Origin of the sequence: Opitutus sp. ER46 (assembly GCF_003054705.1) — a bacterium.
In the GTDB taxonomy this organism is placed as follows: domain Bacteria; phylum Verrucomicrobiota; class Verrucomicrobiia; order Opitutales; family Opitutaceae; genus ER46.
On record NZ_QAYX01000022.1, the window covers coordinates 459662 to 659070 of the forward strand.

163 protein-coding genes, 4 tRNA genes and 1 pseudogene (1 of these 168 cut by a window edge) are annotated in these 199409 nt (G+C 66.8%); 81 read left to right on the forward strand and 87 right to left on the reverse strand.

The window, feature by feature from the left end:
- Positions 1-102, reverse strand: the 5' portion of a protein-coding gene (locus DB354_RS12165; RefSeq protein ID WP_107835889.1) for an AraC family transcriptional regulator. 717 nt of this gene lie to the left of the window's left edge; the window shows 102 of its 819 coding nt (coding positions 1-102); its start codon is at positions 100-102; its stop codon lies off the left edge, out of view.
- 89 nt (positions 103-191) lie between these two features.
- Here DB354_RS12165 and DB354_RS12170 point away from each other — a divergent pair, with 89 nt between their 5' ends.
- The 4 genes from DB354_RS12170 (at position 192) to DB354_RS12185 (ending at position 4564) form a co-directional block, all read left to right on the forward strand.
- A complete protein-coding gene (locus DB354_RS12170) occupies positions 192-989 on the forward strand; it encodes a 3-ketoacyl-ACP reductase (RefSeq protein WP_107835890.1) in 798 nt (265 codons plus the stop codon).
- Positions 990-1097: 108 nt separating this feature from the next.
- Complete coding sequence (locus tag DB354_RS12175; protein WP_199226845.1) at positions 1098-2474, forward strand: glycosyl hydrolase; 1377 nt, start codon at positions 1098-1100, stop codon at positions 2472-2474.
- A 72-nt stretch (positions 2475-2546) separates the two neighbouring features.
- A complete protein-coding gene (locus tag DB354_RS12180) occupies positions 2547-3371 on the forward strand; it encodes a sugar phosphate isomerase/epimerase family protein (RefSeq protein ID WP_107835891.1) in 825 nt (274 codons plus the stop codon).
- A 44-nt stretch (positions 3372-3415) separates the two neighbouring features.
- Positions 3416-4564, forward strand: a complete 1149-nt coding sequence (locus tag DB354_RS12185; RefSeq protein WP_107835892.1) for a Gfo/Idh/MocA family oxidoreductase — start codon at positions 3416-3418, stop codon at positions 4562-4564.
- Between the two features lie 118 nt (positions 4565-4682).
- On the opposite strand, the gene DB354_RS12190 is transcribed toward DB354_RS12185, so the two are convergent.
- From DB354_RS12190 to DB354_RS12200, 3 genes are read right to left on the reverse strand one after another with little or no spacing between them, the layout of a single operon-like run.
- Complete coding sequence (locus DB354_RS12190; RefSeq protein ID WP_107835893.1) at positions 4683-5918, reverse strand: MFS transporter; 1236 nt, start codon at positions 5916-5918, stop codon at positions 4683-4685.
- A 10-nt stretch (positions 5919-5928) separates the two neighbouring features.
- Positions 5929-6957 carry a galactose oxidase gene (locus DB354_RS12195; protein WP_107835894.1) on the reverse strand — a complete coding sequence of 343 codons (1029 nt, stop codon included), beginning with the start codon at positions 6955-6957 and terminating at the stop codon, positions 5929-5931.
- A 14-nt stretch (positions 6958-6971) separates the two neighbouring features.
- Entirely contained in the window at positions 6972-7880 is a 909-nt protein-coding gene (locus DB354_RS12200; protein WP_107835895.1) for a dihydrodipicolinate synthase family protein, read from the reverse strand.
- Between the two features lie 381 nt (positions 7881-8261).
- On the opposite strand from DB354_RS12200, the gene DB354_RS12205 reads away from it, so the two are divergent.
- From DB354_RS12205 to DB354_RS12215, 3 genes are all read left to right on the forward strand, one after another.
- Complete coding sequence (locus DB354_RS12205) at positions 8262-9308, forward strand: LacI family DNA-binding transcriptional regulator (RefSeq protein ID WP_158277502.1); 1047 nt, start codon at positions 8262-8264, stop codon at positions 9306-9308.
- 251 nt (positions 9309-9559) lie between these two features.
- Complete coding sequence (locus DB354_RS12210; RefSeq protein WP_107835897.1) at positions 9560-12724, forward strand: sugar-binding domain-containing protein; 3165 nt, start codon at positions 9560-9562, stop codon at positions 12722-12724.
- A 70-nt stretch (positions 12725-12794) separates the two neighbouring features.
- On the forward strand, positions 12795-13982 hold the full coding sequence (locus tag DB354_RS12215; RefSeq protein WP_107835898.1) for an alginate lyase family protein: 1188 nt from the start codon (positions 12795-12797) through the stop codon (positions 13980-13982).
- A gap of 111 nt (positions 13983-14093) precedes the next feature.
- Here the strand turns inward: DB354_RS12215 and DB354_RS12220 are convergent, their stop codons facing one another.
- The 3 genes from DB354_RS12220 to DB354_RS12230 form a co-directional block, all read right to left on the reverse strand.
- Positions 14094-15446: an IS1380 family transposase gene (locus tag DB354_RS12220; RefSeq protein WP_107835899.1), complete on the reverse strand. Its 1353-nt coding sequence runs from the start codon at positions 15444-15446 to the stop codon at positions 14094-14096.
- 312 nt (positions 15447-15758) lie between these two features.
- Positions 15759-16229, reverse strand: coding sequence for an RES family NAD+ phosphorylase (locus DB354_RS12225; RefSeq protein ID WP_107835900.1), 471 nt, complete (start codon positions 16227-16229; stop codon positions 15759-15761).
- Entirely contained in the window at positions 16222-16626 is a 405-nt protein-coding gene (locus DB354_RS12230; protein WP_158277503.1) for an antitoxin Xre/MbcA/ParS toxin-binding domain-containing protein, read from the reverse strand. The genes DB354_RS12225 and DB354_RS12230 overlap by 8 nt, the downstream gene beginning before the upstream one ends.
- Before the next feature lie 425 nt (positions 16627-17051).
- Between DB354_RS12230 and DB354_RS12235 the strand changes: the two genes are divergently transcribed.
- Positions 17052-18281, forward strand: a complete 1230-nt coding sequence (locus tag DB354_RS12235) for a substrate-binding domain-containing protein (RefSeq protein WP_158277504.1) — start codon at positions 17052-17054, stop codon at positions 18279-18281.
- Here the strand turns inward: DB354_RS12235 and DB354_RS12240 are convergent.
- The 4 genes from DB354_RS12240 to DB354_RS23005 form a co-directional block, all read right to left on the reverse strand.
- Positions 18238-20094: a hypothetical protein gene (locus DB354_RS12240; RefSeq protein WP_146180216.1), complete on the reverse strand. Its 1857-nt coding sequence runs from the start codon at positions 20092-20094 to the stop codon at positions 18238-18240. The genes DB354_RS12235 and DB354_RS12240 overlap by 44 nt on opposite strands.
- A gap of 33 nt (positions 20095-20127) precedes the next feature.
- Complete coding sequence (locus DB354_RS12245) at positions 20128-21024, reverse strand: MBL fold metallo-hydrolase (RefSeq protein WP_107835904.1); 897 nt, start codon at positions 21022-21024, stop codon at positions 20128-20130.
- A 144-nt stretch (positions 21025-21168) separates the two neighbouring features.
- Positions 21169-21258: transfer RNA gene (locus DB354_RS12250), tRNA-Ser, on the reverse strand.
- 88 nt (positions 21259-21346) lie between these two features.
- Positions 21347-22078: a DUF3592 domain-containing protein gene (locus DB354_RS23005; protein ID WP_343205577.1), complete on the reverse strand. Its 732-nt coding sequence runs from the start codon at positions 22076-22078 to the stop codon at positions 21347-21349.
- Here DB354_RS23005 and DB354_RS12260 point away from each other — a divergent pair.
- The 3 genes from DB354_RS12260 (at position 21963) to DB354_RS12270 (ending at position 23879) form a co-directional block, all read left to right on the forward strand.
- Complete coding sequence (locus DB354_RS12260; RefSeq protein ID WP_107835905.1) at positions 21963-22502, forward strand: SET domain-containing protein-lysine N-methyltransferase; 540 nt, start codon at positions 21963-21965, stop codon at positions 22500-22502. The two genes, DB354_RS23005 and DB354_RS12260, sit on opposite strands and share 116 nt — an antisense overlap.
- Positions 22503-22601: 99 nt before the next feature.
- Complete coding sequence (locus DB354_RS12265; protein WP_107836064.1) at positions 22602-22997, forward strand: helix-turn-helix domain-containing protein; 396 nt, start codon at positions 22602-22604, stop codon at positions 22995-22997.
- A gap of 228 nt (positions 22998-23225) precedes the next feature.
- Positions 23226-23879: an NAD(P)H-dependent oxidoreductase gene (locus tag DB354_RS12270; protein ID WP_107835906.1), complete on the forward strand. Its 654-nt coding sequence runs from the start codon at positions 23226-23228 to the stop codon at positions 23877-23879.
- A gap of 554 nt (positions 23880-24433) precedes the next feature.
- Here DB354_RS12270 and DB354_RS12280 read toward each other — a convergent pair.
- From DB354_RS12280 to DB354_RS12295, 4 genes are all read right to left on the reverse strand, one after another.
- On the reverse strand, positions 24434-26047 hold the full coding sequence (locus DB354_RS12280) for a glycoside hydrolase 43 family protein (protein WP_107835908.1): 1614 nt from the start codon (positions 26045-26047) through the stop codon (positions 24434-24436).
- Positions 26047-27018, reverse strand: a complete 972-nt coding sequence (locus DB354_RS12285; RefSeq protein ID WP_107835909.1) for an alpha/beta hydrolase — start codon at positions 27016-27018, stop codon at positions 26047-26049. Before DB354_RS12285 ends, DB354_RS12280 begins: the two co-directional genes overlap by 1 nt.
- A gap of 60 nt (positions 27019-27078) precedes the next feature.
- Positions 27079-28461, reverse strand: a complete 1383-nt coding sequence (locus DB354_RS12290; protein WP_107835910.1) for an MFS transporter — start codon at positions 28459-28461, stop codon at positions 27079-27081.
- Positions 28462-28583: 122 nt separating this feature from the next.
- A complete protein-coding gene (locus tag DB354_RS12295; protein ID WP_107835911.1) occupies positions 28584-29633 on the reverse strand; it encodes a LacI family DNA-binding transcriptional regulator in 1050 nt (349 codons plus the stop codon).
- A 350-nt stretch (positions 29634-29983) separates the two neighbouring features.
- Between DB354_RS12295 and DB354_RS12300 the strand changes: the two genes are divergently transcribed.
- The 3 genes from DB354_RS12300 (at position 29984) to DB354_RS12310 (ending at position 34083) form a co-directional block, all read left to right on the forward strand.
- Entirely contained in the window at positions 29984-30874 is an 891-nt protein-coding gene (locus DB354_RS12300) for a transposase (RefSeq protein WP_233256626.1), read from the forward strand.
- Between the two features lie 377 nt (positions 30875-31251).
- Positions 31252-32355 carry a redox-regulated ATPase YchF gene (gene ychF / locus DB354_RS12305; protein WP_107835913.1) on the forward strand — a complete coding sequence of 368 codons (1104 nt, stop codon included), beginning with the start codon at positions 31252-31254 and terminating at the stop codon, positions 32353-32355.
- A gap of 129 nt (positions 32356-32484) precedes the next feature.
- Entirely contained in the window at positions 32485-34083 is a 1599-nt protein-coding gene (locus DB354_RS12310) for a SpoIIE family protein phosphatase (RefSeq protein ID WP_107835914.1), read from the forward strand.
- A 73-nt stretch (positions 34084-34156) separates the two neighbouring features.
- Here the strand turns inward: DB354_RS12310 and pcp are convergent, their stop codons facing one another.
- Genes pcp through pxpB form a run of 6 tightly spaced genes read right to left on the reverse strand, consistent with a single transcriptional unit; the run spans position 34157 to position 38839 of the window.
- On the reverse strand, positions 34157-34756 hold the full coding sequence (gene pcp, locus DB354_RS12315) for a pyroglutamyl-peptidase I (RefSeq protein ID WP_107835915.1): 600 nt from the start codon (positions 34754-34756) through the stop codon (positions 34157-34159).
- Positions 34756-35727, reverse strand: coding sequence for a DUF979 domain-containing protein (locus DB354_RS12320; protein WP_199226847.1), 972 nt, complete (start codon positions 35725-35727; stop codon positions 34756-34758). Before DB354_RS12320 ends, pcp begins: the two co-directional genes overlap by 1 nt.
- A complete protein-coding gene (locus DB354_RS12325) occupies positions 35724-36506 on the reverse strand; it encodes a DUF969 family protein (RefSeq protein ID WP_107835916.1) in 783 nt (260 codons plus the stop codon). Before DB354_RS12325 ends, DB354_RS12320 begins: the two co-directional genes overlap by 4 nt.
- Positions 36503-37243, reverse strand: coding sequence for a 5-oxoprolinase subunit PxpA (locus DB354_RS12330; protein ID WP_233256627.1), 741 nt, complete (start codon positions 37241-37243; stop codon positions 36503-36505). Before DB354_RS12330 ends, DB354_RS12325 begins: the two co-directional genes overlap by 4 nt.
- Before the next feature lies 1 nt (position 37244).
- Entirely contained in the window at positions 37245-38141 is an 897-nt protein-coding gene (locus tag DB354_RS12335) for a biotin-dependent carboxyltransferase family protein (RefSeq protein WP_233256628.1), read from the reverse strand.
- Between the two features lie 17 nt (positions 38142-38158).
- Positions 38159-38839, reverse strand: coding sequence for a 5-oxoprolinase subunit PxpB (gene pxpB, locus DB354_RS12340; protein WP_107835919.1), 681 nt, complete (start codon positions 38837-38839; stop codon positions 38159-38161).
- Positions 38840-39012: 173 nt separating this feature from the next.
- On the opposite strand from pxpB, the gene DB354_RS12345 reads away from it, so the two are divergent.
- The 6 genes from DB354_RS12345 (at position 39013) to DB354_RS12370 (ending at position 49360) form a co-directional block, all read left to right on the forward strand.
- Positions 39013-39672 carry a hypothetical protein gene (locus tag DB354_RS12345; RefSeq protein WP_107835920.1) on the forward strand — a complete coding sequence of 220 codons (660 nt, stop codon included), beginning with the start codon at positions 39013-39015 and terminating at the stop codon, positions 39670-39672.
- The gene (gene ccsA, locus DB354_RS12350; protein WP_233256629.1) at positions 39669-42851 is read left to right on the forward strand and encodes a cytochrome c biogenesis protein CcsA; all 3183 of its coding nucleotides are present in this window, start codon (positions 39669-39671) and stop codon (positions 42849-42851) included. The genes DB354_RS12345 and ccsA overlap by 4 nt, the downstream gene beginning before the upstream one ends.
- Positions 42852-43825: 974 nt before the next feature.
- Positions 43826-44509 carry an NAD-dependent deacylase gene (locus DB354_RS12355; RefSeq protein ID WP_107836067.1) on the forward strand — a complete coding sequence of 228 codons (684 nt, stop codon included), beginning with the start codon at positions 43826-43828 and terminating at the stop codon, positions 44507-44509.
- 231 nt (positions 44510-44740) lie between these two features.
- Entirely contained in the window at positions 44741-47026 is a 2286-nt protein-coding gene (locus DB354_RS12360) for an alpha-galactosidase (protein WP_107835921.1), read from the forward strand.
- A gap of 128 nt (positions 47027-47154) precedes the next feature.
- Positions 47155-48024 (forward strand): AraC family transcriptional regulator, encoded by an 870-nt coding sequence (locus DB354_RS12365; RefSeq protein ID WP_107835922.1) that lies wholly within the window; start codon positions 47155-47157, stop codon positions 48022-48024.
- 166 nt (positions 48025-48190) lie between these two features.
- Entirely contained in the window at positions 48191-49360 is a 1170-nt protein-coding gene (locus tag DB354_RS12370) for an MFS transporter (protein WP_107835923.1), read from the forward strand.
- 275 nt (positions 49361-49635) lie between these two features.
- Here DB354_RS12370 and DB354_RS12375 read toward each other — a convergent pair whose 3' ends face one another.
- The 3 genes from DB354_RS12375 to DB354_RS12385 form a co-directional block, all read right to left on the reverse strand.
- Entirely contained in the window at positions 49636-50778 is a 1143-nt protein-coding gene (locus tag DB354_RS12375; protein ID WP_107835924.1) for a tetratricopeptide repeat protein, read from the reverse strand.
- A gap of 253 nt (positions 50779-51031) precedes the next feature.
- Positions 51032-51721 carry a 3'-5' exonuclease gene (locus tag DB354_RS12380; protein ID WP_158277506.1) on the reverse strand — a complete coding sequence of 230 codons (690 nt, stop codon included), beginning with the start codon at positions 51719-51721 and terminating at the stop codon, positions 51032-51034.
- Positions 51718-53676, reverse strand: a complete 1959-nt coding sequence (locus DB354_RS12385) for a DUF294 nucleotidyltransferase-like domain-containing protein (RefSeq protein WP_107835926.1) — start codon at positions 53674-53676, stop codon at positions 51718-51720. The genes DB354_RS12380 and DB354_RS12385 overlap by 4 nt, the downstream gene beginning before the upstream one ends.
- A 167-nt stretch (positions 53677-53843) precedes the next feature.
- On the opposite strand from DB354_RS12385, the gene DB354_RS12390 reads away from it, so the two are divergent.
- Positions 53844-55025 (forward strand): PLP-dependent aminotransferase family protein, encoded by a 1182-nt coding sequence (locus tag DB354_RS12390; RefSeq protein ID WP_233256630.1) that lies wholly within the window; start codon positions 53844-53846, stop codon positions 55023-55025.
- 59 nt (positions 55026-55084) lie between these two features.
- Here the strand turns inward: DB354_RS12390 and DB354_RS12395 are convergent, their stop codons facing one another.
- Complete coding sequence (locus DB354_RS12395; protein WP_107835927.1) at positions 55085-56533, reverse strand: PDZ domain-containing protein; 1449 nt, start codon at positions 56531-56533, stop codon at positions 55085-55087.
- Positions 56530-57960, reverse strand: a complete 1431-nt coding sequence (locus DB354_RS12400) for a trypsin-like peptidase domain-containing protein (RefSeq protein WP_233256631.1) — start codon at positions 57958-57960, stop codon at positions 56530-56532. Before DB354_RS12400 ends, DB354_RS12395 begins: the two co-directional genes overlap by 4 nt.
- Before the next feature lie 18 nt (positions 57961-57978).
- On the opposite strand from DB354_RS12400, the gene leuS reads away from it, so the two are divergent.
- The 8 genes from leuS to DB354_RS12440 all read left to right on the forward strand — a co-directional run bounded on the left by leuS (position 57979) and on the right by DB354_RS12440 (position 68261).
- Positions 57979-60543, forward strand: coding sequence for a leucine--tRNA ligase (gene leuS, locus DB354_RS12405; RefSeq protein ID WP_107835929.1), 2565 nt, complete (start codon positions 57979-57981; stop codon positions 60541-60543).
- A 92-nt stretch (positions 60544-60635) separates the two neighbouring features.
- Positions 60636-61619 (forward strand): hypothetical protein, encoded by a 984-nt coding sequence (locus tag DB354_RS12410; protein ID WP_107835930.1) that lies wholly within the window; start codon positions 60636-60638, stop codon positions 61617-61619.
- A gap of 27 nt (positions 61620-61646) precedes the next feature.
- A complete protein-coding gene (locus tag DB354_RS12415; protein WP_146180217.1) occupies positions 61647-62834 on the forward strand; it encodes an outer membrane beta-barrel protein in 1188 nt (395 codons plus the stop codon).
- A gap of 44 nt (positions 62835-62878) precedes the next feature.
- A complete protein-coding gene (locus DB354_RS12420) occupies positions 62879-63499 on the forward strand; it encodes a polysaccharide biosynthesis/export family protein (protein WP_158277507.1) in 621 nt (206 codons plus the stop codon).
- 12 nt (positions 63500-63511) lie between these two features.
- On the forward strand, positions 63512-65674 hold the full coding sequence (locus DB354_RS12425) for a polysaccharide biosynthesis tyrosine autokinase (protein ID WP_107835933.1): 2163 nt from the start codon (positions 63512-63514) through the stop codon (positions 65672-65674).
- Positions 65675-65773: 99 nt separating this feature from the next.
- Positions 65774-66616, forward strand: coding sequence for a UDP-2,3-diacylglucosamine diphosphatase LpxI (gene lpxI, locus DB354_RS12430; RefSeq protein ID WP_107835934.1), 843 nt, complete (start codon positions 65774-65776; stop codon positions 66614-66616).
- Between the two features lie 66 nt (positions 66617-66682).
- Positions 66683-67153 carry a bifunctional nuclease family protein gene (locus tag DB354_RS12435; RefSeq protein WP_107835935.1) on the forward strand — a complete coding sequence of 157 codons (471 nt, stop codon included), beginning with the start codon at positions 66683-66685 and terminating at the stop codon, positions 67151-67153.
- A gap of 7 nt (positions 67154-67160) precedes the next feature.
- Positions 67161-68261: a tRNA-dihydrouridine synthase family protein gene (locus DB354_RS12440; RefSeq protein WP_107835936.1), complete on the forward strand. Its 1101-nt coding sequence runs from the start codon at positions 67161-67163 to the stop codon at positions 68259-68261.
- A 13-nt stretch (positions 68262-68274) separates the two neighbouring features.
- Here the strand turns inward: DB354_RS12440 and DB354_RS12445 are convergent, their stop codons facing one another.
- The 9 genes from DB354_RS12445 to DB354_RS12485 form a co-directional block, all read right to left on the reverse strand.
- Positions 68275-68820: an iron-sulfur cluster assembly protein gene (locus tag DB354_RS12445; RefSeq protein ID WP_107835937.1), complete on the reverse strand. Its 546-nt coding sequence runs from the start codon at positions 68818-68820 to the stop codon at positions 68275-68277.
- Positions 68820-70640 carry a signal peptide peptidase SppA gene (sppA, locus tag DB354_RS12450; RefSeq protein ID WP_107835938.1) on the reverse strand — a complete coding sequence of 607 codons (1821 nt, stop codon included), beginning with the start codon at positions 70638-70640 and terminating at the stop codon, positions 68820-68822. The genes DB354_RS12445 and sppA overlap by 1 nt, the downstream gene beginning before the upstream one ends.
- Before the next feature lie 111 nt (positions 70641-70751).
- The gene (locus DB354_RS12455; RefSeq protein WP_233256632.1) at positions 70752-72056 is read right to left on the reverse strand and encodes a sodium:proton antiporter; all 1305 of its coding nucleotides are present in this window, start codon (positions 72054-72056) and stop codon (positions 70752-70754) included.
- Between the two features lie 92 nt (positions 72057-72148).
- Positions 72149-73675, reverse strand: a complete 1527-nt coding sequence (locus tag DB354_RS12460; protein ID WP_107836069.1) for a putative Na+/H+ antiporter — start codon at positions 73673-73675, stop codon at positions 72149-72151.
- Between the two features lie 87 nt (positions 73676-73762).
- Positions 73763-74977, reverse strand: a complete 1215-nt coding sequence (locus DB354_RS12465) for a DUF1015 family protein (protein ID WP_107835940.1) — start codon at positions 74975-74977, stop codon at positions 73763-73765.
- Positions 74978-75101: 124 nt separating this feature from the next.
- Entirely contained in the window at positions 75102-75353 is a 252-nt protein-coding gene (locus DB354_RS12470) for a type B 50S ribosomal protein L31 (RefSeq protein ID WP_107835941.1), read from the reverse strand.
- A gap of 12 nt (positions 75354-75365) precedes the next feature.
- On the reverse strand, positions 75366-75491 hold the full coding sequence (gene ykgO, locus DB354_RS12475) for a type B 50S ribosomal protein L36 (protein WP_107835942.1): 126 nt from the start codon (positions 75489-75491) through the stop codon (positions 75366-75368).
- Between the two features lie 94 nt (positions 75492-75585).
- Positions 75586-76134 (reverse strand): YqgE/AlgH family protein, encoded by a 549-nt coding sequence (locus tag DB354_RS12480; protein ID WP_107835943.1) that lies wholly within the window; start codon positions 76132-76134, stop codon positions 75586-75588.
- Positions 76135-76159: 25 nt separating this feature from the next.
- Complete coding sequence (locus DB354_RS12485) at positions 76160-76675, reverse strand: cytidine/deoxycytidylate deaminase family protein (RefSeq protein WP_107835944.1); 516 nt, start codon at positions 76673-76675, stop codon at positions 76160-76162.
- A 98-nt stretch (positions 76676-76773) separates the two neighbouring features.
- Between DB354_RS12485 and DB354_RS12490 the strand changes: the two genes are divergently transcribed.
- The 6 genes from DB354_RS12490 to DB354_RS12515 all read left to right on the forward strand — a co-directional run bounded on the left by DB354_RS12490 (position 76774) and on the right by DB354_RS12515 (position 81410).
- Positions 76774-77418, forward strand: coding sequence for a class I SAM-dependent methyltransferase (locus tag DB354_RS12490; protein ID WP_146180218.1), 645 nt, complete (start codon positions 76774-76776; stop codon positions 77416-77418).
- A complete protein-coding gene (locus DB354_RS12495; RefSeq protein WP_107835946.1) occupies positions 77415-78473 on the forward strand; it encodes a hypothetical protein in 1059 nt (352 codons plus the stop codon). Before DB354_RS12490 ends, DB354_RS12495 begins: the two co-directional genes overlap by 4 nt.
- Before the next feature lie 50 nt (positions 78474-78523).
- Positions 78524-79564, forward strand: a complete 1041-nt coding sequence (locus tag DB354_RS12500) for a 3-oxoacyl-[acyl-carrier-protein] synthase III C-terminal domain-containing protein (RefSeq protein ID WP_107835947.1) — start codon at positions 78524-78526, stop codon at positions 79562-79564.
- 63 nt (positions 79565-79627) lie between these two features.
- Positions 79628-80380 (forward strand): Nif3-like dinuclear metal center hexameric protein, encoded by a 753-nt coding sequence (locus tag DB354_RS12505; RefSeq protein ID WP_107835948.1) that lies wholly within the window; start codon positions 79628-79630, stop codon positions 80378-80380.
- A gap of 105 nt (positions 80381-80485) precedes the next feature.
- Complete coding sequence (gene aroQ / locus DB354_RS12510) at positions 80486-80914, forward strand: type II 3-dehydroquinate dehydratase (protein WP_107835949.1); 429 nt, start codon at positions 80486-80488, stop codon at positions 80912-80914.
- Positions 80915-80918: 4 nt separating this feature from the next.
- The gene (locus DB354_RS12515; RefSeq protein ID WP_107835950.1) at positions 80919-81410 is read left to right on the forward strand and encodes a transcription termination/antitermination NusG family protein; all 492 of its coding nucleotides are present in this window, start codon (positions 80919-80921) and stop codon (positions 81408-81410) included.
- Positions 81411-81427: 17 nt separating this feature from the next.
- On the opposite strand, the gene DB354_RS12520 is transcribed toward DB354_RS12515, so the two are convergent.
- Positions 81428-81934, reverse strand: a complete 507-nt coding sequence (locus DB354_RS12520; RefSeq protein ID WP_107835951.1) for a phosphatidylglycerophosphatase A — start codon at positions 81932-81934, stop codon at positions 81428-81430.
- Entirely contained in the window at positions 81934-82533 is a 600-nt protein-coding gene (gene pgsA, locus DB354_RS12525) for a CDP-diacylglycerol--glycerol-3-phosphate 3-phosphatidyltransferase (protein ID WP_107835952.1), read from the reverse strand. Before pgsA ends, DB354_RS12520 begins: the two co-directional genes overlap by 1 nt.
- Positions 82534-82704: 171 nt before the next feature.
- On the opposite strand from pgsA, the gene coaD reads away from it, so the two are divergent.
- From coaD to DB354_RS12545, 4 genes are all read left to right on the forward strand, one after another.
- Positions 82705-83193 carry a pantetheine-phosphate adenylyltransferase gene (gene coaD, locus DB354_RS12530; protein ID WP_107835953.1) on the forward strand — a complete coding sequence of 163 codons (489 nt, stop codon included), beginning with the start codon at positions 82705-82707 and terminating at the stop codon, positions 83191-83193.
- Between the two features lie 192 nt (positions 83194-83385).
- Positions 83386-84849: an efflux RND transporter periplasmic adaptor subunit gene (locus DB354_RS12535; protein ID WP_107835954.1), complete on the forward strand. Its 1464-nt coding sequence runs from the start codon at positions 83386-83388 to the stop codon at positions 84847-84849.
- Between the two features lie 33 nt (positions 84850-84882).
- Entirely contained in the window at positions 84883-85659 is a 777-nt protein-coding gene (locus DB354_RS12540) for an ABC transporter ATP-binding protein (RefSeq protein ID WP_107836070.1), read from the forward strand.
- 12 nt (positions 85660-85671) lie between these two features.
- Positions 85672-86880, forward strand: a complete 1209-nt coding sequence (locus DB354_RS12545; RefSeq protein WP_107835955.1) for an ABC transporter permease — start codon at positions 85672-85674, stop codon at positions 86878-86880.
- A 497-nt stretch (positions 86881-87377) separates the two neighbouring features.
- On the opposite strand, the gene pheA is transcribed toward DB354_RS12545, so the two are convergent.
- Complete coding sequence (pheA, locus tag DB354_RS12550; RefSeq protein WP_233256633.1) at positions 87378-88457, reverse strand: prephenate dehydratase; 1080 nt, start codon at positions 88455-88457, stop codon at positions 87378-87380.
- Between the two features lie 3 nt (positions 88458-88460).
- A complete protein-coding gene (gene scpB / locus DB354_RS12555; protein ID WP_107835957.1) occupies positions 88461-89507 on the reverse strand; it encodes an SMC-Scp complex subunit ScpB in 1047 nt (348 codons plus the stop codon).
- A 141-nt stretch (positions 89508-89648) separates the two neighbouring features.
- Between scpB and ilvD the strand changes: the two genes are divergently transcribed.
- Together ilvD and DB354_RS12565 are read left to right on the forward strand one after the other, a co-directional pair.
- Entirely contained in the window at positions 89649-91349 is a 1701-nt protein-coding gene (gene ilvD / locus DB354_RS12560; RefSeq protein WP_107835958.1) for a dihydroxy-acid dehydratase, read from the forward strand.
- Positions 91350-91596: 247 nt separating this feature from the next.
- Positions 91597-93180: a glucose-6-phosphate isomerase gene (locus DB354_RS12565; protein WP_107835959.1), complete on the forward strand. Its 1584-nt coding sequence runs from the start codon at positions 91597-91599 to the stop codon at positions 93178-93180.
- Positions 93181-93270: 90 nt separating this feature from the next.
- Here DB354_RS12565 and DB354_RS12570 read toward each other — a convergent pair whose 3' ends face one another.
- The gene (locus DB354_RS12570; protein WP_107835960.1) at positions 93271-94437 is read right to left on the reverse strand and encodes a class I SAM-dependent rRNA methyltransferase; all 1167 of its coding nucleotides are present in this window, start codon (positions 94435-94437) and stop codon (positions 93271-93273) included.
- A 461-nt stretch (positions 94438-94898) separates the two neighbouring features.
- A complete protein-coding gene (locus tag DB354_RS12575) occupies positions 94899-95267 on the reverse strand; it encodes a hypothetical protein (RefSeq protein WP_107835961.1) in 369 nt (122 codons plus the stop codon).
- 121 nt (positions 95268-95388) lie between these two features.
- Here DB354_RS12575 and DB354_RS12580 point away from each other — a divergent pair, with 121 nt between their 5' ends.
- Positions 95389-96174, forward strand: coding sequence for a glycosyltransferase family 2 protein (locus DB354_RS12580; RefSeq protein WP_107835962.1), 786 nt, complete (start codon positions 95389-95391; stop codon positions 96172-96174).
- A 45-nt stretch (positions 96175-96219) separates the two neighbouring features.
- On the opposite strand, the gene DB354_RS12585 is transcribed toward DB354_RS12580, so the two are convergent.
- The gene (locus tag DB354_RS12585) at positions 96220-98787 is read right to left on the reverse strand and encodes a DEAD/DEAH box helicase (RefSeq protein WP_107835963.1); all 2568 of its coding nucleotides are present in this window, start codon (positions 98785-98787) and stop codon (positions 96220-96222) included.
- A gap of 305 nt (positions 98788-99092) precedes the next feature.
- A complete protein-coding gene (locus DB354_RS12590) occupies positions 99093-99422 on the reverse strand; it encodes a cytochrome c (protein WP_107835964.1) in 330 nt (109 codons plus the stop codon).
- A 266-nt stretch (positions 99423-99688) separates the two neighbouring features.
- On the opposite strand from DB354_RS12590, the gene lptD reads away from it, so the two are divergent.
- The 5 genes from lptD (at position 99689) to trxA (ending at position 104748) form a co-directional block, all read left to right on the forward strand.
- Positions 99689-101887, forward strand: a complete 2199-nt coding sequence (gene lptD / locus DB354_RS12595; protein WP_158277508.1) for an LPS assembly protein LptD — start codon at positions 99689-99691, stop codon at positions 101885-101887.
- Between the two features lie 7 nt (positions 101888-101894).
- Complete coding sequence (locus DB354_RS12600; RefSeq protein ID WP_107835966.1) at positions 101895-103100, forward strand: RsmB/NOP family class I SAM-dependent RNA methyltransferase; 1206 nt, start codon at positions 101895-101897, stop codon at positions 103098-103100.
- Between the two features lie 142 nt (positions 103101-103242).
- Positions 103243-104019 (forward strand): segregation/condensation protein A, encoded by a 777-nt coding sequence (locus DB354_RS12605; RefSeq protein ID WP_107835967.1) that lies wholly within the window; start codon positions 103243-103245, stop codon positions 104017-104019.
- The gene (locus DB354_RS12610; RefSeq protein WP_107835968.1) at positions 104016-104270 is read left to right on the forward strand and encodes a hypothetical protein; all 255 of its coding nucleotides are present in this window, start codon (positions 104016-104018) and stop codon (positions 104268-104270) included. Before DB354_RS12605 ends, DB354_RS12610 begins: the two co-directional genes overlap by 4 nt.
- 148 nt (positions 104271-104418) lie before the next feature.
- On the forward strand, positions 104419-104748 hold the full coding sequence (gene trxA, locus DB354_RS12615) for a thioredoxin (RefSeq protein WP_107835969.1): 330 nt from the start codon (positions 104419-104421) through the stop codon (positions 104746-104748).
- Here trxA and DB354_RS12620 read toward each other — a convergent pair.
- Genes DB354_RS12620 through DB354_RS12630 form a run of 3 tightly spaced genes read right to left on the reverse strand, consistent with a single transcriptional unit; the run spans position 104716 to position 106640 of the window.
- Positions 104716-105618, reverse strand: a complete 903-nt coding sequence (locus DB354_RS12620; RefSeq protein ID WP_107836071.1) for a 1,4-dihydroxy-2-naphthoate polyprenyltransferase — start codon at positions 105616-105618, stop codon at positions 104716-104718. The genes trxA and DB354_RS12620 overlap by 33 nt on opposite strands.
- 8 nt (positions 105619-105626) lie before the next feature.
- Positions 105627-106313 (reverse strand): hypothetical protein, encoded by a 687-nt coding sequence (locus DB354_RS12625; RefSeq protein WP_146180219.1) that lies wholly within the window; start codon positions 106311-106313, stop codon positions 105627-105629.
- A gap of 51 nt (positions 106314-106364) precedes the next feature.
- Entirely contained in the window at positions 106365-106640 is a 276-nt protein-coding gene (locus DB354_RS12630) for an acylphosphatase (protein ID WP_107835971.1), read from the reverse strand.
- A 238-nt stretch (positions 106641-106878) separates the two neighbouring features.
- Here DB354_RS12630 and DB354_RS12635 point away from each other — a divergent pair, with 238 nt between their 5' ends.
- The 3 genes from DB354_RS12635 to DB354_RS12645 all read left to right on the forward strand — a co-directional run bounded on the left by DB354_RS12635 (position 106879) and on the right by DB354_RS12645 (position 110042).
- A complete protein-coding gene (locus DB354_RS12635; RefSeq protein ID WP_107835972.1) occupies positions 106879-107559 on the forward strand; it encodes a hypothetical protein in 681 nt (226 codons plus the stop codon).
- A gap of 104 nt (positions 107560-107663) precedes the next feature.
- A tRNA-Ser gene (locus tag DB354_RS12640) sits at positions 107664-107757 on the forward strand.
- Between the two features lie 203 nt (positions 107758-107960).
- Positions 107961-110042, forward strand: a complete 2082-nt coding sequence (locus DB354_RS12645; protein WP_107835973.1) for a response regulator — start codon at positions 107961-107963, stop codon at positions 110040-110042.
- Positions 110043-110069: 27 nt separating this feature from the next.
- On the opposite strand, the gene DB354_RS12650 is transcribed toward DB354_RS12645, so the two are convergent.
- The 3 genes from DB354_RS12650 to DB354_RS12660 are packed head-to-tail and all read right to left on the reverse strand — an operon-like array spanning position 110070 to position 113025.
- Positions 110070-110543, reverse strand: coding sequence for a cupin domain-containing protein (locus DB354_RS12650; RefSeq protein WP_107835974.1), 474 nt, complete (start codon positions 110541-110543; stop codon positions 110070-110072).
- A 57-nt stretch (positions 110544-110600) separates the two neighbouring features.
- On the reverse strand, positions 110601-111152 hold the full coding sequence (locus DB354_RS12655) for a GNAT family N-acetyltransferase (RefSeq protein WP_343205578.1): 552 nt from the start codon (positions 111150-111152) through the stop codon (positions 110601-110603).
- A gap of 58 nt (positions 111153-111210) precedes the next feature.
- Positions 111211-113025: a helix-hairpin-helix domain-containing protein gene (locus tag DB354_RS12660; RefSeq protein ID WP_107836072.1), complete on the reverse strand. Its 1815-nt coding sequence runs from the start codon at positions 113023-113025 to the stop codon at positions 111211-111213.
- Positions 113026-113281: 256 nt separating this feature from the next.
- On the opposite strand from DB354_RS12660, the gene DB354_RS12665 reads away from it, so the two are divergent.
- Positions 113282-113689, forward strand: coding sequence for a thioesterase family protein (locus tag DB354_RS12665; protein ID WP_107835976.1), 408 nt, complete (start codon positions 113282-113284; stop codon positions 113687-113689).
- A 94-nt stretch (positions 113690-113783) separates the two neighbouring features.
- On the opposite strand, the gene DB354_RS12670 is transcribed toward DB354_RS12665, so the two are convergent.
- On the reverse strand, positions 113784-118298 hold the full coding sequence (locus tag DB354_RS12670) for a pectinesterase family protein (protein ID WP_158277509.1): 4515 nt from the start codon (positions 118296-118298) through the stop codon (positions 113784-113786).
- Positions 118299-118499: 201 nt separating this feature from the next.
- On the opposite strand from DB354_RS12670, the gene DB354_RS12675 reads away from it, so the two are divergent.
- The 3 genes from DB354_RS12675 (at position 118500) to DB354_RS12685 (ending at position 120577) form a co-directional block, all read left to right on the forward strand.
- Positions 118500-119552, forward strand: coding sequence for a LacI family DNA-binding transcriptional regulator (locus DB354_RS12675; protein ID WP_146180220.1), 1053 nt, complete (start codon positions 118500-118502; stop codon positions 119550-119552).
- Between the two features lie 14 nt (positions 119553-119566).
- The gene (locus tag DB354_RS12680) at positions 119567-119950 is read left to right on the forward strand and encodes a VOC family protein (protein WP_107835979.1); all 384 of its coding nucleotides are present in this window, start codon (positions 119567-119569) and stop codon (positions 119948-119950) included.
- Positions 119951-120046: 96 nt separating this feature from the next.
- Positions 120047-120577: a DUF1003 domain-containing protein gene (locus DB354_RS12685; protein WP_107835980.1), complete on the forward strand. Its 531-nt coding sequence runs from the start codon at positions 120047-120049 to the stop codon at positions 120575-120577.
- A 19-nt stretch (positions 120578-120596) separates the two neighbouring features.
- Here DB354_RS12685 and DB354_RS12690 read toward each other — a convergent pair whose 3' ends face one another.
- The 4 genes from DB354_RS12690 to DB354_RS12705 form a co-directional block, all read right to left on the reverse strand.
- Complete coding sequence (locus DB354_RS12690; RefSeq protein ID WP_107835981.1) at positions 120597-120974, reverse strand: hypothetical protein; 378 nt, start codon at positions 120972-120974, stop codon at positions 120597-120599.
- Between the two features lie 281 nt (positions 120975-121255).
- Entirely contained in the window at positions 121256-121468 is a 213-nt protein-coding gene (locus DB354_RS21995; RefSeq protein WP_146180221.1) for a hypothetical protein, read from the reverse strand.
- 353 nt (positions 121469-121821) lie between these two features.
- Positions 121822-123252, reverse strand: coding sequence for a sigma-54 dependent transcriptional regulator (locus DB354_RS12700; RefSeq protein WP_107835983.1), 1431 nt, complete (start codon positions 123250-123252; stop codon positions 121822-121824).
- The gene (locus DB354_RS12705) at positions 123245-123997 is read right to left on the reverse strand and encodes an ATP-binding protein (RefSeq protein WP_107835984.1); all 753 of its coding nucleotides are present in this window, start codon (positions 123995-123997) and stop codon (positions 123245-123247) included. The genes DB354_RS12700 and DB354_RS12705 overlap by 8 nt, the downstream gene beginning before the upstream one ends.
- A gap of 381 nt (positions 123998-124378) precedes the next feature.
- Here DB354_RS12705 and DB354_RS12710 point away from each other — a divergent pair, with 381 nt between their 5' ends.
- Positions 124379-124798 carry a hypothetical protein gene (locus DB354_RS12710; protein ID WP_107835985.1) on the forward strand — a complete coding sequence of 140 codons (420 nt, stop codon included), beginning with the start codon at positions 124379-124381 and terminating at the stop codon, positions 124796-124798.
- A gap of 142 nt (positions 124799-124940) precedes the next feature.
- Here the strand turns inward: DB354_RS12710 and DB354_RS12715 are convergent, their stop codons facing one another.
- Positions 124941-126251, reverse strand: coding sequence for an acetylxylan esterase (locus DB354_RS12715; protein WP_146180222.1), 1311 nt, complete (start codon positions 126249-126251; stop codon positions 124941-124943).
- A 176-nt stretch (positions 126252-126427) separates the two neighbouring features.
- On the opposite strand from DB354_RS12715, the gene DB354_RS12720 reads away from it, so the two are divergent.
- The 3 genes from DB354_RS12720 (at position 126428) to DB354_RS12730 (ending at position 130973) form a co-directional block, all read left to right on the forward strand.
- Positions 126428-127195, forward strand: a complete 768-nt coding sequence (locus tag DB354_RS12720) for a cytidylate kinase-like family protein (RefSeq protein WP_158277510.1) — start codon at positions 126428-126430, stop codon at positions 127193-127195.
- Positions 127196-127515: 320 nt separating this feature from the next.
- A complete protein-coding gene (locus DB354_RS12725; RefSeq protein ID WP_107835988.1) occupies positions 127516-129024 on the forward strand; it encodes a tetratricopeptide repeat protein in 1509 nt (502 codons plus the stop codon).
- Positions 129021-130973, forward strand: coding sequence for a tetratricopeptide repeat protein (locus DB354_RS12730; protein WP_107835989.1), 1953 nt, complete (start codon positions 129021-129023; stop codon positions 130971-130973). Before DB354_RS12725 ends, DB354_RS12730 begins: the two co-directional genes overlap by 4 nt.
- 222 nt (positions 130974-131195) lie before the next feature.
- Here DB354_RS12730 and DB354_RS12735 read toward each other — a convergent pair whose 3' ends face one another.
- From DB354_RS12735 to amt, 4 genes are all read right to left on the reverse strand, one after another.
- Positions 131196-131534: a P-II family nitrogen regulator gene (locus tag DB354_RS12735; protein WP_107835990.1), complete on the reverse strand. Its 339-nt coding sequence runs from the start codon at positions 131532-131534 to the stop codon at positions 131196-131198.
- A gap of 22 nt (positions 131535-131556) precedes the next feature.
- Positions 131557-133059, reverse strand: coding sequence for an ammonium transporter (locus DB354_RS12740; protein ID WP_107835991.1), 1503 nt, complete (start codon positions 133057-133059; stop codon positions 131557-131559).
- 178 nt (positions 133060-133237) lie between these two features.
- A complete protein-coding gene (locus DB354_RS12745) occupies positions 133238-133576 on the reverse strand; it encodes a P-II family nitrogen regulator (protein WP_107835992.1) in 339 nt (112 codons plus the stop codon).
- A 112-nt stretch (positions 133577-133688) separates the two neighbouring features.
- Positions 133689-135182, reverse strand: coding sequence for an ammonium transporter (gene amt / locus DB354_RS12750; RefSeq protein WP_107835993.1), 1494 nt, complete (start codon positions 135180-135182; stop codon positions 133689-133691).
- 353 nt (positions 135183-135535) lie between these two features.
- On the opposite strand from amt, the gene dapF reads away from it, so the two are divergent.
- The 3 genes from dapF (at position 135536) to DB354_RS12765 (ending at position 139893) form a co-directional block, all read left to right on the forward strand.
- A complete protein-coding gene (dapF, locus tag DB354_RS12755; protein WP_107835994.1) occupies positions 135536-136396 on the forward strand; it encodes a diaminopimelate epimerase in 861 nt (286 codons plus the stop codon).
- 381 nt (positions 136397-136777) lie between these two features.
- On the forward strand, positions 136778-137575 hold the full coding sequence (locus DB354_RS12760; RefSeq protein WP_107835995.1) for an SDR family NAD(P)-dependent oxidoreductase: 798 nt from the start codon (positions 136778-136780) through the stop codon (positions 137573-137575).
- A 515-nt stretch (positions 137576-138090) separates the two neighbouring features.
- On the forward strand, positions 138091-139893 hold the full coding sequence (locus DB354_RS12765; RefSeq protein WP_107835996.1) for a SpoIIE family protein phosphatase: 1803 nt from the start codon (positions 138091-138093) through the stop codon (positions 139891-139893).
- Positions 139894-140188: 295 nt separating this feature from the next.
- Here the strand turns inward: DB354_RS12765 and DB354_RS12770 are convergent, their stop codons facing one another.
- The 4 genes from DB354_RS12770 to DB354_RS12785 form a co-directional block, all read right to left on the reverse strand.
- Positions 140189-140659, reverse strand: coding sequence for an Rrf2 family transcriptional regulator (locus DB354_RS12770; RefSeq protein WP_107835997.1), 471 nt, complete (start codon positions 140657-140659; stop codon positions 140189-140191).
- A 122-nt stretch (positions 140660-140781) separates the two neighbouring features.
- A tRNA-Arg gene (locus DB354_RS12775) sits at positions 140782-140858 on the reverse strand.
- 63 nt (positions 140859-140921) lie between these two features.
- Entirely contained in the window at positions 140922-141245 is a 324-nt protein-coding gene (locus DB354_RS12780; protein WP_146180223.1) for a hypothetical protein, read from the reverse strand.
- A gap of 130 nt (positions 141246-141375) precedes the next feature.
- Positions 141376-141687: a PQQ-binding-like beta-propeller repeat protein gene (locus tag DB354_RS12785; protein ID WP_107835999.1), complete on the reverse strand. Its 312-nt coding sequence runs from the start codon at positions 141685-141687 to the stop codon at positions 141376-141378.
- Positions 141688-141979: 292 nt separating this feature from the next.
- On the opposite strand from DB354_RS12785, the gene DB354_RS12790 reads away from it, so the two are divergent.
- A tRNA-Asp gene (locus DB354_RS12790) sits at positions 141980-142056 on the forward strand.
- A gap of 190 nt (positions 142057-142246) precedes the next feature.
- On the opposite strand, the gene DB354_RS22000 is transcribed toward DB354_RS12790, so the two are convergent.
- Together DB354_RS22000 and DB354_RS12795 are read right to left on the reverse strand one after the other, a co-directional pair.
- Entirely contained in the window at positions 142247-142603 is a 357-nt protein-coding gene (locus DB354_RS22000) for a hypothetical protein (RefSeq protein WP_146180224.1), read from the reverse strand.
- A 5-nt stretch (positions 142604-142608) separates the two neighbouring features.
- The gene (locus DB354_RS12795) at positions 142609-143355 is read right to left on the reverse strand and encodes a hypothetical protein (RefSeq protein WP_107836000.1); all 747 of its coding nucleotides are present in this window, start codon (positions 143353-143355) and stop codon (positions 142609-142611) included.
- A 215-nt stretch (positions 143356-143570) separates the two neighbouring features.
- On the opposite strand from DB354_RS12795, the gene DB354_RS12800 reads away from it, so the two are divergent.
- The gene (locus DB354_RS12800; RefSeq protein ID WP_146180225.1) at positions 143571-144176 is read left to right on the forward strand and encodes a hypothetical protein; all 606 of its coding nucleotides are present in this window, start codon (positions 143571-143573) and stop codon (positions 144174-144176) included.
- Positions 144173-145762 carry a rhomboid family intramembrane serine protease gene (locus tag DB354_RS12805; RefSeq protein ID WP_107836002.1) on the forward strand — a complete coding sequence of 530 codons (1590 nt, stop codon included), beginning with the start codon at positions 144173-144175 and terminating at the stop codon, positions 145760-145762. Before DB354_RS12800 ends, DB354_RS12805 begins: the two co-directional genes overlap by 4 nt.
- A 4-nt stretch (positions 145763-145766) precedes the next feature.
- Here DB354_RS12805 and DB354_RS12810 read toward each other — a convergent pair whose 3' ends face one another.
- From DB354_RS12810 to DB354_RS12825, 4 genes are read right to left on the reverse strand one after another with little or no spacing between them, the layout of a single operon-like run.
- Entirely contained in the window at positions 145767-146237 is a 471-nt protein-coding gene (locus DB354_RS12810; RefSeq protein ID WP_199226849.1) for a hypothetical protein, read from the reverse strand.
- 40 nt (positions 146238-146277) lie between these two features.
- A complete protein-coding gene (locus DB354_RS12815) occupies positions 146278-146982 on the reverse strand; it encodes a hypothetical protein (RefSeq protein ID WP_107836004.1) in 705 nt (234 codons plus the stop codon).
- Positions 146979-147326 carry a hypothetical protein gene (locus DB354_RS12820; RefSeq protein WP_107836005.1) on the reverse strand — a complete coding sequence of 116 codons (348 nt, stop codon included), beginning with the start codon at positions 147324-147326 and terminating at the stop codon, positions 146979-146981. Before DB354_RS12820 ends, DB354_RS12815 begins: the two co-directional genes overlap by 4 nt.
- Before the next feature lie 9 nt (positions 147327-147335).
- The gene (locus tag DB354_RS12825; protein ID WP_107836006.1) at positions 147336-148724 is read right to left on the reverse strand and encodes a hypothetical protein; all 1389 of its coding nucleotides are present in this window, start codon (positions 148722-148724) and stop codon (positions 147336-147338) included.
- Between the two features lie 560 nt (positions 148725-149284).
- Between DB354_RS12825 and DB354_RS12835 the strand changes: the two genes are divergently transcribed.
- From DB354_RS12835 to DB354_RS22010, 6 genes are all read left to right on the forward strand, one after another.
- Positions 149285-150712 carry a hypothetical protein gene (locus tag DB354_RS12835; protein WP_107836008.1) on the forward strand — a complete coding sequence of 476 codons (1428 nt, stop codon included), beginning with the start codon at positions 149285-149287 and terminating at the stop codon, positions 150710-150712.
- A 45-nt stretch (positions 150713-150757) separates the two neighbouring features.
- A complete protein-coding gene (locus DB354_RS22005) occupies positions 150758-151087 on the forward strand; it encodes a hypothetical protein (protein ID WP_146180227.1) in 330 nt (109 codons plus the stop codon).
- 11 nt (positions 151088-151098) lie between these two features.
- Positions 151099-152283, forward strand: coding sequence for a hypothetical protein (locus DB354_RS12840; RefSeq protein WP_146180228.1), 1185 nt, complete (start codon positions 151099-151101; stop codon positions 152281-152283).
- Positions 152284-152293: 10 nt separating this feature from the next.
- Positions 152294-152803, forward strand: coding sequence for a hypothetical protein (locus tag DB354_RS12845; RefSeq protein ID WP_146180229.1), 510 nt, complete (start codon positions 152294-152296; stop codon positions 152801-152803).
- A gap of 81 nt (positions 152804-152884) precedes the next feature.
- Positions 152885-153691 (forward strand): hypothetical protein, encoded by an 807-nt coding sequence (locus DB354_RS12850; protein ID WP_107836011.1) that lies wholly within the window; start codon positions 152885-152887, stop codon positions 153689-153691.
- Between the two features lie 37 nt (positions 153692-153728).
- Positions 153729-154775 (forward strand): hypothetical protein, encoded by a 1047-nt coding sequence (locus tag DB354_RS22010; RefSeq protein WP_146180230.1) that lies wholly within the window; start codon positions 153729-153731, stop codon positions 154773-154775.
- 375 nt (positions 154776-155150) lie between these two features.
- Here DB354_RS22010 and DB354_RS12855 read toward each other — a convergent pair whose 3' ends face one another.
- Entirely contained in the window at positions 155151-155858 is a 708-nt protein-coding gene (locus DB354_RS12855) for a hypothetical protein (RefSeq protein ID WP_107836012.1), read from the reverse strand.
- Between the two features lie 174 nt (positions 155859-156032).
- Here DB354_RS12855 and DB354_RS12860 point away from each other — a divergent pair, with 174 nt between their 5' ends.
- The 3 genes from DB354_RS12860 (at position 156033) to DB354_RS22825 (ending at position 158637) form a co-directional block, all read left to right on the forward strand.
- Positions 156033-156647, forward strand: a complete 615-nt coding sequence (locus tag DB354_RS12860; RefSeq protein ID WP_107836013.1) for a hypothetical protein — start codon at positions 156033-156035, stop codon at positions 156645-156647.
- Between the two features lie 218 nt (positions 156648-156865).
- Positions 156866-158392: an ankyrin repeat domain-containing protein gene (locus DB354_RS12865; RefSeq protein WP_107836014.1), complete on the forward strand. Its 1527-nt coding sequence runs from the start codon at positions 156866-156868 to the stop codon at positions 158390-158392.
- Positions 158393-158502: 110 nt separating this feature from the next.
- Positions 158503-158637, forward strand: coding sequence for a hypothetical protein (locus DB354_RS22825; RefSeq protein WP_255420778.1), 135 nt, complete (start codon positions 158503-158505; stop codon positions 158635-158637).
- A gap of 55 nt (positions 158638-158692) precedes the next feature.
- On the opposite strand, the gene DB354_RS12870 is transcribed toward DB354_RS22825, so the two are convergent.
- Complete coding sequence (locus DB354_RS12870) at positions 158693-160393, reverse strand: hypothetical protein (RefSeq protein ID WP_146180231.1); 1701 nt, start codon at positions 160391-160393, stop codon at positions 158693-158695.
- Positions 160394-160413: 20 nt separating this feature from the next.
- Positions 160414-162045 (reverse strand): CehA/McbA family metallohydrolase, encoded by a 1632-nt coding sequence (locus DB354_RS12875; protein ID WP_107836016.1) that lies wholly within the window; start codon positions 162043-162045, stop codon positions 160414-160416.
- 146 nt (positions 162046-162191) lie between these two features.
- On the opposite strand from DB354_RS12875, the gene DB354_RS22340 reads away from it, so the two are divergent.
- Together DB354_RS22340 and DB354_RS12885 are read left to right on the forward strand one after the other, a co-directional pair.
- Positions 162192-163304 (forward strand): hypothetical protein, encoded by a 1113-nt coding sequence (locus DB354_RS22340; RefSeq protein WP_107836017.1) that lies wholly within the window; start codon positions 162192-162194, stop codon positions 163302-163304.
- Complete coding sequence (locus tag DB354_RS12885) at positions 163301-164812, forward strand: alkaline phosphatase D family protein (protein ID WP_158277511.1); 1512 nt, start codon at positions 163301-163303, stop codon at positions 164810-164812. Before DB354_RS22340 ends, DB354_RS12885 begins: the two co-directional genes overlap by 4 nt.
- A gap of 37 nt (positions 164813-164849) precedes the next feature.
- Here DB354_RS12885 and DB354_RS12890 read toward each other — a convergent pair whose 3' ends face one another.
- The 13 genes from DB354_RS12890 to DB354_RS12950 form a co-directional block, all read right to left on the reverse strand.
- A complete protein-coding gene (locus tag DB354_RS12890; protein ID WP_233256635.1) occupies positions 164850-165893 on the reverse strand; it encodes a nucleoside hydrolase in 1044 nt (347 codons plus the stop codon).
- Positions 165894-166045: 152 nt separating this feature from the next.
- Positions 166046-168466 (reverse strand): right-handed parallel beta-helix repeat-containing protein, encoded by a 2421-nt coding sequence (locus DB354_RS12895; protein ID WP_107836019.1) that lies wholly within the window; start codon positions 168464-168466, stop codon positions 166046-166048.
- Between the two features lie 10 nt (positions 168467-168476).
- Complete coding sequence (locus DB354_RS12900; RefSeq protein WP_107836020.1) at positions 168477-169604, reverse strand: glycoside hydrolase family 88 protein; 1128 nt, start codon at positions 169602-169604, stop codon at positions 168477-168479.
- 13 nt (positions 169605-169617) lie between these two features.
- Positions 169618-173388: a trehalase family glycosidase gene (locus tag DB354_RS12905; protein ID WP_158277513.1), complete on the reverse strand. Its 3771-nt coding sequence runs from the start codon at positions 173386-173388 to the stop codon at positions 169618-169620.
- A gap of 55 nt (positions 173389-173443) precedes the next feature.
- Positions 173444-174907 carry a sulfatase gene (locus DB354_RS12910; protein WP_107836022.1) on the reverse strand — a complete coding sequence of 488 codons (1464 nt, stop codon included), beginning with the start codon at positions 174905-174907 and terminating at the stop codon, positions 173444-173446.
- Positions 174908-174919: 12 nt separating this feature from the next.
- The gene (locus tag DB354_RS12915; protein ID WP_107836023.1) at positions 174920-177445 is read right to left on the reverse strand and encodes a TIM-barrel domain-containing protein; all 2526 of its coding nucleotides are present in this window, start codon (positions 177443-177445) and stop codon (positions 174920-174922) included.
- A complete protein-coding gene (locus tag DB354_RS12920) occupies positions 177442-179037 on the reverse strand; it encodes a pectate lyase (RefSeq protein WP_107836024.1) in 1596 nt (531 codons plus the stop codon). Before DB354_RS12920 ends, DB354_RS12915 begins: the two co-directional genes overlap by 4 nt.
- Positions 179038-179069: 32 nt before the next feature.
- Entirely contained in the window at positions 179070-180989 is a 1920-nt protein-coding gene (locus tag DB354_RS12925) for a DUF4838 domain-containing protein (RefSeq protein WP_158277514.1), read from the reverse strand.
- 111 nt (positions 180990-181100) lie between these two features.
- Positions 181101-183122: a DUF4838 domain-containing protein gene (locus tag DB354_RS12930; protein ID WP_107836026.1), complete on the reverse strand. Its 2022-nt coding sequence runs from the start codon at positions 183120-183122 to the stop codon at positions 181101-181103.
- A 112-nt stretch (positions 183123-183234) separates the two neighbouring features.
- Positions 183235-186672: a TonB-dependent receptor plug domain-containing protein gene (locus DB354_RS12935; RefSeq protein WP_158277515.1), complete on the reverse strand. Its 3438-nt coding sequence runs from the start codon at positions 186670-186672 to the stop codon at positions 183235-183237.
- Between the two features lie 128 nt (positions 186673-186800).
- Entirely contained in the window at positions 186801-187595 is a 795-nt protein-coding gene (locus DB354_RS12940; RefSeq protein ID WP_107836028.1) for a DeoR/GlpR family DNA-binding transcription regulator, read from the reverse strand.
- 118 nt (positions 187596-187713) lie between these two features.
- On the reverse strand, positions 187714-189105 hold the full coding sequence (locus DB354_RS12945; RefSeq protein WP_107836029.1) for an FGGY-family carbohydrate kinase: 1392 nt from the start codon (positions 189103-189105) through the stop codon (positions 187714-187716).
- Positions 189106-189114: 9 nt separating this feature from the next.
- Positions 189115-190452 carry a hypothetical protein gene (locus DB354_RS12950; protein ID WP_146180234.1) on the reverse strand — a complete coding sequence of 446 codons (1338 nt, stop codon included), beginning with the start codon at positions 190450-190452 and terminating at the stop codon, positions 189115-189117.
- A 201-nt stretch (positions 190453-190653) separates the two neighbouring features.
- Between DB354_RS12950 and DB354_RS12955 the strand changes: the two genes are divergently transcribed.
- The 6 genes from DB354_RS12955 (at position 190654) to DB354_RS12980 (ending at position 198116) form a co-directional block, all read left to right on the forward strand.
- Positions 190654-192042 (forward strand): aspartate aminotransferase family protein, encoded by a 1389-nt coding sequence (locus DB354_RS12955; protein WP_158277516.1) that lies wholly within the window; start codon positions 190654-190656, stop codon positions 192040-192042.
- 73 nt (positions 192043-192115) lie between these two features.
- Entirely contained in the window at positions 192116-192985 is an 870-nt protein-coding gene (locus DB354_RS12960) for an aldolase (RefSeq protein ID WP_107836032.1), read from the forward strand.
- Positions 192982-193926, forward strand: a complete 945-nt coding sequence (locus DB354_RS12965; protein WP_107836033.1) for a hypothetical protein — start codon at positions 192982-192984, stop codon at positions 193924-193926. The genes DB354_RS12960 and DB354_RS12965 overlap by 4 nt, the downstream gene beginning before the upstream one ends.
- A gap of 59 nt (positions 193927-193985) precedes the next feature.
- Positions 193986-194960, forward strand: coding sequence for an amidohydrolase family protein (locus DB354_RS12970; RefSeq protein ID WP_107836034.1), 975 nt, complete (start codon positions 193986-193988; stop codon positions 194958-194960).
- A 57-nt stretch (positions 194961-195017) separates the two neighbouring features.
- Positions 195018-197048: a hypothetical protein gene (locus DB354_RS12975; protein ID WP_107836035.1), complete on the forward strand. Its 2031-nt coding sequence runs from the start codon at positions 195018-195020 to the stop codon at positions 197046-197048.
- Positions 197049-197084: 36 nt separating this feature from the next.
- Positions 197085-198116 carry a Gfo/Idh/MocA family oxidoreductase gene (locus DB354_RS12980; RefSeq protein ID WP_107836036.1) on the forward strand — a complete coding sequence of 344 codons (1032 nt, stop codon included), beginning with the start codon at positions 197085-197087 and terminating at the stop codon, positions 198114-198116.
- 62 nt (positions 198117-198178) lie between these two features.
- Here DB354_RS12980 and DB354_RS12985 read toward each other — a convergent pair whose 3' ends face one another.
- On the reverse strand, positions 198179-198508 hold the full coding sequence (locus tag DB354_RS12985) for a hypothetical protein (protein WP_107836037.1): 330 nt from the start codon (positions 198506-198508) through the stop codon (positions 198179-198181).
- A pseudogene (locus DB354_RS12990) lies at positions 198496-199409 on the reverse strand (hypothetical protein); the annotation flags it as partial. The pseudogene DB354_RS12990 and the gene DB354_RS12985, both read right to left, overlap by 13 nt.

Consider the following 199409-nt stretch of genomic DNA (forward strand, 5'->3'; position numbering starts at 1 on the left):
CGCGTGCTCCGGCAGGTGCCGGTGCAGCGCGAACGCCGTCACCGCCAGCCCGGGGATCCGGATCGCAGGTTCATGAATGAGCAGGGAGCGGAAGCGGCGCATCGGGTTGCACTTCCTTGATGCCGAATTTGTCCAAATTTGCACCGAGAAAATCCTCACGCCTTCCGCCCGGTTCGAGGTACACTGTGCCCATGTCCGACACCCCCGCCCCTGTCGTTCTCGTCACCGGCGCCAGCCGCGGGCTCGGCCGCGGTATCGCCTGCCAGCTCGCCGCCGAGGGCTGCTCCGTCGCGATCAATTACGCCGGCAACCTCGCCGCCGCCGAGGAGACCGTCGCCCTCTGTCGCGCCGCCGCCCCCAACCCCGCCCAGCGCTTCATCCCGATCCAGGCCGACATCGGCTCCGGCGCCGACCGCGCCCGCCTGGTCGCCGAAACCTGCCGCCACTTCGGTCGCATCGACGCGCTCGTCAACAATGCCGGCATCGCCCCCAAGGTCCGCGCCGACATCACCGAGGCCCGCGAGGAGGACTTCGAGAGCCTCCTCCACACCAACCTCGTCGGCCCTCATTTTCTGACCCAGGTCGTGGCGAACTACTGGCTCAAGGAAAAGCCCGCCCCCCGGCTTCCCGGCGGCTTCAAAGTCGTCTTCGTCACCTCCGTCTCCGCCGACACCGCCTCCATCAATCGCGGTGACTACTGCATCTCCAAGGCCGGCCTCGCCATGTCCGCCCACCTCTGGGCCGTCCGCCTCGCCGCCGACAACATCCAGGTCGTCGAACTCCGTCCTGGAATTATGGCGACTGACATGACCGCCGGCGTGCGGGGCAAATACGACGAACTCCTCGCCACCGGCCTCGTGCCGCAGCGCCGCTGGGGCACCGCCGAGGATGTCGGCCGCGCCGTTCGCGCCGTCATTGCCGGCCACTTCAACTTCTCCACCGGCTCCGTCATCTCGATCGATGGCGGCCTCCACCTCCGGCGTCTTTAGCCCGCCCCACCGGCGCGACGTCTCAGCCGCTCCCGCCGGCCGCTCCGACCAACCCGATCTTCCCCGACCGCCGCTTCATCTTTTCCGCGTCCGCGTCCCGCCTCCGCCATGATCCGCATCGACACCTCCCTCACCCCTGAATCCCTGCGCGCTGACGTCCAGCGCGTGTTCGACGCTTCCGCCCGCAAGATCGTCTCCCTCCAGCGCGCCTGGGATCCCGCCCAGGGCACGCCCGTCGTCACCGTCGACGGCAGGTACACCTCGCGCGGCTGGACCGAGTGGACGCAGGGTTTCCAATTCGGCGCCGCGATTCTCCAGTTCGCCGCCACCGGCGACCGCAAGATGCTCGCGCTCGGCCGCGAGGGCACCCAGCGCTACATGGCGTCCCACGTCAGCCACATCGGCGTCCACGACCACGGCTTCAACAACGTCTCCACCTACGGCACCCTCCACCAGCTCGCCCGCGCCGGCCGCTTCGATTGCAGCGAAGGCGAACTCAGCTTCTACGAGCTCGCGCTCAAGCTCTCGGGCGCCATCCAGGCGTCCCGCTGGACCGATCTGCCCGAGGGCCAGGGCTACATCTACTCCTTCAACGGCCCGCACTCGCTGTTCGCCGACACCATCCGCTCCCTCCGCGCCCTCGCCCTCTCACACCGCTTCGGCCACTGTCTCATGGGCGAACGTGACCGCCGGATTTCCCTCCTGCAGCGACTCATCCAACACGCCGACACCACCGCCCGCTACAACGTGTACTTCGGCACTGGCCGCGACGCCTATGACCTCCGCGGCCGCGTCGCCCACGAGTCCATCTTCAACCTGAACGACGGCTCCTACCGCTGCCCCAGCACCCAGCAGGGCTACTCGCCTTTCTCCACCTGGACCCGCGGCCTCGCCTGGATCATCTGCGGCTACGCCGAGCAGCTTGCCTTCCTCAACGCCCTGCCCGGCGCCGAGCTCAAACCTTTCGGCGGCAAGGCGTCCGTCATCGACCGCTTCCTCTGGGCCGCGACCGCCGCCGCCGACTTCTACCTCGAGCAGACGCCCACCGATGGCATCCCGTATTGGGACACCGGGGCGCCGAACCTCCACCGCCTTGGCGACTACCTCGCCCGCCCCGCCGAACCGTTCAACGATTTCGAGCCGGTCGACAGCTCCGCCGCCGCCATTGCCGCGCAAGGACTCCTCCGCCTCGGCCGCTTCCTGCAGGGCCAGGGCCGCCGCCGTGCCGGCGATCGCTACTTCACCGCCGGGCTCACCGTCGCCCGCACGCTCTGCCAGGAACCCTACCTCTCCACCTCGCCAAAACACCAGGGGCTGCTCCTTCACACCGTCTATCACCGCCCCAACGGCTGGGATCGCATTCCCGCCGGTCGCAAGGTCCCGTGCGGCGAGGCGTGCATGTGGGGCGATTACCACCTGCGCGAACTCGCGTACTACCTGCAGCAGCTCGCCGACGGGAAGGACTACACCTTCTTCGGCGCCTGAGCTCCGCCCCTCTGCTCGGCCGCCGTCTCTCTCCCGCGCGGTCACTCCTCCCTTCACCTCTCCCCGGCGTCCATGAACTCCCCGTCGCTCGACCGCCTCTGCATTCACTCGATCACCACGAAGCCGTGGTCGCTCTACGAGGCCGTGCCCCGCTACGCCGCCGTCGGCGTCAAGGGCATCACCGTTTGGCGGCAGGCACTCGAGGGCCGCGACCCGCGCGGCGCCGGCGCGTTCATCCGCGACCACGGGCTCTCGATCGTCTCGCTTTGCCGCGGCGGCTTCTTCCCCGCGCTCACGCCGGCCGACCGGCTCAAGGCCATCGATGAGAACCGCCGCTGCATCGACGAGGCCGCCGCCCTCGGCGCCCCGCTCATCGTGCTCGTCTGCGGCGCGGTCCCCGGCCAATCCCTCGACGAATCACGCCGGCAGATCACCGAGGGCATCGCCGCCGTCCTTCCCCATGCCGCCGCCGCCGGCGTGAAGCTCGCCATCGAGCCGCTGCATCCCATGTACGCTGCCGATCGCTCCGCCGTGAACACCATGGCCCAGGCCCGCGCCATGTGCACCGCCCTCAACTCCCCGTGGGTTGGCATCGCCGTCGATGTCTACCACGTCTGGTGGGATCCCGACCTCGAGGCCGAGATCAAGCTCGCCGGCCGCAACGGCACGCTCGCCGCCTTCCACGTCTGCGACTGGGTGTTCCCGTTCGCCGACATGCTCAACGACCGCGGCCTCATGGGTGAGGGCTGCATCGACATCCGCACGATCCGCGGCTGGGTCGAGGCCGCCGGGTTCACCGGCTTCAACGAGGTCGAGATCTTCTCCAACCGCCTCTGGCAAACGGACCAGACCGACTTCCTCCTCCGCATCAAGCAGGCCTACCTCAACTGCACCTGAACCCCTCCCCGGCTCCTCTCGTCCCGCAACTTCTTCTCCCTTCCATGAAACAACACCATGTCGGCATCATCATGAACGGCGTGACCGGCCGGATGGGCACGAATCAGCACCTGATCCGTTCCATCCTCGCCATCCGCAAAGAGGGCGGCGTGAAACTCGCCAACGGCGACGTCATCGTCCCCGACCCCATCCTCGTCGGTCGCAACGCCGACAAGCTCCAGCAGCTCGCCCGCACCCACGATGTCTCCCGGTTCACCACCGATCTCAGCGCCGCGCTGAAGGACCCGTCCAACCAGATCTATTTCGACTCGCAGACCACCGACCGCCGCGCCACCGCCGTCCGCCAGGCCATCGCCGCCCGCAAGGCCATCTATTGCGAGAAGCCGACCGCCGTGGACGTCGACACCGCCCTCGCCCTCTTCCGCGAGTGCCAGGCCGCCGGCCTCAAGAACGGCGTCGTCCAGGACAAGCTCTGGCTCCCCGGCCTGCGCAAGCTGAAGCTCCTGATCGACTCCGGCTTCTTCGGCAAAATCCTCTCCGTCCGCGGCGAGTTCGGCTACTGGGTCTTCGAGGGCGACCTCCAGCCCGCCCAGCGCCCGTCGTGGAACTACCGCAAGGAGGATGGCGGCGGCATCGTCATCGATATGCTCTGCCACTGGCGCTACGTGATCGACAATCTGTTCGGCAACGTCACCGCCGTCTCCTGCCTCGCCGCCACGCACGTGCCCGAGCGCATCGACGAACGCGGCCAGCGCTACGCCTGCACCGCCGACGACTCCGCCTACGCCACCTTCGAGACCGATCAGGGAATCCTCCTGCATTTCAACAGCTCCTGGTGCGTCCGCGTCCGCCGCGACGATCTCCTCACGCTCCAAGTCGATGGCACCAAGGGTTCCGCCGTCGCCGGCCTGCGCGAGTGCTGGACGCAGCGCGCCGAGACCACCCCGCGCCCGATCTGGAATCCCGACGTCCCGCAGCCGATCGACTTCTACGCCGGCTGGCAGAAGGTCCCCGACCCGATGCCCTACGACAACGCGTTCAAGGTCCAGTGGGAGATGTTCCTCAAGCACGTCGTCGCCGACGAGCCGTTCCGCTGGAGCCTCCTCGAAGGCGCCAAGGGCGTGCAGCTCGCCGAGCTCGGCCTCGAGTCGTCCGCCAAGCGCCAGTGGGTGAAGCTCCCTCCGCTCGGCTAATGTAGAATGCAGAATGAAGAATGTAGAATGTCCGGAACCGCAGCTCCCCCACTAAGGATCGAGACATTCCAAATTCTGCATTCGCCATTCTGCATTAGCGAAGCGTCAGCATTAGCCGTTACGCGCGCTTAGCGCGCGTAACGGCGAAAAGCATCACCCCGACCAGCAACAGTCCGGCGGCGGAGACCTGGAAGATCAGGCCGAGATCGACCTTCGCGTCCTTCAACCAACCGCCCACGTAGATCATCAGGCCGCCCATCGAGACGCTCACGAAGTTGAGCAGCCCGTAGCCCGTCGCGCTGTACCGTTCGTCGACGATCGTCCGCGTGATCGGCATCAGGTTCGCATCGAAGAATCCGCGGCCGAGGCCGTACACCACGAGCCCCGCCACGGCCAACAGCAGCGTCCCGCCGTTGATGCCCAGAAAGAGCGCCGGGCCCACCACGCAGAAACCGATCGCCGGCACGAGCGCGCGTGCCCTCGGCTGCGATCGGCTCCATCGGTCCGCCCAGATGCCCCCCAGCAGCACGCCGAGGAATGACGCCACCTGGATGTAGCCCGTCGCCGTCATGCCCGCCGCCCCAAGCCCGAGCTGGAAGTGTTCCCGCAGATACGTCGGCAGCCAGCCGTAGATGCCCCAGTTCGCCACGCCCACGAGCGCGTTTACCCCGAGCAGGATCAGGAACGCAGGGTGCCGCACCAACTCGCCCAACGCGCGTCCGAGACCGGGCGTGCCCGCGTCGACCACGACTTCGCCGCCACGCTTCGCCGCGGCCGGCGGCACGTCGCGCACGATCCAAAGACACACCAGCGCGTAGCCGATGCCGAAGAGGCCAAAACCGTAAAACCCGATCCGCCAGCCCCAGTGCTCTGCGATCACGCCGCCCACTCCACCCAGCGCCGCCCCGGCGTACACGCCGCTCATGTGCAGCCCCGTCGCCAAAGACCGGGTACGGCCAGGATGCAGGTCCGAGATCAGCGCCAGCGCCGCCGGGATGTAACACGCCTCGCTCAGCCCCATCACCGCGCGCGAAATCAGCATGCCTTGCAGCGAATGCATGTGCCCGGTCGCCCACGTGACCGCCGACCAGATGAACACGCTCGCCACGATCACCCACCGCCGGCTGAACCGGTCCGCCAGGTAGCCGCCGAACGGGCTGAACACGCCGTATGTCCAGAGAAACACCGAGGTCAGCAGCCCGAACTGCGCATCCGTCATCGCGATGTCCGCTTTGATCGGATCACGCATCGTCGTGATCATCAGCCGATCGAGGTAGTTCAGCAGCGCCACCACCCACAACACCGCCACCGTGAGCCACGCTTTCGTCAGCGGGCCCGATCGTTCTTCGGTCATTTTGATTCTCCTATTGGGTTGCCCACACCGCCGGCGAACGCACTCCCGGCTTCGCCTCCCCGCCCGGGATCACCACACGTCCGCGCCACATCGTGGCGGTCGTCGTCACCAGCGAAAAGGGTACGTCCGCCTCACGCGTCCACGCGTTGCGCGCGGGATCGTACGCCAGCACGTCGCGGGGAAAGCCTTTGTGGTCCGTCGGCTTCACTCCGACCTGCGCCCCGTCGTCCCCGCCGATCACCCACAGCCGTCCGTCCACGAGCGGCGCCGGACTCGGCGCGGCCACCGCCGCGCGCGGCAGGTCCGCCAGCCGCTGCCAGCCGTCCTGCTCGCGATACCGCCACGCGTCCCGCAGCCACTCGCGACGCGTCTTGCCCGCGCCGTCCGGTACGAGCTGCGCGCCGCCGAAGACATAAAACGCATCCTCGCCCGCCCCGGCCACCGCCAGCATCCGCTCCGCGCCGGGAAAGGCCGGCAACGCGCGCCAGCCGTGCGCGACGTCGTCCAAGTTGAGGACATATGCGCCGCGCTCCGCCACCGTCGCATCCGGCCGGGCCAACCCGCCCATCACGTACACGCGCCGCCCCATGCGTGCGCCCGCGGCCATCGCCAGCGGACGCGGCAGCTTGGGCCAGGATGTGAAGCGCGCTTCGCCGTTCACAAGCTGCAGGAGCCACACGTCATCAAAGTTCCGCCGCGCGTCCCCGCCGCCAACCAGCAGCACGCCGTCATCGACGTTCACCGCCACGCCGTAGCCGCCCGCTGTGGGCAACCGGCCGGCTTTACGCCATGCCGCCTGAGGCGCCTCCAGCACGAAGACACTGTCGTACCAAGTCTTCGTCCCGTTCTCCCACGGCGGCCGGTCCGGAAAGTTCGCCCCTCCCGCCACGAGCAGGCAGTCACCGCTCACGCCCGCGTAGCTGCCGGCAAAGCCGATCGCATCCGGCACCGGCGGCAGCGCCACCCACTGGGGAGAGGTCGCCCCCGTCTCCGCCGCGGCCCCGAGCCCGGCAGTCACCGTCGCGGCAATCAGGGTCATGGCGGCGCGTAACGTCACTTGCTCGCGTAGTCGAAGAAGCCCACGGCCCGCAGCCCGGCCTCGAGCCGCTTCTCCTGTTCCGGAGTGAGCGACCGCAACGGCAACCGCACCGGCCCGCAGTCGAGCCCGATCATCTTCATGATCGCTTTTCCCGCCGGGAGCCCGCCCGCGCCGTTCATCACGTCGATGAACGCCTGCGCTTTCGCCTGCTCGCGCTTCGCGGTCGCCAGGTCGCCCGCGCGGAACGCCTCGATCACGCGCCGGTACAGCGGCGCCGCGTAATTGTAGGTGCTGCCCACCGCGCCGGTCGCCCCGAGTTCGAGCCCCGACAACAGGATTTCATCGCGGCCGAACAACACTTCAAACCGCTCCTGCTGAAAGGCCTTCGCCGCTCGAAAATCCGCCAAGTCCTCGTAGGTGAACTTCACCCCCGCCAGCGTCGGAATCCGGTCCGCCGCCCGCGCCAGGAACTCCGCCGCCGGCACGGTCACGTGCGTCATCGACGGCATGTAATAGTAGAAGAACGGCAGCTTCGGCGCCGCCGCCGCGACTTCACCACACCACGCGACGAGTTCATTCGCCCCGGGTTTGAAGAAGCACGGCGCCACGGTCGCGATCGCGTCCGCTCCTTTGGCCTGCGCATGCGCGGCCAGCGCGCGAGCATCGCCCAAGGCAAGATGCCCCACGTGCACGATCACCTTCAGCCCCGGCTGGCGCGCCTTCAGCCACGCCTCCGCGATGCTCATGCGCTCCGTACTCGTCATCGACGCTCCCTCTCCGGTCGTGCCGCAGATGAACGCGCCGGAGACACCATTGCGGGCCAGCAGCGCAGCCTGTTGGGGAATCATGTCGAGGTTCACCTCGCCATTGGCGCGAAACGCCGTGAACGGGGCCGCCGTCAGCCCGGGAAGTCGAAAATTCATAGGGTACGCGTCCCATCCTCCCCCGTCCCTCCCCCCTCTCAAGCCCCCGCAAGTGGCACCAAGAGAATACCTCTCGCCGCCAACCTCTTTCTCATTCTCTTCCTCTTACTCTTTCTCCCGAGGGATTGAGCAGTTTTCGCGGAGCGGAAACTGGAGAGAAAGAGAAAGAGTATGAGTAAGAGAAAGATCCTCCCGCCACTCCCCGCGCCTCGCGCTCGGCTTTCCCACTTTCACTCTCACTCCGGGCGCGTCGCGCCCGGCCATTCGGCCACCCACACCCCGTCTGAATCCACTTGCCGCATCCCGGCTCCCCCGCCCTTGTTTAACGGCTTAACCCCGCCCCACCAAACGCCACCCTCCGCCCCTGTCGCCGCCCCGCTCATGACCCCGCACGTCACGATGAAGACCATCGCCGCTCAGGCGGGCGTCACCCAGGCCACCGTCTCGATGAGCCTGGCCAAAAACCCGCGCATCCCGGCCACCACCCGCGAGCGCATCCAGGCCATCGCGCAGCGACTCGGCTACCAGCCCAATCCCTACCTTTCCACCCTCATGCGCGTGCGGCGGCACGGCAAAGTCCTCAGCGAACGCCCCGTCCTCGCCCTCGTCTCCGGCCAGCCCACTGCCGACGGCTGGCGCAACCACCCGGCCCCCACCATCCGCCAGATGCGCGAGGGCGCCCTCGAACGCGCCGCCGCCCGCGGTTTTCGCGCCCAGGATTTCTGGCTCCGCCGCGACGGCATGTCCGACGAGCGTTTCTCCGAGATGCTCCACGCCCGCGGCATCGAGGGCGTCCTCCTCAGCCCCCCCGCCGAGGGCGCACGTCCGCCGCAGCTGAAATGGGAGTACTTCTCCGCCGTCAGCCTCAGCGTCCCGCTGCCCAACCTCACCCTCGCGACCGTCTGCAACGACCACTACTTTTCCAGCCTCCAGGTCGCCCGCGAGTGCCACGCCCGCGGCTACCGCCGCCCCGGCTTGATCCTGCTCGAGTTTCACCAGCAGCGGTTCCAGGGACGCTGGGAGGCCGGCGTCCTCATGGCCGGACAAATGCTCCCCGACCTTCACGTCGCCCCACCGCTCTATCTCACCGATCGCAACGATCCCGCGCCGCTCACGCGCTGGCTCAAGGCCGAGCGCCCCGACGTCATCATCACCCCTTCAGTCGAGACCGTCCCCGTCCTGCTCCCCACGCTTGCCCGTCTGCGCCGCCGCGTCCCGGAAAGCATCGGGCTCGCCGTCCTCGCCGTCCCCTCCCTCGGCTCCCCCATCTCCGGCATCTTTCAGAACGGAGCCCGAATCGGCGCCACCGCGATCGACACCCTCGTCAGCCTCATCGAGCGCCACGAACACGGACTCCCCTCGCAAGCCTCGACCGTCATGGTCGAGGGCCAGTGGAACGAGGGCACCTCGCTGCGCCCCCACCCCTGATCAGCGCGCAGCGCCTCTTTCTCTTACTCATACTCTTCCTCTTTCTCTCAACGAATTGAGCAGTTTTCGCTCCGCGAAAACTGAAGAGAAAGACCTCGAAGCAGCGGGATCAGCCCTCCTCGCTTAACCATGTAAACGCTCCCCCGCTGGCTCGGCGTTTCTGCGCGCTCGATTCTCGGCGTGACGCCTCCCTCGCAACCCCTCCAGTCCCCTCCCGTCCCGCGCTCACTCCGTCATTCGTCGTCGCACCCATGCGCCCCCCCTCGCTCGCCCGCTTTGTCGCCGCCCTCTTCTCTGCTTCCCTCGTCGCCCTCACCTCGACCGGCACGCCCACCCCCGCCTCCGCCCCCGTCCCCGCCGCCACCCGGCTCACGCTCAATTTCAATCCTGACTGGCGCTTCCTCCAGGCCGACGCTCCCGGCGCCGAGGCGCCCGCCTTCGACGACCGCGCCTGGGTGCTCGTATCCGCGCCCCACACATTCAACGACGTCGACACGTTCGACAACTGGTCCACTCCCGGCCACCGCGGCGAACAGCTCCAATGGAGCGGCCTCTCCTGGTACCGGAAATCCTTCACTGCGCCCGCCGCATGGATGGGTCGTCGCGTCGTCATCGAGTTCGAGGCCGTCCGCCAGATCGCCGAGGTGTTCTGCAACGGCCACCGGCTCGGCGCCGCCCGCAGCGGCTTCACCCCGTTCGGCTTCGACCTCACCCCGCACCTGCGCTTCGACGCCCCAAACGTCGTCGCTGTGCGCGTCGACAACCGCTTTTTCAGCGATCCCCTCGATCCCGCCACCGCCGCTGAGATCGCCCGGCGCAACGGCACCGCCGCAAAACCGCGGCTCTCCTCCACCGCTAATCCCAATCTGCGCGACCTCAGCCAGCACGTGAACGCCCAAATTCCCGAAAACGTCGAGGACCTCCGGGCCGACCAGATTCCCTGGAACAACCCGCACTGGCACCCCGCGCACGGTGGGCTCTATCGCAATGTCCGGCTCATCGTCACCGATCCGCTCCACATCGATCTGCCGCTCTTCTCCTTCCTCCAGACCACCGGCCCCTACGCCTACGCGTCCGATATCTCCCCCGCCCGGGCCAACGTCACCGTCGAGGTGCCCGTCACCAACGGCCGCTCCGCTCCCGCCGACGCCGAGGTCGAAATCCAGGTCCACGACGCCGCCGGCCGGCTCGTCCTCACCGCCCGCGATTCGCGCCCGCTCCCCGCCGGCGGCTCTGCGGTTCTCCAACTCTCCGGCGTCATTGCCGAACCTCGGCTCTGGGAACCCGCCGATCCGCACGTCTACCGCGTCCATTGCGCGCTCGCCGTCGCCGGTCAGCCGGTCGACACCGCCGAGGTCCCGCTCGGCATCCGCACCGTCCGCTGGGATGCCGCCCAGGGGGTCTTCATCAACGGCCGCCACCTCAAGCTTCACGGCTGGGGTCAAAAGCCCACCGATGAGTGGCCGGGCCTCGGCGCTGCGTTGCCCAATTGGCTCCACGCCGAAACCCTCGCTCTCATGCAGCGCGCCGGCGGCAACTTCGTCCGCTGGGGCCACGCGGCCGCCGGCCCCGCCCAGATCGCCGCCGCCGACGCCCTCGGCCTCGTCACCCTCCAACCCGGCGTCGACGGCGAGTCCGACACGGTCCGCGCCGCGTGGACCCTCCGCGCCCAGGCGTTCCGCGATGTCCTGATCTACTTCCGCAACCACCCTTCGATCCTCATCTGGGAGGGCGGCAACCAGAAGGTGAGCCGCGAGCACGGTGCCGAGTTGCGCGCGCTGATGGACAAATACGACCCGCACGGCGGCCGCGCCTACGCCCATCGCCGCGCCGACCGCATCACGGCCGAGTTCATGGACGTCGGCATCGGCACCGAAGGCGGCCGCGAGATCGCCGATCTGCCCGTCGTGGAGGGCGAGTACGACCGCGAGGAATCGCCGCGCCGCGTCTGGGACAACGCCTCGCCCCCGAACTTCGGCTATCCCGAGGCCAAGGGCATGACCTACCAGCTCACCAGCGAGCAGTTCGCCGTTAACCAGATCACCCACTTCAAGAAGATCAGCCCGCCGGAGCATTGCGGCGGCGCGAACTGGATCTTCTCCGACTCCACCAGCGGCGGCCGCGTGCCCGCCGAGGTTGCCCGCGCGAGCGGTGAGGTCGACGGCGTCCGCCTGCCCAAGGAGGCCTACTTCGTATCCGCAGTCCTGTTTCGCGACGACCCGCAGGTCCACCTCATCGGACATTGGACCTATCCCGCCGGCACCCGGAAGAACATCTACGTGGCTGCCAACGCCGAGGAGGTCGAACTCCTCCTCAACGGGAAGTCCCTCGGCCGCGCCCAGCCCACCGACACGTTCCTCTTCACGTTCCCCAACGTGACCTTCGCTCCGGGCGAACTGAAAGCCGTCGCACGCCGCGGCGGGCAGATCGTGGCGACCCACGCGCTGCGCACCGCCGGCGCGCCGGTTGCCCTCCGGCTCACCGCGATCACCGCCCCCGGCGGCTGGCGCGCCGACGGCCAGGACATCGCGCTCGTCGATGTCGAGGCCGTCGACGCCGACGGTAACCGCTGCCCCACGTTCCAGCAGCGCGTCGACTTCACCACCACGGGTCCCGCCGTCTGGCGCGGTGGCTACAACAGCGGCAAGCAGGGATCGATCAACCACCCGTTCCTCGACCTCGAGTCCGGTATCAACCGCGTCGCCCTGCGCGCCACGCGCACTGCGGGCCCCGTGGTCCTCCAGGCGACCAGCGCCGGCTTGCGACCCGCCGAGATCGTCCTCGAGCCGCGCGCCTTCAGCGCGCCCGACGGCCTCACGGTCGAGCCACCTGCCACGCCCGCGTTCCCGCTGCCCGCCACCGCGCCTGCCCACCCTGAATTCGCCCCCGCTCCCGCGCTGCAGAAGCCCACCGCAAATGCCGCGCGGGCCAGTGCCGGCTCCGACACCCTCATCCGCCGTTTCGCCTACACCGGTCCCCACGCCGAAATCGTCCACGTCGAGCGCGGCGCGCGCGACGGCAAGATCGCGTATGTGGATCGCGACGCCACGTTCCGCGCGCTGCCCCAAGAACTAGTCGGCGCCGACTGGATCCAGGTCGCCCAGGCCGACACCGCTTACAGCGCGGTCGACTTGATCGAACTCGCCCTGCCCGCCGGCGTGGTCGTCACCATCGCGCACGACGCCGCGCTTCCTCGCCCAACCTGGCTCACCCAGCAGTTCCAGCCCACCGGCCACACGCTCGAACTCAACGGCCGACCCATGACGTTGTTCGCGCGGACAGTCGCCCAGGACGCCTCCCTCACGCTCGGCGCCAACACCGACGCCGCACCCGTCCCAGCCGCGAATATGTACCTGGTCTTCGTCCGTCGCGGGTCCGATCGCACCGCCGGGAGCCCCGGACACGACCTCCGGTAACGAGGGCTGGAGCTTGCCGCGCAGCTTTCGTTGCCCGCGTAAATATCCACCCGCACCGTCTCGCCCTGCCATGCTCGCCCTCCTGCTGTTCGCGCTCCTCCCCGGGTTTGACCTCGCCAGCCACGAGCGTCCCCGCCTCGTCGCCGCCGCCGATGCCGCGCTCCAGGCGGAGCCCCGCACGATCGTCGCCGCCCGCAACCCGCGCAGCGCCGGCGGGCCCCAGGACTTCTCCTCCGAGGGCGATTACTGGTGGCCCGACCCAAACAATCCCAACGGCCCGTACGTGCAGCGTGACGGCTTGACGAACCCCGACAACTTCGTCGCCCACCGTCAGCTTCTGCTCGCCTTCGCCCGCCACGTGGGTCACCTCACCGCCGCGTATCGCGCCACCGGCGACGAGCGCTACGCCGTCGGCGCCGTCCGCCACCTGCGTGCCTGGTTCGTCACGCCCACCACGCGCATGCATCCGCACCTGCGTTACGCCCAGGCAATCAAGGGCCTCAACACCGGCCGCAGCATCGGCGTCATCGACACGGTCCACCTCGCCGAGGTCGCCCTCGCCGTCGAGGCGCTCCGCGGCAGCAAGTCTCTGCCCGCTGCCGACGATGCCGCGATCACCGGCTGGTTCCGCGACTACCTGCACTGGCTCACGACCGACCGCTTCGGCCTCGAGGAGAGTGCCACGCGCAACAACCACGCCACCTGCGCCTGGCTTCAGCGCGCCTGCTTCGCCCGCCTCGTCGGCGACGCCACCGAACTCGCCGCCTGCCGCCGCGAGTTCAAGGAAGTCCTCCTCCCCCACCAGATGGCGGCTGACGGCAGCTTCCCCGAGGAGGTCCGCCGCACCAAGCCTTACGGCTACTCGATCTTCAACCTCGATGTCATGTGCGCCCTCGCCGTCGTGTGCTCGACGTCGGACGAGAACCTCATGACCTGGTCGCTGCCCGACGGCCGCAGCCTGGTTCGCGGCGTCACGTGGCTCGCGCCGTTCCTGGCCGACAAGCAACTCTGGCTCCGCACCGTCCGGCGCCCCGCCGGCCCCAAGGATCCGCCCGGTACGCCCGCGAAATTCGTGGCTCCCGACGTGATGTACTGGGACGCCTGGCCGATCCGCCAGCCGGCCCTGCTCTTCGGCGCCGTCGCCGCCGGCCGCCGCGACTGGCTCGCCCTCTGGCAGTCGCTCCCCGCCGATCCAACGATCGACGAGGTCATCCGCAACTACCCCATCCGCGAGCCCCTCCTCTGGCTCCCCCGCTAGCCCCAAGGCGCCCCATTCCCGCGCCGCGACTGTCCCCACCACTGTCACGTAATACCTGGATTCCTAAGTTGGACGGGCCGGGCGAGTTTGAATTGTGCGGGTGGGGGGAGGTCAGGGTGGAGCGGTGGCGAAGGCGGGATTCAACTTCGGCGAAGTTGAAAACTGTCGGGCGGAGATGCGTTCGAGCAAGGGTTTGCGCGCGGCGAGACCGCCCCAGGCCGTGGAGAGAAAGAGCACGAGTTTGTGACCGCAGCGGCCCGCGATCGCCCCGCAGGTGAAGAGGGATTGGCGGAGGGTGGCGGGCCGGCGTTGCACTTGGACGTGGGCCGGGGCGACGGTCTGGAGGAGGCTGAGCAGATTGAAGACAAAGGCGACGCTGCGGAAGGCCGCCTCGGTGGGAAAGAAGCGGTGCAGGCAGAAGTCATCGGCGCCGAGGTCTGCCTTGAGCTCGGAGAACCGAGGTTCGATGGCGGCGCGTTGGTCGTAGTGATGCCAGATCCAGGTGGCGGGTTCGCGGCGATTGGTGACGAAGACGCGGAAGTCGTAGCCGGGCACGTCGAGCAGGCGCGTGTAGTGAGGATCCGGGAGCCGGAAACGCACGACGACAAAGCGGCGGGGCTGGGACCACGTCGGCAGCTTGAAGGTGAACTCGCTGAGGGCGGTTTTGGCATCCAGGTCGGTCCACTGATCGAGGCCGTAGAGCTGCCGCTGGATCGTCTCCTTGCGGCGCACGACCACCACGTACGGCAGGGCGCGCTGCTCGAGGAACTCGAGGAGCTTTTGGTCGAAGAAGCCGCCGTCAGCGCGTACGCCGGCCAGCGTCCAGTGGGCCGGCACCGTGGCCAGGGCCTCGGAGAGGAACTCGATGGCGCCGCGGCAATCCGAGGCGTTGCCCGCGCGCAGCCACGCATGGAGGACCTGCACGGGCGGGCTGACGAACGCGAGCAGCGGCCGGTGCATGCGGCCCTTGGGCCGCGTGGGGTTGTGGCCGTGGGCGGCGCCCTCCTGCCGCCCGAACCGCTGGAAGGTCGTGGAATCCAGATCGAGCATGCAGGTGCGGGCCGGCTGCTGCGCGAAGAACCACCGCCAAAGTTGCGGGAAGAAACGGGCCACCTCCGCGGGCCCAAAGCGCTGGAAAAAGTTGCGGACCGTGTCGTCGCCCGGGAAACGCGGGACGCCGCACAGCCGCTGCAACGCCTGGTCGGCGCGCAGCAGCTGCAGGTGAGAAAACCGCCGGGCGCCAGTGACCACCGCCAGCCAGAAGGCCAGCATGATGTGCTCGGGCGCCGAGGCGTTGTTGGACCGATACTGGAACGGCAGAAACTGCCGCACCGCCTCGAGCACCCGCATCCGTTGCATCAACTCGAGCAGCACGACCAGCCCGCCGAACGGCGTCACCGCCCGCGTCGTCTCGCGCAAAACAACTTGGCCTCCATCAGCAATCCGCCGAGTCTCGTACTGCATCGTTCTGTTCCTCCGTTTGCGTTTTGTTCATCACCCAAACCCATAGCGGCCGGAACGGAATGATGCACCTTCTACTTCGGGATCCAGGTAATACGTGACACTTTTCCGCCGCGCGCTCGCGCTCCCAGTGTCACGTATTGCGTGACACCGCGCCACCCGTTCCGCCGTCGTTTTCCCTCTGTCCGCGCGCTCCGCCGCCGTGCCCAGTGTCACGTATTACGTGACACTTTTCCGACGGACGCCCGCCGCGAAGTGTCACGTAATACGTGACAGTGTATTGGTGATTCCATGACGCGATATCGCCCTTCCGACCTACGCGAGCGTGGCAAGGCGCGGCGGGAAGACGAAGGGCGCGGCGGCAGAAATCTTGATCTTTCGAAACTCCGGATGCGCGGGATTCAGCACATAGTTTTCCTCGAGCGGAATCAGTGCGCTCGGCACCGCGAGCACCGCCGTGCGGCCAGCCGCCAGCCACTCGGCGCCAAAACGCTGCGAGGCAGCGCCCACCGGCTCTGCCCTCCAGTCCGCCGGCAGATCCTTCGGTGACGGCCGCGCGATCGCCACGCCGTTCCAGTCGATTTCAAACTGCACGAATGTCATCGCAGGCGGGACAGGCTTCGGCAGGTGGACGAACTTCTCCAGCGCGGCCGTCGCCAGATTGCGGCTCGCATAGACGACCGCGGCTCCCGCGGGGTTCCAGCGCCCGCCCTCGAGCGCCGCCCCGCGCCCCGAGAACGAGTTCGTCGCCCACTTCGCGCGATCGATCCGCCAGGCGTCAGGCATACACGCCGTGGTCGATCCGCGTCAGCAGCTTCTCCACCTCGCGATAGCCCTGCGTGGTCTGCGCCAAGTCCATCGGCTTCGCTCCGCCCAGACCGACCTGCGGCGTGCGCAGCCACTCGCCCGCCGTCCCGCGATCTTCAAACACCTCCGCGGCACGGTTCAGCAGCGCGGCGTAGCGCGCGAGCATGTCCGACTCAAAATGCCCCAGCCGCGCCCGATCGGCCTTCTTGCGGTGGAATGTCGCCCGGCTCACACCGCACAGCGCCGCCATGGCCTCGACCTTCAGGCCGAGCGAGGACGCCACCTGGTCCAGCAGGCTCACGGGCAGCCCCTTCTCGATCATGGCATGCAACTCGAGCGGGTTGCCCAGCGCGGCGGTGAACGCGTCGTGTCTCATTTGCGACATTCATCGTCGCAACTGAGACCGCTGTCAAGCCCCCCCTCCGGAGCTTTCTCTTACTCTTCCTCTTTCTCTTACTCTCAACGGATTGAGGGATTGAGGGATTGAGGGATTGAGGGATTGAGGGATTGAGGGACCGCCAGTTGCTTCCCCACTCTCACGCTCACTCTCACTCCGAAGGTCGTTCTCGTCACGGAGTGCACGGAGGCCGGAAGAGGTCACCGAGGAAAACCAGCACGATGCCGGTTCTCCCTCCGTGCCCCTCCTCCGACCTCTGTGCCCTCCGTGTCCCGCCTAGAGGGATTGAGGCCCCTGCTCCGCTGGCTGCGCGCTCGGCCCGCAAGCACCTCGTCGCCCAATCGTTACAGTCGCGACGTTGCCTGCGCGCATTCCGACCGCCATCCCCCAAGTCCATGGACTGCATGACCGAATCCGCCGCGGCGGTGCGCAAGCACGGCCGCAGCCTGCGTGTCGCCGTGTGTGTCGACACGCGGGATGGACCGGGACGCGAACGCTTGCGCGGGTTGTACGACTACGCCACGCCCCGCGCGTGGCGGCTCTTTCACCTGCGCACGGACGAGCCTTCGCTCCTTGAACAGGTCGTTTCAGGCCAGGTGGACGGTGCGGTGCTCTACGATCGGGACCCCACCGTCCACCGCTATCTTCAACGCGCCGGCATTCCCTGCGTCGAAACCGGCAGCCGCAACCTGGAGTTCGACGACGGGGCCGTGCACGTCGATGACGGCGAACTCACCGCGCACGCCGTGCGGCACCTGACGGCGGCCGGCTTCGAACACCTCGCGTACTGCGGTTACGGGCCGAACGCCGTGTCCGAGCGCCGCGCCCGCGAATTCACCGCGCGGGCGGAAGCGGACGGCCGCTCCGCCCAGGTGTTCGCCGACGGCCAGCCCTCCGGCGGCCACGCCCTCGAACCGCTCATCGCCTGGCTCCGCCAACTTCCCCGCCCCACCGGCGTGCTCGCCTTCGACGACAAGATGGCCGAGCGGGTGCTCGCGGCGTGCCGGTGGGCCGACCTCCGCGTCCCCGATGACCTGGGCGTGCTCGGCATCGGCAACGACGAACTCATCTGCGAACTCGCCACGCCCTGGCTCTCGAGCGTCGCCCTGCCGACGCGCGAAATCGGGCGTCGCGCGGCCGAGATCCTCGAAGGCATCCTCGACGGCCACCGGCCCGCGCCCATCCGGCTGCCACTGCCGCCGCTGGAGGTGATCTCGCGCGCATCCACCGAGCGCCACGTTGCCCGCCATCCCGCCGTCGCTCGAGCAGTCGCCTATATTCGGGCCGAGCACCACCGGCCCATCGGACTCAAGGAAATCGCCTCCGCCTTGGGCGTCGCCCGACGCACTCTCGAGCGGCGCTTCGCCGCCGAGATGAACATGACGCCCCACGACTTCCTCGTTCAAACCCGGCTTCAACGAGCGAAGCGCCTCCTGCGTGGCCCCGCGCCAGTCGTCGCCGACGTGGCGCGCGAGTGCGGCTACCAATGCAGTTCAGCCTTCATCCGCATGTTCGAACGCCAGGTCGGCTACTCGCCCGAAGCATTTCGGCGCCGGATGGCGGCCGCCTGCCCCCCCGGCGGCACCTCGGTCAGAGCGGTTCCAAGCGCAGGAGGACGTAGGTGCCGTCGTTGACGAGCACCTTCGCACCGCGCGCGCGGCGCTGGAGATCGGCCAGGAACACGAGTGCACGCGACGCCGTGAGCCGGTCAATGGGCACGCCCGACTCCGCGGCGCGCTGGAGCTCAGGCCCCGGTCGCACCGCGAATCCACGGTGCTCCAGCAACACGTAATGCGCGCCTTCGGGCCAACGCGTCCAACGCTGGCTTAGTCCCGCCGGGTCGGTCTGAAAGATCGGGTTCCGGCGGTAATCCAAGAGGAAGGGTGTGGAGACCCACGCCACCAGCGGTTCGCCCGCGGGCAGCATCTCCTGCAACCAGTCGAGCCGCGCCCGGGTAGTCGGACGAAAGACCGCGCGGTTGTACGCGAGGTAATCGCTCCGCTCCGCCGGCGTGGCCTGCGCCAAGAACACCAGGGGCAGGCGCTCGCGCCACCACTGCGATGGACGTTGCACGGTCGACGGCAAAAAGCCCCAAACGACGACGCCCGCCACGCCGACGGCGGCCACCGCGTGCCACCGTCCCGTGCCCGCAGATGTCTCCGACTCGAGCAGCCGCAGTCCGCACGGCAATGCCGCCAGCAGCAGCGGAACCGCGTAGCGCGTAGCGCCAAACGGGCCGAACACCGCGGGCGCGCCCGCCTCCATCATCAACAGATAGACGACGCTCGCCGTCACCCCAGCCGAGATCACTCCGGCGAGGGCGGGACGATTCGGATCTCGGCCGCGCCACATCGCAAACCCGCCCGCAACGGCCACCACGCCGGCCACGAGCGCCACCAGCGTGTAGGCCCGTTGCGTCGTGCCGTAGTCCGATACCTGGCCCGAGAATAGGCCGACCTCCAGCGTCGGCCCCGGCGGGATCACCGGTGCGCCGCCGGAATGCAGATACAGCGGCGCGTGCAGCACGACCCATGGCATCAATCCGACCACCGCCCCCGCAAGCGACCAGGCCACGCTCGCCCACCGCGGCGCTCCCCACTCCGTGCGCAGGAGCGCGAGGCAGCCGACGTGCACGACCGCGAAGACGCCGAAGGTCGGCTTGAGGGCCACCAGCGCCGCGTAAACCAATCCGAGCAGTTGCCACGCCAGCGGCCGCGCCTTGGCCTCCTCCAGCGCCACACCGAGCAGGATCGCGGTCGCCATCAACGCCACGCCGCTGAAGAGCGCGGACACGTTCACGATCAGCGGATCGACCGCGAGGAAGATGACCATCGCCGCCACCGCGCCCACACCCCAGCCGCGAACCGGCCGGCCCCAGCCCACCAGCCCGAGACAGAGCAGCAGGCCGAACCAGGTATCCAACGCCCCGAGGTACGTGAGCGGAAAATGCGCCGCGACGAATCCATGTAGGAACGCCTGCGCGCCGAGCGTCTCCGCCCCGAGCGAGCTCAGCGGATTCACCCCGAGCGTGCCCGTCGCGAGCATCCGCACGGGCAGCGCGAAGTACTTCTCCAGGTCGTCGTGCACGTTGTACGCGGCGGGCGGAACGAGGCTGTGCGCGACCAATCCGGCGACCGCGAGCCAGATCACGCCGACGACGATCGCGCCGGGGGTAAACCGCCACGACCGCCATCGGCGTCCCGCGACGCACTCCGCGAACGCCGCCGCGACGCCCACCACCAATACCACGTCGAGCGCCCAGGGCCGGGCGATCCGCGCCAGGTTGAACACGCCGCCGACTCCGATCACCGCCGCCAAGCCCACCCCGGCCGTAAGCGGCCCGGTCAACTCCGGCGCGCGTATCAGGCGTCTGACAACGCGCCCCCATCCCCACAGCGCGATCGCGGCGATACCGAGGCAGGCAAAGGGAATGAGCAGCGGTTGCACCGGACGAGGCAGCGATCCCGGGCGGTTTGGCGATCAGCGCTCCGCGATCCAGACGAAACTCTCGCCCTGCGGGCGAACGTGGCCGAGTCCGGGGAACGGGAAGTGCACCGCATAGATGCGCACGCCGTTCTCCGCCGCCTTTTGCAGCAGCGCGCGGCGCTGGGTTTTGCCCGCGGCGGCGTCCACGTCGAACGCGATCGTCCAGTCGGGCCGCTGCACCGAGATGATCGAATGATGCGCCGCATCGCCGATGTAGAACAGCCGCTCGCCCTGCGAGACGATCTCCGCCCCGACATGCCCGGGCGTGTGCCCGCCGAGGTCCACGGTCGTGATCTCCGGCGCGATCTTCTCGCCCGGGCGGAACGTCGCCACCTTTGGCGTGATCGCCGCGACGAGGGCGGCGTTGGCCGGACGTTGCCGGATCCACGCCCACTCGGCCGCCGCGAGGCGGATGGTCGCGTTGGCAAACGCCAGCTTGCCGTCGGCGTCGAGCAACCCGCCGAGGTGGTCGTCATGCCCGTGCGAAATGAAGATATCGGTCACGTCCTCGGGATTGATTCCCGCCGCCCGCAACGACGCCGGCAGCTGGCCGGCCACCGCCCAGTCCGCCTTGCCGGCGCCGGTGTCGAACAACACGACGCGCTTTCCGGCCCGCACGAGCAGCGGCTGCAGGCTGAACTCGACCTTGTCGGTGGGCAGCCCCGCGGTCTGCAACAGCGCCGCGACCTTGGCAGGCGGTTCGCCGACCCCGACGACCGTGCCGTCGTTTGGCATCGTGATGCTGCCATCGCGCAGCGCGAACGCATCGAGCGCGCCGATCTTGAAACGATGAACGTCACCCTTCGGCGCGCCCTCCGACGCACTCACCGGCAGCACAGCCCAGAACAGGGCTGCGAGACCCACAGGAACAACCCAGCGCAGCAGTTTCATAGCCGCGATCGTGCGCGTAAGCGCATCCTGCGCAAGTGCCCGTCCCGCACAGCTTCGCACCAGTCCGCGCGCTACACCCAGCCCGAATATTCCGGACCTCCCCAGTTCCCCCGCGTACGCTTTCCATTTTTGCGCCAGCAAAAATGGCGGAGAGGGAGGGATTCGAACCCCCGGTGAGCTTGCACCCACAGCGGTTTTCAAGACCGCCGCAATAGACCACTCTGCCACCTCTCCGTGGCGCCGACTTGTGTGGCCAGAGAGATACGAGGCGCCCCACCCCGCGCAAGCCGATTAACCGCCGATCGTCTCCGACGACGCCACTTCAGCTCCGCAGCGATGCAAACAGGAGCATCACACACAGGATTGTTGGGCAAACGGCGAGCAGCGCGCCGACGATCCACAGCGCCAAGCGCTCGACGGTGAAGCCCGGCACGACGCACGATTCATGCGGATTCTCGGGACAATAGTAGATCGGAACACGACCACCCTCGCCATATGGGAACTTCGCCTGCATCCCCTCCAGGCTCCTGGCCGACCGGGTCTTGTGGTCGCCCCAGTACGTTTCAGATCCGAGGCGATATCGATACCGCACATACCAACGCCACCGGTTCGACGGGCCGTCGTTTAGGTACCTCGCTCGTAGAACCGTCATCGACGTGATCTCGGCGTCCGTCTGCGGCCAACGACGCGACCTGAACGCGACCGAGACTGCGGGCGCCCCCCTCTTGAAAGCCAGCCACGCGAACGCCCAGAAAGGGAGCGGCATCAGCGCCACAGTCCACAACGCGCCAGAAGTCATTTGAGAGCGCCTAGTTGGCCGCGTAACTGACCTTGCGACAAGCCCGAACCCGGCGGGCCGCGCCGTCGCGGCGACCGGCGAGATCGCCAATGACGGATGTTGCCGGCGGGGCGTGCGACGGTATTCGGTGAAGGCCTCCATGGAACGAGCAAGCCACCGCGCCAACACCCACGCCTGGATCGAGGTCGTCACCTCGGCCATCCATGGGCGCGGTGTGCGCGCCGCACGGGAGATTCCCGCCGGCACGCGGATCATCGAATACACGGGTGAGCGCATCACCAAGGCGGAGGCGCGGCGCCGCGAGGAAGCCCGCCTGCGACGCGCCGAACGCGGCGGCGACGGCAGCGTGTACATCTTCAACCTCAACCAGCGCTACGACCTCGACGGCCGCACCCGGCGCAATCCCGCACGGCTCATCAACCATTCCTGCGCGCCGAACTGCGAGTCCCAGACCGTGCGCGGCCACATCTGGATCGTCGCCCGCCGCGACATCCCCGCCGGCGAGGAACTCACCTTCGATTACGGCTTCCCGCTCGCCGAATGGTCCCTCCACCCCTGCCGCTGCGGCACCCCGCGCTGCCCGGGCTACATCGTCAGTGGCTGGCAACGCTGGCGCCTGCGCCGGCTGCTCCGCGCGAGCCGCCGCGGCACCGCCAAAAAATCGCCCGCGAAACGTTAGCGTCCCAACGGCGGCGCGCCCGTTTCACCCCGCGCCGCGGTCCCGCGCTCAAGTGGCCGCGTGATTTGTCAGCCGGAGCGCGACCGCTACCGTGCGCGCGTGAAATCCCTGGCCGACTACGAGCAGAAGATCGACCGCCTGCACGACGATTGCCCCGTGCGCGCCGCGATTGACGTGATCCGCGGACGCTGGAAACCGTCGCTCCTCTTCGAGCTCAAGACCGGCCCGCGGCGTTTCTCGGAGCTGCAGGCCGCCCTCACCGGCATCACCGCCCAGGCGCTCACCGTGCAACTGCGGCAACTCGAGGCCGACGGCATTATCCGCCGCACGCTCTATCCCGAGACGCCGCCCCGCGTGGAGTATGAGGTGACCCAATACGGCGCGAGCCTCTCGGCCGTGATGGATCAACTCGAGGCCTGGGGAGTGGCCTATCTTGCCCGCCGCGCCCAGCCGGCGAGGGTCAAACGCCCCGCCTCGGTCCGGGTTCGCCTCTGATCTCCGGCCGCGCGGCCCCCGCGTTCCGCCAACGGCAAAACGCCACCATCGTCCGAGGCCGCTCTCCCCGTCCCCACGGCGTTGCTTCGGCACCGCTGCGCAGCTACGTCGCGCCGTCGTGCCCTCCCCGCGCCGCGCAGGGCAACGCCGCCCACTCACTTTCTCGTGAGCGACTCACAATTTTGAGACGAAGCACGCACGGCGGAGCGCGCGTAAGCTGCGCCCGCCATGAACAACCTCCTCGTCATACACTCCAGCGGACGCGTCACCCGCTCCATCACCCGCCGGCTCACCACGCGCCTCGTCGCGGCCTGGAAAACGCACCACCCCGATGGCCAGGTCGTGGAGCGCGACCTCACGCAGTCCCCGCCGCCCGTTGTCAACGAGCCCTGGATCGCCGCCGCCTTCGCCGATCCGAAGCGGCGCACGCCGGCCATGCTCGACGCCTTGGCGTCGAGCGACGCGCTCATCGCCGAGATCGAGCGGGCCGACGCCATCGTGATCGGCGCGCCGGTGTACAACTTTGGCCTGCCGGCCCAGCTCAAGGCCTACATCGACCAGATTGTCCGCGTCGGCCGTACCTTCGGCTTCAACGCCGAAGCCGCCCAGCCGTACACGCCGCTGCTGCAATCGAAACCCGTGGTCGTGCTGACCTCGGCCGGTGACGGCTCGCTCCTGCCCGGCGGCGCGCTCGCCCACCTCAACTTCCTCGAACCGCATCTCACGACCGTCTTCGGGTTCATCGGTCTCACTGACGTGACATTCGTGCGCGTCGGCCACGAGGAGTATCAGGACGAGCGGCTCGCCCACTCCCTCGCCGCCGCCGAAACCGCGGTCGAAGAACTCGCCGCGCGCGGCGCACCCGCAGCCGTCGCCGCCTGAGCATCACCGCCCCGCGCAAACCTCGGGTCCGTTCGTGATTCTTCCCACATCCTTACGCCCCAATCTTCGAACCAGCGTTCACCGCGAACGCTCGCGAACCGGGCCGCGAAAACCCGAGGTCGGCGGTGTCGCTCACGCGTTCGTCTCCCGCGCCCGACGTCGCCCGGTTTTCGCGCCTGTTCGCGCCTTTCGCGGTTCACCTGTTCTGTCCGCGATTCACCACGCGCTGCGGAGATGGGAATCCGAGAGAGGGATGCCAATGGACACGAATGGCGCAGGTGCTCCTATCTGCCACTTGGTCAGCGGTCTTCATTCGTGTCGCTTCGCGTCCATTCGTGGTCACTTCCACATCTTTACTCCGCGATTCCCAAACCAGCGTTGACCGCGAACACTCGCGAATCGGGCCGCGAAAATCCGATGTGGTCGACCTCGCTCACGCGTTCGTCTCTCGCGATCGACGTTCCCCGATCTTCGCGCTTGTTCGCGCCTTTCGCGGTTCACGTGTTCCGTTCGCGGTTCACCCGGACCGCGCCTTTCGTCCGCCGCCGCGCCGGCTACTTTCCCGGCGCGACGTCGAACCACGCGAAGTCGGCGTAGCCGCGTTTCGTGGTCCCGGCGGGAGCCTGGGCAAACAGGCCCACCTTGGCGCCGACCCACTTGCTGACCGTCGCGTGGAAAGCCGCACCGATCGGCTGGTAGGTGTCGCCGTCGAAACTGTAGCTGAACGCACAGGTCGCATCGTCCCCCACGCTTACGCGGAGCCAGACTTTCGCTGCCTTCGCGGGCACGCGCGCGAGCTCCCGCTCGGGATTGCCCTCCTGCGCGGCGTTGCACGTGACGTGGACCAACGCGAGTCCTTCGGCAGTGCGGCGCAGCCCAAGCCACGCGTAACTGTAGCCAAACACCACCAAGCCCGCTGTCTCGCCCTCCGCGGCCGGCGCGAAGCTCAGCTGCGTCGTCGTCACGAACCGCGGCGCAGGGAACTTCTGCAGCAGCAGGTTCGGCGCGAGCCAGAGCGAGTTCGCGTCCGCCGGCGCCGGCACCGCGTGCAGGCGCAGGCCCGCATCCTTCGGCCGCAGCTCTAGCCACGATGTCTCCGGATTGGCCTGCCACTGCCACTGGAGGCCGAGCTTCGCCGCGCGAAAATCATCCGAGGTCGCCGGCACCGCGATCGGCGCCGGGGCCACGCCGGGTTTCACGTGCCGCAGCACCGGCTCGCCAACACCCGCCACGCCAGGCGTGCCCATGCTCGGCCAGCCGTCCGCGTCCCATTGCATCGGCTGCAGGTGCATGATCCGGCCGTACGCCGCGAGGTCCTGGAAATGCAGGAACCAGTGCTGGCCGGTCGGGGTGTCGATCCACGCGCCCTGGTGCGGGCCGTTGATGGGCGTGCGCCCCTGCTCGAGCACGATGCGCGAGTCGTAGGGACCGTAGATATTCTTTGACCGAAACACGGCTTGGTAGCCGGTCGCCACGCCGCCGGCCGGCGCGAACACGAAGTAGTACTCGCCGCGGCGATACAGCTTTGGGCCCTCGAGGGTCTGCCAGCCGGTCAGCTTGTCGGCATCGATGATCACCTTGCCCTCATCCACCGTGCGCAGGCCGTCGGCGGAAAGTTTGTGCAGCGTGACGCGGTTGCAGATGCCCGCGCGGCTCTTCGCCCAGCCGTGCACCAGGTAGCCCTGGCCGTCGGCGTCCCAGAGCGGACACGGGTCGATGAGCCCCTTGCCGCCCAACACGAGGGTGGGCGCGGACCATTGCCCGCGCGGGTCGTCCGCCGTCACCACATAGAGGCCAAAGTCCGGGTCGGGATAGTAGATCCAGAACTTGCCCGCATGATGCCGGATCGACGGCGCCCAGACGCCTCCGCCGTGGCGCGGCGTCTTGAAGTGCTCCACCGGCGTGAGTTGCGGCAGGGCGTGATTGACGAGCGTCCAGTTCACCAGATCCCGCGAGTGCAGAATCGGCAGCCCGGGCGCGTGACCGAAGCTCGAAGCGGTCAGCCAGAAGTCGTCGCCCACCCGGATCGCATCCGGATCCGAATAGTCGGCGCACAACACCGGGTTGCGGTACGTGCCGTCGCCCGCATCGGACACCCAGGCGGGCGGCGGCAGGACATGGGCGGCGGCCGCCGCGTTGGTCGCATCAAAATCAGCAGGTGAAGCCATCATCGGAGAGCCGGTCCCAGTTTCGCGTCACTGAGTTTGGGGACGAGCGTCTGCTGGAGCCATTCCAGCATCGGCGCGCGGTAGGAGGTATCGATCTCGTCGCCCTTCACCAACGAGTGCGGCACGCCCGTGCGGGTGATGAGCTCGGCGCGCACGCCGGCGGTCCGCAGGCGCGCGATGAACGCGATGGACATGCTCAAAGGCACGGTCTTGTCGGCGTCGCCGTGGACGATCAGCACGGGCGGCATCTTGGCGTGCACGTGCTGGAGCGGAGAGACGTCGCGCAGGACCGCGCGGGACTCGGGCGTGAGGTCCTGCATGAGGCCGAAGAGCTTCTGCAGCGAAGTACTGAGGCCGCCGCGGCGCTCGGTGTCGGAGACGAGATCTGTGACCGGGGCGAAGCCGACGACGGCCTGCACCTGCACGCGCGGATCGGTGCGGGTGGCCGCGTACATCGCGAGGTGTCCGCCGGCCGAGTGGCCGAAGAGCGCGATGCGCGCGGGGTCGCCCTGGTACTCCGAGGCATGGGCCTTGACCCAGCGAATGGCGGTCTCGACGTCCTCCTCGCACGCCGGCCACGGATGCTTAGGCGCGAGCCGGTAGTTGATCGAGAAGAGCGTGTACTTGGCCTGCAGCAGCAGGGCGAACCACGGCGTGATGTCCGCGCCGTCGCCCGGCTTGTTGCTGCCGCTCTTGTCACCGCCGCTCCAGCCGCCGCCGTGGATCAGGATGGCGACGGGAAACGGACCGTTGCCGTCCGGCTGGTGCACATCGAGGAGCAGCCGCTCGTCGTCGACGCGACCGTACTCGACGTCGCGTTTCACCTGCGCGGCCGACGCGCCAAGCGCGGTCAGCAGCAGCGCTGCGACGAACGTCCGCTGGCACGCGCGGGCGAAACCGTGACCGGATGCAGACTCCGCCCGCGCAGAGGTGCCCGCGGGACGACCAACCTGGAACGTGACAATGTTCATACGGAGCGGAACGAGATGAGGACGAGCGAGAGAGGAAGGCGGAGCCGTGTAAGCCCGCGGTTACTTGGCCGCCTCGATCTTCGGCACCAGCAAGTGCAGGAAGAGCAGTGCGACGAGGTACATGACCGAGGCGACCGCGAAGATGCCGGAGTAGCTGCCGGTCGCCTTGAGGACAGCCGGGATGACTTCGGCCCACACGGCGCCGGTGAAATAGCCGACGAAGCCACCGAGCCCGACGAGGGAGCTGATGGCCTGGCGGGGCATGGTGTCGGACGCAAAGCTGAACTGGTTGGCCGACCAGCCCTGGTGGGCCGAGCCGGCGATGCCGACAATGAGCACCGTCAGCCATACCGCGGGCACATGCGGGGCGATGAAGATCGGGGTGACGGCCAGCGCGCAGATGAGCATCGAGATCTTGCGGGCACCATTGACCGTCCAGCCTCGCCCGAGCAGGAAGCCCGGCAGCCAGCCCGCGGCGATGCCGCCGAAGGACGCGATCACGTAGAAGATGGCGGTCCAGTTGCCGATCTGGGTAAGCTCGAGGTGATACTGCTTATGCAGAAAGTCAGGGAGGAAGAACATGTAGATGTTCCACACCGGGCCGGCGAAAATGCTGGCAGCCAGGTACGCCCACGTGGCGCGGAAGCCGAGGAGCGAGCGCCAAGGGACAGTCGGCGCGGCGGCGACAACCTTGGGCTGGCCGGCGCGGATGTAGGCGAGTTCCGCTGCGGAGAGCCGTTTCTGCTGCTCCGGGTTTTCGTAGAGCCACCACCACGCGGCGAGCCAGACGAAGCCGAGCGCGCCGGTGACGTAGAAAGTCATCGGCCAGCCCCACGCGGCGTAGAGCCGCGGCACGGCGAACGGGCAAAGCACGGCGCCGACGTTGGTGCCGGCGTTGAAGATGCCGGTGGCGAGGGCACGTTCCTTGACTGGGAACCACTCTGCGACCGCCTTGATCGCGCCGGGGAAGTTGCCGCCCTCGGCGAGGCCGAGCAGCGCGCGCGCCGAGATGAAGCCCAGCGCGGTGAATGGCAGCACAAAGGTGAGCGTGCGCGAGGCGGACGAGAACCACGGCAGCGAGAACGTGGCCATGGCCGTCGGCGAGATTAGCGAGCACAGGCCGTGCGCGGCGGCAGCGACGCTCCAAAGCGCGACCGCCCAAGGCAGCGCGCGCTTCACGCCGAAGCGATCCATCAGCCGCCCGCCGAAGAGGTAGCCGATCGCGTAGGCGATCTGGAAAGCGGCGGCAATGTGACCGTAGTCGGCATCGCTCCATCCCAGCTCCTTGCTGAGCGGCACCTTGAGGATCGCGATGATGTTTCGGTCGATATAATTGATCGCGACCGAGAAGAAGAGGAGGCCGCAGACGGTCCAGCGGAAGTTGCCGCCGGCGGACGCGGCACCGGTCGCTGGAGCACCGGCGGGGTCAGTAGGTGATGCCATGGAATTGGGGGTTTTCGAAATGAGACGCGACGCCGCGTTCGCCGGACAATGGCGGTTGTGCGCGCATTGTCGACGGGCAAGCCGGCGGTCCGTCCGAGCGCCTCAGCGGGAGCGGGCGGCGGTCACGCCGTGAGGTCCACGCGCCCGGTGCGGTGCGGCAGCGTGACTCCCTCGCGCCAGGCGCCGCTGAGCAGCACCTCATGCGGATCAGTCGGGACGCCGGTTTCGTTGCGGTGCATCATGCCGATCAGGAGTTCGACGCCGAGGGCGCCGATCTTCTCGGCATCGTAGTACACGCCCGCACATCCGGCGTCGGGGCGATCCTCGAGTTCGATCAGTCCCACGTCGTCCGGGACGCGATGCCCCAGCGCGTCGAGCCACTTTCGGACCGGCGCGGCATGACTGACGAGGAGAGCATCGGGGCGGTGTTGACGGAACCAGTCGGCAAAGCCGCTGGCGTCAGCCGGCATGCCGGGGCAGACGGGGATGCGGCGCGCCGGCGGCAGCTTCTGCTGCTGGCCGAGGTAGGCGCTGACCCAGCGGTCCCCCACCCGCGGGCTATCGTTGGCATCGGTGTAGACGTAGCCGACGCGCTGGTAGCCGCGCTCGGCGCACTGGTCCATCGCCGTCCAGGCCGTCTCGAAGTGGTTCTCGGTCACATGATGCAGCAGGGGCGAACGGAGGGTCAGTCCCAATGCAACCGCTGAAAAGCGGTCCCAATCGAGCTGCAGCTCGCGTTGCCCCGGCGGCAGGCGGCCGATGATCAGGCCGTTGATGGCGCGCGCGCTCAGGATGTCGCAAAACCGCGACGGCGTCATCCCGGGCTCGGCCAGCCAGAAGTGCTCGAGCTTGTAGCCGAAGTCCTTCGCGCGCTGCACCGCGCCGGGGAAAAAGTCAGGGCGATCATGGTTCTCCGGCCGCCAGCCCCAGCGGGTCGGGTAGTTCGTCACGAACGCCAGGGAGACGTGTTTCACCGGTCGACCGGTCCGGCGCGCCCGCATCAACGCGGCGACCAGCGGGTTCAGCCGATAGCCGATCTTGCGGGCGATCGCCTGGATGCGTCGCCGGGTGGCCTGAGGGATGCGCGGATGGTCCCGCAACGCCAGGGCGACGGTGGAACGGTGCACCCCCGCCTTGTCGGCCACGTCTTGGAGCGTCGCGTGCTGAGCCATCGCCCGCTGGCTTGCCCACCTCTGCGCGCATTGTCGAGCAGAACGTCGGCCGCCCGTCCGAGCAGCGCCCGGCTTTGCCCCAACCGGCCCCTGAACCTCTGGCGCGCCCTGCCACGTGTAATCCGCGACGCGCCCGCTGAACCGACCGCAAACTGACGCTGCCCGCAAGGCACCCTCAACCGACGTGCGGCACGTCAAGCTGACAAAGTGACGCCCCGACCCCGTCGGGATGGGGTCAGGGCGTCTCTTTGTCAGCTTGGCCCCGTTGGTAAAAATCAATTGACGCTATCGCTCTGGTAAAATTCCTTTGGCTCATGGCACGCCGACTACGGATCCAATTTCAAGGGGCGATGTACCACCTCGTGAATCGCGGCAACTATCGATCGGACGTGTTTGTTTCACCGGGAGCCGCAAGTGCGTTTGAAGAAGTGCTAAAGGAGGCCTGCCAGGTTTACCAATGGCGTCTGCATGCCTACGCCCTGATGCGAAATCACTTTCATTTGGCAGTCACGACGCCGCATGCCGACCTTAGTCAGGGGATGCAGTGGCTCGAAACCACATTCGCATGTCGGTTCAATCGCTTCCGCGTCGAGCAGGGGCACCTGTTCCAGGGACGCTTTCATGCCGGGTTGATCGAGGACGCCGTCGCGCTTGGCAACGTGGTGGACTACATTCATCTGAACCCTGTTAAGGCGCGAATCGTGCCTCCCGAACAGGTGGCGCGGTTCAGGTGGAGCAGCGCACGACAGCTGATGGCAGTGTCCCGGTGGGAGTGCATGAGTTTTGACGTGTGGCTCGCCGCGAAGGGTCTAGCCGAAGATCGCGCATCGTATGCCGCGTATGTGGAACACTTGATTGAACGCGGGAGGGCTATCGTTGAGCAGCGTGAATCCGAAGTCGCAGGTGACCACGAGGAATGGGCCATTGGCACAGAAGGCTGGAAACAGAGTCTCGCCAGGGAACATGCGCAACACGCACTGGCCCAAGGGCTCATCGGACAGGAACTCAAAGCGATGAGGGCGGCGCGTTGGCAGGCAGCGTTCGCTTCCGCCCTTCGGAATGCGGGGCGCCGACCGGAAGATCTGGATGGCTCGTCCCCGCGGGCGGAATGGAAGGTCGCGGTCGCGCAGGAGCTTCGACGCAGCGGAGTTCCGTATGGGCGGATCGCGACGATGCTCGGAATGAGCTCGGCCGGGGCGATCCGTACCCGTTTGTGGAAAGCCCGCAGCGAGCGGGTCTGAACGCCCGAGTCCTAGGCCGCACCGGCGCGACGCGCGGCAGCCAGGGAAGTGCCGTGCGGCGACCGCCGGCGGTTTTGGCTCCTGAATCATTCCGCGGCACGGGCTCGAAAGCTGACAAAGTGACCGTTGCTGACCCCGTCGGGATGGGGTCCGCGACGCGCGCGCTGAACTGACCGCAAACTGACGCTGCCCGCAAGGCACCCTCAACCGACGTGCGGCACGTCAAGCTGACAAAGTGACGCCCCGACCCCGTCGAAATGGGGTCGGGGCGTCACTTTGTCAGCTTCCTGTCGCCTGCGAGGGCAGGACGCGGCGCTCCGGCGGGCGCAATCTTTCCCGTTGACCGGCCTCGCTGCGCACGAGACGTTTCGCGGCTTATGCTGAAAGCTGGCATCGTTGGACTGCCCAACGTGGGCAAATCGACTCTCTTCAACGCGCTCACCCGCTCCCGCAAGGCGGAGGCCGCGAACTATCCGTTCTGCACCATCGAGCCCAACGTCGGCGTCGTCACCGTGCCCGACGACCGCCTCGCCGTCCTGCAAAAGATTGCCAAGACCAGCGTCGTCATCCCCGCCGCCATCGAGTTCGTCGACATCGCCGGCCTCGTCGCCGGCGCCAGCAAGGGCGAGGGCCTCGGCAACCAGTTCCTCGCCAACATCCGCGAGGTCGACGCCATCGTGCAGGTCGTCCGCTGCTTCGAGGACACCGACATTGTCCACACCATGGGCGGCATCGACCCGGTCCGCGATATCGAGGTCATCACCACCGAGCTCGTGCTCGCCGACCTCGACGCCGTGACCAAACGCATGGACAAGACCCAGAAGAAGGCCAAGTCCGGCGACAAGGAGGCCCAGGCCGAGATGGCGCTGCTCCAGAAGCTCGAGCCCCACCTCAACTCCGGCAAGACCGCCAACGTCCTCGCCGCGTCCGACGACGAGAAGGAAATGATGAAGCTCTTCCAGCTTCTCACCGCCAAGCCGGTGCTCTTCGCCTGCAATGTCGCCGAGAGCGACCTCGCCACCGCCGAGCAGAACAAGTTCGTCCAGGCCGTCGCCGGCTACGTCCGCACCCACCACGACGCCGCCTACGTGCCGATCAGTGCCAAGATCGAGTCCGAGCTCATCGACCTCTCACCCGAGGAGGGCAAATCCTTCCTCAAGGACCTCGGCGTCGACGACTCCGGCGTGTCCGCCCTGATCCGCGGCACCTACACGCTGCTCGGCCTGCAGACCTACTTCACGGCCGGCGAAAAGGAGGTGCGCGCCTGGACGATCAAGAAGGGCTGGAAAGCCCCGCAGGCCGCCGGCGTCATCCACACCGATTTCGAGAAGGGCTTCATCAAGGCCGAGGTCGTCAGCTACGACGACCTCTCCCGCCTCGGCAGCACCGCCGCCGCCCGCGAAACCGGCAAGTACCGGCTCGAGGGCAAGGAGTACGTGTTTCAGGACGGCGACGTCGCCCTCTTCCGGTTCAACGTCTAGCCAGCAGCCTGCCGGACTTCGTCCGCAGGCTGCTCAGCAAAATGGCTACGCCATTTTGCGGGAAGCCTGCGCCGGCCCACCGCGGCGGAGTGCTAGACTCCGCGCGCCCGGACCGTATTCTCTCTCCTCATGAGCGACGCCCCTGCGCCCTCCCCGACTCCCACGCCCGAAGCCATGGCGCTCGATTCCGCGATCCTGCGCGTGCTCATGGATACGATCCCCGACCGGATCTACTTCAAGGACCTGCAGAGCCGGTTTGTCCGCAACAACCTCGCCCACGCCCGCGAGCTCGGCGTCGCCACGCCCGAAGACTGCATCGGCAAGACCGACTTCGACTACTTCTCCCGCGAGCACGCCGAGCGCGCCTACGCCGACGAGCAGGCGATCATCCGCACCGGCCAGCCCATCATCAACAAGACCGAGCTCATCACCACGCGCGACGGGTCCCAGGCGTGGGGCTCGACCACCAAGCTGCCGTGGTATGACCAGAACGGCCGGCTCATCGGCACGTTCGGGCTCACCCGCGACGTCACTCCCGCGAAGCGCGCCGAGGAGCGGCTGATCGAGGAGCGAACCCTTCTCCGCACCATCATCGATAACCTGCCGAGCCGGCTCTACGTGAAGGACCAGGAGTCGAAGTACGTGCTCAACAATCGCGCGCACCTGAACTTCCTCGGGGTCAAGGACCAGACCGAGGCCGTGGGCCGCACCACCACCGACTTCTTTCCCGGCAAGCGCGGCGAGCAGGCCCTGGCCGACGACAAGCTCGTCCTCGCCGGCGAGCGCATCATCAACCAGGAGAAGCCCGACTTCGCCATCGGCGGCAACCACTGGTCCCTCGTGACCAAGGTCCCGCTCCACGACCTCCGCGGCAAACTCATCGGTCTCGTCGGCATCAGCCACGACATCACCCGCCGCAAGATCGCCGAACAGGAGCTCGAGCGCCGCACCGAGGAAATGGAGGCCGATCTCCGCATGGCCCGCCAGGTGCAGGAGGCCTTCCTCACGCGGCCGTATCCCGTTTTCCCTGGCGCCACCGGCCAGCGCAGCGCGCTCGAGTTCGCCCATCGCTACATTCCCGCCACCACGCTCGGCGGCGACTTCTTCGATTTCGTCCGCATCAGCGATACCCTCTGCGGGGTCGTCGTGTGCGACGTGATGGGCCACGGCGTGCGCGCCGGCCTCCTCACCAGCCTGGTGCGCGGCGTGGTCGAGGAAATGGGCTTCCGCGCCGCCGATCCGGCGGCCGTCCTCGGCGAGATCAACCGCAGCCTCATGCCGGTGGTCGAACAGACCGGCCAGCCCGTCTTCGCCACAGTCTTTCTCGGGATCATCGATCTCACCGCCGGCACGCTCCTCTATGCCAATGCCGGCCATCCCGCGCCGATGATCGTGCGCGGCGACACGGGGGTGCTCATGCGGCTCGCGCCCAACGATCCGGAGCCGGCCGCCGGGCTCATCGCCGACATCGCCTTCACCAATCACCAGTGTGCCTTCGGCACCGGCGATCTCCTGCTGGGGTTCACCGATGGCGTCATCGAGGCCGCAAACGCCGCCGGCGAGATGTTCGGCGACCAGCGGCTCTGGGAGTTTCTCCGCCGCACTGGCCGCACCACGCCGGAACCACTGTGCGTCAGCCTGCTCGACGAGTTGCAGCGCTTCAGCGAACGCACCGCCTTCGAGGACGACGTCTGCGTTGTCGCCGTCCAGGCCGCGCGCCCGAACTGACCCGTGGCGGCCCCGCGGCGCGCGTCGAAGCCACGCTCGCCGCCGCCCAGCCCGCCTTCGCACCCGCGCGGCGCTACCGTTGCGCGACGGCGATCGCCGCCTCCACCGCGCGGCCCAACTCCGCAAACGTCACCTTCGCGCCGGCGTGACCGGGCCAGTCCGCCGGCCACGGCAGGTGCATGAAGCCGGCGCGCACCGCCCGCTGCCGCCGCAGCGCGTGCATGAGCGCGTAAAACACATGGTTGCAGACGAACGTGCCGGCGGTCTGAGACACGCTGGCCGGCAGCCGCCGCCGGCGCAGCGCCGTGACGATCGGCTTCACCGGCAGCGTTGACCAGTACGCCGTCGGGCCGCCGCGCACGATGGGGCGGTCGACGGGTTGCGCCCCGGCGTTATCGGGGATGCGCGCGTCATCGATGTTGATCGCCACGCGCTCGGGCGTGATCTCGGTCCGATTCACGGCAAGCCCGAGACACAGCACCACGGCCGGACGGTGCCGGCGCACCAGCGCCAAGAGTTCGCGGCTGGACGCGCCGAACACGCAGGGCAGCACAGCGGTCACGACGCGCCCACCGCCGATCACGCGGCCGGCGAGGGCCTGCGCGAGCTCGGCGGACGGGTTGCGGGCATCGCCGCCAAAGGATTCAAAGCCGGTGACAAGGACGGTCTGCATCAGAATCGGTAAACAAGGAGGTACATGAGCCCGATGTTGGCCGCGAGCAACGCGAGCGCGATGGGGAGCTGCGCCTTGATGACGGCGTTCTTGTCGGGCAGCTCCAGGAGCATCGCGGGCACGATGTTGAAGTTGGCGGCCATGGGCGTCATCAGCGTACCGCAGTAGCCGGACAGCATCCCGATCGCGGCCATGATGGCGGGATTGCCGTGATGCTGCTGCACGATCAGCGGCAGGCCGATGCCCGCGGTGATCACGGCAAAGGCGGCGAACGCGTTGCCCATGCACATCGTGAAAAGCGCCATCGCCACGCAGTAGGCGATCACCGCCACGAGCGGAAACTGCGTCGGCACCAGGCTTGTGGTCACGTCCGCCACCACGGCGCCGACGCCGGCGCGCTGGAAGACGCCGCCGAGCGCCGCGAGCAATTGCGGCAGGATCAACGCCCAGCCCACGGTTTCGAGCAGCCGCGAGCCCTCGCGCAGGGGCGTGGCCATGCCGGCACGGAGCAGCCGCTGGCCGACGACCAGCGCAACGATCGCGCCGAGTCCGAGTGACACAAGGGCGGCCTGCCTGGGATCGGCGAGCCGCACCACGCCGAACTGGATTCGCCCGAGCAGGGCCGAGCCGACGAGCGCCACCGCCGGCACCAGCAGCGCGGGCCAGAACAGCCGGTTGCCGAGCCGCACCGCCTCGGCCATGCGCTCGGCCCGCGATTCTTCCGGCCGCCGCGGCAGGCCGACCTGCCGGGCCGCCGCGAGCACGACCATCGCCACCACGAGGTAGCCGCTGGCGAGGGCCGGCAGCGCCTTGCCGAAGAGGAACACGATCGCCAGCAGGAGCCAGAAGGTGGCGGAGCCCCAGCGGCGCGGATGCGTGCGATCGCGGCCGATCCGCACGGCGACACCCGCGAGCATCACGCCGCAAATCACGTAAAACACTTCGAAGCTGAGGAGGTTCGTCGGCGTCACGTGCGGCCCTCCTCCGGCTTCCCCTTCGCCGTTTCTCCAGCCGCCGGCACTGCGCCGCCCGCGGGCGGCGTCCGCGCGAGGGCGGCGGCGATCCGGCGGTCCAGCACGCGAGCGCGCCACCACATCAGCAGGAAGGCGACGATCGCGGTCGGGATGCCCCAAAGCGCCAGCGCCCAGACGCTAACCTGCATCCCAACGCTCTGAAAGAAGCCGCTCATCAAGAGCACCGCGCCCACCGCGATGAACACATCCTCGCCGAAGAAGTTGCCGACGTTCTCCGCCGCCGCCGCATGCGCGCGGATGTCGTGCACGACCTTGACCGGAAGCTCGCGCGCGGGTCCCGCCCCGCCTCCGGCCCTGCCCGACGCGTCGGCCAGCAGCCGCGCGGCCGCGGCCTCCGCCATCGGCGCCACGATTGGGCGCACCGCGCTCGCGTGGTCGCCGATGCGCACGCCGAGGCTGATCGAGATCTGCCGCATCACCGAGTACAGCAGGAGCACGCGGCCCGCAGTCGCCGCCCGCGCGCGACGGATCAGCGTCTCGGCGCGCTCCCGCAGGCCGTGGCGCTCGAGCATGCCCACCAGCGGCAACATCAGGATCACCGGCAGCGTCATGTAGCGGTTCTCGACGAAATAGGTGCCGAACTGCGCTACGATCTCGTGCCAGGACATCCCGGAGACGAGACCCGTGACCACACCGGCGACGAGGACGACGAGCAGCGTGTTCGCCCGCAATGCGAAGCCCACCGCCACCACCAGGATGCCGATCAACTTGATCATCCGGTGCAGGGCCGGATCACCACGCCCGCCGCCTCCAATTCCCGGTTCAGCCGGCGCGCGAAGGCCACCGCGTGCGGACCGTCGCCGTGCAGGCAAATCGTGTCGGCCCGCAGCGGGACGTCGGTGCCGTCGGTCGCGCGCACGACGCCTTCGCGCAGGAGCCGCAGCACTTGGGCCACGGCCGCCGCCTCGTCGTGGATCAGCGCGTCGGGCCGCGCGCGGGGGGTGAGCGTGCCGTCGCGCTGGTAAGTGCGGTCGGCAAAGACTTCGTGCGCCACGCGCAGCCCGCGGGCACGGGCGAGTTGCGCGAGTTCGCTGCCGGCAAGCGCGTACACGATCAGGTTTGGCCAGAGCCGCGCGAGATCGGCGACGACGCCCTCGGCGAGGTAGGCGTCGCGGCACACCTGGTTGTAGAGCGCGCCGTGCAGCTTCACGTGCCGTAACTTCGTCCCCGCAATTTCATGGAGCTGCTCCACCTGGATCAGCACCAGCCGCCCCGCCTCGGCGGGCGTGATGTCGCGCTCGCGCCGGCCAAAATCGTGCAGGTCAAAGTACCCCGGATGCGCTCCGATGCCCACGCGATGATGCAACGCGAGTTCGGTCGTCTCGATCATCGTGGCCAGGTCGCCGGCATGCGCGCCGCAGGCAATGTTGGCCGACGATATCAGCGGCATGAGCGCCTCGTCCTGGCCCGCGCCCTCCCCGAGATCACAGTTGAGGTCGATGAAGCGTTGCACGTCAGCCGAGTTTGAGGGCGAGGCCGTGCCGCAACATGGCGAGCGCCTGCTCCCGCGCAAGGGCGAGTTCCCGCGCATCCTCCAGCGCCACCGCGCGGAACGTCAGCGTGTCCCCCGGCCGTCGCTGCGCGACGAGCGGGAGGTCGACCGTGATCACGTGCGCCACCTGCGGATATCCGCCGAGCGTCTGCGCGTCCGCCATCAGCACGATCGGCTGGCCGTCCGGCGGCACCTGCACCGTTCCCGGCGCCACGGGACGCGACCGGATCTCCGCGTCTGTCCGCCGGCTGAGCGCCGGCCCCTTCAGGCGAAAGCCCATGCGATCCGAGTGCGCGAGAACCTGATACGGCTCGTCGTAAAACGCGGGCCCGTAGTCGTCGCCCTCCGCGCCGCGCACGACGCGCACGACGGGCGCCTCGTGGTAATCCGGCACCAGCCGCGGATCGACCCGCCAGTGGCCGGCGACGCGGCGCTTCACCTCCGGCGCCTGGAGCACGTCCCCGGTCGCCAGCACCCGCCCCTCGAGCCCGCCGAAGCCACCGCGCACATACGTGCTCGCGCTGCCGAGCACGCGCGGCACGGTGAAGCCGCCCGCGATGGCCAGGTAGCCGCGGCATCCGGACGCCGCGGAATGAAAGCTCACGCGCTGGCCCGCCGCCACCAGCACCGGCCGGCCCAGCGGCAGCCCGCCGAAATCGCCCCCGGTCACCGCGACGAGCGCCTCGTGCGAGAACTCCAGTTCCGGCCCCAGCAGGGTGAACTCGAGCGCCGGCGTGTCCTCGTCGTTGCCCACGAGGAGATTCGCCACGCGCAGCGCATAGCGGTCCATCGCGCCGCCCAGCGGCACACCCTCGGCCCGGTACCCCGGCCGGCCGAGGTCCTGGACAGTCGTGTGCATGCCCGCCCGGCGCAGGATCACTTCCATGCGACAAACTCCTCCGGGGTGATGGCCCGAAATCGCACGCGGTCGCCCGCATGCAGCAGCGCCGGATGCGCGCGCGTCGGGTCAAACAGCCGCTGAGGCGTCCGCCCGATCAGATTCCACCCGCCCGGCGTCGCCAACGGGTACACGCCGGTCTGGTCCCCACCGATGCCCACCGCCCCCGCCGGCACCTTGGGCCGCGGCGTCCGGCGGCGCGGCAGGTGCAGCTTCACTGGCAGTCCGCCAAGATAGGCAAAGCCCGGCACGAACCCGATCGCGTTCACCCGGTACGATGCCTCGGTGTGCCACGCGATCACCTGCTCGGGCCGCACCCCCGCACCGTGCGCCACCTCGGAGAGGTCGGGGCCGTATTCGCCGCCGTAACACACCGCGATCTCGACGGTGCGGCCCCCGCCCGACGCCCGCAGGATCGTTTCCGCCGCGCGCTCGGCCCGCGCGTTCACCTGCTGCACGAAGCCGTCGTACGCGCCGATCTTGGCGACGTCGAAAAACACCGTGACCGTCGCAAACGCCGGCACCACGTCGACCACGCCCGGCAGGGGCGGCACCTGCAGCGCGTTGGTCACCGCCCGCACCCGCGCCAGCGTCGCATCGTCCACCGTGGTCCCCAGGGAGAGCACCAGGGCGGAGTCGCCGAGCGGGGACAACGTCATGCCGGATACATTCACGGGAAGCCCTTCCGCGGCAAAAAGAAAAACGCCGGCGCGCCGCCCTGGGCCCGCCGCCCCCTTCCCAGTTGCAGACCTTCCCAAACTGGATTCCGTCCTCCACTCCCCCCGGGGCTTGAACTCCGCGGGTGAATCCACGACAAGCACCGTCCCACCACATGATTGCTCGTTCCCTGCTCGCCGCGGCCCTGGCACTGCCGCTCCTGCTCATCGGCTGCCGCAAGGCCACGGTTGAAAACTACCGCATCCCCAAGGAGAAGGACGCCGAGATGCCCCTCGCCTCGAGTGGCATGTCCACCGATGCCGCACCGAGCGCCACGCCGGGGATGAACGCGCCCGGCATGGGGTCCGGCATGGCGGGCACCCCGGTCGCGACGGCCGACGGCGCCGGTCTTACCTGGACCGCCCCGGCCGACTGGAAGCCCAAGGCTGGGTCAGCCATGCGCAAGGCCTCCTTCTCCGTCCCAGGGCCCGACGGCACCGAAGGCGACCTCGCCATCACCGCGTTCCCCGGCGATGTCGGCGGCGAGCTGGCCAACATGAATCGCTGGCGCGGCCAATTGCAGTTGCCTCCGATCAGCGAGGCTGAACTCGCGCCGCTGCTCGAGCGCGTGGAGTACAACGGGCTCAAGTTCGTGCTCTTCGACATTCGCGGCCAGGGCGAGAAACCCAACCGCATCCTCGGCGCCTCCATCCCGCTGGGCGATGCGACGTGGTTCGTGAAGCTGACGGCCACCGACGCCGCGGTCACGGCCGCCAAGCCCGCCTTCCTCGCCTTTCTCCAAACGATCAAGCGCCCCGCCGCCCCCACCCCATGAGCCATCTCCTGCGCGATTTCCGGGACTTCTTTGTTTCGCTCCGCCTGACCGTCGTCCTGCTCATCCTGGGCATGCTGCTGGTTTTCGCGGCGACGATCGACCAGGTGAACCTCGGCATCTGGGCGGTGCAGGAGAAGTATTTCCGCTCGCTCTTCGTCCTCTGGAAAGTCGGCGACGTGCCTGTGCCCGTTTTCCCCGGCGGCTACGTCATCGGCGGGATGCTGCTCATCAACCTGATCGCCGCCCACATCTACCGCTTCACCTTCTCCTGGCGGAAGACGGGACTGCTGCTCGCGCACTTCGGCCTGATCCTGCTCCTCGTCGGCGAGCTCCTCACCGGTCTCTGGCAACAGGAGTACCACATGCGGATCAACGAGGGGGAAACCAAGAGCTACGCCGAAAGCTTCCAACGCGTCGAACTGGCCATCACCGACGTGACTGCGCCCGACGTGGACGACGTGGTCACCGTGCCCGAGCGCCTGCTCCAGCGCCACGCGACGGTGCAGCACCCGAAGCTCCCGTTCCGCGTCATCACGCGCGCCTACTACCCGAACTCCGCGCTGACGATGCGCGGCCCGGCGCCGGCGGCGCCCAACGCGCCGACGACCCTCGCCACCGCCGGGCTCGGGCTCCGCGTCGACGCGATCCCGCAGCCGATCACGTACAAGCAGGACGAGCGCAACACGCCCTCCGGCTTCGTCGAGCTCGTCGGCCCGCAGGGCTCGGTCGGCACGTGGCTCGTCTCGACCCAGGCGCCCGCGCCCCAGCGCTTCGAATTCGGCGGCCGGCAGTGGAAGCTCACGCTGCGCTTCGCCCGCTCGTACCAGCCCTTCTCGCTCACGCTGCTGAAGTTCAGCCACGACGTGTACCCGGGCACTGAGATTCCCAAGAACTTCTCCAGCCGCGTGCGCCTGCAGACGCCGGACAAGCACGACGACCGCGAGGTGCTCATCTACATGAACAACCCGCTGCGGTACGGCGGGCTGACGTTCTACCAGTCCGGCTACGAGGGAGACAAAACGACGATCCTGCAGGTCGTGCGCAACCCCAGCTGGCTGATGCCGTACATCGCCTGCACGCTGATCGCCGTCGGCCTGCTCGCTCAATTTGGGCTGCACCTTTTCGGGTTCATCGCCCGGCGCCGGCAGCGCGGCGTCAAGGGTGCCGCCGCCGGGAGCGAAGCCGCCACCGGCTCGGCGACGCCCGCGGTGCCGCCGCTCACGCTGGCCGAGAAGCTCTTCTCGCTCGCGGCGCTGGTCCTGGCCATCGGCGTGTTCGTTGTCGCACTGATCCCGCGCGCCCATCCCGCCGCGTTTCACCTCGATGATTTCGGCCGGCTGCCGGTCCTGGCCAACGGCCGGATCAAGCCGCTCGACACCGTGGCGCGCAGTTCGCTGCTCCAGTTGCAGAACCGCCAGGAAGTCCGCTCCGCGCACGTGCGCGAGCCGCTTGTCAGCAATCCGACGGAATGGCTGCTCGACGTGGCGTTCCGGCCGGAGAAGGCCGACACCTACCCGACGTTCGTCATCGACAACCCCGAGCTGCTCACGCTCATCGGCAAGAACGACGACAACCTGCGCATCGAATACCAGGATACCGCGCGCAAGGTCCTCGCGGCCGTCGGCTTCATCCCCGCGCGCTACCGGCGTTTCTCGTTCAACGAGATCCGCCCGTATCTCGCCGCCATCGAGGAGCAGACGCGCTTGGCCGACCAGGTGGAATCGGCGCTGCGCAACCCCTTCCAGCGCGGCGTGCTCCAGCTCTACAACAGCCTGCTGCAGTACCAGCACCTCCGGCACATGTTCGTCATGCCCGGGGCCGAGAACTTCCTCGGCGACCTGCTGCGGCTCCAGGAGAAGATCGCGCCCGGCGTCGCCGCCGTCCGCGCCAAGCAGGCCGGCCAGCCGCACGACGAGGAGCTCGTGAAGCAGATGGTCGAGTACGGCCGCACGTTCGACATCCTGGCCTCCGCCTCGACGCTCCTCGTGATTCCGCCGAAGGACGGCGAGACCGACCCGACGAAGTGGCAAACGACCGGCAACGGACTGCTCGACACCTTCGCCACCGGCCGGGTGAATCCGAGCGCACTCGCCTACGCGGGCCTCGGCCGCGCGTGGCGAGAGAACGACGCCGCGAGCTTCAACGAGCTCCTGCGCGTCTTCCGCGGTGACCTCGACAAGCGCTTCGCGACCGAGCTGCACAAGTCGGACGTCGAGGCGGACTTCAACCACGTGGAGCCGTTCTACAAGGCGATGATGGTTTACCTGTGCGCCTTCTTCCTCGCCCTCGCCTCCTGGTTGTTCTGGCCGCAGGGCTTCGGCCGCGCCGCCTTCTGGCTCGTCGCCGTCGCCTGGCTCGCGACCACCATCGGCATTGCCACCCGCATGTGGCTGGAGGGACGACCGCCGGTCACGAACCTGTACTCGTCGGCGCTCTTCGTCGGCTGGGGCGCGGTGGCGCTATGCCTGATGCTCGAGTACACGTTCCGCAACGCGATCGGCAGCGCGGCGGGTGCCGTCATCGGCTTCGCCACGCTGATCATCGCGCACATGCTCTCGTTCAGCGGCGACACGCTTGAGATGATGCGCGCGGTGCTCGATTCGAACTTCTGGCTGGCGACACACGTCGTCGTGGTGACGCTCGGTTATTCCGCCACGTTCCTCGCGGGCTTCCTCGCGATCATCTACATCCTGCGCGGCGTGCTCACGAAGTCGCTCGATCGCGCGACCGCCGACGCGCTCGCGCGCATGGTCTATGGCATCGTCTGCTTCGCTACGCTCTTCAGCTTCGCGGGCACGGTCCTCGGCGGCATTTGGGCCGATCAATCCTGGGGTCGCTTCTGGGGCTGGGATCCAAAGGAGAACGGCGCGCTGATCATCGTGATCTGGAACGCGATCATCCTCCACGCGCGCTGGGGCGGACTCATCCGCCAACGCGGCCTCATGAACCTCGCGATCTTCGGCAACGTGGTCACGGGCTGGAGCTGGTTCGGCACGAACATGCTGGGCGTGGGCCTCCACAGCTACGGTTTCACGGACGCCGCCTTCTGGATCCTGATCACCTTCGTCGCGAGCCAGCTCGCGCTGATCGCGCTCGCCGCGATCCCGCTCGAGAAGTGGCGCAGCTTCCGCAAGGCGCCGGGGGCGCGCGAGGCGGCACTCGCATCCGCCGAGGCCTGATCGCAACCATTTGCCCTCGCCGTGTCCATTCGTGGTTACTGCCTGCCCGGGCTGCCCATCTTGATGCGAACCTCGACCGCGAAAGGCGCTAAGGTGCGCGAAAACTCGGTGCGGTTTCTCGCGAGAGTGCAGTGCGGGTGCGGCTTCGACCACCGCGGATTTTCGCGGCTTGGTTCGCGAGCGTTCGCGGTTCACCGGCCATTGAGCTCCGCGATTTCTGACACAAATCCACACGTCCCTTGCTTTGGTTTTCGCCGCCGGCGGTCACAAAGTATCCGGACATTATGCGCGAGTATCTGGACATTATTCCGGAGTATCTGGACATTATCCCGGAAGTCACGATCAGCAGGTGTTTTATAATTGTTACCCTCGTTGCCTCGTGATCGTGGGTTTTCGCGGTCGCGACGACGGATTGGGGCAATTGCCCTTGCGATCAAGGGGTGCGAAAAGGGCGCAACGGGGCTCATCGGGGGCGCTCGATGTGCAGCGACAGGGCGTCGACTGCGCGCCCAATCATGTCAAGCGACGCGCCCAAACTTGACGAAATGGCGCGCCCAATGTGCGCAAACCGCGCGCCCCACTGCGCGGAAAGCAATGCCCCACCCGGCGCGGATGACGCGCCCCACATGTTGAGAAACGGGCGCCCCAATGCGCCGAAAGCGGGCGCCCGCCATCCGCAGACTGCGCGCCCCGTTTGGCGGAAGCAGGGCGCGATGGGGGCGAAAGAGGGGCGCCGAAAGGGCACGAAGACACACGAAGATCCTCCGGCAGCCACAGACCACAAAACCCAAGGCGGCTCCTCATTCGTGTCCATGAGTGTCCATTCGTGGTTATCCCATTTTCGTGCTGTCCGTTGAACCGCGAAAGGCGCGAAGGTGCGCGAAAACCTGGGGCGGTCACACGCGTGATTCCCACATGCCTGAGCAGACGCGAACCTTGCTTCGCTGATGCCCAACGCGTAGCCGATGGGTGCGATGAAGACCCGACTTGTTGTCCTCACGGGTGCCGGCATGAGCGTGGAAAGCGGGATTCCAACGTTTCGTGGCAGCGATGGGCTGTGGGAGGATCACCGCATCGAGGATGTCGCGACTCCCGCGGGTTGGGATCGATCGCCCGAAACCGTGCTGCGTTTCTACAACGAACGCCGTCGTCGCCTCCTCGCGAGCGAACCGAATGAAGGCCACCGCGTCCTCGCCGCGCTCGAGCAGCGTTTCGACGTGCGCATCATCACGCAGAATGTGGACAACCTTCACGAGCGCGCCGGCAGTTCCTTCGTGCTGCATTTGCACGGCGAATTGATGAAGGCCCGCAGCACCTGCGACCCCGATCTCGTGTACGATCTCCCGGGCCCCGAGCTGAACCTCGGTGATCTTTGCGAGAAGGGCTCCCAGCTTCGTCCGCACATCGTGTGGTTCGGCGAAGCGGTGCCGCTGATCGAGGACGCGATGGAAGAAGTGAAGGCGGCCGAGATCTTGGTCGTCGTCGGCACGTCGCTGCAGGTCGCGCCGGCCTCGTGGCTCGTCGATCTCGCGCCGCGCGAGGCGCGCTGCTACCTCATCGACCCCGCCCCGCCTGAAGTCGGTGACCGTTTCACCGTCATCGCCGCCGGCGCGAGCGAAGGTCTCGCCCGTTTGCGCATCGCCCTCTCGCTCTGTTAATCAGATGTCGGATGTCAGACGTCAGAGGTCAGTACCAAACACGTTTTCTGGCTTCAGACTCCGGCTTCTGGCTCTGCGGACTTCCGACATCTGGCCTCTGATTTCTGGTCGCTGACACCTGACATCCGGCTTCCGACCCGCCGGGTCCTGGTACGCTGACTTCTGACATCTGACGTCTGACGTCTGACATCTGACTTCTATCCGCCTAGAAATTCTCGCTCGGCTTCCCTGATGCAGCGGCTTTCGCTCGGGGCGCTCATCATGCGCTACCTCACCCCGTTACTCCTGGCGGCTGCCGCCCTCGCGAGCTCGTTGTCCGCCGCGCCCGTGGAACGCGAGTTTCTGCTTCAAACGCGCCACACGACCATGGCCTTCCAGCAGAGCGGCAAGACCTGGCTGCTCGTGCACTACGGTGCGCGCGTCGACCAATCCGCCGATGCCAAGGCCCTCGCCTGGCACTCCTTCACCGGCGGCAACACCTTCGGCTACCGGAAACCCGCCACGTACTCGGTGTTCGGCAGCGACAACGACCGCGCCAACACGATGAACAAGTATGGCGGTCTCGCCGTGATTCACGCTGACGGGGTCACTTCCACCGAGCTCCAGGCGGTCGCCGCCCGCACCGTCGACGAACCCGCCGGCATCACGCACCTCGTCCTCGAACTCAAGGACCCGGCCTACCCGTTCTTCGTCACCCAGCACTTCCGTGCCGTCGAGGCCAGCGACGTGATCGAGACCTGGGTCGAGATCCGGCACGACGAGCCCGCTCCGGTGAAGCTCGTGCGGATGGACTCCGCCGCCTTCGTCTTCCCCGCGCTCGCCCGCGAGTTCTCGGTGCTCTCGCTGACCGGCCAATGGGCTTCCGAAGGCCAGGTCGCCGAGGCGGCGCTCGCGCAGGGGCAGACGATCGTCCTCAACTCCCGCTCCGGCGTCCGGTCCGCCTTCGGCAACAACGCCTCGTTCATGGTCTCGGTCGGCCCGCGTGCCTCGGAGACCAGCGGCGAGGTCATCGCCGGCGCCCTCGCCTGGAGCGGCGCCTGGGAAATTTCGTTCTACCGCGACCAGCTCAATGCCCTCTCGATCAACGCCGGACCCGACACCGGCAACGGCGCCTACACGCTCGATGCCGGCCACCCGCTCGTCACGCCCAAGCTCGCCCTCACCTACTCAGCGGCGGGGAAAGGCCAGGTCTCGCGGAATTTTCACCGCTGGGCGCGCGACGTGCAGCTGCGCGATGGCCGCACCCTCCGCCCCGTCCTCCTGAACAGCTGGGAAGGCGCCTACTTCAAATTCAACGAGCAGACGCTCACCGACATGATGGACGGCGTGCGCCAGCTCGGCGGCGAGATGTTCGTCGTCGACGACGGCTGGTTCGCGCGCGGCAAATACGCCCGCGATGACGACAAGCGCGGCCTCGGCGACTGGGTGCTCAACGAGGCCAAGCTGCCCAAGGGCCTCGCCTACCTCGCCAACGAGGCCAAGGCCCGCGGCCTCCAGTTCGGCATCTGGGTCGAGCCCGAGATGGCCAACACCACGAGCGAGCTCGTCGAGCAGCACCCTGACTGGGTGCTCCGCGAGAAAACCCGCGCGCTCCGCCAGGGCCGCGGCGGCACGCAGGTCGTGCTCGACCTCACCAACCCCGCCGTGCGCGACAACCTGTTTCAGCAGATGGACGCGATGATCACCAGCATCCCGGGCCTCGCGTACATCAAGTGGGACGCCAATGCCGACTTCATGAACGTCGGCTCAACGTACCTTGCCGCCGACCGCCAGCCCAACGTGTGGTTCGACTACACCGTGGGGCTCTACGACCTGCTCGGCCGGCTCCACGCCAAGTATCCGAAAATCAATCTCCAGGCCTGCTCCTCCGGCGGCGGGCGCATGGACTACGGCTTCCTCCGCTACGCGGACGAATTCTGGACCTCGGACGACACCGACGCCCGCCAGCGCATCTTTCTGCAGTGGGGCGCGGGCCATTTCTACCCGGCCTGCGCGATGGCGGCGCACGTCACCGCGGTGCCGAACCACCAGACGCACCGCACCACGCCGCTCAAGTACCGCTTCGATGTCGCGATGTCGGGCCGGCTCGGCTTCGAGCTCCACCCGAAGAACATGACGCCCGAGGAGATCGCGTTCGCCCAGAAGGCGGTCGTCGACTACAAGCGCATCCGCCCAGTGGTCCAGCTCGGCGACCTCTACCGTCTGGTTTCGCCCTGGGAGAACAGCTACGCGTCGCTCATGTACGTGAGCGAGGACCAGAAGCGCGCGGTCGTCTTCGTGTACGGACTCAACCGGCTGATCCAGTCCGACTACCCCGCCCCGCTTCCGCTGCAGGGCCTCGCGGCCGACAAGCACTACCGCGTCACCGAGATCAACCGGGAGAACAACGACGCGAAGTCCGAACACTCGCGCGTCAACGGCAAGCAGGTGAGCGGCGCCGCGCTGCTCGCGATGGGCCTGCCGGTGAAGCTCGGCGCCGAGTACGACTCCGCCGTGTTCGAACTGGTCGCGGAGTAACGGGCCGCGCCCGCGCGAACGTCCGCCGTCGGCGTTCGCGCGATCGACGCCGCCCGGCGGTTCGCGCCCGGCAACTCCGCAAGCGCTGCAAAGCAGGCCGCCGGCGCGCCTGCTAATCTCACCGCGCCATGTCAAACGTCCGTCCGACCACGCAGCACGACTATCATGAGCGGCTGAATCGAGTGTTGCTCTACATCGAGCAGCACCGGGCCGAGAAGCTCACGCTCGAGCGGCTTGCGACGGTCGCGTGCCTGTCGCCGTTCCATTTCCACCGCATCTTTCGCGCCATGGTCGGGGAGTCGACGGGCCGCTATGTGCAGCGCATCCGGCTGGAGACCGCCGCGGTGAACCTACAGACGACGAGCCGCACCGTCCTCGAGATCGCACTGGACGCCGGTTACGAGAGTACCGCGGCCTTCAGCCGCGCGTTTCAGGAACGTTTTGGCATGGCGCCATCGGCGTGTCGTCACGCGCACCGGCTCGAGCTGAGCGTGCGCAAGGCACGCCAGCGCCGTTCTATGCCAACCAACATCAAACCTGAGATTCGTCAGCGCCCCGACACCCGGGTCGCTTTTGTCCGCCACACCGGCCGCTATGCCGACGTGGGCCAAGCCTGGGAGAAAGTCTGCGGGTTCATCGGTTCCCGCGGGCTGTTCCGCTCCGACACCTGCATCATTGGGATTGGGCTCGACGACCCAAAGATCACGCCGGAGGAGAACATCCGCTACGACGCCTGCGTGACGGTCGGCCCCGACTTCAAGCCGCACGGCGAGGTCGGCGCACAGACCATTCCCGGCGGCCGCTACGCGGTCTTCCTGCACGCCGGCCCGTACGAGAAGCTGATCGAGACCTACGATCGCATCTTCTGCGACTGGCTGCCCGGCAGCGGCGAGGAGCTCAAGGACCAGCCCGCGTTCGAGCTGTACCTCAACTCCCCTGACCGCGTGCCACCGGATGCGCTCCGGACCGAGATCTGGGTGCCGCTGAAAGGGAAATGACGAATTATGAATGCAGAATGCAGAATAAGGACGGGCGACAGGATGCCCTGAACGCTGCTGGAGTCCGACATTCTACATTCTAAATTCGTCATTCCGCATTAGCGCAGCGTCAGACCGCCTTCAGCCTTCTCTTCCGCCTCCTCTTCGGTGCATCGTCGGGGACACCATGCGGCCAGCGCGCGCTTCGCTTCTCCTCCTGCCTGTCGTCTACCTGGGCTTTATCAGCCTCGGGCTGCCTGACGGCACGTTTGGGGTGGCGTGGCCGACATTGCACGAGTCGCTGCGGCTCCCCATCGGCCTGGCCGGGCCGTTGATGCTGGTCGGGACGTTCTTCTCCGCGATATCGAGCTTCTCGAGCGGCCGGATCATTGCGCGGTTCAAGACCGGCCCGGTCGTGCTCGTCAGCTGCATCCTCACCGGCAGTGCGCTCCTCATCATTTCGCGGGCCCAGCACCTCGGATGGCTGGTGCTCGCGACGCTCCCGCTGGGTTTCGGCGCCGGGGCGGTGGATGCCGGCCTGAACGGGTATGTGGCCCGGCACTACAGCGGCCGGCACATGAACTGGCTGCACGCGTGCTGGGGCATCGGCGCGACCACCGGGCCGCTCCTGATGTCGGCCGCGATCGCGACCGGCGGCGGATGGCGCGGCGGGTACGCCACGATCGGCTCGATCCAGCTCTGCCTTGCCGTCGTGTTCGTGCTCACACTGCCGCTCTGGGGCGCGGTGCCGTCGCATGCGCCGCAGCAATCCGGCGGTGGCGCCGGCGGCCCCGAACCTACCCGGGGCGCAGACAGCCTGGAGGGCTGGGCCTCGGCCGGGATCTTCGCGATCTATGTCGCGGCCGAGATGAACACCGGGCTGTGGGCGAGTTCGGTCATGGTGAACAGCCGCGGCGTCGCCCCCGCGACCGCCGGCTTCTGCGTCTCCGCCTACTACGGTTCGATCACGGCGGGCCGGGTCCTCTCCGGCTTCGTCATCGAGCGCGTGGGCAACCGCCGGCTCGTGGCCGGCGGGGCGTTGCTGGCCATCGTGGGCGCCGTCGGTTTCTCCATGCCACTGCCAGCGGTGCTCACGGGCCTCTCGCTCGTGCTGCTCGGCCTCGGTTTCGCTCCCATTTATCCCGGCCTGATGCACGAAGTTCCGCGGCGCTTCGCGCCGGAGGCGGTGCAGACGGTGATCGGCCGGCAGTCCGGCGGCGCCTACGTCGGCGGAGCCGCCGTGCCCGCGCTGGCCGGCTGGATCGCCCAGTACTCGCTCGAGAGCCTCACCTGGGGCGTCCTCGGCGGCGCCGTTCTCCTGCTCGCCGCCATCCGCTGGCTCGACCACCGGACCTGATCGAAAAGACCGGACTGATCCGACCGATCTGGCACCCGGCTTCCTCCTTCGCCAAGGCACCGGAGGACACGCCGGCTTCCGTCCTTGTCCTCCGGCCTCCGTCTTCAGGCTTCAGGCTTCCGGCCTCCGGCCTCAGGCTTCTGGCTTCCGACATCTGACGTCTGGCCTCCGGCTTCCGGCCTCAGGCTTCAGGCTTCCGGCTTCCGGCTTCAGGCTTCCGGCTTCAGGCTTCCGGCTTCTGGCCTCCGTCCTCAGCCCTTCAGCCCTTTAGTCTTTCAGTCTTTTACAATGAACGGCGACTCGCGGGCCAGGCGGGCGCGGAGTTTCTCCAAGCGCACCTTCATGCGGGCGGCGTCTTCGGCGCGGCCAAGTTGATCGAGCACCACGCACAGCTGCTCGTAGAAGGCAGGTTCGTCGTTCTTGAGGCTGAGGGCGCGCCGCAAGCGCTTCTCCGCCGTGGCCCAGTCACGACGCCGTGCCGCCTCCCCTGCCAGGTACTCCTGAAAATACGGATTGTCCTCACGGACGACCGCCGCGCGCCGCTCCAGCTTCGCCGCCTTCTTCAGGTCCTCGGGCGTGCCGAGTTCGCGCAGGACGGCGATGTAGCCATCGAGCGCCACGAGCCCTCGGGGTTGCAGCCGCAGCGAGCGTTCGAAGCACGCCTTGGCCTCCGCGGGGCGGCCCTCGTTGGCCAGGAGGATGGCGCGATTCGACCACGGACCCGCGCTGGTGGGGTCGATCTCGGTCGCCCGCACGAGGAAGCGCATGGCCTCGTCGGCGCGTCCATGCAGGATGCGGAAAAAGCCGACGTTGCTGTAGAATTCCGACTGCGCACGCTCGTCGCTGATCTCGACCAAGTCCCGCGTGTCGATGCTGCGGAGCACGTCGCGGCGGAGGTCGACGACATAGAGCGTGTCGAAGATCGGGACGCGCACGTTGATGTGCGTGACCGCCACGACGTATTTCCCATACCGGTCCCAGCGCGCAGGCATGTCGACCGTCTGGAACGCGGCGGGCAGGCCGAAGTCGCGTGCCACCGCCATGAACAGGAAGGAGAAGCCCACGCAGTTGCCGCGGCGGCGGCGGAAGGTCTCGCGGGCGTCGTACGTTGCCTCGGCATCGTAGGCGAAGTTCAGCCCACTCGGCAGCAGGATGGCGTCGATGATATCGCGCAGCGTGCCGACCGACGAGGAGTGCTTCGCCACTCGGGCGGAAAAAAACTGCCGCATCTCATCGTCGACGCGCAGCAGGTCGCGCGGGTCCTCCGGAGGCGTCCACAGCTCGATGGCAGGCGCGGCCGTCGGGGCGGCCGCCTCTTCGCCCCGAACGGCGGGTGCGACCGCAGCCGCCATGATCAACGCTGCGCCGGCGGCGGCACAGCGGGCGGTCCATCGAAGTTGGCGGAGGGAAGGAGTCATCGGCGCAGATCTCCAGGCAGAGTCTCTCCAGACGTCATGAATATAAACAACACCGCCCGGACCGCCAGCCCGCCACTGTCACGTATTACGTGACACTCTGGCCCCGACGGTCCGGAGGAAAAGTGTCACGTATTACGTGACACTGGCGCAGGGCGCCCGAGGGAGGAGCGCGGGAAAGTGTCACGCAATACGTGACACTGGCCGGCGGACACAGGGGCGGGAAGTGTCACGTATTGCGTGACACGCTTCCGGGTCAGGCGCGGTCGATGGGGAGGTCGCTGGTGGTCAGCGGACGGCCGAGTTGGCGGGCGAGGCGCGCGCTGAGGACCATGAGCAGTTCCGCCGTCGTGAACGTGTCGCCCGCGGCGGTGTGGCGCTCGAGGGGGCTGATGCCGCAGAGGGTGCAGACCTCGTCGAGGGTGGGTGCGCGCTGGCCGGGATAGCCGCTCTTGCGAAAGGCCTCGATTGCGCGCATCGCGAGCGCGGCGGTGTCGAGCATCGGGTTCTGCAGCCGGATCTTGAAATGGTACTCCAACGCGGCGTCGAGCATCCGCACATCAAACGCCAGGTGGTGTCCCACCAGCACCGCACCCGTGATGACCGGCAGGAACTCCTCCAGCACGCGCGCCTGGGCCTCGCCGAGGCGCGTGTCCGACGGCAGGATACCGTGCACCTGCACCGCCTCGGTGAGGTGCGCGCCGCGCTGATACACCAGCCAGGAGCGCAGCCCGTTGAGCGGGAGCACGCCCGCCTGGAGCGGCGCGGCGGCGAGGGAGAGGATCGAGTCCTTGAGCGGGTCGAAGCCGGTGGTCTCGGCGTCGATCACCACGAAGCGCACCTGGTCGAGCGGTGTCTTGCGCGGGAGCCGTTTGGGAGTGCCGTCGCAATACGCCCGGGCGACCGGGGGCAGCGGCGAGCGGGAGATCCAGGGGAACGAGATCACGGGCGTGCGTTGAGGTCGAATTCGTGGCGGATGGTGTCCTGCACCATGCGCACGACGTCGAAGATGCTGGCCAGCTGCGCCCGCTCGATCTTCGAGAGCTGGACGGTGTTGATGAACCGCCCCGAGTCGCCGCGTTGCAGCCCGTTGAGGGTGCGGAGGCGCAGCAGGAAATCGTAGGCGTCGCGCGCGGAGCTCGCGAGTTCGGCAAACTGCGGCAGGTTGCGGCGTACCTCCTCCCACCGACCGCCAGTGGAATAGCGGCGGCTGAGGCGGTGCTTGAGGCAGAGCACGCGGGCGGCGTCGCGCAGCGGGGCCATGCCGCGGGATTTCAGGTCGAGCCCCTCCTCGCCCACCCCCAACTTCTCCATCACGAAGCGGCCGATGAAATTCAGCGGCAGGGCGGTGTTGACGACGAGTTCGGCAAACTGTCGCTGCAGCCGGCGGCTGCTCGTGGCGGTGTCGAAGGCGGTCTTGCGCAGCGCGTCGCAGAGCGCCTTGTCGCCGGCGACGAACCGCAGGTCAAAGAGCACGGTGGCGCGCAGCAGCCGCTCCCCGTCGAGATCGTCGTCGAACGAGGTCAGCTCGGTCTGCCACTCGGTCGTGGTGCGGCACCAGCGCGGGTTGAGCGCCATCACCCCGCCCTGACAGCGCGCAAAACCGGCGGCGGCCATGCGGTCGATCACGCGGGCGCCGAGCTGCAGGAACACGCCGCGCGCCTCCTCGTCGGCCGTCGGCGAGCCGAGCGAGTCGAAGACGAGGGCGTTGTCCATGTCGGTGCGGAGAATCTGCTCGCGGCGGCCGTCGCTGCCGACGGACATCCACGCCCAGGCGGTGGGCGGGAGGGCGGTGCCCGCGTCGGCAAGTTCGGCCGCGCTCAGCTCCACGAGCCGCTGCACGAGCTCGTCATAAAGTTCGGCGCACATCTGGCCCAGGTACACGGCGGACACGCCGGCCTCGAGGTAGCTGCGGGCGATGGATTCGATCTCGTCGCAGAGTTCCCGAAAGCGGGCGTTGGAGCGGGCCAGCCGGATCTCGCGCAAGAGCCCGGCCGGGTGATGGCCGCTCTGGGCCAGCAGGTCCTTCTGCGTACAGACATCGAGCGCGGGTGTCTGCGGCGTGCCATCCTCGGTCACGCAGACCTGCCCGATGCGTTCGCGCAGCATGAGGAGAATCGCGGCCGTGGCGCTCGAGCGGGGCGAGACGGTGACGACGGGCTTCGCCATCGCCTGGGCCACGGGGGCGGACTTGTCGAGGCCCTCGACGATCACCTGCTTCACGAGGTTGTTCGCGGTGACGATGCCCAGCGGACGCCGCTCGGGATCGACGACGAGGATGGATGGCACGCGCTTGGCGGCCATGAGGGCGGCGGCCTCGCTGATCGGCGCCTCGGGGGCGCAGGTGAGGAGCCGGTCGATCGGACGCGGCTGCACGAGCTGGGCGCCATCGAGGTGGGCCTGGAGGATGTTCTTGGCGCGGCCGGTGATGGCGGAGTCACTCGGCTCGGCCAGGGACACCGAGCGGCCGACACGAGCCACCCAGTAGGAGTGGCGGCGGACGTAGTTGCGCGCCTCATCGTAGCGCGTGAGCAGGGCGCGGATGCGGGCGGCCGGGAGGCCGTAGAACAGTGAGTCCTCGGCCGCCTGCGCGGAGACGCTGTGCTGCGACTCATTGTGCATCACGGCAGTGAAGCCCAGGACGTCGCCCACGTCGCGGATGTCGACGCGCTCGCGGCGGCCCTCGACCTCCCAGATGTACTCCACGCGGCCGCGGGCGAGGAACAGCACCTCGGCTTTCGGCGCGTCGCCCTGCTTCCAGGCGTACTCACCCGCGGCGATGGCCCGCACATACGCGTCGCCGGCGAGGGCTTGCACCTCCTCGGCGGGGAGCATGGAGAACGGCGGGAAGCGACGCAGGGCGGTCGCGATGCGATCGGGAATGACGTTGTTGGGCTGCATGATCGCGCTGCGGGCCAGCGCAGCGCGGAAGGGAAACGCCGGCGGTCGCGCCCGGCAAGAGGCGAAATGACCACGTCCCCGCCCGGGCCGGCACAGCGCCCCGTCATCTTGACGGTGCAGCGCACAACGGGCTGGCGCCGCGGCGCGGCGCGGCGTTTGCTGGCGGCATGGATTCCTCCCCCGCCTTCGCCAACCGCATGCGTCAGATGCGGCCGTCGACCATTCGCGAGATCCTGAAGGTCACGGTGCAGCCGAACATCATCTCCTTTGCCGGCGGGCTCCCGGCGCCCGAGCTGTTTCCAGTGGCGGAAGTGCAGGCGGCGGCGAACCAGGTGCTGCGGACGGCCGGCGCGAGCGCGCTCCAGTACAGCCAGAGCGAGGGCCTGCGGCCGCTGCGCGAGTGGATCGCCGCAGAAATGCAGGACCGCGGCGTGAAGACCGCGGCGGACGACGTGCTGATCGCCACCGGCTCGCAGCAGATCCTCGACCTGGTGGGCAAGCTGTTCCTCAACCGCGACGACGTGGTTCTGACAGAGAACCCGACCTACCTCGCGGCCATCCAGTCGTTCCAAACGATGGAGGCGCGGTTTGTGCCGGTGCCGACCGACAGCGAGGGCCTGATTCCGGAGGCGCTCCCCGATCTCATCCGGCAGCACAAGCCCAAGCTCCTTTACACCATCCCGAATTTCCAGAACCCGACGGGCGTGACGCTGCCCGAGCGTCGTCGCGTGGCCCTGGCGGAAATCGCGGCGCGGCACGGTCTGACCGTGATGGAGGACGACCCGTACGGGAAACTCCGTTACCGCGGCACGAACATCCCGCCGGTGAAACACTGGGACGAGGCGGGCCGCGTGCTGTACGCGAGCACGTTCTCAAAGACGATCGCGCCGGGGCTGCGCACCGGCTGGGTGGTGGCGCCACCGGAGGTCTTCTCGCGCCTCCTGATCCTGAAGCAGGCGTCGGACCTGCACACCTCGAGCTTCGACCAGCACGTCGAGTACACCTATCTCACGACGAACGACCAGGCCGGGCACCTCGGGAAGATCCGCCAGGCGTATGGCGAGCGCTTCGAGTACATGGACCGGATGCTGCGGGAGATGATGCCGGCGGGCTACACCTGGACGAAGCCCGAGGGCGGCATGTTCCTGTGGATCACCGGGCCGGCGGGGCTCGACAGCCTTGAACTGCTGCAGCGGGCGATCGCGCACGACGTGGCCTTTGTGCCTGGGCGCGACTTCTTCCCGGGCGAAGGCGGCCGGAATCACATGCGGCTGAATTTCTCCAACTCGACGCCGGATCGCATCCGCGAGGGGGTGCGGCGTCTGAGCGAGCTCTGCCGGGCGGGTTGACCGGACACGGCCGACGCGGCGCCGCCGCTGACGACGGCGCCCGCGCGAACCGCCGTCGGTCACTTCAGCTTCACGCGCAGGACGGCGGTCTCATTGCCGCGGCTCACGAGCAGAACGAACTCGGGTCGCGTCAGATCACGCTCGATTTCCCCGAGCTTCTGGACGGCGGCTGCGAAGTCCTTGACCTCGGCGCCGTCGATTTCGCGGATCCAGTCGTCCTCGCGCAGACCCGCGGTCGCGGCGGCGCTGCTGGACTTGACGTAGTGCACGATGACGCCGGTCTGCTCGGAGGCCTTGACGCGCCGGACCACGGCGTCGCCGTAAACGAATTCGCGGGCGGTGACGCCGAGCCGGTCGAAGTACTTCCGCTCGGCCTCGCGCAGGAGCTTGGGTTCCTCGCCGAGCACGACGCTGACGGTGACGCGTTCCGCGCCACGCAGGACGGCCAAGACCATGGTGTCCCCCGGCCGGCGCCGCTCGATCTCGCGCTCGAGATACGCGGGGATCACGGCGTTGGGCTTGAGCTGGGGCACCGCGGCGCCATCGATGGCCAGGATGATGTCGCGGGCCCGGAGACCGGCCTTCTCGGCGGGGCTCCCCTCGAGGACCTCGCTGACGACGACCCCGGATTGTCCGCCGAGGTTGAGGAACTTGGCGACATCGCGGTCCATCGCCTCGAGCCCGAACGTCCCCAGCCAGGCGAGCGGACGGCCTGTGATGGATTTCGGGATACGCTGGAGGTACGGCAGGACCTCGCTGGCGAGATAGAAGGCACTGCTCTCCTCGATGTTGATGAGGGTGACCGGCTGCGCGCGGCCGCCGCGGCCGAACTGCAGGTAACTCTGGCCGAAGGAACTCGCGGCGAGGCCGACGAACGTGCCCTCGCGGTCGAACACCGGCAACCCCGGGGCGGCGACCTCCTGCTGGGCGATGCCGGTGCGCTGGGGCAGCGCGGCGACCATCGCGAGATGACTCTGCATCACGTAGGCGAGGAAGTCCTCGTCCTTATTGCGCAGCCCGATGCCCCAGAGGAAATCGGCGAGGCCCGGCGCCGGCGCAGCGGGTTTGGCAAAGGCGGTGACGGGGGTGAGCCGCGAGCGCAGGCCCGCGCCCACGCGGACGAAATGCCAGCCGGTGAACGCATCCTGCCCGAGGTACTCGGCGGGCGTGCTCGTGCCCTCACCGGCCGGGTACACCCGAAAATCCTTCAGCTGCCAGATGGCCGCGCGGGAATCGATTGCGCCCGACTGCAGGATGATCGTGCCCTCGGTGTCGATCACCGTGCCCATGGTGATCGTGGGCCGGCGCTCGACCTCCGTCTCGGTCACATACTCCACCGCGACGACGCACTTCGCACGCTCGGCGAAAAGAGCCGGGATGTCCGCGGCGCGGGCCAGCGGCGCGAGCCCCAGGACAACGGCCACCCAGAGGAGGCCCGGCCGCAGGCCGGGGAAGCGGCGCGGCGAGGCGGACGAGGAGCGGAGCGACAAGCGAAGCGGACGGGTCATGGTTTGACGACAAAGAGCGAGACGCGGCGGTCGCGTTGGACCTCGAAAAGCGTGGGCGCGGGCGCCGCCTCGTAGCTGGCGTGCACGGCCTTCAGCTGCGCGAGCGACGTGATCGGCTGGTGATTGACCTTGGTGATGATGTCACCGCGGGAAATGGTCGCGACGTCAGCCGGGAAGCCGGACTGCACGCCGATCACCACGACGCCGGTGTCGTCCTCGAGCTGGTTGGCGCGGGCGTAGGCGCGCGAGACCTTGCGCACGCTCAGGCCCCAGCGCTCGAACGCCCACTCCTCGCCGACGCGGCTCTCGAGTTTTTCGGTGACGACCGCAACCTCGCGGGTGTCCGCGCCGCGCTTGATGACGAGCGTCACGGTCGAGCCGACGGGCTGCCGGGCGATCAGGTACTGGATGCCGGGGAGCTGTTCGGGGAAGCGGCCATCGACCTTGTTGCCGTTGACGGTGAGCACGATGTCGCCGGCGCGGATGCCGGCACGGGCGGCGGGCGAGCCCGGGTCGACGCTGTTGACGAGCATGCCGGTGTTGGTGTCGAGCGCGTAGAAGTTCTCGAGGTCCTGCAGGGCGCCCGGGATGAGCCCGATGTAGCTGCGGGTGATCGTGCCGTCGCGGGCGAGCAGGTGAAGGACCTCCTCGGCGGTGCTGGCCGGGATGGCGAAGCCGAGGTTGTTGGCGCCCAGATATCCGCGGGAAGTGATGCCGACGACACGGCCGTCCTCGGTGACGAGCGGGCCGCCGGAGTTGCCGGGGTTGATGGCGGCATCGGTCTGCAGCCAGGTGTTGAAGGCGCCGGTCTCGTACCCGTTCACGCCGGCGGAGTCCTCGAAGTAGCGCGCGTGGTTGGAGATGATGCCGCGCGTGACGGTGCGGGTGAGACCGTGCGGGGTGCCGACGGCGAACACCTCCTGGCCCGGGTAGAGCCGGTCGCTGCGGCCGAAGCGCGCGTGGGCGAAGGTGAGGTTGCGCTTCCTCACGTCGGCGAGGTCGAGGCGCAGCACCGCCAGGTCGGTCCAGTGGTCCCAGCCCACGAGAGTGGCGTTGACGCGTTCGAGGTTGGCGAGGGTCACGCTCAGGTCGACCGCGCGGGGGCTCGCGACGTGGGCGTTGGTGAGAATGAGGCCGTCCTCGGTGAGGATGACGCCGGAGCCGATGCTGGCGCTGTAGCGGCGGACGCCGGCCTCGAACGCGACCTCGCGCACATCGATACGCACGACGGCCCCGAGCAGGCGGTTGAAGCCCCGCGACATGCTGGCAGCCTGCGCAACGGCGGGAGCGAAAAGCGTGACGGCGAGCAGCAGGAACCCCAGGGCCGCCCGAGGGGCGGAACGCCGCGGCTGATCGCCGTTGAGCGGCAAGAACGGGAGGACGGTGCGGACTCGCGCGATGATTGACCGGGCGGGGAAAGGTTTCACAGTGGCGGGTTCACACGAATGGCTACCAAGTGCACTGACTACAACTTCCATGAGATCGAGCCGCACTGGCAAGGCTTCTGGGAGCAGACGCAAACGTTCCGCGCGACCAACGACACGTCGAAGCCGAAGTACTACGTGCTCGATATGTTCCCGTATCCCTCCGGCGCGGGGCTGCACATTGGCCATCCGGAAGGCTACACCGGCACGGACATCATGGCGCGGTACAAGCGCGCGAAGGGCTTCAACGTCCTCCACCCGATCGGCTGGGACGCGTTTGGCCTGCCGGCCGAGCAGCACGCGGTGAAGACCGGGACGCATCCGGCTTCGAACACGCAGAACAACATAAAGAATTTCCGCCGGCAGATCAAAGCGCTCGGCTTCTCGTACGACTGGGACCGCGAAGTCGACACGACCGACCCGAAGTACTTCCGCTGGACGCAGTGGATATTCCTGCAGCTCTTCAAGCGCGGGCTGGCCTACGTGGACGAGCGTCCCGTGTGGTGGTGCCCGGAGCTGCGCACGGTGCTGGCGAACGAGGAAGTCGTCGACGGCAAGAGCGAGGTCGGACACTTCCCGGTTGAGCGCCGCAACCTGCGGCAGTGGGTGCTGCGCATCACCGCGTATGCCGACCGCCTGCTGAGCGACCTCAAGGACGTCGACTGGCCGGATTCGACGAAGCGCATGCAGGAGGCATGGATCGGCCGCAGCGATGGCGCGGAGATCCTGTTTGACCTGGAGAACAAGGCACTCGGCCAACTGAAAATCTTCACCACGCGGCCCGACACGCTTTTCGGCTGCACGTACATGGTGCTCGCGCCCGAGCACCCACTGGTCGACGCGCTGACGACACCGGAGCAGAAACCGGCGGTGGAGGCGTACCGCAAGAAGGCCGCGGGCAAGAGCGACCTCGAGCGTACCGACCTCGCGAAGGACAAGTCCGGCGTATTCAGCGGCGCGTACGCGATCAATCCGGTCAACGGCCAGCGCGTGCCCATCTGGATCGCGGACTACGTGCTGATGGGCTACGGCACCGGCGCGATCATGGCCGTGCCGGCGCACGACGAGCGCGACTTCGAATTCGCCCAGCAGTACTCGCTGCCGATTATCCAGGTGATCGACAGCGCCGGCGCGCCCCTGCCCTTCGTCGGCGACGGCAAGGTCATCAATTCACCCGGTTATGACGGCCTGCCCTGGCCGGAGGCGAAGGCGCGGATCACCGCCGCCCTCGGCGAGCGGGGCGTCGGCAAGGCCACAGTCAACTACAAGCTGCGCGACTGGCTGTTCTCGCGGCAGCGGTACTGGGGCGAGCCGTTCCCAATCGTGTGGGTGAGCGAGGCGGACTACGCGACCGCCCGCGCGGCGCGGCCGGCGGACTTCCCGTCGACGCCGGTGACGTACACCGAAGGCGGCGTGAAGCACTTTGCGCTGCCGTTGCCGTCCGTCGCGCTGCCGCTCGAGCTGCCGAACGTGAAATCCTACCTGCCGAGCGGCACCGGCGAGAGCCCGCTGGCGAACGAGACCCCGTGGCTCGAGATCTGGCTGAACGTCCAGACCGGCGCGGCCGTGCCTGCCTCCGAGCCGAAGCCGGCCGGCGGCGAGTGGGTGCGCGGTCGCCGCGAGACCAACACCATGCCACAGTGGGCCGGATCGTGCTGGTATTACCTGCGCTTCCTCGATCCGAAGAATGATGCGGCCCTCGCCTCACCCGAGGCGCTGAAGTACTGGGGCACGCCGGACCTGTACGTCGGCGGTGCCGAGCACGCCGTGCTGCACCTGCTGTATGCGCGGTTCTGGCACAAGGTCCTGTTCGATCTTGGCGTCGTGCCGACGCACGAGCCGTTCAAGAAGCTGTTCCACCAGGGCATCATCCTTGGGGAGGACGGCGAGAAGATGTCCAAGAGCCGCGGCAACGTGGTGAATCCGGACACGATCATCCAGTCGCACGGCACGGACACGCTGCGCCTGTACCTGATGTTCCTCGGGCCGCTGGAGGCGATGAAGCCATGGAATCCCCGCGGCATCGAAGGGGTGCATCGCTTCCTCCAAAAGGTGTGGCGCGAGCTCATCGGTGCGGACGGCGCGGTGAACGCCAAGATCGCGGCGGGCGCCCAGGAGCCGGCCGAACTCACGAAGGCACTGCACGAGACCATCAAGAAGGTCGGCGACGACATCGAGGCACTGCGGTTCAACACGGCGATCTCGCAGATGATGATCTTCGTGAACGCGCTGCAGAAGGCCCCGGCCGTGTCGCTGGACACCGCCTCGGCGTTCGTCCGGGTGCTCGCGCCGTTTGCGCCCCACATCGCGGAAGAACTGTGGGCCCGCCTGGGGCAGACCCCGTCCGTCCAGCACGCCCCGTGGCCCGTTTTCGATCCGGCCCGGCTCGCCTCCCAGGAGGTCAAGCTCGTGTTCCAGGTGAACGGCAAATTCAGGGGCGACCAGCTTGTGCCGGTGGGCCTCACCCAGGAGCAGGCCGTAGAAATTGCTAAGGCTAACCAGCGAATAATCCCTCACTTGCAAGACAAGAGCATCAAGCGCGTCATCTACGTCCAGAACAAGATTCTGAACATCGTCGTCGCCTGATCCGGGGAACTACGGGCTTGCGTTATCTAGGGGTTATACCCCAGTTTCGGCCAATCCAGCCGCTGGGGCCGCCGCCCCTGGGTAACGCCGCCATGAATCCGCCTTTCCGCCATCTCGCCTGCCGCCTCTTGATCGGGGTGACGTTGGCTTTGGCCTGCCTTGCCGCGACCGGACAGGCGCAGGTGAAGAAGAAGAACCCGGCGAGCAAGGTGTTCGTGTCGGACGTCTCGGGCGAGGCTGAGATCGACACTGGCGACTCGGTCGAGGACCTGAGCAAGCGTTCCGTGTACACCGCGCAGGGCTCGGTCATCGACACGAAGCGGCCCAAGAACAACGAGGACCGCAGCAAGTATTACTCGACCATGGTGTACTCGAACGGCACGGGCGCGTTCTTCGACGCCGACACGCGCGTCGAGATTCGCCGGTTCATCCAGGAGCCGTTTGTCCCGACCCGCACCGACAACGAAGTCGAGCCCTCCATTTCGCAGACGCACGCCCACGTCGCGCGCGGCGTCGTCGGCCTTTGCGCCAGCAAGCTCGTGGCGGGCAGCACGATGACCTACACCACCCCGCACGCCGCGGTGAACATCCACGGGCGGAAGCTGGTGATCGACGTGCGGCCGGACCAGACGCGCATTGCGGTCCTTGAAGGCGAGAGCACGGTTCGCGCGGGTTCAATGGACATGGGCGGCCACACGATTCGCGCCGGCCAGGAGGCCATCATTCGGCCCGGAGCGCCCGGACAGCCCAACCAGATTGAGATCATCAAGATCCCGCCGGCGGAAGCGGGCGGCTTCGACGACAAGGTGTCCATGGCCTGCATGGCCAAGCGCACGGTGTACTTCGAAGTGCGCGGCCGGCAGCAGAACCAGGGCTCGAGCGACGGGACGATCGACGCGTTCAACAGTGAGATCAACACGCCGCGCGTGCCCGGCGGACCGTTTGTCGGCGCCGACGGCGAGATCATCGCGATTCCGATCGTGCCTCCGAATCTCCCCGTGCAGCACACGGTCAGCCCCTCCAGCCTTATCACGCCGACCGGCCAGGTTGTGACCCCCGGAAATCCCAAAGGCTGAGCCGAGGCTCAGCGCGACACGGACGTGATGATTTCCCGGTCACAATTGCGCGGCACCCTTGCCCTGCTCCTGGCTGTCACCATCGCCTGCCCCCCGGCCCAGGCACTCGTGAGCCTCAACGACGGGCACGATCATATCTACGTCAACACGTCGGTCGGCTTCGGGTGGGACTCGAACGTATATGCCAACAGCGAGGCCAAGGGTGACTACGCGATGAACACCAGCGTCTCCGCCGAGTACAGTCGGCGGGCGGGGTGGATCGGCGTGAATGTGGGAACGACCTTGGTCTCGAGCCGCTTCCAGGACCTCAAGGACGAGAACTTCGACAATCCGAACATCAACGTCGAACTGACCAAGCAGACGGGCCGCACCACCGGTTCGCTGACGATGAGCGCGGTGCGTTCGAGCCGGGCCGACGCGGCGGTCAACCTGCGCAGCACCTCGTGGAACTACTCCACCGGCCTGAACTTCCGCTACCCGGTCATCACGATCTACACCCTCACGGGGCAAGTGGGGTATTCGCTCGTGAAGTACAGCGGCAACTCGCTCTTCCCCGACCTGGCAACGTACACGGCGAGCGCGGACCTGATCCGCCTCTTCTCCACCGAGCGCGACATCATGCTGGGCTATCGCTACCGGCACTCCGAGACCTCCGTGGACACCTCGAATGATGACCACGCCGCGACCATCGGGCTGAGCGGCAAGCTGATCCGGGGGCTCAACGGCAGCCTGCGCGTCGGCTACCAGTTCCGCCAGCCGCGCGGGCAGTATTCCGCCGGGCACTCGCCCTCGACCTACAGCGCGTGGACGGCCAGCGGCTCGACCACGTATGCGCTAAACAAGCGGATGAACTTCACCGGCACGCTGGGGAAGGACTTCTCGACGACGGCGACCGACACCTCGGTGGACACGACCACGGCGGCATTGGACTTCCAGTACGCCTATAGCTCGCACTGGTCGCTCTCGGCCACGATCAGCGGTGGCGATACGCGGTTCCTCGGCGAGACCGGCCGCCTGGTGCTGAACACCAATCCCCTGGTGCTGGGGCCCAACCGCCACGACAACTTTGTCGCCGCGTCGGTCTCGATCAACTACTCGCTCAACGAACACCTGAAGGTCGCCGCCAGCTACGCCTGGTTCAAGAACTGGTCGACGACCCCGTATGCGGACTTCATCCGCAGTTCGTACAACCTCAACCTTTCGTCCCGCTGGTAAGCCTCCGCATGTTCCTCCGTTCCCGAGTTTTCTCCTGCCTTCTGATGGCCCTGGTCGCGCTCAACGCCGCCGCCATGGGCCAGGCCGCCTCCGCGCCTGAAACGGCGCCGGCGCCCCGCCTCGACGACAAGAAGGTCATCCCCTATCGCATCACCCGCGGTGATCGCCTCGCCGTTTCCATCTTCGGCGAGCCGGACCTGACCGCCGGCAACAAGCGCGTGGAAGGCAACGGCACCATCAATCTCACGCTCGTCGGCTATGTGCGCGTCTACGGCCTGACGCTCGCCGAGGCGGCGGACGCCATCGAGGCGGCCTATCGCGACGGGCGCATCCTCCGCAACCCGGAGGTCACCGTGATGGTCGAGGAGTACTCGCCGCGCGTGGTCACCGTGTCCGGCAAGGTCAAGTTCCCGGGGCGCGTGGATCTGCCGCCCGAGCAGCAGTGGACGATCAAGGACGTGATCACCAAGGTCGGCGGTTTCGACGACACCGCCCGCGGCACCGCGGTGCGGCTCATTCGCAAGCAGCCCGACGGCTCGAGCAAGGTGTACACGCTGGACGTGCAGAGCACGCTGCTGGGCAAGGACCGCGCCTCGACCTCCACCGACGCCTCGTTCCCGGTTGAGCCGGACGACACCATCTACGTGCCCGAGAAGATCATTTAAACCGCCTTTTTGATGGCCGACGCCAACGCCAAGCCTCCTCCCCCGCCCCCCGTCGATCACGACGACGAGACCGTGTCCGAACGCCGGACGCTGCGGGACTACTACATCATGCTGCGCGAACGCCTGTGGATCGCGCTGCCGCTCGCGCTGCTGGTGGCCGTAGGCTACGCGTACAAGAACCTGCAGGAGACGCCGCGCTACGCCGCGACCGCCCGCATGCAGTTTGAGAAGCCGGATCGCATCGTGATGGCCGAAGGGGTGGTCGACACGGCGGTCCGCAGCGAGGTCGACATGAACACCCACACCGAGGTGCTGAAGAGCAGCTCGCTGCGGGAGGAAGTGGTGGCGTCGTTCTCCGCCGACGAGATCAAGGTGCTGCAACGCGCGGCCCTCAAGCGGCTGCCGCCCGGCTCGCCCCCGACCAACGTCGGCATCCCCATGGGCGAGCTCAGTGTGTTTCCGATCCGCAACACCTACCTGATCGCCGTGACGGTGACGCACGACGATCCCGACGCCGCGGCCCTGGTCGCGAACCGCTTTGTCGAGGTGTTCATGAAGCGCCTGTACGACACCGCGGGCGGCCGGACGGCCGATGCGGTGAAGTTCCTGCGCGAGCAGGCGTCGCGCCTGGAGCGCGAGGCGCAGGAGAAGGAGCAGGCGCTGCAGCAGTACATGACAAAACACCAGCTCACCTCGCTGGACACCTCGCAAAGCATGAGCGACGAGGCGCTGAAGAAGGCGCACACGATGCGGGATGACGCCCGGCTCCGGCTGATGGCGGTCGACGAGAAGATCACGCAGGTGGAGGCTTACCAGAAGGAGAAGCGGAACCTCTTTGAGGTTGTCGAAATCGCGAACTACGGGGCGGTGCCCTCGCTGCGGGCCCAGCTCAGCACGCTGCAGCAGGAGCAGAACATCCTTTCCGAGCGCTACTACGAGCGTCACCCCCGGATGATCGACGTCGCGAACCGGATCGATGTCACCGAGAAGGAGCTCGCGAAGGCGGTGCAGCTCGCGATCGACGACCTGCGCGCGCGGCAGGCCGAGGCCCGGCAGGCCTACGAATCATTCTCGGCGGAGTTTGCCCAGCGGGAGAAGGACGCGATGCGGCTCGGCGAACTGCGCGTCGAGTTCAACAGCCTCGTGCAGCAGTCCCAGGTCGCGCGCGAGAACTACCAGAACATCTTCAAACGGCTGACCGACACCACGACGGTCAAGAACCTGGACAAGATTCCGCTGCACCCGCTCGACCACGCGGTGGCGAACCGTTGGCCGGTGTCGCCCAACCGCCAGAAGATCACGCGGACCGCCATCGGCCTCGGCCTGATGGTCTTCCTCGGCGTGGCCCTCGGATTGAGTTTCATCGACGACCGCATCAAGAGCGCCTGGGACGTCGAGTCGTTCGTGGGGGCCAACCTCCTCGGCATCGTCCCGGATCTCGGAAACCTGAAGGATGAGGAGAAGTACACGCTGATGCTGACTGAGAAACAGGTCCAGGGGGCCGAGTCGTTCCTCAGCGTCTACAGCTCGATCAAGATTCACTCGAAGCTCGATTTTCCGAAGTCGGTGCTCGTCACGAGCACGATCCCCGGCGAGGGCAAGACGCTCATCTCGTGCAACGTCGCGGGGTGCTTTGCCCGCCACGGGAAGAAGACGCTGCTCATCGACTGCGACCTGCGGCGGCCGATGCTCCACCGCCATTTCAAGCAGGAGAACAAGAACGGGCTCATCACGTGGTTCGAGTCCGGCGCCATGCTGGACAGCAACCTGACAACCCACCCCTCCCTCGGGATCGTGCCGGTGGCCGAGAACCTCTGGCTCCTCTGCTCCGGCGGCCGCTCGAAGAGCCCCACCGAGCTGCTCGAGAACCCGGTCTTCGGGCAACTGCTCGAGCGCCTCAAGAAGGAGTTTGATCTCGTGATCGTCGACTCGCCGCCGCTCGGCGCGGTCACCGATTCCGTGCTCATCGCGGAGCGCGTGGACGAGATCGTCTACGTCTGCCGGTTCAACCGCGCGTATCGAAAGCACATCCGGCTCTACATGCGCACGCTGCGGCAAGGGAAGAACGAGGTGCTCGGCATCGTGCTGAACGGCCTGTCGCCGCGCCGGATCGAGTACTACTCCAACTACCGGTACTACCGGAGCTACAAGAAATACTACGGCGCGCAGACGTAGGCTCGGACGGGCGCCGGCGGCGCGGATTCGCCGCGGCGTCCCGGTTGTTTTTCTGCCTTTCCGCCCCCGGGAGGTTTCGCCATTCCTTCCGGGCCTCCCGTGCTCTCCTCCTTCCTCCCCGCCAGCTTCGACCCGAAACGCCCGCTTGTTCTCATCGCGGGCCAGGGCATCTATCCGGTCCTGATCGCGCAGGCGGTGCGCGCCGCCGGGGTGCCGCTGCGGCTCGTCGGCTTCGACGAGGAGACGCGCCCGGACCTGGTCAACTCGTTCCCCGCCGACGAACGCCGGATCCTCAAGGTCGGGCAACTCGGCGCGATGCTGAAGGCGTTGGAAACCTTCGGGGCCGGTTACGCCCTCATGGCGGGCCAGATCACACCCCGCCGGCTTTTCAAGGGACTGCACCCCGACCTCAAGGCCACGCGCATCCTGCTGTCGCTGCGGCGCCGCAATGCGGAGACCATTTTCGGCGCCATTGCCGCCGAGATCGAGAAGCTCAACGTCACCCTGCTCGACGCCCGTTCGTTCCTCGACGGCCACATGGCACAGGCGGGTTGCATGACCGGGCGGCGCTTTCCGATCGAGGACGACTACGTGGCGCACGGCGTTCACATCGCGCGGGAATGTGCCCGGCTGGACATCGGCCAGGGCTGCGTGGTCCGCAAGGGCACGGTGCTGGCCGTCGAGGCGTTTGAAGGCACCGACGAGATGCTGCGCCGTGCCGGCGGGTTCAAAACCGACGGCGCGCTGTTCGTGAAGACGGTCAAGGCCCGCCAGGACTGGCGTTTCGACGTGCCGTGCTTCGGCCTCCGCACCCTCGAGACGATGCACGAAGCGGGACTCGCCGCCGCCGCCCTGGAGTCTGGCAAGGTCATCATGCTCGACCGCGCCGCGGTCATCGAACAGGCGCGGACCTGGGGCATCAGCCTGCTGGGTTTCGAATAGGATGCCGCCGTCTTCCGCCTGCTCCCCGCTTGCGCGATCAGGTCGATGCCTCCACTGTGCTGGCGCATGAATAACGACGTCGTTGCCGTCAGCATCAAAGGGGTGATGCCCACCGCCAACGGCTGCGCCGTGTTCCTCGGCAACGACGAGAAAACCTTCGTCATCTACGTCGACCACTCGGTGGGAAACGCGATCCAGATGACCCTCAGCGGCGTGAAGCGGGAGCGTCCCCTCACCCACGACCTGATCGGCAGCATCCTGCTCGGGCTCGGCGCGCAACTGGACCACATCGTCGTCAACGACGCCCGCGAAGGCACCTTTTTTGCCCGCATCCTCCTGCGCATGGAGAACGAGTTGGGAAAGAAGATCGTCGAGATCGATGCCCGGCCCAGCGACTCTATCGTCCTGGCGCTGCAGCAGAAGCGCATGATCTTCGTCGCCCGGCCCGTCTTCGAGGCCGTGGAGGACATGACCGAAATCCTCGAGCGCGTGCTCAAGCAGCAGGCCGAGGAGGGCGAGTCCGAGGAAGAGCCCTGACCGCGGCATGACGTCTGTTTCCAACGCCGCGCGCCTCCCCGAAGGTCAGGCGCCGGGGCAACCGCTGACTGCGCTCGCTCCGATGCAGGACGTCACCGACCTGGCGTTCATGCGAGTCATCGCGCACTACGGTGCGCCCGACTACTTTTTCACGGAGTTCTTCCGGGTCCATGCGCAGTCACGACCGGAAAAGCACATCCTGCGGTCGATCGACGAGAACGAGACCGGCCGCCCCGTGTTTGCCCAGCTGATCGGCGAGGATCTCCACCATCTCGAGCGTACCACGGTGGAGCTCTTGCGGCACCCCGTGGCGGGCATCGACCTGAACCTCGGCTGCCCGGCCCCCAAGGTTTACAAGAAGAACGTCGGCGGCGGGCTGCTGCGCGAGCCGGAGAAGATCGGGTCCATCCTGAAGATGCTGCGGGCGGCGGTGCCTGGCCTGCTCACGGTCAAGATGCGGATCGGCTTCGATAACACCGCGGCGTACGACCAGATCCTCGACCTGATCAACGAGCACCGCGTCGACCTGCTCACCGTGCACGGCCGCACCGTGAAGGAGATGTACCGGAGCGAGGTGCACTACGACTTCATCGCCCACGCCGTGCAACGGGTGCATTGCCCCGTGCTGGCCAACGGCAACGTGACGTCCGCGCCCCGGGCCGTGAGCGTGATCAGCCAGACCCGTGCCGCCGGGGTGATGGTGGGGCGCCACGCCATCCGCAACCCCTGGGTCTTCAGGCAGTGCCGGGAACAGTTCGCCGGCCGCCCGCCCTCGGTCGTGACGCTGGCCCACGTCCGCGACTACGTGGAGCACCTGTTCCAGGCGACGCAGGTCGAGGGCCTGCTCGAGCGGTACCACGTGAACAAGATGAAGAAGTACCTGAACTTTGTCGGCCAGAGTGTGGATCCGACCGGGGCGTTTCTTCACGCCATGCGCCGCGCGGAAACGGCCGCCCAGCTCTTCGCTGTCTGCGACGAACACCTGCTCGCCGAACCTACCCGCGAATTCGCCGCCGAACCCTACCCCGGCGTCATCGCCCGGCCGAATTGCGAAACCCCGGCCGACGTCGGCCAAGGCCGCGACGGTTGCGGCGCCGAGGCGATGTAGGCTCGGTGACGCCTTACTCCAGCCCGAGGACCTTGCGTCCCTCGGCCGAGATCATCTGGGGCGTCCATTGCGGATCCCAGACAATGTGCACGCGGGCGGATGAGACTCCCGGCAGGGCGGCGATCTTCTGGCGGGCATCTTCCGCGATAACGGGCCCCATGCCACACCCCGGGGCGGTCAGCGTCATCTTCACCTCCACCTCATGGCGACCGTCGGAGGCGGGCGCGGTCGCCAGGTCATAGATGAGGCCGAGATCGACGATGTTGACGGGGATCTCCGGGTCGAAGCAGGTCTTCAACGCGTCCCACACGGCCTGTTCGCTGAAGCCGTCGGCGCTCGACGCCACGGCGTCGGAACGCGCGGCTGGCACGTAGCCCGCCAGTGCCGACGCCTCCGCCTCCGCGATGCGGAAGAGCCCGTCGTCCGTGCGAACGGTGACATGGCCGCCGAGCGTCTGGACCACATGCACCCCGAGTCCGGAGGGCAGCGTCACAACCTGGCCCGACGGAATGGCGGTGGCAGCGCACTCGCGCGCGAGGGTGAAGGCGGCGGGGGACATCAGTTGACGGTGAGGTTCAGGGGCATGCGGGCATAGACGCCCTGGGGATCGTTAAGGGACTGCAGCACCTTCAACTCGGACTCGAGCCGGTGCACCACCTTGCCCGCGAGCGTGGAGGCGTCGGCCCGATTCGGATGGCGGCCCGCCAGCATCTCCTGCAACGCCTCCATCAGCGGTTTCTCGCGCGGAAATTCGACGAGCCGGTACGAGTCCTGAATCTTGGCCTTCTTGGCCGCGTAGGCGATGGCGGCATCGAGACCGCCGATCTCGTCGACCAGCCCGAGCTCCTTCGCCGCGGTGCCCGACCAGACGCGCCCCTGGGCGATCTCCTCCACGCGGGCCCGCGGCAGCTTGCGCGATTCGGCGACCTTGCCGACGAACTGCGCATAGATCCAGTCCACCATCCGCTGCACGATCGCGAGTTCCTCGGGCGTCTTCGGCCGCGCGATCGTCATCGCATCGGCGTATTTGCCGGTCTTCACCCGGTCGAAGGTGACGCCAAAATCGCCGGCGAGCTTCTGGACATCGAACTGGATGCCGAACACGCCGATTGACCCGGTGATGGTGGTCGGCTCCGCGAAGATGCGGTCGCCGTACGTGGAAATCCAATACCCGCCCGACGCGGCGTAGCTGCCCATGGACACGACGATCGGCTTCACCTGCTTGATCAGCCGCACCTCGCGCTGGATCACTTCGGAAGCGGAGGCGCTGCCACCGGGGCTGTTCACGCGCAGGACAACGGCCTTGACGCTCGGGTCACGGCGCAGCCGTCGCAGCTCGCGCGAAAACTCCGTGGCGCCGATCTCGCCGTTCCGGCCCTCGCCATCGACGATCTCGCCCTCGGCGTAGACAATCGCGATGCGGTCACCGCTGCCGCTGGTGCCGTCGGCGCCGACGGTATCGACGATGTCCTTGGCCGATTTGGCATAGTCGCTGAGCGCAACCTGCTTGAACGCCCGCTTGGAGTCTGCGCCGCGGCCGGTCTTCTCCTTCAGGTCGTCGAAGATCTCGTCCCGGTACGCGACGCGATCAACGAGCCGGTTCGCCTTCGCGGTCTCGGCGCGGATGATGCCCTCGCGATCCACCGTGGCCTGCAACTGCGCCACCTTCACGCCACGACTCGGCGCGATATCGGCGAGGACCCCACCCCAGATGTCGTTCAGCAAAGATTGGATCTCTTCCCGGTTCTCCGGGCTCATGTCGCGGCGGATGAACGGCTCGACCGCGGACTTGTACTTGCCGACGCGCGTGACCTGGACGTTGACGCCGTACTTTTCGAAGGCGCCGGCGTAAAACATCGGCTCCGTCGCGAGACCCGGCATGAGGATCACGCCGTAGGGATCGATGACGAGTTCGCTGGCGGCCGAGGCCAGATAGTAGCTGCGGGTGGTCGCGTAGGTCAGGTAGGCCACGACCGGTTTCCCCGCCGCCTTCACCTCGAGCAGGGCGTTGCGGACTTCGCGCAGCTGCGCGTACCCGGCGCCAAACGCCGCGGAGGACAAGTCGCCGCTGATGTAGACGCCCGCGATGCGGTCGTCCTTGGCGGCCGCCCGGAGCGCATGGGTGACGTTGCGCAGCTGCAGGGTCTCATCACCGCCACCGAGGACGCCGAGATCGATCGGCGGCGGGGCATCCGTGATGTTGGTCGACAGATCCACCACCAGGTAGGAACCACGCTCAAACTCGGCGGTGGAGTAGTCCTTCTTGCCGCCCATGGAGGCGACCGTCGCGACCAAGCCGACGAAGAGCAGGAAGCAGCCGCCAAAGAAGACGATAAGGGCGACGAGCGATCCCAGGAGCGACGTAAAGAAGTTCTTCATGCGCGATTTGCGCGCAACCGTAGCGCGAAATTCACGATCCTCCAGTCGAATATGGAAAAGGCGCCGGCGAGATGCCGGCGCCTTGGCCTGAAACGGGGATGGACGAAGCTCCTAGAGGAACAGGAACCCGCTGAGCGCGAGAATGGGGAGCAGAATGGGGAGACTATAGCGCAGTATATAGCCGATGAACGTCGGGCAGTGGACGCCGGCGTCCTGGGCGATCGACTTCACCATGAAGTTCGGCCCGTTGCCGATGTACGTCATTGCCCCGAAGAACACGGCACCGAGGCTCACCGCGATCACGTAAAGCGGGCGCGCCCCCAAGAGGGCCGTAACCGCAGCGCTCTCCGTGGCGGGCAGGTTCTGGAAGGCGTCCGGCACCTCCGCCTTCGCGGTGGTCTCGGCCAGCTGGAGGAAATTCACGTACGTCGGGGCGTTATCAAGCACCGACGACAGCGAGCCCGCGGCAAAGTAGTACTGGGTGGGACGATGGAACCCAAACTCCTGGCCGTGCTGCTCGAGATACCCCAGCGCCGGCATCATCGTGGCAAAGATGCCCACGAAGAGGAAGGCAACCTCCTTGATGGGCCCGAAGGTGAACGCGTTTTCCGCGTGCACCGCCTTGGGCGTGAGGAAGTAGCTGGCGGCTGCGGCGCCGAGCATGACGATCTCGCGCAGGAAGAAGCGCTCCGGCAGGAACACGGCGAGAATCACGACGAGCAGGAAGATCAGGTTAACCAGACCTTCGAACTGCCAGGTGTCCTTCTCCGCCACTTCCGCCTGCAGCGGCTTGGGCATGCGCTTGTAGCTGCGAAGATCGAACACGTAGAACGCCGCCAGGATCAGGACGACCGTGAACGCCCACTGGACCAGCACCTGTTCGACGAGCCAGAAGAAGGGCACGCCGCGCAGATAGCCGAGGAACAGCGGCGGATCGCCGATCGGGGTCAGCGCGCCCCCGACATTCGAGACGATGAAGATGAAGAACACGACGTGGTACGGGCTGATGCGGACCTTGTTCATCCGAATCCAGGGGCGAATCAGCACCATGGACGCGCCGGTCGTGCCGATCACGTTCGCCACCAGGGCGCCCACCGCGAGGAACATCACATTCTGCATTGGGGTGGCTTCGCCGCGGAACTTGATGTGCACGCCGCCGGCGATGACGAACAGCGATCCGATCAGGCAGATAAACGAAAAATACTCATGCGCAGTACCGAGGGCCACATGACCACCCCCTGGAATCCGCCACAGGTAATAGCCGACCACGATCGCGCCCAGGCCGATGGCGATGAGCGGATAGTAGTGATCCCATATGTGCTTGAGCTTCGGGGGAGAAAGCGGGGCCAGCGCGATCAGGAGAAGCAGCAGGCCAAATGGGAGAATAAGCCAGAGGGGGATTTCTGTTCCGGCCACAGTGGCAAGACTAAGCGCGGCGTTCATAAGCTGTTTATGCAAGCGTCAGACTCCGCTCAGAGCAAGGACCGCGCCGAACGCAAAAACGCCTATTAGAGCCGGAACGAGAGCGCCATAAGCAGCGTGGGGAGCAGGGCGCCGGCCACCAGTCCGAGAGGCGAAACTCCACCCGGGAAGTAGCGTTGCAGGATGCTCTGGCCAGCGGGGTTGGGCGCGTTGGCGATCACGGTCAGGCCACCGCCCGTCACCGCCCCCGCCACGACTGCCTGCTTCATGGGTTCGGTGAAATCCGGCACCAAGGTGGCAAGATACGTGATCGCCGCATTGTCGTTGAACGCCGTCAGGACCGTCGCCCCGGCAAACAGCGGCAACTCGCCCAACCGCGTCAGCAGCGGCTCGATCCACCACCCTTGCACCCCTCCGTGAACGACCAGGCCCGCGAGGAAAAAACCGACGAGCAACGGGGGACGCAGGTCGAGCCGCCCCTGGTGGTGCGCCGTCGCCTGGGCGAAGGCCAGGAAGAACAAAAAGCCCCCGATGAACAGCGGCGGATAGTGCGCCACCAGCACGGTGAACGCCATGAACGCCAGTTGCACGCCTGTGATCCACGCCGGGACCGACTCGTGCGGTCGCGCCCCGGAATCGAGTCCCGCCCGCACCTCGTCCAGCCGCGCGAACTCCCGCCGAAACACCAGGTAGTAGAGGCCCGTCGCCGCCACGATGCCAATCACCGCGCGCCAGCCGAAGTGCTGCAGCATGTACAGCGTGTCCCATCGCCACGGCGCGGCCACCATCAGCACCGGCGGCGCCGCAAAGTGCGTCAGCGTGCCCCCCACGGAGACATTGACGAACAGGAGTCCCAGCGTCGCGTAACAGAAACGTGGTGACGGCTTCAGCGCATAGAACTGCCGCGCCAGCAGCAGCGCCGCGATCGTCATTGCCGCCGGCTCCGTGATGAATGACCCCAGCAGGGGCGCCACGACGAGGATCGCCAGCCACCAGGCCGCCGTGGACTCCCGCCCGAGCCGGGCCACGGCGCGCAGGGACTGCTCCGCGAATCGGAGCACCGGACGGGTGGACGCGATCGCCATGATCACGACCACGAACATCGGCTCGGTGAAATTGACCGTGTGCCCAATGTAATCACGCACCGTGAGCCAACCTTTGAAATACGCGATCGCGCCGGCGAGGGCCAGGGCCCAGATACCGAAGACGGCCTCCACTTCACCCAGGAAGTGCAGCACCTGACCTTTGAAACTCACCTCCTCGGGCTCACCGTCGCCGTCCGCATCCATCGGCGGCGCCGCCGTCACCATCCGCCGCTTCAATTCCGCGGCGTGACGCTCTTCCACGGCATGCGCCAGATGCCGGATGCGCGCCGCCAGGAACGTGTGCACGATCGCCAGCAGGAAGATGACGCTCGCGGCCACGTTGAACGGCTCGAGCCGCGCACGCTCGAGCAAGGTGGCCCCCAAACCCGGTGCATCCACCGTGGCATACTCGCCCAGCGCGCGCGGAAACGGCGCGCCCGCCGGTTCCGCGGCCGGTACCGCCACGGCGAAAACACCGAGGCACAGCAGGGCCAAGCCGAGTCGTCCAAAGGTGTGGGGAGACAACATGCCGGCCAGCAAACGCATACGCGTCTGTTCGGCAAGTCCCCCCGCCTGACAAAATCGGCCGGATCAAGCACCCCGACCGGAACCGGCCTAGAACGTATGAACGAAGAGACCCGACCGCAGCTTCGGCTCAAACCACGTGCTCTTCGGCGGCATGATCTGTCCGGCGTCGGCGATGTCCATCAACTGGTCGAGCGTCACGGGGAACATCGAGAAGGCCACACCTCCGTCGGCATCAACGCGCTTCACCAACTCACCGGTGCCGCGAATGCCGCCGACAAAGTCGACGCGCTTGCTCGTCCGCGGATCGGCGATGCCGAGCAGCGGGGCCAGCAGCTTGTCCTGCAGCACGCTCACGTCGAGTCGCTCGACCGGACCGGCGGCAGGATCCACCGGCATGCGCAACCCATACCATTTCCCGGCGAAATACATGCTCACCTGCCCCGTGGCCTGCGGACTCGCGGAGGCATTCTCGTCCAGGCCGAACGTCGCCCGCACGCGGGCCAGGAAGTCCGTCGGCGAGAGCCCGTTGAGGTCAGCCACGATGCGGTTGTACGGGAGAATCTTCAGTTCCTTCGCGGGGAACAGCACACAGAGGAACCAGTTGTAATCCTCGTTGCCCGTGTGGCGCAGATTACGTTCCCGCCGCAGGCGCGCCACGCGCGCGGCACTCGCCGCCCGGTGGTGGCCGTCGGCGATGTAGGTCACCGGTACCGCTCCGAACGCCTGCACCCAGTCCGCTCCACCCGGCACCCGCCACACCGTGTGGCGAATCCCGTCGGGCGCGATGAAGTCGTGCAACGGCTTTTCGCGCGTCTTCGCCTCCACCAGCGCCGTCACGGCCGCGTTGTCCCGATAGGTCAGGAACACCGGCCCGGTGTCGGCGCTGATCGTGTCGATCAGCCGCGTGCGATCGTCCTCCTTGTCCTTGCGGGTCTTCTCGTGGCGCTTGATCAGGCCGGTGTCGTAGTCCTCGACGTGACACCCGGCCACGATGCCGCGCTGCACATGCGCGCCCATCTGCTGCTGATAGATGTAGAGGCAGGGTTCGCTCTCCCGGACCAGCACGCCCGCCTGCTGCAGCGCCTGGAAGTTCTCCCGCGCCTTGCGGTAAACGGCCTCGCTGTACGGGTCGGTGCCGGGGGGAAGATCGATCTCCGCCCGATCCACATGCAGCAGGCTGTGCGGCCGGCCGGCGGCCAGGGCGGCGGCCTCTTCGGCGTTCACCACATCATAGGGCACACACGCGACATTGGATGCCTGGGCTGGAGTCGGAACGAGACCACGAAACGGATGGATACGCATGGACGAGAAGAGCCGGAACTGTGGTGGGCGAGGCGGACCGATGACACGGAAAAAGTGCGTCACGGAGACAAAAAAAGACCCTCCGTTGCGGGAGGGTCTTTTGAAAGGGGGGAGCGAGGGACGCTTACTTCTTCGCGCCGCGCTTGAACTTCGAGGTGAACTTCTCGACGCGGCCCGCGGTGTCGACCAGGCGCTTTTCGCCGGTGTACGCAGGATGCGAGTCCATCGTGACGTCCCGGAGGACGACAAAGTACTCCTCACCATCGATCTGCTCCTTGCGGGCCGACTTCATCGTCGACTTCGTCAGGAAACGGCGACCGGTAGCGACGTCGAGGAAGCAGACGTTGTTCAGGTTCGGGTGGCCTTCGGCTTTCATGGCAGTAAGTTGTTAACCTTGGCGGGCCTTGTACCGCGGCTCGACCTTGTTGATGACGTAAATCTTGCCCTTGCGGCGAACCACCTGGCAGGCCGGGTGACGCTTCTTGGCCGATTTGATGGAGGAGACAACTTTCATAAAAGTGGTGAAAGCATAGGGGGCTCCGACCCCTGTCAACTGAAATGTCCGGCGCGAACGGAATCTATCGTCGCCCGCCGCCCGCCGGGGCGCCTCAGTTAAGCTCCGGATGGTCAGGCTCGTTGGCGAGCAGCTGCCACTCCACTCCCTCGCGGCTGAGCACTGTCCGCCAAAGGGCCTCTTCGGAGAAATTGAGGAGGTCCTCGGGCACGTTCGCGACGATCCAGGTCCGCAGTTGCATCTCGTTTTCCAGCTGCCCGGCCGACCATCCCGAATAGCCGAGAAAGCCACGGATATGCGCGGAGCCGTTCTCGACCAACTGCTGGGCCATCGCCGGGTCGACCCCGAAATGCAGCCGAAAGCCCTCCGGATGGCTCTCCCACGCGACCAGCACCAGTTGATCGGTCTGCACCGGACCGCCTTGGTAAAGCGGCACGTCCGCCAGCGGGCCGAGGGCAAAATCACCGCTCAGTTCGCCCAACCGCTTCCGCAGCGGACGATTCAACACGACGCCCATTGCACCGTCGGCGTTGTGAACCGACATCAGCACGACACTGCGCCGAAAATTCGGATCACGCATCGCCGGGTGGGCGAGCAGGAGTGAGCCGGCCAGCGTCTCCTTGGTGGTGCCTCGCTCGCGCATGCGATTCACGGACCTTCCGGGTGGTTCAAAGTTTCAGGACCTTCACGCCGGCGTCCGCCAGGAGCGGTGCCACCAGCGGATCGTTGGCGTAATCGAGACGGTACCTCACCTCGGCAATGCCGGAGGCGGCCAGAATCTTCGCGCAGTTGATGCACGGGTAGTGGGTGACGTAGGCGACGCAGCCTTCGACCGAACTGCCGCGGCGGGCGGCGTCCGCGATCGCGTTCTGCTCGGCATGCACCGTGGCCTGCTCGTGTCCGTCGCGCACCCGGGAGACATGCGGCGTCCCCGGGAGAAAGCCGTTGTAGCCGGCCGCGACGAGGCGGTTCTTGCGCTCGCCGCCCGTGACGATCACGCACCCGACGTGCAGCCGCTCGCAATTGGAGCGGGACGACATCAGCACGGCCGTGGCCATGAAGTACTCGTCCCACGAGGGACGATGCGGAAAGTTCTCGGCCGCCTCGGCAATGAGGTCCACCGGCATGACAGGAACGGCGGGCACCGTCGGTGAATCGGGAACGGGAGCGGAAGCGGGATTCATGGAATCGGGCTGGGACTCTGGACAGCTTGGTGGAGCCCGGCAACCTTCTCCTGCCGTTTCTCCGGCAGGTGCCGGCGGAGCGGCTCTCCCCCACCCACATGGATCGCTCGCTCGAGCCCGAGTTGTTGGATTCCCTGCCACCCGATCATCCGGACGCCCTCCACAACCGTCGCGACATCCGGCTCACGAACCGGGCCATGGGCAACCACGCCTGGTTCGCACGGGTCCTGCCCACCGTGGTTCGTCCCGGGGAGCGCATCCTCGAGATCGGCGCCGGCACGGGGGAACTGATCCGGCGGCTGGCCGAGAACGGCCTCGCGGCCGATGGCCTGGACCTGTGGCCTCCACCTCCCGGCTGGCCGGCCGACCGCGTGTGGCACCAAGCCGACCTGCGCACGTTTTCGCGCTGGGCGGAGTACCCGGTGGTGGTGGCGAACCTCATCCTGCACCAGTTTGCCGACGCCGAGCTGCGTGCGCTGGGCAGCGCCCTGCGCCACGCCCGCGTGATCGCCGCGCGCGAACCCGCCCGCAGCCGCGTCTCGCAGGTTGCCTATCGCTGCTTCGCTCCGATCATCGGCGCCAACCACGTCAGCCTGCACGACGCCCATGTCAGCATCGCGGCGGGTTTCGTCGGCGATGAACTGCCCCGCGTCCTTGGGCTCGACGCCGCGGCCTGGGACATCCAGAGCGGCCCCGCCTTCCTCGGGGCGTATGTGCTCCTGGCCGTTCGCCGAACGCCATGATCGGCCGGCGCCCCATCGAGATCGTCGGCGGCGGGCTCGCCGGCCTCTCGCTCGGGCTCGCGCTCCAACGGCAGGGTACGCCGACCACGATTCACGATGCCGGCACATACCCGCGGCACCGCGTCTGCGGAGAGTTCATTGCCGGGCTCGACGACGCCACGATCGAGTCGCTGGGTCTGGCCCCCCTGCTTGCCGACGCGCTGCGGCATCATGAGGTTGCCTGGTACTTCGGCTCGGGCTCGGCCCATCGCCACCACCTTCCGGCGCCGGCGTACGGCGTCAGCCGCCACGTCCTCGACGCACGGCTCGCGGACGCGTTTGTGGCGCAGGGTGGCACGCTGCGTACGAGTTCACGCGTGGCGGAGCACGACGTGCCCGAGGCGCGCGTATGGGCCAACGGGCGGAGGCCGGGCGGCTCCCACTGGCTGGGGCTCAAGGTGCATGCCCGCGGGTTGCGACTGGAAACCGGGCTGGAGGTTCACCTCGGCGACCATGCCTACGTCGGTCTCGCCCGGCTGCCCGGAGACGAGGTCAACGTCTGCGGCCTGTTCCGCCGCCTACCGCCGCTGGAGCCGCGTCCGGGCACACCGCTCACGACGCCCGCCCCGCTCCGGCGCACCGTCCTGTTCGAATACCTCCAACGGACCGGGCTGGGGGCCCTCACCCGCCACCTCGCCGATGCGACGCTCGAGCCGGCCAGCTTTTGCGCCGTTGCAGCCCTGGATTTCCAACGCCTCGCGTGCGCCGATGACACCATCCGCCTCGGGGACGCGCTGACGATGATTCCCCCGTTCACCGGCCATGGCATGGCCATGGCATTCCAGAGTGCGGCGCTGGCGCTGCGGCCCCTCCTCGCTTACTCGCGCGGGCAAAGCACCTGGCCCGAGGCCGTCCGTGCAACCAACTCGGTCCTGAGGGGTCGGTTCCGTCTGCGGCATGCGTCGGCGAACACCCTGCATCGGTTCGTCCTCGAGCCCCGTCGGCAGCGTTGGTTCGCGGTGCTCAGCCGCGCGCGGCTGCTGCCCTTCCGCCGGCTCTACGCCCTGCTCCACTAGCCGTGCGCGGCCGGTGCGTGGCTCCGCACCCACTCCATTCCCACCCAACCATGTTCCTGCACGCCCTCGCCACCGCGGTCCCTGACACCGCCTACACCCAGGAGGAGTGCTGGCAACTGGCCCAGCAATCCCGGCTGCGCGAGCGGCTCAGCCGACGTTCGCTGCTGATCCTGCAATCGATCCTGCGTCGGGAGCCCAGCGTGGAACGCCGCCATTTTGCCATGCCCGAAATTGCCGGCGTGTTCGAGCGCAGCGCGGACGAACTCAACGCCGTGTTTCGAACCGCCGCGCCGCGCCTGGCCGGTGACGCGCTGCAGCGCGCCTTGGCGGCGGCCGACCTCAAGCCCGACCAGATCGATGCCCTGCTCGTCTGCACCTGCACCGGCTATCTCTGCCCAGGCGTGTCCAGCTATGTCGCCGAACAACTCGGGCTCCGCCCCAATGCCTTCCTCCAGGACCTGGTCGGCCTCGGCTGCGGCGCGGCCATCCCGACGCTCCGCGCCGCCAACGCGCTGACGGCCGCGAACCCCGACGCCGTGGTGGCCTGTATCGCGGTCGAGGTGTGTTCCGCCGCGTTCTACCTGGACGACGATCCCGGCGTGATCATCAGCGCCTGCCTTTTCGGCGACGGCGCCGCCGCCTCGCTCTGGTGCGGCCGCCCGCCGTTGCACCGCCCACGGCTGCGCGCGTTCGACTTCAACACCGTCCATCGCCCCGAGCACCGCGACCAACTGCGTTTCGAGCAGCGCGACGGCAAGCTGCGCAACCTCCTCGCTCCCGCCGTGCCATCGCTCGCCGCCGCCGCCGTCGGCGAACTCTGGCGCCATCGCGGCGACCGCCCGGTCGCGCGCGTGGTTTCCCACGGCGGCGGCCGCGATGTCCTCGAGGCGCTGGCGCCCGTGCTCGCGCCGCACGATCTCGCCGTCAGCGCCCACGTGCTCCGCACGCATGGCAACATGAGCAGCCCCTCGGTCCTCTTTGCCCTCGCGGAAACGCTCGAGTCGGGTCCGCCCAACGGCGCGGGAGATTTCTGGCTGGTCAGTTTCGGTGCCGGCTTTGCCGCGCACAGCTGTCGGCTCGGGGCCGCGTGACGGCGCGCGGCGATGGCGGCGCGCGGGTTGACCCCGCCACCCATCACTGGCCGAATCGGCGCCATGGCGAAGCTCTCCGATCTCGTGACATACTGTGACCAGCGCACCCGCCGCACCTTGTTCAAGGACGCGCCGGGCGCGTTTAACGGCCTGCAGGTGGCGAACAGCGGCCGCGTCACCCGCATCGGCGCCGCGGTGGATGCCGGCGTCGCGCCGTTCCGCGAAGCCGTCGCCCGCGGCATCGACTTCCTCCTCGTGCATCACGGGCTCTACTGGGACATGCCGCGCCCGCTCACCGGCCCGGTGTACGAGCGCTTCGCCGTGCTGATGAAGGGCGACTGCGCGCTCTACTCGAATCACCTGCCGCTCGACGGGCACCCGGAGATCGGCAACAACGCGCTGCTCGCCCGCCAGATGGGGCTCCAGCCGAAGCGTCCGTTCCTGGTCCGCGACGGTCAGCCGATCGGCTGGATCGCCCCGCATCGCGGCCCGCGCAGCCAACTGCGGGCGAAGCTGGAAAAGGAATACGCGCGCGTCGTCGCGATCGAATACGGCTCCGCCTCGCCCAAGGCGGTCGCGTTCTGCAGCGGCTCGGGCAACAGCGCCATTCCTGAACTGGCGGCGGCCGGCGTCGACACCCTCGTGACCGGCGAACTCCGCGAGGAATGGTTCAACCGCGCACAGGAGGAGAAGCTCAACCTGTATCTGTGCGGGCATTATGCCACCGAGGTTCACGCCGTGCGGGCGCTCGCGGCCGAACTCGCGGCGAAGTTCCGGCTCCCCTGGGAGTTCATCGCCACCGACAATCCCCTCTAGGCCCGCCGCTCGCACCCGCCCGCCCGGGATGCGTTTGCCGCTCCGCCGCGCCAAAAAGAGTCTTCCCCTTTGGGGCGATTTCGTCTGTTTCGTGACCACTGTTCCATGAAGAAGATCGCCATCCTCAACGGCCCGAATCTGGACCGGCTCGGCAAACGCGAACCGGAGATCTACGGCCACACCACGCTCGCCGACCTGGAACAGGCCCTGCGCGCGGAGTTCGGCGCCGTCGCCCAGCTCGAGTTCTTCCAGTCCAACCACGAGGGCGCGCTCATCGACAAGGTCGCCGCCCTGGCCGACGCGAAGTTCGACGGTCTGGTCCTCAACGCCGGAGCACTCACACACACGAGCGTGGCCCTGCGCGATGCCCTGCTCGGCGCCCATCTGCCCGCCGTCGAGGTGCACATCTCGAACATCTACAAGCGCGAGGAATTCCGGCACACGTCGCTCACCGCCCCCGCCTGCATCGCGGTGATCACCGGCCTCGGCCTCGAGGGCTACCACGCGGCCATCCGTTTCCTGCTCAAGCGCTGACCGGATGACCGACTGTCTCTGGCTCGTCTGCCACACCAAGCCGAGGTGTGAGAAGAAGTTCGCCGCGCTGATGAAGGCGGAGAAGTTCGAACACTACCTTCCGCTCATCGACAGCCGCCGCGAGTACGCGCAGCAGACCAAGGTCTTCACCAAGCCGCTTTTCCCGGGCTACGTGTTCGCCCGCGTCCCCGTCGAGCTGAAGGCCCGCATCTACCAGCAGGACCTGCTCGCCCGCGCCATCGTCGTCGAGGACGAGGCGAAGTTTCTGCGCCAGCTCGCCGACGTGAAGGCGATCGTCGAGTCCGGCCTCGAGCTCAGCGTGATGCCGCTCCTGACGAAGGGCCGGCGCGTGAAGATCACCGGCGGACCGCTGCATGGCGTCGAGGGCTACGTCGACGATCCGGCCAAGCCGCAGGGCGTCGTTGTTTCGATCGACGTGCTCCGGCAGGGCCTGCTCGTCAAGGTGCCGGCCGAGTTTCTCCTCGCCCTGCCCTGACGTCCCGAACCACCCGCTCAGCGGACGGCCAGCAGTCGCACCGCCAGATGCAGCGAGGCGCACGCGACCAGCGCCGCCGCAGTGTCATCGATCGCCACGCCCCAGCCGCCCCGCACTGCCTGCAGCCGACGGATTCCGAACGGCTTCACAATGTCGAAGAGTCGAAACAGCGCAAAGCCGCCGAGCAGCACCGCCCAAACGGGCCAGCGCTGCACGAGCATCGGCCAGCCGAGAAAACAAAGCGGCATCGCCACAAACTCATCGAGGATCACTTCGCCGGGATCCGTGCGCCCCATGCGCACCTCGGCCAGGCCGCAGACCAGGGCCGCGACCACGAAGCCCACCGCGCTCGCGACGAGGTTCTCAAACACCGTCATCCGCGAGAAGAAGACCGTGAAATAGAGCAGCCCCGCGAGCGATCCCCAGGTGCCGGGCGCCGGCAGCTTTCGCCCCACCGGCCCCAGGGTGGCCAGCGCCACGATCCAGCCTCCCCGGCCGGCGCGCCCCTGCGAGGATGGCGGCATTATTTCGAGAACAACACGTGACCGTGGCGTCGGAAATACGAGTAGCCCGACGTCACCGTTAGCACCGCCGAAAGGGCATAGAGCGAGATGCCCACGATCTGGATCACGTGAATCCAGATCTGCTCATCGCCGCCGAACACCTCCCGGTGATCCTTCGCGAACATCTTCGCGCCCATCAGCCAGCCAATCGCGTTGAGCTGGACGAACGTCTTGATCTTCCCGCCCGTGTCCGCCTCCACGACCAAGCCCTTCGAGGCCGTCGCCATGCGCAGGCCGGAAATCGCAAATTCCCGGCAGAGGATGCACAGCAGCAGCAGCATGGCCGTGATGTTGTGGCCCATGAAATAGTCGCCATTTACGAGCGCGATCAGCAGCCCGATGACCAGCACCTTGTCGATGACCGCGTCCATGAACCGGCCAAACGCGGAAACCTCGCCCCATTGCCGGGCCAGCTTGCCGTCGAGCCAGTCCGTCAGTCCCGCCACGATGAAGAGCCAGAAAGCGAGCGTCGGCGCCCACTGAAAGTCAGCGTACATCAGCGCGACCACGGCAAACATGAGGGGCACGCGCGAAATGGTGAGCAGGTTCGGAAGTGACATCGACTTAGCGGGAAAGACAGCCCGGCCCCCGGGGAGAGGCAAGCGCGGAGACAGCCAAATTGCAGTTCCTTCCACCTCCGCGACGCCCTCCGCCTCCGCTGCGGCCGAAACCCTCCGGCCAAAAACGCATCGCCTCCCGCGGAATTGTGGGTTTTCTGACCCGAACCGCTCATGCGACACTGCATCTATCCGGGAACCTTCGACCCGATCACCTACGGCCACATGGACGTGCTCCAGCGCGCCGCCAAGTTGTTCGACCGGGTCACCGTCGCCGTGGCCCAGAATGCCGGCAAGCATCCGCTCTTCAGCGCGGAAGAACGCATGGAGATGGTGCTGCCCAACGTAGCCCGCTTCCCCAACGTGAGCGTCACGATCTTCACCGGCCTGCTGGTCGAGTTCGCCATGCAGCAGAACGCCGATGCGATCATCCGTGGTCTCCGCGCCCTGTCCGACTTCGAATTCGAATTCAACATGGCCCTGATGAACCGGCATCTGCAGCCGAAGATCGAAACGATCTTCGTAATGCCGAACGAGCAGTTCAGCTACACCAGCTCGACGCTGGTGAAGCAGGTCGCGGCCTACGGCGGCGACGTGAAGCACTTCGTGCCGCCGAACGTTCGCGAGGCCCTACACCGCACGTACAGCGCGCAGCGGGAGTAGCCTCGACGACTTCCCCGGGGGGAGCCCCGGGGACCGGGCCTCCCGCGCAGGAGAGCAGTCTCCCGTTCGCAGTGAACGTCCGCAAACTGCGTCACCTTTTACCCCTCGCAACGTCTTTGCCCACCTCACCGCGGTTGTGCTCCTGACGGGCTGACGGAACGCGGTGCCAACATTTTCCGCAATCTTCCCCCCATGGCCAAATCCAGAAACTACGGTGGTCTTATCGTGATCGCGGCGCTGCTCGTCGCCGCCGCCGGTGGCGCCTGGTACTACCTCGCCGGCAAGAACGACAAGCAGCCGGAGTTCAGCACCACCAAGGTCGGCCGCGGCGACATCACCCAAGCCGTTACCGCCACCGGTGACCTCCAGCCGGTCGTCACCGTCGACGTCGGCGCCCAGGTCTCCGGCCAGGTCAAGGAGGTGCTCGTCGACTTCAACTCCCGCGTGAAGGCCGGCGATGTCCTCGCTCGCATCGACCCCGCCATGGCCGAGCAGAAGCTCCGCCAGGCCCAGGCCGACCTCGAGTCCGCCAAGGCCAACAACCAACTCCTCCAAATCAACGCCCGGCGAACCCGCGACCTCGCGGCCAAGAACCTGGTTTCCCAATCCGAGCTCGACACCGCCGAGGCCCAGCTCGCGCAGTCCAACGCCACGCTCATGACGCGCACCGCCGCCGTCGAGAACGCCAAGCTCGACCTGCTGCACTGCACCATCACCGCCCCCATCGACGGCATGGTGCTCAACCGCAACACCGACCGCGGCCGCACCGTGAACTCGAGCATGAACGCGCCCACGCTCTTCACCCTCGTGAACGACCTCACGCGCATGCAGATCCAGGCCGCCGTCGCCGAGGCCGACGTCGGCGCGATCACCGAGGGGATGGACGTCACCTTTACCGTCGACGCCTTCCCAAATCGCACGTTCCGCGGCACGGTTCGCCAGGTGCGCAACGCCGCCACCACCACGTCCAGCGTCGTCTCGTACGCCACCATCATCGACGTGAACAATGACGATCTCCGGCTGAAGCCCGGCATGACCGCCAACGTCTCGATCATCATCGCCCAAAAGACGAACGCCCTGCGCATCAGCAACTCGGCCCTCCGCGCCCGCATCCCGCAGGAGCTGCTGCCGAAGGCTCCGGAGCCGGCCAAGACCGCCAAAGCAGGCGCCGCTCCCGCCGCCGCCCCGGCGATGAACGACCAGGAACGCTTCGCCATCGTCCGCGCGATCTGGACCGAACTCGGCATCCAGCGTGGCACGCCCCCCAGCGCCGAACAGATTGCCGCGTTCCGCGCCAAGGCCGCCGAGAAGGGGCTCGACGCCGAGACGATCGACCGCGTGCTCACCCGCTTCTCCGGCGGCGGCCCCGGTGGTCGGCGTAGCCGCGAGGGCGGCGCTCCCGGCGCCCCCAATCCCGTCGTCACGCGCACCGTCTACAAGCTCGTCGATCCGGTCGCGCAGAAGCTTGAACCCGTCAACGCGAAGCTCGGGATCTCCGACGGCATGTACACCGAGGTGCTCGACGGGCTCGCCGAGGACGACACGCTGGTCACGGCCGTCACCCTGCCCGGCACCACCGCCGCCACGCAGCCCGCCCAGAACCCCTTCCAGCAGAACCGCGGCTTCGGTCCCGGCATGGGCGGCGGCCGCCGCTGAGTGGCCCGCCTCGCCTCGGTCACCCGCGCCACCATGCCTCCCGTCGTTCAGATCAAGGATCTGCACAAGATCTACGAGTCCGGTGAAGTCCCGGTCCACGCCGTGCGCGGCGTGTCCCTGGAGATTCACCGCGGCGAATTCGTCGCGCTCATGGGCGCCAGCGGCTCCGGCAAGTCCACGCTGATGAACATGCTGGGCTGCCTCGATCGCCCGACCCGCGGCACCTACCTGCTCGACGGCACCAACGTCAGCCAGCTCGACCGCAACGAGCTCGCCGACCTCCGGAATCAGAAGCTCGGGTTCGTCTTCCAGGGCTTCAATCTCCTGTCCCGCACCACCGCCCTGGAGAACGTGGAGCTGCCGATGCTCTACGGCCGCAACCAGCACCTCAGCTCCACTGAGATCCGCGACCGCGCGCTGCGCTGCCTCGACATCGTCGGCCTGTCGAAGCGCGCCGATCACTTCCCCAACCAGCTTTCCGGCGGCCAGCAGCAGCGCGTCGCCATCGCCCGCGCCCTGGTGAACGAGCCGCAGGTGCTCCTCGCCGACGAGCCCACCGGCAATCTCGATTCGAAGACCTCCGTCGAGGTCATGGGCGTCTTCCAGCAGCTCAACGCCCAGGGCATCACCATCGTGATGGTCACCCACGAGCTCGACATCGCCCACTTCACCAAGCGCAACCTGATCCTCCGCGACGGCCTGGTCGTGCGCGATGAGATCATCGCCCAACCCAGCGTCCCCGAAGTGGAGCTCGCCAAACTCGCGGAAGCCGAGGCCGCCGCCAAGCTCACCGGCGGCGCTTCCGCCTAACCCGGCCCACCGATGCGCTTCACCAACATCATCCGCGTCGCCCTGCGCGCCCTCCGCCGCAACCTCATGCGGTCCATCCTGACCGCGCTCGGCATCATCATCGGTATCGCCGCCGTCATTACGACCGTCAGCATGGGCACCGGCGCCAAGGCCCAGATCGAGGCCCAGGTCGCCGCCCTCGGCCAGAACATCATCACGGTCTTCCCCAACTTCTTCAGCGCCGGTGGCGTGCGCAGCGGGTTCGGCGGCGCGATCACCCTCACCCCCGAGGACGCCGAGGCGATCCAGAGCGAGGTCGCCGAGGTCGATGGCGTCAGCCCCGAGATCCGCGACCGCGCCCAGGTCCTCGCCAACGGTCTCAACTGGAACACCCAGGTGCTCGGCGAATCGCCCGACTACGTCTTCATCCGCAGCTGGCCGATCGCCGAGGGCGTCATGTTCAGCGACCAGGACGTGAAGTCCGTCGCCAAGGTCTGCGTCGTCGGTCGCACCATCGTCGACCAGCTCTTCCCCGACGGCACCGCCATCGGCCAGACCCTCCGCATCCGCAACCTGCCCTTCCGCATCGTCGGCGTGCTCAGCCCCAAGGGCTACAACATCAACGGCTCCGACCAGGACGATGTCGTCATCATCCCGTACACCTCGCACATGAAGCGGGTGTCCCGCCGCGCAAACATCAACACCATCCTCGTCCAGGCCAGCCGGCCGGATCGGCTCGACAAGGTGAAGCAGGACATCGAGGACGTCCTCACCCAGCGCCGCAAGGGCCGCGATCCCGACTTCATCGTCCGCACCCAGGAGGAGATTGCGCAAACCGCCACGCAGACCTCCCGCACCCTCACCCTGCTGCTCGGCGGCGTCGCCCTGGTGTCACTCATCGTCGGCGGCATCGGCGTGATGAACATCATGCTGGTGTCCGTCACCGAGCGCACGCGCGAGATCGGCATCCGCCTCGCCATCGGCGCCCACGGTCGCGACGTGCTCGCGCAGTTCCTCATCGAGGCCACGATGCTCAGCGTCCTTGGCGGCGTGCTCGGCATCCTGACCGGCGTCGCCGCCTCCAAGGTGATCACCATCTACTGGGGCCTCCCCACGCTGGTCTCACCGGCCTCGATCTTCGTGGCCGTCGGCGTGAGCACCGCCATCGGCGTCTTCTTCGGCTTCTACCCCGCCCGCAAAGCCGCCCAGCTCGATCCCATCGAAGCCCTCCGCTACGAATAGCTGCTGGCCGGAGGCCGAAAGCAGCCTGAGGCCGGAAGCCAGAAGTCAGAGGCCAGAAGCCGGAGGCCGGAAGCCGGAAGCCAGACGGCACTGTCCACCGTCATGTCCACCGGAGCATTAGCAGAGGCGGAAGCTTCGCGGAGGAACGATCGGCGGCGGCGGAAGGCATGAGAACCTAGGTCGGTCGCCCGCGCGGCAAACGGAGATAACACGCCAAATCTGGCGTGTTATCTGAGTTAACGCGCCAGATTTGGCGTGTTATCTCGGACTCGGGCCAAGCAAACGGACCCCGCCAGAGGCAGGTCGGACGTCGCATAATGGACGCCGGAACGCAGGTCAGAGGGCCGGGCGCCAGAAGCCGGTTCCCGTCCACCGCAGACCAGCGGGGCGCTGTCACGCCGCGACGTCAGCGGTTCGGCCAAAGGATGAGCAACCCAACCGTCAGCCAGCCTCTTCGTCTTCAGCCTTCAGCGTTCAGCTTTCAGCTTTCAGCCTTTTCAGCTGACGGCCGGATAACTGCCGAGCCACTTCACCATGGGGCAGAACCGCTTTAGCTCGGAGAGCGCAGCCTTCATTCCCGGGTCGTCGTAGTGGCCGGTGATATCGAGGAAGAAGTAGTAGTCCCACGGGCGCTTCTTGCTCGGGCGTGACTCGATCTTCGACAGGTTGATCCCGCGCTCGGCGAGCGGCATCAGCATCTTGAGCAGCGCGCCGGAATGCGCCGCGGCCTCGTCGCCCAGCGAGACCAGCAGGCTGGTGAGGTCCTTGCCGTTGCCCACAGGACCCGAGGGTTTGCGGCCGAGCACAAAGAAACGCGTGGTGTTGTCCGCCTTGTCCTGGATCGCCCGCTCAAGGATCGGCACACCGTAATGCTCCGCCGCCAGCTCACCTGCGATCGCCGCGGTGCCAGGCTCTTCCTTGGCCATCTGCACCGCGCGCGAGGTACTGGTCGCCTCGACGAGCTGCGCATGCGGCAGGTGACGCTGCAGCCAGTGACGGCATTGCGCGAGCGCCTGGTCCTTCGAGTACACGCGCTCGATGTCCTCCAGCGGCGAGTTCGAGATCAGCGCATGGGTGATCTCGAGGTAGATCTGGGCCACGATTTTTAGCTCGCTCTCCACGAAACTATCGAGCGCCTCGCGCACCGATCCCTCAGTCGAATTCTCAATCGGGATGACGGCGTAGTCCGTCTCCCCCTTCTCCACCGCGGTGAAGATGTCGCTCACCGTCGCCATCGCGTGGTAGTCCACGCTGGCGCCGAACTTCTTGAGCGCCGCGGCGTGCGTGTTGCTCGCCTCGGGCCCGAGGTACGCGATCAGCAGCGGCTTCTCCAGCGCGATGGCCGCCGACATGATCTCCCGGTAAATCGCCTGCAGGGCCTCGTTCTTGATCGGGCCGACGTTCTGCGCGGTCACCTTGCGGAGGACCGCGTCCTCCCGCTCGGCCACGTAAATCTGGCCGCCCAAGCTGCGCTTCACTTTCCCAATCTCCGCGGCCAGGGCCAGCCGCTCGTTCAGCAACTGGACCAACTGACTGTCGAGCTGGTCGATCTTCTGGCGAATGGGCTCGAGATCCATGATTTAGGAGGGAGGTGGACTGCTTTGATCCTTTTCGGCCGGCTCCTCCGTCGGAGGTGCCGCTTCGGCGGCTTCCGATGCTTCGCTCACCGGCGACTCCGCCGAGGAGGACGCGTCGATCGCCTCCTCCACCGCCGCGTCGCCGTCGGCCGCAGCCGCGTCGAGCGGAAGCTGCTCCTCCGGCAGACCCATGTCGGTGTCGTTCGGGGGGCGGGCGTTCTCGTTGGTCTTGAGCCACTCGTCGATCTGGCGGGACGACAGGACGTCCGACGCCGGGAGCTCTTCGAGCGACTTGATGCCCACGAATTCGAGGAACTGGTCGGTCGTGCCGTACTGGATCGGTCGTCCGGGCGCGTCGGCGCGGCCGACAACGTAAATGAGCTCGCGCTCGAGCAACTTGTTCACACCGGCCTCCGCCGACACGCCGCGGATGGTCTCGATCTCGCCGCGCGTCACCGGCTGCCGGTAGGCGATCACCGCGAGCGTCTCGATCGCGGACTGGCTCAGCTTCACCGGCGGCGGCTCCTGGCGGAGAATGCGCACCCAGCGGGCGAAGCGCGGGTTCGTCACAATCCGGTAACCGTTGTTGCCCTCGATGAGCAGAATGCCTTCGTCGGCGGCCTTCAGCTCCGCTGCGATCACGTCCATCGCCTCGCGGATCTGCGCGGCCGTCACGAGCGACGGCACTTCACTGTAAAGCTCCGGGTCCTGCGGCGTCTCCTCGACCAGGATCTCGGCCGGCTCAGCCGCCGGCGCTGACGCGGTGGCGACTTCAGCCGATGCCACCGGCTCAGCCGGGCTCTCGGCGCTGACCTCGCCGTTGGCAACGGGCTCGCTGACGACGCTCGCCTCGGACTCAGCCGCCACGGCTTCTGTGGCAGCGGGCGCGACGTCCGGCGCAGCTGCCGGCGCTTCCTCGCCCTCTGCTTCCGGCAGGCTCGCGGCCTGGTCGTGATAGCGCGTGAAAGCCGCCTGGATATCCTTGATGCCCAGAGGTTGGTTCGTGGAAAGCAGCAGTGCCTTCAGCACTTTTTTCAGATTGAACGCCATGCCCGTGAAAACCGAGGAGTGATGGGCAGCGCCCCCACCCCATGCAACCTGAATTTCCGCCCCGGCCGCCCTGCTGACACGCCTCGCCGGGAATCAGCCTTGCCGGGGTTTTCCGCCTCTGGTGGTGTGCGGCCTTTCGCCATGAGCACTGTCCCCAACTCTCAGCGTCCGTTCTCCTCCATTGTCCACGACGGCCCCGACCGGGCTCCCAACCGCTCCATGCTTCGTGCCGTCGGTTTCCAGGATGAAGATTTCAAGAAGCCAGTCGTCGGCATCGCCTCCACCTGGAGCATGGTGACGCCGTGTAACATGCACATTGACCAACTGGCGCGGGATGCCGAAGCCGGCGCCAATTCGGCCGGTGGCAAGGCGATCATCTTTGGCACGATCACGGTGTCGGACGGCATTAGCATGGGCACTCCCGGCATGCGCTACTCGCTCGTGTCGCGCGAAGTGATCGCCGACTCCATCGAGACGGTCACGGGCGGCGAAGGCTTCGACGCGCTGGTCGCGATCGGCGGTTGCGACAAGAACATGCCCGGCTGCCTCATGGCCATGGCGCGCCTGAACCGGCCCTCTGTCTTCGTCTATGGCGGCACGATTCTCCCGGGCATCCATCCCGACTCGAAGAAGGAATGCGATATCGTCTCGGTGTTCGAAGCCGTGGGCCAGCACGCCGCCGGCAAGCTCAGCGACGACGAGTTGAAGAAGGTCGAGAGCTGCTCGATTCCCGGCCCGGGCTCCTGCGGCGGCATGTACACCGCCAACACCATGGCGTCCGCCATCGAGGCGCTCGGCATGAGTCTTCCCAACAGCTCCGCGCAGGTCGCGATCAGCAAGGAGAAGAAGGCCGACTGTGAGCGCGCCGGCGAAGCCGCCCTCGCCCTCCTCAAGGCCGGCATCCGTCCGCGCGATATCATGACGAAGAAGGCGTTCGAGAACGCCATCACCGTCGTCATCGCCCTCGGCGGCTCCACGAACGCCGTGCTGCACCTGCTCGCGATCGCCCACACCGCCGGCGTGAAGCTGACGATCGATGATTTCACCCGCGTCGGTAAGCGCGTCCCCGTCCTCGCCGACCTCAAGCCGTCCGGCCGCTATGGCATGGCCCATCTCTCCCGCGTCGGCGGCCTGCCGCCGCTGATGAAGATGCTGCTCGATCACGGCCTCATCCACGGCGACTGCCTCACCGTCACCGGCAAGACCGTCGCCGAGAACCTGCGCGACGTGCAGCCTTACCCGACCAACCAGGACGTCGTCCGTCCGTGGTCGAACCCGATCAAGCCCGACAGCCACCTCCGCATTCTCTACGGCAACCTGGCCGTCGGCGGCGCCGTCGCGAAGATCTCGGGCAAGGAAGGTCTCCAGTTCTCCGGCAAGGCGATCGTCTTCGAAGGCGAGGAGGCCGCGCTGGCCGCGATTCTCAACGGCCGCGTCAAATCCGGCCACGTCGTCGTCATCCGCAACGAAGGCCCCGTCGGCGGTCCCGGCATGCGCGAGATGCTCTCCCCGACCAGCGCCATCATGGGCAAGGGCCTCGGCAAGGAGGTCGCGCTCATCACCGACGGTCGTTTCTCCGGCGGCAGCCACGGTTTCGTCGTCGGCCACATCACGCCGGAAGCCGCCCGCGGCGGCGCCATCGGCGTCGTGAAGAACGGCGACCCCATCACCATCGATGCGGTGAAGAACGAGATCACCCTCGACATCTCACCGAAGGAGCTGAAGGCGCGCCTCGCCGCCTGGAAACCGCGCAAGCAGAAGGAAACCCGCGGCGCCCTCGCCAAGTACGCCAAACTGGTCTCCACTGCCTCTGAAGGCGCCGTGACCGACAAATACCTCTGAGCTCCAGCGCCCGCGCGACTCGCGCGCCGTGATGCTACACCGGCCGGCTCCTCCTGGGCGCCGGCCATTTTCCTGCCCACCGCTCCCGACGTGGCCGGTCGGCGCGCGCCATGGTGGCATGGCGCTTCGCCCCAGTTCGCGGAGCCGCCGCGGATCACCGGATTTTTGCCACTCGTGTTCCGGGGATTGTACCCGCGGTTTTTGGCTTCGTGCGACCCCGCCCGGCTGTTAACACAGGCACCTCGCCATGAGCTGGAACCGTTTCAAAACCCACTTCTATCACCACGCCGACCTCGGCGTCTCCCTCGATATCTCCCGGATCCCCTTCCCCGACGACTTCCTCGCCGCGATGGAGCCGCGCATGCAGCAGGCGTTCCAGGCGATGAAGGACCTCGAGGGCGGCGCGATTGCCAACCCCGACGAGAAGCGCATGGTCGGCCATTACTGGCTGCGCGCCCCGCAGCTCGCGCCCCGCGCCGAGCTCACCCAGGAGATCACGTCCACCCTTGCCCAGATCAAGGAGTTCACCGCCCGCGTGCACGCCGGCGACGTCAGCGGCCCCAAGGGCAAATTCAAGAACCTCCTCGTCATCGGCATCGGCGGCTCCGCGCTCGGACCCCAGCTCGTGAACCACGCGCTCGGACAGCCGCGCAAGGACAAGCTCGCCGTCACGTTCTTCGACAACACCGATCCCGACGGCATCGACTACGTCCTCGCCACCCTCCGGGGCCAGCTCGCCCGCACCCTCGTCGTCGTCATCTCCAAGTCCGGCGGCACCGCCGAGACGCGCAACGGCATGCTCGAGGCCATTGCCGCCTTTAAGGCCGCCGGCCTCGATTACGCGAAGCAGTTCGTCGCCGTCACCGGCGCCGGTTCCAAGCTCGACCAGACCGCGGCCAGCGAGGGCTGGCTCGCCCGCTTCGCCATGTGGGACTGGGTCGGCGGCCGCACCAGCGAGCTCTCCGCCGTGGGCCTCCTGCCCGCCGCGCTGCAGGGCATCGACATCCAGGCCATGCTCGACGGGGCGGCCGCCATGGACGCCGTCACCCGTCAGTCCATCACCGCCCAGAATCCCGCCGCGCTCCTCGCGCTGATGTGGCATTACGCGACCGACGGCCGCGGCGCGAAGGACATGGTCGTGCTTCCCTACAAGGACCGCCTCCTCCTCTTCTCCCGCTACCTGCAGCAGCTCGTCATGGAGTCGCTCGGCAAGGAGCGTGACCTGCAGGGCAACCTCGTGAACCAGGGCGTCGCCGTTTACGGCAACAAGGGTTCCACCGATCAGCACGCCTACGTGCAGCAGCTGCGCGAGGGCGTGAACAACTTCTTCGTGACGTTCATCGAGGTCCTCAAGGACCGGGACGCCAAGACCGCGATGGACGTCGAGCCGGGCGTGACCTCCGGCGACTTCCTCCAGGGGTTCTACCTCGGCACCCGCGACGCCCTCACCGAGAAAGACCGCCACTCGATCACCATCACCGTGCCGGACGTCTCGCCGCGCACGCTGGGCATGCTCATCGCGCTGTACGAGCGCGTCGTCGGCTTCTACGCCACGCTCATCGGCATCAACGCGTATCACCAGCCCGGCGTCGAAGCCGGCAAGAAGGCCGCGGGTGCCGTCATCGCCCTCAAGCTTAAGCTGGTCGAAACGCTCAAGGGTTCCGCCGGCAAGGCCTTCACCGCCGAAGAATTGGCTGCCGCGGCGGGCGTCTCCGAGCAGACCGAGCTCGTGTTCAAGATTCTCGAGCACCTCGCCGCCAACAAGGGCTCCGGTTTGAAGAAGCGCGCCAAGTCGCCCTGGTACGAATCGCAGTACAAGCTCAACGCCTGAGCGCGTCTCCAACGTTCAATGACAAAGCGGGCGGACCCTCGGGTCCGCCCGTTTGCTTTGGCGCCGCGCCACCCGTCGGGCCGCGGCCGCTCAATCGAGCTGCAGCAGGTAGCCGCGCAGGTACTCGCTCTCGGACATCGTCGCGAGCACCGGGTGATCCGGCGGCTGGTGCGCCCATTCGAGCACCCGCACCTTGCGCTTCGCGTCCGCCGCCGCCTCGGCCAGCACACCGCGCAGTTCGGCATCCTGCATGTGGTGCGAGCAGGTATAGGTCGCCAGCACGCCCCCGGCCGCGAGCCGCTGCATGGCGCGGAGATTGATTTCCTTGTAGCCGCGGAGCGCCCCCTCGAGCGCGCTCCTGGACTTCGCGAAGGGCGGCGGATCGAGGATGATCAGGTCCCACATCGGCTCCACCGCCCGCGCCGGGTCGTTGAACCAGTCGAACACGTTCGCCACCTGAAACTCGGCCTTCACGCCATTGCGCTCGGCGTTGCGCCGCGCCGCCGCCACGGCGTCCTCGGCGCTATCGAGGCCAAGCACCTCGTTGGCGCCGGCGCGCGCCGCATGCAGCGCGAAGGCACCCTGGTTGCAGAACGCGTCCAGGACCCGCCGGCCGGCCGCATGCTTCGCGACCACGCCGTGCTGCACCCGTTGATCGAGGTAGAATCCGGTCTTCTGCCCATGCTGCAGATCGAGCCAATACTCGAAGCCGCCGATGCGCATCCAGCGCGGTTCCCACTCGCCGCCGCTCCGGGTGTGCACCTCCTGGGGCAAGCCCTCCAGCCGGCGGATCGGCGCGTCGTTGCGGAAGATGATCTCGGCTGGTTTCAGCAACTCCGCCAGGACATCGCTCACGATCCCCGCGCGCTTCTCCAGCGCGAGCGTCTGGATCTGCACCACGAGCGTGTCGCCAAACTGATCCACCACCAGGCCCGGCAGGTCGTCGGATTCCGACCAGATGAGCCGGCGGGCCGGTTCCTCAGCCCGCCGCGCCACCGCCCGCTCAACCGCCGTGCGGATGTAGGCCGCGTCGAGCGCGACGCGTTCCCGGCTCAGCCGCCGCCACACGATCTGCGATCGCGAATTGTAGATGCCGACGCCCAGGAAGCGGCCATTCCGGTCGCGCGCCTCCACCAGCTCGCCGTCATGCTCCGCCGGCAATAGCGCCTCGACTTCGTTGGCGAAAATCCACGGGTGCCCATGCGCGGCGCGGGCACGAATATTCGGTTTGAGTTTGAGCGACGACGGAGGAACCACGGCGCAACGTTTGCGCGTTCACCCCGCGTCGCGACACAAAAAAGGACGTGCCGCGAGGCACGTCCCATAATTGTCGTCTACCGCCATCCTGACCAGGGCGTGAATCCCGACGAGAGGATGCACGCACCCGTGTACGCGACGCAGTGGCGTCTCGAACGCGGGCCTATCTGACGCCAGAGTGCGTCAGAGTTCCTCGTCCGTGACTTCGCTCGGCTCCGGGCGGCGCGTGTAGGCGCTGATGGCCGCCAAGGCGAAGACAAAGCTGAGGTAGATGGCGATGGTGAGAAGGATCTTCACGCCCTGTCTATCGGCACGGGGCTGAAGAATTTAAGCATTTTGGAGAAACACCCTAGAGAGGACGATCAGCGTCCGCCGCGAACTCCTAGGGCCTACCCCCTACGCAATGAATGCACCGCCAATCGCTAAACCCGGTGCGGCGTGATGGTTTTGCGCGCCAAAATTCACTGCGCCGCGGCGGGCGCAGGCGGCGGCTGCGCCGCAAAATCGCCCACGATTTTTCCATGCTGCACGAGAATGATGCGATCCGCGCCGGTCGCCCCGCGCGTGCGCGTGGCCAGCGTCGAGCTGTACACCAGGAAGAGGGCCGCGCCACCGTCGATCAGGCTTTCAGCCCGGCTGCGTTCCGCCACGGCGAGCACGTCCAGCTCCTTCTTGCCGCCCTTGTAGAAGGGCCCGACCGTGCCGACGTCGGATCCCAGATACTGCAGCACCACCCCGCGCATGGCCTCCGAACCCATCGACGAGGTTCCACACGCCGACAGCAGCGGGAGGAGGACAAGCACCGAGGCCAGACGGAATTTCGTAATCATTGAAAAGGGCCTGCCTAAAAAGCCCATCTTCGGGCGGACTGCAAGGTCCCACCGGGCGCGAAGAATTTACTTCCCCACCGCCGGAACGGCCCGCAAGTTGTTCCATTTTACCGCCGTAGAAATGCACCTGGGGAAAAAGATCGTCGTCGTCATGCCAGCTTACAACGCGGCCAAGACACTTCGTCGCACCTACGACGAGGTCATGGCCCAAGGCGTGGTCGACCGCGTGATCGTCGTCGACGACGCGAGTCGGGATGACACCGTGGGCCTCGCCCGCGAGCTGCCGCACACCGACGTGCACGTGCACGAAAAAAACCTCGGCTACGGCGGCAACCAGAAGTCCTGCTACCGCCTCGCCCTCGCCGCCGGCGCGGACGTCGTGATCATGGTCCACCCGGACTACCAGTACACGCCACAGCTGATCCCCGCGATTTCGTCGATGATCGCGAACGGGCTTTACCCGTGCGTCATCGCCAGCCGCATCCTGGGCAACTACGCACGCCGCGGCGGCATGCCGCTCTGGAAATACGTCGCCAACCGCGCGCTGACCCTCTCCGAAAATCTCATCCTCGATGAGAAGCTCTCTGAGTACCACACGGGCTACCGCGCTTTCTCGCGCGAGCTGCTCGAGCGGGTGCCCTGGCAGCGCAATTCCGACGACTTCGTCTTCGACAACCAGATGCTCGCGCAGATTTTCTGGTGCGGCTACACGGTCGCCGAAGTGAGCTGCCCGACGAAGTACTTCCCCGAGGCGTCCTCGATCAATTTTCGGCGCAGCACCCGTTACGGGTTTGGCTGCCTCGGCACCGCCCTGTCCTACCGCCTCGCGGCCATGGGCCTGGCCCGCTCCGAACTCTTCCCGCCCGAGATCCGGAATGTCGGCCGTCGGCCCGACGCCGACATCTGATCTCCGGATCCCGCCACGCCGCGGCTCTGGCGTCCGCGCTGCAACTCAGGTCCCGATCGGAGCCAGGCCGTCGAACGTGACCACGGCCCGGTTCTCGTCACGTGAGCGGGCAAGCGAGACCGTGAAGCGCACCTCCCAATCGTTCTGCGCCTCGGCGTCGATGAGGACCTGCGCCACCCGCCAGGTTCCGGCGGCCGCATCCGTTTCCCAGTGGGTGTGTTTCCCCGCGCGGCCCTCCGGATCCAGTCGAAACCGGCCACGCGCCTCGAAGTAGGTCTTGAACCCCTGCTCGAGCGCCCGCGCCTCGGGCGAGAGCACGTCGCTCCCCACTTCGGCCACCGTGCCATGGACCAACCGGCTGTTTGCGCTCTCCCACTCGCGGGCAGCAACATCCTGCAGGAAACCAAGGATCGCGGTCCGCACGAGCCGGCGGAACGCCTGCGTGTCGCGCGTCACGTCGAACGTCGTCGGCCGCGCCGGTTTGTCCGCCGTCTCCGCCGCCACGAACTCCGGGTTCCGCAAGCGCTCCCATTCCTCGAGGAGACTCGAGTCCACCCCGCGAATCAGTTCGCGGAAATAGTCCTCCATCTCCGCGACTTCGTCGGTCTTCACGCCCGCCGGCACGGTCTGCGCGAGGACCTTCCAGACCTGCGACAAATGCCGCAGCAGCAGTCCCTCCGAGCGCTGCAGCCCGTACTCCTTCACGTAGTCCGAAAACGAGAGGTAGCGCTCGTACATCTCCCGGGCGATCGACTTGGGCCGCACGTTCTCCTGCTCGACCCACGGGTGAACCGCGGCGAAGGCGTTGAAGGTGTCGTACAGGAACTCCCGCAACGGCTTCGGGTGCTCCATCTGGTCGAGCTTCTCCATCCGCTCCTGATACTCGATCCCCGCCGCCCGCATCTCCTCCAGCTTCTCGGTCTTCAGCTTGTCCAACTGCCGGCGCAGGATCGTGTCGGGGTCCTCCACGATCGCCTCGCAGAGCGTCAGCACGTCGAAGGCGTAGTCGGGGGACGCGGCATCGAGCCGCGGCAGCGTGTCGATCAGGTACAGGGACAACGCCTGGTGCAGCGAGAAGTCGTCCTGCAGCTCCACGTTGACCTGCAGCTTCCGGCCCGAGGCCTGCCGCGGGATCCACTCCACGATCTTGCGCTCCAGCAGCGCGCGAAACAGTTGCCAGCCCCGGCGGCGAAGCGCCCACTTGCGATGCGGCGTTTCGTGCGAGTCGCGGATGATCCGCTGCATCGCCCGACAGCCATCTGCGTCCCGGCTTAGCACCAGCAACAGCATGCCGTGGCTCACCTCGAACTTCGACGACAGCTCCTCCGGCGGGGCCGTCCGCAGCCGCTCGAAGGTCTTCACATCCCAACCGACCGCCCCCTCCGGAGCCTTCTGCCGCACGGCCTTCTTCTTGCGCGGATCGGCGGCCGCCTTCTCGTCGAGCCGCTTGTTCTCGATCACGTGCTCCGGCGCCTGCGCGACGACGAAACCGCGGTCATCGAACCCCCGGCGCCCGGCTCGCCCCGAGATCTGCCGAAAGTCGCGCACGCTGAGAATGGCCGCCTTCGTCCCGTCGTACTTCCAGAGCTGCGTGAACACGACGGTGCGAATCGGCACGTTGATGCCCACGCCCAGCGTGTCCGTGCCGCAGATCAGCTTGAGCAGCCCGCGCTGCGCCAGCTGTTCCACCAGCACGCGGTACTTGGGCAACAGACCGGCATGGTGCACGCCGATGCCGTGGCGCAGGAACCGGCGGAGTTCCTTACCGTAGGGGCTGTTGAACCGCACGCCCTCCAGCTCCGCCTGCAACGCCGCCTTCTCCTCCTTCGTGCAGACGTTCAGGCTCGTGAAGTTCTGCGCCCCCTCCGACGCCGCCCGCTGCGTGAAGTACACCAGATAGATCGGGGCCCGCTTCGTCATCAGCAGTTCCGCCACCTTTTCCGCCAGGGGCGTCTCCGAATACTCGTACTCCAGCGGTACCGGCCGCCGATCGCTGCGGACCGTCACGCTCTCGGCTCCCGTGAGCCCCGCCAGGGCCCGCTCGAACTTCTCGGTCGCGCCCAGCGTGGCCGACATCAACAGGAACCGCGCCCGCGGCATGGTGAGCAGCGGCACCTGCCATGCCGTGCCGCGCTCGGCGTCGGCGTAGTAGTGGAACTCGTCCATGATCACGGCCCGCACGTCGCTCTCCGCCCCGCGATGCAGCGCCATGTTGGCTAGGATCTCCGCCGTGCAGCACAACACCTTCGCGCCGGGATTCACGCTCGCGTCACCCGTCATCATGCCGACGTTCTCGGGCCCGAAGTCACGGCACAACGAAAGGAACTTCTCGTTCACCAGCGCCTTGATCGGGCACGTGTACACCGAGCGCTCGCCCGCGCAGAGCGCCTTGAAATGGAACGCCGCCGCGACCAGCGACTTTCCCGAGCCGGTCGGCGTATTCAGGACCACATTGCGCCCGGCGAACAGTTCAAGAATCGCCTCCTCCTGCTCCGGATACAGCGTCAGCCCGCGCTCCCCCGCCACCGTCAGGAACCGGTCCAGCACCGCATCGGCGTCGGCCCCCGCAGGCAGCGGGGCAAGAGGTGGAGGTGGCGGCGAAACGGTCGACATGCGCCTCACAACGACGCGACCTCGCGCCCGAGACAAGCAAGGAGGGCGTCCGCGCCACGTCGCCGCGCGCCGGCCCCGCCGCCTATGTTCCCGCTCCTCCCGCGCGCGCCGCGCATCGCACCGCGCCCGACCACTACCGCCGCCTCCCGTTCCGTCGCCGGCTCGGGCTACCGCAACCTACCTTGGGGCCGTCGCCGACCCGCCGAAGCCTCCGCCGGTGGACACAAAGACGCCCGCGGGCCGGATGGCCGCGCGGGCGGAAAGCGATCGGTTGCTGAACTCCGGACGAAAGCGTTCGCGTCCGCTCAGGACTTGAAGCTGCGGATGAGCTTCACGAGCTCCTTGCCCTCGTCCGCGCTCAATTTGTCCGCGTAGCCCTTCATCTTCTCTTTTCCGTCCACGATCACGCCCTTCATTGTCGCCTCGAGCAGCTGCTCGTCGGTGAAGGCAGCCTGCACCTTCGGGTCAGAGTAGTCCCGCAGTTTCAGCTTCTGGCCCATCTTGGAGTCAGCCTTGCCCGTGGCGCCATGGCACCGCGCGCAATGGTCTTCCCAGTTCGTCTTGGCATCGGCAGCGAAAGCGGCGGGCACGGCCGCCGCGAGGAGTCCAGCAAGCACAACCATTTTGGTCTTCATGCCGGGAGAGGGTAACACAGGCCCTCCGGCACCGCCGCGCGTTTTTTGTCCAGCACGCGCTTTAGCCTGCCTTCGGCATCACGCACCTTTTGTCGTCCTCCACTTTTGCGGAACTACCGACGAGCCGGCGCACTCTGCTGGTCCCCATGTTCGCCGTCCGCCGGTTTTACCCTCCCCACCGCGCCGCTTTTCACCGTCACTCACCCGGTTCCGGGACCCGCCAGCTGAGGCTTGCTTGCCCGTTTGGCCGCCCCTTTGCTGCGCCCGTGATTCGTCGCCTAATCCTTTGCTGCTGCCTGGTTGGTCTCTTGCACGCGGAGCAGCCCGCCGGCACCCAGCTCAGTGCCGACCGTACCGATTATCTCCTCGCCACCGACGAGACCGCGCTCATCGGGCACGCCGAGTTGCGCGAAGGCGATCTCCTGGTCACCGCCGACGAGTTTCGTTTCAAGGGCCAGCAGGGCACCAACCCCGAGACCATCACGGCTTCTGGCCACGTGGTCTACACCCGCGGCCCCCTCCGTATCCTGGCCGACCGCGTGGTCTTCCATCGGGTCGAGCGTACCTTCACCGCCGAGAACATTCGGTTGGGCAGCTTCCCGTACTACATCGAGGGCGCTTCGGCCAGCGGTGCCCGCGACACGGTCACCGTCCACCAGGCGCGCATCTCCTACGGAGAGCCCGGCCCCTGGCAGCCCACCGCCCGGGCGGAGCAGATCACCCTCAACCCCGAGACCCGGCAGGTCCGCTCGGCACGCACTCAACTCGGCATCGGCGGCGTCCAGCCCGTCCCGTTCCCCAAATTCGAACAGAATCTGTCCGACCCGCTGTGGTCCCTCCTGACTTTCAGCGGCGGCTATCGCGGCTCGCTCGGCGCGTTCGTTGACCTGGGGCTGCACCTGCCAGTGACGCCCGGGCTGCGCCTCGGCGGTGATGTGGGCTACTACACGGAGCGGGGGCTCCTCGCCGGGCCCTCGGGTTCCTATTCCAGCCCGACTGACCCGGCACGCCTCCGGGGCAGCTTCCAAAGCGGCTATATCAACGACCACGGCGACAAGAAGACCGACCTGCTGGGCCGCGCGGTGCCGGAGAATCGCGCGTTCTTCGAATGGCAGCACCAGCAACAGATCTCCGAGACCGTCACCCTCAACGGCCAGTTCAACTGGTGGCGCGACTCCGAGGTGCTGCGCGACTTCCGCCCCCGCGAATTTTTCCCGGTGCAGCAGCCCGACTCGTTCGTCGAACTCACCCACGCCGGCGAGAACCTGTTTGCCTCCGCCTTCGCCCGCTTCCGGCCCAACTCCTTCCAAGTGGTCCAGCAGCGCACGCCGGAACTCCGCGTCGACCTCCTGCCCATGCCGATCGGCGGCGGATTCTACGAGCGGTTCAACGCCAGCATCGCCTTCCTCCGGGAGACGCCCCTGCCCGATCCGCAGACCGGCCTCGCCTCGATGCCGGCCAATGAGCTGCCCGCCGCGGGCGCGTTCCTCTACCCCGCCGAGCAGCATTGGTCATCCCATCCCTATGCCGGCAGCGCCATCCAGGAGCTGCAGAGCACACGGATGGATGCCTACTACGCACTGACGCGGCCCATCTCGTCCGGGGACTGGTTCGCGTTGACTCCGGTCGCCGGCGGTCGGGTCACCCACTACATGAACACGCGCGGCGCCGCGAAGGCCGGCCCGTACACCCGCGTGCTCGGCGAGGTCGGCGCCGATGCCGAGCTGCACGCCAGCGGCACGTTCGCGTATCGCAACGAGGCCTGGAAGATCGACGGCCTCCGCCATCTCTTCACGCCGCGGATCAGCTACCGCTACATTCCGCAGGCGGACAAGGGCCGGGCCTACATTCCGCCGATCGATCGCGAGTCCTTCTCCACCTACCTGCCGCCGCTCGGACTCGGCGACGTCCGCTCCATCGATGATCTCCAGCCGACCCACACCCTGCGACTCGCGTTGCTCAACACGCTGCAAACGCGCGACGCGGGCTACGGCTCCCGCGACCTGCTGCGACTCAACGTCGCGAATGACTTCCGCTTCAAGCGCGCCCCGGGCGAGCGCGACGTCTCCGAGATTCACGCCGAGTTTGCCGCGATGCCGGCCCGCTGGCTCGAGGTCGGCGTCTACAACAGCTTTGCCCCGCAGACCTTCACGCTGCGCGAGTTCAACTCCGGGGTGACCGTCCGCAACGGCGACGCCTGGAGCGTCCGCTTCGGCAACAGCTTCTTCCGCCACCAACTCGAGGACTACGTCGTCGACGGGCGCGCCCGCCTGAACGAGAACTTCGACGTGCTCACCCAGGTGCGCTACGACCAGCGCAAGCACCGCTTCACCGAGCAGACCTACGGCGTGGTGCAGAATCTCGCGAACATGTGGCGGATCTCCTACCTCGTGAGCTTCTACTCCGGCCGCCAGCGCGAGAGCGGCTTCGGCTTCAGCATCCAGGTCGACACGGTGCGGTTCTGAACGCGCCATGAGCCGCGCCGGTAGCCAGCTGCAGATTTTCCTGCGCCTGCTCGCGGCGTTGCAGCCGCACTGGCACCGTGACCAGGCCCTGCCCGCCCGCCTCCAGACCCTCCTCGCCCGGCACAAGGAGTTCGGCTCCCGCGACCGCCGCCTGTATCGGGAACTTCTCTACACCACGCTGCGCTACCTGCCCTGGATCGAACCGCTGCTCGCGGCCGACGCGACGCGCGCGGGTCGCATCATCGCCTGGCTCGCGGCCGAGACGCGCGACTCCGCCGCCTATCGTCAGGAAATCTGCGGCGACTGGCCCACGCTGCCGACCGTCGCCGCCCGCGCCGCGTTTCTCGGCGCCACGCCCGAAACGCTTCTGCCCGCGTGGCTGCGCGCCGAGTGCCCCGCCGCCTTCACAGCCGCCGAACTCGAGGCGCAGCTCGCCCGCGCCCCGCTCTGGCTCCGGCTGCAGACCGACGCCCCCGACGAGGTCGCGCGCGAGTTTGCCGCCCACCAGTGGTCCTGCCGTCCCGCCGCCATCCTGCCGGATGCCTGGCAGGTCCTGGGCGAGGTCGACGTCACGCGGTCCGCCGCCTACGCCCGCGGGGCGATCGAGATCCAGGACCTTGGCTCCCAACTTGTCCTCGCCAGCATTGGCGTCGCTCCCGGCACGCGTTGGTTCGATGCGTGCGCCGGCGCCGGCGGCAAGACGCTCCAGCTCGCGCGGCTCGTCGGCCCGCACGGGGCGGTGGATGCCCATGACATTCGCCCCGCTGCACTCGCCGAACTACGCGCCCGGGTCTCCCGCGCGGGGCTTTCCCAGGTCCGGACCGTCGCCGTCCCCGCCTCTCCCGCCTACGATGGCGTGCTCGTCGACGCCCCGTGCTCCGGATCCGGCACCTGGCGGCGAGCGCCGCACCTCAAGTGGACCACCTCGCGCGGCACGCTCGCCGATCGCGCCGCGCTGCAGCTCACGCTGCTGGAACGATACGCCGGCCAGGTGCGGCCCGGCGGCCAGCTGGTCTACGCCACCTGTTCGCTGGCGCGGACGGAGAACGCGGGCGTCGTGACAGCCTTCCTGGCCCGCCATCCGGAGTTTTCACCCGCTGCCTTTGCCAACGCATTCGGTTTTCACCCCGACGCCACCGGTCTGACCATCCTTCCCTCCCGCCACGATACCGACGGCTTCTTCGTTGCCCACCTGCGCCGGCAACCCGCCTGACGCCCGATACAGCCGGAGCCTTTGGCGCTCCGAGACGACCGCCGCCGCCGGCGTGGCCGTTCGGCCCCAAGCCACCTGCAGCCCACGCGTTTCCCGCCGATTTTTCCGTTGCCGCGAGTGCGGCCCAGCCAACCATCGCGACGTGGTTCCTGACGCCGATTATCGCATCAAGCTTCAAGTCTTTGAAGGTCCGCTCGACTTGCTGTTGTTCCTCATTCGCAAGAACGAGCTGGATATCTACGACATCCCCATCGAGTCGGTGACCCACCAGTACATCGACGCCCTGCATGCGATGCAGCAGCTCGATCTCGATGTCGCCGGCGAGTTCTTCGTCATGGCGGCCACGCTGATGGAGATCAAAAGCCGGATGCTGCTCCCCAAGGGGCAGCAGGCGATCGATCCAAACGCTGAGGACGAGGAGGTCGATCCGCGCTGGGAGCTCGTCCATCAGCTCCTGCAGTACAAGAAGTTCAAGGAAGCCGCCGCCGCGTTGGCGAACCTCGCCGAGACCCGGCAGAACCTGATGGAGCGCTACATCTCGGAGCTGTCCGCCGAGGAGCAGGAGCGCCCGCTCCGCAACGTCGACCGCATCGAGCTCTGGAACGCCTTCAACATCGTGCTGCGCCGCCTCGCCGAGAAGCTCGTCGTCGGCGAGATCCATGACGAAGTCGTCACCGTTGCCGACCAGATGGAGTGGTTGCTCGGCCGCTGCCGGGACCAGCAGAGTTTCCTCTTCTCCAGCCTCTTTCCGACCGGCGTCACGCTGCGCCGGCTCGTCGCCACCTTCCTGGCCATGCTCGAGCTCACGCGACTCAAGCGGTTCCGTATTCGCCAGGCGGAGGCGTTCGCCGACATCAGCGTCGAGGTGGTGCAGAACCCACTTGAAACCGTGATCCCCACCGACACGGTGTCGGCGTGACTCCGAAGAAGAAGAAAACGCCGAAGCGTCAGGCCGCCTTGCTCGGGCTCGGGCTCGACAATGAGGACGGTCACAAGCGCATCACGACGGGCGAGAAGTTCGCGATTGTCGGCGGCTCGGAGGAGACTCACGGCCGGATGACGGAGACCGTGGTGAAGACCTTCGAAGAACTGAAGTCCCGCGGGAAACACCTCGAGCAGGTCGCCCCCGAGGAACTCGCGGAGATCATCCACAAATCGCGGCCGCGCTGAGCGGATTGCGTCGTTGCACTCCGACCATTCCCGCCGGGCGTCGACCTACGCACCCGCGTGCCCGGTCGGCAGTTGCAGCGGCGGCATGAACTCCCCGGAGTTGCTTCCGCCGCGCTTTCGGTTCTCTTGTCCGTGAACTGACCAACTCATGTCCGAAAAAATCGCCAATCTCACTGCCGAGACGTTCAAGCTCACCGTCAACTCGTCCCAGACTCCCGTGCTGGTCGACTTCTGGGCCCCCTGGTGCGGGCCGTGCAAGGCGATCGCTCCGATTCTCGAGGAACTCGCGGTGGAGCTGAACGGCAAGCTGGCCATCGCGAAGCTCAACATCGACGAGCACGACTCGATTCCGGCCGAGTACGGCGTGCGCGCCATCCCGACGATGATCCTGTTCAAGGGTGGCAAGGTCGCCGAAACCCTCGTGGGCCTCATGCCCAAGGAGACGCTAAAGGCCAAGCTGAAGGCTCACCTGAACTGAGCTGAGCAGCAGCCCGAGAGCGAACCCCAGCGCATACAGCGCCAGCAGTCTTCCCGTCGCGCCCAGCAGAGCAATCAGCTCGCTGGGCGTTTTGCTGTCCCGCAACCGCCGCGCGTGCCGCCAGGCGACGGGCACCAGCAACAGCGGCACGAGGTAAGCCCAATGGTGATGCCGCCACGCGAGCAGCACCGGCACGGCGAATGCACCGACCAGGGAGAGCCCAAACTGGGCTCGCGCCGCCCGCCGGCCCAAGATCACCACCAAGGTGCGTTTGCCCGCAACGGCATCGGTGTCGGCGTCCCGATAGTTGTTCACCACGAGAATATTCGCCGCCAGCAACCCCACCGGCACCGCCGCCAGCAGCGCATCGGTGCTCACCCGGCCCGCCTGCACGAAGTACGTCGCCGCCACCGCCACCAGGCCGAAGAAGATGAACACGAACACATCGCCCCAGCCGTGATACGCCAGCGGCCAGGGTCCGCCGGTGTACGCCACGCCGGAGATGATCGAGGTTACGCCGACCACGAGCAGCCAGGGCCCACCCCACGCGATCAGCGAGAGCCCCAGCAGGAACGCCACCGCGAACACGACCACCGTCGCATTGCGCATCGTGGCCGGCGAGACCAGGCCCGCCGCCACCGCCCGCCTCGGCCCCTGGCGGGCCGCCGTGTCGGCGCCGTGGACGAAATCGAAGTAGTCGTTGGCGAAGTTCGTGCCGATCTGCACGAGCAGCGCAAAGCCCAGACAGATCAACGCCGCCGCGCCGTCGAAGGCGTTGTCGCGCCACGCCAGCGCCGAACCCACGACCACCGGCGCCACCGCCGCCGGCAACGTCCGCGGCCGCGCCGCGGCAATCCACACTCCCCACATCGACGAGTTCACGCTTGGACGCCGGACCTGCCGTTCAGGGCATGGCGGGACAGCACCAGCAACGGACGCCGCGCCAGGAGACTCAGGAATACCGGGAGAAAACAGAGACCGACCGAAATCATCGTCGCCAGATTGAGGCCATGGAGCACGGCGCCAAGCACGCAAAGCACCACCGTCTGCACCACCAGGAACCCCTGCGCATTCGGCACCACCGGACTCATGATCCACGCCATCGCAAAGGCGCACACCCCGGCGACCGGCAAATGAAAGGCGATGGTCGCGCCCGCGAGGAAGAACACCGGCGCCGCCAGCGTCATCCTTCCCCTCGGCCAGGAAATGGTCTGCACCAGCACGGCCACGCCAAGGATCGCCGCTTGTACCAGCAGCGGATCCCGCGCCTGCGTTCCCGCCAGATGCCCCAGCGGGCCCTCGCCGCCCCCGCCGAACGCCACCAGCAGCGCAAGCGTGCCCAACGCCGCGCGCGCGAAGTCGTAGTAGTTGTGCGCCCGGGCAAACTCACGGCGCGCGTCCAGGCCCGACTCATTCACCGGGCCCCGTTGCCCGTGATGGTGGCGTCGGTGACGCCATGGTCCGAAGGATACGCCCAGGCGCATCCAGGAACGGGGTAACCAGAGGAGAGCGACGCCACCTGCCAGGAAGGGCACATCGACGGTCATGTGGGGGTAGAGCCGCATCAAGCCGCGTCGCCTTTCCCGTGTCAAAACCTCCGCGGCAGGTGCGGGTACTCAGCGAATCGCGAATCCCGCGAAGGCCGGCTGACGCTTCTGCCGCGATCGCTCCGTCTTCCGCACGTAGCCATGCATCCGGTCCTGCAGTGCTTCCACAAAGGCATCGATCTCGCCCGCCGTGCCTTCGACTTCCACCTGGACTCTCCCGTCGTCCAGGTTCTTCACGAATCCCGCCACCTCGAACTCCTTTGCCACCTGCAGCGTGCTGTAGCGAAAGCCGACACCCTGCACATGGCCGGTGAAGAAGATGGATTCGTGGGTAACCTCGGTCATCGGGGATGCCGGCTAAGTACGCTAAACTTTCGGCCGCCTTCAACCTGCAAAACACCGGTCCCAGCCGCAGCAGCCCCCGACTGGCCCCCCCTTCCACTCGTTGCTGTTCATCCCCGTTCCTCGCCCACGAATATTCCGCAGTCTATTTCATTCCAATTACTTGCGCCATACCGGCAGGTGCATTGACCGGCTTTTGATTTGCTTTCCGGAAACGCCCTCGCTCAGTTTCGGCCACCGAATGAGCAATTTCGATTCTGACGGCGGGCCGGAGTTTGAATGGGAGGATCGAGGCGATCTGGCCTGGAACGAATTTGACTGGGAGCGCTACCTGCGGGAGCAGGACGACGCGATCGAGCGGTATTTGGGATTCTACGAGGCCTGCAAACGCAGCGCCGAGCGTCTGGATCAGGTCGCCGAGAAGATGAGCTGGAACCAGGAGTCCTGGACGGAGGATGGCGACGACGACGAGGACGATGACGATGAGGACGACGATGAGTTCGAGCGGCCCCAGGACGTCTACACCCTCCATAAGAACCCGATTTTCATCGCCACCAAGGCGATCTACCTTGGGCTAAACCGCTCCTGGCAGTCGCTCGCATCCGAGCCCGGTCGCGTGCCCGCGGCTCACGTCATCGCCATCCAATCCGCGCTGCACGCCGGCGAGGACCACGCCGTCCAGGCCATTCACGCGCTCGACTTCGGCGACTACGCGATGGCCGTGAGCCTTTTCAAGCGAGCCCTCAGCGCGCTCAACAACTCCTTCGCCCTGCTCGGCGCCGACGAACTTGCCACCATGCCCGCCGTCGTCGAATGGCGCGACGACGCCATGTCCCGCCTTTTCGACCTGCGCGAGATCTGGCTGCGCGTCATGGCGGAGTGCCGGGGCGAACTCGAGCGTCCGATGGACGACGAGAGTTGAGCCGCCAGCCTGCTCCGCAACGGAAGTTCGTCGCCCACAGCGTTCACGAAGAAATCGGCCTTGCACTTTCCCCGACGAGCGTTTGCCTCTGCAAAATCTGATTCGGAGAGATGCCTGAGTGGCCGAAAGGGGCGGTTTGCTAAACCGTTGTAGGGGTTTAAATCCCTACCGAGGGTTCGAATCCCTCTCTCTCCGCCAGTTTCTTAAGCCCGCCGCGAGGCGGGTTTTTTTGTGCGTTCACCCTGGCGTGCCGCACATGCCGCACTCGGTCCCAGCGAAGCTTCAAGAACCTGTATCTACGTAGGTTGTGCATCGTTTGGCAGCGCGAATCAGAATCTCGCCCTCGCGGAGCCGCCTCCCCCATCATGCCGGCCCCCAGCCTGACAGCCCGCCTGTCCTGAATGAATTCGCCCGCCCCTACCGCCGAGTCCCGCGTCCTTGTGATCGACGACTGCATCGCCCTGCACGATGCGTTCCGCCAGATCCTCCTCGGCAGCCAATCCCGCTCTCCTTTTGCGGTTCGCCCCAGCACGCCGGGAGTGAACCCCGGACCACTTCGGGCCTCCGGATTCGCAGTCGATTGCGTTGCGCAGGGTGAAGAGGGCATCGCCGCCGTCCGCCGGGCTCTCGACTCCGGTCAACCGTACGCGATCGCCTTTGTCGACATGCGCATGCCGCCCGGCGTCGACGGCATCGAGACCACACGCCGCCTGTGGGAAATCGACCCGCAGTTGCAGGTCATCATCTGCACCGGCGTCTCCGATCACTCCTGGGAGTCGACCGTCCTGCAGCTCGGAGCCACCGACAACCTGCTCATCCTCAAGAAGCCTTTCGACAAGATCGAGGTCCTGCAGATGGCGCACGCGCTCGCCACCAAGTGGCTGACCGCCCGCCGCGACCGCGCCTTGCTGGCCGATCTCGACGCTCGCGTGCGCCAGCAGACCAGCGAGCTCAACGAGGCCGAAGGCCGCTTCGCCAACGTCTTCCACGCGAATCCCGTCCCCACCGCGCTGCAATCCGCGGCGGACGGCCGCTTCGTCGACGTCAATCCCGCGTTCCTCGATCTCGTCGGCCTCCCTCGCGACCGGGTCGTGCGGCACACCAGCACCGAACTCGGTCTCTGGCCCGAACAGGACGTGTGGCGGCTGGCCGTCGACTCCATCCACCGCCGCGCCCCCTGGCGCTCGCAAAGCGCGCGTCTCCGTTCCGGCCGCGGGATGCGCGACGTCCTCGTCTCGGTCGAAAAGGTCCAGCTCGGCCCGCAACCGTGCGTCCTCACGAGCATCGAGGACGACACCGACCGCCTGTTGCTCGAGAAGAAATTCCAGCAGGCCCAAAAGATGGAGGCCGTGGGCCAGCTCGCCGCTGGCGTGGCGCACGACTTCAACAATCTCCTCACCGTCATCCAGAGCTACACCGCGCTTGTGCTCGACGACGCGCACCTGAGCTCCACCAACCGCGACGGGCTCGCCCAGGTCAACGCCGCCGCCTCGCGCGCCGCCGCCCTCACCCGCCAGCTCCTCATCTTTAGCCGCCGTCAGATCACCAATCTCGAAGCCGTCGATCTCGCGCACGCCCTCGCGTCCACGCGCGAAATGCTCCGCCGGCTCCTGCCCGAGCACACCGAGCTCGTCTGGGACTCCCGGCCCGGCCTGCCCCGCGTCATGGCCGACATCGCCAATCTCGAGCAGGTGGTCATGAACCTCGCCGTCAACGCACGCGACGCCATGCCACGCGGCGGCAAGCTCACCATCCGCCTCGCCGCCGCCGACCTCGGTGCCGACGCCTCACGCCGGCACCCCGACGCGCGCCCCGGCCGCTTTGTCCAGCTCACCGTCAGTGACACCGGCCTGGGCATGTCGGCGGACGTGATGTCGCATTTGTTCGAGCCCTTCTTCACCACCAAGGAGGCGGGCAAGGGCACCGGCCTCGGACTCCCGACCGTGTACGCCATCGTGCGCCAGCACTCCGGCTGGACCGAGGTCACGAGCATGCCGGCGCGGGGCACGCGCTTCGACGTCTACCTGCCCGCCCTCCCGGCCGCCCCATCCGCCCCCCCCAGCGAGGAACCGGCCAAGCCCACGGGCGAGTCCCTCGTCCGCGGCAAGGGCGAACGCATTCTCCTCGTCGAGGACGAGCCGAGCGTCCGCCTCACCGTGCGCATCATCGCGCAGCGCGCGGGTTACGATGTCACCGAGGCGGTCGACGGTCCCGATGCGCTGAGGCGCTGGCAGGAACGCAGCGCCCCCTTCGACCTGCTGTTCACCGACATGGTGATGCCGAACGGAATGAACGGCGTCGAACTCGCCGCCAAACTCCGCGAGGAAGCGCCGGATCTCCCCGTCGTCATCAGCACCGGCTACAGCCAGGAACTCCTGCGCCAGAACGGGACGCCCGTCGCCGGCGCCCGCCTGCTCCTCAAGCCTTTCACCACCGCCGCGCTGCTCGACACGTTGCGCGAGATCCTCGCGGCCCCGCGCTGAGTCCGCGGCCCCGCCGCCGGCCGGTTCTCATTTTTCCACCCCGGACGCCGGGACCGTGAACCGCTTCCCTTCCGTCCCGACGACGAACATTACCAGCCGCGCCGGCCGCTCCGTCTTGTTCCTGCCGTTGTGCAGGAGGTCGACGACTTCGGCGAAGGCCTCGCCCGCCTTCAGCGTGCGCACGCCCCGGCCGCGCGTCTCCACCTGCAGTTCTCCTTCGAGCATGTAGGCAAAGCAGGGCACGGTGTGGTGGTGCCACGCGGTCTGCGCACCCGCCGGGATCTCGACGAGCAACGCTGTGACTTCCGCGGATCCGTCGCGCGGGTACACGAGCGGCTGCCCGGCGTTGTCGGTGGTCGTCCGCAGCAGCGGCGTCACCTTGACGACCGCGGGATACGCCTCCTCGCCCGCGGCGAGGCGCGTCGTCGCGGTCCAGCAGGCCGTGAGCACGACGAGCGCAAGTGAGCAACGCAGGCGGGAGGTAGAAAGGTGGGGTTGCATCACCCCAGGGAAATGAACTCCCCGCGGGGAGGCAACGTTCGCGGCGCCCGCAGCCCGTCAGGTCGCGGCGCCGAGTTGCGCCGCGCCGGACTTCTCCTGCGCCGCCGGCTTCAGCATCAGCTCAAAATAGATCAGCGGCGTGCCGTTATACGGCGCGCGTCGCACCTCCCGGTAGCCCGCCTTGCGATAGAAGTCCCCCGCCCCCGCCGGCGCATCGTACGCATCGAGCCGGATCGCGTCGGCCGGCCATTCGCGCGCGATGCGCGCCACGTCGGCCAGGCAGGCCCGCCCAATGCCCTGGCGCTGAAACCGCGGCGCCACCGCCATCGAGGTGAGGTACAGCGGCGTGCGACAGGGGGTGAAAAAGCTGATGTCGCCGAGCCACGGTGAACGGGTCGAGAGCCGCAGCGTCGCCACGATCGAGCCGCCCTGCCGGGCCGCGAGCACGGTCGAGGTCATGATGTCCGCCCGCACGCTCCACTCGGAATCCGCGGCGAACGACCACGTCCCCCGCCCGTGCCGTGCCGTCAAGTCACGCGCCGACGCGATTCTCACCGCGGCGACCGCCGCCGCGTCGTGATCTGTTGCCGTTATGAGCTTCACGTCCACGCGTCACCGTGCGCGCCCGCCGCCATTCTGCAACCGGCGCGCCCCCGCGTTGCCGGGTTCAGCCTCGCGCCCGCAGCGGCGCGGTCCGCTTCTCAAAGTACGCCTGCACGTCGGCGAGCGGCCGCGTGTTGAGCAGTTGCTCCCGCGTGAGGCCGGCCTTCCGCGCCGCGTTCAGGCCCGCGCGGACAAACCGCAGGCTCCCCGTGTCGTGCGCGTCGGGATTGATGCTGCACAGAAGTCCACGCGCCGCCGCCTTTCGCCAGTGCCGCCAGTCCAGGTCGAGCCGCGAGGGGTTGGCGTTCAGTTCGATGATCACGCCCTTCGCCACCGCCGCATCGATCACCTTCTCGACCTCCACGCGATAGGCCTCGCGCCGCAGCAGCAGCCGGCCCGTGAGGTGCCCGAGCATCATCGTCGCCGGATGTTCGATCGCCCGGATGATCCGCCGCGTCATCGTCGCTTCATCCTGCGAAAACACGTTGTGCACCGAGGCCACCACGTAATCGAGCTGCGCGAGCGTGACGTCGTCATAGTCGAGCTGCCCGTCGGGCAGGATGTCGCATTCGACGCCCGCAAATACGCGCGTCGTGAAACGCTTCGAGGCGTTCAGCGCGCGAATCTCTTTCACCTGATAGAGCAACCGCTCCTCATTCAGCCCGTTCGCCACGAAGCTGGATTTCGAGTGATCGGCGATTCCGAGATACTCCCAGCCCAGCGCCTCCGCGGCCGCCGTCATCTCCGCGAGCGTGTTCCGCCCGTCCGAAGCCGTGGTGTGATTGTGGAAACAGCCGCGGATCTCGGCGGCCTCCACCAGCCGCGGCAGCGCGCCGCGCTCCGCCAGCTCGATCTCGCCCAGGCCTTCGCGCAACTCGGGCGGCACGTAGCTGAGCCCCAGCGCCGCAAAGAGCTCGCCCTCATCCTTCGGGCTCACCACCGAGGGCGTCGACGGCCCCGTGACCTTGCGCGGGGGCTTGCTCTCGGCCGCCGCGCCGGCCACGGCCGGCTCCGATTCGACCCGCGTCAGCCCCCACTCGCTCAGGCTCAGCCCCCGCGCGAGCGCGCGCTGCCGCATCTGCACGTTGTGGTCCTTCGAGCCGGTGAAATGGTGCAGCGCAAAGACGAACTGCTCGTCCGGCACGATCCGCAGGTCCGCCTGCAGCCCACTCTCGAAGCGCACGCTGGCCTTGGTGTCGCCCTTCGCCGTCACTTCCTTCACGCCCGGCAGCGCGACAAACCACTCGACGACCGGCCCCACCTCGGTCGCGGCCACGATGAAATCGAGATCGCCCACCGTCTCCATGCCACGGCGCAGGCTCCCGGCGGCTTCCGCCCGCTTCACCTGCGGCAGTTGCCGCAAGCCTTGGACGATCGGTTCCGCGATCGTCCACGCGTCCCACCACAGGTGCCGCCGCCCGTAAGCCTCCCGGTTGCGGATGCCGGCGATGATTTTCTCCTGCGTCTTCGCCCCGAAGCCGTCGAGCTCCGCCACGCGCCCGTCGGTGCAGGCCTCCGTCAACGCGGCGATCGTCGTGATCCCGAGCCGATCCTTGAGCGCGCGGATCTTCTTCGGCCCGAGCCCGGGGATCTGCAGCATCTCCACCAACCCCGGTTCCACCGCCGCCTTCTGCTTCTCGTAGAACGCCAGCTTCCCCGTCGCATGCAGCTCAACGATCTTCTTGCTCAACGCCTCGCCGATGCCTTTCACGTCCTGCAAACGATCCTCCGCGATGAGCCGCGCCAGCTCCGATTCCTCGATGGCCTCGAGCGCTCGCGCGCCCGTCGAGTAGGCGCGGACTTTGAAGGGATTCTCTCCCTGCAATTCCAGCAGCAGCGCAATCTCACTCAGGACGTCGGCGATCTCGTTCTTGGTCATGGCGGCGTTGGCCGTAGCGGTAGGCGGGTTCCGTCCGCGGCGCAACCTGCCGCTCACACAAGTATCCGCGATTGGCCCAAACCCCCGCACGACCGTCGGTCGACTCCAGAACAGACACCCGCGCGCGCGGTCGGCCGCCATGACCCCACCGCCCGAGCCGTGCGCCGCGGCAGAACTCGGCGCCGCGCCGCGGGCGAGCCGACAAATTGCGCTTTCGCCCGCGCTTCCCGGAGTACAGCCTGCTCACGATCCCCGCATGCCCTTCGCCTACCAGCGCACGCTCCACCTGGCCGACACCGACGCCGCCGGTGTCGTCTACTTCGTCCGCACCATCTCCCTTTGCCATGAGGCCTACGAGGAGGCGCTCGCCGCCGCGGGCGTCCGGCTCGCCGACCTGCTCGGCGCCAACGGCATCGTCGTGCCGATCGCCAAGTGCGAGGCGCAATACCTCCGCCCCCTGCATGCCGGCGACAAGGTTCGTGTGGTCGTCACGCCGGTCGCGCTGACCGAGGACTCCTTTGCCGTGGACTACGAGGTGCACCGCCTTGGCTCGCCGGAGAAGCTCATGGCGCGGGTCCGTACCGAACACGTCTGCACTTCCCCCGCGAAGCGCGCGCGGGCCGTCTTGCCCGGCGATCTCGCCGCGTGGGTGGCCGCCCGCTGAGCCTGCATCCCTCGCGCAAAATGAAACCGGCCGCCCGGTGGAGGGGCGGCCGGCGGTGTGCAGCACACCTGTAGTCAGGGGGGTAATCCCAAACTTACGGCAATTCGTAGATCTCCATGAGCGCGGTGCCGGAGCCGCCGTCGGCGCTGGTCACCTGGATGGTGTACAGCCCCGGGGCGAGGTGGATCACCATCGCGGAATCGCTCGAGTCTTCGGCAAACGGGAAGGTGCCGACTTCGCGCGTGGCGGCGCGCACGCCGACCACGTCGCCCTTCGTCCAGCCCGCGTTCTGCGCCACCACGGTGGAGCCCTGGAAGAGCGTGATCACCGGCTTGGCGGCGGGGTTCTGCACCCCGAACACCGCCAGCGCCGGCCCCACCGCCCGGATCAGCATCCGTTTCGGTTGCGAACCCGAGACGACGAAGCCGGTCGTGAACGTATCCTCGCCCACACCGATGTTCGCCCGGGCGGAGAGATTCGTCAGCCGCTGCCCGGCCGCCCCGCCCGTCACTTCATAGACCTCCATCAGCCCGATACCCGAGCCGGTACCGGAGGCGCTCGTCATGATCGCGGTGTACGGCCCGGGTGCCAGCGTCAGCCGCAACGCCGAGTCGGCGGACGTGGCGCGGAGCGGGAACGCGCCCGCCTGCGCCGTCGCCAGCGCGATGTCGACCGGGCTGGTTGTCGTCCAGCCGACGTTCGACGCGATCAGCGTGCTGCCGCTGTAGACATCGATGCGCGGGTTCGGCAGCACCGACTTCAGCCCAAAGTAGCTGAGCGAGGGGCCAACCGCGCGAATCAGGACGTCCTCCGGCGTGTCGCCGGCGATGGCAAACCCGACGATGCCAATCTGCCCGGCATCGACCTTGCACCGGACGGAGACCTCGCGGAACCGGTTCACCTCGGCCTTCGCGTCAATCGCGCCGGCCACGGTGATCGCGGAGCCCGCCGCCGGCGTGATCGTGCCGGAGGCGCTCCCCGCCACCAGGGTCGCGGTCACCGTCGGCCCGCCCGTGATCGTCACGCTGAGTTGTCCGGAGCTGGTCACCGTGCCGCTGCCGGCCGAAGCGGTGTTGCCAACCTGGGCCACCACCATCGCCGTGCCGTCCGCGGCCACGATGACGTTGGCGCTGTTCGCCGAGCCGACCGCGCCGAGTTGATAATGCCCGGCCAGCGCCGCCGCCGCACCGGTGCCGGCTGCGCGCGTGGCCGACATGGTCGTGCTCAGCAGCACGGCCGGGGCGACCCCGCCGCTTTCCGGCGCATAACCAATTGTGCCGCTCACCTTGCCGGCCTCGTCGATCGTGGCCGTCAGGGCCACATAGTTTCCGTTGTGGCCGGTGATCTGGATCTTGCCCGCGGCGTCGACGCTGCCTTCGCGCGCAACGACCGTGCCGAAGCTGTCGGCATCGCTCGCCAGCATCACCGCCGAGCCATCATCCCGCACGCACAACGCGAGCGTGCCCTTGGTCCCAACCTTGCCCTGATAAATGCCGGCGTACTTGCCCGCCGTGAACGTCAGCGCCGCCGCCGCGCTCGTTACGGTTCCACCGGCGTTGCTCGCTTTCACGGTGTAAAGGCCGGCGTCGGTCGGCTGCGCATTTGGCACCACCAAGGTCGCGGCGGTCGCGCCCGCAAGCGCGACGCCGTCCTTGTACCATTGCAGCACGGGTTGCGGGGCGCCGTTGGCCACCACGGTGAAACGCGCGTTGTCGCCCGCATGCACGCTCTGGGCAACGGGACCGTGCTCGATCGTGGCCGCGATCGCGGGCTCCCAGCCGAGCACGTAGGCGGGATTCCGCAGGAGTGTCGCCTCGCTTTCCGTCAACTGCCGCGAAGCGGCGAGGCGCTTGGTGACGTCGAGCGTCGCGCCGTTCAGGTCGGTCGACTGGTACTCGCCGAATTGCACCGTGGCCGAGTTGCTCGCGTTATCGAGCTTCCAGCCCACCGGCAGGATCTGCGATCCCATCGCGCAATTGAGGAAGACGACCTGGCTGTAGGGGAAGTTGCCGGGCGTCGGATCGATGCGAGCCAGGTAGCTCCCCGCCGCGGCGGCGGTGCCGGTCAGGCGGCAATCGACGTAGATGTGACCGAACTGCCCCAGTCCGTTGCGCACCTGGGCAAGGTATCCGGGACTCAGCGACTTGATTTCGCAGCGCTGGAAGTACACCGCGCCACTGCCCCACATATAATCCACGTCACCTTCGATGTAGCTGTCGGTGATGAAGGCCGAGCAGTTCGTCCCGTTGATCAGGAGCGTGTCCTGGAAGCTCAAGAGGTTCACCCGATTCAGCACGATGCGCCGCCCGTTGCCCCGGAAGGCCTCGGCCTGCGACCCACCTTTCGGCGTGGTGTTGTGCAGCGTGATCGTCTCGAGCGTGAAGTCGGAGGCGTCGACGCTGAACATGCACCGGTTGTTGCCGGTGAGGGTGTTGAAGTTGTTGTTGTCCGCGTACTGGATGACCGTGCCGTCGCGATCCTCGCCGCGCACCGTGATGAATGGTTTGCCCACGTGGTTCATCTCCGTGTACGTGCCGGTCTTCACCGTGATGACGACGCGCTGGTTATTGGTGCGCGGCACGAAATCAATCGCGCCCTGCACCGTCGTGAAGTCAGCGCTGCCGTCCGCGGCCACCGTCAACTCGGTGGCACCCGCCACCGGCCCGGAGATCTTCGTGGTGAAGCTCCACGTCGCCGAGTCGCTGATCCCGTTGAACGTCGCGCCGGTCGCATCGAGCAGCGCGCCGCGGTCGATCGTCACGTAGTAGGACTGTCCATACTCCAGGACGCCGGCATGCGGATAGATCGCCGCCGTGTTTCCGGTCACGATGATGGGATAGAAGATGTACGGGACACTCTGGGTGCCGATCAGCCGCGTGTACGGGGTGACGCCCAGGTCGAGGGTATCAACGACCGCCCCATCCGTGGCGCGGTGGATCTGGATCTTGCCGAAGTTTCCGACCTTGGGTTCCGCGTCGAAGGTGATGCGCAGCGGCGTATCGGGATTGATGCCACTCGCGCCCTTGGCCGGCCAGACGCCGGTCGCCTGCAGCGGCGACGGAATCGCGAGCAGCGCCCCCGCGCTCGTGACGGCACCGACGGAGTTGGCCACCCGCGCGGTGTACACGCCGGTGTTCGCCAGCGAGACGTTGTCGATCGTCAGCGTCGCCGCCGTCGCTCCCGGCAGGTTCACGCCGTTCTTCTGCCACTGGATCGTCGGCGCCGGGCTGCCGCTTGCCGCCACCGTGAAGGTGACGCTCTGGCCGAGCGTGGTCGTCACGCTGGCGGGATCGGTCGTGATCACCGGCTTGGTATTCACCGTCAAAGTCGCGGCGCGGCTCGTCGCCGAGCCCGCGGTGTTGCTCACGGTCACGGTGTAGGCGCCGGCATCGGTCCCCGTGGTGACCTCGATCGCGTACGTGGGGTTCGTCGCGCCCGCGATCGCCACCCCATCCTTCTTCCATTGGTACGCCACGGGTGAGCTGCCGTAGGCCGCCACCGTGAACGTCGCCGGCGCGCCAGCCGTGACGGTCACCGCCGCCGGATCCCGGATGATCGTCGCCGGAATTGGCGTGGTGGTCACGGTCACGGTCGCCGCGTTCGAGGCCACGCTGCCGTAGCTGTTCGTGATGGTGACCGCATAGCTGCCGGCGTGCGCCGCCGTCGCATTGTCAAAGGTGTAGCTGGCCGCCGTGGCGCCGCTGATCGCGGTCCCGTCCTTCTTCCACTGGTACGCCAACGGCGCGGTGCCCGTCGCCGTGACGGACAACGTGCCCGTCTGGCCGGGGTTGACGCTGATGGCCACGGGTTGCACCGCGACCGCCGGCGGATTGACCGCCGTCAGGCCGGTCAGGGACTCAACCGTCAAGGTCACGTCGGCCGCGGTCGAGTTGTAGAACATGAAGCCGACCTGGTTGAACACCTGCGTGGCCGGCGGGTTGTCAGGGTTGGTGTAGGCTGTCTGACTGAGGCCGTCGCCGCTCACCCAGACACCGGCGCCGGTGGTCGAGGAGCTCGTGTTGCCCAAGGAGACGCCGGGATTGCGCCCCATCAGGTGCAACTGGATGGAATAGCTGTTCCCGTCGCTGAGCGTGCCCGAGGTGAAGGTCTTCGTGCCGGTCCCCAGGCTGTTGAAGGCGGTGCCACTCGGGTTGAGCAGGCTGGTTGACGTCCCATCGCCATTCCGGCGCCGGAGCTCGATGAGGCTCCCGGTGGCCCGGCCGTTCAGCCAGGTGAAGTACCCGTTGTCGTCCGCGAAGGTCGCCGTGCCATTGGTGTTGTAGAGGCCGAAACCGATCGCTCGCGTGCCGCTGCCGATCGTCGACAGCCCGCCCGACGCCTTGAAGGTGATCGTGGCGTACACTTCGCCCGTCGGTCGCGCCGTGAAGTCCACCGGCACGAAGTTGGTCGCGAACAGGGTCACGCGCTTGCCGGCGGGAACAGTCACGGTGGTCGTGCCATCGGGCTGGCTGCTGAGCGTCGTGGTCGTCGTTTCGTCAAACGCGCTCCAGCTGAGCTGGGCGGATGCGGAAAGCATCGAGGCAAGCATCAGGGCGGCCCAGCCCGCCACGCGGCGGAACTGGCCGGAGCCAGGGGGGATTGGAGTCATGGGTAAAAAGCGCAGCGCGGCCCGGGGTGGCCGCAGGGGTAAGAGCGCCGGCATCGACGGCGGCGCCGCCGGCGAAGTCAACCGCAAAGCGACACGTGTCGTTGTTTTTGCGACACGTGTCGGCGCCCTGGCCCCATCCACCGCCGCGGCGCTCCGGTGACGCGGCTTGCGACGTCCCGCGGAACTCTCTACCCGTCGCCTGTGCCCGCGCGTCCAACCCAGCCCGTCCTCATTCGTTCCACCGCGGAATTCGCCCGCTACGTGGGTCTCTCCCGCAGCACCGTCTCACGGGCGCTGAACGGCCACGGCGACCTGCGGCCGAAGTCGATGGAGCGTATCCAGGCTGCCATTCAGGCCACCGGCTTCACCCCCAACGCGCACGCCCTGCACCTGCGCGGCCGCCGCTCCGCCATGGTTGGGGTTTGCATGGAAAACTTCCTCACGCCGACCGCCGTCGCCAAGGTCTCGGCCCTGCAGCAGGGCCTGCGCGATGCCGGCCTCGTGGCGCTGATCGAGGTGCTCGAACCCGGGGCGAGCCAGAAGACGCTCGAACACTTTCGCTCCCTCCGCGTCGAAGCCGTCGTCTTCATCGGTCACTTCGAGACCGCCGAACTCGCCGCCCGCATCACCGAGCTCGACCGCCACGGCACGCCCCACCTGGTCATCGATTCGGTGGGTGTCCGTCGTGCCAACACCGTCTCGCTCGACCGCACCCAGGCCATGGCCGATGTCGTCACCCGCCTCCATGCGCTTGGTCACCGCCGATTCGGCCTGCTGGGCCTGTCGGGCAATTTCCAGACCGTCGCCGACCGGCTCACCGGTATTCACCGGGCGGTGACGGAACTCGGTCTCGACCCCGCCGCCAGCCTGCTGGCCTACGATCACCTGCACGCGCGGCGGGACCATTTCGAATACGGTGCCGTCCTGGCGCAGGAGTTTCTCCAGCACGCCCCCCGCCCGACCGCGTTCATCGCCGTCAACGACGAGACGGCCGTCGGCGCGCTGCTCCACTTCCAGGCCGCCGGGCTCAGCGTCCCGCGCGACTTCTCCATGGTGGGTTTCAACAACCAGAACATCTGCCTCATGACCCGCCCCGCGCTCAGCAGCGTGGACCAGCAGATTGCCGAGACCGCCCGGATCGCCGTCGAGATTCTCACCCGGCAGATTGCCCGGCCCTTCACCACCCGCCCCCTGCACCGGCTCGTCCGGCCCAAGTTCGTCGACCGCGGCAGCATCGGCCCTGCCGGCGCCTGAGCCTCTCTCTCCGCATGAAATTCGAACACTTCGCCCTCAACGTGCCCGACGCCCGGGCCCACGCCCGCTGGTACGTGCAGCATCTGGGGTTCTCCGTCGCGCGCTCCCGCCCCGACGCCCCGTTCACCCACTTCCTGGCCGACGCGTCCGGCCGTGTCATCGTGGAACTCTACTCCAACCCCAAGGCGACCATCCCCGACTACGCCGCGCAGCATCCGCTCGTTTTCCATTTTGCCGTGGTCTCGCGTGACGCCCGCGCCGATGCCGCCCGGCTCCAGCAGGCCGGCGCCACCCTCTTCCTCGAGGAACCGCAGCCCGACGGCTCCATGCTGATCATGATGCGTGACCCGTGGAACGTGGCGCTGCAGCTCTGCCAGCGCACGAACCCGATGCCCTGAACTCGCGGCCCGTGGCCGCCGCGGCGCCACGCCGGCGCCGCTTCAGCGCCCGGCGAACCACTCGCACGCGTTGGGTTCTATCGTGCACCCAACGCCGTGCCCTCCTCCCCGCCCGCCAACGTCGCTCCTGTCGTGGAGCGCAACATCACCGCGCTCCTCGCCCGCCGCCAGGCCGTCGAACGGAGCCGCACCTTCGGCGAGCGCCTCTCCGACGGCATCGGCCGCTTCGCCGGCAGCATCGTGTCGGTCTATTTCCACTTCGCGGTCTTCGGCTCTTGGATCGTGATCAACCTCGGGTGGACGCCCCTGCGCCCGTTCGATCCTTCCTTCGTCGTCCTCGCCATGGTGACTTCGGCCGAGGCGATCTTCCTCTCCACGTTCGTGCTGATCATGCAGAACCGGCTGGCCGCCATCAGCGAGCAACGCGCCGAGCTCGACCTGCAAATCAGCCTGCTCGCGGAGCACGAGGTCACGCGCGTGCTCCAGCTCACCAGCGCCATCGCGGACAAGGTCGGGGCTCCCTCCACCGTCGGCACACCCGAGATCGACCAGCTGAAACAGGACGTCTCGCCCGAACACGTGCTCGACCGGCTGTCCGCCGCCGAAAACAAAAAGACCGGCGCCTGAGCGCCGGTCCGGAAAATCATCACACCGCCATCGCTTTCGCGCGGGTCGCCCGGGGCTTGATCGTGACGCCCGCCGCCACCGCGCCGATCGCGTGCTTGTCCTCCGGTGAAAGCGTCACGAACGTGCCGCAGCTTTCACACATCAGGAGGTCGTTGGAGCGGCTCAACATGTGCACCATCGCATGCGACAGCCGTAAGTGGCACTCACCGCAGACTCCGTTGCGCACCAGCGCGATGCCCCGGCGGCCACCCCGCAGTTGCCGGAAAAAGTGATTCGAAATCGCCGGCGGCACCGCCGCCCGCAGCTTCTCGATCTGTCCTTTCTGTTCCGCCGTCGCGGCATCACCCAGCCGGACCAGATTCTGAAGCGTGAGAAGATCGTCGACGAGTTGGCTCATGCGCGCCTGTCACGCAGCCTGCGTACCGACTTAGTGGATGCAGCCACAAGCGGCTGGAAGCTAAGCCGTTGACGCCACATTCCAGGTTCTCACTCGTCCGTCTCTGCCGTTGCCGAACTGCCGTCCGTGCACAGATTGCACCGCTGGACGCCGGGAAGTGCACGCTGCCGGCCGCCTTTCGCCGGAACGCGAGCGAAAGGAAAAGGCGGGCCCACGAGGGAGCCCGCCGCGCAAACCGAAAGCTGATTCACGTCACACCGGCAAGGCCCGGTGGCCGATGATCAGCGCGTCGTCGCAGGCTGCGTCGGCGCCGGAGAAGCTGCCCCGCCCCGCTGCCGGCGGCGCGACATCTTCGCGACCGCCTTCGGCGCGTTGGTCGCCGCGGGAGCCGCCGCGGTAGTCGCGGTAGTCGCGGCCGGCGCGGGAGTCGCAGCGGCCGTGGTCATGGGCACGACGTTGGTCGTGGCGGTGGGGAGAGAATTTTCGGTGCTCATTGATGGGAGTGATTGAATTTAGAGTGTCCGATTGGACGCCCCCTCCGGGTGCATCAGGTGTGCCCCGGCGGTTTCGGTGAACCGACGTCCCACCCCATCAACGTTTTGCCCATGCCACGCGCGAACGCTTCCCTGGCCCAGTTGGGCGCCATCATCACCGCTCGCGCAAAACCTGCACCCCCGGCGCGAGCGACGTGCAACGCTGCGCACGATTGCGCCAGACCGCGGGTCCGCCCGGTTCCACACGCCGGGCATAACCGCGCCCCCCCCCGTTCGCCGGCCCAAGAGGTGCAAAGCGCACACGACGGCGATCAGCGCTGTTCCGGTCGTCGGTCACCCGCGCCTGCGTCGCCTCAGTCGACCGCGCCTTTGCCGTCGCCATTGAGCTCCGGTACCGACGTCGGCGGCACCGGCTCACGCTTCGCCGGCAACAGCCCGTACGACTTCAATTTGTACTGCAGCGCGCGCCGGCTGATTCCCAGCAGCCGCGCCGCCTGCTCGCGGTTCGCCGTCGCATGCGTGAGGGTCTGCCGGATCAGCAGCTTCTCGCATTCCGCGAGTGTCATGCCCGGCCGGATCTCACACGCCGGCGCCTGCCGGTCGTGCTCCTGCAGGAAGTCCGGCAAGTCACGTACTTCGATCGTCGAGCCCGCACACGTGACGACGAGTCGCTCAACGACATTGCGCAGTTGCCGCACGTTGCCGGGCCAGGGGAAGCGGCGGCACAGCTGCATCGCCTCGGCCGACAGCTTCTTCCGCCGGCGCTTATGCTTGGACGAGAAGTGGTCGAGGAACGATTCGACGAGCAGCGGGATATCCTCCGCCCGCTCGCGCAACGGCGGCACGACGATCGGCACCACCTGCAGGCGATAGAAGAGGTCTTCCCGGAAGCGGCCCGCGGTCACCGCCTCCTGCAGCCGCTTGTTTGTCGCCGCCACGATGCGCACGTCGACGCGGATCAGCTCCGTCCCGCCCACCATGCGGAACGCGCCATCCTCCAGGACGCGCAGCAGGTCGCCCTGCCCTTTCGCCGGCAGGTCGCCGATCTCGTCCAGGAACAGCGTGCCCCCATCGGCCAGCTGGAAGCGTCCGGGCTTCGTCGTCACCGCGCCCGTGAACGCCCCTTTCACATGCCCGAAGAGCTCGCCCTCCAGCAACTGCTCCGCAAACGCCGCGCAGTTCACCGAGATGAACGGCTTGCCCGCGCGCGCGCTGTGCTGGTGGATCGTCCGCGCCACCAGTTCCTTGCCCGTGCCGCTCTCGCCTTCGATGAGCACCGTCACGTCGCTGCGCGCCACCTCCTGCGCCGTCTCCAGCACGCGGCGCATCGGCTCGCTTTCCCCGATCAGCAGCCCCGGCTCCGCCTTCTTGCGCAACCGCTGCCGCAGCTCGTTGTTCTCCGCGACGACGTTCCGAAATTCCAGCGCCTTGGCGACCAGCAGCCGCAGCCGCTGCATGTCCAGCGGCTTCGTCACGTAGTCGTAGGCGCCCGCCTTCATCGCCTCGACCGCGTTCTCCACCGTGCCGTACGCGGTCATCACGATGAACTGCGTGTCCGCGTGCGCCTGCCGCGCCTGCTGCAGCAGCTGCAGCCCGCTCATCTCCGGCATGCGCACGTCCGTCAGCACCACCTGGTACGAGTGCGCGCCCAGCAGCTCCAGCGCCGTGCGGGCGTCGTTCGCCCCGTCCACCAGGTAGCCTTCGCGGCGCAGTGCTTCCTGCACGCCCGCGCAGAGGCCGCGTTCGTCATCCACCACCAGCAGTCGAAATCTCGCGTTATCCATGGTTCTCCTCGTTCACCCGCAACGGCAGCGTCAGCGTGAATACCGCGCCGCGCGTCGCCGCATTCTCCGCGCGAATCATCCCGCCGTGCGCCACGGCGATCTGCCGCACGATCCAAAGGCCCAGGCCGCTGCCGTCCTCCTTCGTCGTGTAGAACGGCTCGAACAGTGCCTCGACGTTCTCCAGGTCGATGCCCTTCCCCGTATCCGTCACCGCAATATGCATCTGGTTCGCCGCCACCTCGACGCGCGCCGCCACGAGCACCCGCCCCTCGCGCCCGACCGCCTGCACCGCGTTCAGCACCAGGTTCACCAGCGCCTGCGTCAGCTGGTCCGGGTCGGCCACGATCGGCGGCAGCGCCTCCGGCAGCTCCAGCGCGATCTCGATGCCATGCGCCGCCGCCTCCGGTCGCAGCAGCGCGCACACGTGGTCGGTCACCGCCGCCACCTGCACCGGTTGCCGGTTCACCGCCGTGCGGCCCGCCAGGCTGAGGAACTGCTTCACCAGGTTGTTCAGCCGCTCGATCTCCGTGTGGATGATGCGAAAGCGCGCCGCGGAACGCGCCCGCACTTCCGGCGGCGTGTGCGCAACGTCCTCCTCGAGGAGCTGCACGTGGATGTCGAGGGAGCTCAGCGGATTCCTGATCTCGTGCGCCAGCCGCGCCAGCAGCCGCGAGAGCAGGAGCTGTTTCTCCTGCACTGCCTTCGCCGCGTCCTGCGGCATCGGTGTGACTGGCAGCGGTTCCATGGCCGGCGAAGGTTCGCACACCTCGCGGGGCGCAACAACGCGCCGGCTGTCAATTTCTACGCACACACTGCCGGCGCCCGACCGCCCACGCGTCGGGCCAAGAAAAATGTCGGCTCCGGGCTGGACATTCCGGGAACCCGACCGACAGTCCTCAAGTCAGCAGGCCAGTGAGTCGTTGTTAGGAGCAGATTTCAGCCAGGATCAGGTTGCAGATTGCAGTGTGAGACTGCAGCGCCCTGCCGCTGCTCTTTGAGAGTTAGGTCCGAACCGTGCCACGCCGCCCTCTTGCGGCGTGGGCACAATCCCGTCGGTCCTCCGACCGCCGGGCGTACATCTCCCCCAAGAAGGTGCACGGGCACCGAAGCCAGAAACTTCATCCCTATGAAACTTTCGAAACTTCTCGCCACCCGCCAGGCCCTCCTGCGTCAGACCCAGCTCGCCAACCTCGCGTACGCCTATGTCACGCTCCGGTGCTTCGTCACCCGGATCGCGAACGCGAACCTGCATGGCCTCGTCCGCCTTCGTCCGGCTGACCCCGACGACGGGTGTTACTGGGCCACGCTTACCGCGCTCGATTTCAACCAGTCCGTCGTCGAGGAGCACTTCGGCGACCAGGAACTGATCCAGCTCGCCGATGCCGTGGCTTTCGCCACCGACACCGACTTCGCCGAGGTCGAGTTCCGGCTCGAGGAAATGGGCGACCGCTTCCTGCAGCCGCTGCACGAGACCCTTGAAGAGGCGGGCATCACGCTCGACCACGAGCAGGGGAGCCCGAACGTTTCGGCCGACAACGCCGACTAGTCGCGCCGGCGCCGGCTACGCCGCGTCGCCCGGCCGCTGCTTCCGTATCCGCATCGCCATGCAGGCGGCTTTCATGCCGCCCGCGTCGGACCGCCACGCCGCCGCACAACGCGGCGTAACGCCTCGCTGGCTCGCCGTTCCCTCACCGCTTGAGGTGCCGGTCGGCGAAGTCCAGGAACGCCTGCCAGTCTCCCGGCAGGATCGCGTGTCCGCCGCGGTGATACCGCCAGCCGAGGCTCCCGTCCGTCAGCGCGACGTCGAGCGGCGGGAGCTCCGTCGTGCCCAGGTCACGCTTCCCCAACAGCCGGTAGACCGGCCCCGCCGCCACCGCGGCGAGGAACTGGCCCTTGGGATCCGCCCACAGGTCCTCCGTGCCTCCGGTCAGGAACACCGGTCGTGGCGCGCTGAGCGCGATCAGGCTGTGCGCGTCCACCGGCATGTCCGGCCAGTGCCCGACATATTTCTGAAAGCCTTCGGCGAACCACCAGGGGAAGCTCACCGCCATGTCGTCCACGGTCTCCCCAAAGTCCCGCCGCGAGAGGGCCGCGCCCATCTCGCCGCTGCAGCTCGCGAAGGTCAGCGCGAACCGCGGGTCCAGCGCGCTCGCCCACAACGCCGTTTTGCCCAGCCGCGAATGCCCGATCAGCGCGACGCGGCTCCCGTCCACCCGCGCGTCCGCGGACAACTCGTCCAGCACCCGGCTCGCCGCCCAGGACCAGACCGTGATCGTCCCCCACTCGCCCGGCCCCGGCCGCGTCTGCCCGGGCGCATACGCGAGCGCCTGCACGCCACGCGCGTGCGTCTCCTTGTTGTCCGGCTGCACTTCGCCGTAACGGAAAGTCGCATACCCGTAGCCGCGCGCCAGGATCTCGGCCACCGGTCCGGTTTCGCTGAACGCCCGGCCGGATTTCGCGAACGCCGGCGGCAGCGGCGGCTCCGGCACCTCGCTCGGCAGGCCGCGGAAGAACACCACATGCAGCAGCACCGGCACCGGCTGCTTCGCCGCCGCCGGCAGGTACAGTACCACGTCCGCCTTCGGGCCCGTTTCGTCCGGCCCGAAGTTCAGGACCACGTGTTTCCGCACCGCCGCGCCATTCTCCACCGGCACGTTGTCCGACAGCACCGTCGCCCGGGCGCGTGGCGCCCGCTCCGGCACACGGCCAAAGATTTCCTGCTCATACGCCGCCCGGACCTCCGCCCGCCGGTGCTGTGACCACGCCGCCGCAGCCGTCACCGGCCGGCCACTCCGATCCACCAGCAAGGGCGGCAGCGTGTAGGACCCCACCTTGGTCTCGTCGTAGTTGGAGACATGGCCCGTCGCGGCCCGCCGGAGCGGACCAGGCTCCTTCGGCTCCCCGGTCGTTCCCGCCGGAGCCTCCGCCGCTCCGGCCATCCCGGCCGATGCCACCATCGCCACCGTCGCTCCGATCCCCAGCCAGGCTCGCAGGTTCATGGCGCGGAATACACTGCGACATCGCGACCGCCGCAACCGGGAATCCAGCCCCGCCCTTCCCGGTCTGCGCATATCTTGCGCAACCGGAAGTCAGCCTGCTAATCCCGCCCAAATACCAGCCGAGGTTTGTCGGCCCGCGCATCGCGCCCATACTGGAGGGCAACCCCGACCACGCCATGAATCCCTTGCCGGTTTTCGAGAAGGCGGAGGCGTACCTCAATGTCCACCTCGGCCACACGGGCCCAGGCGGTGCCATCAAGGCTCCCGGCCCTTTTGTCACCCTCTCCCGTGAGTCCGGCGCCGGCGGCTCCGCTGTCGCGCGCGCCATCGTTGCCCAGCTCCACGAACCCGATCCCCGCGCCCCGCACTGGGCCGTCTATTCGGCCAACCTCATCGACGAGATGCTGCTGAGCGCCGGCCTTCCGCCGCGGCTCGCCCGGTTCCTGCCCGAGGACCGCACTTCAGAGATCCAGGCCACGATTGGTGAGATCATCGGGCTCCACCCGAATCTTTGGAGCCTCATCGACAAGACCAACGAGCTCATCCGCCGGCTCGCCCGCGATGGCCACGCCATCTTCCTCGGCCGCGGCGCCAACTTCGCCACCGCGAGCATCCCCAACGGCGTGCACGTCCGCCTGGTCGCACCTGTCGCCATTCGCGCCGAGCGTACCGCCCGCTGGCTCGGCGTCGATCCGACCACCGCCGCGATGCACAACAGCCGCCGCGACGCCGCCCGCGCCCGCTACGTCCAGTCCAACTTCAACACCGACGTCGCCAGCCCGAGCGAGTACGACCTCGTCATCAACACCGGCACCATCCCCGCCGAGACCGCGGGCGAGATCATCGCCGGCTTCGTCCGCGCTCACACCACCGCCACGATGTCCACCGCACCGGCCGCCACCGCGGGAAGCGCCGCCTCGGCGACTCCGGTGTCGCTCCGCTGAGTCTTCGCCGCCGGGCGTTCCGCGCCTCCGTCCCATCGAGCCAAGGACGGCGGGCTGGAGCGCCGCATCCTCATTTTTTCCCGCCCGGGGACGCTGCCGGAATCTTGTCCGGCAGCGCGATAACTAGCCAGATTTGGCTAGTTACATGAGATAACTAGCCAGATCTGGCTAGTTATCTCCGTGGTACCCATTCGCGCCTCCCTTTCCCGAGACCGTGCGGCGCACGGCTGCCGCGGGGCCTGGGCGCGAAAACCAGCGCCGCCTTTTTTTGTGGTGCCCGCCCTCCCGGCACTGCGATTCTGCGGCGCCTCAACTTCCCCGTGTCTTCGATCTTCTCCCGCGAAAACATCTTCCGCTGGCTGCTGGGAATCGCCTGCTTCGCCGCGGTCATTTTCTTTTTCAGTCCCTCCTGGGGCGCCTTCACGCTGTGGTCCCGCGTGCCTGAGATGGGTGGCATGCTGGAGGTGCGCCGCGGCGTCTCCGTTCTCGCCCAGGCCGCCCACCCCGGCGCGGAGATCGCCGACCCGCTCCACCGCGCGATCCAGTGGCGGCTCCTGTTTCCCGTCGTCGGCTACGCGCTGAACCTGTCGCCCACGCTCCTCTTCGGTCTCGCCCACGTCGGCTGCGTCGCGGTCCTCGGCTTCCTGGTCAGCCTCCTGCGCCGCCACGGCTACACTTGGACCGACGCCGCTCTCGCCACCCTCGCCCTCGGCGCCGGCTCCTGGTTCTTTGTCTCGACCGGCTGGCTCGGCTATTACGACTCCTGGCTCGCCCTCGGTCTCCTGCTCGTCGCGTTCGGCCGCCACCCTTGGACCGTCTGGGCCGCCTGCCTGTGGGCGCCATGGGTCGACGAACGCTTCGTCATGGCCGCGCCGCTCGCGATCCTCTGCCGCTGGGTGCACGCCGCGCTCGCCCCTACCGTCACCACCTCGCCGGCCTTCTCCTGGCGCCGCGAACTCGCCATACCGGCCGCCCTTCTCGCCGGCTTTCTCGTCGTCCGCTTCGGGCTCCTCGCCGGCGCGTCCTCCAGCGGCGCAACCGTCTCCGGGTATTTCGCCGGCAAGAACTACCTCGATGCGCCGTTCTCCCGCATCCTGCTCGGCGTCTGGGATGGGCTCCGCGCCGGTTGGCTGTTCGTGATCGCCGCCGTCCTCCTCCTGCGGCGGTCGCCGACCCACGCCGCACTGCTCGGAGCGGGCGCGATCGTCTACGTGGGCATCGGTCTCGCCACCGCCCAGGACTACAGTCGGTCCATGACCATGCTCCTGCCCCTCGCCGCCCTGGGGCTCATCGTTCTTTTCCAGGAGAATCCGCCCTGGCGTGGCCCGGCGCTCGGCGTGGCCGCCGCCGCCGCGCTTCTCCTCCCCGCGCACCACGTGATGAACGACGCGGTCAACCCGATCTACTACCTGTACCACGAGCTCGCCGTCCTGAAGACGCCTCCCGCCGCCGCGATGCCCGAGCTCCGCGAACTCCACGCGATCCACGCGATGGAACAGGGCGACTACGCCCAGGCCGAGCAGGACCTCACGCTCGCGATCAAACTCGCCGCCAATCCCGCCTCCGCCGCCCGCCAGCGCGCCATGCTCTACGCCCGCGGCGGTCGCTGGCCGGAGGCCCGGCAGGACCTCGTCCTCGCCCTCGAGCACGAACCGGATCGCCCCGACACGTGGCTGCTCCGCTGCCAGGTTGACCTCGCGATGCACGACCTGACGTCCGCCCGCGCGAGTTTTGAGCGCGCCCGCGCCATCGCTCCCGCCAGCTGGACGCAACGCCCCGACGTTGCCCGCGTCGCCAACCTCCTCGCCCAGCAATCCGGCCGGCCATGACGTCGCGCACCTCCGCCCCCGGTACCGCGACCGCGCCCTGGTGGGACCGCTCCTCGCCTTGGTTGATCGTCCTCATCTTCGCCGCCGCCCTCGTGGCCTACTCGCCCGCGCTCTCGGCCGGCTTCATCTGGGACGACGCCGGCCACGTCACTCGCCCCGAGCTCAGGACGCTCGGCGGGCTGTACCGCATCTGGTTCGATTTCGGCGCCACGCAGCAGTACTACCCGCTCCTCCACTCCGCCTTCTGGCTGGAATCACACCTGTGGGGCGACGCGCCGTTCGGCTACCATCTCCTCAACGTCCTGCTGCATGCCACCGCCGCGTGCCTCTTCGCCACCGTCCTGCGTCGGCTCGCCGTTCCGGGCGCGTGGCTCGCCGCGCTGCTTTTCACCCTGCATCCGGTCGCCGCCGAGTCCGTCGCCTGGGTCGCCGAACAGAAGAACACGCTCTCGCTCGTGTTCTACCTCTGCGCCGCGCTCGCGTATCTGCGGTTTGAGGACGATCGCCGGCCCGCGCGCTACGCCGTCGCCTCGCTGTGGTTCTTTGCCGCCCTCGCCACGAAGACCGTCACCGCCACGCTCCCCGCCGCCCTCCTCGTGCTCGCTTGGTGGCGCCGCGGCCGGATCGACGTCCGCCGCGACGTGCTGCCGCTGCTGCCTTGGTTCGCACTCGCCCTCGTCGGCGGGCTGCTCACCGCCTGGGCCGAACGCACCTTGATCGGCGCCCAGGGTGAGGGTTTCGGCCTCGGCCCCGTCGAACGCGTCCTCCTCGCCGGTCGCGTCGTCTGGTTCTACCTCCTGCAGCTCCTCTGGCCCGCCAACCTGGTGTTCATCTACCCGCGCTGGACGGTCGATGCCGCGTCCGCCTGGCAATACCTCTTCCCGCTCGCCGCCGTCGGCCTCGCCGTTGCCCTGCTGCTCACGCGCCGACGCGGGCAGCTCGCCGCCTACCTGCTGTTTGGCGGCGCACTCTTCCCCGCCCTCGGGTTCGTGAACGTGTACCCGTTCCTCTTTTCGTACGTGGCCGACCACTTCCAGTACCTCGCCAGCCTGGCGGTGCACGCCACGCTCGGGGTCGGCCTGACCCTCGCCCTTGCCCGCTGGCGCGCCGCGACGCTCGGCGGCTTCGCCGTCCTGCTCCTCGCGCTCGGTTTCCTCACCAGCCGCCAGAGCGCGAACTTCCGCGACAACCTCACGCTCTTCAGCGCCACGCTGGAACGAAACCCCGACTCCTGGATGGTGCGCAATAACCTCGCCGAGGCGCTCGCCGCCGCCGGCCGCCACGAGGAAGCCATCCCCCATCTGCAGCGCGCCCTTCAGCTCCGCCCGGACTTTCCGCTCGCGGAGAACAATCTGGGCGACGACCTGCGCGTTCTCGGTCGCCTCAACGAGGCGATTCCTCATCTCGAGCGCGCCCTCAAGCTCCAGCCAAAGTTCGCCGAGGCGCACAACAATCTTGCGGCCGCACTCATGGTCGCCGGCCGCGCGGCCGAGGGCCTCGCGCACTTCCAGGAAGCCGTACGGCTCAAGCCCGGCTACGCCGTCGCCCACCGTAACCTCGGCCTCGCCCTCGCCACCGAGGGCCGCACCGCCGAGGCACTGCCCCACTTCGCAACCGCCGTCCGCCTCGATCCCACTGACGCCGAGGCCGAGCTCAACTGGGCCATCGCGCTCACGCTCTCCGATCAGTTCTCCGCCGCCGTCCCGCACTTCGAACGCGCCGCCCAACTCGCCCCCGCCGACGCCCGCGTGCCCATCACGTACGGCCGCGCCCTCGCGCGCGCCGGGCGCCACGCCGAAGCCGTCACCCGCTTTCGCGCCGCGCTCGAACTGGCGCCCACCGACGCCGACGCCTGGTACAATCTCGCGCTTTCCTGCCGCCAACTCGGCCGCGCCGGCGAGGCCGCCGAGGCCATGGCCAACGCGCAGCGGTACCGCGGCGCGCGCTGACTCGGCGCGGCGCGGCAGTCATCGCCGCGGCGCGCTCGGCCACGGTCGGCCGCGTGGGGCCGTCGCCGCACTCCGTGCCACTCCCGGCGGCATCCGCTTCCTCCGTGCGCGCCAAAACGAAGCGCGGCCATCCGGATTTCGGATGGCCGCGCCGTTGTGCGTGTGTGTCTGGCGTGTGGCAGCAGCGAGTAGACGGGTAGCGGGAGGATCGCGAAGGTCGGCTCAGAGCGCCGACTCGCCGCGCTCGTCGGTGCGAATCCGAATGACCTCCTCGAGCGGCACCACGAAGACCTTGCCGTCCCCGATCCGGCCCGTCTTGGCCGAGCCGACGATGGCCTCGATGGCGCGCGCCGCGAGTTCGTCGGGCACGGCCACCTCGATCTTCACCTTGGGCAGGAAGTCCACGGTGTACTCGGAGCCACGGTAGATTTCCGTGTGCCCCTTTTGGCGACCGAAGCCCTTCACTTCGGTCACGGTCATGCCCTCGACGCCGACGTCGGCCAGGGCGGACTTAACTTCCTCGAGTTTGAATGGTTTGATGATGGCGATGACGAATTTCATGAGAGTGGCGGGTTGGGGTTGATCAGGACTTCGGCTCGTAGATGTAGCCCTCTTCGCCGTGGTCGCTGAGGTCGAGGCCCTCCTGCTCGGCCTCGATCCCCGGGCGCAGCCCGATTGTCGCCTTGATCAGCACGCCGAGAATCGCGGTGGCCACCAGCGCAAGGGCAACGGTCAGGCCCATCGCCTTGAGCTGCTCGAGCCACAGGGTGTGGCCCACGACGTCTTTCAGATTGGTGTTCAGGTTTCCGTTGACCTGCGCGGTGGCGAAGAAGCCGGTGAGCAGCGCCCCGAGCGTGCCGCCCACGGCGTGCACGCCGAACGTGTCGAGCGCGTCGTCGTACTTCAGCAGCGCCTTCAGCTTGGTGCAGGCCAGGAACGGCACGATGCCGGCGAGGACGCCGAGCGGCACCGCCGCCGACATCGTGATGAAGCCGCAGGCCGGGGTCACCACGACCAGGCCGGCGACCGCACCGGAGCAGAGGCCGAGCACCGACGCCTTGCGGCGGGTGAGGTACTCGAGCACCGCCCACGAGAACGAGGCCACCGCGGTGGCGATCGTGGTCGTCGCGAAGGCGTTCGCTGCGACGCCGTCAGCCGCGACGGCCGAGCCGGCGTTGAAGCCGTACCAGCCCACCCAGAGCATGCCCGTGCCGACCATGCACAACACCAGGCTGTGCGGCGGCATCGGCGTCTTGCCGAAGCCGAGGCGCGGCCCGACGAGCACGCTCAGCAGCAGCGCCGACCAGCCCGACGACATGTGCACCACCGTGCCGCCGGCAAAGTCGATCGCCTTGATCGAGGCCCCCGCGTTCCAGACGCCGTTCATGAACCCGGTGACGCCCCACACCATGTGCGCGAGCGGGAAATACACCAGGAACAGCCAGCCGGTCATGAAGAGCATCAGCGCGGAAAACTTCATGCGCTCCGCGATCGCGCCGACAATCAGCGCCGGCGTGATGATCGCGAACATCAGCTGGTACATCGAGAAGACGTTCTGCGATACCCAGTACGAGTAGTCCGTGTTGGGCGCGCTATCCACGCCGCGCAGGAAGAAGAACTCCGACCCGCCCAGGAACGGGCTGTTGAAATTCTTGCCGAAAATGAGGCTGTAACCGAACGCCCACCACAGGATGGCCACGAGGCCGGCGAGCCCCAGGCACTGCGCCATGACGGAGAGCACGTTCTTGGTCCGCACGAGGCCGCCATAGAACAGCGCGAGGCCGGGCAGCGTCATGAACAGCACGAGCGCCGCGCTCGTCATCATCCACCCGTTGTGGCCCGGGCCGGGCACGCCCACCGACGGAGTCGTGAGCCCGGCCGGCACCGCGCCCGTGGCGTCCTTCAGCGCCGCCGTCGGGTCACCGTTCGTGAGGTAGGCTTCAAGACCAGCCACACGCTGCTCGAGCGTGGGCGCGGGAGCCGCGGGGGCGGCGGGGGCGGTTTCAGCGAACGCGGTCGCGCCCACGGCCAACAGCAGGCCGGCGGCAAGCAGACCACGTAAACAGGCAAGGCGGAGGAGTTTCATGGTGGAGAACTCCCCTCCATGAGCAGAATCGATGCCGAGGCGCCGAACCATGCATGTTTTTCGAATTTTCGCGCGTGCCGGCGCGTCGACAACGCCCCTCCCCCGCACGTCGCCAGACGACAAAAAAGCCGGACCACCCTCGGGCAGTCCGGCTGAAAGGGGGCCGACTTGAATCGGCTCAGAGCGCGGTCTCGCCGCGTTCGTCCGTGCGGATCCGAATGACCTCGTCGACCGGCACGACGAACACTTTGCCGTCGCCGATCTTGCCCGTCTTGGCGGCCTTGACGATCGCCTCGACGGCCTTGCCGGCAACTTCGTCGCTCACGGCGACCTCGATCTTCACCTTGGGCAGGAAATCAACCGTGTACTCGCTGCCGCGGTAGATCTCGGTGTGACCCTTCTGGCGTCCGAAGCCCTTGACCTCGGTAACCGTCATTCCCTCGATCCCGGCGGCGCTGAGGGCCTCCTTCACCTCTTCGAGTTTGAACGGCTTGATGATGGCGATGATGAGTTTCATGCGAAATGGGTGGCTGTGGCTGCGTTGAGAAATCGGGTGGAGAGCAGTGTGGCAACCGATACTGCGGGCGCAAGAAATCGTTCCTCCGCCCGCCTTCGGTCACACGGGGTGGTTATTTATGGGCGGGCGAGAAATCGGGGTAGGCCTCGTTGCCATGTTCGCCGATGTCGAGTCCCTCCCTCTCCTCCTCCGCGCTCACGCGGATGCCCATGGTGGCCTTGAGCAGGAACCAGAGCACGAGCGAGACGATGAACACGAAGACGCCCACGACTGCGATGCCCTTGAGTTGCACGAGAGTCTGGGCCAGCACGCCCCATTTCTCAGCCGGGATCACCTGCCCGTCCGCGCCCACCGGCGGCAGCGCCGCGATCGTCGAGGCGATGTCGTAGTTGTAGAACAACCCCAGGGCCAGCGTGCCAAAGACGCCGTTGACCAGGTGCACCGACAGCGCGCCGACCGGATCGTCGAGTTTCACCTTGTCGAAGAAGACCACCGCCAGGACCACGAGCACGCCGGCGATCAAGCCGATGATGGCGCTCGAACCCACGGTCACGAACGCGCAGGGCGCCGTCACCGCCACCAGGCCGGCGAGACAGCCGTTCAGGATCATCGAGAAATCCGGTTTCTTCAGCAGCAGCCACGCCGTGACGAGCGCGCTGAGCGAGCCGGTCGCCGCGGCCATGTTGGTCGCCACCAGGATGTGGGCGATCGCCTTGCCGTTGCCGGCCGACATCGTGGAGCCGGGATTAAACCCGAACCAGCCGAGCCAGAGGATGAGCACGCCAAGCGCCGCGGAAGTCATGTTGTGCCCGGGGATCGGATGCACCTTCCCGTCGCGGTACTTGCCCAGCCGCGGCCCCAGCACGATCACTCCCGCCAGCGCGGCCCAGCCGCCCACGGAGTGCACCACAGTCGAGCCCGCGAAATCGCGGAAGTTGCCCGCGCTCAGGAAACCGCCGCCCCAGATCCAGTGACCGGATACCGGGTACACGAACGCGACCAGCAGGAAGCTGAAGATCAGGAACGCGCCAAACTTGATGCGCTCCGCCACCGCGCCCGACACGATCGTCGCCGCCGTGCCGGCGAAAACGAGCTGGAAGAAGAACTTCGCCCAGAGCGGCACCGCCGTCCAGTTGATGGCTCCGTACACGCCCGCATATTTCTCGGTCGAGAACGGATTCATCGCCGCATAGGCCGCACCGACGGCGGGCGAGTTGTCGGCGCCGCCGACGAACCAAAGGCCGCTCGTTCCGACCCATGGCGTGCCGTCGCCGAACATCAGGCCCCAGCCCACGACCCAGTACGAGATCGTGGAGGCGGCGAACACGATGAAGTTCTTGGCCAGGATGTTCGTGCAGTTCTTCGACTGGCAGAGTCCGGACTCCACCAGCGCGAACCCCGCGTTCATCCAGAACACGAGCATCGCCGCGACGAGGACCCAGACGGTGTCCGCGGCGACCCGCAGATCACTCAGATCGGACATCTTGGGAATTGCCGGCGTCCCGGCGGCATCGGCCGCCAGCGCCAGCGTTGGACCCGCGAGCGCGGCAACCGCAAAGGCGGTCTTCCACCAGAACACGGAGTCGAACTTGGACCTTAGCTTCATTTGGGAGGTGTGTGTGTGTTGTGAACGTTGCTCTGCCCCCGGCGCGGCGCCGACCAGCTGTCCCCGGATCGCCGGACTCGTCCGGGGCGGCGCGAACCATCTGAACCGCCGCCGGTTGAGCACTGGCGATGCCAGCGGGCGTGCCATGAAAACTTCGCACGTTGCGCGGTGAATCCAGCAACGCGATGACTGGCTCATCCGCCCACCTGTCGTGATCTGCAGCCGCGGTTGGCGCACCCTCCAGGAGGGAGAGTCTGTGCTCCGCCGCACCTCGGGCCTGCCGCCCGGTGACGCGCTTTTTCCTTCTCCCGCGGGCCCTCTCCGGTCTCCCTAGTCGGCGACTTTTCTCCTCCATGCACTTCCACAAGTACCACGCCCTCGGCAACGACTATATTGTCCTCGACCCGCGCGACTTTCCCGCCTGGCAGCCGGCCCCAACCGTCGAGCAGATCCGCGTCGTCTGCCACCGCAACTTCGGCGTCGGCTCCGACGGCATCCTCTGGGGCCCGCTGCCGTCGAAGCAGAGCGAGTTCGGTCTGCGTATCTTCAATCCCGACGGCTCCGAGGCCGAGAAGTCGGGTAACGGGCTGCGCATCTTCTCTCGCTTTCTGTGGGACCAGAAGCTGGTCAAGAATCCCGCCTTCACCGTCGAGACTCCCGGCGGCCACGTGCAGTCAGTCATCAAGGAGAACGGCCACCTGATCACCGTTGCCATGGGCCGCGTCAGTTTCGATAGCGCGAAGATTCCCGTGAACCTCCCCGGCGCGGCGCGCGAAGTGATCAACGAGAAGCTCCAGGTTCTCGACCGCGAGTTCACCTATTGCGCCGCCACGATCGGCAACCCGCACTGTGTCATTCCGCTCCCCGAGGTCTCTCCCGCCCTCGCCCACCGCTACGGCCCGCACCTCGAGACCCATCCCAATTTTCCGCGTAAAACCAACGTCCAGTTCCTGCGCGTCATCGATCGGGCCAACATCCAGATCGAAATCTGGGAGCGCGGCGCCGGCTACACCCTCGCCTCCGGCAGCAGCTCCAGCGCCTCCGCCGCCGTTGCCCGCAAGCTGGGCCTCGTCGACAGCAGCGTCACCGTCCACATGCCCGGCGGCCAGATCGGCATCGAGATCGGCCCCGACTTCTCGATCATGATGACCGGCACCGTGAACAAAGTCGCCGAGGGCACAATGCACCCCGACCTCTTCCAGGTCCGGGTGTGACCAGCCACTCTTTCTCTTCCTCTTGCTCTTCCTCTTTCTCTCGAGGGATTGAGCAGTTTTCGCTCCGCGAAAACTGAAGTGAGGGCTGCTGCGGGCGCCCTCGCCCTCCGGTTTTGCCCGAGGAATCGGAGGTCAAACGCCGCGGCCCGCCGATCACCCGCGCGGACTCGGATCGAGAGAAAGAGTATGAGTACGAGAGAGAGTAAGACCGACACGTATACTCCGTGGGCGCCACTCTCACTCTCACAATCACTCCGCACGCGTCCATCGGCCCGCCCCTCCTTCCCACCGGCCTCCTGCACACCCACCGGGTCACCCTCCGCGCCCCGAACCCGGCGCCCGCCTGATGCCGCGCTTGCCGGGTCCTTGCGACGATAGGGCATGACCACCGAAGCCAAAGCGATGGCCGGCCGCGTCGCGCTTGTCACCGGCGCCGGCTCCGGCATCGGCCGCGCCACCGCTGAACTCTTCGCCCTCGCCGGCGCCCGCGTCGGCGTAGTCGAACTTCATCCCGACGACGCCGCCGCGACCGCCGAAGCGATCCACACCGCCGGCGGCGAGGCGCTCGCGCTGCCGGCCGATGTTTCGCAGGCCGACACTCTCGACCGCGCCATCCGCCAGATCGACGACACTTGGGGCCGACTGGACTTCGTCATCGCCAACGCCGGCATCAACGGCACCTGGGCTCCCATCGAGGAGCTCTCCGAACAGGAGTGGGAAAAGACGTTCGCCGTGAACCTCAAGGGTACCTTTCTCACCACGAAGCTGTGCGTGCCGCTCCTCCGGCGCCAGGGCGGTGCCATTGCCATCGTCTCGTCGGTCAACGGCACCCGGATTTTCAGCAACGCTGGAGCCAGCGCCTACGCCACCACGAAAGCCGGCCAGCTCGCCTTTGGCCGTATGATGGCGCTCGAACTCGCCAAGCACCGGATTCGCGTAAACACCGTCTGCCCCGGCGCCATCGAGACGAACATCAGCGAGCGCACCACCCGCCGAAACCTAAAATCAGCCCGCGAACCGGTCATCTATCCCGCCGGCGAGATCCCCCTCACCGACGGCAAACCCGGCACCGCCCTCCAGGTCGCCCAGGTCCTCTGGTTCCTGTGCTCGCCCCTCGCCTCACACGTCACCGGCGCCGAGGTCTTCGTCGACGGCGCCGAGTCCCTCCTCCAGGGCTGACCCGCTAATCTATCTCTTACTCCTACTCTTCCTCTTCCTCCCGAGGGATTGAGAACTGCAGGGCTCGAGGCGCCAAATCGGCCCCGCGAGCGAGAGCAAGAGAAAGAGGAAGAGTAAGAGAAAGACCGCAGCGGGACAGATGGCTAGTCGATCGGCCCATCCGCCGTCCCCGCCTCGCGCCCGGCCCTCCCGCAATCCAAGAATCGCCCGTCCCCGCCGCCGGCTCCGCTGCTCCGCTGCCCCGGCTCCGCGTTCGGCCGGTCCGCGCTCCGCCGCACCATGCTCCGCCGCGCCGACGTGCCGCCGCGCCACGACGTCAGCGTTTTCCGCCCCGGGAAAGAGATCGTAAACCCGCGGTCGCGAGCCAAAATCCAGCCTCGCTTTCGCCCTCCGGCCCGCCCCTCAGGCCGCAGGTTCCACCGGGACTCAGCCCGGTCACTCTTCCCCAAACGCCGACGCCGTGCTCCCCTCGCTGGCGTCGCCGACCCAGCCCCCAATCCCAACGGAGACAGCATATGCCCAACCTCAATGTGTTGGTCGTCGATGACGAAGCGGAGATTCTCGAGACCATGAAGGTCTTCCTGCGGCAACGCGGTGACAACTGCACCACCTGCAGCAGCGGCCCGGAAGCACTTCAGGTCATGCATGACCGGATCTTCGACGTCATGCTCAGCGATATCCGCATGCCCTGCATGGACGGCCTCGAACTCGTCCGGCGCGGCAAGCTTCTCCAGCCCCACACCGCCTGCATCCTAATGTCCGGTGCCGGCAGCCGCGGCGACATCATCGCCGCGCTCAAGGCCGGCGTGTTCGACTTCGTCGACAAACCCTTCTCCAGTCTGCCGGAACTCACAATGCTCCTAGAGCGGGCGGCAGAAAGCAGCCGGACCGCCCGCGAGCGCGATGCTCTGCTCGAAAACTTGAAGGAGCAGAATACGCAGTTGGAGTTCAGCCTGCTGCGTCTCCACGAAGCGTTTGGCCGGCTGCGCGAGCAGGAGGAGGCGCTCGAGTCGGACCTCTTCAAAGCGCAACTCGTCCAGCGCCGCTTTCTCCCGCCCGGGTTCCCGATGCTGCCAGGCCTCGATCTGTACGGACATTTCGAACCCTGCGAGCACCTCGGCGGTGACTTCTTCGGCACGCTGGCACTCCCCGATGGTCGCCTCGGGCTCTACCTGCTCGATGTCGCCGGCCACGGCGTGAGCGCCGCCATGCTCACCGTCACGCTCCGTGAGTTCCTCCGTGCCCCCCAGCGCCATGCGTCGGCCGCCGACCTGCAGTCCGCCCCCGATCAGATGCTGGCATACCTCAACGACACGCTGCGCGCGGAGGCCTTCGATCCTCCCGTGTTCGCCACCATGCTGTACGCGGTGCTCGACCCGCAGACGGGCGAGGTGCGCCTCGCCGCGGCGGGCCATCCGCCGCCGCTCCTGCTCTCCGCCGCCGGCGAACCACGGTCGGTCTCCGTCCACGGCCCGGTCCTGGGCGGTCGCGCCGGGGCCCGCTACCAAGTCACCACGTGGACGCTCGAGCCCGGCGATACGATGCTCCTCTACTCCGACGGCCTCACCGAGGCGCGCGATGCGACCGGCCGCGAGTTTGGCATCGATACCCTGCAACACGTCCTGATGCACAACCACCGCCGACCTGCGATCGAGCTGGGCGAGGGCGTCGAGTCCGCCCTGCACGAACACCTCCGCGGCGCGACGGCCGCCGATGACGTGACCTTCCTGGTGGTCCGTCGGCCGGCAGCCGTCCCCACCGCCACCGTCCCGGCCCCCGGCGGCGCCTCCCGCCTGGCTCCGGGCAGCGTGCGGGTGGTGCCCCCGCGCACGCTCCGGCACGTGCCGCCCGATACGGGCGGGCGGATTGCGGGCGGCTGGCATGGGGAGAGTTGCATCATCCGCCTCCGCGGCGTGGGCAACTGGCAGCTCGCGACCACTTTTCGCGAGATGTTCATCAAGGCCCGCGAGCGGACACAGGACCGCGTGGCGATCGACCTCGCCCAATGCCAGTTGCTCGACTCGACCATGCTCGGCGTGCTGCTCCAGCACGCGGCCAATCTCGTCTTGCACCAGCCCGGCCTGCGCGTCGTCGAACAGTTGCGCGAGATCGACGTGGCGGACCAGTTCACCCTGAGCCACGAGCCGTGCCCGCCGATGCAGGCGCCGATCGCGATCGAGCCGATGGACACCAAACAGCCCTGCTCCGAGCTGATTCTTTCCGCGCATCAAGCCCTGATGGACGCGTCTTCCCGCAACTATCAACGGTTCGGCGCCGTCGTGGCGGCCCTGCGGCCGTCCGAGGACTCCGACACCTGACCTTGCCGCCCCGGCGGCACCCGAACGGGCTCCTTTCATCCGATCTGATCCGACTCGCAGGTATGTGGGGGTTGGGCGAGCCGGAGTGGGAGGTCGGATGGAGTGGAGGCGCTGTGGGAAGGGCCGCGGCTGCTCGCTCCAGCGAGAGTGGGACGCCGTGCCCGTTCGGGTGCTAGGTTGTCTGTGGGCGTGGGAACGATCGCGCCCGCCAGCGCGATCGGGAGGGAAGCCGCCGCGCGGAAGGCGCGGGGCGAAAGGACGAAGCAGGAAAGTCGGTCGTCATGGCGCGGTGACGTCAGGCCGTGACTTTGCGGCGCCCGACCGTCGCGGCGTGCTGCAGCCGGTGGGCCTGCTGATGGCGGGGCGTGTGCGCGAGGACATCGAAGCGCGCCTTGGCGAGATTGTCGCGCACCTGGCGGTTGACGCCGACCCAGATGCAGTTGATCGGGCAACGCTCGGAGAGGGGGCACCCTTCGCCGCCGGGCACGCAGCGGTTGAGCGTGACGGGACCCTCGAGAGCCTCGACGACGTCGAGCAGGGTAATCTTGTCGGCCGGCCGGGCGAGTCGGATGCCGCCGCCCGCGCCGCGCACCGCCGTGACGATGCCCGCCTGCGCGAGCTGGCCGACAATGCGCCGCACGAAGGGCATCGGCAGCAGCCGCTCCTCGGCAACCTCGCGGATCGTGACCTGCACGTCATCGCCCAGGGAGGCGAGATGCAGCACCAGCCGCGCGGCGTAGTCCGTATGTCGACCGATCGAGAGCATGAAGATGGGAAAGATGACAGCTCCGGTAACATTACCATGTCAATCACCTTTTCGGCGCCTCCGCCGCCGAAGAGATCCCCGTTCAACGCCGGCCGGCCAAGCTGCACCAACTGCGCAAACAATGGCGCGGTGGGCGAGACTCGAACTCGCGACCGACGGTTTAGAAAACCGTTGCTCTATCCGGCTGAGCTACCACCGCAAAGAAGACACGGACGGGTAGTCAGGACGCCCCCGGCCGACAAGGGCAAAACCCCGGCCCCGATTACGCCGCCGGAGGCGCGGGATCGCCGGATGGCGGTAGCTGCTGAGACGATGGGGCTTCCTCGTCAGCGGAAATGTACTCCAGGTCAAGGGGCCGGAAGTGGCCCCAGATGCGGACACCGAGGTAAGCCCCTACCCAGGCAAACAAGGACACGAACAGGACAAAGATCGGGGCCATGATAATCGCCGCGAGCAACCCCATGATGCCGGTGACAGGCCGGCCAGAGACCGCGACCGTATTGGCACCAAAGAGGGCAAGAACTCCGAAGAATAGAGCCATCGGGCAGATCACGGTCGCCGACCCGACCAGCACAAGTTTGAGCATCGACCCGGACCTGATCCGCCGCAGGCGTATTACTTTTGGGATGGGCATAGTTGTGTGGCTTCGTCGCAAGGATTGAGGCAAGGCGTCTCGGAATCGGCTCAGATGCCGATCCTCCCTCTGCCGGGCTGACTCACGAGCTCGTGTGCTGCGTTTTCTGGAGGTACTGGATGCTGACGCCGTCCATCGCGAGGGAGACGTCGTTGTGGCCGAAGCCCTCGAGCGGGTTGTGCCAGAGGATCTTTCCATCCTCGCCGTCGAGGCAGAACAGATGACCGGCGCAGCCGGCGAAGACGATCGAGCCGCGCAACAAGACGGTGACGTCCTCGTGGCTCGTCGCCGAAAGGAGCGAGCCGGTCTTGAGCGACGTCTTCCAGGCGAGCTTACCTGTGCCCGGGTCGATCCGGGCGACGGTGCCGTTGCAGCCGATGATGAGATTTTCCATGGGGAGGGTCTTGCGCCGGCGCCTCGGCGCTTCTGCACCGACGCGACAACAAATTGTTCAGGAGAATGGGCAGGCCGTCCGCACTATGGCAATCCATTGGATCTGCGCCCCCCCTGCTCCACCGTGGCCGCCATCCACTCGGAGAAACGGACGAACGCCCCCGCCGCCGCCGTCGACAACTGCGCCGAGAACCGCCTTTCCGGAGCCTCAAAAGAAAATTTCGAGCGACCGGGAAAACCACGCTTGACTCGCGATTTTCGAAACCTACGTTCCGCCTCCTTTCCCGATTAACGGGGTGGTAGCTCAGCTGGTTAGAGCGTCTGCCTGTCACGCAGAAGGTCGCGGGTTCGAGTCCCGTCCATCCCGCCATTCGTCCGATTTTTGCAGAAGGCCTGTTTCCCTCGCGGAACGGGCCTTTTGCCTATGTATCTACGACTTACGCGGGTTCCGACCGTTTGCACGGTCGGTCACGATTGCGCTCCGTTGTGCACGATTAGCGGTTCTAGAAACCACCAAGAAACCACCGGAACCGCCATCACTTCGAGGCGCGTTCACGGTGTTAGCTGCCACTCTTTGGATCGGCAGGGCCTCGCTCAGTATTGAAGCGCGCTGCAAGTATCCGCTTGTGCTCTGCTTCGCGAATTCGTCGGTAGTCAGCCTCGGCAACCGCGCGCGCCAGTTCGTCGTCATCAATCTCGCTTCCGTCGTCGATGCCATGGCTCAGCCTTTCCCGCGCGATTGGAATGAGGTGTTCGACCGCAATCGACTGACGCAGGCACGTGGCGAGTTCGTGGTTGGTTAGGCTGCCGGTTGGCTTTGTCCACGCGTGCCGAACGCGGTCGATCAGCGAGCTGTCGCGACATGGCTCCTTCCATGGGCCGACAATATCCTCGAGAGTCTGGTTTACGATCGCCATGTGGATCAGGGAAGCCGTGGTCCAGATTTGGATGATCCGGGAAGCCAAGCACTGCCCATGGTGGCCTTGCCGCTGGAGACGACGTTCACAAAATACACCGCAAGGAATATCAACACGACGCTTAACGCCCAGGTCGGGGGCATCACGTTGGTGAAGGCGTTGACGATTGCGACCACCAGAATCGTGCTGCCGTAGACTGTGCGACGCACGGACCGCCTGCGCAGCAGGAGTTGGCGCGCAGCTTCGCAGAACGTAAAGAGCACCGTAGCCCGCATCAAGGCCTCGGGCGCGAAGAAATTCGGAAGATGCGGCGTGAGGCGCACCCGGTTGAGGGTATCCGCGAACTCGATGGTGAACGCGATGCAGGCCACGGACGTTACCACGACGGCACTGTGGCTCAGCAGCGTGCGGAGTGCCGACAACATCTCCGGCGCCTCGCCCGTCTGACGCCGAAGGAAAACTGCCAGCGCGCCAATTGGAAGCATCGCCGCGATCCAAGGCGCCATCAGCACAGCGATCGAGGGCGCATACGGGTGTCCAAAACGCACGTACCGGTAGGACGGCACGATGATCACAGCGGCCGAAACGATCGCGCACACAAGCGCGGCAATGCGACCGTGTTTGGGGTACTGCAGCAGGATCACCCGAATGAACAGCGTCGCGGCCAGCGGCACGTACACACACAGGAGAAGCTGCTGCTCGAACAGTTCGTATCGTGGCGGGCCGTCCAAAAGGAATGCGATCGGCAACATGGGGCAGTTGATTCTGACTATTCAGAACCCACGCCTCACACGAGGCGACTAGAAATCCGCCCCGCACCTCAAGTACGACGGCTGTACGGGAGCGAAGCTGAGGAAGCATGCCCTGAAGCTGCATGAGCAGGGATGCGGGCTTGCGCAGCCGCACGGTTCGGGCGATACCCAAAACGATGACTACGTGCGCGCCGATTCGCTGGTTTCCGCGTGTCTTGCTGATGTGGATCGGTGTCGCTGTGTTGCTGACAACAACGGCCAGCGCAGATGACGCTCGCGAGCGTCTTGTGCAGCGAACCTACAACGCTCTGGCCTTGGAACAGGAGTTTGCCTCCGCCCACCACGAGTACCTGAAGTTCTTGAAGGCACGGAGCACCAGCTCGGGCTATCAGGCTGCCGTCGCGCATGTCGGGGATCGCATGATCATGTCGGATTACCGCGCTCGGATCAGCTCGTTTCTGGCCAACACATTCTCGGACGACGAACTTTCGGTGATTGCGGACTACTTCGAGAGTCGTGGCGGGCAGGAAGTGCTGAACTACGAGCGCCGATCCCGCTCAATGCGCAACCATCCGGGATTCGATGTGAATGCCGAGGCAAGGCGGTTTGCTGAAGGGCAGCCCAAAGGGGATCAATCTGCGTTTCGGGCCTTCAACGACTCGGCGGCCGGGCGACGCTTTCAGCCTAAGCATCAAGAGCTAGTCAGGTTTGTTCTCCAGCTCGTTGGACAACTTGGGGGACGAAATCCTTGCGAAGATCGCGGCAGAGCACAAATCACGCCCCGGCCCATAGATTGGACGGTTGCCCGATTGACCCCATGAAGGACACGGATCGTCCAAGGCAAATCGCGCCGGGCAGGCCGCGTCGGCTTACAAAGGCAGAAAGCGCGCAATTCAAGTGGCGTACGATTATCCTTCCGTCGGCACTGGGCAGCATCGGCTTCATTGGTGGCCTATCACTACTCCACTCGCTCCTGATAGCGGTGTTCGCCGTCCCGCCGCTGCCTGAAGACGTACTGAAGCTCTGGCTCCCGCTTTTCCTCCCGTGGGTTGTCATTCTGGGAGTTCTGCGTCGCCGCCTCAAGCTGCTGCGTTGGTACCGGGATTGGTTTACCGGAGCCATGCTCGTTTGGTTCGTCATCAGTTGCCCAAGCATTATCGCCCAACACTACATCGCTGATGCCGTCGGGAAGCTCACTCGAGTAACCCGCATCAGCGAGGTCCGCGGCCTACCTCAGAGCCGCTTTTGGATGGCATCAAGCTGGACCGGGGACAAGCGAGGCGCACTTCGATCAGTTGAGATGTCCGTTAGCGGAAAACACTCGGAGTATTTCGACATCACGGTGCGGTATGCGGTGCCGCTCACGGACCCGAACACGAAGCGCGACAGCCAAAGCCCTTCCGCTTGGCTGGCGCTCAAGTACAATCGGCGCCTAAACAATAGCTCCGATCCGGCGTCCAAGCAGAGCGCTGTAAATGACCTCTGGTCCGAAGCCGCAAGAAAGCTGGCGGCAGACGATCTCCGATGGGTGACGTTTTTCTCAATTGAGGGAAACACCCGCGCGCGGCGCGCGATCGAGTCGATGTTGCGCGATGCTTCGGCTCCGGCTGCGCCGCTGCTAGCACCACACGATGGAGAATTCGAGGATAGGACCGGTAGCTCCCTTCCGTGGGCCTTTGGAACGTTCGCCATCGGGTTTACACTCTGGTGTGCGGTGATACTGCTAGTGAGGCTGGACAGCAGCCGCGTCAGGGAATGGCAGATTGGCGATTCGTCCGCGGATAAGATCGCCGGTTTGTGGCTCCTGACTCCAAGGGACGGTTACGTGGTGACGCCGGTCTTGTTGTTCCTGAACGTCGCGGTCTGGCTAGTAATGGCCTCGCAGGACGTAGGACTGGGGCATACGTCGGCCAACGACCTCATTACCTGGGGTGCTGCATATCGGCCGTTGATTGCGCAAGGTGAATTCTGGCGGCTCATCACGTCCTCGTTCGTGCACGCCAACCTTCTGCACATCGTCAACAATGCTGTGATGCTCGTGCTGATCGGATCCGTAATGGAGCAGTCGGTGAGGTCCTCATGGTATGCGGCGGTTTATGCGCTGAGCGGCTTGGTGGGGATTTCCGTTAGCGTTGCCTGGCATCCGAACACTGCGATTGTCGGCGCGTCGGCTGCGATCTTTGGTCTCGCTGGGTACGGAATCGTTGAACTGCTTATCAGGCGGGACAGCATCGGAGCGGCTCCTGCTCTGCTCAAGATCGCCGCAGTGTATCTCGGCATCAATCTCGTGATTGGGATCGTCCTGCCAGGAGTAGACCTCGTTGCGCACGTGGCAGGACTCGGTACCGGTGCCGCGCTAGGTGTGTTCCGGTGTCTCGTTCCTGCTTTACGCACCGGCGATCGCTGAGCCCTCAGCCGCTTTCGTACGCCTCACGAATCCTCCGAGACTTGATTTCGCCGCGTTGGCAGGCCTCGCAACCGCAGGGTTTACGGCCCTTCGCCTCGGGGTAATACCGCCAGCCGACCCCTTGCGACGGTGTGTACACGCGCATGATTTCAGATGAAGTGATCTTGCGCGGGATCATCACCTGCAGCCCCAGTCCAGACGTGTGCTCTCGAAAGACGCGGATTGCACCGACTGCGGTCGTGTCGAGGGGCTCCTGCCCGTAGTGGCCGACGCGCACTTGTTCCTCGTCCGGTATCCGGAACTGGACGGCGGCGATGGTGCGGATTCCGCGTCGCTTCAGCTCACGCACCCACTGGTGCGAGACCATGAAGTTCTCGAGAACAGGTGTGGCGAAGACGTACTCCTCCCCGTTCCAGATCTCGCTCGGCTTGATGCCGGTCTTGGCGATCCGCTTCGCCAGCCGTTCGTCGGTCAAGTGGATGAATTGGGCCATGAGTCAGAGCACTCGGTATGGCTCAGTCGCACGTCACATAGGCGACGACATCGTGCGATCGGGTGTCCATGGCCCAGATCATGACATGTCCCAGTTGGGTATCGCCGGCTGGTTGGTTTTTAAAAGACAACTCCCATTTGCAAACGATAATCCAGCATTCGCCAGTTGAGTGCGTACCGAGAAACGCGCCCACCGGCACGACGGCCAAGCTGTCGTTGTACCATTTCTCCGGGTGCGCCTCACGGTCCTTCAAGGCGGCTTCGTATTCCTCTTTCTCTTTCTTGTTCTGCTTCTCCAAAGCCTCCCGCTCTTCGCGGGAGGCATCCGGTGGAACTAGGATCTGCTGCCGGAAAGGCTCCAGCATACTCTCGCGAGTTCTGCCGCGATTGAGGCGCTGAAGACACTTTTCCAGACTCGCGATATCCAACCCGCCTGCCTTTGCTTTTGCGACGAGCGCGCCCGAGAACCGCTGCCACTTCTTCTCCCAGTCAATGGCGAGCAGCCCAGAGAAACGTCGCTCTTCCAGGCGGTTGAAGAACCGCTTCGACAAAACGCGCTCGGCCGCGTCGCGGTCTGCTGGGACAAGCAGCTCGATGCGAGAGACCGCTACATCAGCGATCGCCGCGTCGAGATCAGCAGGTGTGACGATCGGTACGATCGGCGGCAACGGTTCGGCCGCCGCCAGAGTCAATGCGGAGAAGGCGATAAGCCAGAGCGACCGTTTCATTTGAATTCCGCGATCACCTCGATGAGCCCCACGATGTTCCGGTTGAATTCGGCAAGTTCCTCGGCCGGCACCCACAGTTCGGCGTGAACCTTCGCGCCGACGATCTGCGGCGTGTATTTGGTGAGGAAATTGCTGCGGACACGAAACCGCATCACGTACCCAGCGCCCGACGCCTTCACATTCCAGTCACGGGCGATCTGTGTAGCGTACGCTTCGTTCAGGACCGGATAGAAGATTGGCTGGTCCGGCAACCGTGGCGGAAACGCGGCATAGCCGGACTCGGCGATGAGCTTGAGCTCCTTTGGGCCGACCGGGCGATAAAGCGTGGTGGTGTCTTCAGGCATGGAGGCGCTTCAGTCCCGGTAGACGTAACGAAGTGGATCTGAAATATGGGATGTTCCGACGCGGCCGGTCACCCAACCTGAGTCGGGACGGAGCAGATCGGGCCACGCGCACCACCACGGTACTCGCGGATGCTCGTCGCGGACGTCAGATATTCGTAGCACCTGAACAGGCATCGGGCCCCAGTCCTCCTGGCGACCAGCGATTCGGCTCGCAAAGTCCGATCGAAACTCAGCCGGCAAACGATCGCAAACCGCAGCGAAAAGCGGTCGAGCGTGTTCGGTCCAAGCATTGTGGAGCAAGATGTCGTCGGGGGCAGGACCCTCCATCGGTCCAAAATGAATCGAGACCGCCAAGCCGTCGCAGACCGGAGCCATGAACGCGCGACCGCCAAGTCTGCCCCTAGTGTCTGCGATGATCGCTGCGATTCTCACGCTGTCATCGGGGCTCAGCGCGGCTTCCGCGAGAAGGGTGGGCTTGCTTCGTGGATCATCGTCCTTCGTCCCGATAACGACGACACGATCGGGCAGCACGATCCAATCCCTAGACCAGTGCATCGAGTACTGATGAAGTCTGACGAGCGGTTGCGGGCCTGTGGGTACCGCTGCCGGCGCGCTGCACCAAAGGCTCACTTCCTTCTGCGGCCCGTCGCAGTTGGTGAAGAAGAATGCGGATTGCCGGTTTCCATCTGTCTCGATGGCGAACTCGAGATAGATGTCTCCGCGCCGGTATAACGGAGCGTACGAGTATCCAGGCGCCATGTGTACCACTTGGGGGTTTAGCAGTGCGAACTCGGCGGGCCATCTGCCTTGTGTGTACCGGCGCGGTTCCTTCTCGTCCCGAACCCGCTCAGCCATCGCAGCAATCTGCCCTTCGCCGAGTCCCTGGATGCGGCGTAAACTGGCCCGAAAATTCAGGTAATCCACGAGGTTTGCCGACACGAAGGCAAATACCGGCGTACTCCAGATCACGAGCGCCAGTGCAGCGCTCCAGGTCTTCCGCATACCGAGCCACGCGTAGGTGGTGCCGATGAGAACACACAACGGCACGAGCCCGCACAGCGCGACAGCCAGTGCCATTGCCCACGTGTACGGCTGCTGCGGCCAAATAACGTCAGGGTCTTTGCACCTCGCGGCGAGCGTCGAGGCGCACGCTGCCGCAAAACCGGCCGCAGCGGGAACGCTGACAACGATTACCCATTTGAACCTCGCCGCCAGCAGCGCGGGGGCGGCGCAAATTGCTGCCGCGGCTACAAACCACCAACGCGAAGGATCGACCTGAACGAGCGGCGCTGGAATCCCGAACATGACAATCGCCCAGCAAGTCACGATCCCGACCGCGACCGTCGCAAGGATGACGGATCGGATATTGTTTCCGAACGAGCGAAATGGACGGGGCATGCGGTTAATCGAAGATTGCCTCGTGCGGCACCGATGAGCCCAAGACAAAACTGAGAACGACCAGGCCCACGCCGGACCCGAGAAATAGCCAAAATGAATACGACCGAGCTACTGGCTCTTTCTTTCTTCGGATAAGATAGTAGGCAGTCGCGATCAACAGCGCTGCTATGCCGGCGACCATGAAATCGGCTTCGGCGGAAAAGCTCCTCTGGGGCGGAAGGAGATAAGCAAGATGGCTCATGTCCGATCGATATCAACCCACGACCTGGACTGGCGCGAGAGTTTTACCGACAGCATCGGTCGTCACGCAACCGGGGCCATCTAGCGTACGCTTGGTTTAGCACCGGACGAACGATGAGCTGGTCCGGCAACCGGGACGGATACGCGGATAGCCTGAGTCGGCGATGAGCTTGAACTCCTTCGGACCGACTGAGCGATAGAGAATGGTGGTGGTGGGTTCGGCCATGGCTGGTGTCGCGTTCGGAGCCTCTTCGGCGCATTGTTTGCGTCAAACAGGATTGCCGGAGAGCGTGCGTTCCCGATTATCTGGTGAACTCAGCATGGCGCGCAGCATTCACACGACCCGGCGGAGTCTGGCCGAACTAAAGAAGCGAAAGTTTGCAAGCGACGATGATCGCCGAGTCGCGATCTCAAAAGCCGAGTTCAAGTTGCAGCGGAAGCGTCGGATTAAGCGCCACGTGTCTGCCGAACGCCACGCCGTAGAGATTCAAGGCGAGCCGGTGCCTGGATCCGCGATTCCCATCGTAGTCGCTGACCAGGAGCGCAATGTCTTCCACGCGGCTTCCTCCGACGATATCAGGATGATCCTGGGCATGCTGCCCGCGGCCGCCGTCGAGGGAATCGGTGAAATCCGTCTCTCCCTTGGACGCGACTACATGCTGGAACTGATCGAGGAGTATCCCGGCAAACCTGACCCATTTACTGGGCGGGCGGGTTTCAGTTCGTTTCCGGGCGTTTACTCCGGGACGGTCCTCGGAACGTACTTTCCATCAAAGGGGTTGGTTTGTGTTTATGGGTACGTGGTCGACTGGGACCACTTGGCGATTCCTCGCGCCATTTTGGAAACGTACCTGCGGCTTCTCACGCTGAAGACGCTCATGCATGAGATCGCGCATTTCCATGATCGCACTGCGCGAGTGGGTCGCGGACGCTGGCTGGCAGATCGGCGCGAGAATCTGGAATGGTATGCCGAGAAGCAGGAGCAGGAATGGACCGAGCACATTGTCGTTCCTTTCCTGGAGCGCACCTATGCGAAGGAGGCTCGTGCTTTCCGTTCATGGGTAAAGCAGCGCGGGGGGATCGACCTGCCCCTCACGTTCTTCGCTGGAGACAGCCGCAGAACCGAACGGAACGGGCTGACGCGTCTTGTATTTTCTACGTCCGGTGCTTTCGAGAGTTGGCTGAAGGAACTGCCAAGCTGCGGCTCGCGGCACGAGGCGTATCTGGCGCTCGCTTGGGAGCTACATATCGCGGACCAGTACGAAGACTGCCTGAAAGTGCTAAATCGCATTCTGAACGACGACGGCGACCACATAAAAGCCCGCGAATGCCGTGCCGACACTCTCGTCCACTTGGAACGACTCGATGAAGCCCTTGCCGATGCTGATGATGTAATCCGACGGGCGCCAGATGAGAACGGTGCCTGGGAATCGCGCTGCGATGTCTTGGAGGAGCGAAAGGACTGGGCTGGCATTATGGAGACGTGCCGCCGTTGGATGCTCGTTCCGCACGTCTCGCCAGGGAAACGCCGTGAATGTCACAGGTATCGGGCCGTGGCGCTGTGCGCGACGGGCGACGTCGCTGCTACGGAGACGAGTCTCGCGGCATATTGGGCGACGTTCCGATTCAAGAACCCCGAACGTGCAAAGCAGCGGATGCTGTTCGTGCGGCGAGCCGTGTACCGCCGGGCGGGACGACCCCTTGCGGACGATCCGATGAGAAAATGGTCGGTCTCGGCGAACACGTAGATGCCCGGCAATACCGAACACGAGGGAGCCCCTACAGGGGAACGAGTGCTGCTCCTGACGATTCAGGACACGTTCGACATTGCTGGACGTGGATTGGTCCTGCTTCCCGATTTCTCAGTCCCTTTTGGCGGTTGGCAGAATCGCACCGACACGGTCTCGATTGTTGCCCCGAACGGGTCGACAGTTGATGCCGATGCTGCATTAAATCTGACGCACTTCGTCCCAATCGACAAGAGCATGCCCCCGGATCGCCGCTGGCGAGTAGTGATGATGCTTCCCAACGTGGAGAGGAGCGCCGTTCCCGTAGGGTCGGAAATCTTCGGTTCAGCCGAGCTTGCGCGAGCCATTCGTGGCGAGAAGCGACTCGGGGTCTAGAGACACCCCAAATGAAGAGACCCCTGGTCATCGCTTCGATCGGATTGGTTTTGATCGTCTCGACGTACGTCGCTCTGCACCTGGCCCAGCAACGCGCGGCACGAGAGCTCGAACGCGAACTTGAGTTTACGAAATATATCAAGGCAATCGAGCGGGCCGAGGCAGCGGAAGCTGCCGTGCCGGCAATCCCGGTCTCAGCAGAGAGGCGCGGCCGCTATTTCCTGAATTCGGTGTTCGTCTGGAACGGCGGCGTTGTTGCGTCGATGAATACGAAGTACCCGCCGCGCGACCGCAATCAGAGATTGTGGATGTACGATCCAGCACTCGATGAGTTCGTTCCGCATCCCTTAAGGCAGGAATTGCAGCGAGTCATCGGCGGACTCAGGAGCTTGGCGATTGTGAGCGCAGACGGCACGTCGGACTTGGTCGAATTCAACGGTGCGAGGCGGGCCATGCTGAAGAAGAACGTCATCGTGCCGGAAAACAGCGCGATCACCTTCAACACTAGATTCGTCTTTGTCGTGAGTCCCGGATCGGCTCAAGCGATTGACGCCACGGGTCAGGTGGTAACCTCGAAAATCGACGAGTCAGAAATCACAACAGTTGAAGCGTCACCGAACGAACTGCTTGTCTCATGCGATCAAGGTGAATTCGGCGCAACGCTTGCCGCGTATCAGATCGGCCCCAATGGCCGACTCGGCTCACGCAAAGAGCTCGTTCAAGCCCACATCACCTCAAGCGACCAAGACGAACTGAACAACATCTGGATGTGGGGCATCTTTCGGCACCTCGGCATGGGGTCGTCCGGATTGTACGTGTACCCTCCGGGCGGGCCGATCCGTGGTCTGCGAAAAAACGGCCCTGTCGAACGCCCCGACGCGGTCGCAATTGAGTCTCCTGGGCACGTATTGGTGCTGAGTGGCTACAAGGGGATCAGTCGAGTGGATGCCCGTGGCCACGTCGAAGAACTCTGGCACGGCCGGACGTCAATCGTCTACCGTACCGAACGAGTCGGACGGGCGACGAACCGGGATAAAGACACACCGCATTCGATGGCACTACTTGGAAACAGACTGTTCGTCGCGAGCGAGGGTCTGGGCGTGTACGAATTTGAGCGCACGGCAGACGGCATTCGCTTTTTGCGTCAGCTACACCTCTCTCCTGAGCCCGCCGTAGTACCTGAAGCTAGGCGGTAACGTGACGCGAATGAATACCCAAAAGTCGCCCAGGGATTTCGACGCGCTGGTGAAGCTGTTGGAGACGAGCCTGCTCCCGGTTGTGCGGCAAGACGAGGAGTGGCTGCATGCGTCCGGGCATTTCTCGGACGTCGAAGTCCTATCGCTGCGGCATGCAGAGACTGTGCACGCCCTTGGCATCGCCTGCAGACCTGTTTGGGCTTCTGACGAGCTGGAGCGCCTCACTTTTACGGCCGCACTGATCGAGTTTGAACGGCTTTCAGGCCGAATTGACGTGCAGTGGAGCCAGGTCTTCAACACCCGCACGGGGTCGGGATACACGAAACGGGAGTGCGGTGGGTTCCACGGCCCGTTGATGACCGATGCCGACATAACGCGCTTCAAGGGCGAGTGGTTCCGTCTAGCAGGTCTGTTCAGGCGAGTAGCGCGGCGAGGAAAACCGAGCACGTACCTACTTCGACGCCTGCGCGGTGCTCCAGCCGATCAGTACGGCTGGAAGCAGGATGCGATGTCGACCTAAGAACCAGCTCCGCCGATCGTCTCAAAGCTGATGCCGTCCACATCTCCTTCGCGGTTCCGATCACTCGGAGTGGCCACTACCATGGTCAGCCTCAGTGTGGGAGGCCTGTGGCTGAAATGGTCGCTGCTGTCGTTCAACTCGTGCGGATGGCCGACTGATTTCGGGTTGGTCATGACCGTCTTGTTTGTGGTGGGCGTTATCCTGGCGTTCTCGGCGGCGGCGGTGTCGTCGGCCCGGTGGAGGAGGACGATGCAGGTAATCGCAGGATTCGTCCTGGTTGCGATGGTAGTGATCCCCATGGACGTGAACGCCTGGCTGCCAGAGCCGAAATACACGTTCCGGCGGGAGGACCGATTCGTTTCGATTACCGGGAAGCCGCGTATCGAGGACGGGCAATACGCGAAGATTCTCGTGCTCGATCCGCCAGAAACGTCGGAACCATCCATCCGCATTTACCTATCGCCAGAATGGGCTTCCCAGCTTTCTGGCATCGGTACGGCAGAGTTTACGTTGTGGCGGACGCGCGAAGTGCTGCTGCCCGGTTGGCGCGTTGAAGGGCACGTTCCGGAATGGCGGGACACCCTCGAAACCATTCGGGTCACCGGTCAGACACTGTACGATCGCCGCACCTGCCCAGTGCACCACGTGACGATGCAACGCATGGAGTTGCCAATTCATTACGGAATGCCCGCGTACAATGACGCGTGGGAGAAATTCAGCGGCGGCCCAGGATTCGTGCAAGGTGGGTGCGTGGTGACGCCGCAACGGACGGCGATGGGTTACCGCTGCCCTGAGTGTTCCGCGGAGTACGAGAAGTGGGCGGCGGAACTGAACCGAAAATATGCGGAGCGCAGCGGGAGCCCGGCTGGCCCGGAAAAAGGCTCGTAAGTTTCAAGACTGCCGGGCCAGTAGCAGCACTGTCCACATGAAGAACATGCCTGTCGTACGACTGTGGTGGCTTCGAGTTCTCGCGATCTCGGTTCTGAGTATCGCGCGTGGATACGCAGCCGTCGTGGAAGGCGCGACATTTGAACTCCGGTTGGACGGCGCGGAAATGACGAAGGCATCGGTCGTCGGATCATCCGCCGTAACCGATGTCCGATTCGCTCCGCGTTCGATCGTTTACCACCTTCTGCTGGATGATACGACTGTCACCGTTTCCGAAGGAGCCGTGACCCTTCCAAGCTCACCTGACGCCTCCGAACGAACGGCCTTCCAGAAACGCTGTTCGGACTCGCAATTCAGTGTGCAGACGTACGTGTTCAAAACTGCATCACGTTGGACCGCCTCGTTCATTGTCGGCTCCAAGAGCGACAGCTTGAACTTTGCGCAGGGCGTGTGCCTTTCCGCTTCAGGGAAGTCACCGGAGCAAGTTGGAGTAGCACTTCGACGGGCTGCAGAAAGTCTGGTTTTGTTCGTGGGAAATCCCATCGCGCCCAAACGGCTGGTCGATTTGGAGGCGTCGCGCGACACACGTGAACTGTTCGCCTTCTTGGGAAGTCCCTCTGCCAACCCGACAGACCACTGGGAGTGGTGCATGCCCGCCGACGTGCATCAGATTGCCATCGCGTCGACCTTAGCTCAGTTCCCAGTCCCTCAAGGGCAACTTCGGTCAGTCATTGGGACAAAACGGCTACCGAACCTTGGCGGCGCCGGCGACGATCAGGGAAGGGCCTGCTTCCGAATCGTGCTTACCAATCCGGAATCCAGCGACGGGTTTTACGCGCTCCGCGTACATTACGGCAATGTGTCGCCCCTTCCTCCACCTGGTGAAATTCCCATCGAAGCGGCAGAAGTCGTGTTCGTTGGTCACCACGCTCTCGAATTCGTCTACGTTCCCGGCAAAGCAATGCGGCACATGCTTCCCGAATTGAAGGAACGGATGAAGCGCGAGCACCAGACACCCTTCGAGCTTGCTGCTGCGTTCCGTGGATTGCTGGACGAGCCGCGTACCTCAGCGGCTCAGAAGTGATTTCGGTCGGTCACCACGGCCGAAATCGATTTTCCTTCTTTACGAACCACCAAGAAACCACCAAATCCCTCCGCGCCCAACCTCTACGAGGGAAGCAGGCCCTGCAAAAACGCCGAGCGGCGCGGGTTCGAGTCCCGTCCATCCCGCCATTTAGCACAAAAGCCGTCCTTAAACTGGACGGCTTTTGTGCTAAATGGCGCCTTCCGGAGCTTAAGCGCAGGAAGGCCAGCAGTCCCAGGTCGCACAGCCTCCCCGCCACCTGCCCCCAGCCGCCGCTACTCGCTACCCAGAAGCCGTTCGAGGAGCGAAGGATGGCGCAGCCCTCAGGAAGTGGCTCGAGGAGCGCAGGATGGAGGCCCTCCCCGGCGGCAGCCATTACGGCGATCGCATCACAGCCCTGCTGCTGGAGACGACGTTCACGGCATAGACCGCGAGGAATATCCACAACATGCCTAACGCCCATACTGGGGGGATGACGTTCGTAACGGCGTTTACGATTGCGACGGCCAGAACTGTGCCTGTGCAGGCTGTGCGACGGGCAGACCACTTGCGCAGTAGGAGTTGGCGTGCCGCTTCGCAGAAAGCGAAGACTGCCGTCGCGCGCATGAAGGCACCTGGCGCGGAAAAGTCGGGCAGAAACGGTGCGAGGCGCACCTGGTTGAGGGTATCCACGAACTCGATGGTGATCGCGACGGAGACCACGGAAGTGAGCACGACGGCACTGTGGCTCAGCAAGGTGCGGAAGGCCGGCAACACCTCCGGCACCGCGGCCGTCTGCCGGCGGGAGAACACGACCAACGCGCCGAATGGAACCAGCGCCATTATCCAAGGCGCCAGCAGCACAAATACCGACGGCGCATACGGGTGTCCGAAACGCACATAGCGATAGGACGGCACGATGATCGCAGCGGCCGAAATCAGCGCACACACCAGCGCGGCAACGCGGCCGCGTCCCGGGTACTGCAGGAGGAGCACCCAAATGAACAACGTCGCGAACAGCGGCACGTACACACACAGGAGAAGCTGCTGCTCGAACACTTCATAGTGTGGCGGCCCGTCCAGAAGAAAGGCGATCGGCAACATGGGCAGTTGATGCCAGCAATCCCAACGTGGCGCAGCTCACGAGGCGACTTGAAATCTGCCATGCACGCGAAGGGCTCTCCGGAGCAAGGTTCGGGCAGTGCCCACCTCAACAGTCAGGCATGATGCAGGGGTGCAGGCTTGCGCGGGCGATCGGTTCGGGCGATACCCGACACGATGTTCACCTATGCGCCAACCCGATGGGTCCCGTGCCTCTTGCTGATCTGGGCAGGCGTCGCGGTGACGCAAGCCGCAGATCCGGGCGCAAACGACGCTCACGATCGGCTTGTACAGCGAACCTATAACGCTCTCGGCATGGATCAGGAGTTTGTGTCTGCCCGTCACGAGTACCTGAGGTTCATGAAGGAACGCAGCAAGAGCTCCGGACAAGATACTATCATCAGCCATGTCGGGCATCGGTTGATCACCTCTGATTACCGCGCCCGGATCTGCTCGTTTCTAGCGAGCACGTTCGCCGACGACGAACTTTCGGTGCTCGCATTGTACTTCGAGAGCCGTGGCGGACAGGAAATGCTGAGATTCGAGCGTCAGTCCCGTGCATTGCGCAACCGTCCGGGAAACGATGTTGATGCTGAAGCACGTCGGTTTGCCGAAGCGCAGCCCCAAGAGAACCAATCTGCATTTCGATCCTTCTACGATTCACCAGTCGGGCGGCGCTTTCGATCCAAGCATCAAGATCTGGTCGGGTTTGTTCTCAATCTCGTGGGCCAGCTCGGGGATGAAATTCTGGCGAAGATGGCGGCAGAGTCCACTTCGCACTCCAGCCCGTAGGCTGGGCGCATTCTGCCGTTTGACTCCCGCTCGGTTCAGGCGGCTTCTCCTTACGGGGCGCTGTCCGATTTGACAGCGTTCGCTGCCTCGCTTGATTCCCGGCGCGTCTGAGGCGCATCCGGGTCCGCGGGAAGAGCTGAGCTCACTCACTTTCTCAGGCTAAACATCAACCTTGATGCCGCCTGCTCGCGGACCTCAGGCATTGGCAGAAAGGTTATATGTCGAAGTCCCTGCCTCCTCGGCCCCGTCTCGAACAGCTCAAGACCCAGGCCAAGGAACTCCTCAAAGCGCTGCAAGTCGGCGAACCCGCCGCCCTCCAGCGGTTCCGCGAACACCACCCCCGAGGCGCCCAGGCCGCCACCTTCGCCCGGGACGCTTCCTGGGCCCTCGCCGACGCCCAGCTCGTGATCGCGCGCGAGTACGGCGCCCCCAACTGGCCCAGACTCCGCGAACATGTCGCCGCCAAGCTCGTCGCCACCGGCGACCCCATGGATCTCCTCCGGCAGGCGTTTGCCGAGGACGATGCGACGCTCTTCCGCCAATTGCTGGAACGCCATCCCGCCCTCAAGGCGCGGATCGACGAGCCGGTCGAGGCCTTCAACGCGCCCGTGATCACCCAGGTGCGCAGCCGCGAGATGCTCGATGTGCTGCTCGACGCCGGCGCGCAGCTCGACGTCCGCAGCCAGTGGTGGGCCGGCGGTTTTGGGCTGCTGCACACCGCCGAGCCCGAACTCGCGCACTACGCCCTCGCCCGCGGCGCGACCTTGGACGTCCACGCCGCCGCGCGCCTCGGGTTGACCGATAGCCTGCGCACGTTCCTCGCCGCCGACCCCGCGCTGGTCCACGCCCGCGGCGGCGACGGCCAGACGCCGCTCCACTTTGCCCGCACGGTCGCGTTCGCGGAACTGCTGCTCAACCATGGCGCGGACATCGACGCGGCCGACTTGGATCACGCGTCCACGCCCGCCCAATACATGGTGCGCGATCGCCCGGACGTGGCGCGCTACCTCGTCCAGCGCGGTTGCCGGACCGACATTCTGCTCGCCGCCGCGCTGGGTGACGCCAACCTCGTCCGCCGCCATCTCGACGCCGATCCAAACTGTATCCGCACTAGGGTGACACCCGCGTGGTTTCCGAAAGCGCATCCCCACTCCGGCGGGACGATCTACCAATGGACGCTGGGCTGGTTCATGTCACCCCACGAGGCCGCGCAAGAGTTTGGCCACACCGAGGTCGTGACGCAGCTGATGGAGCGCAGTCCCGCCGACGTGCGCTTCCTTGCCGCCTGCTGGCTGGCCGACGAAGCGCAGGTCCGCGCCTTGCTCGCCCGCGATCCGAGCCTGATCGACACGCTTTCGCCGGACGACCGCCAGCACATCGCCCACGCCGCGCGCAACAATCGCACCGCCACCGTCAGCACAATGCTCGCCGCGGGGTTCTCCGTCGCTGCAACCGGCCAGCACGGAGGCACGCCGCTGCATTGGGCGGCCTTCCACGGCAACGCCGACATGACGCGCGCCATCCTGCGGTATGGTCCGCCGCTCGAACAAACCGACCACGATTTCAAAGCGACGCCGTTGGGTTGGGCCATCCATGGGTCGGAGCACGGCTGGCACGCCAAAACCGGAGACTACGGCGTTGTCGTGGAACTGCTCCTCCAGGCAGGAGCAAAGCCGCCGCCGGACTCCGCCAAGGGAACTGACATCGTCCGCGCCGCGCTCCGGCGCTCTGAACGAAGGCCGTAAAGGCATGCGCTAGCAGGCGCGCCCACCCGCAGCCGGGGCCCGGCGCGCGAGCGAGATGACAGGATTCCATCGGGCGGGGGGACGGGCATGTCATCGCCCTCCCTCCCCTGATGAACCTGCCTGCCGCAAGATTAGCCGTTGCCGCCCTGGTCGCCGCCAGTGTCGCAGTCTTCAGTTTCGCGCCGCTCCCCTTCTCGGCCGGGCCGCAGCCCGCTTACCCGCATCCCGCCCTGCCCTGCGCGTAACTATGCTGACGAAGACGAACCCGTAGAAGTCTCGCCCACCATGTTGAATGCCGCGTCAGCGCGAAACGCGGAAGGTGACCGACGAGAGGCCCGCGATCGTCTGGGTCAGGCGGTAGGCGGTGAGCTTCACTTCGACCGGGCCGCGGGTGTTGGCGGGCAGGGGCAATATCTGCAGTTCCTGGCCCACGACCCGGGCGGGGCCGTAGTCCACGTAGTAGCCAAGATACTCCGTCGGCGAGTTGCCTGGCGGCAGCGCCACCCGCGCGCCGCACTTCTGGTCGCCGGGATGGCGGAGCGGCGCCGGACCAACCGGCCAGCGTTGCGCGGCGCCATCCGGTTCAACCTGCCCCAGCGTCACCGGGCCCGTGCCCGCCAGCACAAACCGGGTGCCCTGCACCGCCGGTCGGACCTTCGCATCGCCAGGGGTCGACACCACGAGGTAGCCACCGAAACCATTGCGGTTCAGCTTCAGCCGGTACTTCCCGTCCCCATCGCGAAACACATACGGGCCGCAGTCGTATTGGAGGCTGAACTCCGGACGGCTCGACGGCGCGATCGGCTGCCCGGCCTCCTTGAAGTCAGCCGGGAACACGCGGAGCAGTTCCGGAAAGATCTGAAATTCATTCGTGCCGGGCACGATCCGGTACGGCAGGGGACTCACCGGACCGGCCTTCGAAAAGGGCGCGCGCGCGCCATCGGGACGGCGGAACCCGATGAGCTGCGTGGCGCGGTTCCACGGTCCGTCGCCCGCGATGATCCGCGCCGCCGTTTCGGCCAGCTCCCGATCGAAATACCACGGCGACGAGGCGCGCTCGGCCGCCGTGGCGTCGGCGTACCGCCGGACCGTGATCGGGCCGTGCGGAAACTCCGGCACCGCGGCGATCCAACCCGTCGTCAAATCCACCTCGCGCAGCGAGCCGTCCGCCGCCAGCCGCCGCTGGATCGCCCGCTCGATGTAGCGCGCAAAGAATTCCACGACCGGCTCGCTGTAGTCGAAATGCCCGCTGCCGTATTCCTCAAGGATCGAGATGGGCATCGGCCCCGCGCGGAGCCGGCGCTGCACCTCGGCGAGCGAGGCCACGGGCTTGTTCGCGCTGTTGCCCAGCGTTTGCTGTTTCTGCTCCCAGAAGGTGCCGACATAGACGAGTACCGGCCCGCGATAGCGGTGCAGGGCGTTGACGCCGTTCCAGCCGTGCGTCGCGAGCACCGCGAGCACCCGGTCGGGCCTCGCCTCGGCACCATTCTGGGCATAGGCGCAGGTATTCGAATGGCCGAAGGCGATCAGGGGCACATCGCCCAGTTCCGGGTACCCGATCGAATGGCCAAACCTCCGGAATTGGTCCTGCACCAGGGCGTGCAACTCGGCGGGACGCTCCTTGAACACGAGGTCAAAACCAGGCGAACACCAGGCGATGGCGACCGCGTTCGCGTCGCATACGCGCCGGATCGCCGGATGCACCGAGATCATCTGCTCGACCACGTTCTGCTGGAGCAGCAGCAGGGCGCGAACCTGCTTCGCCTCCGCCGGCACGTACACATACACGGTCGAACGGGAGGAGGACTTCCGCCCCGGCGGCGTCACGGGATTGGTGAGCTCGAAGGCAAACTGGAATTCATCGTGGCTCCAGTCGTTGATCGTCTCCGGCGCCGCCGCGGAGTTGGGTTGGCCGCCGGTGGAACTCCGGGCGACGCACGCCGGCACGCCGAAGAGGAGCGTGACCACCAATGCGATGAATGGGCTCAGGATGGTTCTCATGCAAAAGGTTCCAAACCGCGTCAGCGGTCGAGCATCTCAGTCGGCATCGGTTTCATCGCCGCCGGGATGGTGGCCGAGTTCGCCGACGGCGCGGCTGGGGCCCATTCGGCGGTGAACGGACCGCCTTGCGCCAGGCGCGTCCGCGCGGCGGCGATTGCCTCCGCTGTTTCGGCCTGAAACTCGGGTGCGGCCGTCTGCTGCACGAACGCCGCCAAGGCGTCCAGGATCCGCTGCGCCTCGGCCACACTGCGCGCGACCCGCACGGCCTGGCCGGCGACCGTCACATACACCGGGCTGGTGTGGGCAAACCGCAGGCGCGCCGGCCGTTCGCCGCCCAGCCGGCTGGTCTGCGCATATCGGGCGAGGTCCGCCTCCGGTACCGGCTCCTCGGCGACGGCCATCGCACAAACCCACGAGCCCTCCCGCACGTCGATGGTCGTGTCGAGCGAGCCGTTTCCTCCCGCCGCCACGACTTGGCCGTTAACCACGATGCGGACCTCCCGCAGGGGATCCGCGGACGGGGCCTCCACGTGAACCGCGAGCTTTCCACCGCCCGCTGGCAGGTCGACCGTGGCTCCCGGCGCCGCGCCGTTCACGGAGAGGAAGACCATTGGTCCGTTGGTGATGAAATTCCGTCCCTCGCGCCACGCGGCGAGAAACTCGCGGATCCCGGCGCCTGGGGGAACCTGAACGTAGGCCCGGTTGTGGCCGACGGGATTGGACTTCACCCCCGTGGCTGATCCGGCCCCGGCGGCCAGCCGGAGCCCGCAATTGAGCAGCCGGTAATAGGATTCCGTCGTGAGCGCGAGCATGCCGTCCGCGGTGTCCGGATACACCGGGAGGTCCGCTGTGCCGAGCAGGTTGGAGTACCGCGACCGCGGCATGAACTTGTGCCGCTGAAACAGGTTGTCGGCGACGTTCACGACGTCGACGTAGCCGAGCAACGCGTCCAGCAGCACCTCGGCCGACCAGCCGCCCTGATAGCAGATTAGGGCGCCGTCAGCGCGCGCCGCACGGACGAACGCGAGATTGGGCCGGGCGGGGTTCCACGCCACCGGCAGCGGGCGGGTGAGCCCGAGGCAGTACACCGCGCCCCAGCTGTTTTCGATCTCGGCATCAAACCGGGTATAGGCGCCGGCAGCGGCTGCGTAGGCGGCGTCCCATTGCGGGCCATTCCACCACTGGAGCGACGTGCTGAAATCCAGCGCCTCCGCAGCCATCATCGCCGGCAGCATGGACCCGGTCACATGGAGGTGGTTCTCCCCGGAGCGGTAGCCGCGGGCGGCCAGATCGATCCAACGCTGCAGCCGGAACTCGCGCGTCGTGTTGCCGGTGAGGACGACGCTCGCGCGCGCCGGCTGATACTCCGGGCCGCGTTCGACCACGACCAAGTAACGGCCGGCGGGCACGTCAAGGCGGGCGTGACCCGCGCCGGCAAACCACGTGTCGGGCCCGATGTTGACGGTCGTCGCCACGGGAGGCAGCCAAGCCTGGCCCTGTTCATCACGCACGAGGACCCTCGCCGGCAGCGGCTGGCCCGCGTCATCCGTGGTCCGCACGGTGAACTGCACCACGTCGGCAGCACGGAGCATGGCCAGCGCCAGCGTCCCGCAGGCCGCGGCGTACCAGCGCCAATGTGTGTTTATGTTCATTTAAATCCCGACTTGACGATTTCTACCATTGGTCGAAAAATCACCGAGGTGAAGACCAATCCGTCGGCCGACTGCCAACATGCGTCGGCGCGGCCCGGCCGCCAAGTCGCTCCGTCGGCCGACGAACCAGGGATGCGCGAGCGCCAATGACTCCGTCAACTTCCACGCGGCATGGCGGCTGGACCGCCCTCCAGCAGGCGGTCGGTGCGGGGCCGCTGGAGTACTGTCCACGCCTGCCGGAGATCGCGGCGCGGTGGGAGCGCTGGTGGCGGTTCTCCGCCGAGCGGCCGCTGTTGATCGCGTCCGCGCCGACCCGGCCCGCGGGGTACCGGGGCAAGGCGTTTCACCTGCTGCACGACCCGGAGCGCTGGCTGGCGAAGCAGCGGGCGGAATTGGAGACGACGCATTACGTGGCGGACACCCTGCCGCGGATCCGGGCGGACATCGGCCCCGTGGCGATCGCCGCGTTTCTTGGCGCCCCGCTGACCGTGTCGGAGGCAGAGCAAACCACGTGGCAACAGCCGATCTTCTCGGATTGGGAGCATTCGCCGACATTCGCATACGACCCGGAGAATCCGTGGCTGCAACGCGTGCTGGCCCTGCTGCGGGCGCTGGCGGACGACGCCCGCGGCCGTTATGTGGTCTGCACGCCCGATCTCACCGGGGCCATCGACACGCTCGTCAACCTGCGCGGCCCGGCCGAGCTGTGCCTCGACCTCTTTGACCACCGCGAGGCGGTGATCGCCGCTTCGCTCCGCATCATGGAAGCCTGGGAACAGATCTATGGCGTGATCATGGACACGGTCCTGGACCGCGGCGCCGCGATCACCCAATGGCTGGCGCCCTGGTCCGACCGACCTTTCACGATCCCGACCTGTGATTTCACCGCGCTGATCGGCCACGACGATTTTGTCGAATGCTGCCTGCCCTCCCTGCGGCGGCAGGCGGAAATTGCCGGGCGGATGCTCTTCCATCTCGACGGGCCCCAGGCGGCGCGGCATGCGCCGACGCTCGCCGCCGAGCCGGGCATCACGGCCATCCAGTACACGCCGGGAGCAGGCACGCCGTCGGCCCTGGCGAAGCTCGACCTGCTGCGCAGGATCCAGGCGGCGGGCAAACCCGTCCTCGTCATCACGCCGAAGGCCGAAGTGGCGCGGCTGGCGCGCCAGCTCGACCGCCGCGGGTTGGCGATGCTTGTCGAAGACCCGCTCACGCCCGCCGAAGCGGACGAATTGGCCACTTCGATTCTCCCACCATGAACCTCCGCGCCATGCTGATCACCGCCATCCTGCTTGGGATCGTCGGACTGAGCTCCGCGGCCGCCCCGTCTGTCCCGGCCGCCGCCGTGCACATGGCCAACGGCGCCATCGCCGGCGAAGTCACGACGGACACCGCGATCATCTGGACGCGGCTCACCCGGCACCCGGAACGGAACGTGCGCGGGCTGCCCTTCCCCAAGGTGAACCCGCAGGACATTCCCTCGGTCGCCCTCGACCCCAGGAAAACGGCCTACGAACGCAACGCCCTCCTGGTCAGCCTCCCGGTGAGCGAGGCCGCGCAGTTGCAGGGGCATGCGCTCGACGAAATGGAAGGGGCGGTGCCCGGCGCCGAGGGCGACGTGCGGGTCCTTTACTGGCGGGAAGACCAGGGCAGCGCCGCCGCGATCGCGACGCCACGGGCGAGCGTGTCGATCGCAAATGACGGCACGCATTCCTTCCAGCTGTCCGGACTGGCGCCGAACGCCCGCTATCACTTCCGCGCCGAGGGTTATGCTTCCGGCCAGGCCGTACCGAGCTGCACCTATGAAGGGGCTTTTCGCACCGCGCCGCGGCCAACCGACCCTACGCCTCTTACGTTCACGGTGGTCACCTGCCAGGACTACCCGCGCCGGGATGATCCCGTGAATGGCCATCGGATCTATCCGGCCATGGCCCGCCTCGAGCCCGACTTCTTCGTCCACACCGGCGACTTTGAATACCTGGACAAACCCACGCCGCTCGCGACCACCGTCGCCCTCGCCCGCTTCAAATACAACCGGATCATGGCGCTGCCGTTCCAACGCGCGTTCTACAGTCACGTTTCCAGCTACTTCATGAAGGACGACCACGACACGCTGAAGGATGACGCGTGGCCGGGGCAGACGTACGGGGACCTGACGTTCGCCCAGGGGCTGGCCCTGTTCCGCGAGCACCTGCCGCAGAGTGATCCGCCCTACCGCACCATCCGCTGGGGCCGCGATCTCCAGATCTGGCTGGTGGAGGGACGCGATTTTCGGTCGCCGAATGATGCGCCCGACGGGCCGCAGAAATCAATCTGGGGGGTGGCGCAGAAACGCTGGTTCTTCGAGACGGTCGACGCCTCCGACGCGACGTTTCGGATCCTGATCAGCCCCACGGCCGTGGTTGGACCCGATCGCGACGGAAAGGGCGACAGCCATGCAAACCAGGCCTTCGCGCACGAAGGAGCGGAACTGCGGCAGTTTCTCGCGAGCCGGCGCATGTTCGTCATCAACGGCGATCGGCATTGGCAATACGCCTCGGTGGACCCCGCGACCGGACTGCACGAATACGGCACCGGGCCTAGTTCGGACATTCACGCCAGCGGCTACAGCGACGCGGAGCGCACGCCCGCGCACCGGTATCTTCGGATCAGAGGCGGCTTCATCAGTGTGCGCATCGCGCGCGTCGACGGCCAACCCCGCGCGATCATCCGGCACCACGACGTCGACGGGAACGTGAGGTTCGAGCAGAGCGAAACCGCACGCTGACGGCGTTGCCGGCTCGTCGATTGCGGCGCGGCCAAGCCTAGTTCGGCCGGGGCCGCGCGCCGAGCAGGGTATCAATCAGCACGCGGTGGGCATTGCGCACATCGATGTCCGTCGTGACCGCCGTGGCAGGGGCGTCCGGCGCCACGCGCATGACGGCCGCGCCGTCGACGCTCAAGCCCTGGTTGGTCGTGTGGAACAGTTCCGGCGCGAAGAGCCAGAGCAAAGGACAGGCATCGAACGCAACGGGCCCCGGTTTCATGCCCCGATCGACCCGCCAGAGCGTCTGCAGCGTTTCCAGCGCCCGCCCGACGGCGGTGCCGGATTCGCGCAGGCGATCCATGTCCTGCTTCGGCATCAGCAGACGGACGGTCACGTCGTAGGTCCCAACAAACTTCAACCATCCGCTGCGACACACGATTTCGGCCGCCTGCGGGTCATTCCTGATATTGGTCTCGGCAAAGGCACGGGTCGGCTCGCCGCCCATGACCACAATGCCTTTGAGCCGCCGCGCCAGGTCGGGATGGTCGCGCACCAGTAACGCGGCATTTGTCATCGGGCCGATCAAGACCAGCCACACCTCGCCGGGATCAGCCTCGATCACCCGGCGGAAGAGTTCCTGGGCATCGGCGGTGGCCGGGGGCGGACGATCGGCTTCCGAACCGGCAAACGCGTATTGGTTCACCGGCTTGTCGGGCAGCGTCGCTCCGTTGACCATCCGCGGCGAACCGGAAGCGAAGGGCACGTCGGTGCGTCCCATGACCTGCAGCAGGCGAGATACGATGGCGGCGCGCTGCTTTACCTCGAAGCGGGAGGTCGTGATCGCCCGCACGTCAATCTCGGGCCGTGACAGCGCGAAGATGATCGCGATGGCGTCATCGATGTCCGACCCGATGTCGGTATCAATGATTACCTTCGCCGGTTTGCGACCGGCCTGGGTCGCAATCGTCGTCCAGGCGCCGGCGATCATATTCACGTCCACCGGCGGCTGCCGGGGCCCAAACGTGAGCTCGGCCATGCGTTCGGCATCAGCGGGCGTCACGATGTCATATGGCTGCGGAGCGGACGCGGTGGCAGCGCTCACGGCGGTTCCCAGTAGCAGCAGCGAGAGCGCAGCCGACAGGGTGACCTTGATCACCCCAGAGCGCGGCAAAGCCGCAGCCCAAACGGGGGATAGGCACGTACCGGTTCTCAGAGACAAGCGATCGAGCGATCCAGCCGTGTAGAGGCAACCCGTCATGGTCGCTTCCGCTGCCAGCCATCGGCCATGAAGGCGGCCGGTGTGTCGGTGACGATGATCTCGTTTAGGTTGAGACCGCCGTTCACCTTGAACGAAAGTTCATGTGCGCCGGCGTTGAGGTGCCCCACCGCACACACATAAACGGCCCGGAAGCGATCGTTGTCGGTATTCCAGTTGTAGTCTGGGTTCATTTCCATGTGCACGGTTTCGCCCTGGTCGATCCGCGCGGCAAATTCACGGCGGTGCATCGCGCCGCGCTGAATGCCCGCCCGCACCAGCAAGGCATAGCGACCGTCTCGCGGCACCTTGAAGGTGGCGCGAATCTCGGGCGCTTCGTCCTGCGCGAGGCGCGCATACTTGCCGCCATACTGGCCGGGCCGAGACGAAGATTGCACATGGGACGCCAGCGCGGGCACCGCGGCGGCTTCGATGTACGCCGTGTTGGGGGCGTCCGCCGGGCGGAGATCTTCCGAAAATTCAGCCTGCGCATAGACGCTGACCGGCCGGGAGAGGCCGGAAGGCGTACGCACGAGGAACGCTCCTCTGAACTGCGGGCGGCCTTTCAGCCGGGCTGGATCGATCGTTACCTGCAGGATCACCTCCTCGCCCGGTTTCACCAGGCCCATCGCCGGCGAGACCTTGAACCAGTTGAAAACGGAGTTCTGCCGGATTTCGAACGCAACCGGCTCCCGCGCCGACGCCGGCACGGCGACCCGTACGTCCTGGACGGCGGGTTGGTCCGAGCGTCCAAACTCAAGCTGCCGCGGCGTGGCGGTCAGCGCGAGCGGCCGGTACGGCACCTCCGTGGTCGCGTCGGCGAAGGCGCCGAGATTTCCACCAGCCACCGCCAGGTTCGCAACCGGCCGTCCCCTGCCCTTGGCCGGACTCCCCGGCGCGAGGTGGAAATCACCCTGGTGCGGAGCGGCCAACCGCGGGTCGGCGGCAAGGCCGTGTTCCTCCTGCCCGATCTGTCGGAGGCCGGCGAGATAGGCGGCGGATGACGCCGCGTTGCCGTCGGTCCAAAACAGATCCCCGTCAAAATCATCGCGCCGCATCTTTTCGTCCGGCCGCCGCGCACTGCTGGCAACAAACACGTTATTGCGCAGGTAGCCGATCCGTTCGCTGCCGATGGGCTTGCCGTAGTTGCCGTACGGCGCGGACGCGGCCGTGAACACCGTGTTGTTGATGAAATGGCGCTTGCCGCTCTGCGGGACGCCGTGGCTGTTCTTGAACAGCATCAGCGCGAGCCCGGCCTCGTCGCCCTCGTGAACGACCAGGTTGCCGTAGATGAACTGCGGCCCGAGGAGACAGGCACCGGTGCTGATGCCACAGGTCGTGCCCTCGATCTTGTTGCTGTAGAAGCGCACGTTCATGCCGCCTCCCTCGAGTTCGACGCCGTCGTCATTGCCGTAAACCAGGAAGTTGCCGCTGATGTCGCTGTCGCGAAAGAAGCCCCCCAGGGCCGAGCCGTTGCTGCTCGACTCGATCACGTCGTTCCAGCGGTGCTCGTCGCTGCCGATGAAATCATTCCAGCGAATGACATTCCCGCCGTGCGTATTGTTGACGTGCACGGCGGTCGGACCGGCGGGGTGTGAGTACTGCCATGAATTGGACCGGCCGCGCGGATCGTGCACGTAGCACCGCTCGACGACCGTGCGGGCGCTGGCGTCGATTTTCACGCCGGCGTCGTAGTTGATCAGTTCGCCATTCGCGTCGGCATACTTTCCGCGGGCGCCGTCGTTCGTGAACTGCTGGGTCCCGACACGGCCCCAGCCCGAGATGTCGCAGTTCAGGATCCGAATCGAGTCGCATTGCTCGAGGTGGATGCCATGCCGGGCGCCGCCGACGATCGTGAGGTTCTCCAGGATGACATACCGGGCGTTCCGGAGCGTGATCGCGCCGCGCTGGCCATCGCCAGGGGTGTCCGGCCGCTCGAGTCGCCAGCCCTTCGGCGCCGTGTACTTGATCCAGCCGTCCGGCCGGCCCTGGTCGGTGATCACGAGCCCCTGCGCAGCGCCGGGCAGGGTGCTCAGGTCGAGCACCCTGGCAGTCGGCGGATGGCTCGTCCACGTGCGGAAGGAAACCGGCGGGATGATTTCCGCGCCGCTCGCATTCAGCACGTGGAGTTCCCACGCCGTGTTCTCCGCCAGGTCAAAGAGGCTGCCCTTCCAGACACCCGCCGGCGTATCGGACACCGGCGCGAAGCCGCGCCGCCACGTCAGTTCGCCGGCCCGCCGAAACTCGACGGCAAACGGCCGTTCCGGCGTCCCGGACGGACGGAAGTAGTAGCTGCAGGCGTCGAAGCTCGGCACCGCCTGGAGTTCGCCCGGGGCCAGGTGCAAGTCGAGCGCGGGCTCCTCGGCCGCGCCGAGCGGCAACGTGAGCGCGCAGAACAGGGCGGCGAGCGGGAGTCTCATGACGGACGGCTCAGCGCAGCAGGGCGCCCGCGCACCAGAGGATGGGCGCCTGGCCGTGGAGGTCGCCGGTCAGCCGGAGTCGCGCCAGGTAGTACGGACGGTCGAGGCCCTTGTTCGTACCCTCGCACACGTCGGTTATGTCGCCCTCCGCATTGATCCGCTGCACGAGCGCAAGCCAGCCCTTGCGCGCCGCCCCAGCGTAAGTCTTCTCGTCGAGCCAGCCGTGCTGCACGCCCGTGATGAACGCGAACGTGAACATGCCCGTGCCCGAGGTTTCCGGCCACGACTGCGGATCGTCGATCAGTTGCCGCCACATGCCATCCTCGCCCTGAAATTTCAGCAGCGTCGCCATCATCTTCTGATATCCGGCCAGAATGCGCGGCCGCAGCGGATGGTCGGTTGGCAGCGAACGGAGCAGCTCCGACATTCCGGCGGCGAACCAGCCGTTGCCGCGCCCCCAGAAGAACTGCGAGTCGGGCGCATGGAAGAACAGGCCGTTCGGCTGCTGGAGCTTGTCGAGGTACGCCACCGCTTCCCGCGCCGCCCGGTCCACATAAACCCATTCACCGGTCGCGCGGTAGGCCTGCGTCTGGAGCATCGTGATCATGTACATGTCATCGATCCAGAAGCGCGTGTGCCAGGTGAGCCCGGCGGCGAGACCCTCGCGCGCTTCCGGACTCAGCTCGGTGCCGGCCACCGGGGCGGCCCACTGCTCGTCGGCGATCCGCCGGCCGAGTTGGAGGAAACGCGGATCCTTGGTCCGCTGGTACAATTCCAGCGGCAACGCGCCAAACACTGCCCAGTCAACGTTCGTCACCGGCGGGATCAGGCTGGCCCGCGGGCCAAAGATCGGCTCGAACCGCGCCACGAGCCGGCTCCTCAGGGCCTGGTTGTCCGTGAGCTGGGCAAACTCGAGCGCGCCGTACCAAGTGCAGGTCTCGGCATAGTGAAAGAAGCGCTTTTCACGGCCCGACAGCCGGTAGTCCTTCGACAGAAACCGCTCGGAGACGCGCAGGCCGACTTCGCGGGGCGAAGAGCCGGCCGGCCACGAGCTGAAGCTGGACTCGGCATAGCTCGGCATCGCGGTGGCCAGGCAGAGCCCGGCCAAGAGCAGTTTGGTGATGGATGGGGTTTTCATGAGAATTTCGTGCCTAGCAGGCAACGATGCCGATGCCATGCAGGGCGGGATATTCGAGGCCGGACTTCTGAATGCGCACGACGATCTCGCGCGTCGCTTCGTTGCGCCCCTCCGGCACGGAAAGCGCCGCTCCAGCGTCGCTCGGGGTGGCGGGGAGATCCCAGCCATATTCGCCCGCGGCGGGAAAGACGGCCGTTTGCGTCACCCCCTGGACCGTGAGTTTGAACTGTCCCGCCGCGGCGGGGTTGCCCGTGATGATAAGGCGGGCCGGCCGATGGGCGGGTGCGCGCAGCCGCACTTCGATGGCCCCGTTGGGAAACACGCGATTGCCGACGACGCGAACCGGACGCCCTGCGAGCAGATGCGCATGGCTGGCGTGCATCGGACGATCGACGCGGATGTCGTCCAGGAATCCGCCCGCGACGACGAAATCGACGAGACCCGGCCGCCCCTGCCACGCGGCGCGCTCGGCCTGTTCGGCTTCGTACTCGGACGACAACTGCCGCAGCAACGCCCCGATCGGCGAAAGATAGGCCGCCTCGATGCTGTCCTCCGCCGGACCTTCTTGTCCGTACTCATGCGCCCCCGCCAGGTCTGGCGCGATCGTGGCGCCGCTCGCCGGGAGGAAGGGAGCGAGCTCAGCGTTCGCGGCCGCCAGCGCCGCGCCGAGTGACGGCTGCCCCCGTCCGCCCTGCTCCAGGTCGTCGAAATACGCCGCAATGCAGCGGCACCAGGCCCGAATGGTGCGGGTGACGACGACGGCACGCTGCCACGCCGCGTGTGCCGTCTGGTACTCCTCCGGCGACAAGCGGTCGCGCAGCGCGTCGACGGCCTGCAAGCCTGCGGCCGCCAACTCGACCGCCTCGTCCTTCTCGCGCAACAGGGCGGCGCGGCTTGGCGTCGTGCGGTCGGGCAGGATGCCCCACATGTTGGGATGCACGGCCAGGCTGCGTGCCGGTGAAAAGGTGGAGAGGATTCCTCCCGCCTTGATCCATTTCCAGTCCGGCGGAATGGGAAACGCGTGGAAAATCACATTTCCGTCGATGAAGTGCGTCCGCTTCACCATTTCGATGCCCCGTTTCATCACGGCGATCATCTCGTCGGGACAGCCGGCCCAATGCGTCCACGCCCAGTCACGCCACACGTCGTCGGCGGTCGCGGCGGGATCGCGGATCGCCCGCTCGAAGGCGAACAGATTGATCGCCTGCGTGGAGCGGAAGGCGGCGTGGCCGATGCGATCGACGCGGATCACATGGCGGTTGACGCCCTGCTGCCGCGCGTAGGCGACCGTCTGGAGGACGCGGGCCGGATCCGGGGCCGGCAGGTAACCCGCGCCGAGAAACTCCCCAATCGAGTCGTATTCCGCGCCAAGCGTGCACTGTTCCGTCCGCCGCAGGTACGGGTTGGTCGGCAGAAAGGGGCTGAAGTCATACGGCGTGATCTTCGTCTCGATCTCAAACGGCACCGTCGTCCGCGCCGCCGCGGCGCCCGCGAGGATGTCCTCATAGTCCTGCGCAATGGACCCGAAGCTCCGCAGGACTAGGCGCTTTCCGCGGACGTGCAGCTCCGCCGCGAAGGTTTCCAGGATGCGCTGCACCACCTGCGCCGGCGGATAGCGCTCCGGATCGGAGTTGTGGATGACGGAGTAGTCCGACTCGGTCAGCGTCAGGACCAGGCCGTCGAGGTCCGGCACGTGGTCGAAGAATTCGCGGATCTTGGAGCGGACGAGCGCGTGATACGCCTCGCCCAGTAGATTGAACTCGCCGTTTTCGTCGAGCAGGCCCGGGAGCTTTTCGACCACGGCGCGCGGCACCATGACCTCGCGGTGCCAGTAATAGACCGGCCGGCCGGAGGCGTGGGCGAGCGCCACGATCTCGCGGAGCACCCTGATGTTCTCCTCCACCTTCCGGGCGTCGATCGTGTCCGCCACGGTCGGGTAATCGCGAAACCGGATTGCGCCGTCGAGGTTGCCGTTGCAGTGCACGTCCCCGCAGATCTCGAAGCTGTCGACCTGGTACGCCGCGGCGGCCGCGATGACGTCCTTCATGTAGGCGGGATCCGGCTTCACCGGGTGCATGAGCGACCAGGTGATCTCCGGCCGCCCCGCCGGCGCCGGCTGCGGGGCCGCGCCCTTCTTCCTCGGCGCGGACTTGCGTTTCCGGGCCGGGTCGGGCGCCCGTCGCCGACGCGACGTCGCCACCGCGACGGCCTCATGCGGCCCGGGCGTCGCCGTGGACTCGTCGCACCCGCCCAACGCGGCGTCCCCCCCCCCCCCGGCGTCCGCGAACACCGGCTCTTCGACGCCGCGGCGCGGATGGTCAACCCGGCCTAACGGCGCCGGCGCCGGCATCGTCCGACGCCAGAGGTCCGCCATCGCGAAGAGCGGGTTGTGGCCCACGTAGTCGCGGCACGGCAGGTTGCGCGTGGGCTTGCGCCTGAGGGATTCCTCGTCCCCGCGCTCGGGATGGTGGAACTCCCAGATCGTGCCCGTGCGCTCAAACTGCGTGGCGGTGCCGTCGAGCGCCGCCTCAAGGATGCGATGCGCCGCGTCGCCGCGGCCATAGCGGGCACAGCCGCGCGCGGCCCAGTAGGTCATGCTGTTCCACGCCGGACCGCGCCACATCCGCAGCTCGAACTTGGCGTCAGATCGCGCGACGGTCGCGATGGGATGCGGCGTGAAGAACTCCCGGGGGTTGAGCAGATGCTCGTCGATGACGCGCCGAGCCTGCTCCGCGGTCGCGGCGCCCACCACGACCGGCCACATGCCCTCGAACGCGAGACGGCGGCGCGCGGGCTCACGCACGGTCCAGGCGTCATAAAAGAATCCCGTCTGGGGATCCCAGAGTTCGCGGCGGATGAAGTCCTGGAGCGCGCGAGCCTTCTGCTCCCATTCGCGCGCGGGTTGGCCGAGCGCGCGGCTCCAGTTTGCCGCGTGCTCATAGAGCATGAAAACGTGCGCGGACGCGTCGACCGCCGCCGCCGGCGTGGTCAGCCGCTCATCGTAGCGCACCCCTTCGTCGATGCCGCTTTCCCAGGTGCCTTCGCGCTGGTCGATATAGAAGAAGCCGCCCCCCGCCACGGCACGCTGGCGCTCGAACCAGCCGATCTGCCGGATCAGCGCGTCCCGGCACTTGCGCAGCACCGGCGTGTCGCCGGTCTCTTCCACGTAGGCATCCACCGCGATCACCCAGATGGGCGGAAAACCCTTGAAGGTCTTCCAACTCGCGATGTCGCCCGGTTTGAACAGCACAATGCCCGGGATGAGTCCGTCGGGCTGCTGGCCGGCCAGTTCGTTGTAGATCTGGTTGCGGACGTGCTGGGGCAGCGCGCGCACGGTATCGAGCCGTTCATGGGTGAGGTCGATGTGCCCGAAAACCGTCCCGTCCTGATAGCCGGGCCCCATGGTCTGGTACGGGTATGGCAGGTGGGCGCGAGCGGGAAGGATGCTGCGCGCGTGCAGATCTGCCAGGTACCGCAGCATCGGCGACCAGTTGGCCTTCACGGGCTGGTCCGCCTCGCGGAGCAACGCCTCTCTGAGCTGCGCGCCGATCTCGGCCGCGCTCGGCCCCGCCGGACGGCTGGCCACCACGTCGGGTGGTGTCGCGTGATCGGTCATCCCGGCGGCCAGATCGCCGACGATGGCCGCGCTCGCCGCCGTCACGAGCACACCCACGCCGAACGCACCCAGGAGCAGGCGGAGCTTCGAGGCCACACGCCGCGCGTCCGACGGTCGCGCGTCCCTCTGCGCGGCCGGTGCGAAGCCGTCGCCCATGGCCAGTCTCATCGTGTTCGTTGGTCGGTTCATTTTATTGGGTGCGCGGCGACGGCGCGGCGGGCCGTCACTCATATTTCCATTTGTGCAGCCAGGGATCCTTCGTCGCCGCCTGCCACTGCTTCAGCTTCGCCAACAGTTCCGACTTGGCGGCCTGGGTCGCGGGATCGTCGGCCAGATTGTGAATCTCATCCGGGTCCTGCTGCACGTCGTAAAGCTCAACGCGCGGCCGATGCAGGAACTGCTCGATCGAGCGCCGGCCGAGCATCGGGTCCGGTCGCTGGGTGGCGCTGATCCAGGTCGGCGAGTGGATGAGGTCGTTGGCGTTCGGGAACGGCAGCTCGCTCGCGAGGTTGACGATCAGCTTGTACTGCGGCGTGCGCACCACCCGCATGGGGTAATACATCGTGATCCCGTGGAAGGTGTGCGAGGCATACGCCTCGTTCCATCCGGGCAGCGGCCCGCCATCGACGCCGGCCCGGAACGAACGCCCGTCAAACTCAGCCGCCGGCGCGGGCACGCCGGCGAAGTCGAGGATCGTCGGTACGAGGTCGGCCCAGGTCACCATTCCGTCCTGCACGGCGCCGGGATGCTGCCGGCCCGGGGCCCGCACGAGGCAGGGAAGCTGCATGCCGACGTCGTACAGCGTCGTCTTTGCGCCCGGGAATGGCGCGCCGTTGTCCGAGATGTAGATGATGAGCGTGGAATCGTACTTTCCGGCCGCCTTGAGTTCGGCGATGAGCCGGCCGATCCCTTGGTCCATCCGGGAAATGGACTGGTAGTACTCCGCCAGTTCCGCCCGCGTCTCGGGCGTGTCGGGCAGATAGTTGGGGACAATGACGTCCTCGGGGCGGTACACCACCGGGGTGACGCCCGGCCGGCCTTCGGGCCGGTTGCCGAAGGAATTCGGCCGGGGGTAGGTGTCGAAGGTCGGCCGGCCGTTCGGCAGGACGGCGTTCATCCGGTGCGGGTCGTCGGTGGCGTAATAGAGGAAGAACGGGCGGTCGTCCGGCGCGGTGATAACGCCGCGGGCGAGTTCGGCCATCTCCACCGGGCTCCGTCCGATCGTCGCCGGATCGTTTGCCGCGCCGGGCGAAAGGATGGTCTGGAACGCATACACGGACGCCGGCGCGACGTGGAACTTGCCCACGCGCGCAGTCCGGTAGCCCGCCTGCGCCAACCGGACCGGCAGGCTTTTCACGGTGGAAAACGAGGAGAAGTGGCTGTCGTCATGCTCGAGACCATACATGCCATTCCGGTGGTTCTGCTGGCCCGTCAGAATGACGGAGCGGGACGGGCTGCAGCTGGCGGTGGTGCAGAACGCGCGTGAAAACCGGGTCCCGTCCGCCGCCAGCGCGTCCAGCGCCGGCGTCTTGACGACGGGGTTGCCGTAACAACCCAGGGCTTCGCGCCCATGGTCGTCGGAAACGATCAACACCACATTCGGCCGCGGGTCCGGCATCGCGGCACTGCCCACCGCCACGGCGGCAAGGGAGAGGAAGACAAGCGCGGAAGGAGTCGAATGGAACATGAAGGTAGGCGGCTATGGCGTCGTTTGCAGAGCCACGGTCAGAGCACCGGCCGCCCCATCGCGGGGTTGGCGCACCCAGAGTTTCCGGGTGTCGGCGTCGAAGCACCACCCCTCGCCGCCCCGGCGAAACGCGGTGAGCGAGGTGAACCGAGCGAGGTCCAGGACTCCGGCCCGGACGGCAGTGGGCAACTCGCCGTCGAGATGGATGCGGAGGAGATGGTTGCGCTGGGTCGGGCCCCACTGCACCCGCAGTTGGTCGCCCTCACGCGCAACCGTGATGGGGACCGGGCCCTCGGTATCGTGGAGCGTGAACGCACTGGAGCCGCTGCGGCGCGGCCAGATCGCCAGCGTGACGTACCCCGCGGACTCGGCCCAGCCGAACCCGCTGTATTCATTCTCCACCTCCAAGGGAATGATGGCGCCCTCGCGGATGAACACCGGAAACTTGTCCCGGGCCGTCCATCCCTTGAACCAGTTGATCCGCACGGGACCCGTCACGGTCTCGCGGTCGTCCCAAAAATCATGCCACCGGCCCGCCGGCAGGTACACGCTGCGCTCCGGATTCCGGTTCAGCATGGGCGCCACCAGCAGCGCGTCGCCGACGGTGAACTCATCGTCCACGCGCCAGCAGTCGACGTCGTCCTGGAAGCTCCACACCAACGGGCGACACACCGGCGCGCCCGTCGCCGCGGCCTCCTGCGCGAGGCTCATCCAGAGCGGCGTCAGGTCGGTGTGCAGCCAGGCCAGGTACCGGAAATGCCGCAGCGCCTCCGGCGAGTACCACCAGGGCATGTGCAGCGTCTGCATGCCGGGGAGCATCGCGCCGAATTGCGCCCAGCGCAGCCACGCATCCTCCGGCGCCGGCTGGTCGTCGAACCCGCCGATATCGGTCGAGACGAACGGCAGCCCGCAGAACGCCAGCGAGAGCGAGGAGAATACGGAGGAGGGCAGGCCGTTGTTCGCGAAGCTGCCGCTGAGGTCGCCCGGCCACTTGAAGTTGGTGTACGCCGACGAACCCACCCAGGCCGCCCGCGGGACCATCAGGAAATCGTCGCCCAGATGCTGCTGCAGGACGGCGAAGAACGCGCGGTTGTATTCCAGCGCATAGGAATTGTGGACGTCCTTCCCGACGCGCCCGCCGTGGAGCCGGGCATCCGGCTCGAGGTCCTGACCGGCGTCCAATTTGAACCCGCTGAACCCGAGCGCGAGGCTGCGCTCGATCTGCTTTTGCCACCAGCGCACCGCCTCCGGGTGAAAGAAGTCGATCGCGTTGTAGTAGTTCGTACCCACGAGTTCGCCGGTGCCGGAGATTTTGGTGGGTGCGGTGGCGGCCGGTGCGTTCGGGTTCGCGGCCAGATAGTCGTGCGCGACGGCTTCCTTCCAGTTCGACGCCGTGGGCGTGGTGTATGGCACCGTCCACGCCAGCGTGCGCACCCCCATCGTCCGAAGTTCGCGCACCAGACCGGGGAGGTCCGGGCTGAACACCGGATTGGGCACGAAGGTCGTACGGGCGTCCTGCCAGGGCGGCTCGAACCAGGTGACGCCCACGGGGATCGAGAGCTCCCGCAACTTGCGGACCATGGCTACGAAGTGTTCGCCCCGCAGGGTGTCGATCTTCGCGCCGGGCAGGTCCGGGTCGCCCATCAGCCAGAACCAGGGCTGGTACGTCCACCGCGGCGGCATCCGCGGCAGTCCGATCTGGGTGAGAAAATTCCGGACGGTCGCCGGCAGGCTCGGGCCGGAAACGAGCGTGAGGTCGACCACGGACGCGGGCGCCTCGAACGTCAGCTGGTCGGCGCGGCGCTGACCGACATCAAAATGCACCCGGCCGCCATAGTTCAGGAACCAGGCGTAGTTGCGCGTGGAGACGTAGTACGGCATGTACGCGCACTCGTCGGGCGTGCCGCCGCGATCCCACTGGTCGAATGCCTGGCCGCGCTGGGCAACGTGGCCGTTCCACATCTCGCCAAACCCGTACACCTCCTCGACCGGCGCGATCGCGGTTGCGCCGCGGATGGCAGTGACCGCGGCGCCCTCGGCGCGGACGACGATCCTGAAGCCATGCGGTCCGAAAGTCCGGACCTCCACCGTCGCGGGCCGCGCGTCGGAAAGGGTGACGCGCAGCCGGGCGGTCGTCGCGTCGACGGGCTCGGCGGCCGTGACGGCGGCGAGCGCCGCCCAGTTGCCGTCGATCTGCAGCGCAGGCGGCTGCGCCTCGGTGAACTGGGCCGTCCCGCGGCTGTCCCGCAGTTCCATGCGCCAGGGCGACGGCGCGATGACGAGCGTGGCCTGCGCGTTGGACAGCCTGATCTCGCCGGCCGACTGCTCCAGAAAGGCCGCGCGGGTCGTGGGCCCCAGCAGGCAGGCCAGAGGCAGCGCGAGCCGGGAAAGGAGGGATCGAACCGGGTGGCGCGGGAACACCACGGGGAGCGACGCCCGCGTCCGCACGGGCACGGCACCGCGCACCGCCCTATCGGGCGGCAGCGCGACGGTGCATACCCCTCGCACCCGGGCCGGATTCTCGCTCCCGCGATTCATAGCTGGCGGCTGGGATTTCCCGTCAGCGCAATGTACTGGCTGAGGATTTCGAGGTTGTAGTTGAACGTGTTGCTGCCGAGGTAGCGGAAGCCCTTCTTGAAGCTGGGCTGACCAATCAGCCGGTCGGTGCCGTCGTACACCGAGACCCAGCGGCCCTGGGGATCAAGCGCCGCGAGGATCCGCCGGACTTCCGGCTCAAGCGCCGCCACGGATGGGGCCGCGATCGGCTCAGTGGCATCCACCGCCATGAGTTTGCCGGCCGGGCTGAAGCGCTGGATCACCTTCAGCGGCGGCACCGGCCCGCGCTGGAGTTCGGCGTACTCCTGCGCCAGTGCATCCAGCCGCTGTTCCTGTTTCCATCCGTAGTGCTTCGGCAGGTTCTTGTCCTGGTACGTGAAATCATAGTAGCCCGGCGCCTTCGAATTTCCGCTCACGCCCGGCTTGCGGGTCATGTACAGGGGGCGGTTGGTCTTGAGCTCGTAATAGCGCGCCATCCGGCCATCCGGCAGCACGCAGGTATTCAGGTACGCCAGCGCGCGCGGGATCGGCGCCAGGTACTTCCGGTCGCCGGTGAAGCGGTAGAGCTTCATCAGCGCCTTGATCGCATCCTCCGACTCGAATCCGCAGATCGCCGGCGGCTCGAACTTCCGCGCCCAAGTGGGCTGCATTTCGTAATTGTACTGCTGGCACCAGGCCGGCTGGGGATCGGGCATCTGGGCGAGGATCAGAAAATCGCCCAGTTTCATCAGCGCCTGCCGGTACCGCTCATCCTGGTAAACCTCGTACGCGATCAGCAGCGCGTCGGACACGGTGCCGACCAGCCCGTCGTTCAGCGTGTAGTACTTGTAGTACTCCTCATGCGGCCAGAGCCGGGGCCAGTCCGCCGGGTAGTTTGCCTTCATGACGGGGTAGGCCTTGACCGGCTCGGCCCATCCCTGTGGGAACGCGCCGTTCGGAAACTGGGCCTTGAGCAGCGAATCCAGCGCGTACCTGGCGGCCTCGTGCACCACCGGATCCTTGAAGCCCAGCGCCCGATCCAGCTGGGCCAGGAACTCGATCGAGGACTGCGTCTGGTTGTCGTCGAGGGACGAATGATTCGGATTCTCCTTCTTCTTGGGATCGCCGGCGCTCCGGGCGCCGGTGCCGTCGCGGTACCGGCCGACATGCGTCCCTTTGGGATTGAAGTCGATGCGCTGCGACCATCCGCCGGAGACGAGCTGGCCGTGAATGAGCGCCTTGCCGGTCTCCGTCGCGCACTCCAGGTAGTAGGAATCACCGGTCGCGGCATACGCCTGCAAGTACGCGCGGCCGACCGAGGGGGTGCCGGGCGGCTCCGTGAAGATCTGGTCGGGCGTGGCGATCCCCTCGCCCACGTGCTGCTGCAGATCCTCGGAGACGTAATAGACATACCCGCCGTGGGACGAGGCATGCGTGCGGAAATAGGTCGCGGCGCGCTTCATCGCCGCCAGGGCGTCGGCGCGGAGCGCGGCCTCATCTGAGGTCGCGCCCAGCCCGGTGGCAGTGCTCAGGCCGAAGGCGGTGGCCGCGGCGATCAGCCGGGCCACGCGGGGTGGAATCAGGTGAATGCTCATGGGAAGGAAAGGCAGACGGGTTGCAGCCGGGTTCAACGGGGCACGGGCGGCGCCAGCCGCCAGCTCGCCTCCTCGGTCCAGGCGCAATGGTTGAAGTTGGCGATCCACTCGCGTTCGTGGGCACGCCGGAAAGCGATGAGTTCGGCCAGCGCGGTGGCGCCCCCGGGAGGCGTTGCGGCGGGATCGCGCAGGCTGAGCGCCTGCGAGACCGCCGCGCAGAGTTGGGCATGCGTCAGGCCCGCCTCCAGGAAGGCAACCCGGCGCGTGGCGTCACGATCGGATGCGGTCGCCACCCGCGCCTCGGCCAGGAAGCGGCCGGCGGTCGCGAACGCCGCCGGCGTGAAAACCACGTGCGCCGCGACGGCAAACGCGCGCCAGCGGGAGGTGTTGTCCTCATACTGCGCGTTGAGCGTGGTGCGCTGGTCGAGGGCGAAGCGCTCCCAGAACTCGAAGTACGCCTTGACCGCCGGGGCGGCGGCGCCGAACCCGCCGTAGTACTCGGCCAGCAGTTGGTCGACCGGAGCGGTCGGCCGCGTCTGGAGCCGCAGCAGGACGTAAAGGTTCGGCCCCTGCGCCGCCCATTGGCCGGTGATCGCGTCGTAGTCCGTCGCCTCCATCCCGTGGGCCGCCTGCCACTGGAATTCGTCGGCGAACTGGTGCGCATAGATCAGCGGCATCGTGTAGCCATCGAGGCAGTAGTTGGAGCGCGAGAACAGCCGGGCGCCCGTCTGCTGCCAATCCGCCCACTGCTGCTTGAACCAGGCATGCTCGTCGGCCGAACGCGGAAACCAGCCTGCCGACGGGTACGAACCCACCAGTATCTGCCGGTTCAGCCTCATGCCCGGCGTCGGCGGCGCGAAGTAGTTGAAGTAGTTGTACACGACGACCGTCGCCGCGGGATCGATCTGCGCCGCCTCGCGCTGCAGTTCCAGCCAGAACCGGACGTAGCGATCGGTCACGAACCGCGAGCCGATCACCTTCGACCGAGGCGGGTAGTACTTGAGGAAATCAACGGGCGTCGGACCGTCCCACGCCCGGCAGGCGTCACACTCGCACAGGCCCATGATGCCGTTCTCGACGGCGTTGACGAAATGCAGGTCCGGATTGGCCGCGCGCTGCCGCCGCCAGAGCGCGATGATCTCGTGCCGGAATTCCGGGTTCGAGACGCACATCGAATAGCTGGCGCCGGGGCGGGTCGGGCCGCGTTTCCCGTGCACCAGCTGGAACCATTCGGGATGTTCCGCGCCATACTTCTTCCACCAGTCGGTGAAGGCGTGATGGTAGCTCAGCCGAATGCCCCGGCCCATACGATGCCGGCGCAGGAAGACCGCCTGGTCATGGGCGTACGCGGCCGCGGCCGCCGGGCTGAAACCCAGCTCCGGATGCGTCCCCTTGAAGGAGAGACCGCCGCGCGTATTCCGCTGGAAGAATGCCGGTGCGACCGTCGTGTTCACGTCCCGCGCGGCCACCGTTGGCGTACGCGGCACCTGGATCCCGAGTTCGCCGGGCCAGAGCCAGCGGATGCCCAGGTCACGTTCCAGCCATTCGTAAACTCCGAAGAGCGTGCCCCCGAAGGTCGCCGGTTCGAGCGGATCGCCCGAACCGTCGCCGCCCACGATGAACACGGCCTGCTCCGCGGTGCGGAGGATGAAGGTCTCGGGTTGCAGCGTGCGCGAGGCCATTCCGGCCTGACGCGCCGCCTGGGTGTCACCGAGGACGATGCGGCTGCCCGACGCCGGCGCCGGTGATGATTCCAATACGATCGGGAGGACGGCCCCGGTGGCGCGCTGCACGTGATACACCAGCTCGTCGGCGGCATACCGCACGACGGCCGGTGCCTCGTCCGGCAGCACGATGACCGCCGCCGGCCGACGCGCGGTGACGATCGGCACCTCCGCCCGGCCGAAGGTGACCAGCACCAAGCCGAGTACCCCCGCCAGCAGCCGACGCAAACCGGCGGGCCGCGGAAGCGGTCCGGTCGGAGGGCGATGGACCGGCGAATTCGTCCGGCCGTTCATGGATTGCGGTGGCATTATCAGCCGTCGGCGTGGCGCCGCGGTAGGTCACGGGTAGTACTCGGCCGGCTGCTGCGTCTCGTGCGCGAGCTTCCAGCTCAGGTCCTCGACCCAGGCATTGTGGTTGAGATTGGCGAACCATTCGCGTTCATGCGCGCGGCGGAAGGCGAGAAGTTCACGCAGCGCCTCGCGGCCGCCTTCGGCCGTGGACGCGGGATCGGACAACGTCAGCTTGGTGGCCACCGCACAGCAGAGCTTCGCATGCTGGAGCCCAGTCTGCAGGAAAGCGACGCGGGCGGAGCACTCGGGATCATGGGCCACCGCGGCCGCAGCTTTCGCCAGCAGCGCGTCGGCGGGGGCAAACGCGGCCGCCGGGAAGATGCGGTGCGGCACCTTGGCCCAGGTGCGCCAGCGGATCGCCACGCGGTCGTAGAACACGTCCATCGTGAGCTTCCGATTATCCATCGTGTACCGCTCCCAGTAATCGTAGTAGGCCTTCACCTGCGGGGCGGCGGCACCGAACCCGGCATAGTACTCCGCCAGGATCGCGTCGGGATCGGCGTCCGGTGTGACGTGCAGCCGCATTAGCAGGTAGAGGTTCGGCCCCTGGATGCTCCACTGGCCGGTGAGGGCGTCGAAGTCCGTCGCGACCATCCCGTTGCGGGCGTGGTGCTGGAAATCATCGGCAAACTGGTGAGCGAAGATGAAGGGCATGCTGTAGCCGTCCAGGAAGTAGTTCGGACGGAAGAACAGCCGCGCTCCCGTATCCCGCCAGCCCTGCCACTGCGCCTTGTACCAGGCGTGCTCATCGTCCAGCCGGGGATACCACCCGGCCGACGGGCAGAACCCGATCAGCACGTTCTCGTTGAGCTTCACGCCGGAAGTGGGCGCCTGGAAGTAGTTGAAGTACGCGTACTGCACCGCCACCGCGTTGGGATTCTCTCGGGCGGCAAGCTGCTGCACCGCCAGCGTGAACCGGGCGTACCGGTCGCTCACGAACGGGGCGCCGTACACCTTGAAGTTGGGCGCGTAGTACTTGTTGACGTCGGCGGGCGTCGGTCCGTCCCAGGCGCGGCACTGCGGACATTCGCATTGCCCGAGAATATCGTTCTCCACGACATTGATCAGACTCATGCCCGGGCGGGTGGCACCGCCAGCGGCGCGCCAGTGCGCGACAATCTCCGCGTGCAGTCCGGGGTTCGAAACGCACATCGCATACCGGGCATTCTCGGTCGTGGGTCCGCGTTTCCCATTCACCAACTGAAACCACTCGGGATGTTCCCGGCCGTATTTGGACCACCAATCCGTGAAGGCATGGCCGTAGGCGATGCGTTCGCTGCGGCCCATGCGTTGCCGCCGCAGAAAGACCGTCTGGACCCGGGCGTATTCCTCCGCCGCCTTGGCGGTGAATCCCAGGGCCGGATTGTTGCTCTTCCAGCCCAGGCCGGGCCGGACGTAACGCTGGAAAAACCGCGGTTGGATGGTGACATCGATCGGCGCGGCCGTGAGCGTCGCGTGTTGGGGCACGAAGGTGCCGAGTTCGCCGGGCCACAGCCAGCGGACGCCGACCGCGCGCTCCAGCCATTCGTAGACGCCGAACAACGTGCCCGCCGAGGTGTCGCGGTCGAGCGGATCGCCGGTGCCGTCGCGCCCGGCGACAAACAGCGCGTTTCCCCGCTGCAGCAGCCGGAAGGTTTCCAGCGGGAGTTGCGCGGCCTCGATCCCGACCGCCCGCGCGGCCCGGGTGTCACCGAGGTAGATCCGGACGTCCGCGTCGTCGGTCACGGCGGACTCGGACACGATCATGAGCGTCGCCCCCGTGGACTTGGCCACGTGGGCTGCGAGTTCGTCCGCGGCGTACCGCACCGACGCCATCGGTTTCTCCGGCAGGACAATGACGGCGGCAGCGCGCCCCGCCTCGACGAGGCGAAGGGAAGGCGCCGGCGATGCCGAAGGCGGATTGGCCGGTGCGGCGGTGAGCGGGGCGGAATTCGAACCGGCGTGGCAGCCGGCGATTGCGAAGGTCACCAGGCAGAGTGCGGCGAGGGGAAATGGGGGCGAAAAGTGCATGGGAGTACCTCACTAAACGTCCACGCCATCCGCGAGGGCGGAGGGCGGGGTGTTATCGATCAGACGAAAACTCGGTGGCGCCCGTGACGGGGCGCCACCCCAAAAACAAACCCTAGAGGTCGAACGTCGCCGTCAGCAGGAACTGACGCGGGGGAACGATCCGGAAGACCTGCCCCGAGCCGTCAGGCCACGCCTTGACGGCCTCGATATGGCCGCGCTCGGTGAGGTCACGCACATTGAGCTGGAACGTCGCGCCAATCCGGTTCCGGAACAGCTTTGTGCGGTACGTCAGGAACAGATCGTACGCGGTGGTGGCCGGCGACCACACGGGCCGATTGCGATCGAGCATGGTCATCTGCGTGGCGGGCGGCACCGCGGGGACGGCATAGTAGCCAATCGCCCCTTTGTCCTGCCAGCGGATCGCGCCGCCGACGGAAACGTTCTTAAGGATCTTGTTGCCACTGATCCCCGCGAGCCGATAGCTCGTGCTCAAGTTGGCGCGATATTTTCGCACCTGCGGCATGCTCATGCCCTCCTGCGCAATGGCGATCGTCAGCGGCACCGCGACATTGTTGCCCTCGAGGTACATCTTCGGCGAACTGTAGTTCGGCCCCTGGTATTGGGTCGTGAACCATGGCAGTCCGCTGTCCGCGTCGATGATACTTTCCCAGACCGGCTGGCGTTCTGCGAGGTATTGGAGCAGGCCTGCGCCAACCTTGGCTTGAATAGACTCCTGTTCGGCGAAGTTCGCTCGAACGGTCCAGTAGCTGTTGGGGTTAAAATTGATTTCGACCTCATTGCCTTGCGCCAGTGTGTCTTCAGGCTCGGCAATGTTGATCTCGTCGTTGGAGAGCAGCGAAATCAGGGCAGGATCCAACTTCATTGTTTCGGCGACCTTGGCCGACAGTTGATCGGGCGACAGGGTGCCACCAGCCTGGTTCTGGATCCAGATCGCCGCCCGGTTCTGCAGGGCGAAATCACGCGAGGTCGTGTGATCCCAGATGTCGATCCCCAGCGCTCGGGCTGCAATGGTGGTCGAGGTTCCGCGGCGGGAACCCATCTGCCGCACCTTGTAGTGTGTGGCGCGAACGCTGAGCTTACCGCCGAAGGGATAAAGCGCGAAGCCGTACTCTTCCCCCTTACCCTTCGGATTCGGCACGCGGCGGCCGTGCAGGTCATAGGCGGGATCCTCCGGCATGAAACTGTCCGATTTGTTCGCGAAGACATGGAACCAGGGCAGGACCTTCAGGACGGCGCCAGCCGTCGTTGTGTTGCCGCGGTTCGCTTCCCAATCGGCCGCCCACTGCCGGTCCCACCCGAAGTCGTGGCTCTTGCCGTCCGGCAGCAGCTTCGGGAGCACGCCAGTCTTGTCGTATATCTCGTCATGCCGATACCCGAGCGTGGTGATCAGGCGGTTCTTCAGCAGACTGCTCTGCAGGACTGCACCATAAGTCTTTTGGATCTTGAGGGCGTTGTTGACGTTACCGGTGCCGTCCAGCGTCGCGGCGAGGCCGAGGTCGACTGGCTCGGTGACAAACACGCCGGTCCGGCCGGCGGCCGCGAGGGCCGCATCGCCATACGTGTAGCCGTACGTGCCCATCGGCAGCTTCTTGGGGGCGTAATCGACGTTGCCGCCCTCCACGTCGCCAACGTAGTACATGTAGTAATTGCGCGTGCCGGTCGGCGAGTTCTGGTTGTAGGGTTCTGGCCCGTAGTTCGTCGACGTACCCGTGCTGGTGGCGCGGCTAATGCCGCCCGGCAGCCACGGATGGTCGGATACCATCGCAGGCTTGTACCGGTAGTTCCGGGTGACGAAATGTTTGTATTCGCCATAGCCCGACAATTGGTGCAGGCCGAGCCAGCGCATCCAGCCCTTGCTCTTGGTTAGATCGAGCTTGTAGGCCAGCTGGGCGCGATACGTGTCGTTCAGCAACGGGCTCTCGGTCACGGTGGTATCAGGGATGCTGACAAACGGACGCCCCAGATTGGGATTGGCGCTGCCGTCGAGCTGGCGCGTGTTCACATCGATCAGATAGTAGCCGTACGGCTTGCCGTAGGCAAAGTCCGTGAGGCTCTTCGAATCCTCGCGGAACCAGCCCGCCTGCAGCGCGAGCAGCTGGCGCTGGGTTTCGAAGAAGATGTGCGTCAGCTGCACGAGATACTGCTGGGTGTGCGAAGACTCCCAGTTCATCGCAGCCAGATTGACTGAACTCCAGTCATAGACCGATTGGTCGACCACGGATGGCGCGCCCTTGAAGAGCGGTTGCGTCGCGCCATACGCGCCGAAGGAGGGAATCACGGTCGTGTAGGCGCCCTGGCTCGCCTTGACGGTCGCGTCCCAGTTGGGCGCCACGCCGACCGGCGTGCCGGTGGCGGTGCCGCGGGGCGCCGTCCAGTACGTGACGTCCCCCTGGTCGATGTACATCAGCGCCGAACCACGGCCGGTCTGCTGGTAAAGGCTGGTGAAGTAGCTGGGCAGCTTGCCCTTGGTATTTGAATAGACCACCGCCCCGTCGATATAGGCGCGGCCCAGCACGGGATCCCACGTTGGGCGGCCGGCGGCGATCCAGTCCTGCGTGCCATCGCGCGGCATGATCGTGTTCGGGCGGTTGCCGTACGTGTGGTAATCCAGCATCGACGCCGTGAGGGTCGTGCGGCGGAACGGCTGGTATTTGACCATGACGCTATAGCGCTCCGTATCCATGCCGGACGGCTTCAAGTCGTACCCCGTGTGCATGAACACCTGGCTCAGCCGGATCGCGAGCTTGTTCTTGATGAGCACCCGGTTGATATCGATGTGCTCGCGGTAGCCGCTATCCGAGTCGATGCGGGCCTGGACCTGGGTCCGGTTGCGGCCGAGGTTGCCGGAGGCGGGCACCATATTCACGGTGCCTGAGGAGTTGCCCAGCCCGAAGATGCTGGAGTTCGGACCGCGGCTGATCTCGATCGCGTCGATGCCAATCTTGTCGACGGGGACGCGCCGGCTGGTCTCGAAGTTACCCAATGAGAGATTGGCGTTGCCGATGCCGCGGATGCGGTTGGCGGTGTTCGGACTCGCCATGGCGTTGTCGTTCACATTGCCGCTGGTCTCAACTTCGATGTCGGTGAAGTTGCCCGTGCCCTCGGTCCCGAGCTCGTAGTTGAACACGTCGTTGATATCGAGCAGGGCGAAGTCCTCCATCTGCTCCTTGGTCACTACGCTGATCGACGAGGCGAGGTCCTCCAGCTTGGTGTTCAGCCGCGTGCCTGACATCGTGTTTGTGGCGGAATACCCGCGACTCTCCTCCACCACCTCAAACGGGCTCATCATGATGGGCTCGCTCTCATCCGTCGCGCGCGTCGCTGCCGAGGCCGCACGGTCTTGGTCCATCCGCGCGGCGGCGCGCTCCTCCGGATCGATCCGGCCGTTTCCATTGGTATCATATTTTCCCGACGGCCCAGGATCGGCGGCGGCCCAGGTGGCCGAGACCAGGACAAACGCGGACGTGGCGGCCACCAGGCGGCGGCCCCAAGTGTACACTTCCTGCCCACGGACAGGGAATTCAATCACTCGCTTACGTACGGCGGGTTGGGCTAGAGTTAGGGCTTTCATATGGCTGGGGTTTTTTGGCTGAACTTCGTGGCAATGCCGTCCGTCCGTTGGGACAGTTGGAGGAAAAGAGCGCCTTCCGCGGGGACCTAGGGCTGGGCCGTAAGAACAGCGGGAGTCACGATTTTCACGCCAAGGCGCGCATAGCGCTTCAGCAGCGCGCTGGGCGCCCCGGTATCGGTAAGGAAAATGTCCACGTCAGCCAGCGTCCCTGAGCGCGCCAGCGCGGTGCGGCCAAGCTTGGTGTGATCCGCCAGGATGCAGCAGCGCTCGGCAACGCGGCGCATCGTCCGATCCACACGGGCCAGGCGCATATCCACGTTGTAGATGGCCCCGTCGGGTCCGATGGCGTCCGCCCCCTGGAAGGCCAGATCAACCGTAAACATTTCCAGGCAGTGCTCCGTGAGCGGACCGGTCAGGTCCGGACTGCCCTCGCGCAACACGCCACCGAGCAGCACCACCTCCACCCCACTCGCATGCTGCAGTTCCGACGCCACCGCGAGGCTCGGGGTGACGACGGTCAGCCGCTCGCCATCCTTCAGGAGCGCGGCCAGCTCGAGCGACGTCGTGCCGTTGTCGAGCATCAGCCGCTGGCCCGGCCGGATCAGCTTCCGGGCCTCCGCGGCGATCGCGCACTTTTCGGCCCGGTTTCGCTCCCGCCGCTCGCGGTAGTCGAATTCGAACATCATCCGCTCGGTCAACACCGCGCCGCCATGCGTCCGCTGGATCTGCAACTTCTCCTCCAGCGCGTCAAAGTCGCGGCGGATCGTCATCTCGCTCACGGCGAATTCCTGCGCCAGTTCGGTGATCGACACTCCCGGCTGTTGGGCCAGGCGATCGCGGATGATCGCCTGCCGGGCAGCGGAGGGGAGTTTCTTGACCATGACATCGGGTTTTCCGGCTATGTTACAAAATGTCAAGTTCTAATTGATTCTAACGTGAATTAACATTTTGGCTCCGGGCCTGACTTCCCATCGCCCCCCTGCCGCTGACCCTTGCATCTCACACCGGCGCCGCCGATCGGTCAGGTGCAGAGGCCACGTAAGCGGCGTGCCGCCGCGCGTCGGGTTGATGGGTTCGCTCCGGCCGGACCATCGCGCGGGCGGCCTCGCCGATCGTGGGATACCGGCCGGCCGCGACAGCCGCCAACACGGCAGCGCCCAGGCAGGCTCGCTCCGGACAGGCGAGCGTGACGATCGGCACGCCGAGCAGGTCGGCTTTGATGGCCAGCCAGGCGGCACTGCGTGCGCCGCCGCCCGTCGCCGCTATGCTCCGGACCGGCACCCCGCCCGCCACCGCGGCGATCAGCGACCGGTGCGTCCAACCAATCTCCTCGAGCAGCTGGCGCACCGCCTTCGCCGGCTCGGCCCCCCAGCTCGCCGACCAGCGGGCCGCGGCCGGCCGGCTCCCCGGCGGCAGCGCGGCGGCTGCGGCGATGAGTTCCGCGATCGTACGGCCCGGCGCAAATTCCCGCTGAAACTGCTCCAGCTGCCCCGCTCCCGCGGGATGAAAGGCCAGCCGGTAGTAGCCGGTGCCGGCGCCATGCGGACCATGGAAACAGTGCGGCACCGGCGCGATCTCCGCCACGATGCGCAGGGCCGCGAGCACCGTGCCCGTCGAAATGCTCGTATCGGCGAACACCCCCAGCCCGGAGCCGATCGCCGCCACGTGATGATCCAGCCCGCCGACAGCAAAGGGCACGCCGGCAGCCAGGCCCAGCCAACGCTCCGCCCCGCGGCTGGTTCGGCCCGACGCGCTCCCCGGTGCCAGCGGCGTCGCCAGCAACGCCGGATCGACGCCAAACTCCGCCAGGGCCATCGGCCACCACCCGCGCTCCCGGAGATCGTACATCCCCAGCAGCGCGGCCGTGCTCGCGTCGCCCACCGGCTCTCCGGTCAGCGCGAGCGTGAAGTAGTCCGACAGCGTCAGCGCGCGCCGGGCCTGCGCCCACCACGCCGGCTTGTGTCGCCGGTACCAGTGCCATTTCACGACGGCGGCTTCGGCGGTGACCCCGGCAAACCCCACGGTGCGCTGGAATGATTCGGTCGCGCCGAACCGGGCGAACGCCTCCGGCACCTCGGCCCGATGATCGTTCCAGAACACGAGCGGGGTGAGGGCGGCGCCGTTCCGGTCCAACAGGACAAACGTGTTGGCCTGGGAGGAATACGAGAGCGCGGCGATGTCGCGCGGCGTCGCCTGCGCCTGCTGGAGGGCCTGCCCCAGGGCGGTGCGCAACAGCGTCCAGAACTGCCCCACTTCCAGCTCCGCCCAGCCGGGGTGCGGCGCCGATTTCTCGACGGGCACGCGGCCCAGGCCCCGGAGCCCGCCGGCAGGATCGAACACGCCCACCTTGAAGTACGAGGTACCGAGGTCGATGCCGAGGAGCAGGGTCATGAACAGGAATCAGCGTTCGGCCAGCAGGGCCAGGGTCGCCACCACGAACCGCTGGCCGTTTTGCGGCGCGAACAGGGCGTTGGATGCCTCATAGCACCCGCGTTGCGCCGCCTCCGGCGTGACGGTGTAACCCTGCAGTTCGCCGTTGGCCAAGGTGATGACAAAGGTGCGCGGCGCGGCGGCGCGGAGGGCCAGCGCATACTCGACAAAGAACTCTCCCGGCCAGCCCACCCAGGTATAGCCGTCGATCGAGATCACCTGGATCTCCGCCGGCGAGCGCGAGGCCTGAACTGCCGTCAGCCGCCCGTTGGCGGCGGAGCGGGCCAGCACCGCCGTCTCTTCCGCGCCGAAGACATCGCACTCCGCCGTCCGGACCATCGACGCCGGGGCACCGGTCTGCTTCAGGTGAGCGAAACGCGCCCGGGCCGCAGCCAGCGCGCGGTCGGCCGCCTCGATCGGCGGGAGTGCGCGGGGCTGCAGCTCCACCGTCGTGCCCTGCACCCGCACCCCCAGGTCGGTCGCAAAAACCATCCGGCCGATGGCCTCGGCCACGCGCTGGCCGAGGCGCTCGCCGATCCGCTCCGCTTCCGCGAGGGTGTTGCCGCGCGTCACATGCCGCGGGCTCTGGTTGCCGCCCGCGCCCTGATGATAGACGACGGGGCATCCCGCGCCCAGCAGCTGGTTCTGCAGGAAACGGCGCGCAAAGTACGGAAAATCGCCGCTGATGAGCGTGCTGTCCTCGTGCAGCACGGTCGGATGCATCGCGTGCACGATCATGCACGCAAGCGGCCGGTGGGTGTCCTGCGCCCGCGCCACCAGCACCGGCACTTCCGGGTCGGCGGGTCCCCACGGATCATGCCGGTTGCCGCCCGTGCCGTCGACCCGCGCGACCGCCAGTCCGAGCTCCGCCGGCTGCGCCGACCGCACCGCCCGCACGCCGCACTCGACGATTCGGTCACCCAGCCACGCCAGGTACGCCGGATCGGCGGGCGGCACGACGGGATCCGCCACGTTGCTCACCATGTCCACCGTGACCGGCCCCGAATGGGTGTGCGTCGCACTCACCAGAATCGCCCCGACCGGCAGGTCCGTCGCGGCGGCAATCCGCCGGCGGGCGGCCCCTGCCACCGGGCCCGGGACGAAGATCAGGTCGTGCGCCAGGAAAAGCGCCCGCCCCCCCGGGCTGGCCAGGTACAGCGCGGCGCACTGGAGCGGATCGTGGACCCCGGTGCTGAGCCGAGGAACATGCGGATACCCAAACAAGAAGACGGAACCGGACGGCGTGATGTCGACGGTGGCCGCGCCGGCGATCAGGCCGGCGGGGGGAAAGGAGGAAAACGCGTTCATGCTGGAGAGCCGCTCAGGCGGCACGGTGCGGGTACGACCGTCCGGATGCAAATGTTATCTTTTGTGATCTTCCATCCTATTCTTGACATTCTATCACATTTCAGGAATCTCGGCCGGCGTCGCCAAACAATGATTGCTCCCCCCAGTCGGCCCCGCGCCGGCCGGGCCGGAGTCGGCCAACCCGAATTTTTCCCAATGTTCATGACCTCTCCCGCTGGTAACGCATTTTCCTCCCTGGAATGGGGCCGCGTCGATCTCTCCCAAGTGCCCAGCATCACGGTGCCGCCGCCCGGCCCGCTCTCGCAGCAGCAGCACGCGCAGTGCACCCGCTATTTCAAGGGCCTCAGCAGTCAGGTGAAGCTGTTCCCCGTCGCGTTTGAATCCGGCCAGGGCTGCGTGCTGCGCGACGTCGACGGCAACCGCTACATCGACTTTTCCTCCGGCATCTACGTGACGACGTTGGGGCACTGCCATCCCAAGGTCAGCGAGGCCATCGCGCGCATGGCCTCCCAGCTGATGAATGCCCACGATTTCACCACGCCGGTGAAAACTCAGCTGATGGAAAAGCTCGCGCAGGTGCTGCCGGGCGATTTCCACGGTTTCCAATTGTACGACTCCGGCACCACGGCCGTGGAAGCCGGCATCCGCGTGCTCCGCGCCGCCACCGGCCAGCACGAGATTCTCAGCTGCTTCTACGACTACCACGGCAAGACCTATGGCTCCGTGTCGCTCGGCCAGATCCGTTCCCACGTCTACGGCGCGGTCCGCGCGCCCGGTTCGCACATGCTGCCGCGGCCCGACACCTACCGGCCGATGTGGACCAAGGCGGACGGCACCATCGACACGGACAAGTACCTCGAATTCTACGAGCAGTACCTGAATCGGGCCACGGTGGGCAGCGTTGCCGGCTTTGTCCTTGAACCCATCCAGGGCTGGGGCGGCTCGGTCATGCCGCCCGATGACTTTTTCCCGAAGGTCCGCCAGTTCTGCGACCGGCACCGGATTCTGCTCATGGCCGATGAGGTGCTCACCGGCTGGGGCCGCACCGGCAAATGGCTTTGCCTCGAGCACTGGGGCGTCGTGCCCGACGTCGTGACAATCGGCAAGGGCTTCGGCAACGGCTTCCCGGTCACCTGTGTGGCCGTCCGCGAGCCCTACAAAGAGAGTTTCGAGTCGATCTCGGCCTCGAGCAGCTACGGCGGCAATCCGATGGCCTGTGCCGCCGCCCTCGCCTCCACGCAGGTGATCGAGGAGGAAGGGCTGCTGGCGCACGCTGAAAAGCTCGGCCGGCTTGCCCTGCGTCGCATGCAGCGGATGCACCAGGCGCACCGCATTATCGGCGATGTCCGCGCGAAGGGCTGCCTGATGGGCATCGAACTTGTCAAGGACCGCACCACAAAGGAGCCCTTCGACCAGGCGGGCGCGCTCGTTTACCAGCGGGCGTTCCGCAAGGGCCTCGCCTGGATTCCCGCCGGGCACATCCTGCGGATGAGCCCGCCGATCGTCATGGACGAGGACACGCTACTGAAGGGCCTCGACCTTATCGACGAAGCCATCGGCGAGACCGAGCGGGAACTGGGCTACCGTTGAAGACTTCGCCGCCCGTCGCGCATCGCGAGCGTCCGCCCATCCGTCTTCCTCTCCCCCAACCCGCCCCTCCGCCATGACCCTCTACCGGCTGAACCGGCTCTTCCATCCCGTCTCCCGTCGCTGCTTCGACGTCGCGATCGACCATGGTTTTTTCGACGAGGTATCGTTTCTTTCCGGCATCGAAAACATTGCCCGCGCCGTCGAAATCGTCGCCGCTGCGGGACCAGACGCGATCCAGCTCAGCGTCGGCCAGGCGCATCATCTCCAGGTGCGGCCCGGACGGCTCAAGCCCTCGCTGGTCCTGCGCGTCGACGTGGCCAACGTCTATGGCCGCACGTTGCCGCGCCAGTTGTACAGCCGGATGATTGACCAAGCCGTGGAACAGGCCCTCCGCCTTGATGCCGCCTGCGTTTGCGTAAACCTATTTCGGATTCCCGGCGAACCCGAGGTTGGCCAGCAGTGCGTCGAGAACATCCTCCGGCTGAAGCCCGCGTGCGAGCAATGCGGCCTGCCGATGATGGTCGAGCCGCTCGTGTTCCGCCCCCATGAGCAGGCCGGCGGCTACCAGGTTGATGGCGACGAGCGCAAGATCCTTCCGCTCGTGCGCCAGGCCGTGGAACTGGGCGCGGATGTCGTCAAGGCCGACCCGACCGACGACGTCACGCTGTACCATCGCGTCATCGAGGTCGCGGGCTCCGTGCCGGTGCTCGTTCGCGGGGGCGGCAAGGTCGGCGATCGCGAGATTCTCCAACGCACCATCGATCTGCTGGCCCAGGGTGCTTCCGGCATCGTCTACGGACGCAACATCATCCAACATGCCCGACCAGCCGCCATGACCCGGGCACTCATGGGCGTGGTCCACGAGGGCTGGTCGCTCGAAGCTGCCCTGGCCACGTTCGCCCCGTCCTCCGGTCCCGCTCCACAATCCCCCTCCAGCTTATGAAGAAAACGGCTCCATCATTTTCCTACGCGCCTGCCGACTTCATCCCATTTCGCGATCGCGCCGTGCTTGATCGCGTGCGCCGGATCAAGCGGAAGGACATCACCCGGCACCGGAATCCCCAGTTCCGCATCTCCGTGATCCCGGACGCCGAGGTCGAATTCCGCTGGATGCTCGACATGTTCGACCGGATCAAGACCGCGATGGAGGCGGATCGGCCGTATGTCATGATCATGCCGAATCCGTGGCCCAACTACCGCCGCCTCGCCGCGCTGCTCAACGCGGCGCGCGTGAACTGTCGGCGGCTGTATACGTTCAACATGGACGAGTACTCGAATGAGAAGGGCGAGATCGCACCGGAGACGTGGGAGCTCGGGTTCATGCACGCGTTCAAGAAGTACTTCTGGTCGCAGCTCGACCCGAAGCTGCGGCCGCCGGAAAGGCAGATCCAGGGCCCGACGACGAAGAACATCCGCGATTACGGCCGGATGATTGCGGACGCCGGAGGCGCCGACATCTGCTATCCCGGACCCGGCTGGTCCGGTCACCTGGCTTTCATCGATCCCGACGCCCCCGAATTCGCTGGGTCCCTCGAAGAGTGGAAGCAGATGGGCCCGCGGGTTTGCACTCTCCACCCGCTCACCATCGCGCAAAATTCCCTGCACGGGAGCTTCGGCATGAGCGGCGACCTCGCCGCCGTCCCACCCAAGGCCGCCACCATCGGGCCGGCCGAGGTGATCGCCGCCAAGCACCGCATCGACATCCATGCCATCACCGTCGACGGCTCCTTCGCCTCGTGGCAGCGCTTTATCACGCGGCTGTGCCTGCACGGTCCCGTGACGCCCCGGGTTCCCCAATCCATCCTCCAGACGCTACCCACCGACGTCTGGCTCTCCGAATCCATCGCGGCCGACATCGAGCCCCGGTGGGACAAAGGGTACTAAACCATGCCGCGGACAACCCTCGCCCACCTGGCGCCGCCCGGCCCAAGCAAGTGACGGCGATGCTCATCGACGGCCACAACCACATCGGCGCGGACCTGTTCTTCTATTTGAACGGGTTCTACCCGTACGCGCAGGACCTACCGGCGCTGGTGACCGAAGGCCGGCGCCATGGCGTTGACCGCTGGATCGTGTTCCCGATGGTGGCCACCGCCTGGTTCGAGCTGGCCGCGATGCGGCAAGGCCAGCTGCGGCCCGGCGGGCCGGAGAAGATCCCGTACGCCTTCGAGAACGAGCGGATGCTGCGCGAGGTGTACGAACTGTTCCCGGATCTCGGCCGGTTCACGCTGCCGTTTGCGATGCTCGATCCGATGCGCGAGCCGGCAGCCCAGGCGGCCCGGCTGCGCGAGCTGCATCACGAGTTCCCTTTTTACGGTCTGAAGATCCAGGCGACGATGATCCAGGCCGACGCCGGCGCGCTGCTCGGCGCGGGCCGCTGCTTCCTCGAGCTCGCCGAGGAGCTCAACCTTCCGATCCTGATGCACTCGAGCGTGGTCGCGACCGACCCGTGGTCGGAAGCCGGGCTCCTGCTGCGGATTGTCGCCGCCACGCCCCGCGTGCGCTTCTGCCTCGCGCATAGCTGCCGGTTCGACCGGGTGTATCTGGACCAGATCGCGTCGCTGCCAAACGCGTGGTTCGACTGCTCCGCGCATCGGATCCACTGCCAGGGGGCCACCCGTGAACTGGGGTTCGTCGCCGCTCCGGCGCGCCGGTTCGCCGCCGACTACCGCGACCCCAATGCAGTGTTGCACGCGCTGGCGGAGGCTTATCCGACGAAGCTGATCTGGGGCTCCGACACGCCTTTCCAGAGCTATGTCGCGCGGGAGAATGGCGCGGTGATGTCGTTGCGCAGCACCTATGAGGAGGAGATTGCCTGCCTGCAATCGGTCCCCGCGCCGCTGCGCACCCAAATTAGCCACGAGAACACCCTCGCCTTCCTGCAAGTGAAGAGCCCGGCCGGCATTCTGCATTCTTGACCCGGCGCCGCCGGCGCGGCGCTTCCCTTCTGTCCGCAACCCCGAAACTCCCGGTTGATGTCCACGCTTCACGTCGTTGATTACCTGATTCTCGCCGCGTACTTCGTCGTCCTGATCACGTTCGGCAAGATCGCCGCCAAAGGCGCCAAGGGCGGAGAGGGCTACTTTCTGGCCGGGCGGAAGCTGGGCAAAGTGTACCAGTTTTTCCTCAATTTCGGCAATTCGGTCGCCGCCAACGACACGGTCAGCACCTCGAGCCTGGTCTACCAGCAGGGCGTCTCGGGCGTCTGGGTGGGGTTCCAGATGATTTTTTTGAACCCCTATTACTGGTTCATGTTCCCGTGGTATCGGCGCGCCCGGCTGACCACGATGGCCGACATCTTTCACGAGCGGCTCGGCAGCGCGCGCCTGGCCCTCTTCTACGCCGCATTCCAGATCACCATGGCCGTCGCGGTCACGATGGCGTTCGGCAATCTCGTTTCCTACAAGATCTCCGCCGCCCTGGTCACGAAGCCCGAAGCCGCCTGGACCGCCGCCGAGGCGGAGTCGGTCGCCGCCTACCGTGAAATGGCCCGGCTGGAGAACGACGAGCGGGGGCACGCGCTCACCTCCGGGCAGCAGACGCGGCTGGCCGTCCTGCGGGAGCGCCACGCGCGCGGCGAGTTGAACAACTATGTCACCGCCCTCGAGCCATGGTCCTTCTACCTGGTGTACACCGTCGCGGTCGGTTTCTACATCATCCTCGGCGGCATGGCCGCGACGGCGCTGAATGAAGCCTTCCAGGGCATCCTGATCATGATCTTCTCCTTGCTGCTCATTCCCGCCGGGATCGCCGCCATCGGCGGATGGGACCAGCTCGGCGCGGTCGTGCCGCCGGCCAAGCTCGATCTCTTTGGTGCCGCCGGGGTCTCGGACTTCACGGGCTGGACGATTGCCGCCGTGTTCTTCGCCACCGTGCTGCAGGCGCACGCGATGCCGCACAACATGAGCATCGCCAGCTCCGCGCGGAACGAGTTCGCCGCGCGGTTCGGCGCCGTCGCGGGCACGTTCGGCAAACGGCTCGTCACGATCATGTGGGCCTTCTGCGGCCTGATCGCGATCGCGATGTTCTCGGGGGCGGATACGCTCGCCGACCCGGACAGCGTTTGGGGCACCATGTCCCGCCAGTTGCTCGGCCCGGGCTGGCTGGGCCTGATGCTCGCCGGCGTGCTGGCCGCGAACATGTCCACCGTCGCGTCTCAGGCAATGGCGGTCTCCGCCCTCTTTGCCCGCAACGTCTACGCCCCGTTCAGGCGGGCCGCGAGCGACGCCGACATTGTCCGCGCCGGCCGCTACACGCTCGTGGTCGTCCTGATTCTCGGCGTGGTCGTGGCAACCAAGCTGTCGGACGTGTACACGATCCTGCAGTTCGCGATGACCATTAATGTGCCGTTCGGCGCCTCGATTCTGCTGATGTTCATCTGGCGGCGGCTGACCGCGGCCGCCGTCTGGACCGCCGTGATTGGCTCGGCGTCCGTAAACATCGTCTTCCCGCTCGTCGCCCAGCACATTCCCGCGCTCGCCGAGAGTCCGATGCTCGCCGTCCGAACCGTGGATGCCTCCGGCCGGCCCATGCCGGTGTACTTCGAGACCGTCGTCCGGCAGGACGCGCGCAATCCCGGTTCCGCCCTCGTCGGCCGCGACCGGCTCCACGTCGAGCTCGTGATGCTGCGCGCGGTGGGCGTCGATGTCGTCCACCTCTCGCCGGCCGGCCGGCTCGCGGGCCGGTTTTTCATCGACGGCCTGTTTCCGCTCGTCCTCCTGATCGGCGTCAGCCTAGTGACCCGCACGCCGCCCCGCGAACGGGTCGATCAATGGTGCGGCAAGATGAAGACGCCGGTCGCGCCGACTGCGCTGCTCGATGAGAAGGAAATGGCTCTGACCCGGCGCGACCCGCACCGCTTCGATCACACCATGCTGCTGCCGCGTTCGAACTGGGAATGGACGCGCTGGACGAAGGAGGACACCGTCGGTTTCCTGATCAGCTGCGTGGTCACGCTCGCCATCATCGGACTCTTCGTCGGACTGCTGAAGCTCGTAACTCTCTGATCCTCCGGTCGCCCCTGGGTGGCTAGGCGGTCCCCCATGTCCTCCCCTCTCCCCGTCGCGTTCGTCGGCCTGCAGTTTGGGCAGCGGGTCCTGGAGCAGCTGCGGCGGTCGCCCGCGGCGGCCCGGTGGCGGCTTGCGGCGGTATGCGACCTCGACGCCACCAAGGCGGTCGCCGCGGGCAAACGCTGGGGCGTCCCCGCCCACGCGTCGCTGGACGCCGTGCTCGCCAACCCGGCCATACGGGTCGTCGCGCTGTTTTCCGGTCCAGCCGGCCGCGCCGGACTAATCGAGCAGGTGATTCGCGCCGGCAAGGACGTGATGACCACCAAGCCGTTCGAGACCGATCCTGTAGCCGCGCGGGCGGTGTTCACCGAGGCGGAGCGGCTGGGCCGCACAATCTTTCTGAACTCACCAGAGCCCGAGACGCCGGGGTACCTCGAGCAGGTGCGACGCTGGCAGGAGGAATTTGCGCTTGGTCGGCCGATCGCGTGCCGGGCGGAGACCTTCGTATCGTACCGCGAGCAGCCCGACGGTCGCTGGTTGGATGACCCGGAGCTTTGCCCGGCAGCGCCCATCTTTCGGATCGGCATCTACCTGATCAACGACCTCGTGCGGGTGTTTGGCCGCGTCAACGCTGTACAGGTCCTGGCCAACCGGATCTTCACCGGTCGGCCGACCGCCGACAATGCCCAGCTCAGCCTGCGGTTCGCGAACGGCGCCCTCGGCACCATCGCCGCCAGCTTCTGCATCGACAACGGACAGCACTACGCGAACTCGCTGTGGCTTCACTACGAGCGGGGCTCGATCACGCGCAACGCCCAGCCCGTCGCCTATGGACAGGCCGAGCAGGCGTCACGCCTGCAACTTGCCGCCGCCGCCAACCAGGTCGTGCAGTTGAGGACGTGGGAATCGCCGGAGACCGCCGGGACGTACCCATGGGACGCCCTGGCCGACGTTGTCTCCGGCGTCCGTCAACTCTCGCCGCCGGTGGATCTCACGGTCCACGGCATCGAGATCCTTGCGGCGATGGCGCGTGCCGAGCGGAGTGGCCGCACCGAAGCGGTCTGAGGAAGCGGCGGCACCCACCACGGACTCAACCGCGGGTGAAGCCGCCGCCCTGAAGCCGGTCCCTAGATGTCAAACGTCACCGTCAGGATGAACTGACGGGGATCGATGATACGATAGGCGTTGGGGGTGCCGTCGGGGAAGGCGCTCACCGGCTGGAGACGCCCGCCTTCCTGCACGTTGCGAACATTCAGCTGCACGGTCATGCCAATGCGGTTGCGATCCAGCTTGGTCCGGTACGCGGCGAGCAGGTCGACGTAAGTGTGGGACTTGTCCCAGACGGGTCGATTGCGGTCCAGCTCGGTGATGACGGCGGGCAGCTGCTGCACGCCGTAGTATCCGATCGAGCCGCGGTCCTCCCAGCGAATCGCCCCGCCAATGTTCACCTTCCGCAAGAACTTCTGCTCGGTGATGCCCCTAGATAGAAATTGGTGCTTAAGTTGGCCCGGTACTTGCGAATCTGCGGCAGGCTCTTGCCGACCGTCTGCTGCGCGATGCCCAGCGGCGTGTTTACGTTGCCCGGCAGATACGCCTGCGGCGTCTGCGCACCGTTATAGCTGCTCGTGTACCAAAGGGCCCGCGTTTCCCGGTCGACGAGGGTGGTCCAGACCGGCATGCGTTCCGCGAGGTAATCAAGCAGGTCCTGCGCAATCGCCGCCTGAACCGTCTCATTTTGGGTCAGGTTAGCCTTCACGGTCCAGTAGCTCGTCGGGTTATAGTGGATTTCCACCTCGCGCCCCTTGCTCAGCGCGTCCTGGCCCTCCGCGATGGGCAACCCGCCGAAGTTCACGCTCGTCTGGAGGAGCGAAAGCACCGCCGGGTCCATCTTGATTTCCTGAGCGACCGCCGCATCGAGCGCCGAGCCGCTGAGTCCCTGCGTCGCCTGCAGCCACTGGCGCGCGCGCGCGTCGAGGGAGAAGATGCGCGAGGGTTGCCCGTCGAAGACGTCCATCTTCACCGCGCGGGTGGCAAGTGTCGACGAGTTGCCGCTGCGGTCGTTGAACGTGACCACTCGGAACTGGTTGGCGCGAATGCTGAGCTTTCTTTGGAAGAGCTGAACCGTGAATCCGTAGTCCTCGCCCTTGCCTTGCGGATTCGGGAGGTATTCTCCGTGCAGGTTGATCGCAGGATCCGCCGGAATGAAGCTGTCCGACTTGTTCGCGTGGACGCTCAGCCACGGCGTGATCTTGAGCACGGCCCCGCTCGTCTTCGTATCGCCGGAATTCTTCTTATCCGAAACGATGCGGTTGAAAGGGAGCCACCGTCTGAGAAGTGATTGGGGTTGAATGAAAAAGA

What these genes read in the sequence shown, in the direction of transcription:
- DB354_RS12170 (WP_107835890.1), top strand. Translation starts at nt 192, where the DNA reads ATGTCCGACACCCCCGCCCCTGTCGTTCTCGTCACCGGCGCCAGCCGC.
- DB354_RS12175 (WP_199226845.1), top strand. Translation starts at nt 1,098, where the DNA reads ATGATCCGCATCGACACCTCCCTCACCCCTGAATCCCTGCGCGCTGAC.
- DB354_RS12180 (WP_107835891.1), top strand. Translation starts at nt 2,547, where the DNA reads ATGAACTCCCCGTCGCTCGACCGCCTCTGCATTCACTCGATCACCACG.
- DB354_RS12185 (WP_107835892.1), top strand. Translation starts at nt 3,416, where the DNA reads ATGAAACAACACCATGTCGGCATCATCATGAACGGCGTGACCGGCCGG.
- DB354_RS12190 (WP_107835893.1), bottom strand. Translation starts at nt 5,918, where the DNA reads ATGACCGAAGAACGATCGGGCCCGCTGACGAAAGCGTGGCTCACGGTG.
- DB354_RS12195 (WP_107835894.1), bottom strand. Translation starts at nt 6,957, where the DNA reads ATGACCCTGATTGCCGCGACGGTGACTGCCGGGCTCGGGGCCGCGGCG.
- DB354_RS12200 (WP_107835895.1), bottom strand. Translation starts at nt 7,880, where the DNA reads ATGAATTTTCGACTTCCCGGGCTGACGGCGGCCCCGTTCACGGCGTTT.
- DB354_RS12205 (WP_158277502.1), top strand. Translation starts at nt 8,262, where the DNA reads ATGACCCCGCACGTCACGATGAAGACCATCGCCGCTCAGGCGGGCGTC.
- DB354_RS12210 (WP_107835897.1), top strand. Translation starts at nt 9,560, where the DNA reads ATGCGCCCCCCCTCGCTCGCCCGCTTTGTCGCCGCCCTCTTCTCTGCT.
- DB354_RS12215 (WP_107835898.1), top strand. Translation starts at nt 12,795, where the DNA reads ATGCTCGCCCTCCTGCTGTTCGCGCTCCTCCCCGGGTTTGACCTCGCC.
- DB354_RS12220 (WP_107835899.1), bottom strand. Translation starts at nt 15,446, where the DNA reads ATGCAGTACGAGACTCGGCGGATTGCTGATGGAGGCCAAGTTGTTTTG.
- DB354_RS12225 (WP_107835900.1), bottom strand. Translation starts at nt 16,229, where the DNA reads ATGCCTGACGCCTGGCGGATCGATCGCGCGAAGTGGGCGACGAACTCG.
- DB354_RS12230 (WP_158277503.1), bottom strand. Translation starts at nt 16,626, where the DNA reads ATGAGACACGACGCGTTCACCGCCGCGCTGGGCAACCCGCTCGAGTTG.
- DB354_RS12235 (WP_158277504.1), top strand. Translation starts at nt 17,052, where the DNA reads ATGACCGAATCCGCCGCGGCGGTGCGCAAGCACGGCCGCAGCCTGCGT.
- DB354_RS12245 (WP_107835904.1), bottom strand. Translation starts at nt 21,024, where the DNA reads ATGAAACTGCTGCGCTGGGTTGTTCCTGTGGGTCTCGCAGCCCTGTTC.
- DB354_RS12260 (WP_107835905.1), top strand. Translation starts at nt 21,963, where the DNA reads ATGGAACGAGCAAGCCACCGCGCCAACACCCACGCCTGGATCGAGGTC.
- DB354_RS23005 (WP_343205577.1), bottom strand. Translation starts at nt 22,078, where the DNA reads ATGATCCGCGTGCCGGCGGGAATCTCCCGTGCGGCGCGCACACCGCGC.
- DB354_RS12270 (WP_107835906.1), top strand. Translation starts at nt 23,226, where the DNA reads ATGAACAACCTCCTCGTCATACACTCCAGCGGACGCGTCACCCGCTCC.
- DB354_RS12280 (WP_107835908.1), bottom strand. Translation starts at nt 26,047, where the DNA reads ATGGCTTCACCTGCTGATTTTGATGCGACCAACGCGGCGGCCGCCGCC.
- DB354_RS12285 (WP_107835909.1), bottom strand. Translation starts at nt 27,018, where the DNA reads ATGAACATTGTCACGTTCCAGGTTGGTCGTCCCGCGGGCACCTCTGCG.
- DB354_RS12290 (WP_107835910.1), bottom strand. Translation starts at nt 28,461, where the DNA reads ATGGCATCACCTACTGACCCCGCCGGTGCTCCAGCGACCGGTGCCGCG.
- DB354_RS12295 (WP_107835911.1), bottom strand. Translation starts at nt 29,633, where the DNA reads ATGGCTCAGCACGCGACGCTCCAAGACGTGGCCGACAAGGCGGGGGTG.
- DB354_RS12300 (WP_233256626.1), top strand. Translation starts at nt 29,984, where the DNA reads ATGTACCACCTCGTGAATCGCGGCAACTATCGATCGGACGTGTTTGTT.
- ychF (WP_107835913.1), top strand. Translation starts at nt 31,252, where the DNA reads ATGCTGAAAGCTGGCATCGTTGGACTGCCCAACGTGGGCAAATCGACT.
- DB354_RS12310 (WP_107835914.1), top strand. Translation starts at nt 32,485, where the DNA reads ATGAGCGACGCCCCTGCGCCCTCCCCGACTCCCACGCCCGAAGCCATG.
- pcp (WP_107835915.1), bottom strand. Translation starts at nt 34,756, where the DNA reads ATGCAGACCGTCCTTGTCACCGGCTTTGAATCCTTTGGCGGCGATGCC.
- DB354_RS12325 (WP_107835916.1), bottom strand. Translation starts at nt 36,506, where the DNA reads ATGATCAAGTTGATCGGCATCCTGGTGGTGGCGGTGGGCTTCGCATTG.
- DB354_RS12335 (WP_233256628.1), bottom strand. Translation starts at nt 38,141, where the DNA reads ATGCACACGACTGTCCAGGACCTCGGCCGGCCGGGGTACCGGGCCGAG.
- pxpB (WP_107835919.1), bottom strand. Translation starts at nt 38,839, where the DNA reads ATGACGTTGTCCCCGCTCGGCGACTCCGCCCTGGTGCTCTCCCTGGGG.
- DB354_RS12345 (WP_107835920.1), top strand. Translation starts at nt 39,013, where the DNA reads ATGATTGCTCGTTCCCTGCTCGCCGCGGCCCTGGCACTGCCGCTCCTG.
- ccsA (WP_233256629.1), top strand. Translation starts at nt 39,669, where the DNA reads ATGAGCCATCTCCTGCGCGATTTCCGGGACTTCTTTGTTTCGCTCCGC.
- DB354_RS12355 (WP_107836067.1), top strand. Translation starts at nt 43,826, where the DNA reads ATGAAGACCCGACTTGTTGTCCTCACGGGTGCCGGCATGAGCGTGGAA.
- DB354_RS12360 (WP_107835921.1), top strand. Translation starts at nt 44,741, where the DNA reads ATGCAGCGGCTTTCGCTCGGGGCGCTCATCATGCGCTACCTCACCCCG.
- DB354_RS12365 (WP_107835922.1), top strand. Translation starts at nt 47,155, where the DNA reads ATGTCAAACGTCCGTCCGACCACGCAGCACGACTATCATGAGCGGCTG.
- DB354_RS12370 (WP_107835923.1), top strand. Translation starts at nt 48,191, where the DNA reads ATGCGGCCAGCGCGCGCTTCGCTTCTCCTCCTGCCTGTCGTCTACCTG.
- DB354_RS12375 (WP_107835924.1), bottom strand. Translation starts at nt 50,778, where the DNA reads ATGACTCCTTCCCTCCGCCAACTTCGATGGACCGCCCGCTGTGCCGCC.
- DB354_RS12385 (WP_107835926.1), bottom strand. Translation starts at nt 53,676, where the DNA reads ATGCAGCCCAACAACGTCATTCCCGATCGCATCGCGACCGCCCTGCGT.
- DB354_RS12390 (WP_233256630.1), top strand. Translation starts at nt 53,844, where the DNA reads ATGGATTCCTCCCCCGCCTTCGCCAACCGCATGCGTCAGATGCGGCCG.
- DB354_RS12395 (WP_107835927.1), bottom strand. Translation starts at nt 56,533, where the DNA reads ATGACCCGTCCGCTTCGCTTGTCGCTCCGCTCCTCGTCCGCCTCGCCG.
- leuS (WP_107835929.1), top strand. Translation starts at nt 57,979, where the DNA reads ATGGCTACCAAGTGCACTGACTACAACTTCCATGAGATCGAGCCGCAC.
- DB354_RS12410 (WP_107835930.1), top strand. Translation starts at nt 60,636, where the DNA reads ATGAATCCGCCTTTCCGCCATCTCGCCTGCCGCCTCTTGATCGGGGTG.
- DB354_RS12415 (WP_146180217.1), top strand. Translation starts at nt 61,647, where the DNA reads ATGATTTCCCGGTCACAATTGCGCGGCACCCTTGCCCTGCTCCTGGCT.
- DB354_RS12420 (WP_158277507.1), top strand. Translation starts at nt 62,879, where the DNA reads ATGGCCCTGGTCGCGCTCAACGCCGCCGCCATGGGCCAGGCCGCCTCC.
- DB354_RS12425 (WP_107835933.1), top strand. Translation starts at nt 63,512, where the DNA reads ATGGCCGACGCCAACGCCAAGCCTCCTCCCCCGCCCCCCGTCGATCAC.
- DB354_RS12435 (WP_107835935.1), top strand. Translation starts at nt 66,683, where the DNA reads ATGAATAACGACGTCGTTGCCGTCAGCATCAAAGGGGTGATGCCCACC.
- DB354_RS12440 (WP_107835936.1), top strand. Translation starts at nt 67,161, where the DNA reads ATGACGTCTGTTTCCAACGCCGCGCGCCTCCCCGAAGGTCAGGCGCCG.
- DB354_RS12445 (WP_107835937.1), bottom strand. Translation starts at nt 68,820, where the DNA reads ATGTCCCCCGCCGCCTTCACCCTCGCGCGCGAGTGCGCTGCCACCGCC.
- sppA (WP_107835938.1), bottom strand. Translation starts at nt 70,640, where the DNA reads ATGAAGAACTTCTTTACGTCGCTCCTGGGATCGCTCGTCGCCCTTATC.
- DB354_RS12460 (WP_107836069.1), bottom strand. Translation starts at nt 73,675, where the DNA reads ATGTTGTCTCCCCACACCTTTGGACGACTCGGCTTGGCCCTGCTGTGC.
- DB354_RS12465 (WP_107835940.1), bottom strand. Translation starts at nt 74,977, where the DNA reads ATGCGTATCCATCCGTTTCGTGGTCTCGTTCCGACTCCAGCCCAGGCA.
- DB354_RS12470 (WP_107835941.1), bottom strand. Translation starts at nt 75,353, where the DNA reads ATGAAAGCCGAAGGCCACCCGAACCTGAACAACGTCTGCTTCCTCGAC.
- ykgO (WP_107835942.1), bottom strand. Translation starts at nt 75,491, where the DNA reads ATGAAAGTTGTCTCCTCCATCAAATCGGCCAAGAAGCGTCACCCGGCC.
- DB354_RS12480 (WP_107835943.1), bottom strand. Translation starts at nt 76,134, where the DNA reads ATGCGCGAGCGAGGCACCACCAAGGAGACGCTGGCCGGCTCACTCCTG.
- DB354_RS12485 (WP_107835944.1), bottom strand. Translation starts at nt 76,675, where the DNA reads ATGAATCCCGCTTCCGCTCCCGTTCCCGATTCACCGACGGTGCCCGCC.
- DB354_RS12490 (WP_146180218.1), top strand. Translation starts at nt 76,774, where the DNA reads ATGGATCGCTCGCTCGAGCCCGAGTTGTTGGATTCCCTGCCACCCGAT.
- DB354_RS12495 (WP_107835946.1), top strand. Translation starts at nt 77,415, where the DNA reads ATGATCGGCCGGCGCCCCATCGAGATCGTCGGCGGCGGGCTCGCCGGC.
- DB354_RS12500 (WP_107835947.1), top strand. Translation starts at nt 78,524, where the DNA reads ATGTTCCTGCACGCCCTCGCCACCGCGGTCCCTGACACCGCCTACACC.
- DB354_RS12505 (WP_107835948.1), top strand. Translation starts at nt 79,628, where the DNA reads ATGGCGAAGCTCTCCGATCTCGTGACATACTGTGACCAGCGCACCCGC.
- aroQ (WP_107835949.1), top strand. Translation starts at nt 80,486, where the DNA reads ATGAAGAAGATCGCCATCCTCAACGGCCCGAATCTGGACCGGCTCGGC.
- DB354_RS12515 (WP_107835950.1), top strand. Translation starts at nt 80,919, where the DNA reads ATGACCGACTGTCTCTGGCTCGTCTGCCACACCAAGCCGAGGTGTGAG.
- DB354_RS12520 (WP_107835951.1), bottom strand. Translation starts at nt 81,934, where the DNA reads ATGCCGCCATCCTCGCAGGGGCGCGCCGGCCGGGGAGGCTGGATCGTG.
- pgsA (WP_107835952.1), bottom strand. Translation starts at nt 82,533, where the DNA reads ATGTCACTTCCGAACCTGCTCACCATTTCGCGCGTGCCCCTCATGTTT.
- coaD (WP_107835953.1), top strand. Translation starts at nt 82,705, where the DNA reads ATGCGACACTGCATCTATCCGGGAACCTTCGACCCGATCACCTACGGC.
- DB354_RS12535 (WP_107835954.1), top strand. Translation starts at nt 83,386, where the DNA reads ATGGCCAAATCCAGAAACTACGGTGGTCTTATCGTGATCGCGGCGCTG.
- DB354_RS12540 (WP_107836070.1), top strand. Translation starts at nt 84,883, where the DNA reads ATGCCTCCCGTCGTTCAGATCAAGGATCTGCACAAGATCTACGAGTCC.
- DB354_RS12545 (WP_107835955.1), top strand. Translation starts at nt 85,672, where the DNA reads ATGCGCTTCACCAACATCATCCGCGTCGCCCTGCGCGCCCTCCGCCGC.
- pheA (WP_233256633.1), bottom strand. Translation starts at nt 88,457, where the DNA reads ATGGATCTCGAGCCCATTCGCCAGAAGATCGACCAGCTCGACAGTCAG.
- scpB (WP_107835957.1), bottom strand. Translation starts at nt 89,507, where the DNA reads ATGGCGTTCAATCTGAAAAAAGTGCTGAAGGCACTGCTGCTTTCCACG.
- ilvD (WP_107835958.1), top strand. Translation starts at nt 89,649, where the DNA reads ATGAGCACTGTCCCCAACTCTCAGCGTCCGTTCTCCTCCATTGTCCAC.
- DB354_RS12565 (WP_107835959.1), top strand. Translation starts at nt 91,597, where the DNA reads ATGAGCTGGAACCGTTTCAAAACCCACTTCTATCACCACGCCGACCTC.
- DB354_RS12575 (WP_107835961.1), bottom strand. Translation starts at nt 95,267, where the DNA reads ATGATTACGAAATTCCGTCTGGCCTCGGTGCTTGTCCTCCTCCCGCTG.
- DB354_RS12580 (WP_107835962.1), top strand. Translation starts at nt 95,389, where the DNA reads ATGCACCTGGGGAAAAAGATCGTCGTCGTCATGCCAGCTTACAACGCG.
- DB354_RS12585 (WP_107835963.1), bottom strand. Translation starts at nt 98,787, where the DNA reads ATGTCGACCGTTTCGCCGCCACCTCCACCTCTTGCCCCGCTGCCTGCG.
- DB354_RS12590 (WP_107835964.1), bottom strand. Translation starts at nt 99,422, where the DNA reads ATGAAGACCAAAATGGTTGTGCTTGCTGGACTCCTCGCGGCGGCCGTG.
- DB354_RS12600 (WP_107835966.1), top strand. Translation starts at nt 101,895, where the DNA reads ATGAGCCGCGCCGGTAGCCAGCTGCAGATTTTCCTGCGCCTGCTCGCG.
- trxA (WP_107835969.1), top strand. Translation starts at nt 104,419, where the DNA reads ATGTCCGAAAAAATCGCCAATCTCACTGCCGAGACGTTCAAGCTCACC.
- DB354_RS12620 (WP_107836071.1), bottom strand. Translation starts at nt 105,618, where the DNA reads ATGTGGGGAGTGTGGATTGCCGCGGCGCGGCCGCGGACGTTGCCGGCG.
- DB354_RS12625 (WP_146180219.1), bottom strand. Translation starts at nt 106,313, where the DNA reads ATGCGGCTCTACCCCCACATGACCGTCGATGTGCCCTTCCTGGCAGGT.
- DB354_RS12630 (WP_107835971.1), bottom strand. Translation starts at nt 106,640, where the DNA reads ATGACCGAGGTTACCCACGAATCCATCTTCTTCACCGGCCATGTGCAG.
- DB354_RS12635 (WP_107835972.1), top strand. Translation starts at nt 106,879, where the DNA reads ATGAGCAATTTCGATTCTGACGGCGGGCCGGAGTTTGAATGGGAGGAT.
- DB354_RS12645 (WP_107835973.1), top strand. Translation starts at nt 107,961, where the DNA reads ATGAATTCGCCCGCCCCTACCGCCGAGTCCCGCGTCCTTGTGATCGAC.
- DB354_RS12650 (WP_107835974.1), bottom strand. Translation starts at nt 110,543, where the DNA reads ATGCAACCCCACCTTTCTACCTCCCGCCTGCGTTGCTCACTTGCGCTC.
- DB354_RS12660 (WP_107836072.1), bottom strand. Translation starts at nt 113,025, where the DNA reads ATGACCAAGAACGAGATCGCCGACGTCCTGAGTGAGATTGCGCTGCTG.
- DB354_RS12665 (WP_107835976.1), top strand. Translation starts at nt 113,282, where the DNA reads ATGCCCTTCGCCTACCAGCGCACGCTCCACCTGGCCGACACCGACGCC.
- DB354_RS12670 (WP_158277509.1), bottom strand. Translation starts at nt 118,298, where the DNA reads ATGACTCCAATCCCCCCTGGCTCCGGCCAGTTCCGCCGCGTGGCGGGC.
- DB354_RS12680 (WP_107835979.1), top strand. Translation starts at nt 119,567, where the DNA reads ATGAAATTCGAACACTTCGCCCTCAACGTGCCCGACGCCCGGGCCCAC.
- DB354_RS12690 (WP_107835981.1), bottom strand. Translation starts at nt 120,974, where the DNA reads ATGAGCCAACTCGTCGACGATCTTCTCACGCTTCAGAATCTGGTCCGG.
- DB354_RS21995 (WP_146180221.1), bottom strand. Translation starts at nt 121,468, where the DNA reads ATGAGCACCGAAAATTCTCTCCCCACCGCCACGACCAACGTCGTGCCC.
- DB354_RS12700 (WP_107835983.1), bottom strand. Translation starts at nt 123,252, where the DNA reads ATGGATAACGCGAGATTTCGACTGCTGGTGGTGGATGACGAACGCGGC.
- DB354_RS12705 (WP_107835984.1), bottom strand. Translation starts at nt 123,997, where the DNA reads ATGGAACCGCTGCCAGTCACACCGATGCCGCAGGACGCGGCGAAGGCA.
- DB354_RS12710 (WP_107835985.1), top strand. Translation starts at nt 124,379, where the DNA reads ATGAAACTTTCGAAACTTCTCGCCACCCGCCAGGCCCTCCTGCGTCAG.
- DB354_RS12715 (WP_146180222.1), bottom strand. Translation starts at nt 126,251, where the DNA reads ATGAACCTGCGAGCCTGGCTGGGGATCGGAGCGACGGTGGCGATGGTG.
- DB354_RS12720 (WP_158277510.1), top strand. Translation starts at nt 126,428, where the DNA reads ATGAATCCCTTGCCGGTTTTCGAGAAGGCGGAGGCGTACCTCAATGTC.
- DB354_RS12730 (WP_107835989.1), top strand. Translation starts at nt 129,021, where the DNA reads ATGACGTCGCGCACCTCCGCCCCCGGTACCGCGACCGCGCCCTGGTGG.
- DB354_RS12735 (WP_107835990.1), bottom strand. Translation starts at nt 131,534, where the DNA reads ATGAAATTCGTCATCGCCATCATCAAACCATTCAAACTCGAGGAAGTT.
- DB354_RS12740 (WP_107835991.1), bottom strand. Translation starts at nt 133,059, where the DNA reads ATGAAACTCCTCCGCCTTGCCTGTTTACGTGGTCTGCTTGCCGCCGGC.
- DB354_RS12745 (WP_107835992.1), bottom strand. Translation starts at nt 133,576, where the DNA reads ATGAAACTCATCATCGCCATCATCAAGCCGTTCAAACTCGAAGAGGTG.
- amt (WP_107835993.1), bottom strand. Translation starts at nt 135,182, where the DNA reads ATGAAGCTAAGGTCCAAGTTCGACTCCGTGTTCTGGTGGAAGACCGCC.
- dapF (WP_107835994.1), top strand. Translation starts at nt 135,536, where the DNA reads ATGCACTTCCACAAGTACCACGCCCTCGGCAACGACTATATTGTCCTC.
- DB354_RS12760 (WP_107835995.1), top strand. Translation starts at nt 136,778, where the DNA reads ATGACCACCGAAGCCAAAGCGATGGCCGGCCGCGTCGCGCTTGTCACC.
- DB354_RS12765 (WP_107835996.1), top strand. Translation starts at nt 138,091, where the DNA reads ATGCCCAACCTCAATGTGTTGGTCGTCGATGACGAAGCGGAGATTCTC.
- DB354_RS12770 (WP_107835997.1), bottom strand. Translation starts at nt 140,659, where the DNA reads ATGCTCTCGATCGGTCGACATACGGACTACGCCGCGCGGCTGGTGCTG.
- DB354_RS12780 (WP_146180223.1), bottom strand. Translation starts at nt 141,245, where the DNA reads ATGCTCAAACTTGTGCTGGTCGGGTCGGCGACCGTGATCTGCCCGATG.
- DB354_RS12785 (WP_107835999.1), bottom strand. Translation starts at nt 141,687, where the DNA reads ATGGAAAATCTCATCATCGGCTGCAACGGCACCGTCGCCCGGATCGAC.
- DB354_RS22000 (WP_146180224.1), bottom strand. Translation starts at nt 142,603, where the DNA reads ATGGCGATCGTAAACCAGACTCTCGAGGATATTGTCGGCCCATGGAAG.
- DB354_RS12795 (WP_107836000.1), bottom strand. Translation starts at nt 143,355, where the DNA reads ATGTTGCCGATCGCATTCCTTTTGGACGGCCCGCCACGATACGAACTG.
- DB354_RS12805 (WP_107836002.1), top strand. Translation starts at nt 144,173, where the DNA reads ATGAAGGACACGGATCGTCCAAGGCAAATCGCGCCGGGCAGGCCGCGT.
- DB354_RS12815 (WP_107836004.1), bottom strand. Translation starts at nt 146,982, where the DNA reads ATGAAACGGTCGCTCTGGCTTATCGCCTTCTCCGCATTGACTCTGGCG.
- DB354_RS12820 (WP_107836005.1), bottom strand. Translation starts at nt 147,326, where the DNA reads ATGCCTGAAGACACCACCACGCTTTATCGCCCGGTCGGCCCAAAGGAG.
- DB354_RS12825 (WP_107836006.1), bottom strand. Translation starts at nt 148,724, where the DNA reads ATGCCCCGTCCATTTCGCTCGTTCGGAAACAATATCCGATCCGTCATC.
- DB354_RS12835 (WP_107836008.1), top strand. Translation starts at nt 149,285, where the DNA reads ATGGCGCGCAGCATTCACACGACCCGGCGGAGTCTGGCCGAACTAAAG.
- DB354_RS12840 (WP_146180228.1), top strand. Translation starts at nt 151,099, where the DNA reads ATGAAGAGACCCCTGGTCATCGCTTCGATCGGATTGGTTTTGATCGTC.
- DB354_RS12845 (WP_146180229.1), top strand. Translation starts at nt 152,294, where the DNA reads ATGAATACCCAAAAGTCGCCCAGGGATTTCGACGCGCTGGTGAAGCTG.
- DB354_RS12850 (WP_107836011.1), top strand. Translation starts at nt 152,885, where the DNA reads ATGGTCAGCCTCAGTGTGGGAGGCCTGTGGCTGAAATGGTCGCTGCTG.
- DB354_RS22010 (WP_146180230.1), top strand. Translation starts at nt 153,729, where the DNA reads ATGAAGAACATGCCTGTCGTACGACTGTGGTGGCTTCGAGTTCTCGCG.
- DB354_RS12855 (WP_107836012.1), bottom strand. Translation starts at nt 155,858, where the DNA reads ATGTTGCCGATCGCCTTTCTTCTGGACGGGCCGCCACACTATGAAGTG.
- DB354_RS12860 (WP_107836013.1), top strand. Translation starts at nt 156,033, where the DNA reads ATGTTCACCTATGCGCCAACCCGATGGGTCCCGTGCCTCTTGCTGATC.
- DB354_RS12865 (WP_107836014.1), top strand. Translation starts at nt 156,866, where the DNA reads ATGTCGAAGTCCCTGCCTCCTCGGCCCCGTCTCGAACAGCTCAAGACC.
- DB354_RS22825 (WP_255420778.1), top strand. Translation starts at nt 158,503, where the DNA reads ATGAACCTGCCTGCCGCAAGATTAGCCGTTGCCGCCCTGGTCGCCGCC.
- DB354_RS12870 (WP_146180231.1), bottom strand. Translation starts at nt 160,393, where the DNA reads ATGAGAACCATCCTGAGCCCATTCATCGCATTGGTGGTCACGCTCCTC.
- DB354_RS12875 (WP_107836016.1), bottom strand. Translation starts at nt 162,045, where the DNA reads ATGAACATAAACACACATTGGCGCTGGTACGCCGCGGCCTGCGGGACG.
- DB354_RS22340 (WP_107836017.1), top strand. Translation starts at nt 162,192, where the DNA reads ATGACTCCGTCAACTTCCACGCGGCATGGCGGCTGGACCGCCCTCCAG.
- DB354_RS12885 (WP_158277511.1), top strand. Translation starts at nt 163,301, where the DNA reads ATGAACCTCCGCGCCATGCTGATCACCGCCATCCTGCTTGGGATCGTC.
- DB354_RS12895 (WP_107836019.1), bottom strand. Translation starts at nt 168,466, where the DNA reads ATGAGACTCCCGCTCGCCGCCCTGTTCTGCGCGCTCACGTTGCCGCTC.
- DB354_RS12900 (WP_107836020.1), bottom strand. Translation starts at nt 169,604, where the DNA reads ATGAAAACCCCATCCATCACCAAACTGCTCTTGGCCGGGCTCTGCCTG.
- DB354_RS12905 (WP_158277513.1), bottom strand. Translation starts at nt 173,388, where the DNA reads ATGAGACTGGCCATGGGCGACGGCTTCGCACCGGCCGCGCAGAGGGAC.
- DB354_RS12910 (WP_107836022.1), bottom strand. Translation starts at nt 174,907, where the DNA reads ATGTTCCATTCGACTCCTTCCGCGCTTGTCTTCCTCTCCCTTGCCGCC.
- DB354_RS12915 (WP_107836023.1), bottom strand. Translation starts at nt 177,445, where the DNA reads ATGAATCGCGGGAGCGAGAATCCGGCCCGGGTGCGAGGGGTATGCACC.
- DB354_RS12920 (WP_107836024.1), bottom strand. Translation starts at nt 179,037, where the DNA reads ATGAGCATTCACCTGATTCCACCCCGCGTGGCCCGGCTGATCGCCGCG.
- DB354_RS12930 (WP_107836026.1), bottom strand. Translation starts at nt 183,122, where the DNA reads ATGCACTTTTCGCCCCCATTTCCCCTCGCCGCACTCTGCCTGGTGACC.
- DB354_RS12940 (WP_107836028.1), bottom strand. Translation starts at nt 187,595, where the DNA reads ATGGTCAAGAAACTCCCCTCCGCTGCCCGGCAGGCGATCATCCGCGAT.
- DB354_RS12945 (WP_107836029.1), bottom strand. Translation starts at nt 189,105, where the DNA reads ATGACCCTGCTCCTCGGCATCGACCTCGGTACCTCGTACTTCAAGGTG.
- DB354_RS12950 (WP_146180234.1), bottom strand. Translation starts at nt 190,452, where the DNA reads ATGAACGCGTTTTCCTCCTTTCCCCCCGCCGGCCTGATCGCCGGCGCG.
- DB354_RS12955 (WP_158277516.1), top strand. Translation starts at nt 190,654, where the DNA reads ATGACCTCTCCCGCTGGTAACGCATTTTCCTCCCTGGAATGGGGCCGC.
- DB354_RS12960 (WP_107836032.1), top strand. Translation starts at nt 192,116, where the DNA reads ATGACCCTCTACCGGCTGAACCGGCTCTTCCATCCCGTCTCCCGTCGC.
- DB354_RS12965 (WP_107836033.1), top strand. Translation starts at nt 192,982, where the DNA reads ATGAAGAAAACGGCTCCATCATTTTCCTACGCGCCTGCCGACTTCATC.
- DB354_RS12970 (WP_107836034.1), top strand. Translation starts at nt 193,986, where the DNA reads ATGCTCATCGACGGCCACAACCACATCGGCGCGGACCTGTTCTTCTAT.
- DB354_RS12975 (WP_107836035.1), top strand. Translation starts at nt 195,018, where the DNA reads ATGTCCACGCTTCACGTCGTTGATTACCTGATTCTCGCCGCGTACTTC.
- DB354_RS12980 (WP_107836036.1), top strand. Translation starts at nt 197,085, where the DNA reads ATGTCCTCCCCTCTCCCCGTCGCGTTCGTCGGCCTGCAGTTTGGGCAG.